The organism is Aquabacterium sp. OR-4 (assembly GCF_025290835.2).
Lineage (GTDB): Bacteria > Pseudomonadota > Gammaproteobacteria > Burkholderiales > Burkholderiaceae_C > Pseudaquabacterium.
In genome coordinates, this window is record NZ_JAOCQD020000004.1 from 277,892 (window position 1) to 508,577 (window position 230,686).

138 protein-coding genes (2 of these 138 cut by a window edge) are annotated in these 230,686 nt (G+C 72.5%); 46 read left to right on the plus strand and 92 right to left on the minus strand.

What is annotated here, in order from left to right:
* The 5 genes from N4G63_RS26805 to N4G63_RS26825 all read left to right on the plus strand — a co-directional run.
* Positions 1-92, plus strand: partial view of a ferredoxin family protein gene (locus N4G63_RS26805; protein WP_314600775.1) — the 3' portion only. It extends 199 nt beyond the left edge of the window; the window shows 92 of its 291 coding nt (coding positions 200-291); its start codon lies off the left edge, out of view; its stop codon occupies positions 90-92.
* Positions 93-99: 7 nt separating this feature from the next.
* Positions 100-555, plus strand: coding sequence for a ferritin-like domain-containing protein (locus N4G63_RS26810; RefSeq protein ID WP_314600776.1), 456 nt, complete (start codon positions 100-102; stop codon positions 553-555).
* A 150-nt stretch (positions 556-705) separates the two neighbouring features.
* Positions 706-1,029 carry a (2Fe-2S) ferredoxin domain-containing protein gene (locus tag N4G63_RS26815; protein ID WP_314600777.1) on the plus strand — a complete coding sequence of 108 codons (324 nt, stop codon included), beginning with the start codon at positions 706-708 and terminating at the stop codon, positions 1,027-1,029.
* A 220-nt stretch (positions 1,030-1,249) separates the two neighbouring features.
* Positions 1,250-3,124 (plus strand): nif-specific transcriptional activator NifA, encoded by a 1,875-nt coding sequence (gene nifA / locus N4G63_RS26820; protein WP_314600778.1) that lies wholly within the window; start codon positions 1,250-1,252, stop codon positions 3,122-3,124.
* Positions 3,125-3,243: 119 nt separating this feature from the next.
* A complete protein-coding gene (locus N4G63_RS26825; protein ID WP_314600779.1) occupies positions 3,244-4,440 on the plus strand; it encodes an ATP-binding protein in 1,197 nt (398 codons plus the stop codon).
* A gap of 28 nt (positions 4,441-4,468) precedes the next feature.
* Here N4G63_RS26825 and N4G63_RS26830 read toward each other — a convergent pair whose 3' ends face one another.
* The 7 genes from N4G63_RS26830 to N4G63_RS26860 all read right to left on the minus strand — a co-directional run bounded on the left by N4G63_RS26830 (position 4,469) and on the right by N4G63_RS26860 (position 54,213).
* On the minus strand, positions 4,469-5,371 hold the full coding sequence (locus N4G63_RS26830) for an efflux RND transporter periplasmic adaptor subunit (protein WP_314600780.1): 903 nt from the start codon (positions 5,369-5,371) through the stop codon (positions 4,469-4,471).
* Entirely contained in the window at positions 5,368-7,353 is a 1,986-nt protein-coding gene (locus tag N4G63_RS26835; RefSeq protein ID WP_314600781.1) for a preprotein translocase subunit SecA, read from the minus strand. The genes N4G63_RS26830 and N4G63_RS26835 overlap by 4 nt, the downstream gene beginning before the upstream one ends.
* Before the next feature lie 25 nt (positions 7,354-7,378).
* Positions 7,379-9,550 (minus strand): HlyD family efflux transporter periplasmic adaptor subunit, encoded by a 2,172-nt coding sequence (locus tag N4G63_RS26840; protein ID WP_314600782.1) that lies wholly within the window; start codon positions 9,548-9,550, stop codon positions 7,379-7,381.
* Positions 9,551-9,689: 139 nt separating this feature from the next.
* Positions 9,690-11,537 carry a GAF domain-containing protein gene (locus N4G63_RS26845; protein WP_314600783.1) on the minus strand — a complete coding sequence of 616 codons (1,848 nt, stop codon included), beginning with the start codon at positions 11,535-11,537 and terminating at the stop codon, positions 9,690-9,692.
* A complete protein-coding gene (locus tag N4G63_RS26850; RefSeq protein WP_314600784.1) occupies positions 11,534-11,812 on the minus strand; it encodes a DUF3467 domain-containing protein in 279 nt (92 codons plus the stop codon). Before N4G63_RS26850 ends, N4G63_RS26845 begins: the two co-directional genes overlap by 4 nt.
* 133 nt (positions 11,813-11,945) lie before the next feature.
* Entirely contained in the window at positions 11,946-52,937 is a 40,992-nt protein-coding gene (locus tag N4G63_RS26855) for a DUF4347 domain-containing protein (protein ID WP_314600785.1), read from the minus strand.
* Positions 52,921-54,213, minus strand: coding sequence for a TolC family outer membrane protein (locus N4G63_RS26860; RefSeq protein WP_314600786.1), 1,293 nt, complete (start codon positions 54,211-54,213; stop codon positions 52,921-52,923). Before N4G63_RS26860 ends, N4G63_RS26855 begins: the two co-directional genes overlap by 17 nt.
* Positions 54,214-54,753: 540 nt before the next feature.
* Here N4G63_RS26860 and N4G63_RS26865 point away from each other — a divergent pair.
* From N4G63_RS26865 to N4G63_RS26890, 6 genes are all read left to right on the plus strand, one after another.
* Positions 54,754-55,740: a ThuA domain-containing protein gene (locus tag N4G63_RS26865; RefSeq protein ID WP_314600408.1), complete on the plus strand. Its 987-nt coding sequence runs from the start codon at positions 54,754-54,756 to the stop codon at positions 55,738-55,740.
* A gap of 20 nt (positions 55,741-55,760) precedes the next feature.
* The gene (locus N4G63_RS26870; RefSeq protein WP_314600409.1) at positions 55,761-56,327 is read left to right on the plus strand and encodes a PEP-CTERM sorting domain-containing protein; all 567 of its coding nucleotides are present in this window, start codon (positions 55,761-55,763) and stop codon (positions 56,325-56,327) included.
* A gap of 171 nt (positions 56,328-56,498) precedes the next feature.
* Complete coding sequence (locus tag N4G63_RS26875; RefSeq protein ID WP_314600410.1) at positions 56,499-58,580, plus strand: outer membrane protein assembly factor BamB family protein; 2,082 nt, start codon at positions 56,499-56,501, stop codon at positions 58,578-58,580.
* A 41-nt stretch (positions 58,581-58,621) separates the two neighbouring features.
* Positions 58,622-59,470, plus strand: coding sequence for a PEP-CTERM sorting domain-containing protein (locus N4G63_RS26880; RefSeq protein WP_260790855.1), 849 nt, complete (start codon positions 58,622-58,624; stop codon positions 59,468-59,470).
* Between the two features lie 63 nt (positions 59,471-59,533).
* Positions 59,534-60,196, plus strand: a complete 663-nt coding sequence (locus N4G63_RS26885; protein ID WP_260790864.1) for a PEP-CTERM sorting domain-containing protein — start codon at positions 59,534-59,536, stop codon at positions 60,194-60,196.
* Positions 60,193-61,713 carry an ELWxxDGT repeat protein gene (locus tag N4G63_RS26890; RefSeq protein WP_314600411.1) on the plus strand — a complete coding sequence of 507 codons (1,521 nt, stop codon included), beginning with the start codon at positions 60,193-60,195 and terminating at the stop codon, positions 61,711-61,713. Before N4G63_RS26885 ends, N4G63_RS26890 begins: the two co-directional genes overlap by 4 nt.
* 29 nt (positions 61,714-61,742) lie before the next feature.
* Here the strand turns inward: N4G63_RS26890 and N4G63_RS26895 are convergent, their stop codons facing one another.
* On the minus strand, positions 61,743-62,525 hold the full coding sequence (locus N4G63_RS26895) for an IclR family transcriptional regulator (protein WP_260790869.1): 783 nt from the start codon (positions 62,523-62,525) through the stop codon (positions 61,743-61,745).
* A 206-nt stretch (positions 62,526-62,731) separates the two neighbouring features.
* Between N4G63_RS26895 and N4G63_RS26900 the strand changes: the two genes are divergently transcribed.
* The 6 genes from N4G63_RS26900 (at position 62,732) to N4G63_RS26925 (ending at position 69,670) form a co-directional block, all read left to right on the plus strand.
* Positions 62,732-63,769, plus strand: coding sequence for a TRAP transporter substrate-binding protein (locus tag N4G63_RS26900; protein WP_260790871.1), 1,038 nt, complete (start codon positions 62,732-62,734; stop codon positions 63,767-63,769).
* An 11-nt stretch (positions 63,770-63,780) separates the two neighbouring features.
* A complete protein-coding gene (locus N4G63_RS26905) occupies positions 63,781-64,224 on the plus strand; it encodes a type II 3-dehydroquinate dehydratase (RefSeq protein ID WP_260790914.1) in 444 nt (147 codons plus the stop codon).
* Positions 64,221-64,715, plus strand: coding sequence for a TRAP transporter small permease (locus N4G63_RS26910; RefSeq protein ID WP_260790872.1), 495 nt, complete (start codon positions 64,221-64,223; stop codon positions 64,713-64,715). The genes N4G63_RS26905 and N4G63_RS26910 overlap by 4 nt, the downstream gene beginning before the upstream one ends.
* Before the next feature lies 1 nt (position 64,716).
* Positions 64,717-65,997, plus strand: a complete 1,281-nt coding sequence (locus tag N4G63_RS26915) for a TRAP transporter large permease subunit (protein WP_260790875.1) — start codon at positions 64,717-64,719, stop codon at positions 65,995-65,997.
* A 670-nt stretch (positions 65,998-66,667) separates the two neighbouring features.
* Complete coding sequence (locus N4G63_RS26920; RefSeq protein ID WP_314600412.1) at positions 66,668-68,326, plus strand: long-chain fatty acid--CoA ligase; 1,659 nt, start codon at positions 66,668-66,670, stop codon at positions 68,324-68,326.
* A gap of 78 nt (positions 68,327-68,404) precedes the next feature.
* Positions 68,405-69,670 (plus strand): ABC transporter substrate-binding protein, encoded by a 1,266-nt coding sequence (locus tag N4G63_RS26925; protein ID WP_260790879.1) that lies wholly within the window; start codon positions 68,405-68,407, stop codon positions 69,668-69,670.
* 56 nt (positions 69,671-69,726) lie between these two features.
* Here the strand turns inward: N4G63_RS26925 and N4G63_RS26930 are convergent, their stop codons facing one another.
* The 8 genes from N4G63_RS26930 to N4G63_RS26965 all read right to left on the minus strand — a co-directional run bounded on the left by N4G63_RS26930 (position 69,727) and on the right by N4G63_RS26965 (position 79,115).
* Positions 69,727-71,205, minus strand: a complete 1,479-nt coding sequence (locus N4G63_RS26930) for a serine hydrolase (RefSeq protein ID WP_260790881.1) — start codon at positions 71,203-71,205, stop codon at positions 69,727-69,729.
* A 156-nt stretch (positions 71,206-71,361) separates the two neighbouring features.
* Positions 71,362-73,359: a transketolase family protein gene (locus N4G63_RS26935; RefSeq protein WP_314600413.1), complete on the minus strand. Its 1,998-nt coding sequence runs from the start codon at positions 73,357-73,359 to the stop codon at positions 71,362-71,364.
* A gap of 101 nt (positions 73,360-73,460) precedes the next feature.
* Positions 73,461-74,495, minus strand: a complete 1,035-nt coding sequence (locus N4G63_RS26940; RefSeq protein WP_260790885.1) for a transketolase family protein — start codon at positions 74,493-74,495, stop codon at positions 73,461-73,463.
* Entirely contained in the window at positions 74,492-75,364 is an 873-nt protein-coding gene (locus N4G63_RS26945; protein ID WP_260790887.1) for a transketolase, read from the minus strand. Before N4G63_RS26945 ends, N4G63_RS26940 begins: the two co-directional genes overlap by 4 nt.
* 32 nt (positions 75,365-75,396) lie before the next feature.
* The gene (locus N4G63_RS26950; RefSeq protein ID WP_260790889.1) at positions 75,397-76,656 is read right to left on the minus strand and encodes a TRAP transporter large permease; all 1,260 of its coding nucleotides are present in this window, start codon (positions 76,654-76,656) and stop codon (positions 75,397-75,399) included.
* A 40-nt stretch (positions 76,657-76,696) separates the two neighbouring features.
* The gene (locus N4G63_RS26955; RefSeq protein ID WP_314600414.1) at positions 76,697-77,239 is read right to left on the minus strand and encodes a TRAP transporter small permease; all 543 of its coding nucleotides are present in this window, start codon (positions 77,237-77,239) and stop codon (positions 76,697-76,699) included.
* Between the two features lie 96 nt (positions 77,240-77,335).
* Complete coding sequence (locus N4G63_RS26960) at positions 77,336-78,325, minus strand: TRAP transporter substrate-binding protein (protein WP_443112105.1); 990 nt, start codon at positions 78,323-78,325, stop codon at positions 77,336-77,338.
* Positions 78,326-78,365: 40 nt separating this feature from the next.
* The gene (locus N4G63_RS26965; RefSeq protein ID WP_260790893.1) at positions 78,366-79,115 is read right to left on the minus strand and encodes an SDR family NAD(P)-dependent oxidoreductase; all 750 of its coding nucleotides are present in this window, start codon (positions 79,113-79,115) and stop codon (positions 78,366-78,368) included.
* A gap of 124 nt (positions 79,116-79,239) precedes the next feature.
* Here N4G63_RS26965 and N4G63_RS26970 point away from each other — a divergent pair, with 124 nt between their 5' ends.
* On the plus strand, positions 79,240-80,139 hold the full coding sequence (locus N4G63_RS26970) for a LysR substrate-binding domain-containing protein (protein ID WP_314600415.1): 900 nt from the start codon (positions 79,240-79,242) through the stop codon (positions 80,137-80,139).
* A 6-nt stretch (positions 80,140-80,145) separates the two neighbouring features.
* On the opposite strand, the gene panC is transcribed toward N4G63_RS26970, so the two are convergent.
* The 3 genes from panC to N4G63_RS26985 form a co-directional block, all read right to left on the minus strand.
* Positions 80,146-80,985 (minus strand): pantoate--beta-alanine ligase, encoded by an 840-nt coding sequence (panC, locus tag N4G63_RS26975; RefSeq protein ID WP_260790905.1) that lies wholly within the window; start codon positions 80,983-80,985, stop codon positions 80,146-80,148.
* 34 nt (positions 80,986-81,019) lie between these two features.
* Positions 81,020-81,913 (minus strand): 3-methyl-2-oxobutanoate hydroxymethyltransferase, encoded by an 894-nt coding sequence (gene panB / locus N4G63_RS26980; RefSeq protein WP_260790907.1) that lies wholly within the window; start codon positions 81,911-81,913, stop codon positions 81,020-81,022.
* 121 nt (positions 81,914-82,034) lie between these two features.
* Positions 82,035-82,961 (minus strand): LysR family transcriptional regulator, encoded by a 927-nt coding sequence (locus N4G63_RS26985; RefSeq protein ID WP_260790909.1) that lies wholly within the window; start codon positions 82,959-82,961, stop codon positions 82,035-82,037.
* A gap of 130 nt (positions 82,962-83,091) precedes the next feature.
* Here N4G63_RS26985 and ttdA point away from each other — a divergent pair, with 130 nt between their 5' ends.
* Both ttdA and ttdB read left to right on the plus strand, forming a co-directional pair.
* Positions 83,092-83,991: a L(+)-tartrate dehydratase subunit alpha gene (ttdA, locus tag N4G63_RS26990; RefSeq protein WP_314600416.1), complete on the plus strand. Its 900-nt coding sequence runs from the start codon at positions 83,092-83,094 to the stop codon at positions 83,989-83,991.
* Positions 83,988-84,614 carry a L(+)-tartrate dehydratase subunit beta gene (ttdB, locus tag N4G63_RS26995; protein ID WP_443112106.1) on the plus strand — a complete coding sequence of 209 codons (627 nt, stop codon included), beginning with the start codon at positions 83,988-83,990 and terminating at the stop codon, positions 84,612-84,614. Before ttdA ends, ttdB begins: the two co-directional genes overlap by 4 nt.
* On the opposite strand, the gene N4G63_RS27000 is transcribed toward ttdB, so the two are convergent.
* On the minus strand, positions 84,604-84,807 hold the full coding sequence (locus tag N4G63_RS27000) for a hypothetical protein (protein WP_314600417.1): 204 nt from the start codon (positions 84,805-84,807) through the stop codon (positions 84,604-84,606). The genes ttdB and N4G63_RS27000 overlap by 11 nt on opposite strands.
* On the opposite strand from N4G63_RS27000, the gene N4G63_RS27005 reads away from it, so the two are divergent.
* Positions 84,806-85,831, plus strand: a complete 1,026-nt coding sequence (locus tag N4G63_RS27005) for a tripartite tricarboxylate transporter substrate binding protein (protein WP_443112107.1) — start codon at positions 84,806-84,808, stop codon at positions 85,829-85,831. The two genes, N4G63_RS27000 and N4G63_RS27005, sit on opposite strands and share 2 nt — an antisense overlap.
* On the opposite strand, the gene N4G63_RS27010 is transcribed toward N4G63_RS27005, so the two are convergent.
* The 3 genes from N4G63_RS27010 to N4G63_RS27020 form a co-directional block, all read right to left on the minus strand.
* Positions 85,818-86,465, minus strand: a complete 648-nt coding sequence (locus tag N4G63_RS27010) for a PEP-CTERM sorting domain-containing protein (RefSeq protein WP_314600418.1) — start codon at positions 86,463-86,465, stop codon at positions 85,818-85,820. The two genes, N4G63_RS27005 and N4G63_RS27010, sit on opposite strands and share 14 nt — an antisense overlap.
* Before the next feature lie 12 nt (positions 86,466-86,477).
* Entirely contained in the window at positions 86,478-87,539 is a 1,062-nt protein-coding gene (locus tag N4G63_RS27015; protein WP_314600419.1) for an amidohydrolase family protein, read from the minus strand.
* 127 nt (positions 87,540-87,666) lie between these two features.
* Positions 87,667-88,095: an acyl-CoA thioesterase gene (locus N4G63_RS27020; RefSeq protein ID WP_314600420.1), complete on the minus strand. Its 429-nt coding sequence runs from the start codon at positions 88,093-88,095 to the stop codon at positions 87,667-87,669.
* A gap of 129 nt (positions 88,096-88,224) precedes the next feature.
* Here N4G63_RS27020 and N4G63_RS27025 point away from each other — a divergent pair, with 129 nt between their 5' ends.
* From N4G63_RS27025 to N4G63_RS27035, 3 genes are read left to right on the plus strand one after another with little or no spacing between them, the layout of a single operon-like run.
* Positions 88,225-89,196 carry an NAD(P)H-dependent flavin oxidoreductase gene (locus N4G63_RS27025; RefSeq protein ID WP_314600803.1) on the plus strand — a complete coding sequence of 324 codons (972 nt, stop codon included), beginning with the start codon at positions 88,225-88,227 and terminating at the stop codon, positions 89,194-89,196.
* A gap of 44 nt (positions 89,197-89,240) precedes the next feature.
* Positions 89,241-90,263: an MBL fold metallo-hydrolase gene (locus N4G63_RS27030; protein ID WP_314600421.1), complete on the plus strand. Its 1,023-nt coding sequence runs from the start codon at positions 89,241-89,243 to the stop codon at positions 90,261-90,263.
* A gap of 31 nt (positions 90,264-90,294) precedes the next feature.
* Positions 90,295-90,561 carry a DUF3297 family protein gene (locus N4G63_RS27035; RefSeq protein ID WP_314600422.1) on the plus strand — a complete coding sequence of 89 codons (267 nt, stop codon included), beginning with the start codon at positions 90,295-90,297 and terminating at the stop codon, positions 90,559-90,561.
* A gap of 51 nt (positions 90,562-90,612) precedes the next feature.
* Here the strand turns inward: N4G63_RS27035 and N4G63_RS27040 are convergent, their stop codons facing one another.
* The 6 genes from N4G63_RS27040 to N4G63_RS27065 all read right to left on the minus strand — a co-directional run bounded on the left by N4G63_RS27040 (position 90,613) and on the right by N4G63_RS27065 (position 100,470).
* Complete coding sequence (locus N4G63_RS27040) at positions 90,613-93,216, minus strand: alpha/beta hydrolase fold domain-containing protein (RefSeq protein WP_314600423.1); 2,604 nt, start codon at positions 93,214-93,216, stop codon at positions 90,613-90,615.
* Positions 93,217-93,465: 249 nt separating this feature from the next.
* On the minus strand, positions 93,466-95,982 hold the full coding sequence (locus tag N4G63_RS27045) for a response regulator (RefSeq protein WP_314600424.1): 2,517 nt from the start codon (positions 95,980-95,982) through the stop codon (positions 93,466-93,468).
* Position 95,983: 1 nt separating this feature from the next.
* Positions 95,984-96,424, minus strand: a complete 441-nt coding sequence (locus N4G63_RS27050) for a response regulator (RefSeq protein WP_260791440.1) — start codon at positions 96,422-96,424, stop codon at positions 95,984-95,986.
* A 3-nt stretch (positions 96,425-96,427) separates the two neighbouring features.
* Entirely contained in the window at positions 96,428-98,323 is a 1,896-nt protein-coding gene (locus N4G63_RS27055; RefSeq protein WP_260791441.1) for a sensor histidine kinase, read from the minus strand.
* A gap of 17 nt (positions 98,324-98,340) precedes the next feature.
* The gene (locus tag N4G63_RS27060) at positions 98,341-99,720 is read right to left on the minus strand and encodes an ABC transporter substrate-binding protein (RefSeq protein WP_314600425.1); all 1,380 of its coding nucleotides are present in this window, start codon (positions 99,718-99,720) and stop codon (positions 98,341-98,343) included.
* Positions 99,721-99,960: 240 nt separating this feature from the next.
* Positions 99,961-100,470: a DUF2889 domain-containing protein gene (locus tag N4G63_RS27065; RefSeq protein WP_314600426.1), complete on the minus strand. Its 510-nt coding sequence runs from the start codon at positions 100,468-100,470 to the stop codon at positions 99,961-99,963.
* Positions 100,471-100,901: 431 nt separating this feature from the next.
* Here N4G63_RS27065 and N4G63_RS27070 point away from each other — a divergent pair, with 431 nt between their 5' ends.
* Both N4G63_RS27070 and N4G63_RS27075 read left to right on the plus strand, forming a co-directional pair.
* A complete protein-coding gene (locus N4G63_RS27070; protein WP_314600427.1) occupies positions 100,902-102,824 on the plus strand; it encodes a phage integrase family protein in 1,923 nt (640 codons plus the stop codon).
* Positions 102,825-102,900: 76 nt separating this feature from the next.
* On the plus strand, positions 102,901-103,140 hold the full coding sequence (locus N4G63_RS27075; protein WP_314600428.1) for a hypothetical protein: 240 nt from the start codon (positions 102,901-102,903) through the stop codon (positions 103,138-103,140).
* Positions 103,141-103,723: 583 nt separating this feature from the next.
* On the opposite strand, the gene N4G63_RS27080 is transcribed toward N4G63_RS27075, so the two are convergent.
* Both N4G63_RS27080 and N4G63_RS27085 read right to left on the minus strand, forming a co-directional pair.
* Complete coding sequence (locus N4G63_RS27080) at positions 103,724-105,064, minus strand: ParB/RepB/Spo0J family partition protein (protein ID WP_314600429.1); 1,341 nt, start codon at positions 105,062-105,064, stop codon at positions 103,724-103,726.
* A gap of 1 nt (position 105,065) precedes the next feature.
* On the minus strand, positions 105,066-106,277 hold the full coding sequence (locus N4G63_RS27085) for an AAA family ATPase (protein WP_314600430.1): 1,212 nt from the start codon (positions 106,275-106,277) through the stop codon (positions 105,066-105,068).
* Between the two features lie 1,060 nt (positions 106,278-107,337).
* Here N4G63_RS27085 and N4G63_RS27090 point away from each other — a divergent pair.
* Positions 107,338-108,840, plus strand: coding sequence for a replication initiation protein (locus N4G63_RS27090; RefSeq protein WP_314600431.1), 1,503 nt, complete (start codon positions 107,338-107,340; stop codon positions 108,838-108,840).
* A 528-nt stretch (positions 108,841-109,368) separates the two neighbouring features.
* On the opposite strand, the gene N4G63_RS27095 is transcribed toward N4G63_RS27090, so the two are convergent.
* From N4G63_RS27095 to N4G63_RS27105, 3 genes are all read right to left on the minus strand, one after another.
* The gene (locus tag N4G63_RS27095; protein ID WP_314600432.1) at positions 109,369-109,986 is read right to left on the minus strand and encodes a helix-turn-helix transcriptional regulator; all 618 of its coding nucleotides are present in this window, start codon (positions 109,984-109,986) and stop codon (positions 109,369-109,371) included.
* 288 nt (positions 109,987-110,274) lie between these two features.
* Entirely contained in the window at positions 110,275-111,339 is a 1,065-nt protein-coding gene (locus tag N4G63_RS27100; protein ID WP_314600433.1) for a helix-turn-helix transcriptional regulator, read from the minus strand.
* A 110-nt stretch (positions 111,340-111,449) separates the two neighbouring features.
* Positions 111,450-113,522, minus strand: a complete 2,073-nt coding sequence (locus tag N4G63_RS27105; protein WP_314600434.1) for a rhamnogalacturonan acetylesterase — start codon at positions 113,520-113,522, stop codon at positions 111,450-111,452.
* A gap of 827 nt (positions 113,523-114,349) precedes the next feature.
* Here N4G63_RS27105 and N4G63_RS27110 point away from each other — a divergent pair.
* Genes N4G63_RS27110 through N4G63_RS27120 form a run of 3 tightly spaced genes read left to right on the plus strand, consistent with a single transcriptional unit; the run spans position 114,350 to position 119,321 of the window.
* Positions 114,350-115,396, plus strand: a complete 1,047-nt coding sequence (locus N4G63_RS27110) for a TolB-like translocation protein (RefSeq protein WP_314600435.1) — start codon at positions 114,350-114,352, stop codon at positions 115,394-115,396.
* The gene (locus tag N4G63_RS27115; RefSeq protein ID WP_314600436.1) at positions 115,393-116,610 is read left to right on the plus strand and encodes a family 43 glycosylhydrolase; all 1,218 of its coding nucleotides are present in this window, start codon (positions 115,393-115,395) and stop codon (positions 116,608-116,610) included. The genes N4G63_RS27110 and N4G63_RS27115 overlap by 4 nt, the downstream gene beginning before the upstream one ends.
* Positions 116,610-119,321, plus strand: a complete 2,712-nt coding sequence (locus N4G63_RS27120; protein ID WP_314600437.1) for a glycosyl hydrolase 115 family protein — start codon at positions 116,610-116,612, stop codon at positions 119,319-119,321. The genes N4G63_RS27115 and N4G63_RS27120 overlap by 1 nt, the downstream gene beginning before the upstream one ends.
* Positions 119,322-119,349: 28 nt before the next feature.
* Here the strand turns inward: N4G63_RS27120 and N4G63_RS27125 are convergent, their stop codons facing one another.
* From N4G63_RS27125 to N4G63_RS27195, 15 genes are all read right to left on the minus strand, one after another.
* Entirely contained in the window at positions 119,350-121,410 is a 2,061-nt protein-coding gene (locus N4G63_RS27125; protein ID WP_314600438.1) for an alpha/beta hydrolase family protein, read from the minus strand.
* Positions 121,411-121,640: 230 nt separating this feature from the next.
* Positions 121,641-122,492 carry a carbohydrate ABC transporter permease gene (locus N4G63_RS27130; protein ID WP_314600439.1) on the minus strand — a complete coding sequence of 284 codons (852 nt, stop codon included), beginning with the start codon at positions 122,490-122,492 and terminating at the stop codon, positions 121,641-121,643.
* Complete coding sequence (locus N4G63_RS27135; RefSeq protein WP_314600440.1) at positions 122,492-123,406, minus strand: carbohydrate ABC transporter permease; 915 nt, start codon at positions 123,404-123,406, stop codon at positions 122,492-122,494. The genes N4G63_RS27130 and N4G63_RS27135 overlap by 1 nt, the downstream gene beginning before the upstream one ends.
* Positions 123,406-124,650: an ABC transporter substrate-binding protein gene (locus N4G63_RS27140; protein WP_314600441.1), complete on the minus strand. Its 1,245-nt coding sequence runs from the start codon at positions 124,648-124,650 to the stop codon at positions 123,406-123,408. Before N4G63_RS27140 ends, N4G63_RS27135 begins: the two co-directional genes overlap by 1 nt.
* A gap of 40 nt (positions 124,651-124,690) precedes the next feature.
* Complete coding sequence (locus N4G63_RS27145) at positions 124,691-125,848, minus strand: ABC transporter ATP-binding protein (protein WP_314600442.1); 1,158 nt, start codon at positions 125,846-125,848, stop codon at positions 124,691-124,693.
* A gap of 403 nt (positions 125,849-126,251) precedes the next feature.
* Positions 126,252-127,121, minus strand: coding sequence for an alpha/beta hydrolase (locus N4G63_RS27150; protein WP_314600443.1), 870 nt, complete (start codon positions 127,119-127,121; stop codon positions 126,252-126,254).
* A 52-nt stretch (positions 127,122-127,173) separates the two neighbouring features.
* The gene (locus tag N4G63_RS27155) at positions 127,174-128,634 is read right to left on the minus strand and encodes a S41 family peptidase (RefSeq protein WP_314600804.1); all 1,461 of its coding nucleotides are present in this window, start codon (positions 128,632-128,634) and stop codon (positions 127,174-127,176) included.
* Between the two features lie 2 nt (positions 128,635-128,636).
* Positions 128,637-131,477 (minus strand): beta-galactosidase, encoded by a 2,841-nt coding sequence (locus N4G63_RS27160; RefSeq protein ID WP_314600444.1) that lies wholly within the window; start codon positions 131,475-131,477, stop codon positions 128,637-128,639.
* Positions 131,474-134,362: a glycoside hydrolase family 2 TIM barrel-domain containing protein gene (locus N4G63_RS27165; RefSeq protein ID WP_314600445.1), complete on the minus strand. Its 2,889-nt coding sequence runs from the start codon at positions 134,360-134,362 to the stop codon at positions 131,474-131,476. The genes N4G63_RS27160 and N4G63_RS27165 overlap by 4 nt, the downstream gene beginning before the upstream one ends.
* Position 134,363: 1 nt before the next feature.
* Positions 134,364-134,927 carry a family 43 glycosylhydrolase gene (locus N4G63_RS27170; protein WP_314600446.1) on the minus strand — a complete coding sequence of 188 codons (564 nt, stop codon included), beginning with the start codon at positions 134,925-134,927 and terminating at the stop codon, positions 134,364-134,366.
* Between the two features lie 265 nt (positions 134,928-135,192).
* Positions 135,193-136,386 carry a serine hydrolase domain-containing protein gene (locus N4G63_RS27175; protein WP_314600447.1) on the minus strand — a complete coding sequence of 398 codons (1,194 nt, stop codon included), beginning with the start codon at positions 136,384-136,386 and terminating at the stop codon, positions 135,193-135,195.
* Positions 136,383-137,936, minus strand: coding sequence for an alpha-N-arabinofuranosidase (locus tag N4G63_RS27180; protein ID WP_314600448.1), 1,554 nt, complete (start codon positions 137,934-137,936; stop codon positions 136,383-136,385). The genes N4G63_RS27175 and N4G63_RS27180 overlap by 4 nt, the downstream gene beginning before the upstream one ends.
* The gene (locus tag N4G63_RS27185; RefSeq protein WP_314600449.1) at positions 137,933-138,892 is read right to left on the minus strand and encodes a DUF6250 domain-containing protein; all 960 of its coding nucleotides are present in this window, start codon (positions 138,890-138,892) and stop codon (positions 137,933-137,935) included. The genes N4G63_RS27180 and N4G63_RS27185 overlap by 4 nt, the downstream gene beginning before the upstream one ends.
* Positions 138,859-139,224 carry an L-rhamnose mutarotase gene (locus tag N4G63_RS27190; RefSeq protein ID WP_314600450.1) on the minus strand — a complete coding sequence of 122 codons (366 nt, stop codon included), beginning with the start codon at positions 139,222-139,224 and terminating at the stop codon, positions 138,859-138,861. Before N4G63_RS27190 ends, N4G63_RS27185 begins: the two co-directional genes overlap by 34 nt.
* Before the next feature lie 25 nt (positions 139,225-139,249).
* On the minus strand, positions 139,250-140,623 hold the full coding sequence (locus N4G63_RS27195) for a glycoside hydrolase family 28 protein (RefSeq protein ID WP_260791453.1): 1,374 nt from the start codon (positions 140,621-140,623) through the stop codon (positions 139,250-139,252).
* Positions 140,624-140,775: 152 nt separating this feature from the next.
* Between N4G63_RS27195 and N4G63_RS27200 the strand changes: the two genes are divergently transcribed.
* A complete protein-coding gene (locus N4G63_RS27200) occupies positions 140,776-141,753 on the plus strand; it encodes a DeoR/GlpR family DNA-binding transcription regulator (protein WP_260791451.1) in 978 nt (325 codons plus the stop codon).
* A gap of 607 nt (positions 141,754-142,360) precedes the next feature.
* On the opposite strand, the gene N4G63_RS27205 is transcribed toward N4G63_RS27200, so the two are convergent.
* From N4G63_RS27205 to N4G63_RS27245, 9 genes are all read right to left on the minus strand, one after another.
* Positions 142,361-144,187: a rhamnogalacturonan lyase B N-terminal domain-containing protein gene (locus N4G63_RS27205; RefSeq protein WP_260791449.1), complete on the minus strand. Its 1,827-nt coding sequence runs from the start codon at positions 144,185-144,187 to the stop codon at positions 142,361-142,363.
* 186 nt (positions 144,188-144,373) lie between these two features.
* The gene (locus N4G63_RS27210; RefSeq protein WP_314600451.1) at positions 144,374-147,037 is read right to left on the minus strand and encodes a serine hydrolase; all 2,664 of its coding nucleotides are present in this window, start codon (positions 147,035-147,037) and stop codon (positions 144,374-144,376) included.
* Positions 147,038-147,755: 718 nt separating this feature from the next.
* A complete protein-coding gene (locus tag N4G63_RS27215) occupies positions 147,756-150,698 on the minus strand; it encodes an exo-rhamnogalacturonan lyase family protein (RefSeq protein ID WP_314600452.1) in 2,943 nt (980 codons plus the stop codon).
* 59 nt (positions 150,699-150,757) lie between these two features.
* Positions 150,758-152,341 carry an MFS transporter gene (locus N4G63_RS27220; protein WP_314600453.1) on the minus strand — a complete coding sequence of 528 codons (1,584 nt, stop codon included), beginning with the start codon at positions 152,339-152,341 and terminating at the stop codon, positions 150,758-150,760.
* 8 nt (positions 152,342-152,349) lie between these two features.
* Positions 152,350-153,516 (minus strand): beta-galactosidase BglB, encoded by a 1,167-nt coding sequence (bglB, locus tag N4G63_RS27225; protein WP_314600454.1) that lies wholly within the window; start codon positions 153,514-153,516, stop codon positions 152,350-152,352.
* Positions 153,517-153,619: 103 nt separating this feature from the next.
* Positions 153,620-156,283 carry a glycoside hydrolase family 2 TIM barrel-domain containing protein gene (locus N4G63_RS27230; RefSeq protein WP_314600455.1) on the minus strand — a complete coding sequence of 888 codons (2,664 nt, stop codon included), beginning with the start codon at positions 156,281-156,283 and terminating at the stop codon, positions 153,620-153,622.
* An 18-nt stretch (positions 156,284-156,301) separates the two neighbouring features.
* Complete coding sequence (locus N4G63_RS27235) at positions 156,302-160,336, minus strand: beta-galactosidase (RefSeq protein WP_314600456.1); 4,035 nt, start codon at positions 160,334-160,336, stop codon at positions 156,302-156,304.
* Complete coding sequence (locus N4G63_RS27240) at positions 160,336-162,255, minus strand: rhamnogalacturonan lyase (protein ID WP_260791433.1); 1,920 nt, start codon at positions 162,253-162,255, stop codon at positions 160,336-160,338. The genes N4G63_RS27235 and N4G63_RS27240 overlap by 1 nt, the downstream gene beginning before the upstream one ends.
* A gap of 8 nt (positions 162,256-162,263) precedes the next feature.
* Positions 162,264-165,449: a TonB-dependent receptor gene (locus N4G63_RS27245; protein ID WP_314600457.1), complete on the minus strand. Its 3,186-nt coding sequence runs from the start codon at positions 165,447-165,449 to the stop codon at positions 162,264-162,266.
* Positions 165,450-165,979: 530 nt separating this feature from the next.
* On the opposite strand from N4G63_RS27245, the gene N4G63_RS27250 reads away from it, so the two are divergent.
* From N4G63_RS27250 to N4G63_RS27285, 8 genes are all read left to right on the plus strand, one after another.
* Positions 165,980-168,079 carry a bifunctional rhamnulose-1-phosphate aldolase/short-chain dehydrogenase gene (locus N4G63_RS27250; RefSeq protein ID WP_314600458.1) on the plus strand — a complete coding sequence of 700 codons (2,100 nt, stop codon included), beginning with the start codon at positions 165,980-165,982 and terminating at the stop codon, positions 168,077-168,079.
* A gap of 25 nt (positions 168,080-168,104) precedes the next feature.
* Positions 168,105-169,391, plus strand: a complete 1,287-nt coding sequence (gene rhaI, locus N4G63_RS27255) for an L-rhamnose catabolism isomerase (RefSeq protein WP_260791421.1) — start codon at positions 168,105-168,107, stop codon at positions 169,389-169,391.
* Positions 169,384-170,838 (plus strand): FGGY-family carbohydrate kinase, encoded by a 1,455-nt coding sequence (locus tag N4G63_RS27260; protein ID WP_314600459.1) that lies wholly within the window; start codon positions 169,384-169,386, stop codon positions 170,836-170,838. The genes rhaI and N4G63_RS27260 overlap by 8 nt, the downstream gene beginning before the upstream one ends.
* Before the next feature lie 273 nt (positions 170,839-171,111).
* The gene (locus tag N4G63_RS27265; RefSeq protein ID WP_314600460.1) at positions 171,112-171,609 is read left to right on the plus strand and encodes a hypothetical protein; all 498 of its coding nucleotides are present in this window, start codon (positions 171,112-171,114) and stop codon (positions 171,607-171,609) included.
* Entirely contained in the window at positions 171,610-172,347 is a 738-nt protein-coding gene (locus N4G63_RS27270) for a hypothetical protein (protein WP_314600461.1), read from the plus strand. It abuts the gene before it with no gap.
* A gap of 43 nt (positions 172,348-172,390) precedes the next feature.
* Positions 172,391-173,470: a phospholipase A2 family protein gene (locus N4G63_RS27275; protein WP_314600462.1), complete on the plus strand. Its 1,080-nt coding sequence runs from the start codon at positions 172,391-172,393 to the stop codon at positions 173,468-173,470.
* 51 nt (positions 173,471-173,521) lie between these two features.
* Positions 173,522-174,583 (plus strand): TlpA family protein disulfide reductase, encoded by a 1,062-nt coding sequence (locus N4G63_RS27280; RefSeq protein WP_260791331.1) that lies wholly within the window; start codon positions 173,522-173,524, stop codon positions 174,581-174,583.
* Between the two features lie 6 nt (positions 174,584-174,589).
* Positions 174,590-175,027, plus strand: a complete 438-nt coding sequence (locus tag N4G63_RS27285; RefSeq protein WP_260791322.1) for a ubiquitin family protein — start codon at positions 174,590-174,592, stop codon at positions 175,025-175,027.
* A 60-nt stretch (positions 175,028-175,087) separates the two neighbouring features.
* Here N4G63_RS27285 and N4G63_RS27290 read toward each other — a convergent pair whose 3' ends face one another.
* From N4G63_RS27290 to N4G63_RS27300, 3 genes are all read right to left on the minus strand, one after another.
* Entirely contained in the window at positions 175,088-175,999 is a 912-nt protein-coding gene (locus N4G63_RS27290; protein ID WP_314600463.1) for a LysR family transcriptional regulator, read from the minus strand.
* A gap of 201 nt (positions 176,000-176,200) precedes the next feature.
* On the minus strand, positions 176,201-176,458 hold the full coding sequence (locus N4G63_RS27295) for a hypothetical protein (RefSeq protein ID WP_260791317.1): 258 nt from the start codon (positions 176,456-176,458) through the stop codon (positions 176,201-176,203).
* A 240-nt stretch (positions 176,459-176,698) separates the two neighbouring features.
* Positions 176,699-177,334 carry an NAD(P)H-dependent oxidoreductase gene (locus N4G63_RS27300; RefSeq protein ID WP_314600464.1) on the minus strand — a complete coding sequence of 212 codons (636 nt, stop codon included), beginning with the start codon at positions 177,332-177,334 and terminating at the stop codon, positions 176,699-176,701.
* 214 nt (positions 177,335-177,548) lie between these two features.
* Between N4G63_RS27300 and N4G63_RS27305 the strand changes: the two genes are divergently transcribed.
* On the plus strand, positions 177,549-178,256 hold the full coding sequence (locus N4G63_RS27305) for an HAD-IA family hydrolase (RefSeq protein ID WP_314600465.1): 708 nt from the start codon (positions 177,549-177,551) through the stop codon (positions 178,254-178,256).
* 62 nt (positions 178,257-178,318) lie between these two features.
* Here the strand turns inward: N4G63_RS27305 and N4G63_RS27310 are convergent, their stop codons facing one another.
* On the minus strand, positions 178,319-178,945 hold the full coding sequence (locus N4G63_RS27310) for a PEP-CTERM sorting domain-containing protein (RefSeq protein WP_260791313.1): 627 nt from the start codon (positions 178,943-178,945) through the stop codon (positions 178,319-178,321).
* Between the two features lie 261 nt (positions 178,946-179,206).
* Between N4G63_RS27310 and N4G63_RS27315 the strand changes: the two genes are divergently transcribed.
* From N4G63_RS27315 to N4G63_RS27340, 6 genes are all read left to right on the plus strand, one after another.
* Positions 179,207-179,656 (plus strand): copper chaperone PCu(A)C, encoded by a 450-nt coding sequence (locus N4G63_RS27315; protein ID WP_260791311.1) that lies wholly within the window; start codon positions 179,207-179,209, stop codon positions 179,654-179,656.
* A 205-nt stretch (positions 179,657-179,861) separates the two neighbouring features.
* Complete coding sequence (locus N4G63_RS27320) at positions 179,862-182,141, plus strand: hypothetical protein (RefSeq protein WP_314600466.1); 2,280 nt, start codon at positions 179,862-179,864, stop codon at positions 182,139-182,141.
* Positions 182,142-182,285: 144 nt separating this feature from the next.
* On the plus strand, positions 182,286-183,218 hold the full coding sequence (locus N4G63_RS27325) for a peptidylprolyl isomerase (RefSeq protein ID WP_314600467.1): 933 nt from the start codon (positions 182,286-182,288) through the stop codon (positions 183,216-183,218).
* A complete protein-coding gene (locus N4G63_RS27330) occupies positions 183,215-184,279 on the plus strand; it encodes a HupE/UreJ family protein (protein WP_314600468.1) in 1,065 nt (354 codons plus the stop codon). The genes N4G63_RS27325 and N4G63_RS27330 overlap by 4 nt, the downstream gene beginning before the upstream one ends.
* A gap of 59 nt (positions 184,280-184,338) precedes the next feature.
* On the plus strand, positions 184,339-184,968 hold the full coding sequence (locus N4G63_RS27335) for a putative 2OG-Fe(II) oxygenase (RefSeq protein ID WP_260790977.1): 630 nt from the start codon (positions 184,339-184,341) through the stop codon (positions 184,966-184,968).
* Positions 184,968-187,685 carry a fused MFS/spermidine synthase gene (locus N4G63_RS27340; RefSeq protein WP_314600469.1) on the plus strand — a complete coding sequence of 906 codons (2,718 nt, stop codon included), beginning with the start codon at positions 184,968-184,970 and terminating at the stop codon, positions 187,683-187,685. Before N4G63_RS27335 ends, N4G63_RS27340 begins: the two co-directional genes overlap by 1 nt.
* Positions 187,686-187,715: 30 nt before the next feature.
* Here N4G63_RS27340 and N4G63_RS27345 read toward each other — a convergent pair whose 3' ends face one another.
* From N4G63_RS27345 to N4G63_RS27490, 30 genes are all read right to left on the minus strand, one after another.
* The gene (locus N4G63_RS27345; RefSeq protein ID WP_260790983.1) at positions 187,716-188,462 is read right to left on the minus strand and encodes a hypothetical protein; all 747 of its coding nucleotides are present in this window, start codon (positions 188,460-188,462) and stop codon (positions 187,716-187,718) included.
* 112 nt (positions 188,463-188,574) lie between these two features.
* A complete protein-coding gene (locus tag N4G63_RS27350; RefSeq protein WP_314600470.1) occupies positions 188,575-189,660 on the minus strand; it encodes a glycosyltransferase in 1,086 nt (361 codons plus the stop codon).
* A 54-nt stretch (positions 189,661-189,714) separates the two neighbouring features.
* Entirely contained in the window at positions 189,715-191,115 is a 1,401-nt protein-coding gene (locus N4G63_RS27355) for a glycosyltransferase (protein WP_260790987.1), read from the minus strand.
* Positions 191,112-192,422, minus strand: a complete 1,311-nt coding sequence (locus tag N4G63_RS27360; RefSeq protein WP_314600471.1) for a hypothetical protein — start codon at positions 192,420-192,422, stop codon at positions 191,112-191,114. Before N4G63_RS27360 ends, N4G63_RS27355 begins: the two co-directional genes overlap by 4 nt.
* 13 nt (positions 192,423-192,435) lie before the next feature.
* Entirely contained in the window at positions 192,436-193,281 is an 846-nt protein-coding gene (locus N4G63_RS27365) for a hypothetical protein (protein WP_314600472.1), read from the minus strand.
* The gene (locus tag N4G63_RS27370) at positions 193,268-194,149 is read right to left on the minus strand and encodes a hypothetical protein (RefSeq protein ID WP_314600473.1); all 882 of its coding nucleotides are present in this window, start codon (positions 194,147-194,149) and stop codon (positions 193,268-193,270) included. The genes N4G63_RS27365 and N4G63_RS27370 overlap by 14 nt, the downstream gene beginning before the upstream one ends.
* A complete protein-coding gene (locus N4G63_RS27375) occupies positions 194,146-195,657 on the minus strand; it encodes a hypothetical protein (RefSeq protein ID WP_314600474.1) in 1,512 nt (503 codons plus the stop codon). Before N4G63_RS27375 ends, N4G63_RS27370 begins: the two co-directional genes overlap by 4 nt.
* Positions 195,658-195,742: 85 nt before the next feature.
* Positions 195,743-196,924, minus strand: coding sequence for a GumC domain-containing protein (locus N4G63_RS27380; protein ID WP_260790995.1), 1,182 nt, complete (start codon positions 196,922-196,924; stop codon positions 195,743-195,745).
* Positions 196,921-198,777 (minus strand): SLBB domain-containing protein, encoded by a 1,857-nt coding sequence (locus N4G63_RS27385; RefSeq protein WP_260790997.1) that lies wholly within the window; start codon positions 198,775-198,777, stop codon positions 196,921-196,923. Before N4G63_RS27385 ends, N4G63_RS27380 begins: the two co-directional genes overlap by 4 nt.
* A 220-nt stretch (positions 198,778-198,997) precedes the next feature.
* A complete protein-coding gene (locus tag N4G63_RS27390) occupies positions 198,998-210,295 on the minus strand; it encodes a two-partner secretion domain-containing protein (RefSeq protein ID WP_314600475.1) in 11,298 nt (3,765 codons plus the stop codon).
* Positions 210,296-210,390: 95 nt separating this feature from the next.
* Complete coding sequence (locus tag N4G63_RS27395; protein ID WP_314600805.1) at positions 210,391-212,100, minus strand: ShlB/FhaC/HecB family hemolysin secretion/activation protein; 1,710 nt, start codon at positions 212,098-212,100, stop codon at positions 210,391-210,393.
* 194 nt (positions 212,101-212,294) lie between these two features.
* Positions 212,295-213,587, minus strand: coding sequence for a hypothetical protein (locus tag N4G63_RS27400; RefSeq protein WP_314600476.1), 1,293 nt, complete (start codon positions 213,585-213,587; stop codon positions 212,295-212,297).
* Between the two features lie 130 nt (positions 213,588-213,717).
* The gene (locus N4G63_RS27405) at positions 213,718-214,641 is read right to left on the minus strand and encodes a PEP-CTERM sorting domain-containing protein (RefSeq protein ID WP_314600477.1); all 924 of its coding nucleotides are present in this window, start codon (positions 214,639-214,641) and stop codon (positions 213,718-213,720) included.
* Positions 214,642-214,907: 266 nt separating this feature from the next.
* On the minus strand, positions 214,908-215,684 hold the full coding sequence (locus N4G63_RS27410) for an ankyrin repeat domain-containing protein (protein WP_260791356.1): 777 nt from the start codon (positions 215,682-215,684) through the stop codon (positions 214,908-214,910).
* Positions 215,674-216,438: a hypothetical protein gene (locus N4G63_RS27415; protein ID WP_260791358.1), complete on the minus strand. Its 765-nt coding sequence runs from the start codon at positions 216,436-216,438 to the stop codon at positions 215,674-215,676. The genes N4G63_RS27410 and N4G63_RS27415 overlap by 11 nt, the downstream gene beginning before the upstream one ends.
* A complete protein-coding gene (locus tag N4G63_RS27420) occupies positions 216,425-218,164 on the minus strand; it encodes a putative porin (protein WP_260791360.1) in 1,740 nt (579 codons plus the stop codon). Before N4G63_RS27420 ends, N4G63_RS27415 begins: the two co-directional genes overlap by 14 nt.
* A gap of 4 nt (positions 218,165-218,168) precedes the next feature.
* The gene (locus N4G63_RS27425; protein WP_260791362.1) at positions 218,169-218,858 is read right to left on the minus strand and encodes a TonB C-terminal domain-containing protein; all 690 of its coding nucleotides are present in this window, start codon (positions 218,856-218,858) and stop codon (positions 218,169-218,171) included.
* 25 nt (positions 218,859-218,883) lie between these two features.
* Entirely contained in the window at positions 218,884-219,285 is a 402-nt protein-coding gene (locus N4G63_RS27430; RefSeq protein ID WP_314600478.1) for an ExbD/TolR family protein, read from the minus strand.
* Between the two features lie 55 nt (positions 219,286-219,340).
* Positions 219,341-219,748 (minus strand): ExbD/TolR family protein, encoded by a 408-nt coding sequence (locus tag N4G63_RS27435; protein WP_314600479.1) that lies wholly within the window; start codon positions 219,746-219,748, stop codon positions 219,341-219,343.
* A gap of 9 nt (positions 219,749-219,757) precedes the next feature.
* Complete coding sequence (locus tag N4G63_RS27440) at positions 219,758-221,497, minus strand: DUF2341 domain-containing protein (RefSeq protein ID WP_314600480.1); 1,740 nt, start codon at positions 221,495-221,497, stop codon at positions 219,758-219,760.
* 197 nt (positions 221,498-221,694) lie between these two features.
* Positions 221,695-222,636 carry a LuxR C-terminal-related transcriptional regulator gene (locus N4G63_RS27445; protein WP_314600481.1) on the minus strand — a complete coding sequence of 314 codons (942 nt, stop codon included), beginning with the start codon at positions 222,634-222,636 and terminating at the stop codon, positions 221,695-221,697.
* Positions 222,633-223,229 carry a type II secretion system protein gene (locus tag N4G63_RS27450; protein WP_314600482.1) on the minus strand — a complete coding sequence of 199 codons (597 nt, stop codon included), beginning with the start codon at positions 223,227-223,229 and terminating at the stop codon, positions 222,633-222,635. Before N4G63_RS27450 ends, N4G63_RS27445 begins: the two co-directional genes overlap by 4 nt.
* Positions 223,216-223,704, minus strand: a complete 489-nt coding sequence (locus tag N4G63_RS27455) for a type II secretion system protein (RefSeq protein WP_314600806.1) — start codon at positions 223,702-223,704, stop codon at positions 223,216-223,218. The genes N4G63_RS27450 and N4G63_RS27455 overlap by 14 nt, the downstream gene beginning before the upstream one ends.
* A gap of 26 nt (positions 223,705-223,730) precedes the next feature.
* Positions 223,731-224,252, minus strand: a complete 522-nt coding sequence (locus N4G63_RS27460) for a prepilin-type N-terminal cleavage/methylation domain-containing protein (protein ID WP_314600483.1) — start codon at positions 224,250-224,252, stop codon at positions 223,731-223,733.
* Entirely contained in the window at positions 224,249-226,447 is a 2,199-nt protein-coding gene (locus tag N4G63_RS27465; RefSeq protein WP_314600484.1) for a secretin GspD/PilQ domain-containing protein, read from the minus strand. Before N4G63_RS27465 ends, N4G63_RS27460 begins: the two co-directional genes overlap by 4 nt.
* A complete protein-coding gene (locus N4G63_RS27470) occupies positions 226,444-227,100 on the minus strand; it encodes a hypothetical protein (protein ID WP_314600485.1) in 657 nt (218 codons plus the stop codon). Before N4G63_RS27470 ends, N4G63_RS27465 begins: the two co-directional genes overlap by 4 nt.
* Positions 227,097-227,723 carry a hypothetical protein gene (locus N4G63_RS27475; RefSeq protein WP_314600486.1) on the minus strand — a complete coding sequence of 209 codons (627 nt, stop codon included), beginning with the start codon at positions 227,721-227,723 and terminating at the stop codon, positions 227,097-227,099. Before N4G63_RS27475 ends, N4G63_RS27470 begins: the two co-directional genes overlap by 4 nt.
* Positions 227,720-228,187: a hypothetical protein gene (locus tag N4G63_RS27480; protein ID WP_314600487.1), complete on the minus strand. Its 468-nt coding sequence runs from the start codon at positions 228,185-228,187 to the stop codon at positions 227,720-227,722. Before N4G63_RS27480 ends, N4G63_RS27475 begins: the two co-directional genes overlap by 4 nt.
* A 164-nt stretch (positions 228,188-228,351) precedes the next feature.
* Positions 228,352-229,161 carry a hypothetical protein gene (locus tag N4G63_RS27485; protein WP_314600488.1) on the minus strand — a complete coding sequence of 270 codons (810 nt, stop codon included), beginning with the start codon at positions 229,159-229,161 and terminating at the stop codon, positions 228,352-228,354.
* Positions 229,142-230,686, minus strand: the 3' portion of a protein-coding gene (locus N4G63_RS27490; protein ID WP_314600489.1) for a GspE/PulE family protein. It continues 57 nt past the right edge of the window; 1,545 of the gene's 1,602 nt are visible here — the last part of the coding sequence; the start codon falls outside the window, past its right edge; its stop codon occupies positions 229,142-229,144. The genes N4G63_RS27485 and N4G63_RS27490 overlap by 20 nt, the downstream gene beginning before the upstream one ends.

Here is a 230,686-nt window from a genome sequence, read left to right on the forward strand (position 1 = left end):
GCGGCAGCTGCCGCGTGATCTGCACCGAGCACGCCAACGTGGCCTGGGAGTACCCGCGCGGCGGCTACGGCATCCTCTTCAAGTTCGGCTGAGGCGGCCGTGGAAGTTGAAGCCTTTCTGGCCCATGCCATCGCGCTGGAGCGCGAGGCTGCCCGGCGCTATGAAGAACTCTCGGCGGCCATGCACACCGAGGGCAACCGCGAGCTGAAGGCCTTCTTCGCGCGCATGGCGCACTTCTCTCGCCTGCACCTGGCCGAGGCCCAGGCGCGCGGCGGTTTTCGCGAGCTGCCGGTGATGCGCGACGACGAGTACCAGTGGCCCGAAGGCATCGGCCCCGAGACAGCCGCCTGGGCCGGCGTGGATGCGCTGCTCGACGGCGCCGAGGCCCTGCGCCTGGCGCTCGACAGCGAGCAGCGCGGCCATGCCTATTACGCCGCGGTGGCGGCCACCACGCGCGACCCCGAGACCCGCCGCCTGGCCGCCGAATTTGCCGCCGAGGAGTCGCAGCATGTGGCCGAGCTGCGCCGCCTGATCGCCGCGCGCAGCCCGGCCTGAGGCCGCAGGCGGCTGCCGCGTGGCAGCCCACGCTCCGGCGGGCCGGCGGCCCGCACGGCCCGCCCGCGCACGGCCGCTGAGCGCGCCCGTTCAAGGGCCGCGCGCGCCGCGCAAGCACATCCTGTTCACCATCCCCTCCAGAGGTTTCCGATGCCACGCCCTGCCCGCCATGTCTTCGTCTGCAGCCAGCAGCGCCCGCCCGGCCATCCGCGCGGCTCGTGTGCCGCCAAGGGCGCCTCGCCGCTGCTGCAGGCCTTCTGGGCCGAGCTGCAAAAGCGCAATGCCTACGACCAGGTGGCCATCACCTACTCGGGCTGCCTGGGCCCCTGCGATGGCGGCGCCAATGTGCTGGTCTATCCCGACGGCGTGCTCTACCAGCGCGTGAGCGCCGAGGACGTGGTCGAGGTCTTCGAGAAGCACCTGATCGGCGGCGTGCCGGTGGCGCGCCTGCAGGCCACCCAGGCCGACTGGTGAGCGGCTTTTTTGTGCCACCGCGGCTGCGGCTTGATCTGCATCAAGATGGACACGGCCTTGCACCGGGCCTGAGCATGCGGGTTCTCCCTGGGCTCACTTCTTGCACTTTGACGCCTGCCAGGCACCGTGAGGCGGGCAGATCGCCCGACAACGATGCATGGCGGACACACAGGCGCAGCCTGATGCACCGGCATCGGGTGCTGCCCGCAGGAGGTGCACGATGCTTGCTCGCGGTCCGATGAACGAACGCTCGCATGTCGAGCTGATCACGGTCTACGAAATCTGCCGCATCCTCGGCGCGTCGCTGGACATCACGCGAACCTTTCGCTCGGCGCTGAACGTGCTGACCGCGCACCTCGAGCTGCCGCGCGCGATGATCGTGATGCCGGCCGACGACGGCGAGGCCCAGCTGCGGGTGCACAGCGCCGTGGGCCTGAACCACGAGCAGGCCGAGCGCGGCCAGTGGCATTACGGCGAGGGCGTGATCGGCCGCGTGTATGCCAACGGCATGCCGGTGACGGTGCCCGACGTGGCGCAGGCGCCCGAGTTTCTCGACCGCACCGGCGCCTTTGGCGCCACCGATGCCGAGCACATGATGGCCTTCATCGTGGTGCCGCTGAAGACCGACCGCGCCGTGGTGGGCGTGCTGGCCGCGCAGCGCGAGGTGAGCGGCGGCGCGCGCCTGTCGGACGACCAGCGCATCCTGACCATGGCCGCCTCGCTGCTGGCCCAGGCCGTGGCCCTGCACGGCGCCGTGCGCGACGAGCACCAGCGCCTGCAGCAGGAGGCCACGCGCCTGCAGAAGGCGCTGGCGCGCGAGCCGCGCGGCCGCTACTCGCTGGACAACGTGATCGGCGAGAGCAAGCCGATGCAGCAGGTGTTTGTGGAAGTGCACCAGGCCGCGCCCAGTCGCGCCACCGTGCTGCTGCGCGGCGAAAGCGGCACCGGCAAGGAGGCCGTGGCGCGCGCCATCCACTTCCAGAGCCCGCGCAAGGACGCGCCCTTCATCAAGGTGAACTGCGCCGCACTCACCGAGAGCCTGCTCGAAAGCGAGCTGTTCGGCCACGAGAAGGGCGCCTTCACCGGCGCCGCCGGCGAGCGCAAGGGCCGCTTCGAGCTGGCCCATGGCGGCACGCTGTTCCTCGACGAGATCGGCGACATCTCGCCGGCCTTCCAGGCCAAGCTGCTGCGCGTGCTGCAGGAGCGCGAGTTCGAGCGCGTGGGCGGCAACCGCGCGGTGAAGGTGGATGTGCGCCTGGTGTGCGCCACCAACCGCGACCTCGAGCGCATGGTCAAGCGCGGCGAATACCGCGCCGACCTGTACTACCGCATCAACGTGGTCAGCATCTTCCTGCCGCCGCTGCGCGAGCGGCGCGCCGACATTCCGCCGCTGGTGGCGCATTTTCTCGACCGCTTCAACAAGGAGAACCGGCGCCACCTGAAGATCACGCCCGAGGGCATGAAGGTGCTCACCAGCTGCTACTGGCCGGGCAATGTGCGCGAGCTCGAGAACTGCGTGGAGCGCACCGCCACCATGGTGCAGGGCGACCTGATCCGCGACTTCGCCTTTCCCTGCCGGCAAAACCGCTGCCTCACGCAGACCCTGCACTTCGTCGACAAGGCCGACGCCGTGTCGGCGGTGGAGCCGCCCGGGCACGGCGCGGGCCATGGCAGCCACGGTGGCCACGGTGGCCACGGCGGTGGGCACGACCACCACGACACCCATGAGCCTGGCCACGGCAGCCACCCGGGCCATGGCGGCCACGGCAACAGCCACGGCAACAGCCACGGCAGCAGCCATGGCGGCCACGGCGCGGCCTCCTCGGGCTTTGGCGACTTCGATGGCGACGACAGCCTGGCCGACCCCGACGAGCACGACACCGTCACCCGCATCGGCCCCACCCAGCGCCTGCCGGCCGCGCCCGGCGCCCGCCCGGCCGCCACCGAGCCACCCGAAGGCGAGCGCGAGCGCCTGATCTGGGCCATGGAGCAATGCGGCTGGGTGCAGGCCAAGGCCGCACGCCTGCTGCGCGTCACGCCACGCCAGCTGGGCTACGCGCTGCAGAAATACCGCATCGAGGTGCGCAAGTTCTGACCGCGCCCCGGCCCGACGCCGCCGCCGGGGCGGCCACGGCCTGAGCGGCTGCCCGGCTGCACTATTGACTTTTATCCCGTCTTCGATAAATTATCGCGTCTCCAATACTTGGAGATAAAGTGATCCACTTTCCCCGTGAGGCCCTGGCCCGGGAGCTGGTGGCGGCGTTGCGCGGCCAGGCGGTGTTCGGCGACGCGCACAACGGCCTGTTTCTGGCTGCGCCACGCCGCACGGGCAAGTCCACCTTCCTGCAGGCTGACCTGCAGCCGGCGCTGGAAGCGGCCGGCGCCGTGGTGGCCTATGTGGACTTGTGGGCCGACCCGCGGCGCGATCCCGGCGCACTGGTTGCCGATGCCATTGCCCGCGCCCTGGCGCCGCGCCTGGGCGTGGTGGCCCGCAGCGCCAAGGCGGCCGGGCTGGACAGCGTGACCATTGCCGGCGCGCTGAAGATCGATGTCAGCAAGATCGGCAGGATCGACGGCGTGACGCTGCCCGACGCCCTGCGCGCGCTGCACGAGGCCGCCAAGGCACCGGTGGCCCTGATCGTCGACGAGGCCCAGCATGCGCTGACCAGCGAGGCCGGTGAAGCCACGATGTCGGCGCTGAAGTCAGCCCGCGACCAGCTCAACCGCCCGGGCACGGTGAACCTGATGCTGGTGATGTCGGGCTCCGACCGGGACAAGCTGCTGCGCCTGGTCAACACCAACGGCGCCCCGTTCTATGGCTCGCAGATCTCGCGCATGCCAGCGCTGGGGCAGGATTTCATCGACCATGTGTCGCGCCTGATCACGGCGCAGCGGCCCGCGCTGGCGCCGGTGCAGGGCGCCACGCTGCTGCAGGCCTTCGAGCGCTTCGGCCACCGGCCGCAGTTCTTCATGGAGGCGCTGGGGCAGGCGCTGAGCCCGCTGTCGGGTCTGCAGGGCCTGCGCTTCGAGCAGGCGGTGCTGCAGGCCGCGCAGGCGCGCCAGCGCGACGACGAGGCGCAGATGGCATCGGAATTTCTGGCGCTCAAGCCCCTGGAGCAGGCCGTGTTGTGGCGTCTGCTGGAGATGGGCCAGCGCTTCAGGCCCTACGACGCCGAGGCGCTGCGCTTTTACCGGGACACGGCGCAGGCCAAGGTGACGGTGCAGCAGGTGCAGAACGCGCTGGAGTCACTGCGCAACCGCCACCCGGCGCTGGTCTGGAAGTCGGCCCGCGGCGAGTACGCCGTGCATGACGCGGCCATGCACCGCTGGTTCGAGCACTGCACGGCCGATGGCCACTGGCCGCCGCCAGAGCCGCCAGGCCGGCTGACCACGGGCGAAGACGGAATCTGAGCCGCCCCCCTTTCGGGCGCGCGGGCGCTCAGCCGCCGAACCGCACGCTGCAGCGGATGCCCGCCGGGATCTTGTAGCCCGGGTTGTCGAGTTGCAGGCGCACGCCGAAGGTGCCGCTGGCGGCATCGATCACGCGGTCGACCACGGTCACGCGGGCGCTGTGGCTGCCGCTCACCAGCGGTGACAGGTTGACGCGGCCGTTCATGCCCACGCGCACCGCACCGTACTGCTCGGACGGCAGCACCACCTCCACATGCAGCGGGTCGAGCTGGGCCAGCTTCATCACGATGGACTTGTCGGCGCGCACCAGGTCGCCGCCGCCCAGCTTGCGCTCGACCACCACGCCGTCCAGCGGGCTGACGATGCTGCGCAGCTTGAGGTTCTCGCGGTCGCGCTTGAGCTCTTCTTCGTGCACGCGGGCCTCGGTCTCCATCTCGTCCTTGTCCTGCGCCGAGATCAGCTGCTTCTGGTAGAGGCCTTCGTTGCGCGCCACCTTGCGCCGGCCGTACTGCACGCGGGCCTCGGCCAGATCCACCGCCGCGGCCTCCACGCCGGCCTGCAGCTGGGCCAGGCGCTGGCCCTTGCGCACCGTGTCGCCGCGGTCGGCCAGCACCTCGTTCAGCACGCCATCCACCGGGCTGCCCACGCTGACCAGCAGCGAGGGTTCGACCAGGCAGTCGTGACCACCACCACCGCCACCACCACCACCGCCACGCGGGCGCGGCGCCGGGGCCGGCGCAGTGCCCGGCAGCGGCGCCAGGCCCGGCACCGGCGCGGGCTGGCCCTCGGCGTTGAGCGGTGGCGGCGCCGGCGGCAGCGGCTGCAAGGCCGGCCGGCTCTGGGCCCAGGCCGGGGCCGGGGCCACGCTGGCGGCCAGGGCCAGCAGCAGCGACAGCGATAGCGAAAGGGGGTTGGCGTTCACAGCGCTCATTCGGGTCGTCCTGAAAAGGCCAGCAGCCGGCTGACCTGGCGGTCGGATTTGAGCAGGGCCTGGCGCACCCGCGAATGCGCCCGCTCGACCCGGCGCTGGGCCAGGCGCACCAGCCACACGGCCAGCGCGCCGGCATCGCTGCCGGCGCCGCGGCGCAGCTGCGCCACCAGGCGGCCCAGCGGCGTGCGCTGTCCCAGCTGGTGCAGCAGCTCGTCGTCGAGCGACAGCAGGGCCTCGAACACGCCGGGGTCGCCCTGGCGCGCGCAGCGGCCGGCCAGCTGGCGGTCGATGCGGCCGGAATCATGCCGCTCCGACAGGATGACGTGCAGGCCGCCCAGCGCCAGCGCCTCGGGCGCCAGCGCGATGTCGGTGCCGCGGCCGGCCATGTTGGTGGCGATGGTGATGCGCCCGGGCTGGCCGGCGGCGGCCACCACGGCGGCCTCGTCGGCGTCCTGCTTGGCGCTGAGCATCTGGTGCGGCAGGCCGCGCGCGGCCAGCGCGGCGCTGGCCCGCTCGGACGCCGCCACCGAGGGCGTGCCCAGCAGCACCGGCGCGCCCCGCGCATGCAGCTCGGCCACGCGCTGGGCAATGGCCTGCCACTTGGCCTCGGCGCTGCGCAGCACGCGCTCGGGCCGCTGCTCGCGGCGCGGCGGGCGGTGGGTGGGGATGCGCACCACCGGCAGGCCGTAGACGCGGCCCAGCTCGCCGCGCACCTCCTGCGCGGTGCCGGTCATGCCACCCAGGCGCAGGTAGCGGCGAAAAAAGCGCTGGTAGCTGATGCGTGCCAGCGGCGCCTTGGGCGCGGTGACGGTGCAGCCCTCCTTGGCCTCGATCATCTGGTGCAGGCCGCGCTCCCAGCTGCGGTCGGCCATCACGCGGCCGGTGTACTCGTCGACGATCTGCACCTGGTCGTCGCGCACCAGGTAGTGCTGGTCGCGGTGAAACAGGTGCAGCGCGCTGAGCGCCTGCACCGCCAGCTCGTCGCGGCGCAGCTTGCCGGCCCACGGCCCGCCCCAGGCCTGGCTGATGCGCGCCACGCTGCGCCGGCCGGCCTCGGTCAGGCTGACCTGGCGTGTGTCGAGCGCCAGGCGGTAATCCTCGCGCTCGGCCAGCTGGCGTGCCAGCTGCATGCCCTGCTGGGCCAGCACGGCCTCGCCACCATCGCCGGCCGGGGCCGAGATGATCAGCGGCGTGCGCGCCTCGTCCACCAGCACGCTGTCGGCCTCGTCGACGATGGCATAGCTCAGGCCGCGCAGCAGCAGGCGCCGGGTGCGCGCGCCCGCGCCGGCCAGCTGGTCAACGCGCAGGCGCAGCGCATCGGTCTGGCCGGCCAGCACCAGGCGGTCGCGCAGGTAGTCGAAGACCACGGTCTTGTTGCTGGCGTACACCACCTGGCAGGCATAGGCGGCCTGGCGCTCGGGCGGCTGCAGGTCTTCGGTGACCACGCCCACGCTCAGGCCCAGGGCCTCGTAGACCGGGCGCATCAGCACGGCGTCGCGCGTCACCAGATAGTCGTTCACCGTGATCACGTGCACCGGCACGCCGGCCAGGGCCATGGCGCAGGCCGGCAACGTGGCGGTGAGGGTCTTGCCCTCGCCGGTGTTCATCTCGGCCACCATGCCCTGCAGCATCACCCAGCCGCCCAGCAGCTGCACGTCATAGGGCCGCTTGCCCAGGCGCCGGTGCGCGGCGACGCCGGCCAGCGCAAAGGCGCGCGCACACAGCGCGGGCTGCAGGCCGTCGCGGCGCAGCGCGCGGCCCAGCTCGCGTGCGGCCTCGGCCAGGCCGGCATCGCTCAGCGCATCCAGTGCCGGCTCATGCTGGCGGATGCGCGCCACCACCGTGCCGCGGCGCACGCCCCAGGCGCGCCAGCGCCGCTGCACGGCGCCGGCCAGCGCATCGGCGCGGGCCTGCAGCCAGCCGGCATCGGGCGCCTCGGCCTGCTCGGGGTAGGGCGGCGCATCCAGCTGCAGCAGGTTCACGCGCTGGCCCTCCGCACGCCCGGCCTCAGACGCTGAAGCGGTTGAGCAGCAGGCCGCGCAGCGCGCGCCAGCCCTGCACCGCCAGCGTCTCGGGCGCGCGCTCGAACTTGGCATACAGCCGACCGCCGATGGCCAGCGGCGGCGCGTCGGCGCCCAGGCTCAGCTCGAACACGAACAGCGAGCTGGCGGCCTTGACCTCGGCCTTGCCCTCACCTGCCCCCGCCCCCGCGCCGGCCTGCGGATCCAGGCTCAGCTCGCCGCCGCCCTGGGCGCTGAGCGCCAGGCTGGGCAGCGCGCTGGTGGCCGCCGGCACCACGCGGCGCACCTCGGCCGGCAGCACCCGGGCCACCTGCTCGGGGCGGCGCAGCTCGACGCGGCGGGTCATCTGGCGCACCAGGTCCACATCGGCCTGCGGCACCACCACCTGCACCGCTAGGCGCGTGGGCTCCACGGCATAGGCCAGCAGGTCGCCGCGGCGCACGTACTTGCCTGGCGCATCGGCCACGTCGTCCATCACGAAGCGGCCATCGGCCGGGCTGCGCACCACCAGCTCGGCCAGGCGCGCGGCGGCATGCGCGCGGCGCGCGGTGATGTGCGCCAGGTCGTCGCGGATCATCGCCAGCTGCACGCGGTCGCCAAGGGCCGCGGCGTAGCGCGCCTGCTGCTCGCGCAGCTGCGCGTCCAGCACGCGCAGGCGGGCGGCCAGCTCGGGGTCGTCCAGCAGCAGCAGCGCCTGGCCGCGGCGCACCGGCTGGCCGCTGGCCACCAGCACCTGCTTGACGAAGCCGTCGGTGGCGGCGCGCACGTGGCCCTGCTCGGGCACCATGGCCACGCCCTCGGTGCGGGTCCATGAGGGCAGCGGCAGGCCGGCCACCAGCGCGGTGAGCAGCACCACCAGGCCGCCGCTGACCGCCAGCGCGCGGCCGCGCCGGCCATCCAGCTCGGGGCCGCTGGCCAGGTAGGCGATGCGCTTGCCCAGCGGCTGCACAAAGGCGTTGAACAGCGACCACAGGCCCAGCACCACGCCGATGAAGAAGTACTGCTGCGCCACCAGCAGCGCGATGCCCACCGACACCATCACCCGGTAGGCGAAGGAGGCGATGGCGTAGAACACGAACCAGGGCCGCTCGCCCGCTGCGGTGTCGGGCGGCGCCAGCCGGCGCAGGCCCAGCAGGTGGCGCTTGACCAGAAAGCCCAGCCAGGTGTTGGCGCGCTGGCCCAGGTTGGGGATCTCGATCGCGTCCGACAGGATGTAGTAGCCGTCAAAGCGCAGCAGCGGGTTGGCGTTGAACAGCACGGTGGTGATGCCGGCGATCATCACCAGGTTGTAGGCAAAGGCGCGCAGCGGGCCGGGCTCGAGGTTCACCCAGGCCAGCAGGGCCACGGCGGCCAGCGCCAGCTCGGCCAGCATGCCGGCCGCGCCCACCAGCATGCGATCGCGCTTGCTGTGCAGGGCCAGCGAGGCCGAGGCATCGACATAGGGCACCGGCATCAGCACCAGCAGCATCACGCCCATCTCGTGCACCTCGCCGCCGCGCGCCTTGACGGCCACGCCGTGGCCGAACTCGTGCACCGCCTTGGCCAGCGTGAAGGCCAGGCCCACCAGCAGCAGCTTGTCGGCCGAGAGCAGCTGGTCGCTCACATTGCGGGTCAGCTCGCCCCAGTGGCTGGCGCCCACCGCCAGCGCGCTGCCCACCAGGGCCAGCCAGACCAGCGCGCCGCCCCAGCCCAGCAGCGGGCGCAGCAGCGGCAGCAGGCGGGTGAGCAGGGCATCGGGATCGAGCAGGGGCACGCGCACGGCCAGCGGGTTGCCCAGGGTCTGGCGGCGCTTGGCCGCGCGCTGGGTCAGGCGGCGCTCGTGCAGTTCATCGAGATCGGGCGGGGCATCGGTGAGCAGCACGTCGGCGCGGTGCAGCGTGGCCAGCAGCTGGATCACCTCGTCCTGCGTGGGCGCATCGTCGCCCAGGCGCTCGCAGGCCACGCGCCAGATCTCGTCGAGCGTGCGCTGGCCGTCCATCAGGCCCACCACCGCATAGGCCTCGGGCGAGAAGCGGTGGAAGCGCCCGCTGGCGCGGTTGTGCAGCACATACCAGAGCCGGCCGCGGTAGCTGTGGCGGTGCAGCTGGGCATGGCTGCGCAGCCGCGCCTTGAGCGGCGCCACGCGGTACCAGGCCGGGCTGAACAGCGATTCGCTCATGCAGATTGCTCCGCCGCGATCCGCGCGACCAACGACGCATGTATTCGACCCAACCCAGCGGCAGCCGCGGAACCGGCTCGGCCGGGCCGCTGGCTGCGCCCCCCCGGGGGGGAGGCGCCGAAGGCGCTTCGGGGGGGGGTCACGGCAACCAGGTCCAGGCAAACAGGCGCAGCCAGTCGACCAGGCGGTGCGTCCACACCCAGATCAGGCGGCGCTCGCCGACCTCGACCTTGCCCACGCCTTCCATGCCGGGGCGCAGGCGCTCGCCCGGCGCGGCCAGCAGGCCCTCGATGCGGAAGAAGTTGCGGCCGTCGCGCGCGGTGGTCACGCTGGTCAGCCGGGTGATGGTGAAGGACAGCGGCTGGTCGGCAATGGCGGCCAGCAGCAGCTGGCCCTTCTGGCCCACCGCGATCTCCTGGATGTCGCGCTCGTCGACCTCGACCACCACGCGGTAGCCGGCCAGCGGCGTCAGCTCGAACAGCACATCGCCGCGGCGCACCGCGCTGCCCAGGGTCTGCGACAGGTCGCCCTTGACCACCACGCCGGCAAAGGGTGCGCGCACCACGGCGCGGCCCAGCTGCTCGTCGATCAGGTTGACCTGGGCCAGCGCCTGCTCGAACTGCGCCTGGCTGATCTGCGCGCGGGCCCGGTCGCGGCCGGCCACGGCCTCTTGCTGCTGCTTCTGGTACTGGGCGTACTGGGCGGCCCATTTCAGGCGCTCGAGGCGCAGGTCGCGGTCGTCCAGCACGGCCAGCACGGCGCCGGCCTTGACCACATCGCCGGCGCGCACGCCGGCCTGGGTGACAAAGCCGTCGAAGGGCGCGGCCACGGTGCGCCGCACCTCGCCCTGCAGCGTGGCCGGCGCGCCCACGCGGTAGGGCACGGTGGCCACGCTGAAGAAGGCCAGCGCCGCCAGCAGGCCCAGCGCCAGCAGCTTGCGCGTGATGTGGCGCGGGCCGAACAGGCGCTGCAGCTGGCGCCGGCCGGCCAGCAGCACCTGCACGGGCAGCGGCTGCTCGCTGCGGTGTTTGAGCGCCAGCACGCGGCCGGCCATGGCCGCCAGCGACTGGCCCAGCGCCAGCTCCACCGCGCCAAAGGGCTGGCTGGCGCTGCGCTCGAAGCACAGCACGCCGGCAAAGCCGTCGGCGCCCTGGAAGGGGATGCTCAGCACGCAGCCGCCGTCGGCCAGCAGCGCATGGGCGCGGGTGACCAGCACCTCGTCGCCCGGCTGGGCCGGCAGGCGGATCACGGCCTTTTGGTCGAAGGCCTCGTCCATGGCCTCGCCCAGGGCCTGCACCAGGCTGGTCCGGCGCACCAGCTCGGCGCTGTGCGACAGCGCCAGCGGCCGCACCCGCGTGCCGCGGCGCTGTCCCAGGCTGACCCGGTCGCAGCCCAGCTGGGTGGCCAGCTCGGTGACGAAGCCGCGCGCCGCCTCGTCAAAGGGCTGGTCCTGCAGAAGCGCCGCCACCTGGTCCAGCGCCAGCATCAGGCGCTGGGCATGGCCGCTGCCTTCGTGCTCGACGGCCTGGCGCAGGTGCAGGGTGATCCACGCGGCGTCCCAGCGCAGGCGCTCGAGCAGCTCGGCCGCGGGCCGCGCCAGCGGCCGCGCCAGCGCCACGGCCACCACGCCATGCAGCTGGTGATCGACCAGCAGCGGCAGCGCCAGGCCCACGGCGCCGGCCGCCAGCTCGGCCGCCAGTGGCGCGCGACTGACCAGGGCCTGCTCGGCCACATCGGCCAGCTGCGGCGCGCCACCCTCGGCCTGCGGCCAGAAGGCCTGCGGCACAAACGGCCCCAGCTCGGGCGGCCCCACCACCACCACAGCGGCCTGGGCGCCGGGCAGCGCGGCGCACACCTGTGCCAGCCAGGCGGCATAGAAGGTGGCGTCGGGCTGCTGCTCGATGCCGGGCGGCCAGGCGGTGCGGGCGGAATCGGCGGCGGCGGCGGCCGCCGCCACGGCGGCCTGAACCTGGGCCTGCAGGCTCACACCTTGAGCTCGCCGAAGCGGGCTTCGTATTCCTTCAGGCCCTGGCCCAGCAGCTGCCACAGGCGCTTGGCGGCATAGGGATTGAGGATGATGCGCTCGGACAGCTGCACCGTCACCGTCGGGCTGCCGGGCTGCCAGGCGCGGTTGGTGCCGAACAGCAGCGTGATCTCCTCGCGCGTGCCCATCACGTTGCACACATTGGCATGCGAGCTGCGCATGGCGCTGTCGTCCCAGGTGACCTGCGGTGCGCCCTCGCCGCTGAGCGGACGGGCCACGGGGGCGATCGGGTCGGGCGGGGGGTCTTGTCGTCCATCGTGGCGGGCTTCGGGTCAGGGGGATGCGGGGGGCGGTGCGGGCCGGTGCGCCGGCCCGCCGGGGCCGCCAGGCCCGGTGAAACACGCCGGGCCGTCAGGGGCGCGACCGCCAGTCTATGTGCAGGCGGCGCGGCTGGGCGGGGGTGCCCGGGGTGCCCGCCCCGCCTGGGGCGCCAGCGCTGCCCGGCTGGGCCGGGCCTGCGGCGGCCGCGGCACGGCCCTGCATGGCCTGGCGGTCGAGCAGACCGCGACGCGGCAGGGCGGCCAGCGCCGCGGCGGCCAGCACCGTGCCCGGGCGGTCGGCGGCTTCGGCGGCGGCGGCAGCCACGCCGGGCGTGGCAGCGGCGGACTGCGCCAGGGCCGCCGCGGTGCCACCCTGGCTGGCGCCAGGGCTGGCGGCAGGGCTGTCGGCGGGGCTGGCGGCTGGCATGGCGCCCGGCGTGGCGTCTGGCGCGGTGACGGGCGCACGGCCCGGCTGCGCCGTGTCGGCCACCGCGTTGCCACGGCCGCGTGCCGGCAGCGGTGCCACAGCCGCGGCGGGCGGTGCGGCGGCGGCATCGCTGGCGGCCGTGTCGCCGCCCTCGGCGTGGCTGCCGGGCTGGTGCAGCGCCGACTGGAACAGCCGGCGGAAGGCCGCCACATCGAGCAGGCGCGCCGCGCTGGTGGCCAGTGTGGCCAGTGTGGGCGGCAGGGCCTCGGCCGGGTCGGTGGCACCGTGGGCACCGGCGGCCTGCGCCTCGGCCTGGCGCGCGGCAAAGGCGCCGAACAGGGTTTCGGTGGCCAGGTCGTGGGTGTCGGCCTGCACCTGCTCGGCCAGGCCGTCGCGCAGCATCACCGCGGCATTGCCGCCCAGCAGCACATCCTCGGACAGGCTGCCGACCATCAGGTCGCGGCCCTGGCCGCCCACCACGATGTCGTTGCCGGCGCCGCCGTCGAGCTGGTCGTTGCCGCCTTCGGTGACATCGATCGACAACACGCGCAGGCGGCCCTCGGCCGGGTTCAGCGTGATCACCGCGCCATCGCCCACCAGCGCGTCCTGGCCGGCGCCGCCATCGATGCGGTCGTCGCCGGCGCCGGCGATGGCCAGGTCGTCATGGGCGCCGAGCTGCAGATCGTCGTTGCCACCCAGCCGCGGGTCGCCGCTGCGCAGCGTCAGCACTGCGCCACTGACGGCGTCGAAGACCACGCTGCCGCCGTCGCCCAGCACCGCGTCGCGGCCGCTGCCGGTCTGCACCCGGTCGCTGCCCACGCCGGCCAGCACGGTGTTGTCGCCGTCGCCCAGGGCGATCTGATCGTCGCCGCCGCTGCCGGCCTGGCTGTCGGTGGTCTGCGCCAGCACGGCGCGGCCGTTGATGTAATCGACCTGCCCGTTGTCGCCCAGCACCAGGCTGCCACCGTGGCCGGTGGCCACGCGGTCATGGCCCAGGCCGGCCAGCACGATCTGGCGGCCGTGGCCGGCCTGCAGCTGGTCATCACCGCCGGCCTCGGCCAGGGCGGCGGCGTCCAGGCCCCCGGGCAGGCTGCTGCGCAGCTGCACCCAGGCCTGGCCTGCGGCGTCGCGCTGCAGCACGCCGCCATCGCCCAGCAGCACGTTGTCGCCATTGCCGGCGCGCACCGTGTCGCCACCGGCGCCGCCCAGCACGATGTTGTCGCCATCGCCCAGCGCGATGCGGTCGGCGGCGGCCTGGCTCAGCGCCGGCGCGTGCGAGGTGTAGCGCGTGGCGCGGCCCTCGGCATTGAACTGGATCTCGCCGGCATCGCCGAACACCACGCGCGTGGCCGCGGCACTGTTGGCCTGGCCACTGCCGGCATCGACACCGGCCGACACCGCGTCCGAGCCCGCGCCGCCCAGCACCCACTTGGCACCGGCGCCGGCCACGATCAGGTCGTCGCCGCCCAGCGCGTCGTCCAGGCTGGCCAGCTGCTGCAGCTGCTGGCCGGCGGCGTCCATCAGCAGCTGGCCGTTGTCGCCCAGCAGCACATCGCTGCCCTGGGCGGTGACGATGCGGTCGGCCCCCAGGCCACCGATCACCAGGTTGTCGCCGTTGCCCAGCGCGATGTCGTCGCCATCGTCGGCCAGCGGGTCACCGCTGCCCGGCAGGCTGCGCGCCTGCACCAGCAGGCCGTCGGCGTTGTATTGCAGCTCGCCGCCATCGCCCAGCACCACGTGGCGGCCGGCCCCGGCGCGCAGGGCGTCGCGGCCACCACCGGCCAGCACGGTCTTGGCGCCGTGGCCCAGCGTGAGCGTGTCGTTGCCCTCGCGGGCAAGGGGCAGCGCGGCGGCGGCCTGCGGCGGCAGCGGGTTCAAGGCCTGGGCCTGGGCCTGGGCCTGGGCTTGGGCATCGGCGGCCTCGGTGCTCACCCGCTCCAGCGCCAGGCCATCGGCGCGAAGCTGCACCTGGCCGGCATCGCCCAGCACCAGGTCGTCGCCGTCGCCGGTGGCGATGCGGTCGTCGCCCTGCCCGCCCAGCACGGTGTGGCGGCCATCGCCGAGACCGATGTCGTCGTTGCCGCCGGGCAGCGCAGCGCTGTCGCGGGTGTCGGCACGCACCAGCCGGCCGGCATCGTTGAACTGCAGGCGGGCATGGTCACCGGCCACCTGCTGGTCGCCGTGGCCGGCACGGATGCGGTCGTCGCCGGTGCCGCCCAGCAGCACCGCGGCGCCGTCGCCCACGGCCAGACTGTCGTTGCCGCCGGTGACCGGGCTGAGGTCGATGGTAATGGCGATCACCAGCACACCGGCGCCGTTGAAGCTGAACGTGGCGTGGTCGCCGGCCGCCAGGTGCGTGCCCGCGCCGGCCAGCAGCGTGTCGGCACCCAAACCACCGATGACGAGGTTGCTGCCGTTGCCCAGCGTGATGCGGTCGTCGCCACCGGCATCGAGCGCCGTGCTGGTCACGCTGGCCAGCACACCCGGCACCGACCAGTCGACCTGGCCGTTGTCGCCCAGCACCACGGTGACAGCGCTGCTGCCGGCGCTGGCATCGGCGCCGCTGATCTGGTCGGCACCCATGCCGCCGATCACCACGGCATCGCCCGCGCCGGTGTCGATGTGGTCGTCGCCGCCCGTGGCGGTGGCCGTGCTGCGCACCTGGCTCAGCGCGGTGTCATTGGCAAACACCCGCACCTGGCCGTTGTCGCCCAGCACGGTGTCGCGGCCGCTGCCGGTGCTGAGGCTGTCGCTGCCGGCACCGCCGATGATCAGCTTGTCACCGTGGGCGGTGGTGATCTGGTCGTTACCGCCCAGCTCGGGCTCGGTGCTGGTGGCCGTGGTCAGGCGCCCCTGGTCGTCGAACAGCAGTTCGCCGTTGTCGCCCAGCAGCTGGCCCTGGCCGCTGCCGGTGCTCACGGCATCGGCGCCCACGCCGGCCAGCACGCTGCTGTGGCCGTCGCCCAGCGCCAGCGTGTCGTCGCCGCCGGTGGCGGCGGTGGTGTCCAGCGTGGCGGCGCGCACCAGCACGCCGGCACCGTTGAACGTGAAGCTGGCGTTGTCGCCCGCCACCTGGTGCGTGCCCGCGCCGGCCAGCAGCGTGTCGGCACCGAAGCCGCCGATGACCAGCTTGTGGCCGTGGGCGGTGGTGATCTGGTCGTCGCCGCCCAGCTCGGGCTCGGCGCTGGTGGCCGTGGTCAGGCGCCCCTGGTCGTCGAACAGCAGTTCGCCGTTGTCGCCCAGCACGGTGTCTTGGCCAGTGGCGGTGGCCACCACATCGGCGGCCACGCCGGCCAGCACGTTGTTGCGGCCGTCGCCCAGCGTGATCGTGTCATTGCCGCCGGTGGCGGCTGTCGTGTCCAGCGTCGCGGCGCGGGTCAGCACACCCGCCGTGTTGAAGGTGAACGTGGCGTTGTCGCCCGCCGCCTGGTGTGTGCCGGCACCAGCTGCGATCGTGTCGGCACCGAAGCCACCGACCACGAGCTTGTCGCCGGCACCCAGCGTGATGCGGTCATCACCACCAGCATCCAGCGCGCTGCTGGCGACGCTGGACAACACACCAGACGCCGACCAGTCGACTTGCCCGTTGTCGCCCAGCACCACGGTGACGGCACTGCTGCTGTTGTCGCCGCCAGTGATCCGGTCGGCGCCTGCGCCACCGATCACCACCGCATCACCCGCGCCGGTGTCGATCTGGTCGTCGCCGCCCGTGGCGGTGGCCGTGCTGCGCACCTGGCTCAGCGCGGTGTCATTGGCAAACACCCGCACCTGGCCGTTGTCGCCCAGCACGGTGTCGCGGCCGCTGCCGGTGCTGAGGCTGTCGCTGCCGGCACCGCCGATGATCAGCTTGTCACCGTGGGCGGTGGTGATCTGGTCGTTACCGCCCAGCTCGGGCTCGGTGCTGGTGGCCGTGGTCAGGCGCCCCTGGTCGTCGAACAGCAGTTCGCCGTTGTCGCCCAGCAGCTGGCCCTGGCCGCTGCCGGTGCTCACGGCATCGGCGCCCACGCCGGCCAGCACGCTGCTGTGGCCGTCGCCCAGCGCCAGCGTGTCGTCGCCGCCGGTGGCGGCGGTGGTGTCCAGCGTGGCGGCGCGCACCAGCACGCCGGCACCGTTGAACGTGAAGCTGGCGTTGTCGCCCGCCACCTGGTGCGTGCCCGCGCCGGCCAGCAGCGTGTCGGCACCGAAGCCGCCGATGACCAGCTTGTGGCCGTGGGCGGTGGTGATCTGGTCGTCGCCGCCCAGCTCGGGCTCGGCGCTGGTGGCCGTGGTCAGGCGCCCCTGGTCGTCGAACAGCAGTTCGCCGTTGTCGCCCAGCACGGTGTCTTGGCCAGTGGCGGTGGCCACCACATCGGCGGCCACGCCGGCCAGCACGTTGTTGCGGCCGTCGCCCAGCGTGATCGTGTCATTGCCGCCGGTGGCGGCTGTCGTGTCCAGCGTCGCGGCGCGGGTCAGCACACCCGCCGTGTTGAAGGTGAACGTGGCGTTGTCGCCCGCCGCCTGGTGTGTGCCGGCACCAGCTGCGATCGTGTCGGCACCGAAGCCACCGACCACGAGCTTGTCGCCGGCACCCAGCGTGATGCGGTCATCACCACCAGCATCCAGCGCGCTGCTGGCGACGCTGGACAACACACCAGACGCCGACCAGTCGACTTGCCCGTTGTCGCCCAGCACCACGGTGACGGCACTGCTGCTGTTGTCGCCGCCAGTGATCCGGTCGGCGCCTGCGCCACCGATCACCACCGCATCACCCGCGCCGGTGTCGATCTGGTCGTCGCCGCCCGTGGCGGTGGCCGTGCTGCGCACCTGGCTCAGCGCGGTGTCATTGGCAAACACCCGCACCTGGCCGTTGTCGCCCAGCACGGTGTCGCGGCCGCTGCCGGTGCTGAGGCTGTCGCTGCCGGCACCGCCGATGATCAGCTTGTCACCGTGGGCGGTGGTGATCTGGTCGTTACCGCCCAGCTCGGGCTCGGTGCTGGTGGCCGTGGTCAGGCGCCCCTGGTCGTCGAACAGCAGTTCGCCGTTGTCGCCCAGCAGTTGGCCCTGGCCGGTGCCGGTGCTCACGGCATCGGCGCCCACGCCGGCCAGCACGCTGCTGTGGCCGTCGCCCAGGGTCAGGGTGTCGTCGCCGCCGGTGGTGGCGGTGGTGTCCAGCGTGGCGGCGCGCACCAGCACGCCGGCACTGTTGAACGTGAAGCTGGCGTTGTCGCCCGCCACCTGGTGCGTGCCGGCGCCGGCCAGCAGCGTGTCGGCACCGAAGCCGCCGATGACCAGCTTGTGGCCGTTGCCCAGCGTGATGCGGTCGTCGCCGCCAGCATCGGGCGCGCTGCTGCGCACGCTGATCCACCGACCGGTGGACGTGCGCTCCACGTCGGCGCTGTCGCCCAGCAGCACATCGTGGCCGTCGCCGGCGACCAGGCCGTCGCCACCGGCGCCGCCAATCAGCAGGTTGTCGCCCTGGCCGGCGGTGATCTGGTCGGCGCCACCATCGGCGGCATCGGTGCTGCGCACGGTGACCCAGCGGCCGCTGGCGTCATGGTCGATCGAACCCTGGTCGCCCAGCAGCAGGTCGTTGCCGCTGCCGGCGCTCAGGCGGTCGGCGCCACGGCCGCCCAGCAGCAGGTTGTGGCCCTGGCCAGCGTCGAGCACGTCGTCGGCGCGGTTCACGCTGGAGGCCAGCGTGGCCACCTGGCTGAGCACGCCGGCCGACTGGCTGACGGCCAGCAGCAAGACGCCGTCGGTGACCGGGGTGAGCAGCTGCCAGCCGTCGGCGGCCTGGCCGCTGGCCGTGGGTGCGCCGGCCAGGCCCGGCAGCCCGGCCAGGGCCTGGGCCAGTGCGGCGGCGTCGGCCGCCAGGTTCAGGGCCACGCTCTGGCCGCCATCGCCCAGGTGGTAGCTGCCGGCCACCGCGGCCACCTGCAGCGTGGCGGCCTGGGCCAGCAGCGTGGCCCGGCCGAGGGGCAACAGCGACAGCCGCTCGGCACCGGCGCCCTGCAACAGCCAGGTGCCGCCGAAATCGGCGCCGCTGTGCACGCTCAGGCCCGCGGCCTGGGCCAGCGGCAGGCGCTGCAGGGCCTGGGCCAGCTCGGTGGCGGTGAGGCCGGCGCGCAGCAGCACGCTGGCCTGGCCATCGCTCAGCGCGAACAGGCCGCTGCCTTGCAGGCTGAGCAGGCCGGCCGAATAGTCGGCGGCCGCGGCCGCCTCGGCGCGCAGCACGCCGGCCACGGTGGCCTGGGCCACGCTGACCTGGAACTGGCCCGCCTCGCCGCTGACCGCCAGGCGCGCGCCGGCCAGGCCGTCCAGCGACTGCAGCGCGGCCAGCACCGCCGCCGCATCGGCCTGCGCGGCCACCAGCACCTGCTGGCCGGCATAACTGAGCGTGAACGCGGCGCCATCGGCGACCCGGATCTCGAAGCGGCTGCTGAGCTGCGCGCTGGCGCGCCAATCCAGCTGGCCGGCATCGCCGATCAGCACATCGTCGGCCGCGCCGCCCACCAGGCGGTCCTGGCCGGCGCCGCCGATCAGCACATTGGCGCCGGCGCCGCCGATCAGCGTGTCGTCGCCGCCCTGATCGACCTGCGTGCTGGCCACGCGGCGCAGCGCGGCCATGCCGGGCAGGGCGCCGTCCATCGCCAGCTCGCCCTGGTCGCCCAGCAGCACCAGGTTCACCTGGGCGTCGGAGATGGCCGAGGCGTCGATGCGGTCGTTGCCCAGGCCGCCCTGCACCACCAGCAGCTGCGCGCCGGCACCGCCCAGCACATCGCCCACGGTGACCGTGTCGTCGCCGTGATTGGCATGCAGCGTGGTGACATCGCCGTGGCGCAGGCTGTCGATGCGGATGACATCGTTGCCGCGGCCGGCCCACAGCGTGATGCCGCGCTGGTAGTCGCCACCGGTGGCGCTGTAGTGCAGCACCGCCGGCGCCAGGCCGCTGATGCGCGAGGCGGTGACGGTGACCGTGCTGTCGGCCGCGGTGCTGGCGCGGTCGTTCACCACCAGGCGGTTGTGGCCGCTGCCGGCGTCCAGCGTCAGCGTGCCGGTCAGGGCGTCCAGCGTGGCGTTGGCCGGCTCGCCTGCGGCCGGCTGCAGCACCGAGCCCAGCACATCGCCGATGCGGCCGGTCAGGCGCGTGGCGTCGTGGCCCAGGCTGATCAGGTCGTCGCCCGCACCGGTGTCGATGCGCGTGCTGGCCCGCGTGCCCAGCACGTCCACGGTGTCGGCGCCGCTGCCCAGCGTGATGGCCAGCTGGGCGATGTCGCGGTAGTCGATGCCGGCCTGGTGCGTGGACAGGCCCAGCGTGCCGGCAAGCGCCGTGGCGTCGATGGCCTGGATGCCGGCACTGGCCTGCGCGCCCTGGAAGGTGACGATGATCTGATCGCCCAGGCGCAGCACCGCCACGTTGCGGGTGTGCGGCAGGTCGGGGTTGCCGTTGGCCGGGTCGAGCAGGGGCTGCAGGCGCGCCAGGATGGTCTCGGCGCTGGCATCGGCGGCGATGGCATCGGTCCAGCGGCCCAGCAGCTTCAAGCGGAAGCTGCCGCTGGCGCCGGCCGAGAGCTGCAGCGTCTGCAGCGTGTTGGGATGGCTGGCCACGGCCGCGCCGCTGCGCAGCGCGTCGACCCGCACGCCGGCGCTGGCGCTTGAATCGAGGGCCGGCGCCAGGGTGTTGGTGTCGCCGGCGGCCTGGGCCCAGCTGAGCGTGGGGCCGGCCTGGCCGGTCAGCGCGCCGGCCAGGTCGACCACAAAGCTGCCGGCGCCGCCGCTCACGCGCACCGCGCCGTCCAGGCCCAGCGCCAGGTTCAGCGCGCGTGCCAGCGCCGCGGCGTCGATGTCATGGGCCAGCGCGCCGGTGGTGGCATCGACATGCCGGCCCTGGCCATCGACCACGATGTCGCCCTGCAGGCGCAGCTGGAACTGGCCGCTGGCCGCGCGCACCTGCAGCTGCCATTGCGCGGTGGCCGCGCCCATGGCCAGGCCGCTGATCGAATCGGGCGCCAGCACCAGGGCCGCGCCCTCGCTGCGCGCGCTGTCGTCGAGCGACAGGCTGTTGCTGCCGGCCCCGCCGGCCACGCTGAGCAGGCCGCCCAGCGCGTCGGCCCGGCCCTGGGCGCTGGTGACGCTGACCGTGTCGTCGCCGTCGGCCAGGTCGAGCACGGTGTGGCCGCCCACGGTGCTGACGGTGATCTGGTCATGGCCGGCGCCGGCGCGGATCACCGTGCTGCCGGCATGGGTGGACTGCACCTCGAGCCGATCACTGCCCTGGCCCAGCTTGATCTGCAGCGACTCGAGGTTGCGGTAGCCGATGCCACCGGCCACCACGCGACCGGCGATCACCGTGTCGGGGCCCATGCCCAGGCCGCTGAGGCGGTCGGCAGTGAGCACGCCCACATCGTCGACCGGGCTCAGTTCGTTGTGCACCGTCAGCGTATCAACCTGCTCGGCCTCGCGCACGCCCAGGTTGGGGTTCACGGCCTGGAAGAAGTAGTCGCTGCCGGCGGCCGGCGCGCTGCCGGCCCAGGCCTGGTTGAAGACCACGGTGTCATACACCACCGCGGCATGCACGCCGGCCGCGGCCTCCACCCGGCTGGCCAGCGCGCGCAGCATGTCCATGGCCGAGAAGCCGGCCACGGCGGCCTCGGTGTAGGTGCTGGCGCCCAGGCTCAGCTGGTAGGCGCCGTCGGCCAGCACGGTCACGGCCAGGATGCTGGCCACCGCGCCGTCGCTGCGCGCCTTCACCGCGATGCGACTGCCCAGCAGTGCGGTGGCGTCCAGCAGCGTGCCGGCCTGGCGCGTGAGCGGGTCCACCACGCCGAAGCGGTAGCCGCCGGTGTCGATGCGCGGATCGAAGCCCGGCATCTCGCCGCGCAGCGCATCGGTGTAGCTGGCCGCCAGATCGGTCAGCGTGGCCTGGCCGGCCAGGCTGGCGGCGCTGGTGAGCCGGCCGTCGCGCTGCGGGTTGTTGTTCTCGCCGGGCAGCATCAACGGATCGCGCAGGTAGCGGTCGATGCTCAGGCGCACGCCGCCGTCGATGAGGATCGGCCCGCGCAGCGCGTTCACGCGCTGCTGGTCCAGCGTGGCGATCAGCTTCAGGTCGCTGCCGTCGCGCACCGCGTCGTCGATGCCGAACACATCCACCTGCTGCGCCTGCTGCCAGTTGCTGGCGGCAAAGCGCAGCTGCGCGGTGACGGTGGCACCGCCCTGGCTGATGGCCTGGCCCGGCGCGCCGGCCCCGTGCAGCGCCAGCGTGGCCGCCACCGCGTGGCCATCGGCCCGGGTGATGCTGAGCACCCGGCCCACCACGCTGACCGCATAGGCCTGGCCGCTGGCGCTGCTGCTGGCCTGCAGCGCGCTGGCCAGGGCCTGGGCGATGGCGGCCAGGTCGTCGCCATAACGCACGGTGTGGCTCAGGCTCAGGGCCGCGCCGGCCTGGCCCGGCGCATCGAGCGCCAGCACCCAGCGCTCGCCCACCGCCGGCTGGCCGCCCAGCTCGATGGCGGTGACGGCATCCACCCGCGCCAGGCCACTGGCGCCGGCCGTGGCCGACAGGCTGAACACCTGGCCATCGGCGCGCGTGATGCTGAGCTCGCGGTTGCGGCTGCTGGCCGTGAAACCGGCCTGCGCGATCTGCGCCTGCAGCGCCGCGCTCACGCTGGCCAGGGTGTCGCCGGCCAGCACCGTGTACTGCACCAGCCGGCCGGCCAGCGTGAGGGCCCAGACCTCGCCCGCCACCGCGCTGCCGCTGAGCGTGACGCTGCGCGTGGTGCTCAGCGCCGCGCTGCCGGCGCTGTGCGGCGCCACCTGCAGCGTGGCCACGAAGCGCTGCGGCGCATCGGCGCCGGCGCGGGCATAGGTGTCGATCGTGATCGCCGTGCCATCCAGGCCGGCGCTGAAGTGGCGGTAGCCGCTGTTCTGCGCAAACAGGCTCTGCAGCTGGCCGTTCAGGCGGCTGGCGATGCTGGCCAGCGTGTCGCCGCTGGCGGTGGTGACGCGCGCCACCTCGGCGCCATCGAGGCGCAGCACCCAGTCCTCGCTGGCGGCCACGGTGCCGCCCAGCTGCACCCGCGCCTGCTGCGTGCCCACCTGCACCTGCACGCCGCTGGCCACGCCGTGGTTGGCCGCGGCATCGAAGGCCAGCGCGGCGTTGTAGGTGGGCGTGAGCTGCGGCGCGACATTGACCACCAGGCCGTCGCTGCCGGGGTGGCGGCTCAGGCCCACGGTGTAGAAGTCGTTGACCGGCAGGTAGCTGCCAAAACGCTCGGCCATGCGGTAGCTGAACTGCAGGCTGCTGCCGGCCGCCGGCAGCTGGCCGAGCAGGCGGTCGAGGGTGTAGGTGTTGCTGGCCGCGTCGTAGGCCATCACCTGGCCGCCCTGGCCGGCGGCGCTGCCATCGGCCACGGTGAGGTCCATGCCCACCAGATTGACCGCGTCGCGGTTCACGCCGTGGCGCTGCATCGACACGTTCAGCTGGTAGTTGGTGCCGGCCTGCACGCCCTGCAGGCGGTCGCTGAACACGCTGTTGTCGGCATAGTCGACCAGCGATCCGACCACGATGGTGTAGGTGCCGGCCCGCGTGAAGTCAAGCTGCAGCAGCGGGTCGGCGCTGGACTGGCTGCCGGCATCGGGCAGGCCGTTGACCAGCACCGTGTTGCGCTTGTCGGCCGTGTACAGCGTGGTGCCCGCGCTGGCAAAGGCCGGGTTCGACGACAGCACCGCAAAGCCCTGCGTGCCGCTGATCTGCAGCGTGGGGCTGACCGTGTAGGCAAAGGGCTGCAACCGGGTCACGCCCGGCTGGCCCGGCACCTCGACATAGGCGCTGCTGATGCCATGCACCAGGTCGGCATGGTCGATGTCGAGCACCACGTAGACATGGCCGCCGCCCACGCTGAGCACGGGCTCCTTCAGGCCGGTGAACCACAGCCCGCTGGCCGCGGGGTTGATGCGGATGTCGATGCGCGCGGTGTTGCCGCTGTTGCGGCTGGCCAGCAGCAGGCCGCCGCTGTCGGCCTGGATGCGCTGGGCCAGGGCCTGGGCGATGGCGGCCACGCTCTGGCCCTCGGCCGCCTCGACCGCGTAGCTGCGACCGTGGATCTCGACCGCCCAGCGCTCGCCCAGCGTGGGCGCCTGGCTGGTGTCGAGCAGCAGGCCGATGGCGGTGTAGCGCGCGGCCGTATCGGTGGCCGCCTGGCTGAGGCTGGCGCTGCGCTGCTGCGTGGCGGGCGCCACCGCCAGCTCGGCGCCGTCGGCCAGGGCCAGGCGCAGCTGCGCCGCCTGGCCGGCCACCGCGCCGGCCTGGCCGGGGAAGGCCAGCACCAGGGCGTCGCGCACGGCCTGCGCCGTGGCCTGGCCGCTCACGGTGCGGGTTTGGCCATCCACCTGCAGTGACCACAGGTCGCTGCTGCCGTAGCCGTTGCTGCCGGCGTCCAGCGTCACGGTCTGGGCCCAGTCGATGCGCGCGGTGGCGCTGGTGGCGGCGGCCGTGCCATCGCGGGTGGGCGGGGTGTAGCTGCCGCCCAGGCTGGGCGCGCTGGCCGTGCCCAGCTGCACATCGATCACCCGGGCACCCAGCGCCAGCACCGCGTGGCCGCTGCCGAGCTGCGCATCCAGCGCCGCGGCCAGCGTGCCGGCCAGGCTGCCCAGGGCCAGGCCGCTGCTGCCGGCGCCGCTGACCGTGTGCACGACCGACGGCCCGCCGCTCAGGCCGAGCTGCCACTGCTCGCCGTCCAGGGCCAGCGCGTCGCCGGCGCTCAGCGTGACGGCGGCGGTGGCCAGCGCGCCGGCATGGGCCAGCTGCAGCTGCAGCTCGGCGCCATCGGCCCGCGTGACCAGCAGCGCGTCGCCCTGCAGGCTGGCCTGGGCGCCGCTGCCGTTCAAGGCCAGGTTCAGCGCGGCCAGCAGGCTGGCCAGCGACTGGCCCGCAGCATGGCTCACCTGGGCCTGCGTGCCGCCGGCGCCCGACACGCGCACCTGCCAGGTCTGCGACAGGTCGCTGGGCAGGCTCAGCCAGCGGGCGCTGCCGGCATGGCCGCCAGCGCTCAGCGCGGTGGCCTGCAACTGGTAGCTGGCGGCGGCGCCGTGCACGAACACCGCCTCGCCCACCGCCGTGGCCTGGTAGCCGGTGAGCGTGGCCAGGCGGCCGGCCAGGCTGCTGGCGATGCTGGCCAGCGTGTCGGCCGCGCTGGCGGCATGGCTCACGGTGTGCAGCGTGCCGCCCACGTCCAGCGTGAGCTGCCAGCGCTTGCCCTCGGCCAGGCTGCCGGCCAGCACCAGGCCATGGCCGACCGGGTTGCTGACGGCCTGGTTGAGCGACACCCCGGCCTGGGTCTGGCTGAGCGTGGCGCTGAAGGCGCCGGCCGGCGCGCCGGCGCTGCCATCGGTGGTGTCGATGCTGAGCTGCGCGCCGCTGACGCTGATCTGGTGATCGGGCAGCAGGTCGGTGCCGGCCGGCGTGCCGTCACCGGCGGCGTTGCGCAGCTGCGCGGCCACATAGGCGGCGGCGCTGCCACCGCCCAGGTTCTCGGTGCCCAGCCAGTCGTAGCTGAGGCTCACGCCGCCAACCACCAGGCTCCAGCGGCTGCCCACGCTGGGCGCGCTGGCGGCCTCGACCGTCAGGCTGGCGCGCTGCTGGTCGGCCGCCCCCGCGCTGCTGGCGGCGCTGCGCACCAGCGCCACCTGGGCGCTGAAGGCGCTGGCGCCCGACAGGCGCAGCGCACCATCGCCGGTGGCGGCCGTGACCGTGACGCCGGCCGTGGCCCAGGCCGCGGCCAGGCCCCGGGCCACCTCGTCCAGGCTCTGGCCGCCGGTCACGGTGTGCTCGGCATGGCCCAGCTGGCTGCCGCCCTGGCTCACCGTGAGGCGCCAGACCTGCTGGTCCACCGGCGTGCCGGCCAGCACCACGCGTTGCAGCGCCGGGGCGCCCACGCCGCTGTCGTCCAGCAGCTGGAAGCCGGTGGCGGCCTGCAGCACCAGGGCATCACCGGCCACGCCCACGCTGTAGCCGGCGCCCAGGCTGGCGGCCAGCTGGCCGCGCAACTGGCCGGCGATGAAGTTCTGCGCGCTCTGGCCGCCGGCCAGGCTCTCGCTGCCCAGCCAGGTGTAGCTGGCCTGCACGGTGCTGCCGCTGGCCGGCACCACGCGCACGGCCGTCACGCTGCCGGCCAGCGGCGTGCCGGCGGCCAGCAGCAGATCGTGCTGCACCGGCTGGCTGCCGCTGCCCGCGGCCGGCACCTGCAGCGCGAAGTGCCCGTGCGCAGCATGCCGCACCACCACGCTGCCATCGACCGCCAGCACGGTGTAGCCGCTCACGCCCGCCAGCTGGGTGGCCAGGGCGCTGGCAATGTCGGCCAGGGTCTCGCTGCCGCTGCCCACCACGTGCACGGCCTGGCGCAGCAGGATGCCGCTGCCGCTGGTGTCGACCAGGTCCAGCGCCCAGGCCTGGCCGGCCGCCACCGTGCCGCTGAGCGCGCGCACGGCCGTGCCGGCCGGCTCGCTCAGCGCCAGCAGCAGGCTGCTTGCACTGCCCACGGCCACCACCTGTGCGCCTTCGGCCGCGGCCACCGCGCCGGCGCTGGCAAAGCCGGTGGCCAGGTTCAGCTGCGATGCCAGGCCACGGGCCACATCGGCCAGGCTGGCATCGCCGGCGGCCACGGTGTAGCTGGCGTCGCGCCAGGTGCCGTCCAGCTGCGCGCTGATGCGCCACACGTCGCCGGCCAGCACACGCCCCTGCAGCGTGGCGGCGCTGCTCACCAGGCCCGTGCTGCCGGCCGTGACGCTGCCGGCCGTGGCCGCCGCCCCCGCCGCCACCGTGCTGGCCAGCGTGAAGGCCTGTGCGCGCTGGTCGGCCGCGCTGCTGCCCAGCACGCGCAGGCGCAGGGCCAGCGGCTGGCCGGCATCCACCTCGGCCACCACCAGGCGGCTGGCGCTTTGCGCATTGACCAGGCTGGCCAGCGCCGACACCACATCGGCCAGGCTGTCGGTGCGCAGCGCGCGGTGGGTGTAGGCCTGGCCGTTGACCGTGACCGTGAAGTCTTCGCCGCGGTGCGGTGTGCCACCGAACTGCAGCGTGGCCGCGCTCCAGCGTGCCAGGCTGCCGGCGGCGGCCGGCACGCCGCTGAGGGCCAGGCTGCCGTCGCGGTTGCTGCCGCTGCGCTCGAAGCCGACGCTGAAGGCCGTGGCATGGCTCACGGCGATGCTGCTGCCGGTGGCCGTGGCCACATAACCCGCGCCCAGCTCGCCGATGCGCGTCGCCAGCGCGCTGGCGATGTCGGCCAGGCTCTCGCCGCCGTGGGTGGTGATGCGGGCCACCTGCGCACCCAGGTTCAGCGCCCAGACCTCGCCGGCCTGCACCGCCTGGCTGCGCGACAGGCCCAGCGTGACCTGCTGGAAGCTCACCGTGCCGCTGGCGGCCGAGACCACGCCCGACTTGAGCACCGTGGACGCCACCACCACCGGCTGCTGCAGGCTGAACCAGAAGCCGTTGGCGTCTTCGATCAGCAGCTCGCCGGCGGCCAGCGTGCTGCCGGCCAGGGCATTGGCGGCCACGCGGTAGCTGAAGGCCAGGCCGGGCTGCGCCGCATCCACCGCGGCCTTCAGCCCGGCGGCCACGTCGGCCAGGGCGCTGTCGCCGGCCTGCACGGTGTAGCGGTACTCGCGGCCGCCGATGGTCAGCAGCCACAGGTCGCCGGCGGCGACGCGGCCGCTCAGCGCCAGACGGGCGCTGGTGTAGTAGTCGCGCGGGGTTTCGGCGGTGGTGGCGGTGGTGCCGCTCAGGCCCGGGCGGTTGAGCATGCCGGGCGCAACGGTGATGGTGTAGGTGTCGTGCCGGCCGTCGCCGGTGCCCTTGACCAGGGTGTAGGGCGTGCGCGCATCGAGCGTGGGCATGGCGCCGGTCTCGGCCCCCGCATTGCCGACCTCGGGGTTGTCGAAGGTGAACCACTGCGCCGCGTTGTCCAGGCTCTGGCCGGCACCAGCCGGCACGCTGACGGGCGCGGTATCAACCCACGACTGCGCGTTTTCGGGCGTGGCCGAGGCGGCAAACAGGAAGCGGCTGGCCTCGCGCTGCTGCAGCGAGACCTGCAGCGTGTAGTCGGCGCCCTGCGGCACGCCGTAGGAGCCGCGGTTCAGCCAGGGCAGCATGTTGCGCACGGCCACCGTGTAGGTGCCGGCGCTGGTGATGCCGTACTGCAGGTAGTCGTCGTACCAGGTGCTGCTGCCGCTGCCGCCCTGCGCCGGGCTGGCGCGGCCCTGGCCGGTGGCCAGCGCCACGCCCTGGTCGTCGAGCAGCAGCAGCTGCGAGCGCCACAGCACGCTGTCGCCGCGCGCATAGCCGTGGTCGATGTCGAAGGTGGCGGTGACGCGGCCGCCGCCGGCGCTGAGCATGGCGGCGGTGACGGTGAAGCGGTAGTAGTCGATCTCGTCGCTGCCGCTGCCACGCACGCTCAGGTGCGGCGTGACATTGGGGTGGGCCACGGCATCGGCGTCGAAGAAGGCCGGGTCGTGGGCCACCGACCACTGCGCGAAGTCGAGCGTCTGCGCATCGAGGCGGCTGTGGTTGCTGCCATTGGCCACCAGCACCGGCGCGCCGAACTGGCCGCTGAGCTGGGTCACGGCGCCCGCCGTGGCCGCACTGCCGCCCAGCGCGCTGCCCAGCTGGGCGGCCAGGTCGCTGGCCAGGCTCAGCAGGCTGGCGCCGGCCGTGGTGCTGACGCTGCGCGTGAGCGTGCCGGCGCTGGTGGTGACCGTGATCGTCCAGGTCTCGCCGGCCGCCACGCTGCCGCTGAAGGCCACCGCCACCGCGCGTGTGTTCAGGCCGGTGACCGTGGTGCGGCCACGCGGCAGGGTGTCGGCATCGCTGCTGGCGCGCAGCGTGACGCTGCTGATGTCGGCCGCGGCAAACAGGCGCAGCAGCGCGCCGTCGGCGGCCTGGCCCAGCACGCTGCCATGGCCCAGCACCGCGCCATCGGTGGGCTCGATCACGTCGGTCGAGCCGCCGGGCTGGGTGATGATGACCTGCTGCACATCGTTGTCGTACAGCGTGGCGTCGAGCGCGGCCACCTGCAGGCCGGCGGCCAGGCGGTCGTTGGTGGCGCCCAGGGTCAGGCCATGGGTCTGGCCGTCGAGGGTCAGCGCAAAGCGCTGGCCAGCGGCCAGTGCGGCGCCCAGACGCAGCACCAGCGGGGCCTGGGCGCTGGCGCGGCTGTCGAGCGTGATGCCGTCCAGCGCCAGGGCGCCAAAGCCGCGGCTGTCGCCGGCCTGGCGCGCGATGCTCAGCTGGCCCGGCGTGCTGTCGTCGACCGTGAAGTTGCCGGCCAGGTCGGCCAGGATCTGGGCCCGCAGGTTGGCCAGCACATCGGCCGCGCTGGTGGCCATGAAGGCGGCCTGCGTGGCCGCGCTCACTGCATGGGTGATGCGGGCGTAGTGCTGGCCTTCGATCAGGCTGTCGTCCAGCGCCATCAGGCTCACCGCCTGCGGCACGAACCAGTTGCCGGCATCGAACTGCAGCGGCGCGCCGCTGATCGCCAGCTGCTGCTCGCCCAGCTGCAGCGCGCTCACCTGCACCGGGCCGCTGGGCGCGCGGGTGAGCACCACGCTGTAGCCGGCGGCCGCGCCGCCTTCCACCGCCACCAGGCCGTCGGCCGGGCCGGCCACCAGCACCGCCGGCGCGTCGTCGTCCACCAGCTGCACGGCCACGCCGGTGACGGTGACGCCGTCGTAGGCGCCGCCATCGTCGGCCGCCGCACCCTGGCGCACCTGGTGCTGGATGGTCAGCGTGCGCAGGCCCTCGGCCAGCGTGTCCTGCGGCGCGCTGACGCTCACGCGCTGCGGCGTGAACCAGTTGCTGCGGTCGAACACCAGGGTCACGCCCTGGAGGTTGGGCGCGCTCAGGCGGGGCGGGATGCCGGTGTCGGGGATGTCGGTGCTGAGCGCCAGGCCCTGGCCGCCGGCACGGCGCTCGGCCTCGCGCACGGTGGGCGGCACGGCGGTGACGTAGACCGTGTCTTCCGGCGGGCGGGTCAGCACCACGGTGTAGCTGGCCAGCACCAGGCCGGTGTAGGCGTGGCTGCTGTCCTCGAACACCCGCAGCAGCTGCGCCACCGGGCTGATCATCACGCCGGCGGTGTCGCCGTCGTGCACGTTCACCGAGACATCGGGCACGGCCAGGTTCGGCGCGGTCATCTCCACCAGGCCGCTCTGGCCGCGGCCGTCGTTGGCCACCACGGCCACGTTGGCGCCATCGGCGCTGCCGCCCACATCGAAGCTGTCGCTGCCCAGGCCGCCCAGCAGCGTGAGCTGCACGTCGGCGCTGGTGCTGCCGATGGTGAAGCGGTCGTTGCCCTCGAGCGCGTCGACCACCACCTTCTCCACCCCGGCGTAGCTGGCAAACACGCCGGCGCCGTAGACACCGCGGTGGGTGACCACGAAGTCGTCGCCGAACTCGGTGCCCAGCACGGTGATCTGGTCGAAGCCGTCGCCGCCTTCCACGGTGACCGGGGCGTTCACCGTGTAGCGCACGGTGTCGGCGCCCAGGCCGCCGTTGATGTGGGTGAACTTGGCGTTGGGGTCGTTGGGGTCCACGCGCACGAAGGCGCGCACCAGGAAGGTGTCGTCGTCCTCGTCGCCGCTCAGGTTGAGCGTGTTGCGGCTGTGATAGACGACGAAGCTGTCGTCGCCGGTGCCGCCGCGCAGCGTGCTGGCCACGCTGATGCCGTTGCTGAGGTAGCCCTGGGTGGTGAGCTCGGTCTCGATGCGGTCGGCCGGCGCCAGGCCGGCGTCGGCATCGCGGGCCGACTGGAACAGCTGGCCGACCTGGAAGCTGTCGTTGCCGGCGCCGCCGTCGATGGTGGTGACCAGGCTGTTGTCGTCGAGCACGAAGCTGTCGTCGCCATCGCGGCCGAACAGGCTGAGGCCGCCGCGCAGGCTGGCCGCGTAGTTCAGGCGCTCGGTCACGCTGCGGCCATCGGCGCCCACCGCCATCACCGCGGTCTTGCGCAGGAACAGCGTGTCGGCGCGGTCGGTGCCGTAGACCTTGAGCGCATCAACGCCGGGGTCGCTGGGGTCGGCGGCATCGTTGACATCGATCACCGAGCTGCCGCTGCCGGCCAGGGCCACGCGGTACTCGTCGCTGCCGGCCTGGCCCTGCAGCGTGAGCAGCGCGCCGATGCCGTTGCGGTGGGTCTGGCTGAGGCCGTCGGCCTTGAAGCCGATGTTGAACTGGTCGTTGCCGGCGCCGCCCCGCAGCGTGGTGAGGCCGGCCAGCGTGTCGACGCTGATCATGTCGTCGCCAGCGCCGGCGTCGACCACGGTGACGCCGGCATGCGTGCTGGCGATGAACAGCGCATCGGGCCGGCCGGCGTTGTCGCCCAGCAGCAGGTGCAGGGTTTCGAACTGGCCGTAGGCGATGCCGCCGCCCGGCGCCATGCCCAGGCCGCTGACCAGCGTGGCCGCCAGTGCGCTGGTGCGCCCGGCCGCCAGCGCGCTGGCGTTGGCGCGGTCGTCCAGCGTGAGGCTGTCCTGGCCGCTGCCGCCGCTCAGCGTGACGCGGCTGCGCACCTCGGCCAGCTGGCTGGCCTGGCCGACGCTGAAGCTGTCGTCGCCCTGGCGGCTGCTGATGTGCACCGGCGTGCCGGCCGCGGTGGAGGCCACCTGCACCGTGTTGCTGCCCTGGCCCAGGCCGATGTTCAGCTGCTCGAGGCCGGCGTACTCGATGGCCAGCGCGCTGAGCCCGGCCACCGTGCGGTCGGTGACGGTGACGCGCTGGGCCACGCGGTCGCCGGCGGCATCCAGGCTCAGGCTGTCGCCGCTGCCGCTGCCGCCGTCCACCTGCAGCAGCGCGGTGATGCCGCTCACCGTGCCCTGGTCGTCGGTGAAGGGCAGGCTGGCCGTGCCCACGTGCACCGTGTCGCTGCCGTCGCCGGTGTCCACGCGGGTGCGGCTGGCGATGGTTTCCACCGTCACCGTGTCGCTGCCGCCGCCGCTGAACAGATCGACGGCGGTGGCCGCCAGCGTGCTGCGCACCGTCAGCACATCGGCCTGCTCGCCGGTGCGCACGGTCAGCTGCTCGAGCCCGGCGTAGGCGATGCGGCCCTGGGCCAGGCCGTCCAGCGCGGTGGCGCTGAGGCTCAGCGTGGCGGCGCCGTTGAGGGTGTTGACCACCAGCGTGTCGGTGCCACCATCGGCCACCGTGCGCTGCAGCTGGAAGGGCCGCGTGCCCACGGCCAGCTGCTGGCGGTAGACGCTCAGCGTGGCCGGCGTGTTGCTGCTGGTGACATAGCCGGCCGTGCCCGGCGCGGCCGCCTGGTTGACCACGCGCGCCACCGGCGTGGCATGGCGCGCCAGCACCTCGAGGCCGTTGCTGTCGTAGTAGACCAGTGGCGCAGCGTTGCTGCTGGTGGCCGCATACAGGCGGTTGGCGCCGGGCGTGGTGCTGGCCTGGCCCAGCTCGTTGAGGTAGATCGGCAGCAGCGCGGTACCGCTGGGCGCCACGCGCGTGACCACCACCGAGGCATTGGCCAGGTTGGTGGTCTCGAAGCCGTTGGCATCGCGGTACAGCGTGCCGCTGCCGGCCGCGATGGCCTCGCGGTGGCCGCTGGCCACCAGCGTGCGCACGCCCTCGTCGTCGAGGTACACCGGCTCGTCGGCATGGACGATGGCCTGGCGCAGGCCGCTGCCGGTTTGCGCCACGCCGCTGGCGGTGATGAACAGCGGGTTGCCCGCGCCATCGGTGCGCTGGAAGCCCAGGCGGCCGGTCTGGCGCAGCGGATCGGCCGAGGCCACGGTGCTCGGGTTGCCGTTGGCATCGAGGTACAGGCTCACCAGCGTGGGCCGCTGCAGGCTGGCCAGCTGGCGCGCACCGGCCGTGGCCGTGGTGCGCAGCGCGCCCGTGGTATCGACAAACAGGCCGGTGCTGCGCGGCAGGCCGGTGCCGCGCAGATCGGCCAGGCTCAGCACCGCCGGGCGCAGGCCGGCAAAGGCGTCGTCGCTGACCACCCACTCACCGGCCAGGTTGCGGTGCTTGTACAGCGGCGTGCCGGCGCGGTAGCCCTTGTGCGTGTCGAGAAAGCTCTGGTAGGCCACCGCCGTGCCGGCATCGCCCACGCGGAACACCTCGCCGGTGATGCGCTCGGTGTTCAGCTCGAGCTGGCCCACACTGTTGACGCGCAGGTACAGCGGCACGGCCTGCGGGTGGTTGAAATCGACCACCACGGTGTAGTTGAGGCCGATGGCCGTGCTGCTGATCACGTTGCCGGGGTAGCGGTAGTAGCCCCACAGCTGCACGCCGCTGAGCTGCACGCCGGTGGCGGCCAGCGGCTGGGCCACGGCGCGGTTGCCGTTGCCGTCGATGTAGAGCGCCTGGGTCTGGCCGGCCACCGGTGCCAGCGCGGCCACCTGGGTGAGCAGCGCGCCTTCGGCCCAGTTGCTGAGCTCGCCGCTGCTGTTGCGGTACAGCGGCATCGGCAGGGCCTGGCCCTGCACCACGGCCACCGCCTGCTGGCCGGTGTCGCGGGTGGTGAAGCGGCCCTGGCTGTCCAGGAACAGCGGCGTGCCGCCGGCCTGGTCGATCACATACAGCGGCTTGCCGGTGTTGCTGGTGACGCGCTGGCCCAGCGCGTCTTCGTACAGCGCGCGGCCGGCGGCGTCGGTCATGGCGCGGCCGCGCAGCTGGAAGCCGGTTTCCTGGTAGCCGGTGGCCGGCTCGCCGCGGCGCTGGATCACGTCTTCGGCGGGCAGGCCGCTGACCGGATCGAGCGCCACGCTGTAGACATCGAGGTAGCGGTTGACGCGGGCGCTGTCGCCGATCTGCTCGCGCAGCGCGGCGGCAATGCTCTGCAGCGTGTCGCTGGCCGTGGCGGTGCGGCTGTAGACCGCGCCGTTGAAGGCGATGCGCCACACCGCGCCGGCCTGCACCGTGCCGCTGAGCTGGAACTGGCGGAAATCCATCATCGGATCGCCGCTGACCGTGGCCGCGCTGTCGTAGCCGCGCAGCACCGAGGCAGTGAAGGCCCGGCCGTCGCGCCGCGTGATGCTGATGCGCCCGCCGCTGGCCGCGCTGACGGCGTACACCGTGGCATCGGCACGCGCGGCCAGCTGCGCGGCCACGCTGTCGAGCGTGTCGGCCTGGCCGGCGCTGTAGCCGATGTCCTGGCCATCGAGCAGCAGCGCCCAGCGCTCGCCCTGCGCCGTGCCGCCCAGCGTGACCAGGGCCTGCTGCCAGTACACCTCGACCGGCGTGGCCAGCGCCAGGATGTTGGCGCTGGTGCTGACCTGGGCCACCGGCCCCAGCACCGTGACGAAGGCCGTGCGGCTGGCCGACAGGATGGGCGCGTTGCTCTGCGGCGCCGGGCTGGCCTGGGTGCCGCCGTTGCTGTGGATCACCACGCTGGGCGCGGCGGCGATGAGGGGGTCGTGGAAGGCCGCGTTGTAGGTGATGGCCTGCGACTGCTCGAACAGCTCGTCGTTGCCCAGCACCGTGAGCTGGCTGGCGATCAGCGCCGCCGCGCCCTGCTCGGCGTGGACGGTGACGGTGTCGGAGCCCGCGCCGCCCATCAGCGTGGTCAGGCCGGGCAGCGCGCTGATCGTGACCCGGTCGTCACCCGCGCCCAGCGACACCCGCGTGCTCACAGCCTTGCCGGCGACCGGGCCGGCGCTGAGCGTGAGCTGGTCGTTGCCGGCACCCAGCAGCAGGTCGAAGGCCTCGATGTTCTGGAACAGCACGCCGTCGTAGGCCGTGCCATTGACCGTGCCGCGGCCCAGGCCCAGGCCGGTGAGGTTGAGGTAGGTGGTGACGGCCACGCTGCCCGACGCATCGGTCTTGCTCTCGTCCACGGTGCGCAGCGCGCCGATCAGGTCGGCACCGGCGCCCTGGTCGTGCACCACCACGCGGTCGAGGTTGGCCTGGGTGTCTTCGCCGCCGTCGATGATCAGGCGGCCGCGCACGCCCTTCAGGTCGTTCACCGCCGGCAGCTTGAGCGCGAAGGCGGCCGGGTCCACCGTGACCTTGGGCGGGGTCACCAGGCGCGGCTCGGGCCAGACCTCGGTGCCCACCTCGATGGACATCGTGGGCATGTCGAAGGAGTAGCCCACCCACGGGTCCCAGCGCCACCAGTGGCCCCAGCCGAAGTGCCAGCGCGTGCTGGCGGTGGCGTAGTTCAGGATGCCGGCCAGGCCGCTGCCGTAGTTGGCGTCGCTGTACTTGATGTCGACATAGCGGTAGGTCTGCTTGAGCGCGCGGAACCAGCTGTTGACCTCCAGCGTGACCAGGGCGCGCACATAGCTGTCGACCACGCCGCGGTTGCCCAACAGCTGCACGAAGTTCCACAGCGTGCGGTCGCCCCACCAGCCGATGTTGAAGTACTGGCGCCAGGGGTCGAAGCTGACGCTGCTGTAGACGATGGACGGCGCGTCCTGCACGCGGATGGCCGGCGGCTGGTAGCTGAAGGCCGGCGGGTCGTTGAACAGCACCGGGTGGTCGCCGGCCAGGTGCAGGGTGTCGTTGCCGGTGCCGCCGCGGATGGTGACCGTGAGCGACGCGGGTGAGGACAGCACGTAGATGCTGTCCTCGCCCGCGGCGCCGTTGACCTCGAGCTTCTCGATGCCGGTGAAGGCCACGATGCGGCCGGCGCCGGCCACGAAGCGGTCGGTGACGATGAAGCTGTCGCCCACCGCGGTGCCGTTGACCACCAGGGTGTCGATGCCGGTGCCGCCATGGATCTGCACCGGCGCGTTCTGCAGGTACTGGTAGCGGTTGCTGCCGCCGCCGCCGAACAGGCGCGCCAGGTTGGTGATCGAGCCGGGGTCGTCGGGGTTCTGGTTCAGCACCAGGAAGGTGTTGACGACGAAGGTGTCGTCATCGGCCTCGCCAAACAGCGACAGCGCGGCGGCGTTGTGGTCGACCTGGAAGTAGTCGTCGCCGGCACCGCCGTAGAACCAGGCCGCGGCCGAGACGCCGTTGCTGAGGTGGTTGAGGTCGACCACCGGCACGCCGGCCGGGTTGTCGATGGTGCCGTTGCCGCGGTCGGGCACCTGCTCGACCATGCCGATGGTGATGTTGTCGTTGCCCGCGCCGGTCTCGACGATGGTCTGCACCGCGGTGTCGCGCGAGGTCACGGTGTCGTCGCCGGCGCCGGTGCGCACGGTCAGGCGCTCGGCGTTCTGGAAGCTCAGCGCCTCGCCGGCGCTGCCGGGGCCGCGCACCAGGGCCACCAGCTGCGCGGCCACCACCGCATCGGTGTCGCCGGCCACGGCGGTGTAGGCATAGGTGATGCCGCCCAGCACCACGGCGTAGCTGCGGCCGGCGGTGACGCGGCCGGTGGCGGCATCGTCGGCCGTGATGCGGAAGCTGGCGCTGCTGCCGGCCAGGCTCAGGCGGCTGCCGGTCACGTCGACCCGGTCGATCACCAGGCGCGCATCGCCGGCCAGCGCGCCGGGGCCGGTGATGGTGACCGTGGTGTAGATCTCGGCCGCCTGGCTGGGCCGCGGCAGGATGGCCGAGGCGCTGGCGGCAAGCCGGTACGGGAACGCGGGATCGAGCAGGCTGCCCGAGAACACCTGGCCCACGCTGGCGTTGGCATCCAGCGTGAACAGGTCGCGCCCGGCCGTGCCCAGCACCACCACATCGTCCCAGCCGGCGGTGCCGCCGCTGTCGGCCAGGGTGTAGCGCGCCTGCGTGCCCTTCAGCGCCACCAGGTACAGCTCGGTGCCGGTGCCGCTGCCGTTGTCCAGCGTGACGGCGCCCTGCCAGTCGCTCACCGCGCGCTGGCCGCCGGCCACGGTGATCAGGCCGTCGGTGTCGTTGACGGCCAGGATGTTGTCGCTGTCGCCACCCAGCAGCACGGCCAGCTCGAAGATCTCCTGCACGGTGCGCGCATCGACCAGGCTCTCGACCTCGGCACCGGCGGCATAGCGGTCGCCCTGGTCGATGATGCCGTGCACGATGGGCTCGGGGCCGGCGTCCTCGGCGGTGAGCTCGCTGCGGCTGTCGGCATTGGCCAGCTCGGCCAGGGCCAGCAGCACCTGGGCCATGCTCAGCACATCGCCGTTGCTGCCGGCGGTGTAGCTGTAGGTGGCGGCAAAGCGCTGGCCCGCGCCATCCAGGCTGGAGACGGTGACCGCCCACACCTGGCCGGCCACCACGCTGGCGCCGCTGAAGGCCAGCCCCAGCTGCTGGAACTGGCCGTCGCTGCCGTAGACCGGCTGCTGCACCACCACCACGCCGGCACCGGCCGGCGCCGCCACGCTGACCACCGGCGCCAGCGCGTTCAAGCGGCCGTCGCGCAGGGTCAGCGAGCCGTCCCGGGCCTGGGCCAGCGCGTTGGCGGCCTGCTCGGCGACATGGTCAGGCCGGTAGAAGCTGCCGCCGCTGTTGCCGGTGATGGTGCCGTTGACGTACAGGTTGCCGAACAGCGACTGGTCGCGGTCGAAGCTCTCGCGCAGCGTGTCGGTGCCGCCAGCGTCGAAGAACAGGTCAACGCCCGCGCCACCGGTGAGCGTGTCGTTGCCCTGGCCGCCGTCGATCACGTCGGCGTAGTCCGAGCCGGTGATCGTGTCGGCGCCGGCCTCGCCCAGCAGCTGCACGGCCAGCAGGTCTTCGCGCAGGCCGCTGGCATTGAGCGTGTCGTCGCCGGCGCCGGCCTGGATGACCAGCCGGTCGGCGCTGCCGAACTCGGGCTCGCTGCCCTGCAGCGCCAGGCCGCGGCTGCTGCGCGTGGTGTTGAGCAGCGTGAACTGCGGGCCGCCGGCCTGCTGCACCGTGACATCGCCGTTGCTGCTGGCCAGCGTGAAGGCGTCGCCATCGGCCGCGTGGTTGGCCACCGCGGTGGCCTGGCCGCCGTGCAGGGTGATGCGGTCGTCGGCGCCGTCGCTGCCCACGTTGGGCACCTCCACCGTGGTGGTGGACGGCACCTCGTAGCTCTTGTTCAGCTCCAGCGCAAAGGGGCCGGCGGCCGCATCCAGCACCTGCACCGCGACGTCCGCGCCGCTGCCGCCGGCCTGGTAGCGGGCATCGGCATTGATGCGCTGGCGCAGCGCGCTGGCGATGCTGTCGAGGCTGGCGCCGGCCACGGCCTGCACCTCGAAATCGGTGTCGCCGATGCTGATGCGCCAGGTGGAGGGCACCTCGGCCGGCGCCGCGCCGGTGAGCGTGGCGGTGGCCGTGCCCTGCCAGAACTGCTGGAACACCTCGAGCGGGCTGCGCTGGATGGCCGACTTGCCCGATTCGTCGCTGTCGGCGGCGGCGCTGGCGTAGACCGTGGTGTCGGTGACGAAGAAGCTGCGGCCGCCGCCCGCGGCGGACACGGTGAGGCTGGCGCCATCGGCCTCGGCATGGAAGCGTGCATCCAGGTTGATGCGCGCGGCCAGCGCCGCGGCCAGGGCCTCGAGCGTGTCGTTGCTGCGCGTGCCGGCATCCACCGCGAACACCGTGCCGTCCAGCGCCACCTGCCAGCGGTTGCCGGCCACCACCTCGCCGCCCAGCGTGAGCTGGGTGGCCTGCTCGGTGCGGGCACTGCGATCCTCGTTGCCGGCGATGCGGCCGGCGGCGATGCGCACATTGCCATTGGCATCGGTGGCGGCCTGCATCACCGGCACCTGGCTCACCACGCCGGCGGCGTCGGTGACGTCCTGCATCACCACCTGCTCGACGAAGCTGCTGCCGCTGGCCACGCCGGCATCGATGGCCACGCTGGCCACCAGCGTGCCCTTGAGGTCGTTGATGGTCACCACATCGGCACCGGCGCCGGCATTGAGCTCGAGGCGCTCGATGCCGGTGGCCAGCAGCGACAGGCCGTTGATCAGCACCTGCACGCCCAGGTCGGCGCGGCTCAGGCGCTCGCCGCTGGCCGCATCGGTGACGCTGGTGCCGGCTGCCGCGGCCGACACGGTGAAGGCATCGGCGCTGCCGCCGGCGGTGACGGCCAGCGTGTCGACACCGCCGCTGCCATCGGCATCGCCCTCGATGAAGCCGTCGGCGCCCTCGCCCAGCGCCCAGACGATGCGGTCGGAGCCGCTGCCGCCGCCCACCAGGTCGAGCCCGGCGCCACCGGTGAGCACGTCGTCGCCGGCGCCGCCGATCAGGCGGTCGTCGCCGGCCTCGCCGTACAGGCGGTCAAGGCCGTCGCCGCCATCGAGCCGGTCGGCACCGATGCCGCCATAGGCCAGGTCGTCGCCGGCCTCGCCGGCCACGTCGTCGTTGCCGTCGCTGCCGTACAGGCGGTCGTCACCGGCGCTGCCGCGCAGCGTGTCGTTGCCCAGGCCGCCGTCCAGCGTGTCGTTGCCGGTGCCGCCCACCAGGCGGTCGTCGCCCTTCAGGCCCATCAGCGTGTCATTGCCCTCGCCGCCGTCGAGCAGGTCGGCCAGGTCGCTGCCCACCAGGCTGTCGTTGCCGGCGTCGCCATACAGCTCGCGCACGCGGCCACCGGCGTCGGCGCTGACCAGCAGGCGGTCGTTGCCGGCGCCGCCATGCAGCACCACGTCCACCGCCGAGCCGATGCTGCCGTCGACGATGATCTCGTCGTCGTAGGCCGTGCCGTCAGAGACCACGCGGCCCACATCCGACAGGCGGAAGTAGTTTTTCGCGCCGCGCGCACCCACCTGGATGTAGCGCTCGTTGGCGCCGCCGGCGCCGGTGGGCAGCAGCACCTCGGTGATCAGGAAGCGCTCACCGACGATCTGGTCGCCCTTGGTCTGCGCCGCCATGTCGAGGTGCAGCACGCCGTTGTTGAGCGTGGCCAGCACCGGCACATCGTCGGGGCAGCTGAAGCTGAAGTCGTACAGCACCGCGGTGAAGAAGGTCTTGCGCGCGCTGAAGATCGTGATCTTGCCGAAGAATCCCAGATCGACGCCGACCCAGAAATACGCATCCAGGCCCACCGAGATGTCGCCGTAGATGTTGAACAGGCACTCGGGGTCGTCGAGCAGCTCGTCGAGGTAGATCTTGCCGTCGTACACCGGCGCGATCGCGTAGCCCTTCTTGGGGTCGTTGTTGATGTAGATGCCGGTGCCGTCGTTCGGGTCGTCGGCGAGGTCGAAGTTGACCTGGGCCTTGATGTAGCCCTCCACGCCCACCTCGATCAGGCCGCCGATGCCCACGCTGGCGCCGGCGGTGATCTTGGCCACCAGCGTGGCCTCGGGCGCGTCGCGGCCCGAGCCCTCGATGCCATGGTCGTCCAGGAAGAAGCCGTGCGTGAAGATCAGCGGGATGTCGGCCGGCTTGTAGCCGCTGGCCTGGAACTCGATGAAGCCGCGCGTGCTCAGCCCCAGCGTGATGTGCGTGGTGGCGCGGATCTCGCCGCCCAGCTTGGCGTTGAGGCCCGGGAAGATCGGGAACACCTGCTGGTAGATGAACTGCAGGTCGAGCGAGGGCAGGTCGTACTTGAAGAGCGTGACCTCCTTGCCCATCAGCAGGCCGAACAGCTCCTTGGGACTGGTGAGCAGCGGAAACTGCCACGAGCCCGGCGTGGTGCCGATCTTGCCCACCACGTTGCGCGCCGCGCCCTGGTTGACCTGGCCGCTCACGTTCAGCGTATCGGGCGTGCTGCTGGGCACGGCCTCGGGGTTGTTCTTGTTGCGCGCGTCGCCGCCCACCACGAAGCTGCCAAATCGGATCAGCAGCGGCTCGCCGGGGTTCTCGGAGATGAAGGCATCCACCGCCTTCACCATGTTGATCACCTCGACGATGGCCCGCACCGCCTTCACCGCCGAGGCGTACTTGGTCTGGCCCAGGATGGTGCCGCCGATGTCGAGCAGGGTGGTCTGCTTGGCGCCCATCTGCTTGAGCAGCGGGATCTCGGCGGTGAGGATGGCGGCCAGCGGCTCGAGCGGGCCGGTGATGTTGTGCACCTGCTCGATGATCGGCGCCATGAAGCCGGTGATGAACTCGCCCAGGTTGAGCGTGACATCCTCGAACACGATCTGCGGCGTGCCGCCAAACGCGAACGAGCTGCCGCTGGTGCCCAGCGTGGCGCGCACGAAGCTCTGGTCGTAGCGCAGCGTGGTGGTGATGCTGGGAAAGTCGAAGGTGTGGCCGCCGCCCACGTCGATCGACTGCACGCTCAGCTTGGCGGCCAGGTCGACATCGGCCACCGCGGTGAGCTCGGCCGTGATGCCCAGCGTCTCGCTCACCGGGTTGCCCAGGAAGGCCGGCTTGAACACCGTGTAGCGGCCGTTGCCGCCGCTGTCGGTCAGGTCGACCGTGAACTGGCCGTACAGGCCGCTGGGCCGACCGTCGTCCACGTCCTCCAGCCGGCCATCGAGGAAGATCACATGCGCGTTCAGCGAGGCGCCGGCCGACACGGTGGCCGACAGGTCGAGCTGCAGCTCCTGCCCGCCGGCGGTGACGCCGGCGGTGTCGAGGAAGAAGCCATCGGCCTTGGAGACACCGAAGCCCAGGCCCATCACATAGTTGAAGCGCAGGTCGATGGTGTCGTTGGGCCCGGTGCTCAGCGCAAAGCCCGGTATGGCGGCGGCAAAGTCGATCGGGATCGACACCGCGTCCTTCAGCGGGTTGTATTCCAGCGTCTCGACCGTGCCGTCCTGGTCGTCGGGGAAGATGTACTTCAGCAGGCTGTCGCCGAGGGTGACGTTGAAGCGCAGGCCGTCGCCGTCGAGCACCAGCTGCACATCGTCGGCCGAGCTCACCGAGCGCAGCCTGGGCGCCCCGGTGGCGCTGTCGTAGACCGGCTCGCCCTCGGCGTCGAGCAGGGGCACGCGCAGCACGTCCAGGCCCGCGGCGCCGAGGGTCTGGTACAGCTCGTCGCGGATCTGGTCGAGCACCAGCTCGGCCACGGTGATGTCGTTGTCGGGGTCGGCATCGGCGTTCAGCGCCGCGGCGTCGGCCAAAAACGCGCCCAGGCTGCCGCTGCTGTAGCGCGCGCTCGACAGCACATCGGTGCCGCCCTGGCCGCTGGCCACGCCCAGCAGGCTGTTGCGCAGGCTGTCGACGAAGTTGGCGCTGTCCTTCAGCTTGTCGCCGATCAGCGGCAGGGCCAGCGCGGCAAAGCGGCTTTGCAGGCCGGCCTTGACGCCGCTGAACATGCCGTCCAGGCCCTGCAGCAGCGTGGCCGGGTCGTTGAGCAGCGCGAACACGTCGATGGCCGGCAGCAGCGAAGGCACCACATGGCTCAGCCGGGTGCTGATGCCGCTGCCCAGCGTGGCATCGATCTGGCCGGCCAGGTGCAGCACGTTGTCGGCCAGGCCATCGTGGTTGAGGTCGCGCGTGCTGCCACCCACCGGCAGCGCGCTGGACGGGAAGTACAGCGGCAAGTCGGCCTGCGCCTCGCCGCGGAAATACACATCCACCGCGCTGGCGCCCAGATCGGTGATCGCGTAGCGGCCATCGCCACCGGCGGCCTTGAGCGTGGCGCCGGCGGCCAGCGTGAGGCTGGCGCTGCCGTCGCGCACGAACAGGCCCACCTCGCCGATCACCGGCACGTCGATCGCGGCCTTGAAGTCCAGCGGCGTGGTGTTGCGCAGGTCGAGGTTCAGGCGCAGGCCCGAATCGTCGGTGACGAAGGCCAGCGGCTGGGTCACGTCGCGCAGGTCGAAGCCGGCGCCAAAGACCAGCGAGGCGCTGGCGTCCAGCGTCAGCGTGCCGCCGCTCTGCACGCGCAGGCCCAGCGTGTCGGACACCGCGGCCAGCGTCGGGTCGAGTTCGGCCAGGTTCAGGTCGATGGGCAGCTGGGCGCTGTAGTCGAGGCCCAGGTTCAGGCCCAGCGAGAAGGTCGAGTCGGCATAGCGCAGCGTGAAGGGCTGGCTGCCGGCCAGGCCCAGCGGCGCAAACAGCGCCACCAGCTCGGCATTGACCCGGGCTTCCAGCTCGGTGAGGTCGCGCGCGGCGGCCGCGGCCTGGCGGAACACCTGGTGCAGCTGGGTGACGAAGTCGACCCCGCCCTGGCCGAACAACTCGGCCGCGCTCTTGCCGATGAAGGGCAGCTTGGCATAAAGCTGGCCATCGGCGTCCTGGCCGGCGCGCTGCAGCTGGAAGGCGACGCCGGCCGTGGTGCTGGCCAGCATCCTGGCGTCGTGGCTGTTGCCGGCCAGCTGCAGGAACTGGATGTCCCAGCCGCTGCTGTCGCCGCTGAGGGCCGGATCGGCCTCGTGCCAGGCCACCGCCACCGTGCGCAGCGGGGCCAGCGCCATCAGCGCCTGGGCAATGCGCGCGGCGGTGGCGGCGGTGTCGGCGCCCTGCTCGATGGTGGCGGTTTCCAGACCGTCGTACAGCAGTGTGAAGCTGCCCTGGCCCTGGAACACCAGGCGTTGCACCTCGGTCTGCGGCGCGTGGCCCACCAGGCTGTCCAGGCCCTGCTCGATGGCCTGCAGGATGGCGTCCAGCGACAGGCCCTTGAACGTGAACATCTCGCCCAGGTCGCCGCTGATCTTCAGGCCGCTGCCGATGCGCGCGAAGAACTGCGCAATGCTGGTGGGCGCCGGCTGGTTGGCGCTGATGGCCGACAGCACCACCGGCTGCGCGTCGGCACCCAGCAGCGCGCCGGTGGGCTGCAGCGGCAGGATCACGTCGAAGCTGCTGCTGGCCAGCAGCTGCGGCAGGCCGGGCGCCAGGTCGGCCACGGTCTTGTCGCGGGCCTCGGCGTCGAGCAGGTCGGCCGTGCCCAGACGGCCGCCGGCCACCAGCTGGATGCCCAGGTTGGCGCCCAGCACCGCATCGTTGACGCCCAGGCCCACCGGGCCCAGCGCCACGCCCAGGTCGAAGGTGGGGCGCAGGCGGCCGCCGGCCAGGCTGCTGGCAATGTCTTCGGCCACGGTCAGCGTGGTCAGGCCGGTCAGCGCGTCGTAGCGGGCCGACTGCACGGTGTAGTACGCGTCGTTGCCGTTCGAGCCCGAGACATACACCTTCTGCCCCGCCGCCAGCGCCACCGACCACTTGGCGGGGTCGGCCGCGTTCACCGTGGTCAGGTCGCCCTGCACCGTGAACTGGTCGCCGCGCGCCTGCAGGCCGCCGATGGCATAGGCGCTGTCGGCCGCGCCGCCGCTGCCGCGCAGCAGCACCTGGCCGGCGGCCGCCGGCGTGGTGCTGGCCAGCGCCTCGGCCAGCACCAGGCGCGTCTGCCCGTCGGCGAAGGACGCGCTGATGACGGTATAGGTGGCGTCGTTGACCGCGCCGGTGGAGCCGCTGATGTCCAGCGTCTGGCCGGCGGTGAAATCGGCGCTGCGGTCACCCAGCGCCGCGGCCAGCAGCACGCTGTGGCCGCCCTGGCTGACGGCCACCACCGTGGCCGGCTTGTCGCCCACGTCGACACTGGCCGACAGCGTGGGGTCGGTGACATAGAAGGCGCCGGTGGCCGCGTCGAGCCCGAACGTGAACAGCAGCTCGATGTTGCCCGCCACCTTGAGCTGCGAGGCGTCGCCGGTGAGCCGCAGGCCCAGCGTGCTGGCCACCGACGAGGCGATGTCGCCCAGCGTGCCGCCGGGGATCTCGAGCGTGGACAGGTCCAGCGCATTGAGCGAGAAGCCGGGAATCTGGATGCGGCCGACAAACTCGCGCGGGTTGCTCGACGGCGACGCGAACACATGCACGCCGTCCACCAGATCGGCGGTGCTGACCTGGGCGCGGTTGGCGAACACGCGGCCGATCTGGGCCTCGATCTGCGTGGCCACCTGCTGCGCGATGTCCTGCCCGATGCTGGGGGTGTAGCCCAGCAGCTCGCCCACGGTCTTGCCGATGAAGGGCACCTCGGGGCTCAGCAGGCTGTCGATCTTGTCGCCGAAGCCGCTCACCCAGCCGGCCAGGGCGGTGAGGCCCTCGCTCAGCGCGGTCTGGTCGGAACTGGCGCCGGCCAGCAACGCGCCCTCGCTGTCGCCGCTGAGCGCCACCGCCTCGCGCAGCAGCTCGGGCGGGAAGCCCGAGCGCACGCCCGGCGCCAGCGCGGCATCGGTGACGCCGTGGCGCAGCGTGGCGCTGGTGCTGTGCGCCACGCCCAGCACATGGCCGATCTCGTGCATCACCACGCTGAGCAGATCCACCCGGCCGGCGGCGGGGCTGCCGGCGGTGGCGACACGGCCCAGGCCCTGGGCCAGCGTGAACGCGGCCTCGCTGGCCGGGCTGGCGTCGGCATGCCAGCCGCGGCCGGCAGCGTCGCGGTCGAGCGTGATCACGCCGGCGCCGGTGTAGCCCAGCATCGCGCCGTCGAGATCGCCGATGTTGAAACGCAGCGTGGCCAGGTCGATGCCGGCCGCCGCGGGCACGCCGGTGAGCGACCAGCGGCGCACGGCCTCAACCGCCGCGGCATCGAGCTCGGCCTGGCTGAGCGGCGCGGCCGCGGCAGCGCCGGCCGCGGTGCCGCCGTCATCGGCCAGCAGGGTCACCTTGGACAGGTTCACCGGCAGGCCCACGCCGGCGCCCAGCCAGGCGCCCAGCTTGGCCATGCGCTTTTGCAGCGCGCTGATCGAATCCATCACGTCGAACTCGCCGAAGGCGATCACGCGGTGCAGCTGGCCCTTGGCGTCGGTGGTCTCGAACACCGTGCGGTCGGCCAGCTGATGGGTGGTGATGGCGGTGGTGACCTCGGAGAAGTCGATCACGTCGCGCTGGCCGGCCGGCGCGCCACCGCCCACCACCACGTCGCTGCCCCAGCCGTCGGTGAAGCGGAAGAAGTTGCGCCCGGCGCTGCCCAGCAGCACATCGTTGCCGGCGCCGCCGGTGGCACCTTCGATGTTGCGCAGCACCGTGGTGGCCGCGGCATCGGCCACGGCGGCGGCGCCTGCGGCGGCAAAGCGCACATCGGCCAGCTGCTGCACCTGCACGCCGGCGCTGGTGCTGGTCAGGCGCTGCGCGGTGGACCCGGCATGCCAGCTCAGCAGCCAGGGGTTGGTGGCCGTGCCCGCGCCGGTGACCTTGAGCAGCGCGCCATCGCTGGGGGCCAGGGCGGCGGCGATGTCGTCGGCCGTGGCCGTGGCGCCAAAGCTGGCGCGTGCGCCCAGCGCCAGCGTGAAGCTGCTGCCGGCAGCGGCCGTGAGCCGGTGCGCACCCTGCACCGACACCGCCGCGTGGCTGGCCCCGAGCAGGCCCACCGCACTGCTGGCGCCGTCGAAGCTCACGCGCCAGGGCTCGGCGCTGGTGCCGGAACCGCTCACCGTCACCGCGGCCAGGCGCTCGCGCGTGGCGGCATCGGCGCTGCCCGCGCCGGCACTGCGCAGCGCGGCCTGCACCTCGGCGGCGCTGCTGCCGGCGCGCAGCTCGGTGGTGGTGGCGCCGCCCAGGCTCAGCGTGAAGCCCGCGCCGCCGGCGCCGGCCTGCACCCATTGCACCGCGTTGAGCACCACGCTGGCGCTGCCGGTGCTGGCGGTGGCGCTCAAGGGCATGGCCGGGCCGCTGCCAAAGCCGATCAGCCACGGCGCAGCCGCGGTGCCCGCGCCGTCCACCGTGGCCGCGGGGTGCAGCGCGCGCAGCGCCGTCTGCAGCGCCGCGGCGCTGGCGCCGGCTTCCAGTGCGCCGGTGCTGCCCAGCGACCAGGCCAGCTCGAAGCCGCTGCCGGCCGCGGCCGTGACCGCCTGGCTCAGCGTGGCAAAACCGGCCGGCAGGCGGCTGGTGTCCAGCGCCGAGCCCAGGGCCTGCACCTGCACCGCCGGATCGCCTGACTGCAGCAGCGGCACGCCCACGCCATCCACCGTCACCACCCAGGGATCGGCACTGCTGCCCTGGCCGCTGACCGTGGCGCTGCCGCCAAAACCGCTGGCGCTGACCAGCTGCTGGATCGCCGCCTGCAGCTCGGCCGCCGTGCTGCTGCGGCTGAGCGTGGCCGGCGTGCTCACCAGCACCGGCCTGGCCAGCGTGCCGGCGCCGTCGGGCGACTTCTCGACGCCCAGGTGCAGCGCCACCGCATGCGCGGGCAGCACCAGGCGCTGCACCGGGTTGCCCATCCAGGCCCGGCCTTCGCTGCCGGCGTCGCCCAGCTGCATCAGCACCGCGCCGGCCGATTTTTCGTAGCTGGCGATGTCGCCCTGGCGCACCGGCTGCGCGCTGCCGCCGTAGGACACCGGCGTGATCGGCGTCTCGCCACGGGTGATGGCGTCGGAGCCGCCATCGAGCACATCGGCGCCGCCGCTCGAGACCAGGATGTTGTTGCCCGAGTTGCCGCTGAGCGTGTCGTTGCGCGGGGTGCCGGTGACGTTCTGGCCGCCGGCCACCGCCACCAGGCGGGTGAGCAGCAGCTTGGGATCGACGCCCAGCGACTGCGCGATGGCCTCGCCGCCGAACAGGCGCGAGCCCTGCACCGCGTCGGCGCTGCCGTAGGTGATGGCCACGGTGGGAATGCTCACCAGGCCGGGCACCAGCACATCGCCCGAGTGCGGCATGGTCCAGTCGGGGCCGGCGCCCAGGTCCACCGTGACGCCTTTGCTGCCGCTGTTGCCGGGGTCGTAGAGGCTGTAGTCGAGCACCACGCTACCGCCGCTGCCGGTGCTGATGCTGCCCAGCAGCGACGGGCGCTTGCCGCTGCTGGTGCTGACGAAGCGGAAGGTGTTGACGCCCTGGCCACCGACGATGTTCTCGATGTCGTTGGCCAGCACCATGTTCAGGCCGTACTCGTAGCTGACGCCGCCGATGGTCAGCGTCTTGCCCTGGGCCACGGTCTTGTCCTCGGCGCCGGCCACCGAGTTGACGAAAACATCGTTGACCAGCACCAGGTTCGTGCCCACCGTGAAGTGCGCGCCGCTGCCATCGCTGTTGGCGCCCAGCAGGCTGTTGAGGCCGGCGATGTTGTCGGTGGTGACCTCGACGATGGTGAAGTTGAGATCGCTGGAGACGGCCGAGAAATCCAGCGTGTCGAAGGCCTCCGGCAGCGGCACGCCGGCCACCTTGACATCGGGGTACTCGGCCACCGCGGCCCAGCCCCAGATGCCCTTGAACTTGTAGGTGTCGGCGCCCGACTTGCCGGCCAGCAGGTGGAAGCCGGGCGCAAAGGTGCCGGGCTGCAGCAGCTTGGCGATCAGGCCGGCGGCCTTGCTGCCGGTGTCGAGCGCCAGGCCGGCCAGCTCGGTGAGCAGGTTGCCGCCCACGGTGAAGGTGTTGCTGCTGCCAAAGAAGCTGCGCATCAGCGCGGCCTTGGTGCCGGCCGTGACCTGGCCGCCGGTGAGCAGCTTCTTCAGCTCGGCGGCATCGTTGATCAGGTTCAGGTTGCCGACCATGCCGGTGCCGACATAGACATTGGCGCCCGGGCCGAACACGATGTGGTTGATGCCGCTGATGCCGCCCGAGAAGCGCGGCTGCGCCGTGGCCGCCTGCGCGGCAAAGGTATTGCCCAGGTTGGCGGCGTTGAACAGGCTCTTCAGCCCGGCCTTCAAGCCCTGGCCGCTGACCAGCACCGCCGAGTAGTCGAGCGTGTTCTGCACCGTCACCGGGGGCAGCGTGGGCGACTCGAAGCTGAGCAGGTTGCCCATCAGCAGGTCGTAGGCCACGCCGGTGCCGGCGCGGAAGCCCTCGCCGGCCACCACGCGGCCCTTGAAGTCGGTGCCCGGCGCGGCGCTGAAGGTGTTGGCCTCGCGGCCGCCGTAGACCACCGTGTTGGCGCCCACGTCGGTGAAGGTGATGGTGTTGTAGTCGCTGTCGTTGAACAGGCCCGCCACCCAGCCCGGCGCCGAGCCGAAGCGGCCCAGCAGCGCCGCCAGATCGGCCTTGGCCACCAGGCTCACCTTGAGCGAGGTGCGGCCGCTGTCCTTGTCGGTGCTGAACTCGAACTTCAGCGGCTTGGTGACGGCGCGGAAATCCAGCGTCAGCGTGGCCGCCGCGTGGTAGCTGGGCGCCTGCCCGGCCGCCTGCGCGACCTGCAGCTGCAGCGTGCTGGCCGCGCCGCCGGCCAGCGGCGTGGCACTGAGGCTGAAGCGGGTGCTGCCCAGGGCGGCGAAGTAGGCCGACCAGTCGCCGCGCAGCTTGAGCTGCCGGCCATCGGCCGCGACGATGGCGCCGGTGAAGTCGCGCGACAGCGTGCCGGCCTGGGCGGCATCGAAATCCTGCGCAATGGCCTGGGCCACGGTGATGCGGGTGTTGCCGCCCGCCAGCGCCGCGGCCTGCACGGCGTAGCCCCCGGCGCTGCTGGAGTTGTTGGCCGCCGCCGCGTCGCGCAGCTGCAGCTCGGCCCCGGCGCTGAACAGCGCTCGCTGGTCGCCGGCCACGATGAACACGTCGCCGCCGCGGTCGATGCCGGCCACATCGCCCAGCAGGCGGTGGGCGCTGGTGGCGGCCGCCAGCGTGGCGCGCTGGGCGTCGTCCAGCGTCTCGGCCACGCTGAAGCGCGTGCCCTGGGCGTCGTGGCTGGCCGCGCCGGCCACGGTCAGGCGCAGGCCGCCGATGCTGAGCTCGCGCTGGTCGGTCAGCAGCGCGCTCAGGTCGCCGCCGCCGGCCAGCGTGATCTGCTGGCCGCTCACCGTGATCTGCAGGCCGCTGAGCTGGCGGTCGGCCAGCAGGCCGTCGCCGCCGGGCTGGGTGTCGATGGCCAGGGCCTCGCGCACCGTCACGCGGGTCATGGCCGGGGTGCTGCCGCTGGCGGCCACGCGCTCGACCGACTCGACCGTGTAGCTGGCCAGGCCGGCGCCGGTGTTGTTGCTCTGGCCGGCCACCGTGGCGCCCTGCAGCAGGTACAGCGCCTGGCCGACCTGCACCGCCACGGTGTCGCCGGCCAGCACCAGCACGTCGTGGCCGCGGTCGATGCCGATGACGGCCACCGCCGCGGCCGCGCCGCTGTAGCTGTGGGTGGCCAGCGCGGGCAGGTCCTGGTCGACGTTGACCCAGGTCACGTCGTTGGTCGTGGGATCGACCACGCGCTGGGTGTCGATGCTCAGCGTGTGGTTGGTCTTGTTGGCGGTGATGTAGTCGGTAAGGCCTTCGCTCAGGCCCCAGTCGTTGCCGAAGATGAACTCGTTGCTGCCGGCGCTGGCCACGATCTTGTCGATGTGCTTGAGCTGCCCGGCGGCCACGGTCACCAGATCGGCCGTGCCGCTGCCCAGGCCGGCCGCGCCCACCTGGCCGTTGGAGGCGCCGAACTCGCCGTCGTGTACGTACTTCTGCGTGTCGTCCACCGGCGCGGCCACACCGCTTTGCAATGCGCCGCCACTGAGCACATGGGTGAACTGCTGGCCGGCGCCCAGCACCACGGCCGAGAAGTCGAGCGTGTCGGTGCCCGAATCGGCGGCCTTGGCATCGGCCGGGATGTCTTGCACCGTGTCGCGGCCGAAGCCGGTGTCGAACACATAGCGGTCGTCGCCGGCCCCGCCTTGCAGCGTGTCGTTGCCGGCGCCGCCGGTGAGGGTGTCGTTGCCGGTGCCGCCGCCCAGCGTGTCGGCCAGGGCGCTGCCCAGCAGGGTGTCGTTGCCGGCGCCGCCGTCCAGCGTGTCGCCCGCGGTGGCGGCGTCGTTGCCGGCATGGCCGGTGAGGGTGTCGTTGCCGGCGCCGCCACTCAGGGCATCGGCGCCGGCCTGGCCGAGCAGCTGGTCGTTGCCGGCGCCGCCTTCCAGCGTGTGCGCGCCGGCGTCCTGGGCATTGATCTGGTCCTGGCCGTCCGCGCCGTCGATCTGCAGGCTGTCGAACACGGTGAAGGTGTCGGCGCCGCCGCTGCCCACCAGGCGGCCGATGCCGGCAAAACCGTCGCGCTGGCCGCCGTTCAGGGCGCTGAGCGTGTAGCCGCGTGTGGCCGGCGCGCCGCTGCCCACCACGCCCAGCACGATGGCGCTGCTGCTGTCGGAAAAATCGAGCACGTTGCGCTCGAGCGGCGCATTGGCCGGGTTGTCGATGCGGCCCTTCAGCCCGGCGCCCTGGCCGAAGCGGTAGGTGGTGCCGCCCTGGCTGCCGGTGATGGCGGTGACGCCATGGGCCGTGAGCAGGGCCGCGCCGGTGCGTGCGCCATCGGCATCGGCGGCGTAGGCGGTGACGGTGGCATCGTCGGCACTGCCGGTGATCGACAGGTACAGCCGCGCCGTCATCGCGCTGAAGTCGAGCGTGACGGTGGCCGTGCGGTCGGCCGCGGCCACGCCGGCGGCGTAGCTGTGCGCGATCTCCACGCCGGTGCCGGCGGCGCCGCTGTCGAGCCCGCGGCTGAAGTGGTCGGCCAGCCGGTACAGGTAGGCCAGGCCGGGGCGGCTTTGCACCTCGATGCGCTCGATGCGCTGCACGCCGCTGAGCGCGGCCGTGGCCTCGCCGTCGCGCTGCACGCTGAGGCCGGCGCCATCGAGCGGGCCTATGTCCACCGTGAGGCCCTGCGCCACGCCGGCAAAGGCCAGCGTGTCCACGCCCTGGCCGGCGGCCTCGGTCAGCGTGTCGCGGCCCCAGGCCTCGTTGCCGAACAGGTAGCGGTCGTTGCCGGCGCCGCCGCCGAGCTGGTCGTCGCCGGCCGCGCCGTTGAGCGTATCGGCGCCGTCGCCGCCCTGCAGCACGTTGGCGGCCGAGCCGCCGGTCAGCGTGTCGACGCCGCCGCCGCCCTGCATGGCCGTGGTGGCATTGCCGCCCAGCGTGTCGTTGCCGGCGCTGCCGACGACGAACTGGATGTTCCTGAACCCGCCGGCCAGGCCGCCGTTGAGGTTGGCGCCCTTGTTGGTGCTGGCGCTGGCGCCGTTGAAGATCAGGCCGGCATTGCCGGCATAGGCCTTGCCGCCGGCCACGTAGCTGACGCCGTCGACCGTGAAGCGCGTGCTGTAGCTGAGGATGCCGCGGCCGCTGGCGCCGCCATCCAGCGTGCCGGCCAGCTTGGCGCCGGCGGCCATCACGAACACCGTGCGGCCGCTGCCACCCACGATGCTGTGCACCCGGTCGGCACTGAGAAACACCGTGGGCGTGCCGTTGCCCAGCGTGGCCACCTCCACCGTGCCATCGCCGGTGATGCGCACCATCAGGTCGGCCGCCAGCGCCGACAGGTTCAGCGTGTTGCTGCCCTGGCCGCCGTTGATGACCTCGATGCCGGAGAAGTCGAGCCGCTTGCCATCGGCCGTGAGGCTGCCGTCGCCGTTGACGCTGGTGATGGCCAGCGTGGCCGGGCCGGCCAGCGTGCCGGCGTTGAGCGTGTCGCGGCCGTCGCCGCCGATCACGTTCATGCGGCCGGTGTGGGTGAAGCGCGCGGCGGTGAGCGTGAAGACGTCGGCGCCGGCCTTGCCGTCGAGCGTGACGTTGTCGGCCAGGCTGTAGGGCGTGGTGGTGGTGCCCAGCAGCAGCGTGGAGCGGGTGGCCGCGCTGGAGGATTCGGTGATGCTGAAGCTGTTGGCCAGGGTGTTGCCGTCCAGCCGCACCTCGGCCAGCAGGCCGGCAAAACCGGGGGCGGCCAGCACCGCGGCATCGATGCTGCCCAGCCGCGCCTCGAGCACCCAGTCACCGCCCAGCAGCGTGCTGCCGGTGGCATTGGTGGAGGCGGCCACATCGGCGCCCACCAGCTCGCCCAGGCGCTGCACAAAGGCCAGGCCGGTGCTGCCCGCGCCGCCGTCGCCGGCCTCGGCCACGTTGCAGCCGTAGAGCAGCAGGTCGGCGCCCGGCGCCAGCGCGCGGCGCCAGGCGCGCAACTCGGCGGCGGTGGTGCTGTGGTCGTCCAGGTCGTCCAGGCTCAGCGTGCGGTTGCCCAGGCGCAGGCTGCCGCGCCCGCCGTGGCTGAGCACCTGCACCGCGGCCACGCCCTGAAAGGCCTGCAGCAGCTGGCCGATCTGCGCCACGCCGTCCCAGCCAGCGTCGAGCACCACCACCAGCGCGTTGTCGAGCGCGGCGCCGGCGGCCGCTGGCGCGCCGGCCGCGTTCGCGGCAGCGTCCAGCGCCAGGCCGGGCAGCGGCGGGCGCAGGGCGGATGCATCGGCCGGCTCGGCGCTGCGGGTGCCAAACAGCGCCGCCAGCAGGGCCGGCACATCGCCCAGCGCGGGGTCGATGACGATGATTTGCGTGGGCGGCGCCTGCGTGGCGCCGAGCGCCGCCAGCGCAGCCAGCGAGAGCTGCGCCCCCTGGCTGCTGAACACGCCCTGCAGCACGCGGCCGGCCACCACCGGCGCATGCTCTTCGACCAGGCGCACGCCGGCGCTGCCGCTCTGCAGGGCCATGGCCGCGTCCAGCCGCACCTGGCCGTGGCCGTCGTCGAGCGTCACGCGGCCATCGGCATGGGTGGTGCAGACCAGCTCGCCGGCCAGCGCCGAGGTGTCCACCGTGTCGTGCCCGCCGCCGCCCTGCAGCAGCAGGCCGGCCGTGGGCAGGGCCGTGCCGGTGAAGGTGAAGCGGTCGTCGCCGCTGCCGCCCAGCAGCTGCAGCACGCCGCGCGCCTGCAGCCGGTTGCCGGCGCCATCGCGCACCTGCACCAGGCCGTCGCCGGCGATCTGCACCTGCAGGCCGGCCGTCACCGCGCCAAAGTCGAGCACCAGGCCGGCCGCCGGTGGCGCCAGCAGGTCCAGCGTGCCCCAGCCATCGGCCAGGGCCAGGCGCTGCGGCAATGCGGCACCGGGCGGCGCGCTGGCGGGCTGGAAGGCCTGCGCAAAATCGGTGGCCATCTGCAGCGCACCGTGGCTGCGGCCGGCATCCAGCGGCGCCACCAGGGCGGCGCGGTCCGGATCGGGCGGCAGCACCGGCAGCTCGGCCGACAGCAGCACCCGCGGCTCGAGCGGCTCGGCCACCGGCTTGCGCCGAAGCAGCGGCGCCGCGGGCCCGGGGGCGCCGCGGAGGGCATCGGCCAGGCGGCCGATGAGGGTGCGCTTACTGAAGGGCGGCACCCACTTCTGCCAGATGGGTTTCAGACAGGCTGCCCGCCGCCTGCGCCAGCCTCAGCCGGTTGACCAGGTAGTCGTAGCGCGCCTGGGCATGGTCGCGGCGCGCGGCAAACAGGTCGCGCTGCGCATCCAGCACCGGCAGCAGGGTGTTGATGCCGGCGGCATAACCCTGCTCGCGCGCGGCCACGGCCGACTGCTGCGCCAGCACCGACTGCGCCAGCGCCTGCACCAGGCCGACACCGCTGACCAGGCCCTCGTAGGCGGCGCGGGTCTGGCGCTCGAGGGCGCGGCGCTCCTGCTCGTGCTCCTCGCGCGCCTTCAGGTGCTTGAAGCCGGCCTCCTTGGTGACGGCCAGCACCGCACCGCCCTCGAACAGCGGCACGCTCAGGCGCAGCGACAGCTCGCGGGTGTCGACATTGCTGCCGCCGCCAAACAGGGTGCTGCCCGAATCCTTGCGGTTCTGGGTGTAGACCATGTTCACGCTCGGATAGTGCGCGGCCTTCTGGCGCTCGATCTCGATGCCCGCCACCTCCACCGCGGCGGCGCGCGCGCGCAGCGACAGATTGCCCTCGCGCGCGGCGCCGATCCAGGCGCCCAGCTCGGCCGGCTCGGGCACGGCCAGCGGCAGCTCGCTGCGCAGGCTTTGCAGGGTGCCGGGCTCGCGGCCGGTGATCTCTTGCAGGCCCTGGCGCGCATCGGCCAGCTTGTTGCGCGATTCGATCTCGCGCGCCTGCGCCAGCGCATGGCGGGCGGTGGCGTCGTGCAGCACGGTGATGGTGCCCAGGCCGCTCTTGAGCTTCTCGCGCGCCAGCTCCAGTGCGCGGCCCAGCGCCTCGCGCTCGGCGGTGGCAAAGGCCAGCGCGTCCTGCGCGGCCAGCACCTGCAGGTAGGCGCTGGCGGTGCGCAGCATCAGGTCCTGCTCGGCCGCCAGCAGCGTGTAGCTGGCCTGCTGCACGCTGGCCTTGGCCTGCTCGAAGCGCTCGATCACGTCTTTGCGGAACAAGGGCTGCACCAGCGACAGCGTGCGGCTGCGGGTGGGAAAGTCGGTGGTGCCGGGGCCGAAGATCGGGTTCTCGCTGCTGATGATGCGCTGGCGCGTCTCGACGCTTTCGGCCTCGAAGCGCAGCGTGGGCAGAAAGCCGGCAAAGGCCTGGTCGTGCAGGGTCTCGGTGGCCCGCGCGGTGTAGAGCACGGCGCGGTATTTGGGGTCGGCCGCCAGGGCCTGGCGGTAGGTGTCGGTGAGGTTCTGGGTCTGGGTCTGGGTTTGGGTCTGGGCCATGGCCGGCACCGCAGCCCACAGGCCGGCCAGCAAACACGCACCCCAGCGCGGCATCCACCGCGAACTGCTTGAACCGGACACCACTGCTCCCCGCAGATCCTGCGCAGCGGCCCCATCTCGGCACCACGCAAAACGGTCGTCAACGCGTGGCCGGTGATGAACTTCACCGCCCAGCAATTGAACTGAGACATTTTTAACACGTTGTAGCAGGTCGGCCGAACCCCACGCGTTGATCTGGCGAAAGCCGCACCCCCCTGCTGTGAGGGGGTAGGCGCTGAAACCCGGCCTGGCCCGGCGCGGTGCACCTGCGGCCTGACCGCACGAGGCAGCGGCGGGCCGAATACCCGCGGCGCGCGGCACCGGGCCGCGGCGTCCATGCGGGAAAACCAGAATCAATTTGCTAATTGGAAATGTTTTCCGATCGGAATAGGATTCCATCAGGTTTCGCGGCAGCCCCTGCCCTGGCCTGGACCGCGCCCCGTCGCCGGCATGTCGCCGGCCCCAGTGGCGGGGCCCGCACCAACACCGGAGAAGCATTCCATGACCTCGACCCTTGCCCACCGCGGCCTGCGGGCACTGGCCCGCAGCGGCCCCCTGGCCAGCACCGCCCTCGCACTGTTGACCGCCCTGTCAGGCGCCAGCGCCCAGGCCCAGACCGGCGCGGTGAAGAAGATCAACCCGAAGAACATCGACGCCTACTACAACGTCTGCCGCGGCCTCAGCACCGAGTGCTTCAACGACTGGCATGCCTTCGACGCGCTGCCCAACAAGGTGCTGATCTACTCGCGCACCGCGGGCCCGCGCCACGCCAACCTGGGCACGGTCATGGCCGCCGGCCTGAACCCGACCATGGCCGACAACAACGTCATGCAGGCCGGCCTGGTGCGCATGCTGGCCGCCGCCGGCATTGCCGCCGACTGGACCGAGGACGTCACCGTGCTGGCCGGGCGCATCAACAACTACAAGGCGGTGATCTTCGCCAGCAGCAACCGCGACACCCTGTTCAACGCCACCGCCGCCAACAGCAACGACGCGGCGCGCACCGCGCTGCGCAACTACATGCGCCGGGGTGGCGGCTTCGTGGGCCTGCACAACGCCTTCGGGGCCGAATACAACTGGCCCTACTACGAGGGCCTGCTGGGCAACGCCAACTTCTACAACCACGCGCCCAACCGCAACGGCAATGTCGTGATCACCGCGGCCGACCCCTCCACCGCCGGCGTGCCCGGCACCTTCGCGTTCCAGGACGAGTGGTACAACCTCGCGCCCTTCCCCAGCAACGTGAAGTTCCTGGCCAAGGTGGACACCGCCTCGCTGAGCCCGGCCAACGCCGCGCCGCACCCCGGCCACCCCGACTTCCACCCGGTGGCCTGGTGCCAGTACTACGACGGCGGCAAGAGCTGGGTCACCACGCTGGGCCACAACGCGCACTCGTTCAACGGCAGCGGCGTGGGCGCCCAGGCCTTCGAGAAGCTGGTCACGCAGGGCGTGATGTCGGTGATGGGCCTCACGCCCTTCTGCAACTGATGCGCGCCGGAGAGCCGACCATGCGCACACCTCCCCTGCTCGCCAGCCTGCTGCTGGCCGGCGCGGCCCTGGCCGGCCAGGCCCAGGCCGCCGACACCCGTGCGGGCACGCTGGACATCGCCTTCACCAACCTGCCCAGCACCGGCCTGCAGGGCGATGCCGACAACAGCACGCTGACCTACCGCCTGCCGGCGCAGGCCTTCATCACCGGCCTGCGCTGGACGGTGGACGTGCAGGCCTTCGACCCCAGCTGGCTGCAGGAGCTGAGCCTGGCGCTCACCGCCAGCAACGGCGAAGGCGTGCAGTTCAGCCCCGCGCCCGACCAGGCCAGCGCCGGCAGCTGGCAGGGCCAGGGCAGCGTCGACCTGCTCAACAGCGGCCTGGCCTTCCGCCTGGGCGGCGACGGCCGCCTGCAGCTCGAGCTGTACGACGCCGTGGACGACCTGGCCGGCCTGGCCGATGGCCGCTGGCGCAGCGCCACGCTGCAGGTGGCCTACACCGCGGCGGTGCCCGAGCCGACCAGCGCCGCGCTGCTGCTGGCCGGCCTGCTGGGCGTGGCCTCGCTGGGCGCCCGGCGCCGGCGCTGAGCCCACACCGGCGCCGCGCTTTTGCCGGCGCTTTTGCCGGCGCCTTTGCCGGTGCCAGTGCCGGGCCATCGCCGGCCTTCCGCTTCGATCCGAACCCGACTGTCGGGCACGCCCCCGGGCGTGCCCACGGTTCATGCCTGGGCGCCATGCCGCCCACAGGAGTTTTTGACCATGCCATTCACCACGCCGCGGCTGCTGGCCGCCCCCATGCTGGCCGCCCCCTTGCTGGCCGCCCCCTTGCTGGCCCTGGCGCCGCTGGGCCTGCCGCTCAGCGCCACGGCCGCCTCGGCCGACAGCTGCTGCCTGGCCGCCACCACCGACTTTCCCAAGGTCGGCGGCAACCTGGGCAACCAGAACTACAGCGCACTGGCCAAGATCCACAAGGGCAACATCGGCCAGCTCGGCGCGGCCTGGCTCACCAGCCTGGAAGGCGGCGCCAAGTCGGGCAACAACCAGAGCACCGCGGTGGCGGTGAACGGCGTGCTGTTCATCGAGACCGCGCAGGGCCGCGTGCACGCGGTGGACGGCAAGACCGGCGCGGTGAAGTGGAGCTACAACCCCGGCCGCGGCGGCCAGACGCGGCGCGGCGTGGCCGTGGGTGATGGCAAGGTCTACACGCTGACCACCGGCAACTGGGTGATCGCGCTCGACCAGGCCACCGGCCAGGTGGTGTGGGAGCGCCAGCACAACGGCTACGGCAACATCGCCAAGGTGGCCGTGGTCTACCACGACGGCCTGGTGCATGTGGGCACCAATGACGGCAACCGCGGCGCGGCGCTGGCCTTCAACGCCAGCAACGGCGATCTGGTGTGGCACTTCTTCGGCAGCGCCGCGCCGGGCACCATCGGCGGCGACACCTGGGAGGGCGACACCTACCTCACCGGCGGCGCGACACCGTGGATCCATCCGGCCATCGACCCGCAGCTCAACACCGTGTACTGGACCTTCGGCAATGTGCGCGCGGGCTCGTCGCAGAACGGCTCGAGCCGCGGCGGCCAGAACCTGTTCGGCAACTCGCTGGTGGCCATGGACGTGCGCACCGGCACCTACAAGTGGCACTTCCAGTCGGTGCACCACGACATCTGGGACATGGACAACGTGATGGCCCCGGTGCTGGCCGACATCACGGTGCAGGGCCAGGCGCGCAAGGCCGTGGTCTACGGCAGCAAGACCGGCATGCACTACGTGCTCGACCGCGCCACCGGCGTGCCCATCAACCCGGTGGACGAACGCCCGGTACCGCAGGACGCACGCCAGAAGACCTGGCCCACCCAGCCCTATCCGCGCGGCGGCTCCTTCGTGCCCACCTGCCCCACCAGCGACGGCCCCGCCCGCGCGGTGCCCAACTTCAAGCAGGGCTGCCTGTTCACGCCGCACTGGGACGAGCCCATCCTCACCTTCCCCGGCCAGGGCGGCGGCGCCGACTGGAACCACCAGTCGTTCAGCCACACCACCAAGCTGATCTACACCGGCGTGGGCTATGTGGCCGTGGCCCACTCGCTGACCGAGGCCAGCAACGGCCTGCGCCCGCTGGGCACGCCCATGTCGGGCGGCGTGGTGGCCGTCAACCCGGCCACCAACACCGTGGCCTGGCGCAAGGCGCTGCCCTGGTCGGTGGCGCATGGCAACGGCATCCTCAGCACGGCCAGCAACCTGCTGTTCATGGGCCAGCCCGACGGCACCCTGCTGGCGATGGACGCGCTCAACGGCCGCGACCTGTGGAAGTTCCAGACCGGCGCGGCCATCAACGCCAGCCCGATCAGCTACCAGATCGACGGCGAGCAGTACGTCGCGGTGTTTGCCGGCGGCTCGGGCCTGCCCTTTGCCGATGCCCCGCGCGGTGACTACCTGTGGGCCTTCAAGCTGGGCGGCACGGTGGCGGCGCTGCCGGCGCCCAAGCCGCCCGCGCTGCGCCGCGACATCACCGCCGCCGCGGTGGAAGGCAGCGTGGTCAACAACCTCATCACGCTCAACCGCAGCTACAGCAACGGCGTGGTGGGGGCGGTGGAGCTCGACACCACCAATGCCATGGCGCCGCAGCACCTGCGCGTGCCGCTGGGCACCACGGTGACCTTCAGCAACCCGGCCACCAACACCAAGCCGCACTGCGCCACGCAGTTCTTCGAGGGCCTGTTCAACATCGGCCCGCTGGCCCCGGGCCAGGTGCAGGCCTACACCTTCAACCAGCGCGGCGAGTTTTTCTACAACGACTGCACCAGCCCGCGCGCCACCGGCAAGGTGGTCGTGTACTGACGCGGCGCGCGCCGCATCCACCGCACACCCGGAGTTCATCCATGCAAACACGCACCAGCACCACCACCACCGCCGCCTCCATCACCGCCACCACCACGGCGCTTGCCGCGTCCGCCACCGGCCGGCTGGCGGCCGGCCTGGCCACGCTGCTGATCGCCACCACCGCCCCGGCCCTGGCGGCCGACAGCACGGCCAGCCTGCAGGTCACGCAGCTGCAGTTCAGCACCACGCCGGGCCTCACGCTCAGCTGGCTGGACAGCCTGGCGTTCCAGTCGGCCTTTGCCGAATCGCGCGAGGCCGGCGGCCTGGGCGGCAACAGCCTGCAGGAGCCGGCAGCGCTGGCCGCCTGGGCCGACCAGGCGCTCCACACCAGCACCCCGCACGCCGCGGCCAGCGCCGGCCTCACGGCAGCCGGCAGCACCAGCCTGGCAGCCAGCGCCACACGCTTCACCGTGCAGCCGCTGCTCTCGCAGCCGCACACCGGCCAGGCCTGGGCGCAGCAGGCGGCGGGTTTCACGCTGTCGGGCGCCGGCCAGGTGACGATCACGGTCGACTACAGCCTCAGCGTGGCCGCGCCGCTGGCCGACGACGGCCACACCTGGGCCCTGGCGGCCTTGACGCTGAACGCCGGCAACCTGGACACCGGCCTGACCCTGACCGAGGAGCGCAGCCTCGGCTCGGCCACGCTGCCGGGCGGCAGCGGGCAGAGCAGCGGCCGCATCAGCTTCGTCATCGACCTCGAGAACCCGCAGCAGGCCGGCTGGTTTGACCTGCGCGGCAATGTCGATGTGTCGGCCGCCGCGGCCGTGCCCGAGCCGCAGACCTGGGCGCTGTTTGCGCTGGGCCTGGGCACGCTGCTGCTGGCCGCGCGCCGCCGCCAGCGCGGCTGATCCCGCGCCCCGCCCTTTCTCTATCCCTCTCTCTCCGCACCGCCCAAGCAACCTGCCCCTGCCATGAAATCCTTGTTCAAACCCCTGCTTGCCGCCACGGTGGCCCTGTGCACGCTGGCGGCCGTGCCGGCCCACGCCCAAACCCTGGAGGTGGGCGGCCTCAGCCTCGAAGCACGCGGCTTTGCCGATGCCCTGATCTCCAGCCAGGGCGTGTTCGAGACCAATGCCGGCTCGGCCGCCCAGGCCCTCACCGATGCCAGCCTGGCCACCTGGGTGCGCAGCAGCACACCCGGCGCCAGCATCGTGCTGGCCTTCACCGACAACCGCGTGCTCAACGGCAGCGGCGACGACATCGCGCTGTTCGAGGTGGGCCACGAGGCCTACGAATACTCGCAGGAGGGTTTCGACAGCCTGTGGGTCACGATCAACGGCCAGCGCCGGCTGTACTTCACCACCGAGACCACCACCATCGTCGACGACCACAACGTCAACATGACGCGGCTCGACCTCAGCCACTTCGGCGTGGCCGCCGGCGCCACGATCAGCCAGCTGGAGATCGGGCTCGACTACAACACCCGCGACTCGCTGCCGCAGCTGCAGCTGGTGGCCGCCATCCACAGCGTGGCCGCGCCGGTGCCCGAGCCCGGCGCGCTGGCGCTGATGCTGGGCGGGCTGGCCGGCCTGCTGGGCCTGCGCGGCGCGGCGCGGCGCCGGGGCGCACTGTGAGCCTGCACCGGGGCAGCGGGCGGCAGCCGCGGTCGCAGCGCCAGGGCCTGGCCTGGCTGCTGGGTGCGCTGGCCCTGGCCAGCCTGGCCGCCGGCTGGGCGCCCGAGGCCGGCGCGCAGTGGCGCCCGCCGCGGGCGCGGCCGGTGTCGGTGCCGGTCAATCTGCTGGCCCTGGACGAGCAGCTGCTGCTGGCCATGGACGACGGCCCGCACGGCCAGGAGCTGTGGACGCTGGACCCCGCCGACCTGCAGCCGCGGCTGCTGGCCGACATCCGCCCCGGCGAGCTGGGCAGCCACCCGTCGCAACCGGTGCGCTTTGGCCGCCAGGCCTGCTTTGCCGCCAACGACGGCCGCAGCGGCTTCGAGCTGTGGTGCAGCGACGGCAGCACCGCCGGCACCCGCCGCGTGGCCGACATCCGCCCCGGGCCCGACGACAGCGTGCCCAGCGCACTCACCCCGCTGGGCGAGCAGCTGCTGCTGGTGGCCGACGATGGCCGCCACGGCTTCGAGCTGTGGATCAGCAATGGCCGCGACGCCGCCGGCACCCGGCTGCTGCGCGACCTGAACCCCGGCGCCGGCGGCAGCAACCCGCGCGAGCTGCTGCGCCTGGGCGACCGCGTGTTCTTCGTGGCCGACGATGGCCGCCATGGCGCCGAACTGTGGGTCAGCGACGGCACGCCCGCCGGCACCCGGCTGGTGAAGGACCTGCGCCCCGGCCCCGGCGGCGCCATGCCGGCCCGCCTGACCGCCGTGGGCGAGCGCCTGTTTTTCGTGGCCGACGACGGCCGCCATGGCCCCGAGCTGTGGACCAGCGACGGCAGCGCCCGCGGCACGCGCCTGGTGCGCGACATCCAGCCCGGTGCAGCCGGGGCCCGGCCGGCCGCACTGGCCGCCTGGAACGGCCGCCTGTTTTTTGCCGCCGACGATGGCCGCCACGGCATCGAGTTATGGGCCAGCGATGGCACGGCCGCCGGCACCCGCCTGCTGCGCGACCTGAACCCCGGCCCGGGCCACGGCCTGCCGGCGCACCTGACCGCCACCCCCGGCGCGCTGTTTTTTGCCGCCAGCGATGGCGCCGGCCCGGTGCAGCTGTGGCGCAGCGATGGCAGCGCCGCCGGCACCCGCCCCGCCCCGCAGGCCATGGCGCCCGAGCTGGCGCGCGCCGCCCGCGCCGCGCGCCAGGTGCCGGGCGAAGAAGCCCCGCGCCAGGCCGTGCCCGGCGGCGAGGTGCCCAACCGCCTGGCCGCCGATGGCCCGCGCCTGCTGTATGCCGCCCTCGACGCCGAGCACGGCTACGAGCTGTGGACCTCGGACGGCAGCGCCGCCGGCACGCGCCTGCTGGCCGATCTGGCGCCCGGCCCGGCCGACAGCTACCCGCACCAGTTCACCCGGCTGGGCCTACGGCTGTTTTTTGCGGCTGACGATGCCCAGGGCATCACCTCGCTGTGGTGCGAGCAGGCCGATGGCCGCATCCAGCCGGTGCCGCTGCCCAGGCCGCTGGCCGGCAAGGCCCCCTGAGCCCCGGGCAAGGGCCCGGGCGGGCCGGCTCAGGCAGCGCGCTTGAACAGCGCCGAGGCGCTGCTGGCCTGGCCCACCTGCGCGGCGGTGTCCACCAGCGTGGGGCCCAGCGCCAGCATGCGTTCTTCGGTCAGGCGGATCAGCGGCCCGGCGATGGTGACCACGCCGATGACCTGGCCGCGCGGATCGCGCACCGTGGCGGCCATGGCCGTCATGGCCGGCGCAAACACCTCGCTGATCACCGAGAAGCCGCGCACGCGTGCCAGCTTCAGGTGCGTGAGCAGGGCCTTCACCGTGGTGGGCGCCTTGGGGCCGAACTGCTCGGGCTGGCCGAAGCCCTGGCGCGCCACGCGCTGCAGCGCGTCTTCGTCGCTCATCGTGGCCAGCCAGGCATGACCGGCGGCACTGCACGAGAGCTGCACCGACAGCCCCATGTCGGGGTCGTAGCGCAGGCCGCTGCGCGCGCCCTGGGCCTTGGCCACGAAGGTCAGCGCATCGCCGTCCACCACCGCCAGGCGCACCAGCTCGCCGGCCTGCACGGCCAGCTGGTCGAGCAGCGGCTGGGCAATGTCGGTGATGCCGGTTCTGCTGAGAAAGCTCAACCCCATGGCCACCAGCTTGATGGTGAGCACGTAGTCGCCATGGCTCTGGTCCTGGCGCACATAGCCCAGGCGGATCAGCTCGGCCAGCAGCCGGTGGGTGGCGCTGAGCGGCAGGCCCAGGCCGGTGGCGATGGACGACAGCGAGCAGCCGCCGGGGTGGGCCGCCAGGTGTTCCAGCACATTGAAGCTGCGTTCGGTTTGTCCGCTCATCGCTGCGTCTCCTTGCCCGCCATCGGGCCATCGGCGAATGCCGGCCAGTGTACCGAATCGGAAGAAAGAAATTACCGATTGGAAAACATTTCCAGTTCGGCTAGAGTGCTTCACCACAGCGCAGAACGCAGCGGCCAGGGCCCGCAACCCAGCAGCCAGGTGACGCGTGCTGCGCACACCCCCAACCCTTCGTCAGGAGACATGCCATGAACCGATCGATCCTGCGCCGCACGGCGCTGCGCCTGGCCACGCTGGCCACCCTTGGCGCGGGCCTGGCGCTGGCCGCCAGCCTGCCCGCCCGGGCCCAGGCCACACCCGAGCGCACCATCCGCTTCGGCCACCTGAACAACGCCGACCACCCGGTGAGCTTTGGCGTCAAGCGCTTTGCCGAGCTGCTGGCCAGCAAGAGCGGCGGCCGCATGAAGGTGCAGGAGTTCCCGTCCTCGCAGCTGGGCAACGAGATGCAGCAGCAGTCGGCGCTGCAGGGCGGCGTGCAGCAGATGTCGGCACCGGCCACCACCTCGCTGGCCGGCATCGTCAAGGAGTTCGGGCTGATCGACTTTCCGTTCTCGGTGGCCAGCTTCGCGCAGGCCGACGCGCTGCTCGACGGCCCCTTCGGCCAGGCCCTGCTGGCCCGCCTGCCCGAGAAGGGCCTGGTGGCGCTGGGCTACTGGGACCTGGGCTTTCGCAATGTCACCAACAGCCGCCGCGCGATCACCCGGCCCGAGGATCTGGAGGGCCTGAAGCTGCGCGTGATCCCCAACCCGGTGTTCATCGAGACCTTCAAGGCCTTCAAGGCCAACCCGGTGCCGATGCCCTTTGCCGAGCTGTATGGCGCGCTCGAGAGCAAGGCCGTGGATGGCCAGGAGAACCCGTTTGCGGTGATCGCCTCGAACAAGTTCTTCGAGGTGCAAAAGCATGTCAGCGCCACCAACCACGTGTATGCCGCCAACATCGTGCTGGTGAGCAAGAAGTTCTGGGACCAGCTCACGCCGGCCGAGCAGAAGTGGATGCACGAGGCCGCTGACGAGACCCGCGCCTACCAGCGCCAGGTGAGCCGCGCCGCCGCGCAGAAGGCAGTGGGCGAGCTGCAGGCCAAGGGCATGCAGTACAACGAGCTGAGCCCGGCCGAGCAGGCACGCATGCGCGCCATCGCCAAGCCGGTGACCGAGAAGTTCGCCGCCAGCTACGACCCGGTGCTGGTCAAGCTCTACAACGACGAACTGGCCAAGGTGCAGAAGTGAGCACCGCACGCCTGAACATCCTGGTGCTGCACGGCCCCAACCTCAACCTGTTTGGCCGCCGCGAGCCGCACATCTACGGCCACACCACGCTGGCCCAGATCAACGAGCGCCTGGGCGCCCTGGCCGAGACGCTGGGCGTGCAGCTCACCACGCTGCAGAGCAACCACGAGGGTGCGCTGATCGACTGCCTGCACCAGCACATCGACAGCGCCCACGGCGCGCTGATCAACCCGGCCGGCCTCACCCAGCACGGCGTGCCGCTGCACGATGCGATCAAGGCCATGCCCTTTCCGTGCCTGGAGGTGCACATGAGCAACATCGCCGCGCGCGAGGCCTGGCGCGCCCATTCCATCATCTCGCCGGCGGTGCGCGCCACCGTGCAGGGCCTGGGCGTGCACAGCTACCTGGCGGCGCTGGTGGGCCTGACGGGGCTGCTGCGCGAGACCCCGGCATGAACCGGGCAGTGCGTGCGCTCGACCTGCTGGGCGCCGCCTGCCTGGCCGTGATGGTGTTGCTGGTGGCCGGCAACGTGCTGCTGCGCTATGTGTTCAACAGCGGCATCACGGTCAGCGAGGAGCTGGCGCGCTGGCTGTTCGTGTGGCTGACCTTTCTGGGCGCCATTGCGGCGCTGGCCCAGGACGCGCACATGGGCAGCGACATGCTGCTCGACCGCCTGGGCCCGCGCGGCCGGCGCGCACTGCAGCTGGCCGCCACGCTGCTGATGCTGGGCACCAGCGTGCTGCTGCTGCAGGGCGCCTGGCAGCAAACCCGCATCAACTGGGACGTGCAGGCCCCGGTGAGCGGTGCCTCTGTCGGCTGGTTCTATGCCAGCGGCGTGGTGTTCGGCGTGGGTGCCATCGCCTGCCTGCTGCGCCGGCTGTGGCGCCTGTTGCGCGATCAGCCCGTGGGTCTGCCGCCCGGCGCGGCGATGCTCAAGGACGTGTGAGATGACTGTGTTGGTGTTTTTGGCGTCGCTGCTGGGCGCCATGGCGCTGGGCATGCCCATTGCCTTTGCGCTGCTGGTGTCGGGTGTGGCGCTGATGTGGCACCTCGACCTGTTCGAGGCGCAGATCCTGGCCCAGAACGTGATCAATGGCGCCGACAGCTTTCCGCTGCTGGCCGTGCCGTTTTTCATGCTGGCCGGCGAGATCATGAACGTGGGGGGCCTCAGCCGCCGCATCGTGGCGCTGGCGCTCACGCTGGTGGGCCACAAGCGCGGCGGCCTGGGCTTTGTGACCATCGTCGCGGCCTGCCTGATGGCCGCGCTGTCGGGCTCGGCCGTGGCCGACACCGCCGCACTGGCCGCCCTGCTGCTGCCGATGATGGTGGCCGCCGGGCACGACCGCGCGCGCTCGGGCGGGCTCATCGCCTCGGCCGGCATCATTGCGCCGATCATTCCGCCGTCGATCGGCTTCGTGATCTTCGGCGTGACCGCCAATGTCTCGATCAGCAAGCTGTTCATGGCCGGCATCGTGCCGGGGCTGCTGATGGGCGTGGCCATCGCCATCGCCTGGTGGTGGGTGGCCCGCGGCGAGGCCGTGACGCCGCCGCCCCGCGCCGACGCCGCCGCGCGCTGGCTGGCCCTGCGTGAATCGGCCTGGGCGCTGTTCTTGCCGGTGATCGTGCTGGTGGGGCTGAAGATGGGCGTATTCACGCCCACCGAGGCCGCCGTGGTGGCCGCGGTGTACGCGCTGTTCGTGGCCGTGTTCGTCTACCGCGAGCTCAAGCCCGCGCAGCTGATCGAGGTGTTCGTGGCCTCGGCGCGCACCACGGCGGTGATCATGTTCCTGGTGGCCGCGGCCATGGTCAGCGCCTGGCTGATCACCGTGGCGCAGATCCCGGCGCAGATGATCGAGCTGCTGCAGCCCTTCATGGGCCACCCCACGCTGCTGCTGCTGGCCATCATGCTGCTGGTGATTGCCGTGGGCACGGCGATGGACATGACGCCCACCATCCTGATCATGACCCCGGTGCTGATGCCGGTGGTCAAGGCCGCCGGCATCGACCCGGTGTACTTCGGCGTGCTGTTCATGATCAACAACGCCATCGGCCTGATCACCCCGCCAGTGGGCACCGTGCTCAACGTGGTGGCCGGCGTGGGCCGCATGAAGATGGACGAGGTGACCCGCGGCGTGCTGCCCTTCATGACCGCGCAGTTCGTGGTGCTGTTTCTGCTGGTGCTGTTTCCGGCGCTGGTGATGGTGCCGGCGAGGTGGCTGGCGCAGTGAACGCCCGGGCGTCAGAGGCCGCGGCGTGAAGCTGCGCCACTTGGCATGTGGTGATGCGCATGACCTGGATCGCCTCGCTCCAGACCCTGGCCGAGCCCTCGTCGCCACTGAGGTAGCGGGTACTTCGCCACTCGCCAGGCCCGAAGCCCCGGAACGCCGCGCAGCTTGGCTAGTCCAGTGAAACGGAGAAATCGGATGTGCGCAGGGGTTTGGCAGGGCAGGCGACAAGGCGCGGCCCGCAGCCCAGGCTGAACGCCTGGGCAAGGGTTGCAACACCGGCGCATGCCCTGCCAGACCCCTGCCCGCAGGGTGGGCACCTGTCAGGGGCGCCCTCGTCGTTGCCGGTGCTCGCCGGGTGACCAACCCGGCTGCGCCCGGCGCCTAGATGGCGCCCCTGACAGGTACCCACGCACATCCGATTTCTCCGTTTCACTGGACTAGTGTCGGTGAGCCGACGCCAGGTTCGCGTTCGATCTGGTCAGGCGCGGCGTTGCAGGCGTTGGTGGCGTTGGTGGCGTTGGTGGCGTTGGCCAGCTTCACCGCCCCGCGGGTGCCAGCCTCTTGGCGGTGATACCTGACACCAAGGCGACACGCCGCCCCAGGGCAAGCCCGGTGGCCGCTGCGGCGGGGCGGCCGCAAGATGCGGCGGTCGCGCTTTGGAGCTCTTGCCATGCCCCCGCCCGTGCTGCCCGGCCTGATCATGGACAAGCCGCTGATGATCTCGTCGATCATCGAGCACGCGGCGCGGTACCACACCCACACCGAGATCGTGGCGCGCACCATCGGCGGCGGGCTGCACCGCTACACCTATGGCCAGGCGCACGCGCGCATGCGCCAGCTGGCGAACGCCATCACCCGCCTGGGCATGCGCATGGGCGACCGCGTGGGCGCACTGGCCTGGAACACGCACCAGCAGTTCGAGATGTTCTACGGCGTGTCGGGCACCGGCGCGGTGCTGCACACGGTGAACCCGCGCCTGCACCTCGAGCAGATCGTCTACATCATCAACCACGCCGAAGACCGCCTGCTGTTCGTGGATGCGGTCACCCTGCCCATCCTCGAGAAGATCGCACCGCAGCTCGGCACGGTGGAAGCCTTCGTGTTGATGGACCACCGCGCCGCCATGCCGGCCAGCCACACCCTGCCCAGGCCCTTGCTGTGCTACGAAGACCTGCTGGCCGCTGAACCTGACGATTACGTGTGGCCCGAGTTCGACGAGCGCAGCGCCTCCACGCTGTGCTACACCTCGGGCACCACGGGCAACCCCAAGGGCGTGCTGTATTCGCACCGCTCGGCCCTGCTGGTGGCCATGATGTTCGGCCCGCTGGTGGGCCTGCGCAGCCAGAACGGCGAGCTGCCGGTGCTGATGCCGATGGCGCCGATGTTCCACGGCAATGCCTGGCAGTTTCCGTATCTGGCGCCGATGCATGGCGCCAAGCTGGTGCTGCCCGGTCGCAACTACGAGCCCGACAAGCTTTACGAGCTGCTCGAAGGCGAGCGCGTCACGCTCACCTGCGGCGTGCCCACCTTCTGGCTCATCTTGCTGGATTGGCTGCAGCGCAGCGGCAAGCGCTTTTCCACGCTGCGCTACACGCTGTCCAGCGGCTCGGCCGTGCCGCGCTCGCTGATGGAGGCGCTGGAGCGCGACTACGGCGTCGAGATCCTGCAGGCCTGGGGCATGACCGAGGCGCTGGGCGGCAGCTCGGTGCTGATGGCGCCCAGCGCCGAGCCGCGCAGCTTTGACGAACGCGTGGACGCGCGCATGAGCTCGGGCCGCGCCGCCTGCGGCGTGCGCTACCGCCTGGTGGACGACGACGGCCACGAGCTGCCGCAGGACGGCCACACCGTGGGCCACTTCCGGGTGCAGGCGCCGTGGGTCAGCTCGGCCTACTTCAAGAACGAGGGCGGCAGCGCGCTGGACGAAGACGGCTGGCTCAAGACCGGTGATCTGGCCAGCATCGCGCCCGATGGCCGAATCCAGCTGACCGACCGCTCGAAGGACGTGATCAAGAGCGGTGGCGAGTGGATCAGCTCGATCGCGCTCGAGAACGTGGCCGTGGGCCACCCCGAGGTTCTGCAGGCCGCGGTGATTGCCGTGGCCCACCCCAAATGGCAGGAGCGCCCGCTGCTGGTGGCCGTACGCAAGCCCGGCAGCACGCTGCAGGGTGGCGCACTGATCGACTACATGCGCGGCCAGGTGGCCGACTGGTGGCTGCCCGACGACGTGGCCTTCGTCGACGCCATGCCCATGACCGGCACGGGCAAGGTGCACAAGCTCACGCTGCGCCAGCAGTTCGCCAAGCATGTCTTGCCGGGCCTGGCCGGCTGATCCGCGACCAGCAGACCAGCGCACAACCAGACGACCCGACAACCAGACAAGCCGACACCCAAACAACAGGAGACCCGCATGCCCGACCTTGACGCCCACGACGCGATCCCGTCCACCCTGCAGCGCCGCCACCTGCTCGGCGCCGCGGCCGCGCAGCTGCTGGCCGGCTCGGCCGGCGGCCTGCTGCTGCCCGGCAGTGCCCACGCCCAGGCCCACCCCGGCGTCACGGCCAGCGAGATCCGCATCGGCAACACCACCTCCCTCTCCGGCCCAGTGTCGGCGCTGGGCACCATCGCCCGCGCGCAGGCGGCCTACTTCAAGATGGTGAATGACCAGGGTGGCGTGGCCGGCCGCAAGATCAGCTTCATCTTCTACGACGACGGCTTCAACCCGGCCAAGACCGCCGAGATGGCGCGCAAGCTGATCGAGCAGGACGAGGTGGCCCTGCTGTTCGGCAACCTGGGCACCGGGCCCAACTCGGCCATCGTGCGCTATGTCAACCAGCTGGGCGTGCCGCACCTGTTCTTGTCGGTCAACGGCGACAAGTGGACGGACTACAAGTCCAACCCCTGGTCGATGCCCTTCGCGCCCAGCGGCCGGGTGGAATGCCAGGTGGCCATCAAACACACGCTGCAGGGCAAGCCCGATGCGAAGTTCGCCATCGTCTACCAGAACGACGACTTCGGCCGCGACTACATCGCCGGTGCCAAGGACGTGCTGGGTGCGCGTTATGACGCCCAGGTCAAGGCCCTGAGCTACGAGGTGACCGACCCCACGCTCGACTCGGTGCTGGTGCAGTTGCTCAGCAGCCCGGTGGATGCGCTGATCTCGGGCGTGACGGGCAAGTTCGGCGCCATTTCCATCCGCAAGGCCAGCGACATGGGCTTCAAGGGCGCGCACTACATCGCCACAGGTGTGTCGTCGATCCAGGGCGTCTTGATTCCGGCCGGCGCCGAGCGCGCCACCGGCGTGCTGAGCACCGTGTACGCCAAGGACCCCAGCGACCCCGGCATGGCCGACGACCCCGGCATCAAGGCCTACCGCGCCTTCATGGCGCGCTGGTACCCCGAGGGCAACCCCGATGAATCGTTCAACAGCTACGGCTACATGACCGCGATGGTGATGACCCGCGTGCTGCAGCAGTGCAACGGCGACTTCAGCCGCCGCAACATCATGGCCCAGGCCAACAACCTGAAGGACCTGGAGAACCCCATCCTGCTGCCCGGCATCAAGATCAACACCAGCCCCAGCGACCACCGGCCGCTGGAGCAGATGCAGCTGCAGCGCTTCGACGGCAAGCGCTGGGTGCGCTTCGGGCCGGTGTTCGAGGGCTCGGCGGTGTAGTGGCCGGCGGCGCCAAGGCGCGCATCCAGGCGCGAAACCGTGCGCTCAGCAGGCGCTTACAGGTCGCCGATGGCCGCCACCAGGCGCTTCCACAGCTCATCGCCCTGGGCACCGTTGGTGAGGATGACCAGGCCGCTGCCGCGGCTGGGCGAAAACTGCGAGAAGCTGCGAAAGCCGGTGCTGTTGGCACCGCTGTGGTGGGCGATGTCGCCCTGCGCCGTGCGGTTGAGGGCCCAGCCCAGGCCCCAGTACACCGCCTGGCCCTGGGCGGCGCCGGGGCGCTCGATCGGCTCGCGGGCCTCCACCACCACCTGGGGCCGCAGCATCTCCTGCGCCGCCGCCTGTGACAGCAGGGCCGGTTCACCCTGCGCGGCCTTCATCACCTCCACCAGCAGGCGGGCGTAGTCGTCCACCGTGGTGTACAGGGTGTAGGCGGCGTTGGGGTGCAGGTAGCGCGATGGCGGCCGCGGCCTGCCGTCGTCACCATGCCCGGTGGCCTGCCGGGCACCGATCTGCGGTGTCCAGCCAAAGTCGCTGTGCTGCAGGCCCAGCGGCCCGAACAAACGCTGGTGCGCCAGGCGCTCGAGCGGCAAGCCGCTGATCCACTCGATGCGCCGCTGCAGGTAGAAGCTGCCCTCGCCCGAATAGCCAAACTTCGCGCCGGGCTGAAACAGCAGCGGCAGCGGGCCTTCGATCTCTTCGCCGCCCGAGCGCCAGTTGGGGTAGCCCGAGGTGTGCGCCAGCAGCATGCGCGCCGTCACCCGCTGCTTCTCGGGCTGATCGGGCACCAGCAGCTCGGGGCCATAGGCCACCACCGGCCGGTCGAGATCCAGCTGCCCGCGGTCGACCAGCTGCATGGCCAGCATGGCCATGACGGGCTTGCTCATCGACGCGGCCTCGAACACGGTGTCGGGCGTCACCGCCTCGCCCGCAGCCGCGCTGCGCCGGCCATAGCCGCCAGACCAGACCAGCCGCCGATCGCGGATCAGCGCCACGGCCGCCCCGGGCACCTGGTGCTGCACCAGCAGTGCCGGCAGCAGCGCATCGAGCGTGGCCACCAGCCTGTGATGCTGCAGCTGCTGGGCGCGCTGCCCGGGTGCCAGCCGCTCCAGGGCCCAGGTGGCGCTGCGGCGCACGGCCTCGTCGTGGTCGCTCAGGCAGCGGGTCAGGGGCTGAAGGGCGGCCTGGGCCACGCCGTCCAGGCCGGCCAGGCCACCCAGCGTGCGGGCCGCCACCTGGCGCACCAAGGCACTGCTGTCTGACAACAGGCCCACCAGCTCGGGCAAGGCCGCCTGCGCCGGCGCGCCCATGCGGCCCAGCGCGATGGCGGCCGCGCCGCGCCGCTCGGCCTGGTCGCTGCCCAGGCTGCGGGTCAGGGCCGGCACGGCCGCGGCACCGATGCGGCCCAGGGCCACGGCCGCCGCGCCGCGCCGGTAGGGATCGGCATCGCCCAGGGCCTGCGCCAGATCGGCCAGCTCATCGGCTGGCGCCGCGTGCAGCGCCGGCCCGCCGGCCGTGAGCAGAAGAACGGCCAACAGGCATCGAAGAAGAGTCATGGATCACCGCCTGCGCCCAGTTTAGGCGGCGGCAGGCCGGCCGCTGCGGGTGCAGCGCCCGGGGTGCGGGGTGCGGGGTGCGGGGTGCGGGGTGCGGGGTGCAGGAGTGCCGCGGTGCAGGGGCCGGTGGGTGGCTCAGGCCGGGCCGGCCTGCAGCAGGCGCAGGGCCTGGGCCTCGATCGCCTCGGCCGTGATGCCGAAGTGCCGGTACAGCACATCGGCCGGGCCTGAGGCGCCGAAGCCGCGCATGCCCACGAAGGCGCCGCGCTCGCCCAGCCAGCGGTCCCAGCCCATGCGCACCGCGGCCTCGCAGCCCACGCGCACGCCGCCGGCCGGGCCCAGCACGCTGGCGCGGTAGTGGGCGTCCTGGGCCTCGAACAGCTCCCAGCTGGGCATCGACACCACCGCCGTGGCCACGCCGCGGGCCTGCAGGCGTTCACGCGCCTGCAGCGCCAGCAGCACTTCGCTGCCGGTGGCCAGCAGCGTGACCTGGCGCTCGCCGCCATCGGCCAGGGGATCGGCCTCGCGCAGCACATAGGCGCCGCGGGCGCTGAGGTTGGCCTCGGCAGGCCCGCGCAGCGGGGCCCGCACATGGGGCAGGGCCTGGCGCGCAAACACCAGCGTGGCCGGCGTGGCGGTCTGGTCCAGCGCGATCTCCCAGCACTCGGCGGCCTCCACCGCGTCGGCCGGCCGCAGCACCAGCATGTTGGGCATGGCGCGCAGCGAGGCCAGGATCTCCACCGGCTGGTGCGTGGGGCCGTTCTTGCCGATGCCGATGGAGTCGTGGCTGAACACGAACTTGACCGGCAGGCCCATCAGCGCGGCCATGCGCATGGCCGGGCGCTCGTAGTCGCTGAAGGCCAGGTAGGTCACCGCCAGCGGCAGCACACCGCCATGCGCCGCCAGGCCGTTGGCCATGGCGCCCATCAGGTGCTCGCGCACGCCGCAGTGGATGTAGGCGCCGCGCCGGTCGTCGGGCGTGAAGGCGGCCAGGCGGCGCTTGTGGTTGGTGGGTGCCTCCAGGTCGGCGCAGGCCACCAGGCGCTCGGGCATCAGGTCGGACAGCGCATCGCCGATCTCGCCCGAGATGAAGATGCCGCTGGCCAGCGGCTCGCGCGCCGGCGCCTCGCGCTTGTAGCGCAGCAGGGCCTCGCGCCAGCCCTCGGGCAAGGCCCCGGCGAGCAGGCGCTCGAACTCGTGGCGCTGCGGGGCCGGCAGCGCCGCCACGCGCTGCTGCCAGGCTGCGCGTTCGCCCGCGTGGCGGGCCCCGGCCTCGCGCCAGGGCATCAGCACCTCGGGCGGGATGTGGAAGGCCGGGTACGGCCAGCCCAGCAGCTCGCGCGCGGCCTGGGCGTCTTCGGGGAACAGCCTGGCACTGTGGCCGCCGCGCTGGCCCTGCAGCCGCGCGATGCCCTTGGCGATGGTGGTGCGGCAGGCCAGCAGCGAGGGGCGCGCATCGGCCTTGGCCTCGGCGATGGCCGCAGACACGGCCTCCAGGTCATGCCCGTCCACCTCCAGCACATGCCAGCCGGCCACGCGGCAGCGCGCGGCCACGTCCTCGCTGATCGACAGCGTGGTGCTGCCGTCGTCGGTGATCTGGTTGTCGTCCCACAGCAGGATCAGGCGACTCAGGCGCAGGTGGCCGGCCAGCGAGATCATCTCCTGGCCGATGCCCTCCTGCAGGCAGCCGTCGCCCACGAAGGCATAGGTGTGGTGGTGGCAGATGGCGTCGCCATAACGCGCATTCAGCCAGGCCTCGGCCACGGCCATGCCCATGGCATTGGCAATGCCCTGGCCCAGCGGGCCGGTGGTGACCTCGATGCCCGAGGCGATGTCGCGCTCGGGGTGGCCCTCGCAGCGCGAGCCGAAGTCGCGGAAGGTCTGCACCTGGTCGAGGCCCATGCGCGCCACGCCCATCAGGTGCAGCAGCGCATACAGCAGCATCGAGCCATGGCCGTTGGACAGCACCACGCGGTCGCGGTCGGGCCAGGTGGGGTCGGCCGCGTCGTACCTCAGATGCCGGGTGTACAGCGCGGTGGCGATCTCGGCCATGCCCAGCGGCACGCCTTGGTGGCCCTCACCGGCGCGCACGATGGCATCGATGGCCAGAAAGCGAATCGCGTTTGCGAGCATGTCTGCCCCTCGTCCGATGGGTACATCGGCCGATCCCCCGAGGGGATGCGGGCCGGCTTGGGAGCGGCCCGGCGCTCGGCCCGCTTGGACTTGCGTAGCCATCAGCCCAGCCATCCCTTGATGCGCTGGCCCAGCACCTCGCGGCTGATGCCGTAGCGATCATGCAACGTGGGCAAGGCGCCGGCGTCCAGAAAGGCGTCGGGCAGGCCGGCCAGCTGAAAGCCCGCCGGCTGCACGCGGTGGCGCAGCAGCGCGCTGGCCACGGCCTCGCCCAGGCCGCCCACCACCGAGTGGTTCTCGGCCACCACCACCAGGCGGTGCTTGTAGCGCACGGCCTCGCAGATGGCGGCCTCGTCCAGCGGCTTGATCGTGGGGCAGTGCAGCACGGCCACGCCGATGTGGTCTTTCGCCAGATCCTGCGCCACCTCCAGCGCGCGCATGGTCAGGATGCCGCTGCTGATCACCAGCACCTCGTTGCCCTCGCGCAGCAGCTTGGCCTTGCCCAGCTCGAAGCTGTAGTTGTCGATGCCACCCTCGATCTCGTCAAGCACCAGCGGCACCTGGCCGCGCAGCAGGCGCATGTACACCGGGCCCTTGTGCGCGGCGATCTGCGGCACGGCCTGGGCGATGTCCAGCGCATCACACGGGTCGACGATGGTCAGGCCGGGGATGCCGCGCATCATCGCCAGGTCTTCGGTGGCCTGGTGGCTGGGGCCGTAGCCGGTGGTCAGGCCCGGCAATGCGCAGCAGATCTTGACGTTGAGGTTCTCCTCGGCGATCACCTGGTGGATGAAGTCGTAGGCGCGCCGGGTTCCAAACACCGCGTAGGTGGTGGCAAAGGGTGTGAGCCCTTCCTTGGCCATGCCGCCGGCCGCGCCCATCAGCAGCTGCTCGGCCATGCCCATCTGGTGAAAGCGCTCGGGGTAGGCCTGGGCAAACAGGTGCAGGTCGGTGTACTTGGCCAGGTCGGCACTCAGACCCACCACCTCGGGCCGGTCGGCGGCGTACGCGACCAGGGCCTTGCCGAAGGGCGCGGCCACGGTGCGCTGGCCTTCGCTGGCGATGCTGGCGATCATGGCCGAGGTGGTGAGCTTCTTCTTGGGCGCGGTGTTCGCGTTGACGGCGGGCGCGTTCATGCGGCGGCTCCTTGCGGTCGAGCGGTTGTCGCGGCGCCTGACGGCGCCGTGGCGTCCAGGTGTTCGAGGGCCTGCTGCCACTCGGGCGGATCAACGCGGATGAAGTGGTTCTTCTCGCGCTGCTCGAGAAAGGGCACGCCCTTGCCCATCAGCGTGTCGAACAGGATCACCCGCGGCTTGGCCTCGGCCAGCGTGCGGGCGGTGTCGAAGGCCTGCAGCACCGCGGCCAGGTTGTTGCCGTCCACGCGCTGCACATGCCAGCCGAAGGCCTGCCACTTGTCGGCCAGCGGCTCGAAGCCCAGCACCTGGCTGCTGGGGCCGTCGGCCTGCTGGTTGTTGATGTCGATCAGGCAGATCAGGTTGCCCAGCCGGTGGTGGGCGGCGGCCATCGCGGCCTCCCAGGTCGAGCCCTCGTCCAGCTCGCCGTCGCTCATGCTGTTGTAGACGAAGGCCGGGTTGCCCTTGTGCCGCAGGCCCAGCGCCATGCCCACGCCAATCACCAGGCCCTGGCCCAGCGAGCCGCCCGAGATCTCCATGCCCGGCGTGTAGCTGGCCATGCCGCTCATCGGCAGGCGGCTGTCGTCGCTGCCGTAGGTCTCGAGTTCGCTGTGCGGGATCACGCCGGCCTCGATCAGCGCCGCGTAGTGGGCAATGGCGTAGTGGCCGTGCGAGAGCAGAAAGCGGTCGCGGCCCTCCCACTGCGGGTTGTCGGGCTTCAGCGCCAGGGCATGGCCGTAGGCCACGGCCAGCACGTCGGCCCAGCCCAGCGCCTGGCCCACGTAGCCCTGGCCCTGCACCTCGCCCATGCGCACGGCATAACGCCGGATGCGGTGGGCCACCTGGGCCAGGCCCTGCAATGTCGAACTCATGGCGTTCAGTTCCGGAAGTTGGAGGGAAAGCGTCAGCGCAGGATGCTGGCCGGCACGTAGGACACCAGCAGCAGCACGCCAAAGGCCACCAGGTAGAAGGGGCCCAGCTCGCGTACCGTCTGGCCCACCTTGACGCGGGCCAGGGCGCTGGTGATGAACAGCGTGGTGCCCACCGGCGGCGTGTACAGGCCGATGGCCAGGTTGACGACCATCATGATGCCCAGCTGGGTCATGTCCATGCCGATGGCATTGGCCAGCGGCACGAACACCGGCGTGAGCAGCAGCACGGCCGCCGGCAGGTCGATGAACATGCCCAGAAACAGCATCAGCAGGTTCATCAGCAGGATCACCAGCCACTTGGCCTGCACGTTGTTCTGCACCCACTGGGCCACGCCCTGGGGCATCTGGTCGAAGGTGAGCAGCCAGCCGATGGCCGCCGAGGCCATGATCACCAGCAGCACCACGCCGGTGGCCAGGCCGGCCTGCACGATGGCGGCGTTCAGGCGCTGCCAGCCCAGGTCGCGGTAGATCAGCGCGCTCACCAGGCCGGCATACAGCGTGGACAGCACGGCCACCTCGGTGGGCGTGGCAATGCCGAAGCGCAGGAAGATGATGATCAGCACCGGCAGCACCACCGCCGGCGAGGCATAGGCCAGGTGGCGGCGAAAGGCCGCGCCGTCAAAGGGCGTGGTCACGCGCGGAAAGTTGCGCCGCCGCCCCACCCACCAGCAGGCGGCCATGAATCCGCCGCACATCAGCAGGCCCGGCAGCACGCCGGCCACGAACAGCGAGGCGATCGAGGCGTTGGAGCTCAGCGCAAACAGGATCATCGGGATCGACGGCGGGATCAGGATGTCGATGGTGGCCGCCGCGGCCAGCGTGGCCGCCGAGAACGCCGGCGGATAGCCCAGGCGCTTGTGCCAGGGGATCAGCAGCGAGCCGATGGCCGAGGCATCGGCCACCGCCGAGCCCGACACGCCGCCGAACAGCGTGGACGACAGCACGCCCACCTGCGCCGGCCCGCCATGAAAGCGGCCCAGCAGCGTGGACAGCACGCCCACCAGCGCCTCGCCCAGGCGGCCGCCCATCATCAGCGTGCCGGTGAGCATGAAAAACGGGATGGCGATCAGCGGAAAGCTCTGCACCTGGGCCACCATCTGCTGCACCAGCAGATCGAGCGGCACCTTGTCGGAGCTGGCCGCGGCGGCCATGGCGGCCACCAGCAGCGCGTGGGCGATGGGCATGGCCACCACGGCCGCACCCATGAAGACGAACAGGATCAGCGCACTCATGCGGGGTACTCCGGGCGATGGCTCGGCAAGGGGGCCGGTGTCACCAATGGGCGGTGGGCACCGGTGCCGGCACCCCGGCACCGGATTCGGCAGCGGCGGGCTGCGGCGCGGGGCGCCACACACGCCAGGCCGACTGCAGCGCCAGCAGGGCCAGCAGGGCCATGCCGGTCATCACGCAGGCATAGGTCACCGAGCCGGGCACCTGCAGGATCGGGCTCTTCTCGTCGTGCACGATGGCCAGCATGCGCCAGGTGGCGGCCACCAGGGTGCCGTACAGCAGCGCCACCACGCACCAGGCCACGGTGGACACGCCGCGCACCAGGCCGGCCGGCAGCGCCTCCATCAGAAAGGTGGTGGCGATGTGCGCGCCCTGCTGCGCGGCGATCACCACGCCGGCCATCACCAGCCACGGGAACAGCAGCTCGGGCACCTCGTTGGCCCATTGCAGGCTGCTGCCGGTGATGTAGCGCAGCGCGGTGTTGGCCACCAGGATGAGGAAGATCACCGTGGTGGCCAGCCACAGCACCGCGCGGCACGTGGCGTTGATGGCGCGGTCCAGCGGCCCGGGGTTGGGGGTGTGCATGCGCGGCTCCTGGCAACAGCGTGGCGGTGGGGCAAACGTGAGGGCGTGACGAACAGGCGCTCGGGGCGAACCTGACTAACGCCGTGATTCCGCGGCTCAGCGGCCGCGGGCACCGGCGATGACCTTCTTCACGTATGGGCCGATCGGGCTGGCCATCCACTTGTCGTCCACCGCCGCGGTGGCCTTCTCGAAGGCCGCCTTGTCGGCGATGTCCACACGCACGCCCTTGGCCTTGAGGTCGGCCACCAGCCGGTCGTCGGCCTCCTGCGAGAGCTTGCGCTGCAGCGCGGTGGCCTCGGTGGCGGCTTCCTGCAGGGCCTTGCGGTCGGCCTCGGGCAGCTTGTCCCAGCTGCGCTTGCTCATCAGCAAGGGCGTCATCTCGTACTTGTGGCCGGTCAGCGAGATGAACTTGTTGACCTCGTAGAGCTTGCTGGCGTGGATGTTCATCAGCGGGTTCTCCTGCCCGTCCACCACGCCCTGCTGCAGCGCCACGTACAGCTCGGCAAACTTGATCTGCTGCGCATCGGCGCCCAGGCTCTGCATGATGTCCACGGTCACCGCGTCGGGCGGGGTGCGCATCTTCAGGCCCTTCATGTCCTCGGGCTTGAGGATGGGCTTCTTGCTGTTGGACATGTGGCGGATGCCGTTGTCCCAGTAGCCCAGCACCACCAGGCCCTTGTCGGCGCTCTTGGCGGCCAGCTCCTGGCCCAGCGCGCCGTCCAGCAGCTTCCAGGCCTGCGGCAGGTTGGCAAACAGGAAGGGCATGCCGAAGGCCGCGTACTCGGGCACCACGGTGGACACCGCGCCCTGCGAGTTGGCCGACAGGTCGATCGCACCGGTGCGCAGCGCGGTGACCATGGCCGCGTCGTCGCCAAGCTGGGCCGATGGCGCCACGGTGACCTCGATGCGCCCGGCGGTCTTGGCCTTCACCAGCTCGGCCAGCTTCAGCGAGGCCTCGTGGCGCGGGTTGCCCGGCGCGGCGCCGTGGCCCAGGGTCAGCTTCACGGCCTGGGCCTGGGCGGCCAGCGGCAGGGCGGCGGTGGCCGCCAGCGCCATCAGCGTGGCGGCAAAGGTCTTGCGTTGCATGGTCTTGTCTCCTTCTTGTGATGGGGGCTGGGCCGCGGCCTCAGTGGATCAACATGCCGCCGTTGACGTCGAGCGTCACGCCGGTGAGGTACTTGGCCAGGTCGCTGGCCAGAAACACCACGCAGCCGGCCACGTCGTCGGGCACGCCGATGCGGTTCAGCGGGATCTGCTCCAGGATGCCCTTCATGCGGTCATCGGGGATCAGGCCCTTGTTGATGTCGGTGGCGATCAGGCCCGGCGTGACCGCGTTGACGCGGATGCCGTCGATGCCGAACTCGCGCGCCATCGCCCGGCCCAGGCCCAGCATGCCGGCCTTGGCCGCCGAGTAGTGCGGCCCGCCCAGGATGCCGCCACCGCGCTGCGCCGACACCGACGAGGTGTTGACGATCGCGCCCGACTTCTGCGCGCGCATGGCCGGGATCACCGCCTGCGACATGTACAGCATGCCGCGCAGGCTGACGTCCATCACCGCCTCGTAGTCGGCCGGCGTGATGTCCAGCGTCTTGCGCGGCTGGGTGATGCCGGCGTTGTTGAACAGGATGTCGATGCGGCCCAGCGCCTGCAGCACCGCGGCGGCGGCGGCCTCGCAGGCGGCCTTGTCGGTGACATCGGCCACCACCCCCAGGTGGCCGGCGCCCAGCTCGGCCGCGGCGGCCGCGGGCCCGGCCTGCGCCAGATCGACGATGGCCACGCGCGCGCCCTGCGCCGCCATCATCCTGGCGGTGGCAAAACCCAGGCCGTTGCGGCCGGCACCGCCGGTGATCACGGCAACCTTGTCATTGAGCAGCATCTGCAATGTCTCCATCCGGTGGATCAGTGATGGGACGCGATGGTGGCCAGCGGCTTGGTTGACGGCAAGCGAAGTTTCTTCAGACTAAGATGACGGATCGTCATCTGACTGCCGGGTTGGCCCCATGTCGCACCTGCCCCCGATGGTGAATCTGCAGGCCTTCGAGGCCGTGGCGCGCCGGCGCAGCTTTGCGCTGGCCGCGGCCGAACTGCATGTCACGGCCTCGGCCATCAGCCACCAGGTGGCGCGGCTCGAGTCGCAGCTGGGTGTGCGCCTGCTCGAGCGCAGCGCGCATGGCGTGCGCCTGACCGCTGCGGGCGAGCAGTACCTGGCGCGCATTGCCGGCGCGCTGCAGGCCATTGCCAGCGCCAGCGACGACCTGCGCCAGGGCGTGGCCAACAGCCTGTACGTGCACTGCTCGCCCAGCATTGCCACGCTGTGGCTGATGCCGCGCCTGGCCGCCTTTGCCCAGGCCAATCCGGGCATTGCGCTGAACCTCTCAGCGGCCCACGTGCACAGCGACTTCACCCAGGGCACGGTGGACCTGGACATCCGCTACGGCGTGCCCAACTGGCCCGACCTGGTGGTGGAGCCGCTGTTCGAGGAACGCATCGTGCCGCTGGCCAGCCCGGCCTTCCTGCGCACGCACCGGCTGCGCCGCATCGACCAGCTGCTGGACGTGCCGCTGATCCAGAGCAACGTCAACGTGGTGCAGTGGAGCGACTGGTTCCAGGCCTACAGCGACAAGCGCCCGCCCGAGCGCCTGTCGCTGCGCTTTGACCGCGCGCAGATGGCCATGGAGGCCGCCATCCAGGGCCTGGGCGTGGCGCTGGAAAGCGCGATGCTGGCCGCCGGCCACATCCGCGAGGGCAAGCTCAGGCCGGTGTTCGGCCTGGACAAGAGCCTGGGCGTGAAGGCGCACTTCGCCGTCTACCCGGCGCGCCACGGCAAGCGGCCGGCGGTGGAGGCCTTTCTGGCCTGGGTGCACGCCGAGGCCGCCCGGGCGCAGCTGGCGTTCGGCTAGGGCCGCTCAGAACTCGAGGTTGTCGATCAGGCGCGTGGCGCCCAGCCGTGCCGCGGCCAGGGCCACCAGCGGGGCGCCGGCGCGGCGCTCATCGTCGCCGGGGGGCAGCAGGTCGCTGCGGCGGCGCACGCTCAGGTAGTCGGGCGCCCAGCCGCGCGCGCGCAGTGCCGCGCAGGCCTCGGCTTCCAGCGCGGGCAGTGGCTGGCTGCCATCGCGCGCGGCGGCGGCCAGCGTGGCCAGTGCGTGGGCCAGCGCCGGGGCCTCGGCACGCTCGGCCTCGCCCAGGTAGCCATTGCGCGAGCTTAGCGCCAGGCCGTCGGCGGCGCGCACGGTGTCGCCGGCCACCACCCGCGTGGGCAGGGCCAGCTGCCGCGCCATGCCCTCCAGCACCTTGAGCTGCTGGTAATCCTTGCGGCCGAACACCGCCTGCGCCGGCTGCACGATCTGCAGCAGCTTGAGCACCACCGTGCACACGCCGGTGAAGAAGCCGGGGCGGAACTCGCCTTCCAGGATGTCGGCCAGCGCCGCCGGCGGTGCCACCTTGTAGGCCTGCGGCTCGGGGTAGAGCTCGGCCTCGTCGGGCGCGAACACGATGTCACAGCCGGCGCCACGCAGCAGTTCGGCGTCGCGGGCCAGCGTGCGCGGGTAGCGGTCGAAATCCTCGTGCGGCAGGAACTGCAGGCGGTTGACGAAGATGGTGGCCACCACCGGCCCGCCCAGCGCGGCGGCCTGGCGCACCAGGGCCAGATGGCCCTCGTGCAGGTTGCCCATGGTGGGCACGCAGGTGGTGCCATGCTGGCCGGCCAGCGCGGCGCGCAGCTCGGCAATGGTGTGGATGATCTGCATCGGGTTCAACGCCGTGTTGCGGGGATGGGGAGGGTCAGAAGCCGTGGCGCTGCGCGTCGGGGAAGCGCCGCGCGCGCACATCGGCCACATAGGCGGCCACGGCCTGGCCGGGGCTCAGCGTGGCGCAGGCGCTGCCATCGGCCGCCTCGCGGCTGAAGTCGCGCACGAAGCGCGGGCGCCGCGCGCCGGCGCCGCTCACATCGGACGTCAGGCCCAGCAGGTCGTGCAGCACCAGCACCTGGCCGGCCGTGTGCGGGCCGGCGCCGATGCCGATGGTGGCCATGGCCGGGTGGGCCTGCGTGATCGCGGTGGCCAGCGCGGTGGGCACCAGCTCCAGCACCAGCATCGCGGCGCCGGCTTCGGCCATGGCCGCGGCATCGGCGCGCAGCGCGGCGGCCGCCGCATCGTCACGCCCCTGCACGCGAAAGCCGCCCAGCGCGTGCACGCGCTGCGGCGTGAGCCCCAGGTGCGCGCACACCGGAATGCCGCGCTCGACCAGAAAGCGCACCGTGGCCGCCATCTCGCCGCCACCTTCGAGCTTGACCATCTGCGCGCCGGCGCGCATCAGCACCGCGGCCGACTCGAAGGCCTGCTGTGGCGAGGCCTCGTAGCAGCCAAAGGGCAGATCGGCCAGCACGAAGGCGCTGCGCCGGCCGCGCGCCACGCAGGCCGTGTGGTACGCCATCTGCTCCAGCGTGACCGACTGCGTGCCGCTCTGGCCCTGGATCACGTTGCCCAGCGAATCGCCCACCAGCAGCAGGTCGACGCCCACAGCGTCCAGCAGCGCGGCATAGGTCGCGTCGTAGCAGGTCAGCATGGCCAGCGGCTCGCCGCGCGCCACCTGCTCGCGCAGCCGGTGCAGCGTGACGGCCGGGCGCTGCGCTGCGGCCTCGGTGGTGCGAAGGGATGAGGACGGATGAACACTCATGGGTTGGCCAGGTGGGTCGAATGCGGGCGCGATTGTGCGGTCTGCCGCCGCCGCCCGCTGCCTGCCGGGTAGACAGCCCGCTCCAGGCCCGGCACGCGGTGGCCGGCCGGCCGGCGCGGGCTCACCAGTTCGACAGCAGGCCTGGCCGCGGGCCGTCGGCGTGCTGGCCCAGGTAGCTGCGCAGGTGGTCGACGAAGCAGCTCACCTTGGCCGAGAGGTTCAGGCGCTCGCTGAACACCGCGTGGATGTCGGCCGGGGGGGTCTCGTAGTCGGCCAGCACCTGGCGCAGGCGGCCGCTGCGCAGGTACTTGGCCACATCCCATTCGGCACGCATCAGGATGCCGTGGCCTTCAAGGGCCCAGTGCAGGCCCACCTCGCCGTCGTTGGTGCTCAGCCGACCATGCACCTTGATGGTCTCGGCGCGCTCGCCGCGGCTCAGGCGCCAGTGGCCGTAGGCGCCGCTGTTCTGGCGCAGCACGATGCACTGGTGCTGGCCAAGGTCGTGCGGGTGCCCGGGCTCGCCGGCCTGGCGCAGATAGGCCGGCGAGGCCACCAGCAGGCGCCGGTTGACCGCGATGCGGCGCGCGATCAGGCGCGAGTCGGGCACCTCGCCGAAGTGGATCGCGACATCGATGGCCTCGTCGGGCAGGGCCACCGGCCGGTCGGTGAGGTGCAGCTGCACATCCACATCGGGAAAGGCCTTGCCGAAGGCCGCGATGGCCGGCCCGATGTACGAGCGGCCAAAGCCCAGCGGCGCGTTCACCCGCAGCAGGCCGCGCGGCGCGGCGCGGCTGCTCGACACCAGGCGCTCCATCTCGGCGATGTCGCCCAGGATGCGCTGCGCATGGTTGAAGTACACCTCGCCCTCGCCCGTGAGGCTGATGCGCCGCGTGGTGCGGTTGAGCAGGCGCACGCCCAGGCGCTCTTCCAGCAGCGCCAGGCGGCGCGAGACGGCGGGCGGCGTGAGGTTCAGCTCGCGCGCGGTGGCGGCCAGGCTGCCCTGCTTGACCAGCAGACAGAAAAAGGCCAGGGCATGGTCGGCACTCATCGGTCACTCCGGCATTCGTAAATTGGGCGCAACTATGAATTAAAAAAACGTCGATTCATCAACGTATGTTACTTGCCTAAGCTGCGTCTCGCGCCCAGCCAATCCCCGCACAGGGCGCCAGGAGACCCTCATGGACAAGCAAGCCGCCGTCGAGTCGCTGACCGACACGATGGCCAAGTTCACCGCCTACATCGGCAAGCGCCTGCCGCGCGATGTGACGGCCAAGCTGGCCGAACTGCGCACACTCGAGACCAATCCGCTGGCCCGCTCGGTCTACGACTCGATGCACGGCAACCAGGAGGCCGCCGATCGGCTCGACCGCCCGAGCTGCCAGGACACCGGCGTGATCCAGTACTTCATCGAGGCCGGCGCCGGCTTTGCGCTGCTGGGCGAGCTGGAGCAGATCCTCCGCGATGCGCTCCAAGGTGCCACCCACCTGGGCCCCTTGCGCCACAACGCGGTGGAGACCTTCGACGAAAAGAACACCGGCACCAACACCGGCACGCAGATCCCCTGGCTGGACTGGCGCATCGTGCCCGACAGCAGCAGCTGCACCATCGATGTCTACATGGCCGGCGGCGGCTGCACCCTGCCCGGCGCGGCCAAGGTGCTGATGCCCGGCCAGGGCTACGAGGGCGTGGCCGAGTTCGTGATGGACGTGATCACCGAACGCGGGGTCAATGCCTGCCCACCGCTGCTGGTGGGCGTGGGCGTCTCGACCTCGGTGGAGACGGCGGCACGCCTGTCCAAGCTGGCCATCCTGCGGCCGGTGGATTCGAAGAGCGGCAACCCGCGCGCCGCACTGATGGAGCAGCTGCTGGAGCAGGGCCTCAACGAGGTCGGCATCGGCCCGCAGGGCCTGACCGGCAACGCCAGCGTGATGGGCGTGAACATCGAGTCATCGGCGCGCCACCCGTCGACCATCGGCGTGGCCGTCAACACCGGCTGCTGGGCCCACCGGCGCGGCAAGATCCGCATCAACGCCGACCTGTCGTTTGACGTGCTCTCGCACGAAGGTGTGGTGCTGTGAACGCCCCCGCCCCGAAGAAAATCGTCCTGCAGACCCCGATCCGCGACGAGGACCTGGCCGGCCTGAAGGTGGGCGACGTGGTGTGGCTCACCGGCCGCCTGGTCACCTGCCGCGACGTGGCCCACCGCCGGCTGATCGAGCAAGGCCGCGCGCTGCCGGTCGACCTGGACGGCGGCGCGATCTTTCATGCCGGGCCGATCGTGCGGCAAAAGGACGATGGCCGCTTCGAGATGGTGTCGATCGGCCCGACCACCAGCATGCGCATGGAGAAGTTCGAGCGCGAGTTCATCCGCCAGACCGGCGTGAAGCTGATCGTCGGCAAGGGCGGCATGGGCGCCGAGACCGCGGCCGCCTGCCAGGCGCACAAGGCCGTGCACGCCATCTTTCCTGGCGGCTGCGCGGTGCTGGCCGCCACCCAGGTGGAAGAGATCGAGGGCGCCGAGTGGCAGGACCTGGGCATGCCCGAGACGCTGTGGATCAACCGCGTGCGCGAGTTCGGGCCGCTGATCATCAGCATCGACACCCACGGCAACAACCTGATCCAGCAGAACAAGGACCGCTTCAACGAGAAGAAGCGGCCGATCCTGGCGCGCATCAGCGAGCAGCTGAGCTTCATCCGCTGAGGCAGCCGCCCGCCAGGCCGCGCGGCCACGGCCCCCGCCCCGGGCCGGCCGCGCCAACCCCGCACAACACGACGGAGACAACGATGCACACCCCCCTGCCCTTGCGCAGCCCCTTGCTCTTGCGCAGCCCCTTGCTCTTGCGCAGCCCCTTGCTCTTGCGCAGCCCCTTGCTCTTGCGCAGCCCCTTGCCCATGCGCAGCCCCCTCGGCTTCTGCAGCCGCCCCAGCCCCCTTGCCCGCCGCCGCCATGCCATGGCCCTGGGCGCCGCCCTGGCGGCTGGCCTGGCCGCAGCCGCCTGGCCCGGCCTGGCCGGCGCCCAGGCCTGGCCCGCCAAGCCGATCACGCTGGTGGTGCCCTTTCCGGCCGGCGGCACCACCGATGTGCTGGCCCGCGCGCTGGCCGAGAAGTTGACGCCCGCGCTGGGCCAGACGGTGATCGTGGAGAGCAAGCCCGGCGCCGGCGCCACGCTGGGTGCCGACCATGTGGCCAAGGCCCGGCCCGATGGCTACACGCTGCTGGTGGGCGCGGTGCATCACACCATCGCCTCGAGCGTGTACAAGAAACTGCCCTACGACTTTCAGAAGGACCTGGCGCCGATCACCACCATCGCCCTGGTGCCCAATGTGCTGGTGGTCAACGCGGCCACGCCGGCCCGCAGCGTGGCCGAGCTGGTGGCGCTGCTCAAGGCCAGGCCCGGGGCTCACACCTACGGCAGCAACGGCAACGGCACGGCCCAGCACCTGATCGGCACGCAGTTCGAGAACCTCACCGGCACCGATCTGGTCCACATCCCCTACAAGGGCAGCGGCCCGCTGGCCACCGACCTGCTGGGCGGCCAGGTGACCCTGTCCTTCGACACCGTGACCCCGGTGCTGCAGCACATCCGCGCCGGCAAGCTGCGCGCGCTGGCCGTCACCACCGCCCGGCGTGCCGCGGTGCTGCCCGAGGTGCCCACGCTGGACGAGGCCGGGCTCAAGGGCTTTGACATCGGCACCTGGTTCGGTGTGCTGGCGCCGGCGGCCACCCCGAAGGAGGTGCTGGCCCGGCTGAACACCGAGATGGTGAAGGTGATCCAGTCAGCCGAGTTCCGCAAGCGCATGGACGAGATCGGCGCAGAACCCATCGGTCACAGCGCCGAGCAGATGGCCCAGCAGCTGAGGGCCGAGACCGAGAAGTTCGCCCGCCTGGTGAAGGCCGCCAAGGTCACGATCGAGTGATGCGCCGCCGCCGGCGCCGCAGCGCGCCCAGCAGGCCCAGGCCGGCCAGCCACAGGGCGGCGGCCTGCGGCTCGGGCACCGCGGTGACCGACACGTTGTCGAGCAGGCCACCGGCCATGTCGGACTGGCCCTGGGCCGCAAAGCGCAGCACCGCGCTGCCGCTGCTGCCCAGATCGGCCAGGCCGACATAGTGCTGCCATTGCACGCTGGTGCCGCCGGCCACGCCCTGCAGCACGCTGCCCGACAGCGTGCCGAGGCCAAAGCCCAGGTCTTGCGTGCCCGCCCCCCAGCCGGCCCGCGCCGCGTACCAGAAGCTCAGCCTCACCCAGCCGGTGGCCTGGATGGTCTGGGTCATCCAGCTGTTGCGGTAGGTGTCCAGCTCGACCAGGTTGACGCCGTCTTGCGCGCGGATGTTCTCGAAGCCCTGGTTCTGGATCTCGATGCCGCCGGCCAGACCGCCCACCACCTCAGGATCACCCTGCCAGCCGGGGATGGCCTCGACGATGACCCAGTGCCCGGGGCTCGCCGGCGCATCCTCGAAGCTGCCGTTGCTGACCAGGTTGGCCGGCCCCGCGGCCCCGGCCTGGGCGCAAGACAGCAGCGCCAGCACGGCGGCGAACAGGGCGGATTTCATGGCACGGGCACCTCAGGCGGATGGCAGGTCGAGACGGTACACCCGTGCCGCCGTGCCGGCCAGCAGCGCGTACTTCTCGTCACACGAAGCGCCGGCCACCAGGCGCTTGAAGGCATTCCACAGCACCGCGTAGCCGGTGCTCACCTGGTCGACCGGAAAGTTGCTCTCGAACATGCAGCGCCGGGCACCGAAGGCTTCGATGCAGGTCTCGACCCAGGGCTTCCAGGCCTCGGCCAGTTCCTGCGAGCTGGGCGGCGCGGGCCGGCGGTCAAAGCCGAAGGGCGTGATGCGCATGCCCAGCCCGCCCAGCTTGACCACCACGTTGGGGCAGGCGGCCAGCGCCAGCAGATCACGCCGCCATTGGGCGTACACCGCATCGGCCTGGCCGGCATAGGGCCCCACGCCCAGCGGGCCGCCGCAGTGGTTGAGCACGATGGGGGTCTGCGGAAAGGCGCGCGCCAGCGCCAGCACATCGGGCAGCTGCGGGTGGTATTGCCAGGCCTCGAAGCTCAGGCCCAGCGGCGCCAGCTGCGCGAAGCCCTCGCGAAAGCGCGCCTCGCCGTACAGGCCCGGTGGCGGCCTGGTGTGGCTGTCCAGGATCTGCGGGCTGGCGTCCCAGCCACCGGCATGGCGGATGCCGCGAAAGCGCCCGTTGCCGGCGCGCAGATGCGCCTCGAGCACCGGCCGCACCGCGGCGCCCAGTGTCAGGTTGGCATGGCCCACGATGCCGGCGCACACCCGCGTGTCGCCGTACAGGCCGCTGGCCGCCATGGCCGCCACGCCGTTGGCAAACTCGGTCTCGCCCACCGGCCGCAGCTCGGCCGGGCCCTCGGCGCGGTAGAAGGCCACGCAGTCGACAAACACCGTGGCCAGCACGCGGTGGCCGCTGCCGGTGTCTTGCAGCAGCTCGTCAAGCAGGTAGCGGTGGCCGCGCCGCTGCCACAGGTGGTGGTGCGGGTCGACGATGGCCAGCGCCGGCTCGAGGATGGGCTCGGCCGGCTGGCGCGCCAGCCAGGCGGCATCGGGCGCCACCACGGTGGCCACCGCGTCGGCGGCCTTGGCAGGGGGGGTCATGCGCGCGTCTCCGGTGGCCTGGGCAGGCGACCGATTCTGCGCAGCGCCCGCCGGCGCGCGCTTCGCTCAGGCGACAGCGGCGCTGCGGGTCAACCCGCGGGCCGCGGCGGATGCCGCGGGCTGCCGCTCAGCCCGGGGGCAGCCGGGCCAGAAAGGCCGCTGGCACCGGCGTGGGCCGGTGCGTGTCGGGGTCGATGAACACCACGCCGATCTTGCCGCGCGCCACCGGCCGGCCGGTGGCGTCGTCGTCCATGCGGAACTGCAGGTCGAGGCCGTACTTGTTGACATCGGCCGGCGTGATGCCCACGCGCATCACCTCGCCATGAAAGCCCTCGCTCATGTACTGCGCACCGATGTCGGCCACCACGATGCTGCAGCCCTCCACCGTGCGCTCGCGGTAGCCCAGGTGCTGGAAGAAGCGCACCCGTGCCTCGCTCACCAGGGTCATCAGCTGGGCATGGTCGAGGTGGCCGCCCTGGTTGACATGGCTGACATAGATCTGGATGCCGGTGCTGAAGGCCGGCGGCTCGGTGAACGCGAATTGAAGGCGGGGCATGGCGCGATTGTCGCCGCCGGCATGCGCTGCCCTGCCCCGCGTGTGACATCGCCGGCCGGGGCCGCTGGCCAGAATGGCCCGCCAGCCGCCCCCCATCCCCACCAGGACCCACACCGCATGAACCGCCCGATGAAAAACCGCGTCACCGATCTGTTGGGTATCCGCTACCCCATCGTGCAAGGCGGCATGCAGTGGGTGGGCCGCGCCGAACTGGCGGCCGCGGTGTCCAACGCCGGCGGGCTGGGCATCGTCACCGCGCTGACGCAGCCCACGCCCGAGGCCCTGGGCGACGAGATCGCGCGCACGCGGCGCCTGACCGACCAGCCCTTCGGCGTCAACCTCACCATCCTGCCCACGGCCAGCCCGCCGCCCTATGCCGAGTACCTGGATGTCACGATCAAGAGCGGCGTGAAGATCCTCGAGACCGCCGGCCGCAGCCCCAAGGATTTCATCGCCCGGGCCAAGGCCGCCGGCGTGCGCATCGTGCACAAGTGCACCTCGGTGCGCCACGCGCTGTCGGCCGAGCGCGATGGCGTCGACGCGATCTCGATCGACGGCTTCGAATGCGCCGGCCACCCGGGCGAAGACGATGTGGGCGGCCTGGTGCTGATCCCGGCCGCGGCGCGCGTGGTGAAGATCCCGCTGATCGCCTCGGGCGGCATTGCCGACGGCCGCGGCATGGCCGCCGCGCTGGTGCTGGGTGCCGAGGGCGTGAACATGGGCACGCGCTTTTGCGCCACGGTGGAGGCGCCGATCCACGACAGCATCAAGCAGGCCCTGGCCGGCGCCAGCGAGCGCCAGACCCAGCTGATCCTGCGCACGCTGCGCAACACCGGCCGGGTGCTCAAGAACGCCGTCTCCGACGAGGTGGTGGCCATCGAGCAGCGCCCTGGCGGCGCGCAGTACGAGGACCTGCGCCACCTGGTGGCCGGCGCGCGCGGCCGTGGCGCACTCGAGAGCGGCGCGCTCGATGCCGGCCTGGTGTGGGCCGGCCAGGTGGTGGGCCTGATCGACGACGTGCCCACCTGCCAGGCGCTGATCGAGCGCATGGTGGCCGAGTGCCAGGAGCGCCTGGCCTTCGGCGCGCGCTGTTTCGGCTGAACGCCGGCTGGCCCCACCCGCCCAAGACACCTCAGGAGACCCGCATGCCCATCCCCAACCACCTGGCCCTGGGCCTGGCGGCGCTGTGCGCCACGCTGGCCGGCTGCAGCACCCCGCCGGCGGCACCGCCGGCCAGCGAGGCCACGGTGATGGCCCACCTGGCCGCGGCACAGCAGGCGGCCGGCACCGAGTACCCCGAGTACCTGAACCTGTGCAAGCCGGCGCCGCTGAAGCGCCCCGACGCCGGCAGCGTCGACCTGGCCGGCCTGATCGCCCGCCCGGCGCCGCCACCCGGGGCCGCCTTTGACAACCTGATCTATGTGGGCAGCGCCTGGGTCAGTGCCTGGGCGCTGAAAACCAGCGATGGCCTGGTGCTGATCGATGCGCTGAACACGGTGGACGAGGTCGAGCGCCTGATCGTGCCCGGCCTGGCCAGCCAGGGCCTGGCGCCGGCCGACATCCGCACGGTGCTGGTCACCCACGGCCATGGCGACCACTACGGCGGTGCCGAGCGCCTGCGCGCGCTGGCCGGCGCCACGCCGCCGCGGCTGGTGATGAGTGCACTCGACTGGACCATGACCGAGACCCAGCTGGAGTTCGCCAGCCCGATCTGGCCGGCCCCGCCGCGGCGCAACCCGGCGCGCGACCTGGCGGCCCGCGACGGCGACCTGCTGCGCCAGGGCGACACCACGGTGCAGCTGCATGTCACGCCGGGCCACACGCTGGGCACGATCTCGCCGGTGTTCGAGGTGCGCGCCGGCGGGCGCACGCACAAGGCCCTGGTGTGGGGCGGCACCAGCTTCAACTTCGGCCGCGACCTGTCGCGCCTGGACGCCTACATCGCCGCTGCCGACCGCATGCGCGAGATCGCGCGCCGCGAGCAGATCGACGTGCTGCTGTCCAACCATCCGGCCAACGACCTGACGGTGAAACGCCTGGCCGCGCTGCGTGCCAATCCGGCCATGGCCAACCCCTTCGTGATCGGCAACGCGGGGGTGCTGCGCACGCTGACCGTGATCAGCGAATGCGCCAAGGCCAACCGCGACCGGTTTGCGCTGATGCCCTGAGCCGCTTGCGCCGCTAAACTCGCGCCCCACCATGAGCGATACCCCCAGCACCCCCGGCGCCGCAGAGCGCCCCGCCCTGCCCGATCACCTGTCCGGCGATCCGCGCAGCCCGCACTTTGTGCGCGAGGTGTTCGAGCACGATGTCGGCATCCGCTTCAACGGCCTGGAGCGCGGCGACGTGGAGGAGTACTGCATCAGCGAAGGCTGGATCAAGGTGCCCTCGGGCAAGACGCTGGACCGCAAGGGCCGGCCGCTGCTGATCAAGCTCAAGGGCTCGGTCGAGGCCTTCTACCGCTGACCCGGCCGCGGTGCGGCCGCCCGGGGCGGCGGCAGCACCGCGGCCGCACGCTCAGGCCCAGAAGCCGCGCAGCGCGGCCGCCATCTCGGCGCGCACCGGCTCGCCCGACACCACCACATCCACCATGCCCAGCGAGGTGTGGGTGTGGCCGCGCGCGCTGAGGCTGCGCACCGGCACGCCGGCCGCGGCCAGCGCCTGGGCATAGGCCAGGCCCTCGTCGCGCAGCGGGTCGAACTGGGCGGTGACGATCATCGCCGGCGGCAGCCCGGCCAGGCTGCGTGCGCGCAGCGGCGCCACACGCGCATCGGCGCGGTCGGCGGCGTCGACATAGTGGTCGAAGAACCAGTGCATCAGCGTGCGGGTGAGCACATAGCCTTCGGCGTTGTCTTGGTACGACGGGCGCGTGAGGTCGGTGTCGGTCACCGGGGTCAGCAGCAGCTGGCCGGCGATGGCCGGGCCGCCCTCGTCGCGCACGCGCTGGCAGGTGACGGCGGCGAGGTTGCCACCGGCGCTCCAGCCGGCCACGGCCAGCGGACCGGGGCGGCCGCCCAGCGCCGCGGCATGCTCGCCCAGCCAGCGCACGGCGGCCAGTGCGTCGTCGGCCGCGGCCGGAAAGCGCGCCTCGGGCGCATGCCGGTAGTTCACCGAGACCAGCATCGCGCCCGAGCGGCGGCACAGGTCGCGGCACAGCGGATCGTCCGAGGCCTGGTCGCCCAGCACCCAGCCACCGCCGTGGAAGTACACCACCACCGGGTGCGGCCCGGGCGTGGCCGGGCGGTACAGGCGGTAAGCCAGCGGGCCGGCCGCGCCGGGCAGCGTGCCGTCCACCTCCTCGGCCACCGCCGGGCCGGGTGGCGAGGCCGCCGACAGCTGCGCCAGCATGCCGCGCGCGGCCTCGACCGGCAGCGAATCGAAGGTCGGCAGCTGCATCGCCGCCATCATCTCGAGCACCATCTGCACATCGGGTTGCAGGCGGCGCACCAGGCCATCGGCACACAGCTCTCCGGCCGGGCCACTGCGGCGCAGGCCCAGGTAGTTGCGCGCCACCACCTCGTCGCAGGCGCGGCGGTAGGTGTCGACACCGCCCACATAGGGCAGAAAGACGCGCGGCTTGCCCGGCACGTTGGCGCCCATGTACCAGCTGTTGGCGCTGGGGTAGAGGGTGATGCCGGCGCAGTCGTTGACATGCTGCACCCAGCCGGCCTCGGCCGCCTCGGTGGGCTCGATGCGGGTGTGGCCCTGGGCGCGCAGCGCGGCCAGGCAGTCGCTCACCCATTCGACGTGCTGCTCGATCGAGACCATCATGTTCGACAGCACCGACGGGCTGCCCGGCCCGGTGATGGTGAAGAAGTTGGGAAAGCCGGTGGTCATCAGGCCCAGGTAGGTGCTGGGGCCATGCGCCCACTTGTCCTTCAGCGTGAGGCCGTTGCGACCGGTGATGTCCACCGCCACCAGGGCGCCGGTCATGGCGTCGAAGCCGGTGGCGTAGACGATGGCATCGAAGGCCAGCGCCTCGCCGCTGCGCAGCGCGATGCCGGTTTCGGTGATGCGCTCGATGGGTGTCTGGCGCAGATCCACCAGGCGCACATGCGGCTGGTTGAAGGTGGCGTAGTAGCCGGTGTCCAGGCAGGGCCGCTTGGTGCCGAAGGCATGGTCGCGCGGGCTCAGGCGCTCGGCGGTCTCGGGGTTGGTGACCACCGCGCGGATCTTCTCGCGCACCTTCTCGCAGACCACCTCGTTGGCATCGGGAAACAGGATCTGGTCGGCAAACACGCTCAGGATCGGGATCAGCTCGCCGGTGTTCCAGGCCGCTTCGAAGCGCTGGCTGCGCAGCTCGGGCGGGCTGTAGCGGCCATAGACCTGCGGCGGCTCCAGCGGCACGCCGGCACGCGACCATCGGGCCGCCTGGCGGTAGGCGGCGCGGTCGGCACGCAGCGGCGCCAGACGCTCCTCGCGCACCGGCCCGTTGCCGGCCGGGATCGAGAAGTTGGGCGTGCGCTGGAACACCGTGAGCTGGCTGGCCTGCTGCGCGATCAGCGGGATCGACTGGATGCCCGACGAGCCGGTGCCGATGACGGCCACACGCTGGCCGGTGAAGTCGACACCGCCATGCGGCCAGCGGCTGGTGCTGTGGCTGGCGCCCTGAAAGCGCTCGGCGCCGGCGATCTCGGGCGCCTTGGGCTGCGACAGGCAGCCGGTGGCCATGATGTAGAAGCGGCAGCGCACCGGCTCGTCGCGGCTGGTGCGCAGGTGCCAGCGGCCGTCGGCCGGGCCGGCGCCTTCGTCCCACAGGGCGGCCTCGACGCGGGTGTCGAAATCGATGTCGCGGCGCAGGTCGTAGAAGTTGGCCACGAACTGCGCATAGCGCAGGATCTCGGGCTGCGTGGCGTACTTTTCTGACCAGGTCCAGGCCTGCTCCAGCGCGGGGTCGAAGCCGAAGCTGTAGTCGGTGGTGGGGATGTCGCAGCGCGCGCCGGGGTAGCGGTTCCAGTACCAGGTGCCGCCCACGTCGCTGGCGGCCTCGAACACGCGGGTCGAGAAACCCAGGCCGCGCAGTTTGTGCAGCAGGTACAGGCCGGCAAAGCCGGCGCCGACCACCACCACATCGACCTCGGCGGGCCGCGCCGACGCGCCCTGGCTGTTGCGTTGCACCATGGTTCCTCCGGAGATGACTGCGGGATGGGCCGCAGATATTGCACCCGCCATCCGGGCCGCGCGCCGCTGTTTACCCGCAGTGCGGCGCGCGCTGTCGCAAGCCGGCACAGCGGGCGGACAGGCGTGGCCGGGCGCGGCCGCTGCCTTTCAACAGCCTTTCAACAGCCGTTCAACGGCCGTTCATCGGCAGGGTTAGCCGTCGCTGCCGGCGGTGGCCCGGGCGGCTCGGTCGGCAGCTCGGTCGGCGGCTCATGGCATGGTGCCGGGCCAGCGGTCCAGGCACTCGGCCAGGGCCTGGGTCAGCTGGCGCAGATCGGCCTGCAGCGTGGCCACGCGCAGCGCGAGCTGGCGCTCCTCGTCGGCATCGACGCCCAGCGCACTCTGCAGGCGCGACTCCAGCGACAGCGCCTGCGCCGCCAGCGCATTGGCGCCCAGCGTGGCGGCCGCGGCCTGCAGCGCGCGCAGCCGGGCGCACAGCACCGGCCGCGGTCCGGGCGGCCGCTCGGGCGAGGCCTGGCCCAGCCCGGACAGGCCGGCACCGTACTGCTCGACAAACTGCTGCAGCCCGCGCCGGTAGAACGAGGCGCTGTGGCCAAACTGCGCCAGCCCGGCATCGGCCTGCAGCCCGGCCACATGGGCCAGGCCCACCGGCAGCCCGGCCGGCGCCACGCCGGCGCTGCGCCCGCTCGGCACGGCCTCGGCCGGCGCCGCGGCGGGCCGTGGCAGGGCGGCACGCGCGGCGTCGGGCAGCCAGCGCAGCAGCAGCGCATACAGCCGGTCCACCGCCACCGGCTTGGCCAGGTGGTCGTCCATGCCGGCGGCCAGGCAGGCCGCACGGTCTTCGCCAAAGGCGTTGGCGGTCATCGCGATCACCGGCACGCCGGCGGTGGCCGGCAGGCGGCGCAGCATGCGCGTGGCCTGCAGGCCATCCAGCACCGGCATCTGCACGTCCATCAGAATGGCCGCGTAGCTCTCGCGCTGGGCCAGCTCGACCGCCTGCTGGCCGTTGTCGGCCACGTCCACCAGCAGGCCGGCGGCCAGCAGCACCTCGCGCGCCACGAGCTGGTTGACCTCGTTATCCTCGGCCACCAGCACCCGGGTGCCGCCATGGCGGCTGCGCAGCGCCTGCTCCAGCGCGGCCATGTCGGGCGCCAGCGCCGTGCTGCCGGGCGTGAGCGGCAGCGCCGCGCCGGCGGCGTGCAGGCGCAGCTGCGCCACGAAGCGGCTGCCCTGCCCGCTCTGGCTGTGCACGCTGATCGTGCCGTCCATCAGCTCGGCCAGGTGGCGGCAGATGGCCAGGCCCAGGCCGGTGCCGCCATAGCGCCGGGTGGTGGAGCTGTCGGCCTGCTCGAAGGGGCTGAACAGCTGGGCCAGCCGGTCGGCACCGATGCCGATGCCGGTGTCGCTCACTTCCAGCGTGAGGATGGGCCGGTCGGGCTCGGCCAGGTCGATGCCGCAGCGCAGGCGCACCTCGCCCGAGTCGGTGAACTTGACCGCATTGCCCAGCAGGTTGAGCAGCAGCTGGGTCAGGCGCGTGGGGTCGCCGCGCAGGTGCTGGCCGGCGGCCTGGTTGTCGAGCGCCAGGCACAGGCCTTTTTCGCGGGCACGTTCGGCCACCAGGCCCAGCGCATGCTCGAGCAGCGCGTCGAGGTCGAAGTCGATGGCCTCCAGCGTGAGCTTGCCCGACTCGACCTTGGACAGGTCGAGCACATCGTTGACCAGGCTCAGCAGGTGCTGGGCCGCGCGGTCGATGATCAGCAGGTTGTTGCGCTGGCCGTCGTCGAGCGCGCCGCGCTGCAGGATGTGCACCATGCCGCTGATGGCATTGAGCGGCGTGCGGATCTCGTGGCTCATGTTGGCCAGGAACGCGCTCTTGGCCCGGTAGGCCGACTCGGCCTTGTGCGTGCGCTCTTCCACCAGCGCCTCGAGGTGGTGGCGGTGCTGCTCGAGCTCGGCCACGATGCGGCGGCGCTCGGTGGTGTCGCGCAGCAGGCCCAGCACGGCCGGCCGGCCGTGGTAATCAAAGCGCGTGGCGCGCAGCTCGAGCCACAGGTAGTGGCCGTCGCGGTGCATGAAGGCCACGTCGTACTGGCGCTCGGGCTCGGGCGCCTCGGGCCGCACACGCTGGGCAAAACGCTCGTCCCACAGCGCCAGCGATTCGGGCGCCACCACGTCCTCGAAGCGGCTGCCGGCAAAGTTGGCCACGCTGTGGCCCAGCATGGCCGGCAGCGCCGGGTTGGCAAAGACGAAGCGGCGGTCCTGGGCCACGAACAGGCCATCGACCAGCGATCCGAGCATGGTGCGGCTGAAGGCCTCGCTGTCGGCCAGCGCCCGGGCGGCCAGCACCGCCTCGCGGCGGCGGCGCACATCGTCCAGGCAGCGCTCGATGGCCGGCACCAGGCGCGCCAGCCGGTCCTTGAAGACGAAGTCCGACACGCCCTGGTGCAGCAGGTCGACCGCCAGCTCCTCGCCGATGGTGCCCGAGACCAGGATCACCGGCACCTCGGGCAGTTCGCGGCGCAGGCGCAGCAGCAGGGCATCGAAGGTGACGCCGGGCACCTGGTGATCGACCAGCACCACCTGCCAGCCGCCGTCGCGCAGGGCCTGCTCGATCTCGGCCAGGCTGCACACCTGGCGGCAGCCGCCCCCCAGGCCCTGGCGCTGCAGATGGCGCTGCAGCAGGCGGAAGTCGGCCTCGACGTCCTCGACGATCAGGATGCGCTCGGCCTCGCCCTGCGGGCGGCCGTCGGCGGGCGGCGGCGACATGTCAGTCACGCATCAGCGGCTCGTTGGTGGCCAGCCAGTAGACACCCAGGCGGGCCACGGTTTCGGCAAAGTCGCCAAAGGCCAGCGGCTTGCGCACGAAGCTGTTGGCCCCGCCCTGGTAGCTGGCCATGCGGTCGCTGTCTTCGTCGGACGAGGTCAGGATCACCACCGGCAGCAGCCGGGTGCGTTCGTCGGCGCGCAGCCGGGCCAGCACCTCCAGGCCGGTGAGCCGCGGCAGGCCGATGTCGAGCAGCACCACGGTGGGCCGGTCGGGGCCCGGACGCTCGAGGTACTCGCCTTCACGGAACAGGTAGTCGAGCGCCTGCTGGCCGTCGCGCACCACGTCGATGCGGTTGGCCACGCGGGCGCGGGTGAGCGCGCGCAGGGTCAGCATCTCGTCCTGCGGGTTGTCCTCGACCAGAAGAATGACGCGTTCGCTCATGGCTCAGGCACTTTCAGTGGGCAGCGGCGGTGGCCGCTCGGGCAGCGTGAAGCGGAAGGTGGCGCCGGCGCCGAGGGCCGACTCTGCCATGACGCGGCCGCCATGGCGGTGGATGATGCGCTGCACCGTGGCCAGGCCGATGCCCAGGCCGGGAAACTCGTCTTGCCGGTGCAGCCGGGCAAACACCTTGAACAGGCGGCCACCGTGGGCCATGTCGAAGCCCACGCCGTTGTCGCGCACGAAGAACCAGCGCTCGCCGTCGATCTGGCGCATGCCGACCTCGATCTGCGCGTCGGCACGCCCGGCGGTGTACTTCCAGGCATTGCCCAGCAGGTTGGCCATCACCGCGCCCAGCATGCGCCGGTCGCCCTGCGCGCGCAGCCCGGGCGCCAGGCTGACCTGCACCACGCGCTGCGGCTCGGCGCGGCGCAGGTCGGCCAGGGCCTGCTCGGCCAGCACGCCGAGATCGACCTCGCCGCTGCCCAGCACGCCGCGCACGCTGCGCGACAGGGTGAGCAGGCCCTCGATCAGCTCGCCCATGCGGGCGCTGGCCTGGATGATCTGGCCCAGGTAGGCCTGCGCCTGGGCGTCGAGTGCCGGGCCGTGGTCTTCGAGCAGGGCCTGCGAGAAGCCGCTCATGGCGCGCAGCGGCGCGCGCAGATCGTGCGAGACGGCGTAGGCAAAGGCGTCGAGCTCGGCATTGGCGGCACTGAGCTCGGCGGTGCGCGTCAGCACCCGCTGCTCGAGCCCGGCATTGAGCTCGCGCAGCTGGGCCTGGGCGCGCTGCTGCTCGGCCAGCCGGCGCATCAGCTCGGCATGCAGGGTCTGCAGCGCGCGGGCCACTTCGGCCACCTCGTCGGCGCGCTGCGGCGCAATGGTCTCGAACTGCGGCGGCTCGTCGTGCACCACGCGCAGCGCGGCGGCCGACAGCTCCTGGATCGGCCGCGCCACGCGGCCGGCCAGCCAGATGCTCAGGCCGATGAAGCCGAGCGTGCCCAGCACGCCCAGCAGCAGCAGGCGCTGGCTCAGCTGCTCGGCCGCCCGGAAGGCCAGCGCCGTGGGTTGCCGCACCAGCACGGTGAGGCCCACCGCGCCGGGCTCGCGCGCCCAGGCGCTGAGGTAGGGGCCCTCGCCCGGCCAGTCCAGCACCGCCCGCACCGCCTGGGCGTTCAGCGTGACGGCCAGCGTGCTGTCCAGGCGCTCGGGCGGGCCCAGCAGCACCTTGTCGTCGCGGCCCAGCACCAGGCTCTGGCTGCCCTGGGCGCGCTCGTCATCGGCCTGCAGCGACTGGAACAGCGTGTCCAGCCACTCCCAGCGCAGGCGCGCGGCGAGCACGCCCAGCGGCCGGCCCTGCATGTCGACCAGGGGCACGCCCAGGTCGATCAGCGACGGCTGCTCGCCGTTGACCAGGCCCAGGCTGGCCGTCAGCGGGCCGGCCCGCCGCCGGGTGCCCACATAAGGCGCCTGGCGTGCGGGCGCAAACCAGGGCTCGTCCGCCAGATCGGCGCCCTCGAGCAGCGCATTGGTGGCCACCTGCACGCGGCCCTGCGGATCGACGATGGCCAGCCAGGCCAGCGCCGGCTGCTGGGCGCGCAGGTTCTCCAGCAGCAGGCGGGCATCGCCGGGCTCGACCAGGCCGCTGGCCAGCAGCGGATGGGTGGCGGTGTCGCGCAGCTGCTGCAGCTGCAGGCGCAGCGCGCTGTCGAGCGTGCGGCCCAGCAGCACGGCCTCGCGGTGCATGGCCAGGCCGCGCAGCTCGGTGAGCTGGGCGCGCTGGGTGCGCTCGAGCACCAGCGCCGACAGCAGCGCCAGCGCCAGGCCGCTCGCGCCGATCAGCAGCGCAAACCGCGCGCGCAGGCTGCGGCGCGGGCTCAGCGCATCGGGCAGGCGGGCCAGCATGCTGCGGTGGCGGCGCTTCAGCGCGAGGCGGCTGCGGCGCCGCCGTAGTAGCCGGCCGCACGCATCTCGCGCTCGGCGGCCTGCTGGGCGGCACGCAGGGCCTGCTCGAGCCCCACGCGGCCGGCCAGCGCGGCGCTGATCTGCTGGCCCACCGCAATGCCGATGGTCTGGAACTCGGGGATCGCCGCGTACTGCACGCCCTGGTAGGGGCTGCGCGGCAGGGTGCTGTCGGCCGGGTTGACGCTGTCGATGGCCTTCTTCTCGGCCGACGCAAAGCCGGCCACACGCCGGAACTCGGGATGGGCGTAGGTGGACTGGCGCGTGCCGGTGGGCACCGCGGCCCAGCCGCTTTCACGCGCCACCAACGCGATGTAGGCCTTGGAGGTGGCCCAGGCGATGAAGCGCTGCGCCTGCGGCCCGCGCTGGCTGGCCGTGGGCACGGCCAGCGACCAGGCCCACAGCCAGTTGGCGCCCTTGGCCGTGACCGCGTAGGGCGCCTGGGTGAACGCGACATCGCGCGCCACCTTGCTGCTGCGCGGGTCGGTCAGGAACGAGGCGGCGATGGTGGCGTCCACCCACAGGCCGCAGCGCCCCTGGCGAAACAGCGTGAGGATCTCGTTGTAGCTGTTGGCCGCCGAGCCGGGCGGGCCGAAGCGGGTGAGCAGCTCGAGGTACAGCGCCACCGCCTCGCGCCAGGGACGGCTCTCAATCTGCGGCTGCCAGGCCATGTCGAACCACTGGCCGCCAAAGCTGTTGACCATGGTCAGCAGCAGGGCCATGTTGTCGCCCCAGCCCGGCTTGCCGCGCAGGCAGATGCCGTAGACGCCGTTCTTGGGATCGTGGATGCGCTCGGCCGCCTCGCGCACCTGGCGCCAGGTGGGGCGCTCGCCGAACTGGATGCCGGCCTTGTCGGTGAGGTCCTTGCGGTACATCAGCATGCTGCTTTCGCCGTAGAACGGCGCGGCCTGCAGGCGGCCGTCGATCGACAGGCCGGCGCGGATGGCAGGCAGCAGGTCGTCCAGGTCGTAGGTGGGCGGCGGCGTGATCGGCTGCAGCCAGCCCTTGCGGCCCCACACCTGGGCCTCGTACATGCCGATGGTCATGACATCGAACTCGCCCTGGCCGCGGGCCACGTCGGTGGCCACGCGCTGGCGCAGCATGCCTTCTTCGAGCGTGACCCACTTGACCCGGATGTCGGGGTTGGCGCGCTCGAAGAACGGCGTCAGCCGCTGCATCTCGATCATGTGCGCGTTGTTGACCGTGGCCACGACGATCTGCGTGACGGCGGTGGCCGCCGGCTGCGCCAGCGCCACGGGCGCCAGGGCCAGCCATGCCACGCCCAGCCATGCCCGCGCCGCCGGCCGGCGGGCGCCCCACTTCGCAAGGATCGACGCCATGGCGATGCTCCCGGTTCGTGCCCGTGCGCGGCCAACGCTGTCAGCCCTCCCCCGCACGGCGCATGCCAACGATAACCCGCCGCAGTGTCGCTGCTGATCCGGGCCAGGGCGGCATGGACAAACCCTGGCGTGCGCCACCTGCCGGCGGGCAGGCCGGGCGGTTGAGTCGAGCGGTTGAGTCGAGCGGTTGAGTCGGGCGGTTGAGCCGGGTGGCCGGTTGGCAGCCGGCCAGTCTGCGGCTCAGGCGGCCGGGCTGGCGCCCGGCGCGTCGGGCTCGGGCCGGTGCCAGCGCGGGAAAAAGCGCGCCACCTGTGCGCCCGACGCCGCCAGCGCGTGGCAGCCGTCGATGCTGAACGGCTTCTCGTCGGGCGCCTGCGCCAGCTCGTGCCACAGGGCCTGCAGGATCGCGCTGCCCATCGCGCCGGCCAGCTCGTTGACATGGGTGCAGCCCGCCGTGCGGCCGAACAGGCGGCGGATGGCGTCCTTGTAGCCGCGCGCCACACGCACGCCCACCAGCTGCCCGTAGTCGGGCGCGATGGCGCTGCAGGCGGCGTCATAGGGGCCGGCGTCCATCGCCGCCTCGGCCGCCACGATGGTGGCCGTGCGGTCGACCGTCAGCCGCAGGTGCATGGCGTGCATCGGCTGGCCGCCGGCCAGCACGCCATCGGCCTTGTGCACCGGCTCAGGCCACACATCGGTGAGCAGGCCTTCGATGTCCCACAGCCCGTCGGCGCGGGCAAACGAGCGCACGGTGATGCTGCGCTGATGGGAGGCTTGGCGTGCACAGGCGGGCGGCGGCAAGGGCATGGACGGTACAGCGGACGGCGCAGGGCCGCCTTGGCAGGGGTGATGGAGCGGCGAGGCTACACCGGCGCAATGCGCCGTGGTGTCGCCGGGGTGCAGCGGCCCTGCCCCTGCCCCTGCCCTGCCCTGCCCTGCCCTGCCCTGCCCTGCCCTGCACCGCACCGCACCGCACCGCACCGCACCGCACCAATTGAATGACATGATTATTTTTTTATCATGCCAATGATTTGTCTACGACAATCTCGCCAGCCCTGACCGGGGCTGGAAAAAACAGCAAGGCCCACAAGCACTTGCCTGCCCTGCCACCCGATCGCCGTCGCGCTGCGGCCGCGCTCGGCCGGCCCCGGCACATCGCCCCAGTCCGCCCTCCTTCTGCCTTGCCCCAGCCCTCGCCCTCTCTCTCGATGAAGCCGGCCACCGTCACGCCCAGGGCCCCGGACCGCCCGCCGGGTTGGGCGGCTGCGCGCATCGGCCCGCGCGAGCTGGCCTTTGTGCGCGCCTGGGCCGAGGGCATCGCCCCCGCCGCGGCCTGGCAACGTTTTCTGGCCCCGGGCCCGGGCGCCGATGTGCGCCCTGCCCGCCCCGAGCTGCGGCGCCTGCGCGAGCAGCTGGGCATGCTGGCGCGATCGCACGGCCGGCCCGACATCGCGGCGCTGCTGCGGCGCGATCCCGAGGCCATGGCCGAGCCGCGCCAGGCGGCGCCCACGCTGGAGCAGTTTCGCGCGCAGCACCCGCCCGACTTCTACAGCGAGACCGAGCTGGTGGCGCTGTACCAGGCCGAGCACGGCGCGGTGGACGCGCGCAGCGCAGCGCGCCGCCGCCAGCGCCTGCGTGAACGCCTGCTGCTGGCCCTGCAGTGGCTGGGCCAGCAGGTGCTGCGCGCGCCCCAGCCCACCGACCCCGTGGCCGGCTGGCTGGACGAGCGTGTGGCCGCGCGCCTGGCCACCTGCGGCATCGCACGGCTGCAGGATCTGCAGCGCTGGATCGGCGCGCATGGCGAGGCCTGGCACCGGCCGGTGCCGCGCCTGGGCGCCGTGGGCGCGCAGCGCATCCTGCACTGGCTGGCGCTGCACGCCGACACCCTGGGGCCGCTGCCGGTCTCGACCGCCTGGCCACGCCATGCGCTGGCGCGGCCCGCCGCGGCGCAGCGCCCGGCGGCCCGGCCGGCACCGGGCCCAGCAGCTGCACCACCTGCTGCACCACCTGCTGCACCACCTGCTGCACCTCACGCTGCACCACCTGCTGCAGCGCCGCGCCTCCGCCACGGCAGCCCATTGGGCGCGACCCTGCCGATGGCGCCGCCGCCGGCCCTGGGCCTGTTGCAGCCGCTGGCCCATGGCGGGCTGCCGGCCGGGCTCGACGGCGCGCATGGCAGCCAGCGCGCACCGCTGGCGCGCTGCCGCATTGCCGCGCGCAACGACTGCGAGGCCGTGCTGGCCTGGCTGGCATTGCGCCCGGCCGGCAGCCACAGCTGGCGCGCCTACCGCAAGGAGGCCGAGCGCCTGCTGGTCTGGGCCACGCAGTGCCGCGGCAAGCCGCTGTCGTCGCTGGACGAGGCCGATCTGCACGCCTATCGGGCCTTTGTGCGCCAGCCCGACCCCGCCTGGCTGGCGCCACGCAGCACGCCGCGCTGGAGCCCGGCCTGGCGCCCGTTTGAAGGGCCCCTGTCGGCTCGCTCGGCCAGCACGGCGATGGCGGTGCTGCACAGCCTGTTCGCCTGGCTCACGCGGCAGCACTATCTGGAGGACAACCCCCTGGAAGCGCTGCGCGAGAACGTGCCTGAGGCCGACCCACCGGGGGCCGACATGTTCGAGTTGCACCGGCCCGAGCCCCGCAGGCCTGAGTCGCACACGCCTGACTCGCACACGCCAGTGGCCGGCACGCCTGTGGCCAAGCTGCCGGCCGCGCTGCAAGCGCCGCACGAGGCGGCCGACCGGGACGGGCCACAGCCGCCCTCGCCCTCGCCCACCCCACCCCACTCTGGCTCTGGCTCTGGCTCTGGCTCTGGCTCTGGCTCTGGCTCTGGCTCTGGCTCTGCTCGCTGTGCTCGCGCACATCAGCGACGCACGGCGCACGGCGCACAGCGCACAGCGCCGGCCCGCCTCGAAGTGGCCGCTAAACCACAGCAGCAAACCCCTCGGCTGGCCGGCGCCGCAGCGCCACCAGGCCCGGGCTGCGCAAGGCTGCGGCGGTCTGGGCGTCGTGCGTGGCCACCGCCACCGCACAGTCGGCCAGCGCCCGCACCAGCAGCGCCCGCAGCCGCGCGGCACTCAGCGGTGCATCGGTGCCCAGGCAGGTGATCAGCGGCCTGGCCGCCGGCCCTGGCGCAGGCGCAGGCGCCACACGCCCTGCCCCCGCTGACGGCTGATCGCCCGCATGCTCGGCCTGACCCACGGCCTGAATCCCAGCCTGCGCCGTCGCCGCAACCGCTTCAGCCCGGGTTTCAAGCCCGCTGCCAGCCGGCACAGCGGCCGGCGCGCCGGGCTGCTCGCGGGCCGCCAGATAGTCGGCCAGGCGGGTGGCCACATCGGCCGGCAGCACCACGGCCCGGGCGCCATGCACACGCCCTGCCGCGCCGGGGCCGTGCACCTGCAGCACGCATGCGGCAACGGGTGAGGCAACGGCGGCGGCAGTGGCTGCGGCGATGGCTGCGGCAATGGGTGTGCCGGCGTCCAGCAGGGGCAGCGTGCTGCCCGGGGCCTGCGCCGGTCGTCGCGGTGCCGGCGTGGCACGCGCGCCAGTCTGCGCTGCCGGCCCGTCCGGCCACACCAGCCAGTCCGCACGCGCGGCGGCCAGTTCGGCCACGCGCAGGCCCTGCCCCAGCAGCAAGGCCGCCACGGCCCGCAGGCGTGCGCCGGCCAATCCCGGCTGCGTCTCGAGCCAATCGAAGAACTGCTGCCGGGCGGGCCCGGGCAGCGCCGGTGGTGCGGCCGTGCGCCGTGCGTCGCTGATGTGCGCGAGCACAGCGAGCAGAGCCAGAGCCAGAGCCAGAGCCAGAGCCAGAGCCAGAGCCAGAGCCAGAGCCAGAGTGGGGTGGGGTGGGGGAGGGCGGGGCGGCCGTTGCGGCGCCGCGCCGACGGCTGGTCGGTGAATCCCCGGTTTGCCGCCCCAGGCGCTGCCCCGGTTGTTTCCCAGGTTGTTTCCCTGGTTATGGCCCCGGTTGTGGCCCCGGTTGTTGCCCGGGGGGCGACTCAGCCTCTCAGGACAGCAGGTTGTCCAGCAGCTTGAGCAGCTTGCGGCGACGGGCGTCGTCCAGCGGCACCTCGATGCGCAGATGCGTGCGCTGCCGCGCGTCGGTGCTCAGCACGGCCAGCGTGCGCCCATCGCGCTCGAGCACGGTGGCAGCCAGGGGGTTGGACTGTCCAACCCCCTTGGTCGCCGCCTGGCCGACCGCACTGCCACCGGCGGCCAGCAGCGCCTCGAACACCTGGCGCGCGGCCAGCGGCTGGCGCTCGAGGCGCAGTGCGGCGGCCCGGGCCACCAGGCCTTCAGGGTCGGCCTGCTGGGCATCGCTCAACGGCTTGGCCCAGCGAAACTGCAGATCCAGCGGCGACGCAAAGGCCTCCACCACCACCTGGGGCAGGCGGGCCAGCGACAGCGCCTTGCCCACGTCGCCCAGGTCGCGGCCGATGGCCAGCGCCAGCTGACGGTTCGACGGATACAGGCCCTGATCCAGAGCGCGGGCGTACATCACGCCCTGCTCCCAGGCCGACAAATCCTTGCGGGCGCGGTTCTCGCGCTCCATCTGTATGAACAGATCCTGCTCGGACAAGGTCTCCACCACCGCCAGCACGGGCAACCCCAGCTCGAGGCAGGCGCGGTGGCGCCGATGGCCAAAAACGATCTCGTAGGCCGCGCCCGGCGGGCGGGGCAGGGCAGGGGGGTTGGACAGTCCAACCCCCTGGCCAGGCACCACCGCGCCACTCCGAGCCAGGGCCTGCGCCGCCTCGGACTGCAGCGGCCGCACCTTGATGGCCTGCACGTTGCCGCCCGCCGCCGCGATGTCGGCCTTGAGCTCGGCAAAGGCTTCATCGCCAAACGAGCGCTCGTGCCGGTTGGCCCAGCGCGAGGGCACCACGCAGGCCGGATCGAGCCGGCGCGCGGGCGCGGCGCCGTCAAACTCGGCCAGGCGGGCGCGCAGTTGCTCGGCCTCTTGCACCGCCGCCGACTGCGCGGTCATGAACCCGAGCATGGTGCCCGGCGCGGTCTTGGCGCGACCCGGGTCGGCCAGGCGGACGCCGGCGCCCACCCTGCTGCCCAGCCCGCCCATGCCTGCCGCGCCACCCGCAACACCGACACCCCCCACGCCACCCGCGCCGCCGGTGGCACCAGCGGCACCCGCGTTGTGCGCACCTGACGCGTCGGGCCCGGCACCGGCCGCAATGCCGCCGCCCGCGCGGTCGAAATCCGCACCGGCCACCCCGTCCACCACGCCCCCGGGTGCCGCGGTGCCATCGCCCGCCACGCCCGTGCGAGCCCGCACCGGCAGGGCCGGCGGCAGCCCGATCGATCCCGCCTTTTGCAGCAGCTTCTTGCCCATCTCAGCGCCCCGCCTTCCGGTTCATGGTGCTGGCCTGCACCTGCTTGCGCCAGACGGCCTGGATCGATGTCTCGATGTGGCTGACGAACTGGTCGTAGGCATCGCGTGCCCGCTTGAAGGTCTTGGCACTGCCGTCGTACTTGCTGACGTCGTAGACCGTGCCGAACTCGGCGCTGGTGGTGGCCGTGACCGCGGTCTTGGGAATCTCCACCGGCAGCACCTTGTCGGTGTAGGTCGACTGGATCCATTGCCGCACGATGGCGCCGGTGGCGTCGGAGCTGTCCACGCGCGACAGCAGGATGCTGATGAAATCGAAGTCCTTGTCCAGACCGCGGCGGCTGAGCAGCTCGGTGGTCAGGTCGGAAAACAGCGACCAGAACTGCGAGGCCGAGGCGAAATCCAGCGCATTGGGCGGCAGCGGCATCACGATGCCGTTGCTGGCCATGAAGGCGTTGATGGTGGTGTACGACAGCGCCGGCGGCGTGTCGATGACGATCGCGTCGTACTCCGCGCGCACATCGTCCACCCCGTAGTGCAGCACGTTCCAGAACTCGAAGCCCGGCTCCTGGGTCTGCCGCGCCGGCAGCGCGAACTCGGCGCCAAACAGCACCGGCGCGGCCGCGACCAGGTCGATGCCGTCCCAGTAGGTGGGCTGGATGGCGTAGCGGATCGAGGTTTCCGAACCCATGGCCAGCGGCAGGATGGTTTGCCGCTCGTCGACCTCGGTGTCGGGCAGGATGCCGAACAGCGTGGTCAGCGAGCCCTGCGGGTCGGTGTCGATCACCAGCACCCGGTGCCCCAGCAGCGACAGTCCCTGCGCCAGCGTCATCGCAGTGGTGGTCTTGCCGACACCGCCCTTGAAGTTGCCCACGCTCACCGTCACCGCCTCGGCGCCGGCGGGGCGCAGGCGGTCCTTGCGATACTCGCGCACCCAGGCGCGCACCTCGGCCAGCGTGAACTCGCGCCGGCTGCCGGCCTCGTTGAGCCGGCCGGTGGGCAGGTCACCGCGCCCCATGCGGTGCGAGACCGAGCCTTTCTCGGCCCCCAGCAGCGCGGCCAGCTGGCTCAGGTTGAAGATCGGCGCCGCCTTGCGCGCCGTGGGTGCCAGCATCGCGGCACGGATCTGGCCCATCATGGCCTCGGCGCGTTCAGCCTGCTCGGCGATCTGCGTCAGACTGATGGCTTGCGGCGGCTTCAACGTGGGTGAGGTCATGGATCGCAATTCTCCTGCCTGTGCAGTCTACCGCCCGCTTGACGTTATATCGGCATTTGACGCAGTTTCGTCAAAGCGATGCCAGGGCCATCACAGCCCCATCTCCACACGCGAAGTCACGCCGTTTTCGAGCGGCGCAGGCCCGTATTGGCCTTGAAACCAACCCCGGCAAGGCCTCCCGGGGGTTTTTAAGCATTCAATACCTTCAAATCCTTTAATACCTTTAGCTCAGAAAACTCGTTGTAAAACAAAGACTTGTGTCAATCCACGTGAGGGGATACGGGAGCCCGCGGAGAGTTGTCGGGAGCCTGCGTGCCGGGCTACGGGAACTTGCGTGCGGCGCAACGGGACATTGCGTGAGTGGACACGGGGCCCGCTGTGCCGGCCGCCGCACCACCATGCCGGCAGCGCTGACGTGATGGTTTGCGGGGGCCTCTGACGGCACGGCCGCCCGATCCAGGGCCCTGATCACCCAGGGCGCGCCAGGCAAGCGCTCACACACTGCCTGGCCACGGTGCAAAGGCACCCACAGGGCAGGGCGCCTCTGCGCAGGAGGCCCGGAACGGGCGGGAGGGGCGGAATGTGGGCCGAGAGGTGGGCTGGTCTGCGTCGATATGTGCCGGGATATGCCGGGATATGCCGGGATGCGCGGCATTCGGGCCGGTTCCAGCCGCCGCGCCGCACCGCGGCGATCTGGCCACCCTGGGTGGCGCCCGCCAGGCGCTGCCATGGCGTCGCTGCGACGCAGGCGTTTTGGCGCGGTGGCGGTGGCGGTGGCGGCGGCGGCGGGCCCGGCCCCAGGGGTCACAGCGCGCGCGGCTGTTCAGGTGCGTGTTTTCGGGAGCGCAAGACGCCCGGATGAGCGCGCGCCACGCCACCTGCGGCCCGGCTTGAGGTGAAGGTTGACGGGGGCGTGTCCGAGCAGGCCGGCGCCGACAGCGCTGACTCGCGGTCGCCGCCGGCGGATCGTGCATCACGTCTTGCACGTGATGAAGGCGAGTTCGCCACCTCACGTGTCGGATACCATCTCCGCATGAACGTGCCAGATGAGGCCCCGCCCGTGTCACTCCTGCCTGCCGGCGCCCAGACGCCGGCCGAGGCGGAGGCGCCATCAGCGCTGCTTGCGCCGGCCATGCCGGGCGGCACGCGCAGGGCACCGGCGCGACGCAGCGCGGCTGCCGGCTTGCCGGCACGCGCCGACGCGGGCCAGGAGCTGCTGCGCAAACCGGTCAATGCGCTGGCCATCGTGCCGCAGTCCAAGAAGATCACGCCGCTGTTTCGCAAGAGCTACAACGTGATGCTGCACCTGGCGCAGGAGCAGGGCATGGAGCGCGACATCTTTCGCGCACCGATCTCGGCCGTGCTGGCCGGGCTGGATTTCGATTCCAACGACACCGGCCTGGTCAAGCGCCACCTGCGCGCCATGGCCACCACAGCGGTGGAGTGGCAGTCGCCCACCACCGGCGAAGGCGCCAGCTGGGCCATCAGCGGCCTGATCGGCCATGCCGAGATCAAGCGCGAGGGCGGGCAGAACTGGCTTGAATGGTCGTACTCGGTGCGGCTGAAGCAGGAACTGCTTGAGCCCAGCGTGTTTGCGCGTCTGTCGCTCGAGATGATCGCGCAGCTGCGCTCGCACGGCGCCATCGCGCTGTACGAGATCTGCAGCCGCTACCGCGACGTGGGCCGCACCTCGCGCCAGGCCTGGTCGTGGTGGCGGCCGGTGTTGTCGGGCAAGCCCGAGACCGACAAGCAAAAGCAGCTCGAGTACCGCTTCTTCAAGCGTGACGTGATCAAGCGGGCGATCGACGAGGTCAACGCCATCACCGACATCGAGGTGGAACTGCTGGAGTACAAGGCCGGCCGCTTCATTGCCGATCTGCAGTTCAGCGTGCGGCGCAAGCAGCAGGTGCCCTTGCCACTGGTGCCGCCGGGCAGCGCGCCGCAGCCGCTCGACCTGACCCAGGTGGTGCGCGCCACGGCGCTGGGCGTGGACGAGGAGCGCGCCGAGCAATGCCTGCACGAGTTTGGCGAGGCGCCGCTGAAGGCCGCGCTCGATGTGCTGGAGCGGCGCGTGGCCAGCGCCTTTCCGCAACCGCTGCGCGACCCGCAGCGTTACCTGCGCGCCGTGCTCGAGGGCGCCCGCGGCGGGCCAGACGAGACGCCGGCCGCGCACGGCCCCGGCCATGACGCCGACGCGGCGGGCCGTGCCGATCTGGCCCTGCGCGAGGTGGAGGCCAAGCGCCGCGTGAAGTGGACCGAAGAGTGGCTGCGCCGCCGCCGCGACGGCCTGGCCGACGAGATTGCCGCGATGGGCGAGGAGGCGCAGCAAGCGCTGTGCGACAGCCTGCTGGCTGACATGGCGGCGCGCAATGTCCACCCGTCGATCCGCAAGCGGCTGCAGACCAGCGGCTGGCAGCACGCCATGGTGCTGCACGAGATGCTGCGCTTTTATGCCAACGCCAGCATCGGCGAGCAGTGGGACCAGCCCAGCGCCCAGCAGCTGCTGGATGTGGCGGCGCAACTGGGTGATACCGCAGAGTCTGCCGGCTTGTCGGCGGGCTGACCTGGCGGGGCCGCTGGGGCGGGTGCAGCCGGGCGGGCGGATCCACTCCCTCAACAAACGAACTAACGGCTTTGTGTGGTCTTTGCTGATGGTGCGCGGTAGCGGTGTTGGGCGCAGTCGAAAACACAGACTGCCGTTAGTTCATTTAATGCGCGGACGACGCCCGTTTGCACTAACCAACCCGCCGCCTCCACAACCCTTTCCGGCACACCTCTTAGAACTACCCGCGCCACAACACACCACACCGATGCGCAACACCGAGGCAAGTCACACAAGCTGGATACCTGACAACCGCCGATATCCCCACCCGCAGTGGACAAGCCTGTGGAAAAGCCGGCACACCCCCGCTGGAAGCCGCGCCAGCACTCGCTGTCAAGGACTTTGCCTCATTGCAAGGCAGTCCGAAGAAGATTCCTCTGAGCGCTCGTCAACCCCTTGAGCGCGGCAGTCCGAACGGACTACATCTGCGGCCGAGTCACCCCGCCGCCGCACCCCTTCATGGGCCTTCAAGCGCCCTTCAACCGCCCTTCAACCGGCCAGCCTGCGGCCCAGGCCCGCCATCGGCGGCAGCGACGCCACCCGGTGGATCAGCCGCCGGATGCTGTCCACCCCGACCTTTTCGCGCACGGCAGCAATCTGTGTGCGCACCGTCGAGATCTTGACCCTGTGTTCGCCGGCAATCTGCTGCGGTGTCAGGCCGTCGCACAGCGCGTCCAGTACCTTGCCTTCATGGTGGGTCAGATGGTGTTCGGTGTCGAAAAACTGGCGCGCCAGGCACCGGTCGTGCACCTCGGCGCCCAGCATCAGCAAGGCCACCGGTGGTGGCGCCGCGCTGTCGCCGGCGTCGACCTGGATCGGCGCCACGCCCACCGCCAGCACGGCCTCGCCACCACGGTTCAGCGCCACCATGGCCCACAGGCCGCGCATGGCCGAGCGGATCGCGGCATGCAGCCGCGCTGCGTCCTCGGCCGGCAGTGCGGCGGCCACGCTGTCGCGCGGCTGGCCGCTGGCCGGCAAGACCAGCGGCGCACCGTGCCGGCACTGCTGCACAGCCGTGGCGTTGGCATGCAGCACATGACCTTGCGCGTCCACCAGCACCAGGCCGAAACCCACGGCGTCCAGCACCTGCCGCAGCAGCGGTGTCACGCCCTCAGCGCCACGCGGCAGCGCCACCGGGCGCAGCGGCGCGCACAGCGCCGGCTCCAAAACCAGGGCCGGGGCCGGGGCCGGGGCCGGGGCCGGCGCGACCCGGCAGGGCGCTTCCAAGATGTCCGCATGATTGAACAAGCTGCTCTCCCCAAGGGCTGATCGGCGGCCGGAAGGGGCCGCCACACGATCACCCGGTGCAGGATCTTGTGCGCTCAGGCCCCTGCGCCGGCCTACCTGACAAAGTGGGGTCGTACGCCGCCGAGCACGCCGTTCTAGGGGGCACGCTCACGCATCGCTGCGCCCACCGCTGGCCTCGCCCAGCACGCGCGCGATGGCGCTGCGCTCGTGCACGCCCAGGCGGGCGAACACCTGCTTCACGTGGTAGGCCGCCGTGTTGGTGCTCACCGCCAGCTGCGACGCGATCTCGGCATTGCTGTGGCCACGGGCGATCAGCACCGCCACCTCGCGCTGTTGCGGCGACAAGCCCAGCGCCGCCGCACCCTGCGCCAGGCGCAACGGCTCGGCGGCCAGGCGCGACAGCAGCAGCGCCGTGGCCTGGTCACCGCTGGCACTGCGCATGGCATGGCGCCGAAACTCGAAGCGGCCCCAGCTGGTGACCACCTGGTGCACCGCCTGCGGTGCGCTCAGCACGGTGTGCATCACGGCGGCCACAAAACCCGGCAGGGTCTCGCGCTCGGCCAGTGCCGAGGCCGGCGCAATCGCGTTGCCATGCGCCAGGCGGATCAGCCGCGACCAGTTCTCGTCGGCCCACAGCTCGCCACCCTGCGCATCCAGCAGCGCCAGCGCCTGCTCGATGGCCTGGTCCTGCGGGTCGCGTGGCAGGGCCGGCGACGGCACCGCCAGGCCCTGACCCAGGTAGTGCAGCACGCTGGCCAGCGCCTGCTCGTCGTCGGCCGAAAACGCCGGCGACTGCGGCCCGCGGTACAGACTGAGCTGGCCCAGCACCTGCCCCTGGTGGCGCACGATGGCGTACAGCAGGTGCGCGATGCCCAGCGGGCCGAGCACCTCGCGGCCATAGGTTCCGCTGAGTTCGGCCTCGCTGACCGAGCGCCGGCTGGTGGGCTGCCTGGCCGCCACGCGTTCGAGGTACTGCTGGCGAAACTGCTGGTTGGTGTGCCGGTCATGAAAACCGGCCATTGCATTGGGCCCCAGCATGCGCTCGGCATAGAGGTTGGTGATGCCGCCGCGCTCGTCGCAGAAAAAGAAACCGGCATGGCTGGCCGGCACCAGCTCGCGCAGCACCGGCAGCAGCGAGGGCAGCAGCACCGGCGCCGGCAGGCCCAGGTGGCACAGCTGGCGCAGGGTCACGCGGGCAGGGTGAAGGCTCATCGGCGCAGCTTGGACAACAGGGCCCGCGCAGCATAGCCCGCCACCTGGCGCCATGACCTACCCGGCCGGGTAGGTCGACAGGCTCAGCCTCTCATGTCGGCAACACCCGCTCAGCCACCGGCCTCGGGCAGGGGCTCGTTGCGCAGCATCGGCAGCAGCAGCGCCTGCGGCAGCTGGCGCAGGCCGCGCGCCACGCAGGCCGCGTTCAGGCGCGCGCCGGCGTCGTTGGTGTGGGTGCGGGCATCGGCAAACAGGGTCGCCACGCCGGCTTCGCCCAGGCCACGGTAGGCCTCGGTGACGATCATCGTCAGGTCGATGAACAGCGCGCCCTCGCGCATGGCCACGCTGCGGCCCCAGTCGGCAAACTGCTCAAAGTCGCGCCCCTGCAGCCAGCGGTCCTTGTGCGGCACCGGCGACAGCAGCACCGGCACGGCACCGGCGTCGAGGGCCTCGCGCACATAACGCGTCAGGTAGGCGCCGAAGCTGCGCACCGTCTCGCGGCTGCCGTCGGGCAGGGTCTCCTCGGTGGTCTCGGGGCCGGTGCCGGGCAGCACCCCGCGCTGCTTGGCCGCGGCATCGCCCACGCGGCCACCATCGTTGTGGCCAAACTGGATCAGCACCACATCACCGGGCTGGCACTGCGCACGCACCGCCTGCCAGCGCCCTTCGCGCAAAAAGGTGCGCGTGCTGCGCCCGCCCATCGCGTGATTGGCCAGTTGCAGGCGCTGGCCGTCCAGCCACGGCGCCAGGCGTTCGCCCCAGCCCCACTGGCCGTTCTGCCCGGCGCTGCGCACGGTCGAATCGCCCACCAGAAACAGCGTGGGCAGACGGGCCTCCAGCACCGGCGGCCGTGCCGGGCTGGCAGCGCCGGCCACGGCCGGCAGCGCGCCCGCCACCGGTGCCGACGCTGCCCCGGTGGCCCCGGCGCCCAACACGGCCAACGCGGCCACCGGCGGTGCCAGCAGCGCCTCGGCCGGCAGCAGGCCCTGCGCGCGCAGCGCCGCGTGCACCACCTGGGCGTTCAAGGCCGCACCGGCCCAGTTGGTGTGCACGCGTTCTTCGGGCGTGCTGCGCGGAAACAGCTGCGCCACCACCGCCGGGCCCAGCGCGTCGTAACGCGCTGCCACCTCGGCATCCAGATCGATCAGCGCCACACGCTGCTCGCGTGCCACCTCGGCCGCCCAGCTGGCGTAACTGCCGATGCCCCGCAGCGTGCGGCCCTGCTCATCGCGGCGCTGGCGCGGCACCGGCGTGCACAGCACCGGTGTGGCGCCCAGTGCGCGAATCTCGGCAAGGTAGGCCCGCAGGTAGGCGCCGTAGGTCAACACCGTCTCGGGCTGGCCGGTCAGGCGGTTGGTGATGGCCTGCTGTTCGTCGCCGGTGCCGCGCAGCGTGCCGCGCGCACGCTGGTCGTCGTTGACCGGGCTGCTGTCGTTGTGGCCGAACTGGATCAGCACCAGATCGCCGCGCTTGACGAACGCCTGCGTGCGCGCCCAGTGCCCGCCACTGCGGTAGGTGCGGCTGCTCAGGCCGCCGATGGCGCGGTTGACCAGGTTCACGCGCGCCGGGTCGAGGTAGCGGGCCAGCACATGGCCCCAGCCCCACTGGCCGGCCGGGCCCAGGCCCTGGCCGTCGTCGCGGCCGTTGCGCACCGTGCTGTCGCCGATCAACAGCACCGAGGGCAGGCGGGCATCGGCCGGCTCGGGCAGTTGCAGCGGCGGCGTGCGCGGATCGGTGTTGACCGCCACCGGCGGCACCGCCGCAGCGACCGGCACCGCCGGCGCAGCGGGCGCACCGGCCACGGTGGGGGCACTGCTGCAGGCGGTCAGCCAGGGCCCCAGCAGGCCGGCGCCGCCCATGCCGGCCAGTGCGCCCACCCAGCGCCGCCGCGCCGGCGAGGCCGCGGCGCCGGGCTGGCTGCCGCTGGCCGGCGAGTCCGCCCCCGGCCCGAACCCCGGCCCGGCCGGCGGGCCGCAACGGTGGTCGGAAGCAGCGCCAGATCCATCGCCCGAAGCCTGGCCTAGACCTTTGCCGAAGCCTTCGCCAGAACGGCCGCTGGAGTGGTCGCTGGAGTGACCGCCCGAGCTGCCGACAGCGGGCAGGGCAGGGTGCAGATCCAGGCGCATCGGCAACTGCAGACGCAGACGCAGGGGCAGGGGCAGGGGCAGACGCGATCGGGTCATCGTGGGCTCGCGCCGCACGGCGCAGTCAGCAGGGCTGGGCCGCAAGGCTAAGGCCTGTGGACAGCGCCACCCGGTGGCGGGCGCCAATCGATCAAGTTCATGAGCGATGCGGGCGTCTTCGGGCGACACCCTGTTCACGCGCCGACAGGCCGTGGCTAGAGTCGCGCCGCTTTCTCCTGGCCGGCCTTGCAGCCGCCTTGAATCCCCTGTGACGCCCCACACCCACAACGAGCCCGCCTTGCCCAGCCGCCACGCCCCGACTGCCTGCCCCTTCTTGCGCAGCCCGCGCGCCTGGCTGCGGCCCGCCGGGCTGGCCGCCCTGCTCGGCACCACGCTGATCGCCGGCCCCGCCGCGGCGCAGATCGGCCAGCGCTTTGCCTCCGAGCGCCGCGTCGTGCCCGACCCGGTCACCGGCGTGCCGCTGGTGTTTCTGACCACCGCAGCGCGCGGCGACAGCAAGATCTACCAGACCCACCCGCAATGGACGGCCGATGGCCAGTGGCTGGTGTTCCGCAGCGACCGCGGCGCCGTGCCCGGCGTCACCGAGGCGGTGGCCGTGCACGAGGCCAGCGGCGAGATGGTGCAGGTCACCGAGGGCGGCTTTGCCGGCATGCTCAACCTCGACACCCGCGCCAACCGCCTGGTGTTTCTGCGCGAGGTGCCGGCCAGCCCCCCAGCCGCCGCCACCGCAACCGCCGCCACCGCAACCGCCACAACCGCCACAACCGCCACCACAACCGCCACCACAACCGCCATCACCACACCCACCGGCACCCCGCCCCCCGCCCGCCCGCCGACGCGCCGCGCGCCAGCTGCAGGCCGTGGAGGTGGATCTCGACCGCCTGCTGGCCGACAGCCGCGCCGGCCGCCTGCAGGCCCATGCCAAGAGCGCCTACCAGCGCGTGCTGGCCACCATCCCGGCCGACTGGGCGCCGGTGGGCGACAACGCGCTCGATGCCGACGGCCAGTGGTTCTACTTTCGCGTCGGCCCGGCGGGTGCGGCGCGCCGCATGCCTGCGGGCCTGAAGGTGGAGCCGCACTTCGGCCCGCGCCACATGGGCGCCGGGCCCACCGGCATTGCCCGCGTGAACCGCCACACCGGCGAGATCCAGCCGGTGGTCACGGTGGGCTTCCAGATCGGCCACATCCAGGCCAACCCCTGGGTGGCGGGCGAGCTGGTGTTCAGCTGGGAGACCGGCGGCAAGAGCCCGCAGCGCACCTGGACCGTGCGCGGCGACGGCAGCGGCCTGCGCCCGCTGTACCCCGAGTCGGCGCACGAATGGGCCACGCACGAGGCCATCATCGGCCGCGACGAGGTGGCGCTGGCGCTGATGGGCCACCGCCCGGTGCCCGGCAGCGGCGCCAGCGGGCCCACCGGCTCGTACTTTGAAGGCGCCGCCACCAGCGGTGTGGCGCCGGGGCAGGAGGCCTCGTGGGGCCCCAGCGGCACACGCGAGAAGCCCACCGGACTGGCCATCGTGAACCTGCGCACCCGCGAGATGCGCATCGAGGCGCAAACACCCGTCGGCAGCGGCCTGTGGCATGTGCACGGCTCGGCCGATGGCCGCTGGGCCGTGGGCGACGACTTTGCGCGCAACCTCTACCTGATCGACCGCCGCAGCGGCCGCATGCGCCTGCTGTCGGCCGGCCACAAGGACACCGCGCGCGACCATCCCCATCCCAGCTTCAGCGCCGACGGCCGGCGCATCCAGATCCAGAGCGCCATGCTGTCGGAAAACGGCCGCGCGATGAACATCGTGGTGATCCAGGTGCCCGAGGCCTGGCAGGCCGCCGCCGATCCGTCGGCCGCGCTCGACGCCGCGGCCCGTGTGCCCACCGCGGCCCCGGCGGCACCCACCCCAGCCTCCCGGTGAGCCACCGCCCGCACGCCGCCCAAGGCCACGCCTTGTGGCTCGACGGCCTGCTGGCCGTGCTGGCCGTGGGCCTGCTCGGCATGGCAGTGTTCGGCCTGGGCGGCTGCAGCAGCCTGGCCCAGCCGCCGGCGGCGCAACGCGCTGCGCCTGCGGCCGCCCACGCAAACGCTCACCCAAACGCCCACCCAACCGCTCACCCTGAGGCCATTCCCGGCGGGCCTCAGGCCATCGTCCACCCGCGGCACCCGTCCAAGGTCGAGCCGGCGCCCCGCCCGCTGTTCCGCGACCCGGTGTGGGACGGCGCGGCCGACGCCGCGCTGGTGTTCAACGCCGGCCGCGGCCGCTGGGAGATGTTCTACACCGCACGCCGCGCCACGCTGCGGCTCGACGACCCCAAGGACGTGCGCTGGGTGCACGGCACGCGCATCGGCATCGCCAGCAGCGACGACGGCAACCACTGGCAGCCGCTGGGCGAGGCCCGCTTCCCGCCCGAGTGCACCGGCGGCGCCCCCGAGGCCAGCACCCACTGGGCGCCCGAACTGCTGGTGCACGAGGGCACCTACCACCTGTGGCTCACCGTGGTGCCGGGCATCCATGCGCGCTGGACCGGCGAGCGCCACATCCAGCACCTCACCAGCACCGACCTGCGCCGCTGGCACTGCGCCGACCGGCTCGATCTGGGCTCGAGCCGGGTGATCGACGCTGCCGTGGTGCGCCTGGACGACGGCCGCTTTCGCCTGTGGTTCAAGGACGAGGCCCAGGGCAGCCGCCTGTTCGCCGCCGACAGCGCCAACCTGCGGCACTGGACGCTGCGCGGCCCGGTCACCACGGTGGCCAGCGAAGGGCCCAAGGTGTTCCGCTTCCAGGGCCGCTGGTGGCTGGTGGCCGACCTGTGGCGCGGCCTGATGGTGCTGCGCTCGGACGATGCCGCCCACTGGCAGGAGCAGCCCACCCGCCTGCTGGCCGAACCCGGCCGCCACGCCAGCGACCGCGCCAAGGGCCAGCACCCCGATGTGCAGGTGGTCGATGGCCGCGCCTATCTGGTGTATTTCGTGCACCAGGGCGGCGAGCCCGAGGCCGCGTCCGACGACCGTTACCACCAGCGCAGCGTGCTGCAGGTGGCCGAGCTGAGCCTGGGCGCCGACGGCTGGCTGCAGGTCAACCGCGACGCCCCGCCGCCCGATCTGCGCGCGGCCTTCGGCGCGCGGCGCTGATGCGGCGCCCGGCCCGCCGCCTGGCCAGGGCCTGGGGGCACGCCCTGGCCGGCCTGGGCGTTGCGTGGTGCACGGGGCTGGGGGCCACCACCGCTTCCATCAGCCTGCCCGCCACCGCGGCAGACACACCGGCGACGGCCGGTCTGCCCGCCGGGCTGTGGATCGGCCACCGCCCGCAGCCCGGCAGCGTGGCGCTGCAGGGCGCCAGCGTGCGCCGCGACGACCGCGCCGATGCGCTCGAAACCCTGGCCGCCGACGATCTGGCCGCTGACCTGCGGCGCCTGGGCCAGCGCGCCAGCAGCCGGCGCTGGACAGCGCCAGGCCGCGGCGGCGGCGGGCTGCAGATCTGGCTGGGCACGCTGGGCCGCCATGCCGGCATCGACGCCCTGGTCGCCGCCGGCCGGCTCGATGCCGCAGCGCTGCGCGACTGCTGGGAGTGTTTCACGCTGGCTCTGGTGCGCACGCCGGCGCCGGGCGTACCGGCCGCGCTGGTGATCGTCGGGGCCGACCGCCGCGGCACTGCCTATGGCGCCTACACCCTGAGCCGCGCGCTCGGCATCTCGCCCTGGCACTGGTGGGCCGACGTGGCGCCCTGGCGGCACGGCCCGCTGCACCTGGCCCTGGCGGCGGCACACACCGAAGGGCCGGCCGTTCGCTGGCGCGGCCTGTTCATCAATGACGAGGACTGGGGCCTGCAGCCCTGGTCGGCGCACCACTTCGAGCCCGAGGCGCCGGGCGGCCGCGGCATGGGCCCGCGCACCTACCAGCAGGTGTTCCGCCTGATGCTGCGGCTGCGCGCCAACACGCTGTGGCCGGCCATGCATGCGGTCTCGGGCGCGTTCTTCGCGCAAGCCGGCAATGCCGAGATGGCGCGCCGCCACGGCATCGTGATCGGCAGCTCGCATGCCGAGCCGCTGCTGCGCAACAACGTCAGCGAGTGGCAGGCCCCCGCCGAGCAGTACAACCACGCCAGCCACGGCGCCCAGGTGCGCGCCTACTGGGCCGAGCGGCTGCGCCAGGTGCAGGCCCTGGCGCAGCCGGGTGACGGCACGCCGCCGCTCGAGACCCTGCTGACCCTGGGCATGCGCGGCATCCACGATTCGGCCCTGCAGGGGGCCAGCGGCCTGGCCGCCCAGCAGGCGCTGCTGCGCGAGGTGATCGCCGGACAGCGCGCGCTGATTGCCGGGCACCTGGGCGCGGGCCCGGCGCCGCAGGTCTTCGTGCCCTACAAGGAGGTGCTGCCGCTCTATGACACGCCGCCCGGCCTGGCCCTGCCCGACGACGTGACCCTGGTCTGGCCCGACGACAACTTCGGCTACCTGCGCCGCCTGCCGCAGGCGGCCGAGGCCGCGCGGCCCGGCGGCGCCGGCATCTACTACCACCTGTCCTACCTGGGCGCGCCGCTGTCCTACCTGTGGCTGTCGACCACGCCGCCGGCCCTGGTCAACCACGAGATGGGGCGGGCCTTTGCGGCCGGCGCGCAGCGCCTGTGGATGGTGAACGCCGGCGACATCAAGCCCGCCGAGACCTCGCTGAGCCACTGGTTCGACCTGGCCTGGAACCCGCACGCGGTGCAGGCCCTGGGCCAGGCCGGCTGGCTGCAGCAGTTTGCCGGCCAGAGCTTCGGCCCGGCCATCGCGCCAACACTGGCCGCGCTGTGGGACGGTTATTTCCGCCTGAACTTCGAGCGCCGACCCGAACATCTGCAGGCCCATCTGCCGGGCGAGCGGCCGCGCCGCCTGGCCTGGCCGGCCGGACGCGTGGCCCGGCACCTGGGCGAATGGCGCACGCTGCTGCAGGGCCTGGACGCGGTGGCCGCGCAGCTGACGGCGGCGCAGCAGCCAGGCTTCTTCCAGCTGGTGGCCTACCCCCTGCGCGCCGCGGCCCTGGCCAACGAGCGCGCCTGGGCGCTCGAAGCCCATGCCGCCACGCGCGAGCGCACGCCCGCCGCCGCCACCCGGGCGGCCTGGCGCGCGCACCGCGCCGACGCCCGCCTGAAGGCCCTGACCGCCCGCTACAACCGCGGCCGCTGGGCCGGCATGCTGGCCGAGGAGCCGGCCGACAACCTGTGGCCCGGCTACCGGCTGCAGCCCCCGTCGCTGCCGGCCTTGCAGCTGATGGGCGCGGCCGCCGCCGGCTGGCGCAGCCAGGCCCTGCAGCGCATGGACCGGGCGCAGGATGACCTGCCGGCCGAAGCCGCCGCACCGCCCATGCCCGACGCCGCCGCACCGGCGCGGGCCGATGCGGCCGATGCGGCCGCCGCCGTGGCGCTGCAGGCGCAGCCGGCCAGCGGCCCATGGCAGGCCCTGCAAGGCCTGCAGAGCAGCGGGCCGGCCTGGCGCGCCCTGCAGGCCGGCGCGCAGCTGCGCCTGCAGCGGCCACCGCAGCCCCCGGGTGGCACGGCGCCCGGCGAGGCCGGCCCGGCCTGCCTGCAGCTGCGCATCCTGCCCAGCTATCCGGCCCTGGCCGCACCCCAGCGGCCCGCGGCCGCCGAGGGCTGGCACGCCGATCTGCTGGGGCCTGACGGCCAGCGCCAGCCGCTGCACTGGCCACGCGGCGCACAGGATGCCGCCTGGGCCCAGGGCGTCTTGGCCAACCGCCTGAGCGCCCGCATCACCGTGGCCGACGCCGCCGCGCCGCTGCGGATCGAGGCCTTGCAGGCCGACTGGGTGCTGATGGACGCCCAGCTCACGCCGCAGGCCTGCCGCTGAGGCGGTGTGCTGCGGTGTGCTGCCGCCTTCAGCGCGGGGCCGGGGCCGAAGCCGAAGCCGAAGCCGAAGCCGAAGCCGAAGCCGAAGCCGAAGCCGAAGCCGAAGCCGAAGCCGCGGCCGGCGGAGCGGCCGGGGCCGCAGTCGCGGTCACGCCACCCAGGTGCCGCGCCAGAAAGGCCGCCATGCGCTCGGCCAGGTCCACGCGGTTGTCGGGTGCGGCCAGGCCATGGCCTTCGTGCGGGTAGCGCAGCCACTCGGGCGTGCGGCCGCCGGCGCTGAGCGCATCGACCATGCGTTCAAGGTGGGCGCGGGGCACGCGCACATCGGCCTCGCCCGAATACAGCAGCACCGGCACATCGATGCGCGCTGCCTGGTGCACCGGCGACTGATCGCGCAGCATGGCCGCATCGCGCACCGGGTCGCCAATGCGCTGGGGCAGCAGGCGTTCGCGGATGCCCTCGGAGGTGTCGTCGGTGACCAGCCAATGGCCTTCGATCAGCAGCGCCAGATCGGTCAGTGCGTGGCCGGCCACCACGCAGCGAAACAGGCCCGGGTGGCGCACCGGCCCCATCAGCGCGGCGTAACCGCCATAACTCGCGCCCACGATGCAGGCCCGCTCGTCGGCCAGGCCGCGCTGGCGCGCCCACAGCAGCGCATCGGCCAGGTCGTCCTGCATGGCCTGGCCCCACTGTTTCAAGCCGGCCGTGAAGTGCGCCCGCCCATAGCCCTGGCTGCCGCGAAAGTCGGGCGCGATCACCAGATAACCGCGCGAGGCCAGAAACTGCGCCTGGGCGTCCCAGCGCATCCAGCCGCCCCGCACCCAGGGCCCGCCATGCACCAGCACCACGGCCGGTGCCGGCTGCCCCTGCTCCACCGCGGCGGGCAGGGTGAGCCACACCGGCAGCGGCCGGCCATCGCGGGCGCGCAGCCATTCAAAGGCCTGCGGCGCCATGCGCGCGGCCTCGATCTGCGGCAGGCGGCGTGCCACCAGGCGCCACCCGCCACCGGCAGCCCGGCGCACCCACAGCTCGCCGGGCTCGGTGTCGGCGCGTGAATCCACCAGCCACACGGCCTGCGGCGTGCCGCAGCGGGCGCACTGCACGGCATTGAAGCGCCCGGGCAGCTGGCGGTCGGCCGCCGCCTGCGCGGCGGCATGCTGGCTGTCGAGCCAGTGCTGCACCGGCAGTTCGGCCTCGGCACGCAGGCCCACCAGCGCGCCGCTGGCGCCGTCGTGAACCATCCCCACCACCGGCTCGAAGCCCGGCAGTGTGAGCAGGGCCGGCTGCTCCAGCCGGTCTGTCGCCGGGTTCAGCCAGGCCACCCGGCCCTGGCCCAGGTCGGCCCCGGAAGGCGCCCCCGTCAGCGCCGGCTTCGCGTCGGGCTCCACAAAGCTGGCCGCCAGCACGCGACCCTGGGCGTCCACAGCCAGCGCGCGCCAGGGCAGCGGCTCGCCGGCGCGAAAGCTGTCGCGGCCATCGCCCAGCGTCAGGCGCTGCCACGTGGTGCCCGGCGGGCGCAGCACGAACAGGCGGCGCAGGCCCTCGTCGTCTTCGGTCATCGCCAGGCGCGGCTGGCCATGCGGGTCGAACAGCCAGTGCACCACCTGATCGGGGGCGCCTGGCAAGGCCATCGGGCGGGCCAGGCGCGAATCGAGATCCAGCCAGTGCGGGCGCAGGTAGGGCAGGCGCAGCCAGCCGCGCTGGCTGCGCCGCTGCACATCGGCCACGATCACCCGCCGGTCGGCCGGCGCGGCCTCCACCTGCGGCACGACAAACAGCAGCGGCATCGGCGCGTCCATCAGGCGCCGCGGCCGGCCGCCCTGCAGGCCCACGGTGAAAGCGCCGCCGCTCAACATCCGCTGGTTGACCGGCGTCTCGAGATCGTCCACCGAGAACAACAGCTGGTCGGCGCCCAGCCAGTGCACGCGCACCACGTCACCCTCGCTGGCGCGGGTTTGCCGCGCCACCGGTTGCGGCGCCTCCAGATCGATCACGAACAGCGACTGGCGCTCGCCGCCCCGCCCGCCGGTCAGCGCCAGGTGCCGACCATCGGGCGACAGGCTGGCGCTGGTGTAGCGCGGTGTGTCCATGAAGGCCCGCGCCGGGATGGCCGCGGCAGGAGCCAGCCCTCGCCCCCCGGCCTGCGCTTCAGCCGGTGCCTCGGCCCTAATCTCGGTCCGCCCGTCGGTCCGCCCGTCGGCCCGCCCCTCGGCCGCCAGCACGGCGCCCGGTGGCCACAGCCCCGCGCCGCCCAGCACCAGCAGCAGCAGCGGCAGAACGTGGCCCCAGCCACGGGAAACGCGTGTGGCACAGCGCATGCTCAGCCCTTGGTGGCGCCCATCGTCAGACCGGCGATGAACTGCTTTTGCAGAATGAAGAAGATGGCCACCGGCGGCAGCGCGGCCACGATGGCGCCGGCCGACACCAGGTGCCACTGCGCCACCCACTGGCCATTGAGCGACTTGAGCCCGCCGGTCACCGGCATCGCATGGTCGCCCTGGATCAGCACCGTGGCCCAGAAGTAGTCGTTCCAGATGAAGGTGAACACCAGCACCGACAAGGCCGCCAGCGCCGGCCGCACCAGCGGCAGCACCACGCGGTGGAACACCTGCCACTCGCTGGCGCCCTCGATGCGCGCGGCCTCCACCAGCTCCATCGGCAGCTCGCGGATGAAGTTGCGCATAAAGAAGGTGCAAAACCCGCTCTGGAACGCGATGTGGAACAGGATCAGCCCGCTCAGGCTGTCGTACAGGCCCAGCGCCAGGCTCAGGTCGCGCACCGGCACCATCAGGATCTGGAAGGGCACGAAGTTGCCGCCCACGAACACGAAAAACACCAGCAGGTTGGCCTTGAAGCGGTAGACCCCCAGCGCAAAGCCGGCCAGGCAGGCCAGCGCCACCGCCCCCAGCACCGTGGGCAGCGTGACCAGAAAGCTGTTGCCGATGTAGCGCAGGATGGGCGTGCTGCTGAACACCGCCGCGTAGTTGTCCCAGGCCTGCCACTGCGTGGGCCAGCCCCAGTAGTTGCCGGCGGCGATGTCGGCCTGGCCGCGCACCGAGGTCAGGGCCACGGCGATCAAGGGCAGCAGCCACAGCAGCAGGGCCAGTGGCAGCGCAGCGCGGTAGAGCCAGCGCGTGGGCGCCGAGGCGCGTTCAATCGGGGTTGGGAACATCAGCCCAGCTCACGTTCCTGGCGGTAGATGCGCCACAGCACGAACAGGATGTAGACCAGCATGATGGCAAACAGCACCGTGGCGATGGCCGTGCCGTAGCCCATGCGGTAGCCGTACTCCGACAGCGCCTTCTCGTACATGTAGTACGCCAGCACGCGCGACGAGCCATAGGGCCCGCCGGCGGTCATCACCGCCACCATGTCGAAGCTGCGCAGCGAGCCCACCACCGTGACCACCACCGCAATGAAGCTGGCCGGCCGCAGCTGCGGCAGCACCACATGCCACAGCATCTGCCAGCCCTTGGCGCCTTCCAGCCGCGCGGCCTCGATCAGGTCGGGGCGGATGCTGTTGAGGCCGGTGAGGTACAGGATCATGCAGTAGGCGATCTGCGGGTACAGGCCGGCGGCCACGATGGCGTAGGTGACCAGGTCTTCATCGGCCAGCACCGCCAGGTCGGCCTGGCCGAACAGGCCGAACAGCTTGTCCACCAGGCCCAGCGCCGGGTTGTAGAACCAGGTGAACACCAGGCCGATGACCACCTGCGAGATCACGAACGGAAAGAAGAACAGCGACTTGATCGCGCGGATGCCGAACACCGTCTGGTTCAGCAGCAGGGCCAGGCCCAGGCCCATCGGCACCGCCAGCAAAAAGCCCAGCAGCCAGATCAGGCTGTTCTTCAGTGCCACATGAAAGTCGGGGTCGCTGGCCAGCTCCACATAGTTGGCCAGGCCCACCCACACCGGCGTGCCCAGGCCGTCCCAGTCGTAAAGGCTCAGCCGCATCGACTGGCCGATGGGCAGCACCACGTACAGCAGGAACATCGCCGCCGCCGGGGCCAGAAACAGCCAGGGCGCCAGCGCGCGCTGGTGGCGCTGCCACCAGCCGTCGTGGCCCTGCGCGCCGGTCGCCGGCATCACTTGTAGACGCGCTTGCGCACGCTCTCCAGGCGCTCGAGCACTTCCTTGCGGCTGTCGGGCTTGACCATGTAGCGCTGGAAGCCCTCCATGCCGGCCTTGGCCATCTCGGCCGGCGCGTCGCGGTCATAGAACTGGCCCAGGCCCTGGGCGTTGGACAGCAGCGTGAAGCCTTCCTTCAGGTAGGTGTCGGCCGGGCGCGCGGCCTCGCGGTTGACCGGCAGCTGGCCCAGGATCTCGTTCATCCGGGCCTGCACCTCGGCACGCGCCATCCAGGCCAGAAAGCGTCGCGCATCGGCCTTGTTGCGCGACTTGCTCGGGATGTGGGCGGTGTCGGTGGGCGCGTCCTCGGCCTGCGGCAGATCGGCGATCTTGGGGAAGGGCATGAAGCCCAGCTGGGCCTCGCTGAGCCCGCCCTTCTTCATCAGGTCGACCGCGAAGTTGCCCATCAGGTACATCGCCGCCTCGCCCTTGACGAAGGCCGGGATCGCGTCCTGCCAGTCGATGGCCGCATGGTTGGCCAGAAAGTAGCCCGGGCGCACCAGCTCGTCCCAGCGGTCGAACACGGCCACCACGCGCGCATCGGTGTAGGGCACCTGGCCGCTGGTGAGCGCCATGTGGAAGGCATGGCCGTTGACCCGCATGTTCAGGTAATCAAACCAGCCGCCGCTGGGCCACAGCGCCTTGGTGCCGATGGCAAACGGCGTGATGCCGGCGGCCTTGAGCTTGACGCTGACGGCCAGCAGCTCCTTCCAGGTCTTGGGCATGGCCAGGCCGTGCTTGGCGAACAGGTCCTTGCGGTAGTAGATGCCCCAGGGGTAGTAGGTGTAGGGCACACCCCACTGCTTGCCGTTGAGCGTCATCGACGGCGCGGCCGACTTCAGCTTGTCGTGCAGGCCGTCGCGCGTCCACAGGTCCGACACGTCCTCGAACAGGCCGGCCTGCACGAAGGGCGCCATGCGGTTGCCGGCATACCAGCTCACCACGTCGGGCGCCTCGGCGGTGAGGAAGTTGCGCAGCGAGGTCTTGAAGCCTTCATGGTCGAAGGTGTTGATCTTCACGGTCACATCCGGATGGGCCGCCATGAAGCTCTTGGCCAGGTACTCCCAGGCGGCCTTGGGCGCGGGGTCGGACGCATCGGTGTTGATCACCAGCGTGCCGGCCTGGACGGTGGCGCCCAGGGCACCGCACAGCGCCAGGCCGAGCGCCAGGGCGCTGCGGCGCAGCAGGGGGGTGGGGTTCATGGCGGTCTCCAGTCGGGTGTCTTCTCGTGGGGGGGCGGGGTCAGACGGCCGGCACCTCGGGCACCGGCAGCTCGGCCAGCGCCACGCAGCGCGGCAGGGCGCGGCCATCGGGGCCGAACAGGTGCAGCGCCGCCGGCGGCAGCGCCAGCGCCACGCGCTGGCCGGCGCGGGCATGGGCCTGGCCGGGGGCCTTGGCCACCAGCGGGCTGTCGGCCTGGCCGCTGTCCAGGTACAGGTAGGTGGCCTCGCCCAGGCGCTCTTGCCACTGCACGCTGCGCACGATGTGCTGGCCGGCGCTGCCCAGCTCGGCATGCTCGGGCCGCAGGCCCACGCTCACCGGTGCGCCGGCGGGCAGCGCGCGCGCATCCACCTGCACCCGCACGCGCTCGCCCTGGCGCAGCTGCACCCAGGCGCCATCGGCCTCGGCCTGCTGCAGCGTGGCGGGCAGGAAGTTCATGCGCGGCGAGCCGATGAAGCCGGCCACGAACAGGTTGCAGGGCTGGTGGTACAGCGCCAGCGGCGTGCCGCACTGAGCCACGCTGCCCTCGCGCGCCACGGCCTCGCCGGCGTTGAGCAGCAGGATGCGGTCGGCCAGGGTCATGGCCTCGACCTGGTCGTGCGTGACATACACCGTGCTGGCGCGGCCGAACTCGCGGTGGATGCGCGCGATCTCGAAGCGCGTCTGCACGCGCAGCGCGGCGTCGAGGTTGGACAGCGGCTCGTCGAACAGGAACACCCCCGGCTCGCGCACGATGGCCCGGCCGATGGCCACGCGCTGGCGCTGGCCGCCCGACAAGGCCTTGGGCAGGCGATCCAGCAGGTGCTCGAGCTGCAGCTTGCGCGCGGCCTCGGTGACGGTGCGGCGGATCTGCGCCTCGGGCACGCGCGCCAGCTGCAGGCCGAAGGCCATGTTCTGGTACACGCTCATGTGCGGAAACAGCGCATAACTCTGAAACACCATGGCCACGCCACGGCGCGCCGAGGGCACCTCGTTCATGCGCACGCCGCCAATGCGCAGCTCGCCGGCGCTGATCTCCTCCAGCCCCGCAATCATGCGCAGCAGCGTGCTCTTGCCGCAGCCCGAGGGGCCGACGAAGACGCAGAACTCGCCCGGCGCGATGCTCAGGTCGACCGTGCGGATCACCTCCACCTGCGCGCCGTAGCGCTTGCTCACCGCGTGTAGCTCGATGCCGGACATGGGCTGTCGCCCGGACGGTGGGCGCTTCTCTGCTGCTGGGAAGCGGCAGATTTTCCAAGCCGGCCCGGTGCGGGCTGCCGGTCGGTTTCCCTGCTGGCGGGCGCTGCGGCCGGGCCTGGACGGGCGGGTGGGCACGGCGTGCCGGCTGGGGTTAACCCGCTGCCGCACCGGGCCCCGGCCGCAGCGGCAGCGCTTGCGGCCGCGCATTCGGCCGGCAAAGCAGGGGTTTGCACCGGTTTGCGTGCCATGCCTGGGCGCAGCCAAGGCGCACCACGCCATCGCTGCATCGGCGCATTAGCAAATCCGATAGTGCCGGCGCCGGGCGGGCCGGTGCGGCAGCAGCGCGGTGGGCACCACCGGCCCTGCGCCGGTGAGCCGGTGTGCCGGTGTGCCGGTGCGCCGCTCAGGCGCCCTGCAGCTGCCAGGCCATCCAGCGCGCCGCCAACGCCGGCCATTGGTCGTGCGTGCCGGCCGTGTGGCGCAGCGCAAAGCCATGGGGCGCCTGGGCGAAGACATGGGCATCCACCGCGCCGCCGCCGGCCCGCAGGGCCTGGATCAGGTTCAGCGCATGGTCCAGCGGCACCACGGCATCGTGCAGCGCATAGGCCAGAAACACCGGGCAGGGCGGCAGGCCCTGCGGCTCGGCCCGGATGCCGATGGGCCAGGCGTCGTAGAAGGCCTGCTTCTCGGGCGGCGGGTAGTCGGGCTTGCCGGCCGGGGCCTTGTAGGCGCGGTGGTTGGCATTGATCGGCGCATAGGCGATCACCGCGCCCGCCAGGCGCAGCGGCGCCGGGTGCGGCTGGCAGGCCAGCACGCCGGCCAGGTGGCCGCCGCTGCTCAGGCCCAGGTGCAGCAGCGGCAGCCCGGGCGACACGCGGGCCAGGTGCTGCAGCGCGGCCAGCCCGTCGCGCAGCGCGATGTCGAAGGGCCAGACCTCGCCCGGCCCATTCTCGCCACTTGGGCTATCTGGGCCCGGGCCCACTGCCTGGCCGGGCAGGCGGTGCACCAGCACATGGGCGTCGAGCCCCAGGCCGTTGAGCCAGTGGGCGATCTCCAGGCCTTCCTTGTCGATCACCAGCTGCAGGTAGCCGCCGCCGGCCATCACCAGCACCTGGCCGCGCGCCGGCCCGGGGCAGCGAAAGCTCAGCAGCTCGGGCCGCCGGACCTGCGCGATGCTGCGATCGGGCCAGTGGCCCTGCCAGAGGTTGTCCGCGCCCTCGGCCAGCGGCTGGACCGTGTGCGGCAGGGGTGGCGAGCTCGGGGTCGGGTGCATGGGTCGGGCCGGGGCCAAGGCAAGGTCAAGGGGCGAGATCAAAGGGCGCGGATCAGGGCGGGGCGGGGGCCGGCAGCACCGTGGCGCGGCCGGCCGGCTGGGTGGCCAGCCAGGCCCGGGCGGCCGCCAGCGCGGGGTCGTGGCCGTTGCGCTGGGCGGCCGGGTCGGGCCACACGGTCTGGTCGGGCACCACGCCCACGGCCTCGACCCGGCGCTGGCCGCCGATCAGCATGTCGACCTCGCTGAGCACCAGCTGGCCGCCACCGGGCAGGGCCTGGCCCTGGCGCACGCCCAGCAGGCAGCCGCAGCTGGTGCTGCCAAACACGCGGGCGCGGCCGCGCTGCTGCAGCACCGCGGCCATCAGCTCGGCGCCGCTGGCGCTGGCCTCGTCCACCAGCACCGCCAGCGGCTGCGCCAGGCGCTGCGGCTGCGGCGGGATGTCGAGGTCGGGCGTCACGTCCATCAGGCCGGCCATCGCGGTGATGCGCTGGTTGTCGCGGGTGACGATGCGCCCGGCGCTGCCCGGCGGCAGATACCAGCCCAGCAGCGCGTTGGCCAGCTTGAGGGCGCCGCCCGGGTTGCCGCGCAGGTCGAGCACCAGGCGTTCGCTGGGCGCCAGACGCAGCTGGGCCAGCTGCAGCTCGGTGGCCAGCGCCGGCGCAAAGTTGACGAAGCGCAGGTAGCCCGTGCCATCGGCCAGGCGGTGGGCGCGCACGCCCGGGTGCTGCAGGGCGTCCTGCTGCAGCGTCAGCTGGAAGGGCCGGCCATCGGCATGGCGGCCGTCGAGCACCCGCCGGCTGCCCACCTCGCCGGCATTGAGCGCCTGGTTGATCAGGCCGCGCTGCGAGCGCTCGGTGGAGCTGCCGCGCACCGCCTGCGCCTGGCGGGCCCACCAGGCGGCCACCGGCTCGCCGTCCACCGCGGTGACCTCGTCACCCGGGCGCAGGCCCAGCAAGGCCGCCTGGCTGTTGCCGGCCACCGCCATCAGCAGCCAGCGGCCTTCGTGCGGCTGCAGGCGCAGGTCGTGGCTGCCGCGCTGCTCGCGCGTGGCGCGCAGCGCCATCGGCGAGACCACGCGCGAATGGGCATCGCGCAGCTCGCCGACCATGCGGTCGAGCTCGTGCCAGAACTGCTCGTCGCTGGCCGCACCGAGCACACGCTCGCGCCAGCGCGGGGTCAGGCCGGCCCAGTCCACGCCGTTGAACTGCGGGTCGACATACTGGCGCGACACCTGGCGGGCCACGTCGTCAAAGGCCAGGCGGCGCGTCTCGGCCGTGAGCGCCGCCGGCACAAAGGGCGCGGGCGGCGTGGCGGGCCGGGTGGCGCAGCCGCTCAGCAGGGCCGTCAGGCCAACGGCCAGCAGCAGGCTGACGGGGCGGGTGAGCGGCCGGGGCAGAGGCCGGTTCAGTGAGCGGATCAGTGGCCGGGTCAGTGGCCGTGTCAGTGGCCGTGTCAGTGGCCGGATCAGCAGCGGGGTGGGCCGCAGGGCCGCAGGCGGGCAGGGGCTGGGCATCGTCACGGGGTGTTCGGGTTGAAGTGCAGACGGTACACCGGCCGCAGGCGCAGGCCGTTCAAGCGCGCCAGCTGGCCGGCCTCGAACGTGGGGCGCACGCGCGGGTCGAAGACGATGCCGCTGTCGTCGCGCAGCGGCATCACGGCCAGGGTGAGCGGCAGCGTCGCGTGGGGCGGGTGGCTGGCGGCCGCGGTGGCGCCCGAGCCGGCATCGCAGGCCGGGCCGCCGGTGGCGCTGGTGCTGGCGGTGGCGCTGGCCGCATCCAGCCAGCGGCGCACGCCCAGGCGCCAGGGCCGGCCGATCCAGTAGCTGTCGTCCAGCAGCGCCAGGCCGTGGTACAGGCGCAGCACGTCGCCCTGGGCATCGAGCTCGAGCTGCCAGTCGGCCAGGCCGGGATGCTCGCTCAGCGCGGCCAGCGCCGCCGGCGGCAGGCTGAACTGCCAGGCCGCGCTGGCCTCGAAGGCCTCGGGCACCGGCTCGGCCGGTGTCTGGCGCGGGCCGATGCGCCGCGGCGCCGGGGCGCGGCCGGCCGCACGCAGCGGCGTGGCCTCGAGCGCCAGCTCGGCCAGCGGCCGCGTCTGCAGCCGGTAGGGCGTGAACAGGGCCGGCACGCCGATCGGCCCGGGTGCGGTGGGCCCGGGTGCGGCCGTCGCCGGGCCGGCCGGCGGTGCGGCGGCCACGCCGCTGCTGGCGGCCAGCGGTGGCCACAGGCCCAGCATGGCCGTGGCCGCGCTGCTGCGCAGCCACAGGCCGCCCGCGCCGTCGCCATACACCGCCGCCTCGCTCCACACCAGGCGCTGGCGGCCCTGCAGCCAATGCAGACTCAGGCCCTGGGCCCGATCGACCGGCAGCCACACCAGGCGCGCGCGGCGGCCATCGGGCCCGGTCAGCACCACGGTCTGGCCGGCCGGCGGGCGCAGCACCAGGTCGCCAGCGCCGTCCACCGCCAGCGCCGCGCCGGCTGCGCCAACTGCGCCAACTGCACCAACTGCACCAACTGCGCCGGCGGCACCCGCAGCACCTGGCAAGCCACCCACGCCACCCACGCCACCCACGCCGCTCAGCGGGCCGGCCGGCGCTGGCGCGGCCACCGGCTGCCCGTCCACCGCGACCACGCTGCCGGGCCGGAAGCGAAAGCCCGGCGCCATGCCGCCGGTGGCCATGAACACGTTGAGATCGCCGTCGGGCTCGCCCGGCGCCGCGGCCAGGCGTGTGAGCGGCTGCGCGCTGGCCCAGTGCAGGCGCAGGCCGCCCAGATCGAGGTTCACCGGCCACAGCAGGTGATCGCCCGGCGCCAGCTGCAGGCCGGGCTCGCCGGGCGGAGGCAGGGTCAGGGTTTCGTCGCGCAGCTGCACGGCCAGGCGCGTGTCGGCATGGTGGGGCGTGGCGTGCTGGCGCACATGGTTGTTGATGAACACGAAGCCGCTGCGGCCGTCGCCGCGCCAGGCCCAGCGCAGCGTGGCCAGATCGGTCGCGCCGCCGCCGCGCTGCGCCGGCGCCGCCACCGCCATGGGCGCCAGGCGCTCGCCAAAGGCCGCCAGAAACAGGTGCAGCGGCCGCAGCGCACGCAGCACCGCGCGCTCGTCGCCATCGGCCGACAGCGGCGCCTGGAAGTCGTAGTCGACGCGCGGCACGTCGTTGTAGCCGCCACTGGCCAGCTGCTCGGCATGGGTCACCGGCGCCACCGGGTTGCGCCCGCCGTGAAACATGTACCAGCCCAACAGGTTGACGCCCGAGCCGATCTTGGTGAGCGCCATGGCGCTCACATCGGCGGGCTCGATCAGCGGCCGGCGGCGGTACATCTGCGGCACGCCGGCACCGTATTCGGCGCCGAGAAAGGGCGTGATGTCGTTGTCGCGCTCGCCATCGCCGCGCAACGCGGTGGCGCCCTGCGCACCCAGGCCCTGCTCGTTGCGCAGGCCGAACTGGAACAGGTAGCTGGTCTTGGGCGGCAGCAGGCCGGCGGCGGCCGACCAGGGCTCGTCGACATAGGAGCCGAACACCGGCAGCACCTCGCCGCGCGGAAACAGCGCATGGTCCCAGCCGGTCACGGTGTAGAGCGGCACATCCAGGCCATGGCGCAGCGCCAGGCGCTTGAGCGTGGCGATGTGCTGCGCGCCCTGGCCGGGGCCGGCGCGGTTGTACTCGTTCTCGATCTGCAGCCCGACCACCGGGCCGCCGTCCTTCCACAGCAGGCCCTGCAGCTGCTGCGCGATGGCGCCGAACCAGCGGTCGACCTCGCGCAGGTAGTCGGCGTCGTCGCGGCGCGTGGGCAGCGCATCCACCAGCCAGTCGGGCAGGCCGCCGTAGCGCAGCTCGGCATGCACCCAGGGCCCCGGCCGGATGAACACCATCAGGCCCACGCGCTGCGCCAGCTGCACGAAGCGCCGCAGGTCATTGGCCTGCTGCCAGTCGAGCGCCTGCGGCGTGGCGGCGTGCAGGCGCCAGACGATGTAGCTGGCCACCACGGTGACGCCGGCCGCCTTCATCTGCTGCAGTGCCTGCTCCCACTGCGCCGGGGGCAGGCGGCTGAAGTGCAGCTCGCCCATCACCGGCAGCAGCGGCCGGCCATCCAGCGTCAGCGACTGGCTGTTGACCGCCAGCACGCGGCCCGCCGGGTTGCGGCCGGTGCCCATCTGCAGCGCGCCGGCCAGCACGGCCGGCGGTGCGGCGCGCGCATCCAGCGCATGGGTCTGGGCTGCGGCGCACGGCAGCGGCGCCAGCAGGCCCGCCAACACAGCCACCCGCAGCGCAGCCACCCGCAGTGCAGCCGCCCGCAGTGCGGCCGGCAGGGCCGGGCCGGCCTGGGCGCGGGGCCGCCGCAGCGCGGGGCGGGCCGTCATCGGCACAGCTGGTTGAAGGCCAGCGGCGCCGGCTCGCGCTGGCCGGGCGGGGGCAGGGCCAGGCCGCGCGCACCGGCCATGCGCGGCAGCAGGCTGCCGCCGCCGGCGTCGGCATAGGCGGGGTCGGCCTGGGCCTGGGCCAGCGGCACGAAACGCGCCCCGGCGGCGCGCAGCCGGGCCAGCAGCTCGGGCAGGGTGGCGGCGCTGAAGGCGCCCAGGTGGGTGACCAGCACCTGCGGGATCACGCGGCCGAACACCGCCAGCGAGTCGGCGCGCAGGCGGGCGATGCCGGCATCGACCACCGCCAGGTAATGCGCACGCAGCGCGGCCTGGCCGGCGGCATCGCCCCGGGCCACGCAGCGCGCCCAGGGGTCGGTGTAGGCCCAGTCGCTGAAGCTCAGGCTGACATCGGCCACGCGGTAGCCGCGCTCGTGCAGCCAGCGCAGTCCGGCCTCGCGCCGGCCTTCGTCGCCCACCGCCAGGTTGGCATAACGAAACCACTGCCAGTGCGCGCTGCCCATGGCCTGGGCAATCGCCGGCTCGCCCTCGGCCACGTCGCGCTGCCAGACCTCGAGCGAGGGCGCGCGGCCCAGGCTCATGTGGCTGTGGCTGTGGTTGCCCAGCGGATGGCCGGCCTGGCGCCAGGCATCCAGCACGGCCTGGCTGCCCGGCTCCTGCTGCAGGCCCCCGGCGTTGACGAAGCCCCAGGCCTCGGCCACGCCGGCCTCGCGCAGCGCCGCCAGATGGGCCTGGGTGAGGGCCAGGCGGGTGACGCCCGGCGGCAGCAGGCCGTGCAGCGGCAGGTCGTCGATGGTGAAGGCGAGGTCGAAGCCGGGCTCGGCCGCCTCGCGCTCACGGGCCTGTGCATCCGCACCCGCCAGGCGGTCACGGTAGTGCGCGGCCAGCACCTCGAAGGCCTGCTTGCGCTGGCCGGTCTCGCTGATCAGGCCCTTGCGGTTCCAGCCGTTCTGCCACACCGGGTGCTCGCGCCGCGGCGATCGAAAATCCTTCAACACCCAGGGCGACAGGCCGCGCAGGTTGGGCACGGCCGACAGCATGGCCAGCGTGGCGCGGTAGTAGTCGGCCTGGAAGGCCTCGCTGAACTTGCGCCGGCGCTCGGCGTCCACATGGCCGGCCAGCGCGTCGGCACCGAACTCGCTGAACACCAGCGGCCGGTTGGTGGGCAGGGCCCAGCGCAGGCGGGGCAGATCGGCCAGCGTGTCGCTGCCGTACCAGCCGGCGTAGCTGTTGACGGCCAGGATGTCCAGCCGCTCGGCCAGCGGATCGGCCAGCGTGAGGGTGGGCACGCCGTCCACCTCGCGCCGCTCGAGCAGCAGCGCGGCGGCCAGCAGGCGGCCGGGGTCGAGCGCGCGCACCGTGTCGGCCAGCGCCGCATGGAAGCGGGTGCGCTCGGGCGACACCGGGGTTTCGTTGCCCACGCTCCAGATCGCCAGCGCGGCGCGGTTGCGGTCGCGGTACAGGGTCTCGGCCTGCTGACGGCGCGCCTTGTCCAGCACCGCCGGGTTGGCCCAGTCGACGCTCCAGTACACCGGGATCTCGCTCCACACCAGCAGGCCCAGCTCGTCGGCCAGGCGCAGCATGGTCTCGCTGTGCGGGTAGTGCGACAGGCGCACATAGTTGCCGGCCAGGCCCTGCTTGACCTCCAGCAGCAGGCGGCGGGCGGCGGCCTCGTCGATGCGGCGCGCCGGGTTGGCGCCGATCTCCTCCTCGTGCAGCGACACACCGCGCAGGAACACCGGCGCGCCGTTGAGCAGGATCTCGCTGCCGCGCACGGCCAGGGTGCGAAAGCCGATGCGCTCGGTCAGCGCATCGCCCTCGGTGGCAAAGCGCACCGCATACAGCTGCGGGCTGTCGGGCGACCAGCGCCGCAGGCCCGGCGGGGCCGGCAGATCAAACCGCGCGCGGCCCGCCGCATCGCTGCGCGCCTGCACCTGCAGGCCCAGCGCGGCAATCGCCAGGCTCACCGGGCGCTGCGCGGCCTGCGGGCCGTTGAGCTGCAGCTCGCCGCGCAGGCGCGGGCCGGCGGCGGTGTCCACCAGGGCCAGCGTGGCATCGTCGATGAAGGTGCCGGGCGTGATCACCAGGCGCACCGGGCGGGTGATGCCGCCGTAGTTGTCCCAGTCGGTGGTCTCGGCCGGAATGGTCTGCGCGTCGTGGCGCGAATCGGCACCCACCACCAGGCGGTTGTCGCCGCTGCGCAGCGCCTGCGTGACCTCGAACACGAAGGGCGTGAAGCCGCCCTCGTGGCGGCCCAGTGCCTGGCCGTTGAGCCACACATGGGCACGGTGGTTCACCGCCTCGAAGCGCACAAAGGCCCGCGCCCCCGGCGGCAGGGCGGGCGGCGTGAAGCGGCGCTGGAACCAGATCAGCCCGTCGTAGTAGCGCAGCTCGGGCACGGCGGCGTTCCAGGCGCCGGGGATCTGCATCACCGGGCCGCGGTCCATGTCGAACTCGTGGAAGCCGGTGCCGCCGCGCGCCTCCTCGGCGGCCACGTCGACATCGCGGTGGCGCTGCATGCGCGACTTGGCCACCCAGCCGTTGATGTCGGCCAGGCCGCTGCGGTAGAGGTCTTTCGAGTAGGACCAGGGGCCCGACAGATCGAGGCCCGTGCGGCCGTGCGCGGCGCTGAGCAGCAGCGGCGGGCGCAGGTCGGCCTCGCGCAGCGGCGCGGCGGTCAGGGCCGGGGCCGCCGCGGGCGGCGCGGGCGGCGCGGTGGGCGCGGCCGCTGCGGCCAGCACAAGCAGCAGCGCCAGGGCCGCGGCCCCACGCCGCGGCCCCGGGCGGCCCGCCAGCCAGCGCCACAGCGCGCGGGCGGGCCCCCGGCACGACCAGGGGCACAACAAGGGGGCAGGCGGGCAGTGCATGTCAGGTGGCCTTGGCGCGGGGCGTGTGTGGCAGGCTGAAGTCGGGCAGCCCGTCGGGGTGGAAGCGCAGGGCCTGCAGGTAGCTGGCACGGCCTCGATCCTTCAGCGGATCGCCGGCGATGTCGCGGTAGCCGCGGGCGTGGAAGGCATGCCACACCGTGCCGTCGGGCAGGGTGACGAAGCTGTTGTGACCGGGGCCCCACAGGCCGCGTTCGGCGTCGCTGCGCAGCACCGGCTGCGGCAGCTTGGTCCAGGCACGCGCATCCATCAGGTCGGCACCGGCATCGGCCCACAGCAGGCCCAGGCAGTACTCGGGGCCGGTGCCGGCCGCCGAATAGGCCACGCACACCCGACCGCCGTGCACCAGCACGGCCGGCGCCTCGTTGACGGCGTGGCGCACGCGCTCCCAGTCGTGCTCGGGGCGGCTCAGGCGCAGCGGCTGGCCGCTGATGGCCAGCGGGCCGGCCATCGGTGCCAGGTACAGGTCGGTGCTCTGCGGCACGGCGGGGTCGTGCAGCAGCTGCGGATCGGCGCGCTCGCGCGCCAGCAGCAGCGGGCCGGGCATGGCCGACGCCGCGGGTGCCGGCGCGGGCGGGAGCTGACCGGCACGGGCGGTCGGCAGCGCCGTGGCCAGGCCAGCCAGGGCCACCTGGTGCAAAACCCCACGGCGGCTGCACAAGGCGGCCGCGCGGTCCGCGGCGGCGTCGCGGGGGTGGTGCACGGCGGGGTGGGCGGCGGGGTGCGCATCGGCCGGGGACGCGGTCCGGTTGATGGTCGGCCTCATGGCCCGGGCGGCAGCGCCGGCTCCAGCACATGCAGGGCCAGCGGCATCACCGGCGCGGCGCCGCTGGCCAGCACCAGCGCGGCGCGCGGCGCCCCGGGCTCCAGCACCAGGGCCGCGGCATGGCCGGCGGTGCCGCCATCGTGCAGGCGCAGCTCGCGCGCGTGCCCAGGCGGGCGCCCACCCAGCCCAGGCCCATGCGGTTGACCGGCTGCGGCCCGTCGGCATGCAGCCGCAGCGCCAGCGCGAAGGCCGCGCCCAGTGGGTGCGGCACCAGGCCCAGCGCGGCCTGGGCATAACGCGCCAGGGCCCGCGCGCTGCCCACCAGGCCGCCGGCCGGGGCCAGCACGCCGAAGGTCCACGACGGCACGACACGGCCCTGGGCGTCGTGGCCGGGCAGCAGGCCCGGCACCGGGGCGCTGGCCAGCTGCACATCGTCCAGGCCCAGCGGCTGCAGCACGCGCTGGCGCAGCAAGGCGGCGTAGGTGTGGCCGCTGCGCCAGGCCAGGGCCTGGCCCAGCAGGCCGGCGCCCAGGTTGCTGTAGGCCCAGGCCTGGTCACGCGCCAGCGTGGGCTGCCAGTCACGCAGCGCGGCCTTCAGCGCCGCCTCGTCATAGGCGGCGTAGGGATCGGCGGCCTGCGCGTCGAGGTTGGCAGGCAGGCGCGGCAGGCCGCTGCGGTGCGTGGCCAGGTCGATCCAGCGGATCGGCGCGCCGTCGCGGTCGCGCAGGCGCAGGCCGTCGGGCAGGGCGGCCTCCACTGGGGCGTCCAGCGCCAGCGCGCCGCTCACCACGGCATCGGCCAGCAGCAGCGCGGTGAAGGTCTTGGTGATCGAGCCATAGGCCAGCAGGCTGTCGGGGCCGATGGCCTGGCCGGGCCCGCTGCGCGCCACCGCGGGCAGGAAGCGCACGCCCGTGGCATCGATGCGCGCAGCGATCAACGCCACGCCCTCGGGCCGCGCGCGCTGCGCCACGGTGAGGGCCAGGCGCTCGTCGGTCGACAGGCTGGCGGTGACCGGCACGGTGGCCGATGCCGCGGCCGATGCGGCCCCCGGGGTCGTGGCCTGGGCCTGCACGCCCGCAGGACGCAGCCCGGCGCCAGCCAGGCCGGCGGCCACACCCACGGCCAGGCCGCGGCGGCGCGCAAGGCTGGCCGGCCCGGTGTGAGGGCAGGCGGCATCAGCCGGGGTCGCTTCAGGCGGCGACTTGTGGCTGCCGCCTGCGGGGCTACCCGGCGAGCTCATGGCAGCACCTCCAGCACCAGCACCGACTTGGCCGGCAGCTCGAGCGGCAGGCGGCCGTTGCGCGCGCGGGCCTCGAAGGCCTGCGGGCGCAGGCGCTCGGGGGCATCGAGGGTGTTTTCGGCGTCCATCGCGGCAGCGGTGAGCAGCTGGCCGCGCACCGCCGTGGGCACCACGCCGCCCAGGCTGAGCGCCAGCGCCAGCGGCTCGCGCGGGTGCACGTTGACCAGGCTCAGGTAGAGCTTGCCGTCGGCGCCGCGCGCGGCGCTGGCGCTGAGCTGCGGCATGGCCAGATCACCCAGCGCATAGCGCGGCACGGCCTGCAGCTGCAGCGTCAGCGCCGTGGCATCTTGAAAGGGCAGGTGCATGCGAAAGGCGTGGTACGTGGGCGTGAGCACCATGCGCGGCCCGCTGGTGATGACCATGGCCTGCAGCACGTTCACCATCTGCGCCACATTGGCCATCTTCACCCGCTCGGCATGGGCGTGAAAGACATGGAAGTGCAGCGCCGCCAGCACCGCATCGCGCAGGGTGTTGCGCTGCACCAGAAAGCCGGGGTCGGTGCCGGGCTCGGGGTCGTACCAGCTGCCCCATTCGTCGAAGTACAGCGCAATCTTGCGCGCCGGATCATGGCGGTCGAGCAGGGCGCGCTGCTGCGCCAGGTTGGCATCGATCCTGGGCACCACGGCCAGGGTGCTGAGCCATTCGCGTTCGGCAAAGCCGATGGCGCTGCCCTTGATCTTCCAGTCGCCGGTGGGCAGGCTGTAGCGGTGATGGCTGATGGCGTCGATGCGCTGCTTGACATCGCGGCTGAGCACCTCGGTCCAGTTCAGCTCGTCGTTCTGGCCGCCGCTGGCCACCAGCTTTGGCCGGTTGCCGCGCGGTGCCTTGGCAAAAGTGCTCCAGTGGCGGTAGAGATCGGCGTAGTACTCGGGCCGCATGTGGCCGCCGCAGCCCCAGGCCTCGTTGCCAATGCCCCAGTGGTGCACGCGCCAGGGCTTGTCGCGGCCATTGGCGCGGCGCGCCTGGGCCAGGCTGCCCGGGCCGTCGCTGGTGAGGTACTCCAGCCACTCGGCCATCTCCTGCGGCGTGCCGGTGCCCAGGTTGGCATTGACATAGGTCTCGGCGCCCAGCATCTCGGCCAGGTCAAAAAACTCGTGCGTGCCCACCGCATTGGGCTCGGGCACGCCGCCCCAGCTGGTGTTGATGCGCACCGGGCGCTTGTCGCGCGGGCCGATGCCGTCACGCCAGTGGTACTCGTCGGCAAAGCAGCCGCCGGGCCAGCGCAGCACCGGCACCTTCAGGTCCTTCAATGCGGCCAGCACGTCGTTGCGCCAGCCGCGGGTGTTGGCAATGGGGCTGTCGGGCCCCACCCACAGGCCACCATAGACGCCGCTGCCCAGGTGCTCGGCAAACTGGCCGTAGATCTGGCGCGCGATGGTGGGGCCGGGCGGGTCGGGCTGGATGTTCAGCTGCACCGGCGGCGTGGCGGCCAGCAGCGGCCCGCTGAACACCAGAAAGGCAAGCACAAGAGGCAGGCGCAGAAGGCTCATGGCAGGGTGCAGTGAAAGATGCGAAAGCCGCGCAGCTGCAGCCGGCTGGCCGTGGTGCGCAGTGCGAACCAGCCGCGCAGCAGGGGCTGCGGCTGGGCCAGGGTGAACAGGCGCCGGTCGTCGACCCGCAGCTGACCATGCTCGGCCGATCCGGCCCGCGGCGCATGCGAGATCACCCGCAGGCCCAGCCAGCGCCCGGCCTGCAGGCGCGTGGCGGCGCTCATGGCGCCGCGGCGGTCGTCGGGGCCGGCCTCGGGCGCGTCGGCCCAGCCATCGAGCACCTGGCGCTGGCCCTGGCCGCCATAGGCGCGCAGCCGCGTCGTGCGGTTGCCGTTGGCGCCATAACCCACGTAGTAAGCGCGCAGGCCGTGGTAGCTGGCAAAGGCGCCGTCGCGCGGCTGCGGCTGGCGGCCATCGGCCTCGGTGGCGTTCCAGAACAGGTTCAGGTCGGACACCCGCCCGGCCAGTGCGCCGGCGTTGTCGGGCGCCGGCAGCGCGCGGGCCTCGAAGCGCAGTTCGTAGTCGCCCTGCAGCTCGGCGTGCCACCACAGGCTCAGCCCGGCGGGGGTGCGGATGTCGAGCCCGCCGGCCTCGCCCGGCAGCACCTGGGTGCCGGCCTGCTCGGCCTCCAGGCGCCAGCGCCGGCCGTTGTGCGCAGCGCCCGGCTCGCCGCCTGGTGTGCGGTGTTGCGCGCTGTCGTGCACGAAGCCGGGCCCGAAGTCGTCGCGCGCGGTTTCGCGCAGCACGCGCGGCGCGCTGCACCAGTCGCTGCCCTCGGCCGCCGGGTCGGCCGCGGCATGGCCAGCCGAATCCGCTGCGGCTGCGGTGGCTGCTGTGGCCGCGGGCGCCGCAGTGGCCCCCAGCGCCACCAACGCCACCAGCGCCGCCAGCAGCACGGCCAGGCCCTCGGGCCGGCGTGCGATCACGGCAGGTGAAACAGCGGCGGCAGCGGCCATTGCAGCGGCTTGTTGCCGGGCTCCACGGCCATCAGCGGGGCCATGTGATCCCACCATCGGCGCATCACCGGCAGCGTGTCCAGCGCGGCAAAGGCCTGGGCCTGGGCCGCGCCCGGCTGGCGCTTGAGCACCGCAAACAGCGACAGCGTGGCTTCGTCCAGAAAGATCCAGTAGTCGGCAATGCCGGCCTCCTTCAAGGCCGTGGACAGCTCGGGCCAGATCTCGTCGTGGCGCTGCTTGTATTCGGCCACCACGCCGGGCTTCAACTGCATCTTGAAGGCCAGGGTCTGCACGCCCTGGGCGTTGGTGTCGGGGATGCTGGGGGTGCTCATCGGGGCTTTCTTGTGGTCATGGGGTTCAGCTCACATCCTGCACATGCATGCCGAGCGTGGACACATCGCGCCGCGGATGCTGCGCATCGACGCGCCAGGCCGCGGGTGGCAGGCCCTGCACGGCCAGGGCATCGTGCAGCACCAGCGGCACGGCCCACGCCAGGCGGCAGCGCTCGAAGCGCCAGCCCTGGGCGTCAAGCACATGGCCACCGGCCGCGGCCTCGATGTCGCAGGCCGCAAAGTGCACATCGCACAGCGGTGATTGCGCATCGGCGTCCACCTCGAAGGCGGTGCTGGCGCCACGGGCCACCAGGCCGTGCACCTGCACGCCCTGCACCTGCATCAGGCCCTGCCGGGCCGGCACCGGCGCGGCCAGCGTGAGCCAGTGCGCCGGCGCCTGCGCGCGCTCGGCCTCGGGCAACACGGCGCGGCTGTAGGCCGGGTTCCAGTCGAGCGTGATGCGCAAGGGCACGGCCACGCCCTCGCAGTGGATGTCGGCAAGCCGCAGCCCGCGCGCCCAGCCGCCGCGCGTGCGCGCCGACTTGATCAGCACGCCCACCGGCACCGGCGCGTGCACGCGCAGGCGGCGCACGCGCACGCGCTCGAAGCCGCCTGAGGTCTCGCTGCCAAAGGCGATGCCGGTGGCGCCATCGTGCACGGTGCAGGCGGCCACCAGCACATCGCGCACTGGCCGGGCCACGCGCAGGCCGTCGGCATCGCGCCCGGCCTTGAAGGCGATGGCGTCGTCGTTGACGGCGATGTCGGCGCGGCGCACCAGCACGCGCTCGCTCGAGTCGATGTCGATGCCGTCGGTGCTGGGGCCGCGGCCGTCGTCGTTGTTGCGGATGGTGACGCGGTCGATGCGCACCTCGCGGCTGTAGCAGACCTGCAGCGTCCAGAAGCCCGAGCGCCGCAGCGTGAGCCCGCCGCCGACGAACACATTGCGCGCGCGCTGCAGCAGCAGCAGGCGCGGGCGCTGGGCGTCGTAGTCGGACGCCCAGCGCAGGCCGCGTGGCGTGTAGGCCTCGCGCAGCGCCCAGTAGCCGGCCCAGAAGCCGGCACCGTCGCCATCGATCGTGCCCTCACCGCAGATCACCACCCGCTCGGCATCGATCACGTTGAGCAGCGCGGCGGGCCAGCGCATCTCGATGCCGGCCACGCGGGTGTCGATCAGCGGGTAGTCGGCCAGCGCGGTGCTGCCGCGCAGCGTGGCGCCGGCCGGCACCTGCAGCCCCACGCCGCCGGGCACGAACAGCGCCCCGCTGCGGCACACGCCGGGTGGCAGGCGCACGGTGGCGCCGCCCGGCACGCGGGCCGCGGCGTCGAGCGCGGTCTGCAGCGCGGCGGTGTCCAGCGTGTGGCCGTCGGCGCGGGCGCCGTGCTCACGCGGGTCGATCACGGCGGGCCCGAGCCGGGGTGGCGCAAAGGGTGAGCACGCCAGCGTCATGCCCTTGGCCCCGCACACCGTGCGCGATGTGCGCGTGTTTCCTGATTGCTCATGCGTGTTGATGGCCGTAACCTGATTGCTTCGATCTGCACTGCGCCACCGTCATGACCAACCACCGCCGCCACAAGCGCCTGCTCAAGCTGCTCGACGAGCACGGCCAGGCCAGCACCGAGGAGCTGATGGCCTGGCTGAGCGCCTCGGCGGCCACGGTGCGGCGCGACCTGGCCTGGCTGGCCGCGCGCCAGCAGCTCACGCGCACCCGCGGCGGCGCGCAGCGCCTGCAGCGCAGCAGCGGCGGCCTGCTGCGCAGCCAGACCTTCCGGCTCGACATCTGCCAGCGCTCGGCACACAAGCGCGCCATCGCCCGCCATGCCGCCGAGCTGTGCACCCGCGGCGAAACCGTGATCATCAATGGCGGCACCACCACCTTCATGATGGCCGAGTTTCTGGTCGAGCAGCAGCTGCGCATCCTGACCAACTCGTTCCTGCTGGCCGAGCGCCTGCTCAACACCAGCAACAACGAGATCATCCTGCCCGGCGGCCGCGTGTACCGCGAGCAGAACGTGATCCTGAGCCCGTTCGAGAACGACATCGCCCAGCACCACTACGCGGCCAAAATGTTCATGGGCGTGCACGGCCTGTCGGCGCTGGGCCTGATGGAGGCCGATCCGCTGCTGGTGCAGGCCGAACGCCGCTTGATCGGCCAGGCCGAGCAGCTGGTGGTGCTGGCCGACAGCAGCAAGTTTGCGCGGCGCACGGGCCTGGTGCTGTGCGGCCTGGACCGCGTGAGCTGCGTGATCACCGACACCGAGGCCCCCGACGCCGTGGTGCAGTGGCTCGAGCAGCAAGGCGTGCGCGTGGTGGCCGTGGCCCCCGAGCCGCTGCCCGAGGCCCTGGCGTGCGAGCTGCAGCAGGGCGCCGCCGAGCTGGCCGACCATGAGCGCGCCGTTCAGGGCCTGGCCCGCGCGCCGCGCGGCGCGGCCACGCCGGCCAGGGCGGCCAGCGCCGCCAGCACCAGCGGCAGCGAGCCCGGCAGCGGAATGGCCGAGGCCACCACGCTGTCGATCGCCGGTGCGCTGTAGCCGCTGAGGTCGCTGGCGCTGTCAAAGGCGTAGAGGCGCACCTCGTCAAAGCCGGTCAGATCGCGCAGGCCCAGCACGCCGCCCACCCCGGCGGCGCCCATGCTGACCCGGCCGCTGCCGGTGAGTGCGCCGTCCAGCCAGGTCTGCCACAGCAGGTGGATGCTGGCGTAGCCCGAATCGACCGCGAAGCGGATGCCGTTCATGTCCACCGTGGCGCCACTGCTGATCGACAGGTAGGCGTTGAGGCCGGCCGTGGCCAGGTGGTTGCCCGAGAAGGCCTGGCTGTAGCGCTCGCCGGCCGCCAGGTCGACGCACCACTCGCCGGCATAGCCGCAGCCGCCGTTGTCATCGCCCAGCCCGGTGTGGCTGAAGTGCAGGCCACCTTCGGCCCAGGGGCTGGCCAGCGTGGTGTTGGCCTCGAAGCCGGCGCCCAGCACCGGCACCCCCACCACGCCGCCGCCGCCCACGGTCTGCAGCACAGCCGCCCGGGCCGGCGCGGCCGGCAGCAGCAGCAAGGCGGCGGTGGCCGCGAGCGAGGCAGCGCCCCCGAGACAAAAGCGCAAGACCATGGCGGGCTCCGGCAAGGCGTGGGTCAGCAAAAGGCGGCTCATGGCACGGCCACCAGGTCGATGGCGTCGAAGGACAGGCCGGGGCTCAGAAAGCGCGCGCCGGCGGTGCCGCTGGCGGTGTGGATGGTGAGCACATTGGTGCCCACCACCAGCTGGCTGGCCGGGATGTCGAAGTGGTACAGGCGGTTGATGCCGCGGTAGGTGCCCACCGTGAGGTTGCGGCTGACCTTGGGCGGCGCCGCCGGCACGCCCGAGCTCCAGCTGTTGACCGTGACCTGCGGCCTCGCGCTGTTGAAATCGGCCGTGGTGCCGATGCGCAGGCGCAGCGGGGCGCTGTTCTGGCCGCGGCGCAGCGTGAAGCGCACCTGCAGGCCGTTGTTCACGTCCTTCCACTGATAGGCCGGCCAGGCGGTGGCCGGGTTCGACTGGCCCACCACGAAGGGCGGCACCGTCCACGCGGCCATGCGCACATCGGTGGGGTGCATGATGGTCAGCTTGTCGCCGTTGATGAACTCCCGCGGCGTGCCGTCCCACTGGCCGATGCGCCACAGCGCCGGCGTGGTGGCCGGATCGGCACCGATCAGCACCGGGTTGAGCGCGTACGTGGCGTTGGCCGTCACCGTGACCGGCACGGTCTGCACGCCCAGTTCGCCCTTGTAGACGGTCATCGTGTACTGGCCCGGCAGCATGCCGGTGGCATGGAAGTGGCCATCCACCGGATCGGCGTCCACCCAGTACTGGGCCTGGGCATTGGCAAAGCCGGCGGTGTAGGCCAGCCCCGGCACGCGGCCCACCAGGCCGGCCACCGAGACGCCGCCGCGCCCCAGCGGGCCCACGTGGCCCACCAGGCCCAGCTGGCCGTACCAGCTGGTGTCGGGCCGGGCCGTGGGCGGCGCGCCGTCGGTGAACATCATCGTGTAGGTGTTCAGGATGCCGGGGCGGAAGGGCTCGGTCTGCGCCTCGCCGTAGTTCACCATGTAGGTGATCTCGTTGTGCGTGCCGGTGATCTGCTGCAGCAGGCTGCGGTAGAACGGGCCGCCGGAATCGCCCTCGTGGCTGTCACGCCAGAACCACAGGCCCACGCCGGGCCCGCTGCCGCCGAGAAACTGCCAGTCCTTCAGGCGCATGTTCGAGTAGTGCTTGGAGCGGGTGTGGCCGGCCAGCGCGCTGCCGGCGGCAAAGCCGAACACGTCGCTGGCCTCGATGGCACCGCTGCTGCCGCGGATGTCTTCGGGCCACCAGCTCTGGCCGCCGTAGCTCACCAGGCCACCGGCGGCGCCGGCCGGCCCGCCGTTGGGCAGCTTCTCCACCGGCACACGGGCGATGAAGCGCACCAGGCCATGCACATCGGGCTGCTCGGTGAAGTGCGTGCCCATGTGCACATGCGGCTGGCCACGCTTGACCAGGTAGTAGTGCGTCAATACGCCGCCCTTCAGGCTGGTGCTGGTGAGCGTGACGCGCACGAAGTCTTGGCCGCTGACCACACCGCCGTTCAGCGTGGAGGCCGGCGTGGCCTGGCCGGCGGCATCCACCAGCTCGACCTTCAGGCCCACCGCCGAGACGCCGGTGTACAGCCAGTCGGCACCCGAGTTGAGCTGCGTGCCACGCGCCGGATCGGCGTACTCCACGCCCTTGTAGACCATGCTCGAGATGTCGCCGATGGCGGTGGTGCTCGAGCTTTCGTAGCCGCGCACCTTGAACACCAGGCCGCCATCGGTGTCGATGATGTACTGCGGCCGCGCCGGGTTGCCGCTGTCGTGCACGGTGGTGATGCTCAGGGCGGCCAGCGCCGCGGGCGCCAGGCCGGCCAGGGTGCAGGCCAGGGCCAGCCGCACCCGCAGCCGCGTGAACGGTTGCATGGACATGTTTGTCTCCGATCGTGGTGGGGGGAGACCGCGCGTGTGGCGGAACATGCAGCCGTCAGGGCTGGGGGGCGGCGCGGGCTGCAACAGGCAGCGCGCGTGGGGCGGTCGAGCGGCAGTCTAGGCGGCCGCCCCGGCAAGCTGTGATCAAGTGCATGAGCGAATGGGGCAGGTGAATCCCTGGGCCGCTCACTCCATCAGCGCCTGGCGCACCAGCACCTTGATGCGCTGGTTGAGCGTGCTGTCGCCGGCCGGTCGCAGCTGGGTCATGAACACCACCAGCAGGCGCTGCTGCGGGTCCACCAGGTACTGCGGCGCATAGGCGCTGCCCCAGCCATAGGCGCCGGGGCTGCCCAGCTCGCTGCGCGAGCCCGGGCTGGCCTGCACCCAGAAGCCGAAGCCGGCGCCCTCGCCGTCGCCGCCATAGCCGCTGTAGCGGCCGCTGACATGGTCGCGGCTCATCATCGCCACGCTGGCCGGGCTGAGCAGGCGCACGCCGTCGAGCTGGCCGCCGCTCAGCAGCATCTGCAGAAAGCGCGCGTAGTCGCCGGCGGTCGAGACCAGGCCCGCGCCGCCCGACGGCAGCTTGCGCGGGCCGTCGATGAAGTCGCTGCGCGCGGCGTTTTCTTCCAGCGTGAGCTGCCCGCCCTTCAGGCCATACACATGGGCCAGGCGCGCGGCCTTGTGCCTGGGCACCCAGAAGTGGGTGTCGGCCATCTTCAGCGGCCCGGTGATGCGCTCGGCCACAAAGCGGTCGAAGGGCATGCCCGACCACAGCTCCACCAGCCGGCCCAGCACATCGGTGCTGTAGCCGTACTGCCAGACCTCGCCCGGGTGGGCCTGCAGCGGCAGCCGGGCCAGGCGGTCGGTCCATTGCGCCAGCGTCTCGTCGCGGCCCAGGATGTACCAGTCGGAGAAGCCGGCGGCCTTCCACTGCGCCTCGGCCGGGCCAGCGCCATAGCTCAGGCCGGCGGTGTGCAGCAGCAGGTCACGCACGGTGATCGGCCGGCGCGCCTTCTCCAGCCGCGGCGGCTGGCCCTCGGCGCCGGCCACGGCCACCTGCGGCTCGGCAAAGGCCGGCAGCCACTTGGCGATCGGGTCGCGCAGCAGGAAGCGGCCTTCCTCGTACAGCATCATCGCCGCCACGGTGGTCACGGCCTTGCTCATCGAGGCGATGCGAAACAGCGTGTCGGCCTGCATCGGGCGCTGCTGCTCGCGGTCAGCCAGGCCCCGCACGGTCTGGTGTACCAGACGGCCGTCGCGGTGGATCTGCACCACCGCGCCGGCCAGGCGGCCGCGGTCGATCTCGTCCTGCACCGCGGCGTCCACCCGCGCCAGGCGTTCGGCCGACCAGGCCGCGGCCCCGCCGCTGCTGGCGGCCGCAGCCGGTGCCCGGGCGCTGTCGGTGTCGCCCGCAGGCCGCTCCTGCGTTCGGCTGGGGCTGGGCACGATGGCCAGCGTGGCCAGGGCCGGCGGCGCCTCGGCGCGCAGCGCTGGCGCATCGGCGCGCAGCTGCGCGGCCAGCGGCAGCTTCAACTCGCGCAGGCCCTGAGCCACCAGGCCGGCCAGCAGCCAGGCGCCTTCGTTGGCATGGTGGGTGGGGTCGATGCGGCCATCGGCGCCATGGGCAAACAGGCGCGGCGCCTGCTGCGGGCCATAGGCCAGGTACAGCGTGCGGCTGCTGGCGTTGAGGTCGATCAGCGGCACCTGCAGCTCGGCGGCCACCGCGCGTGCGGCATCGGCGTGCTCGGTGAGCGTGCGGCGCAGCGAGCCATCGGGCTCGAAGAAGCGGCGCTCGACCGGCGTCACGATCACCGGCACGGCACGCACCGCGCGCAGCCGGCGCACATGCTGGCGCATCTCATCTTGGTAACTGGCCACGCTGCCCGAGCCGTCGCGCAGCTGCTTCTGATCGTTGTGGCCGTACTGCATCAGCACCACATCACCGGGCCGCGCCAGGCTGACGATCTTGTCGAGCCGGCGGCGCGCCAGCGCGTCGCGGTAGGTCTCGCCGCTTTGCGCCAGGCTCACCACCGCGGCGCCCGGGCCCAGCCAGCGCGGCAGCATCTGGCCCCAGCTGGCATAGGGCTCCTGCGCCTGGTCGGCCACGGTGGAGTCGCCCAGCACGAACAGCAGCGGCACCTGCACCGGTGCCACCGTGATGGCCTGCACCACCGGCTTCGCGCCATTGATCTCGAGCGTCAGCTTGCCGTCCCAGTTCCAGACCTCGCCCACCGCTTCACGCGGCTCGCGCAGCGCCACCCGGCCACCGTCGCCGGCCATGCCGGCGGGTATCTCGGGGCGGCGCACATGCACCGTGAACTGGGCGGTGGCGGTCTGACCTGGCGCACTGCGCTGGTTTTGCAGCACCAGGCGGCGCAGCTCGGCACGCACCGTGGTGTCGCTGGCTTCGGCCGTGCCCCCCAGCGTGAGCGTGACGCGCCAGCTGCCCTCGGGCAGGTCGAGCGAGAAGAACACCGGCGCGGCAGGGCTGAGCACCGGCTGGCCCTGGCGCGGGCCCGACACCGCGACGGTGGTGGCCACCGGCAGCGCGGGCGCGGTGCCGGCCGGGGCGTCAAAGCCGTGGCCGCGGCTGGCGTCATAGCGCGCATCGGGCGCGACCAGGGTGGTGCCCGGCATGGCCGGTGCGGTGCTGCCGGCCGGGCCGAAGACGAAGCGCTGCACGCCGGGCTGGGGCGTGGCCTGGTTGGCTGCTGCGGCCTGGGTGGCGGGCGTTGAGAGTGTCTGGGCGTGGGTGAGGGCCAGGGCCAGGGTGCTCAGGCATGCAGCGATGACCAGGCGGGCGTTGCGGTGCAGGCTTGGCCTTGGGCTTTGTCTTGGGCTTGTGGTCATGTCTCTTGTCCGTTCACTCGTTCGGCCGCAATGGCGGGGTTGGGTGATGGCGCTTTGCAGCGCGCCGGGTGTTCGCCCCGGCGGGCGACCTACTTTCTCTTTCAGGCGAAAGAGAAAGTAGCAAAGAGAAGCGCCTTCCAAACTTTCCGACACCACTGAGCATTTTGTTTGGTGCATCGAGGCGGGCGCCTCGCCCGCCCCGCGGGCTCGAACATAGCCAGCCGGAAAGGCATGTAGCCGATTCACGCGCGCGGGCCCCCCGGTCAAGACTTGCGGGCGCAGTGTGGGGTGGGCAGGTCTTGGTCTTGGTCTTGGTCTTGGTCTTGGTCTGGGTCTGGGTCTGGGTCTGGGTCTGGGTCTGGGTCTGGGTCTGGGTCTGGGTCTGGGTCTGGGTCTGGATCTGTGTTCCTGGCCCAGACGTGCTGGCAATGGCACGGCACGCGGGTTGCCAGAGCCTTCACAGATGAGCGGCCATGCCATCGGCGGCAATGCTTCCCTTGCCAAGCCCTGAGTCGGCAGCCTGTTCGAGCCCGCCGGGCGGGCGAGGCGCCCGCCCCGATGCTGGAGAAGCAGCAGTGCGGTGTCGGAAAGTTCAATGCGCTTTCTTTGCCTACTTTCTTTTCGCAAAAGAAAGTAGGTCGCCCGCCGGGGCGAACACCCGGCGCGGTGAAACGCGACGCGGGGCTTCTCGAAGAAGGGATCGGGACCGAACCACCGCTCAGGACTCCGGCAAATGCTCCGCAATCAGCGCCAGGTTCTGCATCGCCGCCAGGCTCCATTGCGCCGCATCGTTGGTGCTGATCCACGCCGCCTCGTCCACCGGCCGCAACACCGCCGGCCCGGCCACGCGCTGCACGCCCAGTGGCTTCTGGCCAAAGCGCCGGTCGTCCAGAAACTCGCGCCACGCGCGCCGCGCAAGTGCCGCGTCGCCCAGCTTCCAGGCCGCATAGGCCGACAGGCGCGAGTGGCCCACGGTGAGCGCATTGCCGCCGCCATGCGGCATGCCCAGCTCGCGCCGCTGCTCGTCGGCCGGCGCGTTGTACAGCCGGCAATACTGCAGCCAGGCGCGCTCGAAGCCGGGCACCTCGATCAGGCTGCTCACGTCGGCCACCATCTCCACCAGGCCGAACACCGCGCTCAGGTGGCTGGCGCCCACTCGGGGCGCGATCACGCTGCGCAGCGCGCCGGTGTCGGGGTCGTAGGCCGAACCGCTGGCACTGAAGAAGCCGTGCGGCATGGCCGCCACGCTGCGCATGCCGTTGGCGATCTTGTCGCGCCAGCGGGCATCGCCGGTGCGCTCCCACTCAGTCAGCCAGTTGGCCAGCATCGAGCCCCAGTCGGTGCCCACGCCCATCAGCGCCTGGCCCGGCGGCAGCTTGGGCGCGTCCTTGATCTTGCGTGTGGGGTTCAGCGCGATCAGCTGGCGGTCGGCGTCGCGCAGGCTGTGCAGCACATCGCCCACGCGCTCGTCGGCGGTGAGGTAGTGGTAGTGGCGGCGGTAGGCCGCGGTGCTGATGCGCAGCTGCTTGGCGCTGTCGCTCCAGTGCTGCACGCCATGGCGCGTGCCCAGGCCCTTGAAGCGACCCAGGTGGTAGGTGTCGACCTCGGTGGTGTGGCGCACCATGGCTTCGGCAAAGCGGAAGATGTCGGCCCGGCCGCTGCGCAGAAAGGCATACCAGAGCCACAGGTCGGGCGACAGCTCGCTGTTGTCCCAGGCATAACCGCCCACGTCGTAGCGCCACTCGTGGCGGTCGGCGTCGTAGGTGTGGCGCACGTCGCCATGGTCCCAGAAGCCGGTCCAGCGGCGCTGCTCGGCTTCCTTCTTGTAGAAGTCGAACAGGAAGTCAAGCCGGTCTTCGATGGCCGCGCGCGCCGGCGTGCTGCGGTCGGGCAGGCTCCACAGCCGACCGAACACGCCGGTGACCAGATAACGCTGCGGCGACGCGACCAGCTGCGGCGGCTGCTGCACGCCGCGCGCCAGTTGCACCAGGCGCTCGCGGCTGGGCGTGGCGGCCAGCGCAAACAAGGTGATCTCGTTGCTGCGGCCCACGCCCACGGCGCTGTCGAAGCCGGGCTCCCAGTCCTCGTAGGTGACTTCCAGGCCGTGCAGCTGCTTCTCGAACGTGTCCTGCCCCAGGCCGTCGTGGTAGGGCCGCAGGTCCATGGCCGGCGCCTCGGGGCTGTGCAGCCACACGGTGACCTGGCCCTGCCCGGTGTGGGCGTTGCGGATGTCGAGCTGGGTGGGGTGGCGCTGCCAGAAGTCGCGCAGGCCGAAGGCGATGCCGCCCGAGGGCCCGCCCAGCCAGCCCAGGCCGGCCGCGCGCCGGCCCCAGGCCGCATGCACCCAGGCCTGGCCGGCCTGCGTGCGCTTGCGGATCTGGAAGGCATCGGGGCCCAGCTGGGCCAGCGTCACATCGCCCCAGGCGGGGATGTGTTCCAGGTAGTTGCGCACCGAGGGGTGCCAGCCGTCCTGGGGCGGCGTGGCCTGGCCGGCCAGCTGCGCGGCACGCACCGCAGCGCCGGGGTCGCGGCGCAGGCCGGTGAGGCCGCGCACGGCCTCGGCCCACAGGCCCTGCTCGGCGCTGTCGCCGGCCAGGCGCACATGGCGGTCGTGCGGCGCGTCGCGCAGCGGCACGTCGAAGCGCAGGCCCAGGCCGCGGATGAAGTCGCGCGCCGGATCGCCGTCGAACACGAAGCTGTGCACGATGCGCAGCGCATCGCTGCCGGCATGCAGGTACAGGCGCAGGTCAAAGGGCAGCCAGGCGCGGTCGCTGGCCGTGGTGGCCGTGCCGGCAGGGCCGCTGCCGCCGGCCACGGCCACGCTGTCGCGGTGGCGGCCGCGCAGGCGCAGCACGGCGCGCAACGGGCCGCGCTGCTCGACATCGAGCTGCTCGACCACGCCCTCGCAGGCGCGGGTGCGGGTGGCGCCCTGCTCATGGCCGCCCGGCTGGTCGTCGCTGCTCAGCACCAGGCGGGCATCGCGCAGCAGCGGCACGCCAGCGCGCGTGATCTGCTCGATCAGCACCGCGCCGCGGCGTGGCACGCGGCAGCGCAGCACGCCGGTGTCGATCTCCACCGCGTCGGCGTGTTCGTCCACCCGCAAGGCCGCGCCGGGCAGGGCCGCGGCAGCCTCGCCGGGCGCGGCGGGCTGCAGGGTCCAGCCGGCCTCGGGCCGCACGGCCGGGGGCAGGGCATGGCCGCTCCACTTGACCGAGCCATCGGGCCAGGTGGCCAGCACCCAGCTCTGCAGCGGCCGGGCGCGGCCTTGCGCGTCGCGCAGGGTCAGGGCCAGGGCCTGGGCCGGGGTGTTGGCCCCGGCTCCGACCCCGGCCTTGCCGCGCGGCAGCTGGCCCTGCGGCCAGGGCCAGCCAAAGGCCAGGCCGGCATGCTCGGGCGGCGCGCTGCCGTCCAGCCAGCGCAGGGCCTGGGCCTGGGCCTGGGCCTGGGCCTGGGCATCGGCACCAGCACCAGCACCAGCACCAGCACCAGCACCAGCACCAGCACCAGCACCAGCACCGGCCGGTGGGGCAGGGGCCACGCCGGCGGCGGCCGGCGCGGCCGCCTGGGCGGTGGGCGCCGCCGCCAGGCCGGCGGCCAGGCCTGCGGCACCGCCGGCAAAAAAGCCGCGGCGGGTGAGTTCGAACGAAGGGGTGTCGGACATGCGCAGTGGTGGGCGGGCGGGCGTGGATCGGGGATGGCTCAGCGCGGATCAGGTGCCGGTCAGGTGGTACGCGGGCGCTCGGCACCCGCCTGGGCATCCGGCCCGCCGCGGCCCCACAGCTGCTCGTAGCGCCAGCCGGTGAGTTCTTCCACCACGCGGCCGCTGGCCGGCGAATCGGGCTGGGTGGCGCCGGCGCGCAGGCGCTCCACCTCCTGCATCAGCACCCAGTGCGAGGCGGCGTTCAGGCGGAAGCGCCAGGCCAGCAGCAGGCCGGCCAGCATCACCACGATGGGGCCGATGACCAGCACCGCGGTGACGGTGGCAATGGCCTCGGGCGTCTGGGTCAGCGCGGCACCGGGCGGGCGCATCTTGGGCGAGACATAGCCACCCAGGTCGATCAGCCAGCCGGTGGCCACGATGGCCAGGCTTTGCGCCAGCTTGCGCACCAGGGTCATCACGCCGGCAAAGATGCCTTCGCGGCGCTGGCCGGTGACGGCCTCGTCCACATCGGGCAGGTAGTTGTAGACCGACCAGGGCACGAAGTTCAGCGTGCCGCGGCCCAGGCCGGCCAGCACGATGGGCCCGAACAGCCAAACCCCCGACAGCGGCGCGTCGCCCGGCGCGCTGGCCAGGTACAGGCCGCCATACACCAGCAGCGCGGCGATGAACAGCGAGATCGCCACGCGGTACGCATGCAGCGGGCCGACCTGGATGACGATGCGGATGGCCACCATCACCGACACCAGCTGCGCCAGGTACATGGCCGTCATCAGCTGCGAGATGGCCAGCGTGGCGCCCATCAGCACCGTGGCCACGAAGATCGGGAAGGCGGTGTTGAAGATGTCCTGCGACAGGTAGCCGCCCAGGTACAGCGACAGGTGCTGGCGGAACGCGCGGATGCGCAGCGTGCTGGCCAGATCGCGGAACATGCGCCCGGGGATCTGCGCGGCCTCGGCCCAGTCGAGCCGCGCCACCGGCTGGGCCAGCTCGTCGGCGGTGTAGGGCCGCTCCCAGCTGGTGAGCAGCACGATCAGCACCACCAGCGAGAACAGGCCGCCGAAGATGGCCGCCATCCAGAAGAAGGGCTCGGTCGAATCCTTGCCGCCGAACTGGTTGATCAGCAGCGTGGGCAGGTAGCTGGCCAGCACCGCCGAGCCCTGGGCCACCAGCATGCGCGCGCCGGCAAAACGGGCCTTCTCCGCGTAGTCGGTGCTCATCTCGGCGGCCAGGGTTTCCCACGGAATGAGAAACATCGTGTACAGCAGCTCGAAGAAGATGAACACCGCCAGGTAGTACCAGAAGCCGTGGCCGGTGACGAACAGCAGCGCAAAGCTGGGCAGCAGCGGCAGCACCAGCAGCAGGAAGATGCGCCGCCGCCCGATGCGCCGGCCGATGGCGCTGTGGCGCAGGTTGTCGGACACATAGCCGATCAACGGGCAGCTGATCGCCTCGAGCAGGCGCGGCAGGCCCAGGATCAGGCCGGCCTCCACCGCCGTGAGGCTGCAGAAGCTGGTGAAGAAGTAGAACAGCCAGCCGGTGATCACCGCCTGGGCGCCGGCGCCGAGCATGTCGCCCGCGCCCCAGCCCCAGTAGTTCAGCCGCGTGGGCCGGCGCATGGGCACGGCGGAAGGTGCTGCAGCCATGGCCGTGCTCAGATGAAGCGGTGGTTGAACTCGACCAGGGCCAGCAGGGCCATGGCCTGGCCGAAGGGCATGCTGGTGAGCGGGATGTCCTTGTACTCCTGCAGGGTGTTGAACACCGGCGTGCCGAAGGACACCTGGGTCAGCTCGCCCGCGGCATTGATGTGGCGGCGCACCGCCAGCGCGGCACGGCGGCCCACGGCCTCGTACTCGGCCGGCAGCAGGCCCAGGCGCACACCCTTGAGGATGCCGTAGGCAAAGCCGGCGGTGGCCGCGGCCTCCTCGTACGAATCGGCGTCGTCGAGCAGGGTGCGCCACAGGCCGCCCTCGGTCTGCAGCGCGGCCAGCGCGCGCACCTGGGTGTGCAGCGTGTCGGCCAGGTGGCTGCGCAGCGCATCGCCCTCGGGCAGGTTCAGCATCTCGATGAACTCGGGGATCACGATCGTCACCCACGAGTTGCCGCGCGCCCAGCGCGCGCGGGCAAAGTGGTGGCGGCCGTCAAAGGTCCAGCCGTGAAACCACAGGCCGGTGGCCGGATCGCTGAGGTACTTGGTGTGCAGCAGGAACTGGCGCTTGGCCTCCTCGATGTAATGCGGCCGGCCCAGCACCTGGCCGATGCGCGCCAGCGGCAGCACGGTCATCATCAGCGTGTCGTCCCACAGCTGCTGGTGGTTGACGCTGTTGTAGACGATGTGCTGGAAGCCGCCTTCCTCGGTGCGCGGCAGGCCCTTCATCACCCACTCGGCCCACACCTCCAGGTAGGGCCGGTACGAGGGCTCGCCGCTGCGCTCGAACAGATTGGCCAGCGTGAGAAAGGGCGCCACGGTGTTGATGTTGCGCGAGGGCGAGCCCTCGGCAAAACGCGCGCGGAACCAGTCGGTCATCTGCTGCCAGGTGGCCGCGTCGCCGCTCATCTGCCACACCTTCCACAGGCCGTACAGGCCCACGCCCTGGGTCCACTCGAAGCCGTACCAGCTCTTGGTGTCGATGACGCGGCCGTCGTCGAGCTTCAGCAGAAAGCTGCCGTCCACGTCGCGGATGTTGACCAGGTTGTCGATGACGCGGCGGATGGTGTCCTGCCAGTCGGCACGCTCGGCGCCCAGGCCGGCCACGTGGTGGCCCAGCAGCGGGTGGATGCGCTCGGGGTGGGTGGGAACGAGAACTTGGTTGTGGCTCATGGTGATCGGTGCGGCAGCGGTGGCCGCCAAGGAAAATCGGGGCGTCGAAGATCGGGGGGGCGTCAGGACTCGGGGCGGCGAACAGGGCGCTGGGGCAAGGCTTTCAAAAACTCAGGTGGGCCGGCTGCAGCCCGGGTGCGCTGACCCGCAGACCCGGCGCGCTGGCCGGCACGGCCGCTGCGCCGGCCGGCGCCACGACACGCCGCAGCACCGCCAGCGCACGGCCCTCGTGCACCGCGTGCCGCTCATCGCGCGGGGGCTCAGTGTCGGCGAGCTGGCCGTTGCCGATGCCCAGGATTTCCACGCTGCCCTCCAGGCTGAACTGCAGGGTGTGCGTGGCGTCGGGCACGCGCTCGCCGGCGGCGTCCACCACCTCGGCCACCACCTGCAGCACGCCGTCGCCACCGGCATGGGCCAGCTGCAGGCGCACGGCCGTGGCCGAGCCGGCGCTGCGCAGGCGCTGGCGCGCCATCTCGCGGCCCTGCGCCAGGCCGATGGCCAGCAGCTCGCCGGGCTCGTGCGGCAGGCGCCAGCTGAGCACGCCGTCGACCGCCTGCGCGGCCTGCTGGCTGCCCAGCAGGCGGCCGTTGAGCCACAGCTGCACCTCGGGCGTGTTGGCGTAGGCGTGCACGATCATCGGCGTGCCGGCGGGCCAGCTCCAGTGCTGGGCCATCGGGCCGCGGCGCTGCGCGTCGAGCAGCGGCTGGCCCTGGCCCTGGCCGGCCGTGGCGGCCGTGGCGGCGGCCGGCAGGGCGGCCACCGGCGCCACCGCCAGGTGAACCACCGGCTGCGCGCTCCACAAGGCCTCGCGGAAGGCGCCGCGCGGCTTCAGGAACCCGGCCAGATCGAACAGGCCGAAATCGGCGCCGCGCTGCGGCCAGGCCTTGGCCTCGCCCAGGTAGTCGAAACCCGTCCACAGAAACTGCGCGCTGATGTAGGGCAGGTCGCGCACCGCCGCCCAGGCGCGGTAGTCGTGGCTGTTCTCGCTGCCGTAGATCACGCGCCGCGGGTGGCGCGCATGGTCTTCGGCATAACGGGCCTCCTGGTAGTTGTAGCCCACCACGTCCAGCAGCGCGGGCAGGCCCACCGCGTCGGACATCGGCAGCGAGGCCAGCGCGGCCGTGACCGGGCGGCTGGGATCGAGCGCGCGCACCGCGGCCACCAGCGGCCGCGCCAGGCGCACCAGATCGGCCGCCGGCGGGTGGTGCGGCCGGTAGCGCGGGCCCAGCACCGGGTGGCTGAACGGATCGTTCGGGTAGTCGACTTCGTTGCCGATGCTCCACATCACCACGCTGGGGTGGTGGCGGTCGCGGCGCACCATGTCCTGCACGTCGCGCAGGGCCCAGTCGTCGAAGTGTTCGGCCGCACCGTGGCGGCTGGGCAGACCGACGTTCCAGCCCTCCACCCACTTGTTCTTGGCCGGTGTGAACTCGTCCAGCGCCTCCACCTGCACCAGCAGGCCCAGCCGGTCGGTCAGGTCGAGCAGCTCGGGCGCCGGCGGGTTGTGGCTGGTGCGGATGGCGTTGACGCCCAGCGCCTTGAGCTGCAGCAGGCGCCGCTCGAGCACCGAGCGCGGCACCGCTGCGCCCAGGCTGCCGGCGTCGTGGTGCAGGGCCACGCCCTTGAGCTTGAGGGCCTGGCCATTGAGCTCGAAGCCGCGGTCGGGCGTGAAGCGGATGCTGCGGATGCCGAAGGGCGTCTCGGTCTGGTCGATCACGCCGCCATCGGCGGCCAGCAGCGCGCTGCGCAGGCGGTGCAGCTGCGGCGTGGCCGGCGACCAGCGCGCCGGCAGCGCCAGCGTGAAGCGCTGGCCCCGCACGGCCTGCGCGCCGGCGGCCAGGCGCAGCGGCTGGCGCTGCTGGGCCAGCAGGCGGCCGTCGGGCGCCAGCAGCTGGGTGTGCAGTACCGCGGCGCGCGGCGCGGCGTCGGTGTTCAACACGGTGGTCTGCACCTGCACTGTGGCCCGCGCCGCGCCGGCCTCGGGCGTGAGCACCACCACGCCCTGCGGCGCCAGCTGCAGTGCATCGCTGCCCACCAGGCGCACGTTGCGGTAGATGCCCGAGCCGGTGAACCAGCGCGAGTCGGTCTGGCGCGAGCGGTCGACCCGCAGCGCCAGCACATTGGGCGCATCGGCACGCAGGTGGCGGCTGAGCTCGAAGCGCATCGGCAGGTAGCCGTTGGGGCGCCCGCCCAGGCGATGGCCGTTGAGCCAGACCTCGGCATGGTCCATCACGCCGTCGAACTCGATGGCCCAGCGGCGCGGGCCGGTGGCCGGGGCACGGGCGGAGTTGGCGCGGTTGGCGGGGCCGGCCGGGCTGGTGGCGCTGGAGGCACGGCCGGGGCTGGCGGCGGCGCCGTGCGCCAGCGCGTCGGGCAGGCGCAGGCGGTACCAGCCCACGCCGCCGGCGGCATGGCCGTTGCCGCTGCCGTGGCCGGGCGCGAAGGGCTCGTCCATGCTCCAGTCGTGCGGCACGCGCACGCTGCGCCAGCGGCTCTCGTCGTGGCCGGCCTGCATGGCGCTGGGCGCGTCGCCGCGGCTGAAGCGCCAGCCTTCTTCCAGCGGCAGCACCACGCGGCCCGGCAGCGCTGCCCCGGGCGCCGGGCCGCCCGCCGTGGCCGCTGCGGCGGGCGCCGGCGCTGCGGCCCGGGCCGGCATGGCGGCCATCAGCAGCCACAGCAGTGCGGCGGTGCCGCACCTGGCGACCGAGGCAACCGTGGCAGCCACGGCCGATGGTCCGGTGGCCAGCGCGAGCAGGGCAGACAGCATGGCATGGCCCCTTGCGGCTCAGCGCTGCAGCTGGCGCGGCTGCGGCACCGGCTCGGCGGCCACGCCGCCGCGGCTGTGCTGCAGCGTCACCAGCTTCAGCGGCTCGAGCCGGTTGCCCGGCTGGCCATCGGTGGTGACGGCCAGCGCCAGCGTGTTGTCGCCACGCGGGTTCAGGATGCCCGGCGGCAGCACGAACACGCGCTGCGGGCCGATGTGGGCGATGAACTGGCCGAGGTTCCATCCGTTCACGAAGATCAGCGCGCGGTACTCGGCATCGGGCGAGCGCGGCAGCGTGGTGTCGCCGAAGGCCAGGCCCAGCTGGGTGTCGTGGCCCTCGGGCAGATCGAGCGTGAAGCGGGTGCGCAGCCAGTGCGTGCCGGCGCCGGGCAGGGCGGCGCCCGGTGCCGCGGCCTGCCAGCCGGCGGCGGCCGCGGCCGCGGCGGGTTCAGGCACGGGCTCGGCCATCGGCAAATGCCAGCCCTGGCGCTCGCCGCCCAGGCCACCGTTGTTGTAGGGGCCGCGCACCAGGTCGGCGATCAGCTCGGGCGCGCCCTGCAGCCGCCAGGCGACGGGCACGGCAAAACGCTGGCCGGCCCGCGGCGCCAGCGACACGCTGATCAGGCCGCGCGCCTCCTTGTGCGCGTCGTCGGCAAACAGGTCCCAGTTGTGGCCCATGTTGCGCACCATCACCGCGATCACATGCTCGCCGGGCGACAGATCCTTCAGCGTGACGCGCCAGGTATCGGTGGTTTCAGGAAAGGCGCGGCCGGTGTCCAGCTCGTGCTGGCCGATGAAGCGGCCGTCCACCCACACCTGCACCAGGCCGGCCCCCCCGGCGCCATAGAACAGCTGCAGGTCCAGCGGCGCGCTGCCGGCCGGCGTGCCGGCGCCGGTGGTGAAACGGCCGCGGTACCAGATGTCGCCACGGTGAAAGCCGTAGTCGCTCATCGCCAGCACCGGCTGGCCTTTTTCGGACGCGGTGTACACCTGGGCGGCCGAGCCCGGTGCATCGGCCGCGCGCCAGCGGCTGTCGTCGAAGTCGGGCCGGGTCTCGGCCTGGTCGCTGCGCTGCTGCCAGGGCTGGCGCATCAGATCAGGCAGGCGCAGCGCCGCCGGCCCGGGCAGCGCCTGGCGCGTGACCAGGCTGGCGCCGCCGTCGCCGGCATGCGGCATCAGCGCCAGCTCGGCACCGTTCCACTGCAGGCGCCTGGCGCCGGCGGCGGCCCACAGGCGCAGCGGGCTGGCGGCCTGGGTGTCGCCGCTCAGCTGCAGCAGCTCGCCATGCAGCGCGGCGCGGCGCGGCAGGGCCGGGCTGTGCAGCAGCAGCGGCGGCGTGCCGGCCGCGGCGCCGGCCAGATCGAGCAGCCAGAACTGCGCGATGGTGGCCTCGTCGGCGATCAGCAGGCGCAGCGGCGGGCGGCCGCCGCCGCGGACTTCGAGCTCCACCAGGCCCTGGTGGCGCAGGTTCAGGCGCAGGTCGCCGCGCGCGGCATCCCAGTGGCTCTGCACCTCGCCGGCCAGCACCCGCAGCTGCGGCTGGCTGGCGTAGCGCAGCACGGTCTCGCTGTGCTGGCCGCTGCGGCCATGCAGCACCAGCAGATCGTGCTCGCCCAGGCGCTGCTGGGCCCACAGCTCGGCGCTGGTGTAGACCAGGCGCTGGCGCTGCAGGTCGGCCGCGGCCAGCATGAACTTGCCGTCCTGCCCCACCAGCTGCAGGCGGCCCGACTGCGGAATGCGGTAACGCCCATCCACCGTGTCCAGCGTGAACGAGAAGCTCTGCTCGCCGGTGGCCGACGAGGGCTGCTGCACCGCGAACAGCACATGGCTGTTCAGCGCCCGGTTGACGTTGTGGTACAGCCGCACGGCGGGGTTGTCGACGCTGAGCGCCGGGCCGATGTCCATCTGCGCCAGGTGCGCGTTGGCTGCGGCGACGAAGCGGCCAATGGCCTTCAGGCCCAGCGCCTTGTCGCGCAGGCCGCGGGCCTCGTCGATGGGCGCGCCGTAGTCGTAGCTGCTGAACACCACCGGCGCGGCCTGCCAGCCCCAGCTGGTGCCGCCAAAGCCCATGTAGATGCTGTGGATGACGATGCGGTTGATCAGGTTGCTGCCGTAGAACAGCCGCTGGTAGCCCACGCCCTGGCGCTGTGCCGTGCAGCCGTAGGTGCCGTTGCTGCCCCAGTAGTCAAACCAGCCGGCACCGATCTCGGCACCGAAGCCCGGCGTGTGCGGCGAGGCCAGGGCACCCACCCTGGGCAGGTTCTTGCCGTACAGGCCCCAGTCGGGCGCGGCGGCCGGCGTGCCGGGGCGGCCCTGCACATCGCACACACCGCCGGGGTAGCCGTCAAAGGCATACAGGTCGGTGGGGCCGGGGTTGGCAAAGGGCGCACTGCTGTTGCGCGGCGTCCAGTCGGGCAGGCGCGAGGCGGCGTTGTGGAACAGCGGCACGCTGATGCCGTCGGCACGCGCCTTGTCGGCCAGAAACTGCATGTGCCGGGCGTTCTTGGGCTGCACCGAGAACTGCTCGTTCTCGAGCTGGTACGCGATCACCGTGCCGCCGCCGGTGCTGAGCTGGTGGCGCGCGATGATGGCGTTGACCTGGGTCAGCCACTCGCCGGCCGCGGCCTGGTACTCGGGTGCGTCGGTGCGGGCCTCGGCCTTCTGCCGCGTCACCCAGCCCGGAAAGCCGCCCATGCTCAGCTCGGCGTTCACATAGGGCCCTGGCCGCACGATGACGTACAGGCCTTCTTCTGCGGCCATGCGCAGCAGGCGCTCGAGATCGCGCACGCCGCTGAAGTCGTAGTGCCCCGGTGCGGGCGAGTGGTAGCCCCAGGCAAAGTACAGCGCCACCGCGTTCAGGCCCATGGCCTTGTACTTCTGCAGCACATCGCGCCACAGGCCGGGGCTGGGCAGGCGGAAGGGGTGGAACTCGGCCGCCCAGATCAGCTGGCGCTCGCCGTCGATCATCAGGCTGTGGGCGTCCCAGCTGATCTTGCGCGGTCGGCCCTGCGCTGCGGTGGCGCGCTCGAGCACGGCCGCATCCTCGGCCAGCACGGTGAAGTGGCGCGCGCTGCCGCTCAGGCCCACCACCTCGCGGCGCGGGCTCCAGCTGGCCAGGCCGTCAAAGCTGTCGCTGGCGTAGATGCGCTTGTCGCGGTAGCTGTCGAGAAAGATGCGCCAGCCGCGCCGCCCCTGCGCATCGACGATGGGCACCAGTGCCTGGCCTTCCAGCCAGGTGGCCTGCTCGCCGCTGCCGCCGGCCCAGCCGGCCCAGTCGCCGGTGCGGTCGTAGACCCAGGGGCCGTCCAGGCGCTCGGCCACGGCGCGCTCGATCAGCTTGCTGCTCTCGTTCTTGGTGAAGGCCACATAGCGCCCGCCCTCGCGCACCACGAAGGTATCGATCGGGTTGCGCTCCAGGCCCTGCAGGCGCACCGGGGCGCCAAAGCGGCCGGCCTCGGGCTGCAGTGCCGGCAGGCGCCAGGCGGCAAAGCTGCCGGCCGGCTGGCCTTGTGCGTTGACGCCACCGGTCGACACCGAGACCACCAACGACAGCGCGCCGTCGGCATCGCGAAACCACTCGGGCCCCCACACCTGGGTGGCCACGGCGCTGCTGCCGGGCAGGGCCACCGGCACATCGGCCACATGCTGCCACTGGCGCAGGTTGCACGAGCGCGCCAGGCCGAAGTGGCTGCCCTGCCAGCCGGTGGTGTAGGCCACGGCCCAGCAGCCATCGGCCAGGCGGGTGATCGACGGATCGCGCAGCAGGCCCTTGGGCGGCTGCCAGGCCTCGCTGGCCAGCACCGTGAAGCTCTGGCCATCGGCGGCCGAGGTGAACAGGCCCAGCCGGTTTTGCGAAGTGGCGTGAAAGGCCGACACCAGAAAGCGCTGGCCAGCCGCCGGGCCCGGGCCGCGCGCAGCACCTGCCGCCGCGGCCGGCGTGGGCGCCGGCGCCGTGGCGGCGGCCCCCTGCACCACCTGGCCGGGCAGGTCTTGTGCGCGTGTGGCGGGGCAGGCCAGCAGGCCGGCGGCCAGCGAGAGCAGGGCGATGGGGCGCATCAGGGCAGTCGGGCGGGATTCACGCTGACGGCAGCGGGATCGAAGGAGGGATGGGGTGGCTGGTTGTAGCCGGCGTTCTGTGCCGCCACCTGGGCGCGGTACTGGCGGTCGCTCATCAGCCAGGGCAGGCGGTGGGCACTGGGGTGCGGCGTGCTGGCGATCAGCAGCGCCTGGTTGTCGGCGCTGCGCCAGACCACCTCCTCGCGCCAGTCACCCAGGATGTCGGCGCTGAACACCGGCGTGGCCTTGGTGCCGTTGTTCGAGGCCGCACCCAGCGGGCCGGCCTCGAGCAGCGGCAGCAGGCGCGCCTCGGCCGGCTGCCACTTGGCGATGGTGGTCTTGTCGAGCGGCTCGCGCAGCAGGTCGCCGTCCCACCAGACGCCAAAGTTCACCATGCGCGGGCGCTGCTCGCCGATCACCTGGCCGCGGGCATTGAACAGCGGGCCCACCGAGGCCCAGCACTCGACACCGGCATGCGCGGGGTCGATGTCGAGGCACAGGCCGCGGCCGATGTCCTTGCGGTCGCCCGGGTGGCTCCACAGCAGCGCGCCGCTGGCCGCGTCGTGCATCTCGATGGCGTGTTCGCCATACACGCGCGGGCTCTCGTGCACCATGAACACCTGCAGCCCCGGCCGGGTGGGGTCGAGCCGCCCGACATGCAGTGCGTCGCCATGGCCCAGTCCGGTGCTGTATTTCAGGCGGCCGTCGTGGCCGATGGTGGCCGCGCCGTAGACGATGTCGTCATGGCCGTCGGCATCGACATCGGCCACCGAGAACCAGTGCGCGCCCTGGCCCGCCGCGGGCGCACTGGCGGCATCGGCGGCGCTGTCGAACAGCCAGCGCTGGCGCAAGGCACCGTCGCGCCAATCCCAGGCGGCCAGCACGGCGCGGGTGTAGTAGCCGCGCGAGAACACCGCGCTGGGCCGCTGGCCGTCCAGCCAGGCCAGCCCGGCCAGAAAACGGTCGGCGCGGTTGCCGTAGTCGTCGCCCCAGTCGGCCACGCGGCCGCGCGCCGGCAGGTAGGGCGCGCTGGCCAGCACCGCCCCCGACAGGCCGTCAAACACGGTCATGAACTCGGGCCCGTCCAGCACCAGGCCGCGCGCGTTGGCATGGCGCGCGGCGGCATCGCCCAGCACGCGGCCGCGGCCGTCCACCGTGGCGTCGGCGGTGCGCAGCATCAGCTCGGCGCGGCCGTCACCATCGAGATCGGCGGCGACAAAGGGTGTGTAGTGCGCCCCCGAGCGGATGTTGGGGCCCAGATCGATGCGCCACAGCCGCGTGCCGTCCAGCCGGTAGGCATCCACCAGCGTGGGCGCGGTGTGGCCGGCCTGCGAGTTGTCCTTGGCATTGGCCGGCTGCCACTTCAGCACGATCTCGAACTGGCCGTCGCCGTCCAGATCGGCCGGCGCGCCGTCGTTGGCCTCGTAGGGCACGGGCGTGCCGTCGGCGGCCATCCAGTCGGCCGGGCGCTGCAGCGGCACGCGCAGCAGCGGGCCGTTGAGAGCCAGCACGGTGGCATCGGGCACCGTTGCCGCGGCTGGCGCCGCGGCCCCTGCGCCACCCAGCACACGCAGGCTGTAGCGTGCGCCCGGCAGCGGCTGCGCATCGAGCCACTGGCTGGCAGCGGTGGGCTCGCGGTGCAAGGGCTGGCCGTTGCGCAGCAGCACGAAGCGCGTGCCGCGCTCGGCATCGCCGGGCAGCCAGCGCCAGCTGATCAGCTGCCCGCCCTCGGCCGTGGGCACGGCCACCGCCGCACGCGCCGCAGCCAAGGGCCCGGCCGCCGCCACCGAGGGCTGCGCCGGGCCCGGCAGCGCGCACGCCGCCAGCCCCTGAAAGACCGCCACCGCGGCCAGCATGGCCAGCGCCGAAGCGGGCGCCGGAAGCCGCAGGCAGCGCGTGAGGCGGGGGCGTGCGCGCATGCCCGGGCTCAGAGCTTGAAGCCCACGCTCAGGTAGTAGCGGCGGCCCGACCAGGCCAGCTCGTTGGGCCGGCTGAGATCGCCCGAGTAGCTGAGCTCGGCCTGGTCAAGCAGGTTCTTGGCCTCGAAGGACACGGTGATCTGCTTGTTCAGGCGCAGCTGCAGCTTGGCGTCCAGGTAGCCCGAGCCGTCGCGGAAGTTCGGATTGCCCGACACATCCAGGCCCCCGCTGAAGTACTTGTTGCGGTGGTGGTAGGCCAGCCGGGCGTTGACCAGGCCCTGGTCGTACCACAGGCCCAGGTTGTAGGCGTTTCTCGACAGGCCCGGGTAGGGCAGCACGCTGCCGTCCAGCGGGTTGATCAGCTCGTTGCCGGCCGAGTACTTGAAGTTCATCAGCGTGTAGTTGGCGTCCACGCCAAAGCCGCTCAACCAGCCCGGCAGGAAGGTCAGCGCGGTGCGGCCGGCCAGCTCCAGACCGAAGGTCTGGGCGCCCTGGCCGTTGACCGCCTGGGTCACGTCGAAGAGCCGGCCATCACCGAAGAAGTCGACCCCGGCGCGGTAGACGCCGGTGCGCACATAGGTGTCGATGTCGGTCTTGAACACCGCGGCGCTGACCTGCGAGTCGCGGCTCGGGTAGTACTCCAGGCTCAGGTCGTACTTGGTGGCGCGGTAGGGCTTCAGGTCGGGGTTGCCAGCCGTGCAGTCGTCGGTGCCGTCGCCACCAAACTGCGAATTGCCGCTGTTCTCGGTGCAGGTGACGTTGGGCGCCAGCAGGTTCAGCGCCGGGCGCGCCATCACCTTGGCCCAGCCGCCGCGCAGGAACAGGCGGCCCTTCATCAGCTGCAGCGTGGCGTTCAGGCTGGGCAGCACGTCGTTGTAGGTGTTGTCGATCGACACGATGGTGTTGCGCACCACGCGGTCATTGAAGGTGGTGCTGCCCACCGCGGTCTCGACGCGCAGGCGCTCGCTGAACAGGCCGGTCGACTGCACATTGGTGCGGGTGAAGCGCAGGCCCAGGTTGCCATCGAGCGCCAGCCCGGCCACGTCGGTGCCCCAGTCCAGGCGCGCATAGCCGGCCTGGATGCGCTCGCGGATGTCGAAGGCCGGGATCTGCGGAAAGACCTTGCCGTCACTGCCGATCGTGCTGTAGAGGTTGGCCTGGTTGAACGCGCTGGTGTCGAAGCTGCCCGAGCCTGCGGCGGCGGCGTAGCTGGGCGCGGTCCAGGAGCTGGGTGCGCCCGCCAGGCCGTAGCCGCCGAAGAAGGTGCCGGGCGAGCGCGACTTCACCGCATTGACCAGCTGCTGCATCGTGGCGGCATTGACGTACGAGGTGCGGTACGCGCCGTTGATGAAGCTCTGGCTGTCGTTGGGACGCTGCGCGGTGCCGGTGTAGAGCGGATCGAAGACGATGGTCTGGTTGACGTTGGCGCCGCGGGCGTTGATGTCCACCGCCTCTTCGCTGTTGGACAGGCTGCCGTTGTTCTGCACCAGGTAGCCACCGCCGTTGTACTGCCTCGAGCTCGACTCGCGCGCCTGGCCGCCGAACCAGATGCGGCTGAGCACGTTGTGGTCGAGCGCGTACTGGAAGTCGAGCTTGGCCTGGCGCTCGGTGTTGGCCGTGGCCGAAGGCCGGTACTGCAGCTGCGCCTGCACGTACGAGCTGGCGTCGTCGGGGCTGTAGCCGCTGGGAAACACGAACTGCGGCAGGCGGTTGGCATCGAGCTTGACCACCAGTCCCGGCGCGTTCTGCGTCAGCACGATGTTGTTGCTCTCGCTCTTGTAGTCGGAGCTCGAGTCGACCAGCAGGCCTTCGATCTTCCAGCGGTCGTTCTTGTAGTTGAAGCCGCCGGTGGTGTACTTGCTCTGGATGTCGAGCGCGAAGTCGCGCGCCGCGGTGCTGAAGGCACCCTGGCCGCCCTGGCCGCCCACCGACAGGCAGTTGCCCACCGTGTACTGGGTGACGTGGTGGTTCTCGACCACCATGCCCGCCGGCAGCACGGCCGCGCTGCCGTTGATGGCCGTGCAGGCGCCGGCCGTGGCCACCGTGCCATTGGCCGCATACACCGGCAAGCGGCCGGCCGACGACAGGCGCGTGGTGGCCGTGAGGTCGGTGCCGAAGTTCATGTCGTTGAGCCGCTGCGCCTGGGTGTTGACCTGGTGGCTCAGGTACACGTCGAGTTCGGGGCTCACCTGGTACTGCGCGGTCAGCTCGGCCGAGCTGCGCTTGTGATCACGCTCCCAGATGCCATAGCGCGAGATGCGCGGCGAGTAGTCGAACCACTGGCGCTGGCAGTTGGTGCGGTCGGTGGTGTTGCTGAACGCGCTGGTGCAGTCGGCATAGTTCTGCACCGCGGCCATGGCCGAGTTGGTGCTGACCACGGTCTTCTCGGCCGAGTTGTCCCAGTCGCGCAGAAACGCCCACGAGGTGTTGCGGGCGAAGTCGCCGCGGGTGTGCACCTGGTCGTACACCAGGTTGGCCATCACGCCCAGCTTGCCATCGAGAAACTTGTCGGCCAGCAGCAGGCTGCCGCGCGGCTGCACGCCACCGCGCAGGCTGGCGCTTTCAGCCGACAGCGTGCCGGCGATGGTGCGCTCCTTGAACTGCAGCGGCTTGCGCGTGGTGATGCGCACCGTGCCGCCCACGCCGCCTTCGGTCATGTCGGCGGTGCTGCCCTTGATCACGTCGATCGACTGGATCAGCTCCGACGCCAGCTCGCGCAGCTCGGCACCGCGGCCCGCGCCGCCATTGGTGCCCAGCACCGAGGCGCCATTGATCTCCACGCGGTTCAGGTCGGGCTCGACGCCGCGGATCGACACCTGCGAGCCCTCGCCGAATTCGCGCGAGAGCTGAACACCGGTCACGCGCGACAAGGCCTCGCCGACGTTCTTGTCGGGAAACTGGTCGATGTCTTCGGCCACGATGCTGTCCTGCACCGTCGAGGCATTGCGCTTGCGCGCGATCGCGCCCTGGATGGATGCGCGAGTGCCCTGGATCTCGATCACCGTGGGCTGCGCCGCATCCGGCTTGCGCGCCGCGGCCGCCGCACGCGGCGCCGAGGCTGCCGAGGCAGGGGCGGCTGCGGCCGCCGGGGCCGCGGTTTGTGCCAGCACCGGCAACGAGGACACCAGCGCGGCAGCCGCCAGCGCAATGCCGCGCGGCCGCAGGGCCAGCGCGGCAGAACAATTCTTCTTCATGGTCGAAGTCTCCGTTGCGCCGCCCGCTTCCTGGGGTCGGCTGTTGATGTCCTCGGCCAGCGCTTGCGCGGCTGGCCCGACCTCCGCAGCAGGCGGTGTCGGAAGCACCCGCCGGGGCGGGTGGGGGTCGTCGGCCGGCGCGTCAGACGCTGGCCGTGTGGCGCGCTGCGGGGCATCGGCGCCACGGCATGTTCGGTGATCGGGGCCGGCGGCACGCAGCGGACATGCCCGCAATCCCGAGCGCCGTGCAGGGCGGGTGGGCCGGGCCTTCGGGGCCGGCCGGGCTCGGGTTTTCCAGTGCGCCAGCGGCCCGGCGGGCCTTGGCGCACCGCCAGCCGGGCCCGCGCCCGGGGCCCGGGGCGGCTGCGGCGGCACCGCATAAGTTCTCCTTATCCGGCGCAACAGCATCGGGCGATTGTGGTGAAGCGGTGCCCTGCCTACAGTCCGCGGGCTTCCCGGCACCGGGTGGCCTGCGGGCCATGGCGCCGGACCCTTCTTCTCCCAGCCTGCGGCACCGGCCGCACCCCGACATGAGCGAGACCCGCCCCTTTCCCCGCTGGAATGCCGAACACGCCGCCTCGCTGGACGAACCCGGCCTGCTGCTCTACCGCAGCAACCTGCTCGGCTCCGACCTGCGCATCACCAACTACGGCGGCGGCAACACCTCGGCCAAGATCCGGCAGACCGACATGCTCAGCGGCCAGCCGGTGGATGTGCTGTGGGTCAAGGGCTCGGGCGGCGACATCGGCTCGATGAAGCGCGACGGCTTCTCCACCCTCTACATGGACAAGCTGGATGCGCTGCAGGGCCTGTACCGCGGCCTGGCGCATGAAGACGAGATGGTGGGCTACCTGCCGCACTGCACCTTCAACCTCAACCCGCGCGCCGCCTCCATCGACACGCCGCTGCACTCGCAGCTGCCCTATGCGCATGTGGACCACATGCACCCCGATGCGGTGATCGCCATCGCGGCCATGGCCAACTCGCAGGAGATCACCCAGAAGGTCTTCGAAGGCACGGTCGGCTGGATGCCCTGGATGCGCCCGGGCTACGAGCTGGGCTGCCGGCTCAAGGCCTACAACGCCGCCCACCCCGGCCTGCGCGGCATCGTGCTGGGCGGCCATGGCCTGTTCAGCTGGGGCGAGACCTCGCAGGCCTGCTACGAGAACACGGTCGACCTGATCGAGCGCGCCCAGGCCTGGCTGGCCAGCGAGCGCGTGGCGCGAAAGGCGGTGGTGTTTGGTGGCGCGCAGTTCAGCACGCTGGCCAGCGAAGAGCGCGACGCGGTGCTGGCGCGCCTGCTGCCCGTGGTGCGCGGCGTGGCCGGTGCCGGCAAGCCCAAGCTGCTGCACGTGAACACCTCGCCCGAGGTGCTGGAGTTCGTCAACTCGCAAGACCTGACGCCGCTGGCCGCGCTGGGCACCAGCTGCCCCGATCACTTTCTGCGCACCAAGATCCGACCGCTGGTGATCGACGAAGCGGTGTGGCGCCTGGACGGCGCGGCGCTGAAGGACAGGCTCAACGCCCTGATCGACGCCTACCGCGCCGATTACGCGGCTTACTATGATCGCTGCAAGCGCCCCAGCAGCCCGCCGCTGCGCGACCCCAACCCGGTGGTGCTGCTGCTGCCGCGCATCGGCATGGTGACGCTGGCCGGCGACAAGGCTACCGCGCGCATCGCCGGCGAGTTCTATGTCAACGCCATCAACGTGATGCGCGAGGCCAATGCGGTGGACCGGTACGTGGGCCTGCCCGAGCAGGAGGCCTTCGACATCGAATACTGGCTGCTGGAAGAAGCCAAGCTGCAGCGCATGCCCAAGCCCAAACCCCTGGTGGGCAAGGTGGCGCTGGTCACCGGCGGTGCCGGCGGCATCGGCCAGGCCATCGTGCGCCGCTACCTGGCCGAGGGCGCCTGCGTGGTGCTGGCCGACATCGACCAGGAGGCGCTCGACGCCAGCACCGCCGAGCTGGCCAAGGCCTTCGGCAAGGACGTGGTGCGCGGCGTGCGTTGCGACGTCACCGACGAGGCCAGCGTGATCGCCGCCTTCGGCCACGCGGCGCTTGAGTTTGGCGGCGTCGACATCCTGGTCAGCAATGCCGGCATCGCCAGCGCCGCGCCGCTGGAAGACACCAGCCTGGCGCTGTGGAACAAGAACCAGAGCATCCTGGCCACCGGCTACTTCCTGGTGGGCCGCGAGGCCTTCCGCCAGATGAAGGCGCAGGGCACCGGCGGCAGCATCGTGGTCATCGCCAGCAAGAACGGCATGGTGGCCAGCAACCAGGCCACGGCCTACTGCGCGGCCAAGGCCGCCGAGATCCAGCTCAGCCGCAGCTTCGCGCTCGAAGGCGCACCGCTGGGCATCCGCAGCAACGTGGTCAACCCCGACGCGGTGATCCGCGGCAGCAAGATCTGGACGGGCCAGTGGAGCTCGGAACGCGCCGCCGCCAACAAGATCGACGAGGGCGACCTGGAGAAGTTCTACCGCGACCGCAGCATGCTCAAGCGCAGCGTGCTGCCCGAAGACATCGCCGAAGGCGCCTACTTCTTTGCCGCCGAGCACCTGAGCGGCAAGAGCACGGGCAACATCCTGAACGTCGACGCCGGCAACCTTGCCGCGTTCACACGCTGACCCCGGCGCACGCGGAGAATTCACCATGGCCATTCTTGATTCCGGCGTCATCGCCGCCCACAACGAGCCCCTGCTGCGCCATGTGCGCAACGACTACGAGCACCTGGGCGAGCAGCTGGCCCGCCGCCACATCGACATCGAGACCGTGCGCGCGCAGGTGGCGGCCTTCGGCGTGGCCATCCCCAGCTGGGGCGTGGGCACCGGCGGCACGCGCTTTGCGCGCTTTCCGGGCCGCGGCGAGCCGCGCCATGTGTTCGACAAGCTGCAGGATTGCGCCGTGATCCAGCAGCTGGCGCGCGCCACGCCCACGGTCAGCCTGCACATCCCGTGGGACAAGTGCACCGACTGGAGCGAGCTGCGCCAGACCGCGCAAGGCCATGGCCTGGCCTTTGACGCGATGAACTCCAACACCTTCTCCGACCAGCCCGGCCAGGCCCACAGCTACAAGTACGGCAGCCTGAGCCACAGCGATGCCGCCACGCGCGCGCAGGCGGTGGCGCACAACCTCGAGTGCATCGCCATCGGCCAGCAGCTGGGCAGCACCGCGCTCACCGTGTGGGTGGGTGACGGCAGCAACTTCCCGGGCCAGCAGCACTTTCGCCGCGCCTTCGACCGCTACCTCGAGAGTGCCCACCAGATCTACGCCGCCCTGCCGGTCGACTGGCGCATGATGCTCGAGCACAAGATCTGCGAGCCGGCCTTCTACGCCACCGTGATCCAGGACTGGGGCTCCAGCCTGCTGGCCGCGCAGACGCTCGGCCCCAAGGCGCAGTGCCTGGTGGATCTGGGCCACCACGCGCCCAACGTCAACATCGAGCTGATCGTGGCGCGCCTGATCGCCGCGGGCAAGCTGGCGGGCTTTCACTTCAACGACAGCAAGTACGGCGACGACGACCTCGATGCCGGCAGCGTGAGCCCGTACCGCCTGTTCCTGGTGTTCAACGAGCTGGTGGCCGCGGCGCACGAGGGCGTGGCCTTCGATCCGGCCTACATGCTCGACCAGAGCCACAACGTCACCGACCCGATCGAGAGCCTGATGACCAGCGCCGTGCAGGTGCAGCGCAGCTACGCCCAGGCCCTGCTGGTGGACCGCGCCGCACTCGATGCCGCGCAGCAGGCCAACGATGCGATGACCGCCACCCACCTGCTGAAGGCCGCCTTCCAGACCGACGTGACGCCGCTGCTGCAGCGCGTGCGCGCCGATGCCGGTGGCGCCATCGACCCGGTGGCCGCCTACCGCGCCAGCGGCTACCGCGCCCGCGTGGCGGCCGAGCGCCCGGCGGCGCAGGGCGGCGGAGGTGGCATTGTCTGAAGGCCAGCAAGGGCCCGGCGCCGCGCTGGACCTGGTGCTCGACATTGGCAAGACGCGCAGCAAGCTGCTGGTCATCGACCGTGCCGGCGCGGTGCTGGCGCAGTCCGACCATGCCTCGGGCACACAGCGCAGCGGCCCCTGGGCCGCGCTCGACACCGCCGGCATCGAGGCCTGGCTGTGCGAGGCGCTGGCCGGCCTGGGCGCACGGCGCAGCCAGCTGGCGCGGGCGGTGGTCAGCGCCCACGGCGCGGCCTTTGCCGCGGTGCAGGGCGAGCAGCTGTGCTGGCCGGTGCCCGACTACGAGTTCGAGGGCTTTGACGAGCGCCCGGCCGACTGGGCCGCGCAGATCGGCCCCTTCGAGCAGACCCACAGCCCCGACCTGCCACGCGGCCTGAACGCCGCCACGCAGTTCGACTGGCTCGAACGCCATGCCCCGGCGCAGTTTGCCCAAGGCCAGCTGCTGCCCTATGCCCAGTACTGGGCCTGGTGGCTCAGCGGCGTGGCGGCCAGCGAGGTCAGCTCACTCGGCTGCCACACCCACCTGTGGGACCCCCTGCGTGCCGCGCCCTCGGCACTGGCCCAGCGCCGCGGCTGGGCGGCGCGCCTGGCGCCGATGCGCCGGGCCTGGGAGGTGCTGGGCCTGGTGCGCCCGGCGCTGGCCCAGCGCCTGGGCCTGCCGCGCGGCCTGCGCGTGCATGCCGGCGTGCACGACAGCAATGCCTGCCTCACCCGCTACCTGCGCAGCCATCCGCGCATGACGCTGGTGACCACCGGCACCTGGGTGGTGGTGATGGCGCCCGGCGCCACGCAACGTGCGCTGCAGGCCGAGCTGGATCTGCTGAGCAATGTGTCGGTGCGCAACGAGCCGGTGCCCACCGGCCGCTTCATGGGCGGCCGCGAGCTGCAGCAGCTGTGCGCCGGCGCCGACCCCGCGCTGGCCACGCTGGGCACGCTGCAGCAGCTGCTGCAGCGCGGCGTGATGGCGCTGCCCGGCTTCGAGACCCAGGGCGGCCCGTTTCGCCGCAGCGCGGGCAGCGTGTGCGATGCCCAGGGCCCGCTGGCGCTCGACAGCCTGAGCCCGGCCGAGCGCGCCACGCTGGCCGGCCTGTACACCGCGCAAGTCACGGCCTGGATCATCGGCCGCCTGGGCGGCGTGGGCCCCACCGTGGTGGAAGGCCCGTTCTCGCGCAACCCGGTGTTCACCGCCGTGCTGGCCAGCCTGCTGGGCGGCGACGGCCTGAGCGTCAGCGTCGATCCGCTGGAAGGCACGGCCCGCGGCGCCTGGATGCTGGCCCACTGGACCGAACCGGCCATCGCCAGCCCCGCCGTGCTGCCCGCCGACCCGCTGCCGGCGGCGGCGCAGGCACAGCTGCTGGCGCTGCATGGTCGCTGGTGCGAGCGGGCCACGCACGCCGCCAGCCTGGCGCAGGAAGCGCCCGCCACGTAGGTTAGCCGTTACGCCCTTGGCTCGCGCCGCGGGCGGATGCTGCGGTGCAGCAGATCACACAGCCGGCCACGCCGACTCCCCCCTAAGTTCGAACGCAGCCGCGGGGTGCCGCGACATGCCGCATCTGCGTAGCATCGTTGCACGCGCACTTCGTCGGTTACTCGCGCCTTGAGCAGGGGGAGCTACGTGACAGCAGCCGTTCGGATTCATCCATGGGGTCGGGGTGCCAACATCCTGCGGGCCGCTTGTCGGCGCTGGCTGGTGAGGGCGGCCTTGCTGGCAGGCGCTGTGCTGCTGGGGGCCGGCGTGCCGGCACAGGCCGCTCTGCTGGTGACGCCCACCGGCACCAGCATCGAGCTGGCTCCCGGCGCGCTGAGCGTGGTGCGCGGCGACATCACCAACACCACCGGCTTCGACCTCGGCAGCGGCGATCTTTTCGGCAGTTTCAGCGGCTACCCCAGCAACGCCCTGATCATCGAGCAGCTGCTTGGCCTGGTGCCGCTGAGCATCGACGACCGAGCCATCACCCGCGATCTCGAACTCTTCTCGGTGCAACTCGGTTCCGGCGCCTTGCCCGGGCAGACCTACACCATCGAGTTCTTCTTCGGCGATGTGAACGGCAGCTTCAGCGAGGTGGCCACCTACTCGGTCACCGTGGCCCAGGGCCATTCCATCCCCGAGCCCGGCATGGCCTGGCTGGCGGGCATCAGTCTGCTGGGGCTTGCCGCTGGCCGCCGGCGTGGCAGCTTGCGCGGCGCACAGGAGATCTGAATGGCCACTTCTGCCACCTCGGTGCGGGTTGTTCTCGGAACGCCTGCACTGCAGCTGTCCGGCGGTCTGCTGACGCTGCGCATCCCGGTGCTCAACGCCGGCGATGTGGCCCTCGGCACCTTCGCCTGCACCGACATCCGGCTTGGCGCGGCCGTGCGCACCAGTCCGCCGGCCGTACCGCTGCCGCTGGGCACCGTCGGCCCGCGCAACAACGTCACCGTGCTCGCCAAGTTCACGGGTGCCACAACAGGTTCGCGGCTGCTGCTCACGCTGCGCGGCAGCTACCTGGTGAATGGTGTCAGCTACGGCCTGACCCTCAACCGCTACGTCACCGTGCCCGCCGAATCGGTGCCCACGCTGCCCACGCTTCGTGCACGGCTGCAGGCCACCACCGGCAATGCACAGTGGAACTACACCGTCATCAACGAAGAGGCGGCCACCAGCAGCCAGCGCGTGGCCAGTGTCTCGCTGCAGGTGGCGGCGCCCGTCACGGTCACCGGCACGCCGCCGGGCTGGCGTGCCGAGACCGACAACGCCACCTACGTGCTCTGGGTGTCCGACGACTTCGCGCCGCCCTATCCCACCCATGTGGCCCCGGGTCAGTCGCTGTCGGGTTTCCAGATCACCTGCCCGCGCCCGGCATCCGAAGCCGGCCCGTACAGCCTGGTGGCCTGGAACCACGCAGCCGACGATGCCGGCCTGGTGGTGGCCGAGTACACGCTCACGCCGCATCGCTGAGTCCGGCCCGCGCCGGCATCACACCGCAACCTGGGGAAGACCCATGCTGAACATGACACGACGCTTGCTGCCCGCGTGGTGGCCGAAGTGGGCCGGCGGTGGCACAGCGGCCACAGCGGCCACAGCGGCCACAGCGGCCACAGCGGCTGCCGTGCCCGCCAGTGCGGCGCCCGGAGCCGACGAGCGTTTCGACAATTTCATGCGCTCGATCGCCAGCCAGGCCACCCGGCGCGATGCGCTGCGCGTGACGGCCAATGGCGCGTTCCTGTCGTTCATGGCCACGCTGGGCCTGCGGCCGGCGCATGCCGCAGCCGATTGCCTGTGCGGTCGGCAACTCTACGATCCTGCGCTGCAGTGCTGCACACCCACCGGCGTGCAGACCAAGAGCCCGATCGCCGATCTGGCGCGCTGCCCGGATCGCGTGGCCTCTCCCAGGTACACCTGCGTGCCCAATGGTTGCGGGGCCGAGGGCGGGCAATCGTTTCCCGGCGGCTACGGGGCGGCCAGTTTCATCGGCTGCTGCAGCGCACACGACTGCTGCTATGGCACCTGCCGCTCGGCCCAGGCCAGTTGCGACGGCGCTTTCGGCAACTGCATGCGCGCATCCTGCGATGCCGCCTATCCGCCCAGCCTGGTGACGCTGCCGGGCGGCATCACGATCGACCGCAACCGCGTCAACCGAAGCCTTTGCCGTGGCCAGGCCAACGCCTACGAGTCGGCCGTTGCCAACTTTGGCGGCGATGCCCACACGGCCGCGCAGCAAAACGCCTGCGATTGTTGCGGCACGCAGAATTGCCCCACCTGCCCTGGCGGCACCTGCTCCAGCCTGCCGTCATGCCAAGACCCGGGTTGCGTGTGCTTCCAAACGGTGGAAGGGCGCGGCTTCTGCCACTTGCCGCAGTCCTGCGCCGGCTTGGCAAGCTGCACATCGAGCAGCAGTTGTCCATCGGGCTGGGCCTGCGTCTCGGTGACCTGCTGCTCCGGCGCTGGCGCCATCTGCATTCGACCCTGCTTCACCCTGGCGGGCGGCGCCGCAGCGCAACGCATCGCGCCAGCCGTGGCCGAATCCACCGGGCCCATGACCGCTCCAGTTTCAACGGCAGGCGCCAAGAGTCTGCGCTGAAGCAGCCTGTTGGCGGCCCGGCCTGCAACCCAAGAGCCCGAAGGATCGAAGATGGACATGATGTTGTCGCTGGCGTCGGCCGCGGTGTGGGGGGTGTTTCTGGTCGCGGGCGTGCGCAAGCTGCGCGACACATCCGCCACCGCGTCCGCGATGCGGGGCTTTGGTGTGCCGGCGGGGTTGGCCCAGCGGTTGGCGCCGGTGCTCCCGTGGGCCGAACTGGGCGTGGTGGTCTTGCTGTTGCTGCCAGGCCTGGCGCTTGCCGGGGCCGCCCTGGCGGTCGCGATGCTGGCAGCGTTCACACTGGCCATCACCGCAGCCCTGTTGCGCGGCGTGCGACCCGCGTGCAACTGCTTCGGACAGTCAGCCGGCAAGCCGATCAACTGGCTCACGGCGGCGCGCAATGCAGCGCTGCTCGGCTGCGCCGCGCTCATGCTGGTGCAGCCGGCCGCGCTCAGCTCGGGCCTGATCGATGTGTGGGCGGGCAGCTTGCGCGGGCTCGATCTTGCGACCGTGGTGGCGCTGGTGCTGGCATCGCTGGTGGCCGTGCAAGCGCTGGTGATGTCCAAGCTGTTCAGCCAGCAAGGGCGCATGCTGTTGCGCATCGACAACCTCGAGCACGAGTTGGCCCAGCGCACCTCGGCCACCGTGAGCCACTCGCTGCCGCCCTCCGGCCTGACCCTCGGCGCCTTGGCGCCCGATTTCGACTGGATGCCTCTGGCCGGCGGAGCCGTTCAATCGATGGCACGCCGCTGGCCCGAACGGCGCGAATGGGTGCTCGTGTTTGTCAGCGCCGAATGTGCGCCTTGCCACGAGCTGCTCGAATGGCTGGCCGCGTTGCCCGAGCGCAGCATGGCCCTGGTGATCACCAATGGTTCACCCGAACACAACCGTTCGCTGCGCAAGCTGGCCAAGCGCCTGGAGGTCGTCACGCAGTCGGGGCAACAGGCCCAGGACGCCTACGGTGTGATCGGCACGCCCAGTGCCGTGCGCATTGCCGACGGGCGCATCGCCTCCGGCATGGCGATCGGCATGGCGCCGATCCAGTCGCTGTTTGCGCAGCCGGTGCCGGCTGCGGCAGCGGTGGGTCTTCTTCAAGAGCCAGGCCTGGCCTGAGCGGGCTTGCCCTCACGCCGGCGCCTGCTGCTGGCCACGCTGCTTGGCGCGGCGCTGGTCGTGGCACTGGGCCTGGTGTTCAGGTGGTGGGCAAGCGGCCTGGCCGGCGCGGGCGCGCTGCATCAGTACGCGCCAGGTTCTGTTCAGGCCGGTGCGGCCTTTGAGATCCGCGTGCTGGCTGGTGCCTGGGGCGATGGCGCGCAGGTCGGCGGGCGATACCGCGACTGGTCGCTGCAGTTGATGCAGCAGGGTGTTGCGCTGGGTTCACCAGTCGCACCGGCAGGTACAAGCCGCGAGGGCGATCGCCTGGCGCTGCACTTCCAACTGCGCGCCCCCAGCCAGGGGCCTGGCCCGCAGGCACCACTGACCTGGCGCCTGGGTGTGGTGTTTGACGGTCAGCCGATGCAGCTGCCCGGCACCCACGCGATCGAGGTCACCCACTGACCGATGTGGGGTGGGGTGGGGCGGGGCGGCACAGCGCGCCTGGCGCACGCGGGGCCTGGTTCACAGCGTGCAGGCCGCCGCCCCGGCGCCATGCGCCAGCACATGCTCGCGCAGCAGGTTCTGCGTGGCCGTCAGGGGCGTGTCGCGGCGGGTGAGCACGCACCAGTCCAGCTGCTTGGGCATGCCCTGCACGTCCAGCACCACCAGCCGGCTGGCGGCCAGTTCGCTCTGGAAGGTGTGGGCCGAGGCAAAGCTGATGCCCATGCCGGCCATCACCGCGGCCTTGATCGCCTCGGGGCCCTGCAGCTCGATGTCGGCCCGCACCTGCAGGCGCTGCATCTGCAGCAGGTGCTCCAGAAAGGCCCGCGTGGCCGAGCCGGCCTCGCGCATGATGAAGGTGTCGCCGGCCAGCAGCGGCCAGGGGATGTCGCGCTGCCGGGCCAGATGGTGGTCGGGCGCGGCGATGATGGCGTGCGGGTTGCGAGCAAACACGTCGGCCTGCACCTCGGCCTCGGCCGGCGGGTAGCCGCCCACCAGCAGGTCGACCTGGCGCTCGGCCAGCAGGGCCAGCAGCTGGTCACGCCGGCCCTGGCTGAGCTTGATGCGCAGGTCGGGGTGCAGGCGCCGGAAGTCGGCCAGCAAGCGCGGCATGAAGTACTGCGCCGGCGACACCACGCCCACATGCACCTGGCCGCGGTGCTGGCCATGCACGGTCGACAGCGCGTCCTCGGCCACGCTGAACTGCGCCAGGATCACCCGCGTGTGGCGCAGCAGCTCGGCGCCGGTGTCGGTCAGGCGGATCGGTCGCGCCTGGGTGTCGAACAGGCGGCTGCCGATCTCGTCCTCGAGCTGGCGGATGTTCTGCGACACCGCGCTCTGGGTGATGTTCATCAGCTCGGCCGCCTTCAGGAAGCTGCCGGTGGTGGTGGCCGCCTCGAAGATGCGAAGGCCGCGCAGGGTGACGTTGCGCATGGGGGGGGTGAAGGGCGGGCGGTGGTCAGGGCGCGGCAGGCCGCGGGGGCGCCAGCATAGCGTGGGCTTCACGCCACGCCACGCCGGGCCCCGCCATGCGTCAAGCAGGTCAGGTAGACAAGCCGGCAAGCCGCCGGACGTGGCGGCCCGCGCCACCGCACCACCGCGTGCCGCGTGACCGCGTGGCCGCGCCGTCGGCGCTCAGCGTGCAGCGGCCGGGGCGGCCACCGCGCGCAGCAGCGCGCGTTCCAATGCGCGCTGGCGATTGCACCAGCTGGCGCTGCCCAGCACCGCGCCGATGTGACGCACGGTGCGCTCCACGCCTTCGCGGCGCAGCTGCTCGAGCGAGTGGATGCCGGCCGATTCAAGCCGCTGCACCACCAGCTGGCCGATGCCGCGCTCGCTCAGCAGCAGGTGACGCTCGTGTTGGGCAAACTGGGGCGGGGTGTGGGTGGTCATGGCGGCAAGGCGGGGGCGCGACGGTGCGTCGCTGGCCCGGTCATCTTGGCTGCACACCCGGCCGACCGCGAGCGGACATGCCCCAGCCGCTGCGGTGCCGCGCCCACCCGCTGCGTGGCACCCGATGGCCGCCAAAACCTGGTGCTAACCCTGATAAATCAGCGACCCACCAGGCCATTGGCCCGGGCGGGCCGGGCCCGTTGCCCGGGCGGAGGGGCCAGCCTCAGTCTGGCTTATGGGTCACTTCACTTCCGACACGAACTGCTCAAGCGGGCGCCGCACCTTGGGCAGATTGACCAGCCAGTCGCCTTCTTCCTGGCGATAGCCCAGCGGCAGCACCGTGACGCTGCGCAGACCGCGCGCGCGCAGGCCCAGGATCTCGTCGAGCTTGGCCGGGTCGAAGCCTTCCATCGGCGTGCTGTCCACCCCCTGCTCGGCCGCCGCCAGCATGGCCACGCCCAGGGCGATGTAGGTCTGGCGCGCAGCGTGCTGGAAGTTGACCTCGGCACCCCGCGGCGGGTAGTTCTTCAGCAGCATCTGGCGGTAGTTCTCCCAGCCCTCGTTGCGAAAGCCACGCACCTCGTTGGTGTAGTCGAACATGTGGTTGATGCGCTCGGTGGTGTAGTCGTCCCAGGCCGCAAACACCAGCAGGTGCGAGCCCTCGGTCACCTGCGCCTGGTTCCAGGCGATCTCGCGGATGCGGGCACGGACCTCGGGGCTGGTGACCACGATCACCTCGAAGGGCTGCAGCCCGCTCGAGGTGGGCGCCAGGCGCGCCGCCTCGACGATGGCATCCACCTGCGCCTGCGGCACGGCGCGGCTGGGGTCCATCTTCTTGGTGGCGTAGCGCCAGTTCAGGGTGTCGAGCAGTTTCATGAGCAAGGGGCCTGGTGCGGGCGTCAGACATCGATGGCACCGATTGTGCGCAGCCCGGTCATGGCCTCGCCCGGTGCAGGCCGATACAGGCTGTGGTATCGCGCGCGGCGCGGCGCGGCGCGAGCCCAGCCACAGCCACAGCCACAGCCGCAGCCACGCCGACAATGCGCGCCTGATCGACCCAGCCCGCCCACCCCGCCCATCCCGCCACGCCATGACCGACGCCGCGCTCCCGGCCCCGCACACCCTGCCCATCACCGCCGTCATCTTCGACATGGACGGCCTGCTGCTCGACACCGAGGGCCTCTACACCCGCAGCACCCAGGCGATTGCCGAGCGCTTTGGCAAGACCTTTGATTGGCAGCTCAAGCAGCACTCGCTGGGCCTGGGTGCACTGCCGTTTGCGCAGCTGATCGTCGAGCGGCTGGCGCTGCCGATCACGCCGCAGCAGTTTCTGGACGAGCGCGAGCCGATGCTGCAGCGGCTGTTCGCGCAGGTGCAGCCGATGCCCGGCGCGGCCGAGCTGGTGCGGCACCTGTCGGCGCAGGGTGTGCCGATCGCCGTGGCCACCAGCTCGCGCCAGCACTATGTGGATTTGAAGTCGCGCCCGCACGCCGACTGGTTTGCGCTGTTCGATGCCATCGTCACGCCCGACGATCCCGAGGTGCATGCGGCCAAGCCGGCACCCGACCTGTTTGCCGTGGCGGCGCAACGCATCGGCGCCGTGCCGGCGCGCACGCTGGCCTTCGAGGATTCACCCAATGGCGTGCTCTCGGCAGTGGCCGCGGGGCTGCGCGCCATCGCCGTGCCCGATGCGGCCATGGACCGCGGCCTGTACCCGCAGGCCACCGCCATCCTGGGCAGCCTGCGCGAGTTTCAGCCGCAGCAGTGGGGCCTGCCGCCCATGCCAACGGCCGCCTGACAAGGCGGCCGTTCGGTCAACACCCCGGCGCGCCTGGGCCGGCGCGGCCAGGGGGCGCAGTCTCAGGCGCGGCGGCGGCTGGCCAGGAAGCCCACGCCCACCAGACCGGCCAGCATCAGGGCATAGCTTTCGGGCTCGGGCACGCTGCTGACGGTGATGTTGTCGAATGCCACGGCGCCGGCGCCGCCGTTGAACACGATGCTCTGGGCCTGGCCGGTGAAGCTGATGGTCACCTTGTTCCAGGCGCAGGCGGCGCTGTCGCTGCAGCCCGCGTCGATGACGTTGGCCACCGCGCCCACGCCGGCCAGGCGCTGACCGCTGCTGCTGAACACGCTGACCGCGGGCATCAGATCCACGGTGGACGAATACCAGAACGAGACCTGCTCGACGAAGGCGCGGCCGCTGGTGGCGCTGAGGGTGGTCGAGGCTTCGGAGAAGGTGTCGACCACCATCACGCCGGCCATGCTGGGCGCGTTGGTGTAGTAGGTGCCGGCGGCGTCGTTGGAGATCACCAGGGCCGAGTCGGAGAACAGCACGCCCTCGGCTTCGTAGGCATGGCCCACGGCCACGCCGTAGCCCTGCAGCGCGGGCTCATCGAAGCTCAGCGTGGTGGTCACCGATTGAACGGCGAAGGCAGGCGCGGCGGCAGCCAGCGCGGCGGCGGCAATCAGCGAACGGGCAAAGGCCATGGGGTACTCCGGGGTGCGGGTGGGCGCCTTGCACGCAGCGGTGCGGGCGCAAACAGGGGTTGAGCCGCAGTCTAGGCAGCCGCCCGCCACCGCTCTATCTCCGTTCCGTGACAGTTCGGCACCCTTTGCGCTGCCGAGCCCCCGCACTTGCGTGGGCCGTGTTTCATCGTTCTGTCACGCAGCCGCCCGGGCCGCGATGGGTCAGGCGCCTGCGGCGGCGCGATTCATCGTTCTGCCATGTCGGGCCGGCAGCATGTGTGCATGTTGATCCGCCGCCGCATGCTCTTGCAGCGCAGCGCGCTGGGCCTGGGGGCCGCGCTGCTGCCGCCCTTGGCACGCGCCTGCGAGTTCCAGGCCGAGACGCTGCGCGTGACGCACCCGTACTGCCACGCCACCGAGCCCGGCAGCACCGAGGCCGTGGTGTGCATGAAGTTCGACGAGGTGATCCGCAGCGACCGCCTGGTGGGCGCGAGCACGCCGGTGGCCCGCGGTGCCGATGTGGCCGGCGCGCTGGCACGGCCGACCGTTGACTTCGAGATCCCCGAGGGCCAGGAGACCTGGCTGCACGAGCGCGGCACCTGGCTGCGCCTGACCGGCCTGCGCGGCCCGCTGGGAGTGGGCCGCACCTATCCGCTGACGCTCGAGTTCGAGCATGGCGGCACCCTGCTCGCGCAGCTCACGGTGGATTTTCCGGTGCTGCGGTTTCGCTGAGCCGCCGCCCCAACCACCGCCCCAACCGCCACGCCACGCCACGCCACGCCAGACAGCAACGCTGTGTCGAATCGTCACGACACGGACACCACCGCTTTCTAGCATCGCCTCGATTCTTCACGGCCAGCCGGGCCCAGCCGTCGGCGGCGCCGTCTCGCCGGCCACATCGGCCGCCGCCGACCCGCATTCACCAGGAGCAGTTTCGATGACCTTCCAGTTCCACAAGCGCCACATCGCCATCGCGGCGATCGCGGCCATGGGCAGCACCGTGATCGGTGTGGCGCACTCGCAGTCGGGCAGCACGCCCAAGGTGGCGGGCAAGTACCTGGCCGGCGACTTCCACAACCACAGCACCTGCTCTGACGGCGCCGTGTCGATGCAGAAGATGGTGAAGAAGTCGATGGACCGCACGGCCGACACGCCCTGGGGCCTGGACTGGTTCGTGCAGGCCGGCCACGGCGGCACCGGCAACCGCAACTGCACCCTGCCCGAGGACGCCTCGCTGGCCACGCCGGCCTATCCGTTCACCGGCCAGGGCCCGCAGACCACCTGGGAGAGCACCAGCCCGGCCATCAGCCCCAAGGGCCTGGCCTCGGGCAGCAGCCCCAACAAGCAGATGTGGCGCTGGCAGGCCATCCAGGAGTATCAGTACCCGCTGCTCGAGTACCTGGCGGTGCAGCGCAATCAGCCGATCTTTGCCGGTGTCGAATCGGTGGTGACCGGCCACGAGCACACCTCGATGTCGGTGCTGACCGGCCAGCTGCCGGCCGCGGCCTTCACCAAGCCCCTGCCCACCACGCCCGGCTACACCGCCAGCGGCAATGCCAACGCCCTGGCCATGTGGCAGTACTGCTTTGACCGCGGCAACAGCGACACCAGCCGCGGCAACACCACCACCACCAGCGGTGTGGGCAACAACTGGGACTGCACCGTGCCCGGCGGCCTGAACAGCAGCGTGAGCTACTGGAACGACAGCGCGCGCAAGCTGGTGCCCGCCGGCAGCACCCAGGGCGAGCAGGGCCACCTGAAGACGGTGGACGGCGTCAAGTGGATGGCCGCCCACCACGGCGAGACCAGCTACTACGTGCCGGCCCACCTGGAGCGTGCGGGCCCGTTCAACCCCGCGGGCAACAACGGCTTCAACGTCGAGCACCTGCGCAACTTCAACAACGCCGGCCCGCGCGTGGCCTTCGGCTTCGAGAGCCAGCCCGGCCACGGCGCCAGCGACCGCCGCGGCGAGTACAACCTGCGCCGCAACGCCATCGGCAATGTGCGCTTCGACTCGGTGGGCGGCACCACCTTTGGCGGCACCGGCGTGTATGCCGCGCAGGTGGGCGGCGTGTGGGACGCCCTGCTGGGCGAAGGCCGCAACTGGTGGTTCTTTGCCAGCAGCGACTGGCACAGCCGCGGCGCCTTCAGCGTGGACGACCGCCGCTCCGACAACGACTTCTGGCCCGGCGAGTACCAGCGCAACTACACCCTGGTGCGCAACGGCGGCAGCGCCCGCGTGGCGCCGCAGATGGTGGTGGACGGCCTGCGCAGCGGCAACAACTGGGTCGACAGCGGCCAGCTGATCGACCGCCTGGCCTTTGTGGCCTGCGCCTCGTACAGCGGTGTCGCCAAGCGCAGCAACGCGCAGGTGGAGGCCCTGGCCGTGAACGCCGCGGTGAACAACACCGACCTCGACGTGAGCGGCTGCGCCACCATGGGCGAGAAGCTGAAGCTGCGCGCCGGTGGCGAGGTGGTGGTGTCGATCGTGGTGCGTGACCCGGCCGGCAAGAGCCACAGCCCGTACAGCTTCCCCAACCCCTCGCTGCTGCAGGTCGGCATCAACCAGCCGCTGGACAAGCCCGAGCTGCACCATGTGGACGTGATCCGCGGCCTGGTCACCGGCTACAAGAGCCCGACCGCCAGCGACTACGCCGGCGCCTGGCCCGACGACTGGGTGGACCGCGCCAACCCGCAGCAGCTGCGCTCGCTGGCCACCGTGCCGGCGGCGGCCAAGAACACCTCGGCCGCGGTGATCCAGAGCTTCAGCAAGGCCAACTGGGTGGCGGTGGCCGGCAAGCCGGAGTTCAAGGCCATGACCTTCCGCCTGAGCGCGGTGCAGGCCTCGCAGTACCTGCGCCTGCGCGGCACCAACCTGCCGCCGGCCGTGCCCTACGAGACCGACGCCGCGGGCAACCCGCTGTCGGACCTGTGGACCAACACCGGTTCCATCCAGTTCAAGAACAGCAGCGCGATCGAGTTTGCCGAGAACGCCATGCTGCGCATCCCCTGCACCACCACCGGCGGCAGCAATGTGCCGGACAACGGCGCGCTGTTCTCGGGCTCGGGCATCGACGCCTGCCCCAACCACCTGCCGGTGGTCAACGGCCAGCGCATGGTGGGCTTTGACGTGGCGGCCTGGTCGGACCTGTGGTTCTACAGCAACCCGATCTTCGTCGAGGTGACCGGCGCCACCCTGGTGGCCGGCGTGCGCTGATCCAGCGCGCAGCGCCGCCGCACGCGGCGCCACGGCCCCTTGCTGGGGCGGTGGCGCCGCCAGCCACACCGCCGGGCAGCTGCCCGGCTTTGTCGTTCTGTCTTCTTTCCTGATGCGCCGGCCCGCACCGGCGCACCTGCCCCGATGTCTTCGACCCGCACCGTTGCCAAGCCCACCAGCCCGGCGTCCACGAACACGAACACGAACACGACTGCGCCGTCGCGCCGCGGCAGCGCCTGGCTGCGCGAGCCGCTGCTGCACTTCCTGCTGATCGGCGCCCTGGTGTTTGCGCTCGACGCCTGGGTCAACCGCGACCGCCTCGATCCGCGCGTGATCACCTTCGACGCCGTGGTGGATGACGAGGCCCGGCGCGTGTTTCGCGACGCACGCGGCCGCGAACCCAATGCCGACGAGCTGTATGCGCTGCGCCGCGTGTGGCTGGACAACGAGGTGCTCTACCGCGAAGGCATGGCCATGCAGATGGACCAGGGCGACCAGGCCATCCGCGACCGCGTGATCTTCAAGGCCCTGTCGTCGATCAACGCCGGCCTGAAGGCGCCGCCGCTCAGCGATGAGGTGCTGCGCGCCTGGTTCGAGAAAAACCGCGTCAAGTACGACGAACCGGCGCGCTTCGACTTCAGCGAAGCGGTGCTGCCCGAGGCCCAGCCCACCGAGGCCCAGGCACGCGCGCTGGCCAGCCAGCTCGGCAGCCAGGGTGGCGGCGAGGTGCAGGCCGGCCTGCGCGTGTTCAAGGGCCGGCCGCAGGCCAACCTGCTGCAGAGTTATGGCGAGGCCTTCACCACCGCTCTGACCGCCCAGCCGCCGGGCGAGTGGCGCGCCGTGCGCCATGGCGAGCTGTGGCGCGTGATGCGGCTGGAAGGCAGCAGCCCGGCCCGCAAGGCCGAGTTCGAGCCGCTGCGCGAGACCGTGGTGCAGGACTGGACCGATGCGGTGATGGCCGAGCAGCGCGCCGCCGCCGTCAAGGCCATGGCCATGAAGTACAGCGTGCGCCACCGCGAGGTGGCGCCAGCCGCCGCCCAGGCCGCATCCGGCACCCGCGCGGAGCCGACCCAGTGAGCGCGCTGCCGATGCACGCGCGCGCATTGCGCTGGCTGCTGCCGGCGCTGGCCCTGCTGCTGGCCCTGCTGGGCAGCCCGCCGCTGCAGGCCCACGAGATGAGCATGGCCGAGCTGCATGTGCAGGAGGTGGCGCCGGGCCGCTTCGTCTGGCAATGGACGGCCGGCATGCGCAGCGGCAACGACGAGCTGCAGCTGCAATGGCCCGAGGGCTGCACCGCCGGCCCCGGCCAGCTCGACTGCCCCGGCGGGCGCATGCGCGGCCGCCTGGGCATCGGCGGCGTGGGCGAGGGCTACTCGGCGGTGCTGGTCAAGCTGCACTGGCTGGACGGCGGCCTGCGCGTGTACACGCTCACCAAGGCCCAGCGCTCGGTGCAGCTGTTCGGCTCGGCCAACGACCCGCGCGGCCTGGCCGAGATCGCCCACGCCTACACCATGCTGGGCATCGAGCACATCCTGTCGGGCGTGGACCACCTGCTGTTCGTGGTCACGCTGCTGCTGCTGGTGGGCTTCGAGCGCCGGCTGGTGTGGACCATCACCGCCTTCACCGCCGCCCACAGCCTCACGCTGGCCAGCAGCGCGCTGGGTTGGCTGACCCTGCGCCCGCCGCCGGTGGAGGCCACCATCGCGCTGTCCATCGTGCTGGTGGCGGCTGAAGCATGCCCCCGTGTCGCTTCGCGCCTGCCCCCCGGGGGGGCGCTCAGTTCCTTGGGGCGGCCCGGCGGAACTGAGGCGCTGCACCACCGCGACACGCTCACCCGGCGCTGGCCGGCGCTGGTGGCCTTCATCTTCGGCCTGGTGCACGGCCTGGGCTTTGCCGGCGCGCTGAAGGAGATCGGCCTGCCCGAGCAGCACCTGCCGGCAGCGCTGCTGAGCTTCAACGTGGGCGTCGAGATCGGCCAGCTGATCACCGTGGCGCTGGCCTATGCCGTCTCGCGCCTGCTGCCGCACCTGGCCGCACTGTGGCCGCGCGCGGCCCGGGCGCGCGGCGTGCTGCTGTATGCCATCGGCAGCCTGGCCGCCTACTGGTCGTGGTCGCGCGTGGCCGCGATCCTGGCCTGAGCCCGCACCCGCACCCGCACCCGCCCAGAATCCGGCCGCAGAACCAGGAGCAGCGCACCATGCCCAGCAGCGAGGTCTTCGACCTCTTCCCCACGCCCGTGCTGCGCGCGCGCGGCGCCCTGCCGCTCGATCTGGTGGCCGGCCTGATCGCCCATTTCAGCCAGGAGGCGGTCAACCACAACAGCAGCTCCGGCCAGCTCTCGCACACCCGCCTGCTCAAGCCCAGCGAGAGCCCGCTGCTGGTCGACACCGCGGCGCTGATCAAGCCCCGGCTGGTGGAGTTTGGCGAGCTGATGTTCGGCGAGCGCCTGGGCTGGGCGCTCAAGGAGATGTGGGTCAACGTGCTCGACGCCGGCGGCCGCCAGGCCATGCACAACCATGCCAACAGCTTCATCTCGGGCGTGGTGTACCTGACGCCCACGCACCCCGACTCGCAGACGGTGTTCATGAAGTCGCCCGGCGGGCACGACTTCGCGTTCAAGAACGACCATGCCGGCGTTCGCATGGGCCCCTACAACGCCGACAAGTGGGTCAGCCCGGCCCCCGCGCCGGGCGACCTGATCCTGTTTCCCAGCTACCTGATGCATGCCGTGCCGCCCAACCAGGGCGAGCGCCGGCTCACGCTGGCGATGAACGCCATCCCCACCCGGCTGGACTCCTGGGGCTACACGGTCGGGTTCTCGGGCTGATGGGCCTGCCACAGGCCGGCGCACCCGGCCCGGCGCTGCGCCCTCGGCGCCATGGCCTGGGCGCCACGGCGCTGATGGCCGCCTCGGGCTTTGCCGGCCTGGGCTGGCAGCTGCTGTGGACCCAGCAGAGCGCGCCCTGGCTGGGCCATGAATCGGCCGCCGTGCTGGCCGTGCTGGCGGCCTTCTTCGGCGGCCTGGCGCTGGGCGCCGGCGCGCTGGGCGCGCGCATCGCCCGCAGCGCCCGGCCGGCACGCTGGTATGCCGCCTGCGAGGCCCTGATCGCCGCCTGGGGCCTGCTGCTGCTGGCGCTGATGCCGCTGTGGGGCGCCACCGCGCTGGCCCTCACCGGCGTGCAGCCGGCGCCGGCCTGGCACTGGGCGGTGGCCTTCGGCGGCAGCTTCGTGCTGTTGCTGCCGGCCACCGCGGCCATGGGCGCCACGCTGCCGGCGATGGCGCGCGTGACGGCGCAGCTGGGTGCTGCGGCAGACGGCCCGTCGATCGCCGCGCTGTACGCCGCCAACACCGCCGGGGCGGTGCTGGGCGTGCTGGCCTGCGCCTTCTGGCTGCTGCCCGAGCTGGGCCTGGCCACCACCACCGGGGTGTGCGCCGCGCTCAATGCCGCCTGCGCAGGCGCTGCCTGGCTGGGCTGGCGGCAGGCGGGCAGTGTGGGTAGTGCCGGCAGTGCGGGCAGTCCGAGCAGCGCGGGCGACGCCTCGCCCCACCCGGCCAGCCCTGCCGGCACCGGCATGCCGCCGGCCGCCGTGTCCGCCCGGCCCACCCAGCCCGCCACGCGCCGCCGCCTGCTGGGCCTGCTGGCCGCCACCGGCCTGCTGGGCATCGGCCTCGAGGTGGCGGTGGTGCGCGTGCTCAGCCAGGTGGCCGAAAACACCGTCTACACCTTTGCGCTGCTGCTGGCCGTCTACCTGGTGGGCAGCGCGCTGGGCGCGGCCGCCTGGGCGCGCTGGGGCGCGCCGCGGCCCGACGCCCATGCGCTGGGCAACCGCCTGCTGCTGGCGCTGGCGGCGGCCTGCCTGCTGGGCGGCGGCAGCCTGTGGGCCGCCGAGCCTTGGCAGGCCGCCGCGCTGGCGGCGCTGAACGCCGCCCTTGGCCCCGGCCTGCTGCCGGCCCTGGCCACCGAGGCCTGGCTGGCACTGGCCGCCTTTGGCCCGCCCACGCTGGTGATGGGGGCCCTGTTCAGCCAGCTGGCGGCGCGGGCCCAGGCCAGCGGCCTGGGCCTGGGCCAGGCACTGGCGGCCAATACGCTGGGCGCGGCACTGGCGCCGGCCGTGGTGGGCGTGCTGCTGCTGCCGGCCGTGGGCGCCAAGGCCACGCTGCTGCTGCTGGCCGCCGGCTACCTGCTGCTGGCCTCGCCCCAGGCCTGGCTGCGCCCCGGCCCCTGGCTGGTGGCCACCCCGGCGGCACTGCTGGCGCTGGCCGCGCCGCCGCTGGTGTTTGTCGACCGCCCCGCGGGCAGCCAGCTGCTGGACTACCGCGAAGGCGTGCTGGCCGCCGTGAGCGTGGTGCAGGACGCGCAGGGCGTGGCCCGGCTGCGCATCAACAACCGCCAGCAAGAGGGCAGCAGCAGCTCGCTGCAAGTGGATGGCCGCCAGGCCCTGCTGCCGCTGCTGCTGCACCCGGCGCCGCGCCAGGTGCTGATGCTGGGCCTGGGCACCGGCCTCACCGCCTCGGCCGCGCTGCAGGACCCGGCGCTGCAGGTGGAGGTGGTGGAACTGCTGCCCGAGGTGATTGCCGCGGCGCGGCACTTCCACCCGGCCTGGGCCGACCCCCGCACCGCCGGGCGCCTGCAGCCGCTGGCCGCCGACGCGCGGCGCCATGTGCTGGCCACGCCCCGGCGCCATGACGTGATCGTGGCCGACAACTACCACCCGGCGCGCAGCGGCTCGGCGGCGCTGTACACGGTGGAGCACTTTCGCGCCGTGCGCGCGCGCCTGGCCGCGGGCGGCCTGTTCTGCCAGTGGCTGCCGCTGCACCAGATGGACCACGAGACGCTGCGCAGCATCGTGGCCGCGTTCCGTGCGGTGTATCCCGGCGGCAGCGCCCTGCTGGCCAGCCTGAGCCTGCGCACGCCGGTGCTGGGCCTGGTGGGCCATGCCGACGATGCCGCGCGGCTGGATGTGGCCCGGCTGCGCGCCCGCCTGCAGGGCGCCGCCGGCCTGCCGCGGCCTCCGGCGGCCTTTGGCCTGCACGATGAGTGGGCGCTGCTGGGCAGCTTTGTGGCCGGCCCGCAGGCCCTGGCCCGGCTGGCCGGTGACGCCGTTCCGAACACCGACGACCGCCCGGTGGTGGCCTGGCGCGCACCGCGCATCACCTATGCGCCCGTGTCCACGCCCGAGGCCCGCCTGCTGGCCCTGCTGCCGCAGCTGGGCCTGGCCGCCAGCGAGCTGCTGACCCCGGCCGACGCCAGCGCGCTGGGCCCGCGCCTGGCCGCCTACCAGGCCGCCCGCAACCGCTATGTGGCCGCCGGCCAGGCCGTGCAGCCCAGCGCCGATGTGCGCCTGATGCTGGCCCAGGTGCAGGCGCCGCTGCTCGACGCCCTGCGCCTGAGCCCCGACTTCCGCCCCGCCTACGAACCGCTGCTGGGCATGGCCCAGGCCCTGGCCCGGCACGACCCCGAGGCCGCACGCCGGCTGCTGACCGAGCTGGCGCGGCTGCAGCCGGCACGGGTGGAGGCGGGCTTGGCCCTGCGGGCCTTGTAGCGCTGGCGTGCGGCTGGGCCGGCTGCTGGCTCAGCCGGCCTTGCGCGGACGCCCGGTCTTCAGCGTGGGCAGCTGCCCGAGCAGCGCGCGCAGGGCGTCGTCACCCAGCGACGACAGCGCGTGCAGACCGGCGCGCAGCAGTTCGCTCTTCTTGGCCGGGCGCTGGAAGGCCAGCGCGCGGTCCTTGAGCTGGCCGATCAGCGCAAAGTCGGCGTGCGGCATCGTGAAGCTGTCGCGCACCAGCTTTTCCTTCGGGGCCTCCTTGGCGCGCAGCGGCTTGCCGGCAGCGGCCTTGTCGGCCACCAGCGGGGCAGCGGCGGCCACCGGCGCGGCCCCGGCCGCAGGCTTCTTGGCGGCACGCACCGCCGGCTGGGTGGCCTTGGGTGGCTTGGGGACCTTCACAGGCTTCGCTGCCTTGGTTGTCACCTGGGCTGCCCCCTTGGCGGCGGATTTGGCGGCGGATTTGGCGGCCGGCTTGGCGGCGGACTTGGCCGCCGCTTGGGTGCCCGGCTTCGGCGCGGCCACGGCCACGTCGGCCGACGGCTTTGCCGCGGCCTTCACCGCCTTGGCAGCAGGGGTCGGCGCCGGCTTGGCGGGCTTCAGCGCCTTCACGGGCTTCACGGGCTTCACGGGCTTCACCGGCTTGACGGCCTTGGCAGCCTTGGCGGCCTTGGCCGCTTTCTCGGCCTTCACAGGCGCGGCAGCCGTGTCTGCCCGGGTCTGCGGCGCAGCGCCGGTCGCATCGGCAGAAACAACAAGGGTGTCGGTGGCGGTCATGGCAGGTCTCCAGCAAACTGCGCCGGCACTCACCACCAAAACCGAGATCACGGCCGGCGGGTGCCGAAAAACCATTTATACCGTATAAACGGTTACCACCTGCCGCAACGCATCACGGCCGCCGGGCTGGATGCACAGGCGCTGCGCGCAGATCGGCATCGGCCCAGCGCGGTCGGCCCGCCGCTTCGCGCGCGCGGGCCGGCTCGGCGCGGCGCTCGCGCGGCGCGGCGCATTCGGCCTGGGCGCCTGCACCAACGCAGTCCACCATGCGCCAGCGTGCCGCTTCCTCGATCACGCTGTCGCTCACGGCCGGCCCGTCCACCGCGATGCCGATGCCGATGCGGTTGACCAGATCGCCCAGCTCGCACTGGTGGTTGTCGACATGCTCCCGGCGCTCGGCACGGCGCACCGCCTGCACCGGGTACACGCCCATGTTCAGCAGCTCCACCAGGGTGCCCACGCCGGCATGCGAGATCACCACGTCGGCCCCGCGCACGGCCTCGCAGAAGCGGTCGGGCGTCAGGATGTCGTGCACCCGGCCGGGCAGGCGGTCGCGCCGCTGGGTGTGGCCCAGTTGCCAGACCGTGCGCTCATTGACGTAGCGCGATTTCAGCAGCGCATCCACCACCGAATCGAAGCGGTAGCCCTGCATCGTGCCCAGCGTGACGAACACCCGCTCGATGGGCCTGGCCTGCGGCGCGTCCACCCGCCGAAAGCCGGCGAGGATGCTGTCGCAGGCACGCCAGTGCCCGCGCGCCCAGTCGGCATGCTGGGTGAGCAGGGCCACGCCCGGCACCCTGGCCAGCAGCCGGCCGGTGAGCGACGGGCCGAGCACGCGGCCGAAGCTCTCCACATAGCTGGCCGGCAGGCCATGGGCGGCTGCCACCGACAAGCCGGCCACCGCCACGGCGGCACCGGTGCTCAGCGCGCCGTCGAAACGCTCGCGCTTGAGGATGTGGTGGAAGGCCCGCGCCGAGGCGATGGTGCCGCGCAGGTCACGCGGCCCGATGTACGGAATGAACTGCACGCGCCGGCCGGCCAGCAGGTGGCGGCTTTGCGGCGTGTCGAAGGTCACCCACAGGCTGTCGGCATGGCGGCCGACGTGGCCTTCCAGGCGCAGCAGCTCGGCCAGATGCCCCCCGGTCGAGCAGGTGAGCAGCAGCTTGCCACCGGCGCCCTCAATGCGCTTGAACAGCATGCGCAGCCCCGGATGGCGGGATGATCGGCAAACGGCAGGCCGGGCGAGCGGAGATCACGAGACAACCTCGATGTGATGCGGATGAAGGTTCATGCCCGGCGCGCGCAGCGCCAGGCCCAGGCAGCGCTGCAGCACCTGCTGATAGGCCCGCTGGCGTGCAGCGGCCCAGGCCCGGGCAGCGGCCCGATCGCGCGCCGCGACCGGCGCCGCGCAGGCCAGGGCGAAATCGGTGGCGGTGTCGGCGAGCTGCACCTGCGGTGGCAGGCCGCCCAGCGGCCCCTGCGCCGACAGATCGGCCACCGGCATGCAATGCGGCAGCTCAGCCAGCAGGCCGCGCAGGCCGTGGCGGCTGGCCACCACCGGCACGCCCTGCCCGATGGCTTCGATGGCCTTCTCGTGCACGCCCGAGCCACGCACCGACGCAATGGCCACCAGATCCACCGCCTCGTAGAAGCTGGCCACCTCGGCAATGCGGCCCAGCACCGTGGTGCGCGGCCGCGCCGGCAGCCGCTCAAGGCCGCTGCCGGCCAGGATCAGCTGGCAATGCGGCGGCAGCAGCGGCAGCACCTCGTCGAGCAGCCATTGCAGGCCGGCCATGTTGGGCTCCCAGGTCCAGGTGCCCAGCACGCCGATGCGCCGCGTGCCTGCGGGCAGGGCCTGCAGGCACTCACGCAGCGCGGGGGCCGACAGCTCCTGCGGCGCGGCGCCTGCGGCGCTGGCGCGGCTGGCGGCATCTGCCGTCGTGGCGCCGCAGTCGGGCGCTGCCGCCGCCGGGCCGCCGGCCTGCGGCAGCGGGTAGCCCGGCAGTTCGGCCACGGCCACCGCCCGCGGCTGCTGCGCGGCCCAGGCCTGCAGCTGCCGGGCATCGGCAGCGCTGAGGCAGCCGATCACGCTGGCGTGCTGCAGTGCCAGGTCTTCCAGCCGCTGCAGCAGCCGCGCCTCGCGCGCCAGCAGCCAGCGGCTGGCACGCGCGCGCAGCCCCGCTCCGGCCAGGCACCGGGCCCGCTCGCGAAAGCCCTCGGCCTCGAGGTTGTGCATCACCACCATCGGCGCCGGCAGCCGGTGCAGCAGCGGCTGGGCCCAGGCCAGCGCCTGCAGGTGGTTCACCACCAGGCCATCCATGTGCGGCAGCGCGTCCAGCAGCAGGCGCTGCACCTGGCGAGCGCTGTCCACACCCAGCAGGCGCTGCAAGGTCACCGGCCGCCCCGCGGCCCAGGCGCGCAGCGGCAGGGCCAGGCGCTGGGCCGGCGGCAGGTCGGCAAAGGCCGGAGTCCACGGGCCGACCGAGCAGTAGCGCGTGCGGCTGCCGGGTGGCGGCACCGGTGCCGGGCCCAGGCCGATCACGGTGAGCGTGTGGCCGGCCTGCTCCAGGCCGCGCAGCAGACGCGCGGTGCACAGCTCGCCACCGTTGCGCGGCTGGTCGAACAGCTTGAGCGTCAGCACCACCAGGTTCATGGGCGCTCTGCGCTGGCCGCCGGATGCAGGTACAGCGCCAGCGCCAGAAAGCCCAGCGCATTGCCGCCCACGCCCTGGCTGGAGGCCGAGAACACATAGCTGGCCGTCCAGAACAGCGCCCACGAGGCCAGCCACGGGCCGCCCGCGTCGCCGCTGCGCCGGGCCTGATCCAGGGTCTGCCGCGCCAGCGCGTGCAGCCACAACAGCGGCAGGAAGGCCACCACGCCGATCTGTGCAATGGCATTGCCCAGGCCGCTTTCGGCCCCCACCTCTTCGGTGTTGTTGGCGTAGTTGCCGACCTCGCCCACGCCTTCGCCCAGCCAGTGGCCATCGGCCAGGTGCGCCAGTGCCGTGGCCACGCCGCCCAGGTGCGAAAACGCGCCTTCGCTGAGCCCGCGCGCCACCACCGCCAGCGCCACCAGCACCGCCCCCAGGCTCAGCTGCAGCACATGCTGCGGCGCCGGCACGCCCAGCACGCGCCAGGCCAGCAGCAGCAGCAGGTACAGCACAAAGCCCTTCGACACGGTGAGCAGGCCGCAGGCCAGCACCAGGGCCAGCGCCCAGGGCTGGCGGTGGCCGCGCGCCTGGCGTGCCAGCAGCAAGGCCAGCGCAGCGGCCATGCCGGCGGCCAGCGTGGTGGGCTCGAGGTAGCTCGACAGGGCCCGGCGCACCGGCCCGCCGAGCACGGGCTCCAGATCCCAGCTGTGGTATCGGCCGTTCTGGTCGAACGGGATCTTGCCGTAGCGGTCGAGCCCGTTGGCTGCGGTAAAGGCTTCGATGCGCAGCCACTCGGTCCACAGGCCGTCGCCGCCCAGGCGGTCCACCAGGCCCAGCAGGGCCACCAACACGCTGCTGGCCACCAGCAGGGCCATCAGCTGCGCCAGTTGCTGGCGCGACCAGGGCAGCAGGCTGACGGCCAGGAACAGCAGCGGCACCAGGGCCAGGCGGCGCAGGTTCAGCGCCAGCGTGAACAGCCCCGAATCCGAGCTCAGCGAGGCCAGGCCCACGCCCACCACCAGCAGCGCCGCCCAGCGCAGACTGGCCGGCCACCGCCGGTGCACCGGTGCACTGCACAGCGCGTGCAAGGCCAGCAGCACCAGCGCGGCCACCAGCACATCGCGCAGCACGGCGCTCAGCGGCCACAGCGGGTTCTCGCTCAGACGGTAGCCCACCAGACCGATCAGGGGCCCGAACTGCAGCAGCACGATCAATGCCATGGCCAGCCACAGCACGCCGGCATGGCAGTGGCGGGCCGCCGCGGCGCCGGGGTGGCCATCGGCCGGCATGGCGCACACGAAACCGGGCATGGTGCGCGCCCTCTCAGACCGGCAGCGGATGGCCGTGGCGGGCCAGCGCCTCGCACACCGCCTGGCTGCTGTGCCGATCGGCGTAACGGCCGCGCAGCGAGCGTTTGATGAACGGCATGCCCTGGGCCAGCAGCTCGAAGGGCGCATCCAGCGTGGGGTCGCCCTGCGGATCGGCCAGAAACCAGCGGCTGCCCACGCTCAGCTGCTGGGCCAGCCGGCGCGACCAGCGCGTCTCCTGCCCCAGGATGACCTCGATGCGCGAACGCATGCAGCGCCCGGCCGGAAACAGCCCGTCCAGCGCCTGCATCACCTCGCCGCCCAGCGCACGAAAGCTCAGGCAATAGCTCTGCAGATGGTTCTCCACCCGCGCGCTGGCGGTCAGGCCGGTCACGTCCCAGGGCTGGTCGCGCAGCAGCGCCGCCAGATCGCCGAACGGCCCCCACACCGAATCGTTGAGCAGCAGCACCGGTGAGTCGGGACTGTGGCGGTGCAGTTCGCCCAGCAGCAGCCGGTAGGCCGAGAAGTCGTAACCCGGCAGGGCCTTCCAGTACAGCGCATCCACTTGCATGCCCAGCGCCGGGTCGAGCACGGTGGGCGAGGGCGCCGACGCCATGGCGCAGATCGGCCGGTTCAGGGCGCGCAGGCGCTGCAGCGTGAAATGGTGCGCCGGCTGCAGCCGGCCATCGGGCAGGTACAGCACATAGGCGATCCAGCCGTGCGCCGAGCGCCAGGCCGGTGCCAGCGCGGCGTGGCGCGGCATGCGGCGGCTGTCGAGCAGCCAGCCGGCGGCCACGCGCAAACGCCGCCGTGCGGCGGGCGGCGAGGGCACGAAGGCCCAGTCGCGCTCAAGCCGCGCCATGGCGGGCCTCCGGAGCCGGCATCTCGCGGCGGGGCAGCCGGCCGCTGAGCCGTTGCCCATGCCAGTGCAGCCATTCGGCGCGCCGCAGCCAGCGGCTGCCTGGTCGGTCCAGCACGTCGACGATGTGCCCACCCGCGTGGACGGCGCGCACCGCCAGGCTTTTTTCCAGCAGGATCGAGCCCGCCTTGGCACGCCATTGCGCCGGCGTCAGCGCCGCACCGCGCGGCCGGCCCGGCCAGCGCTGGCGGCCGCTGCCGTCCAGCCATTGGCCGATGTGCGCGGCCAGCTCGGCGCCCACCAGCGGCGTCAGGCCGGGCAGGCCCTGCGGCGTGGCCGCTGCCGCAAGGTAGCGTTGCGGCACGCCCTGCGGGCACAGGCTGCCCAGCCGCTGCAGCAGCGCCGTGCCCATGCCGAACAGGTGGGTCGACACCCAGCGCTCGGCCGTCAGGCCGTCCAGGCGGAAGGGCCGGCCCAGGCCGTAGGCCTCGCCGATCAGCGCGTCGGTGTCCTGCCGCGCCAGGGCCTCACGCAGACCGCGCTCGAAGGCGCTGGCCGTGAACCCGCCAAAGCGGTTGTGCACGCAGAAGCTGTCGTTGGCAAACAGCACCAGCGAGCGGCCGTCCAGCAGGCCGTGCTGGCGCGCATGGTCGAGACCGCGCTGCCAGCCCGAGAACTCGCGCAGGCGGTTGTCGCCCGGCAGCAGGGTCATCGGCAGATCGTGTTCGGCGCGCCAGTGCGGGTTGTTGCTCACCACCAGCCAGGGCGCCTGCGGTGCCACGGCCTGCACCAGCCGCTGCAGGCGCAGCAGCGCCGTGCGGCTGTAGGCCGGGTGATAGACCAGCAGGATGACCAGCAGCTGTGCGCTCATCGGGCGCTCCGGTGCGCGCCTTGCCCGGGCAGCGTGGCCGCAAGGGGCGGCCCGGCGCGGCCTGCCACAAGGCGCAGTGCCAGGCGGCGCAGGGCCTGGCGCACGCGCGCCTCCGCCAACCAGGCCAGCAGCGGCAACAGTGGCAGCCACGGCCAGGGCTGCGGCCAGCGCTGCAGCAGCCACAGGCCTGCGCCGGCCACCAGCAGCGACGGCCGGCCCAGCGCGCAGGCCGCGGCCTCGCGCAGCAGGCCCAGGCGCTGGCCGGGTGCGGCCAGCACGCCGCAAAAATCCCAGGCCGCGAACCAGACGCTGACGGCCGAGGCCATGGCCAGGCCGGGCGGGCCGCCCAGCGCCAGGCCGGCCAGTGCACCGACGATCTCCACCAGCGTCCAGCGTGCATGGGCCCGGGTGGCGGCCCACGGCGCCGCCTGCACGCACAGCCAGGTGCCCAGCACGGTGGCCACCACGCCGCCCACCAGGCGCAGCCCCAGCCAGGGCAGCAGCGCGCGGGCGTCGGCCCACTTGCCGGCCCCCAGCCAGGCGTCGGCACTGGCCAGGGCCAACGGCAGCAGCAGCATCGGTGGCAGGCTGGCCATGCACAGCCCGCTGATCTGCTGCATCACGCGCTGGCGGCGCTGCGCCGGCGCCAGTGTGCGCAGCTCGGGCAGCAGCATGCGCGTGGCACCCAGCACCAGCGGCTGGCACACCAGCGCGCTGGCCGAATGGGCCAACGCATACTGGCCCACCCAGGCCTTGCCGAACCAGGGCCCCAGCAGCCAGACATGGGTCAGGTCGCGCAGCATGGCCAGCGCAAACACGGCCTGCTGCGCCAGGCCTGCGCGCAGCAGGCGCCGGGCCTCGCCGGCAGACGGCACGGCCACGGGTGCCTGCGCCTGCGCCTGCGCCTGCGCCGGCAGCGGCCCGATCGCCCGCTCGACGGCACGGGTCTGCCAGGTACGCCAGCTGCGCGCCAGCACGGCGGCCACGCAGAAGCTCAGCCACCAGGCCAGGCCGCAGGCCATCAGCAACGCCGGCAGCACCAGTTCCACCAGCGCGGTGATGCCCTCCACGCGGCCCAGCGCGCCGAAGCGGCCACTGCGCTCCAGCCGCGCCAGCGCCGGCAGCAGGGCCGGATAGCTGAGCAGGTAGGCGGCCGGATAGATCACCAGCAGCGCCGCCGCCGTGGTGGCAATCACGCCCGCTGCGGCCAGGCCCGCCAGGGCCGCGGCCAGCACCACCGTGAGGCCCAGCGCGGCCGCGGCGCAGCCGCGCTCCAGCGTGCGCCAGGTCTGCGTGTCGGGGTCCTGCGGCTGGCGCACCAGCACCGTCTTCAGGCCGCCATCGAGCAGCAGCAAAGCGCAACGGCCGGCCGCCAGCGCCATGGCCCAATGGGCAAACGACGCAGGCTCCAGCCAGCGGGCATAGGCCAGCGAAGCGCCTGCGCCGGCCATCAGGGCCACGGCATTGGCGGCCACCAGGCCGATGCCGTCACGGCTCAGCGCCGGCATGGGCGCACCTGCCGCACCTGCCGCATCAGCCGCATCAGCCGCATCAGCCGCAGCCGCAGCCGCAGCGAACCTTTCAAGCGCCGGCTCATCCCAGCACGGCGCGAATCTGCGCCAGCCGCTGCTGGTAGGCCGGGTCGTTGCGGCGCAGCGCACGCCGGTACCTCAGCAACACCCAGGCCGCCTGGCTGCCCAGGCCGGCCAGCGCGCCGGCCATCAGCCAGCGCAGCACGCGCGGGCTGCTCGGCAGCTCGGGCGTGGTCGCGGCATCCAGCACCTGCAGCGGCAGGGGTTCGGACGCCTCGTCAACACGCGCCGCCTCGGCCTGGCGGGCCAGGTTCTCGGCCAGCGCCTCGGCGTAGCGGTACTCGCGCACGCGGCTCACATACTCGCCGCGTCCGTCGTCGCGCGGCAGCTCCAGGGCGCCCAGTTGCGACTTCAGCGCGGCCAGCTCGGTGATCAGCTGCTGCACCTCGGCACTGCCCTCGGTGCGCACGCGCCGCATCGCGGTCAGGCGCAGCTCGGCTGCGCTGACCTCGGCCTGCAGCCGGCCATAGCTCTCGGCCGCGGCACGCGGTTCGCTGCGCAGCGCCGCGCGGTCGAAGCCGCCCGCCTGCAGGCGCTTTTGCGCCCCATCCAGGGCCTGCCGTGCGGCCTGCAACTGGGCGTCGAAGAACTGGCGGCGCTGGCGCGCCTCGTCCTGTGCAAAGCGGCGCAGGGTCTGGCGCAGCTCGTTGACATACTCGTTGGCCATGGCCGCCGCGCGGTTGGCCTGTTCGTCCTGCACCTGCACCTGCACCACGCCCTCGCGCCGGCCGATGCTGAAGACCACACGCTGCGCGAGGCGCTGGCGGATCTCGATGCGCGTGGCACGGCCCCAGATGCGCTGCAGGTCAAAGCGGTCGATGATGCGGTCGTTCAGCGCCTGGCTGCGCAGGATGGCCACATGCAGGTCGGCCTGGCCGCCGCCGCCGCCGGCCCCCACCAGGCCAGCCAGCGCGGGCAGCGCACCGGCCACCGCCTGGCCGCCCGGCCGCAGCGCGGGCTGCACCACGAAGCTGGCCTGGCCCGTGAACCGCACCATCATGTTCGCGGCCAGGCCGAAGCCGATGGCGCCCCCCAGCACGGTGGCGATCAGCAAGCGCCAGCGGCGATGCCACAGCGGCAGCGCCAGCTCCAGCCAGCCCAGGTGCGGCAGCTCGCCGCTGGCGGACGGCACGGCCGCCTCGGCGCCCGTGGCTGGGCGCAGCGCTGGCAGATCGGCGCTCATCGGATGGTGCCCAAAGCGGCCAGGCCCACGCCCAGCTGGTAGAGGATCTGCGTCCAGTCCTTGGCGCTTTGCACCCAGCTGCCGCGGAACAGGTCTTCGGGCACGAACACCGTGTCGCCCGGCAGCGCCGGCTGGGCCTCGAAGGCGCTGCCGCGTGACCACCACGCACCACCCTGGGCGGCACTCTGCACACTGCCATTGGCCCGCACCACGAAGGTGGCACGGTGGTCGGCGCCGGTGGTGGCACCGCCGGCACGCTCGAGGTAGTGGCCCAGGGTTCGCCCGCCTGCATGCTGAAAGCTGCCACTGCTGTAGACACTGCCGAACACGCCCACGCTCTGGTTGGCCGCCGGCAGGCTGATCTGGTCGCCGTCTTCCAGCGCGATGTCGGGCAGGCTGCGCGACTCGGGGCGGGTGTCGAGCAGCACGCGGCCCTCGGGCCGCAGCAGACGCAGACGCGCCAGCGTCTGGCGCACCGAGGCGTCGGGATCGGCCGCCTTGTCTTCACCCACCCGGCCACTGGCATGGCGGGCCAGGCCCAGCTCGAGCTCGCGCAGCGCCCGCTCGTAGTTCTGGGCCTGCAGCGCGCGCACGCTTTCACGCCGCAGGCTGGTGCCGAACACGAAGGCGATGGGCGTGGCGCCGCCGGCCGCCTGCACGGCATCGGCCAATGTGGCACCGGGCGGCAGCAGATACTCGCCCGGCGACAGCACCTCGCCCTCGACCAGCACGCGCTTGTTGCGCAGCTGGCTGGGCACGCCGGCGGACACGCGCGAGCGGGCACGCAGCACATCGCCGTCCTCCAGGCGCGTGGCGGCCTCGGCCGGCAGGCTCAAGGCCAGCGCACCCTGCTGGCTGCGGCGCGACAAACGCTCGATCAGCAGCGTGTCGCGATCGGCCACCGACGAAAATCCGCCGGCCAGCGCCAGCGCATCGGCCACCGTCTCACCGGGCTTGAACTCGAACACCGCCGCGCGCTGCACGCTGCCCAGCACCGCCATCTGCGGCCCGGCGGCCTGCACATGGATCACATCGCCCGGCTGCAGCAGCACATCGTGCCGGCGACTGCCGTCACGCAGCAGATCGTAGAGATCGAAGTCCCTGGCCGGCTGGCCCTCGCGCAGCAGCTGGATGCGGCGGTAGCTGCCGCCGGGCGCCGGCCCGCGCGCCAGCGCCAGGGCCGCTGACAGCGTGCTGAGCCCGGGCACCACCAGATCGCCCGGCCGCTGCACAAAGCCGCTGAGGTGCACCCGCACCGGCGACACCTGGGTCACCGCGGCCGACAGCTCGAAGGCCTTGAACACCTGGCCCAGGCGCTTGCGCAGCAAGGGCTCGAGCTCGCTGGCCGGCGCACCAGCCACCGCCACCGGCCCCACGCGCGGCAGCGTGACGCGGCCGGCGCGGTCGATGCGCAGCAGCCATTGCGCATCCACACTGCCCCACAGCGCGATCGACAGCTCGTCGCCCACCTGCATCACATAGTGCGGCGGCACACGGGCCGGGGTTTCAAGATGGCCCAGCTCGGGCGTGCCGCGCTGCAGGTGCGCGCCCAGGCGCGGCACCTCGCGCCCCGCGTTGGCCTCGCGCACATGGCGCTCGAACTCGCTGGGCTCGGGCAGCGGCTCGGCAGCCCGCCGCAGTGCATCGGGCACGGCGGCCGCACCGGGCCGCGGCCCATCGGCAACGGGCTGCGGCGGCAGGGCCAAAGGGCCCGCTGCGGCGTTGCCGGGCACCGCCGGCGGGTGGGCCGGGGGCACTGCTGCGGTCGCGGCCACCGGCAGCTCGGCCTGCGGCACGCGGGTGACCGCCGGCGCGCCTTGCGCCAGGGCGGCGCTGCAGGCGGCCAGCAGCATGGCGCCAAGGGCCAGACGCTGCCCGATGGCCGCCAGGACAAGGCCCGAGCGGCGCGCCGGCCGCCGTGAGACGGAACTGTGAAAACGCATCACGGCAATCTATTGCCGCAATGTTTCAAGGCGATGCCAATGACGCTGCGGCTTCGTGACAGTGCGGCGACGGCCGGCCCTGGTCCGAGTGGGCCGGGCCAGGGCCGTCATCGTCGGGTCATCGTGCGGACTACTTGCAGCGGCCTGCGGCCTGGTCAGCCGGCGCGCAGCCTGCTGCTGCCGCAGGCACGCGCGCCCCGGCCGGTGTGGGCGCAGTGACGGCTGGCACCGGCGCGCCCCCCGGCGCCCCAACCGGCGCAGCACCCGGGGCCGGGCAGCGCCCGGCGCGGCGCTGCTCATCGCTACAGGGCTCGGCGTCGGCCGGCCCCATGCCCATCAGGTCGACGGTGAGCAATGCATTGCGCTGGCGGGCATCGGCACCGCCCGGGCCGTTGGCAGCCTCGGGCTGGCGCTGTTCGTTGGCCGTGCTGGCCGGCGCCGCAAGGCTGAGCGCGGGCGCACTGACGGCCGCCACGGCGCCACCCACCGACGCCGCCTGCAGGTTGTCTGCGCCCTGGATGCTGGAGCCCAGCACCACCGACGGCGCGCGGATGAAGGCATCCAGCGCCAGGATCTCGCCGAAGGCCGGGTACAGGCCGATGGTGCCGGCGCGCCGGCCCGTGGCGTCTTCCAGGATGCCCAGGCCGCTGCCGGTGGTGGTGGCCTGCACCTCGAACACCACGCCGTCGACCGAGCGGCGCGCGCTCAGCGGCGGTGCCGCCACCGCGGTGTTGGCGCCACGGCCCGAGTCGATGTCGCCGGTGGACGACCAGATGGCCATGTCGCCCTGGCCGACGATGAACACGCGCTGGGTGTTGACCTGGAAGTCGTCGCGCGCCAGACCGAAGACCTTGCCGCCGCCGAGTGCGATCACGCCCTTGGGCGAGGCACTGTCGGCACTGGTGTCCTTCAGCCCCACGGTGATGGCCCCCCCGGCGTTGACCAGCCGGATGTCGCCGCCGCGCTGCGTGATCACCGAGCTCTGGGTCATGTCCAGCGCGCCGCTGTAGCGCAGCAGCGATGCCGGCGAGACCCATGCCGGCTGATGGATGGAACTGCCGACGCCCGCCAGCTCACTGGCCAGAAAGCCCTGCTCGAACAGGGCCATGCGCATCGGCAGGCTCTTCTTGCCAAACAGCGCCGCGGCACTGCCCGCGCTGGCCAGTTCGCTGGCCAGCGCCTGATCGCGGAACTGCGCAAAACGGGTGCTGCCGGTGTCGGCCAGTGCCGCCTGCCAGGCCACCGCCTGGGCACTGGCGGGCTGGCGGGCGGCCAGTTCATCGAGCACCTGGGCCGTGCTGCCCAGATCGCTGGCCACGCGGTCGCGCCAGGCCTGGCGAACCTCGGTCAGTGCCTTGACGCGGGCGGCGACCGTGCTGTCCAGATCCAGGCTGGCAAAGGCCAGCGTGCGGATGTCGCTCAGGTACGCGGCCAGGTCGGCGCCCGCCAGCGTCTCCCGTCCTGGCAGTACCAGGCTGGTGCCCGCGGCCAGTGCCGCATCACCAGCGGCCAGCAGCATCGCCTTGTCGCGCTCGAAGGCCAGCCGCAGGCGCTCGGTCATGCTGGCCAAGGTCGGTGTGGCGGCCGTCAGGTAGACGGCGCTGAACTCGGTGGCCAGCACCTGGCGCCCGAAGTCGGCCTGGGCCCTGGCCGGGAAGGTCTGAAACAGCACCCAGGCCTCGTCGTAGCCCAGACCGGGCTGCTTGAGCTGTTGGCGCACAAAGTCGCGCAGCGCCAGCCGATAGGTCGCCGCACGCTCGCTGCCCCCGGTCGCGGCATCGCTCAGGTAGCTGGCCTGCAACGTGGCCAGGCTCAGGCTGCCGGCCGTGGCCGCTGTCAGGCTCACCGAGGCGCCGCTGGCGGGCAGCGCGGCATTGTTCAGATTGCCGGTGGTGCTCACGCCGCCCGAGGCGCCGAGATCCAGATTGGCCCCGGCGCTGATCTCCAGACGACCGGGCCCGGCCAATGCAATGCTGCCGAAGTTCAGGGCTTGAAGGTTGCGGCCAGCGCCCACGGTGCTGGTGTCCTCGGCGCTCAGGTTCTGCGCCCGCAGGCTCAGTTCAACGATGTCGGTGCCGGCACTGATCTGCACGGCCTTGGGCACCTGCAGCGTGGCCTGGGTTGCCGATGCGCCGCGTATTTCAACGGCCAGGTCGGCGTGCAGCTGGGCCGGCGTGCGGTCGTCGGCATGCAGGCTGGTCTGGGCCAGGCTGCCGCTCAGTGTGGCGGGGATCAGCGACAGCACCAGCGCACCGTCATCGGCGCGCAGCGGGGTGGCAAAGCCCGGAAAGGTGTCGACGCGGCTGCCCGCCATGGCCAGCTGGCTGCTGCCCGAGGTGCCAAGCAGCAGATTGCCACCCGACCACAGGTTGAGCTGGCCGGTGGCCGACGGGAACAGCACCGCGTCGACCTGGCTGTCGCCACTGAGCAGGCTGAGGTCTCCGCCCGCCGCCAGCAGGCGCAGGCTGGGCACCGTGACCTTGAAGCTCAGGTCCGCGCTGTTGTTCAGATCCAGGCCCAGATCCTGGGCCTGGCCCTCGGACGGCCCGCCCTGCAGCGTGACGGCGCCGGCGTTGGACACCGCCGTCAAGCCGGATTGGCTGCCCCAGGTGTAGAAGTAGCCCGACACGCTGCCCCGGTTGTCGCTGCCCAGCAGGGCCGGTGTGGCCGTGGGCGCGAAGGGCGAGTCCACCGTGATGCCGCTGCGGCCGCTGAGCCGCCACTGGCCATCGGTCAGCGCCAGCACCGGCGCGGCCAGCCGGGTGTTGTCGGTGGCTGCGGCAATGCGGCCGCCGGCCGACAGGCGCCCCGTGCCGCCACCGATCAGGAACTGCCCGCCCAGCACATCGCGCCCGGCGCTCACCGTCAGCTCGCCACCGCCCAGCCGACGCAGCGCGGCCGCGGTGCTGTCGCGGCTGTCGGCCCAGCCCACGTCTGGCGCCATGGCCTGCACATTGAGCACGTCGCGCCCGGCCAGCACCTGCAGGTTGCCGCCACCAAAGGCGCCGAGGGTCTGCTCAAAGCGGTTCAGCTGCACCCACCAGGCCAGCTGGCTGCTGCTGCTGTACTGGCCATCGCTGCCCGGCAGGCCGCCACGCCAGTACCAGTTGTTGACCAGCTGGGTGGCCTCGGTGGCCTGCACGTCGCGCTGGGCCTGAAGCTCCAGGCGCCCGCCCCCGGTGGTGAACAGCGGCTTGACCGCCATGCCGGCAAACAGGCTGGCCTCGGGCGCCTCGGCCGCGCCCAGTCGGCGGCCCGCCACGTACACCTGTGCCGCCACGCTCTCGCCATCGCCCAGCAGCTGGATGTCGCGCCCGGCCGCCAGTTCCAGGCTGCCGGCACCGGTGCGCACCACCGTGCCGGCGGCCAGGGCCAGCGTGCCGGTGTCATCGTCGGCCGCGGTGTGCGGCTGCACGGCGGTGGGCAGCGCAGCAGCCAGGTCGGCGCCGGCCACCAGGCGCATCGACCATGAGCGCCCCTGCGCATTGAGGGCCGCGGCACGGCCGGTGCCCGAAAAGCCGTCGCTCAGGCTGCTGTTGATGAACAGGTTTCCCGCGGCGCGGATGCTCAGGAAACCCGCCTCGCCGCCGGCCCGGTCGCGGCTGAGGTCCCAGGCGCCGTCGATGGACAGGTCGCCCTCGCTGCGCAGCTCCACGCCGGCGCGCAGCTGCACGCGACCGGCGTCGGCTGCGGTCAGGCCCAGGGCCTGACCGATGGCGGCAGCCTGGGACATGAAGCTGGCGTTGTCATTGCGGATGCGGGTCTGGCCCAGGATCTCGCCCGTGTCGGTGCCACTGATGACGGCCGTGACGCCGTCGTAGACGCGCACCGCCTCCACCGCCACCTCGGCCGCACGCAGCCGGGCGGTGTTCAGCGTGTCGATGGCGACACTGGCGTCGTCGTCACCGCGCCGCGCGCGCAGCACGATGCGCCCGCCCTGGCCCTGCGCGTCGCTGGCGTCGATCAGGGTGGCCTCGCCCAGTGTGATCCGGCCCAGATCGGTGCTCAGCAGCACATCACCGCCACTCAGGCCGCTGCGCGTGGCACCGGCCTGGATGTTCACCCCATCGCCCAGCAGCAGATGACCGCCGGCGGCCAGCTGCACCACGCCACCGCCCGGCGCGCCGGCCTGCAGCGCCACGCTGCCGCCCTGGCCACCCACACTGAGCTGGCCCGCGTCGGCCGCCAGCGTGATGCGTTGCGCCGTCAGGCCGGTGTCCAGGCTCACGTCTCCCTCGCGCACGCGCAGCGACAAGGCACCGCTCAGCCCGCCCAGCGTGGCCGCCGTGGCCAGGGCATCGGCACTGGGCATCTGGCGCACATCCACCCGCAACTGCCCGCCCAGATCGGCGCTGGCGCTGCCGGCGCGGCCCAGCAGCTGGCCGGCGGCCGCGCTGCCATCGCCACGCGGGGCGCTCAACACCAGCTGGCCACCGTCGCCCACCGCCTGCAGGCTGATCTGGCCGGCATCGCCTTCACCCCGGCTGCCGTCGCTGCGCAGCGCGGCGCTCACGTCCAGCGTGCCCAGCAGCTCCAGGCGGCCAAGCTGCGTGCTGGCCGTGATGCGGCCCGCCGTGCCGTCGCTGCGCTGGCCATTGCCGGCGTCCAGCGTGTAGCCGGCCACCGAGGTGCGCGAGTCGGCGCCAAAGCGCAGCGTGGCCGCATCGGCGCTGCCGCCGCTGGCCAGCAGGTCCAGCTGCCCGCCCGGCAGATCGATGACCCCGTCCTGGGCCAGCGTGGCGCCACTCAGCACCACGCTGGCGCCCTGGCCCACGCGCTCGCCCAGGCTGCGGCTGCCGGATTCGCTGGCCACCTGCAGCAACCGGCTGGCACTCAGGCGCTGATCGGCCCCGGTGGCCGCCGTCAGCCGCGCGGCGCTGAGCAGCAGATCGCCCTGGGCCGCCACGTCTGCGCTGCCCTGCAGCACGATGTCGCCGGTGCTGCGCAGGCTGGCCTGGTCGAAGCCCAGCGTCTGTGCGCCGGGGCCGATGGTCAGGCCACCCGTCTGGCCATAACGCAGCGGCGGTGCGGCCTGCAGCAACAGGCTGCCACTGCCCGGCAGCGTGGCCGCATCGGCGCTCAGGCCGGTGGTGTTGCGCAGCACCAGGTCACGGGCCGCCAGGTCCACCTGCGCCTGCACCGGCGCCTCGGCCGTGCCGCCGGCCACGCCGCGCAGCATCGGCGTGTCCAGCACCAGCCGTTGCTTGAGCTGGGTGGCCACGCCATCGCTGCCGCGACCGGCCCAGTGGTGCACGCCAACGAAGTCGATGCCGGCATAGCCCTGCAGCGACAGGTCGGCGGTGTTCTTCAAGGCGCCCAGCAAGGCGCCGTCCAGGTTCAGGGCAGGGTCGGCGGCCGCTTCGGCAGCCTGCTGCTCGGCCGTCGCCTGTGGATCTGACGCAGCGGCCGCAGGCGTGCCCAGCACCAGCTTTTGCGCTGCCACGCTCAGTGCACCGGCCTGCAGCTGGGTGTCATCGGCCACGCGGCTGCGGCCGGTGGCGTCCAGGCTCACGCTGGCGCCGCTGAGGCGGCTGCCCGCGGCCACGCTGAGATGGCCCGTGCCCAGCACGGCGTCTTTGCGCGCCAACGTCAGCGCATTGGCGCTCACGGCCAGCAGGGCGCCGCCGCCCTGGCTGACCAGCGTGTGCGCGCCCAGCGTGCCGCTGGCCTTGGCGCCGAGCGTCGTGCCCGAAGCCAGGCTCAGATCGTTGCGGGCAGCCAGCACCAACTCCTCCAGCACCAGGGCCTGGCTGCCCAGATCCACCGTGGTGCTCAGGGCACGGGTGTCCAGGCACACCGGCGCGCAGGCCGTGTCGGCCTCGGTGGGCGTGCCGCCGATGGCGGTGATGGCCTTGACGGCCGCGGCAATGTCGCGGCGGGTGCCGCCCAACAGCACCGAGCCGGCGCCGCTGTCGGCCAGCGTGGTGGCACTGACCGTCAATGCGCCGGCCGGGGCCTTGGCCAGATCATCGACCAGGGCCACGGTGGCGGCAGACATGTCGAGCTGGCCCGCGCGGCCGCCCGAGGCGCGCAAGTCCAGCGTGGCCTGCCACACCGAACCCTGGCCGACATCGGTGGCCACCACGCTCAGCTGCCCGGCATCGCGCGGCAGGGCCGGCACGGCCGTGCCGCCGGCCTGGGCATTGGCCTTCAGCAGGCTGCTCACGTCGGTCAGGCGCACATCGCTCTTGGCCAGGTAGGTGCTTGCGGCCTCGACCACAAACCGCTGGCCGGGCGCGCCCACGCTGATCGAGCCGCTGCGGCTCAGGTAAGCCGTGACCACCGTGCTGCCATCGTCCTGGCGGTAGGGTGCGGTCAGCACCGACTTGCCCTGGTCGCTGGCCAGGCTGACGAGGTAGGCGCCACCGGGCAGCGATGCGCCCAGCAGGGCGTAGTGCGCCGGCAGCAGCGTGTAGCGCCCTGCCGCCAGGCCCGATCCGGTTTGCGTGATGACGATCTGCTGCCCGTACAGGGCGCTGTCGCCAAAGCCGCCGTCCAGTGCCAGCGTCTGCGTGCCGGCATGGTCGGGCAGCACGGCATACAGGCCGCTGGTGGCGTAGTAGTCCTTGCTGCCGCCGACCCCGGCAAAAAACTCGCGCGCCAGCAAGCTGCCACCACCGGCCGCACTGACCACCGCGCTGGCGGCGGTGTCCAGATGCGCCGCCTGCAGGCTCAGCGCCTTGCTGTCGGCCAGGTAGAAGAAGGCATCGCCGGCGGTCGACAACTGCCAGCTGGACAGGTTGAGCGTCTGGCCGTACAGCACCGTGGCGGCATCGCCCGACACCGAGGTCAGGCTGTTCTCGCCCAGGCGCAGGCTGTTGCCGGCGTTCAGCGTGATGCGACCGAAAGGCTGGCGCAGCACGCCGCCCTGGTCAATGTCGGTGGCGTTGACCGTGATCGAACCAAAGGCCGACAAGGGCGCCACCGGCCGGCTGCTGCCGTCCGGCTGCCGCACCACCAGGCGGCTGCCCTGCAGCCCCTGCAAGGTGTACTGGGTGGCGCTGGTGGCATACACCTGCCGGGCAGTCAGGCTGAGCGTGCCGGCAAAGCCGAGCTGGCGCTGCAGCGTGTTCAGCACGCCGAAGTTGGGCGTGGCGGCCGACAGCCGAATCTCCTGCTCGGCGCTCAGGGCCACGCTCGAAAAGCCCTGCAGGCCCAGCGTGCCGTAGACATCGATGGTGGGCGCGCTCAGGCTCAGGCTGGTGCTGCCATCGGCCGAGCTGTCGGCCAGAGCCGCGGTGCTGGCGGCAGCGGCCAGACGGGACAGGCTGGCGTCGCCCAGGCGCACCGAGCCGCCGCTCAGCGCCACCTGCACGCCGGGCGCGGCGGCAATGGCCGGCGCATCCAGCTGCACACCCAGCGGCAGGTTCATGGCCAGCGCGCTGTCAAAGCGCAGCTGGTCAGCAGCGGCCAGGCTCAGGCCCGACCATCCGGCACTGCGCAGCAGCGCGCTGCGCACCCGGCCCACGCCGGCGCCCAGGGCCGCCGCCAGATCGCTGCCCGGCGTGGCGCCGCTGAGCGCCAGCGCATCGTCGTGCTCGCCCACGCTCAGCACGCGCGCTTCGGCGGGGTAGGGTGTTCGGGTATCCGCCTGGGCGGCCAGCACACCGCCTCGGCCCAGCGCCACGCTGAGCTTGCCGCCATCGGCCAGCGCCTGGCCCTGGGCATTGCGTGGCGCCTGGGCCGACACCTGGGCATCCAGCACGATGCCCTCGGGGCTGCTCACACTCAGGCTGCCGGCGGCCTTGGCCACCTGCACGGCGCTGAGCAGGCCGCTGTAGTTGACCTGCGCCACCGCGCCGTCCAGCGACAGCCGGGCGCCGGCCTGCGCCACCACATGGCCGCGCGCCGCGTTCAGCTGGATGCTGCCGCCGGCCAGCACCGTGCCCACCTGGCGCTCGTCGGCGGGTGTGGCCCGGCTGGCATCGGCCAAAAACTGCACCTGGGCCGTGCTGCTGCCAGTGTCTCGGCGCAGCTGGGCCACACCGTCCACCACCAGGCGTGCGCCATCGCCCAGCCACAGTGCCTGGTCGGCCAGGTAGCCCACCGGATCGTCGTCGCCACCGCGGTTGCCGGTGATGGCCAGGGTGATGCTGCCGCCCAGGGTTTGCAGCAGGCTGGTCTGCCCGCTGCTGCCGCCGCCGGCCCCCACGCTCAGATTGCGCGTGGCGCTCAGCGCCAGCGTGGCGCCAGGCTCGAGCACGATGCCGGCCCCGCGCTCCACCACCAGCGAGCCGCCGCCGTTGAGCAGCGGCGCGTTGGCCGTGAGGCTCAGGTTGACCGGGGCGCGCGTGGTCAGCGCGGTGTCCAGCAGCACCGGCGCGGCGGCCGTGGCCATGGCGCCACTGGCGGTGCTGCGGTAGTCGGCATCGAGCTGCCAGTTCAGCAGGCGCGGCGCCAGCGTGGTGCCGCTGGCCACCACCACATCGCCCAGCGCCGTGATGCCGATGTGGCTGAAGCCGCCACTGCTCAGCAAGTCAGGGGCCAGGCTCAGGCCGCTGCCGCTGCCACCGGCGCCGTCAAAGCGCAGGCCTGGTGTGCCCAGCGTGAGGCTGCCGCCGGTGGCAAAGCCGTGGGCACGCAGGGCCACTCCGTCGATCCGGAAGCCGGCGTTCTGGTCTGGATTGGTGCCGCTGGACAGCGCAATGCTGCCGGCCGCGCCCTGGGTGAGCGTGCCGCTGCCCGACAGGCGCGCGCCGGCCGAGGCGTCCAGCACGGCCCCCGCGCCGATGCTCAGCGTATGCGCCGACCGGACGCTGATCGAACCGCCCTTGACCTGGATGTCGTCGGCACTGGCGGTGTCGGTGGTGGCCCCCGCGGTGTCGTTGGTCCAGCGCCCGGCCACGTCCAGCATGCTGCGGCCCGACAGGGTGATGTCGCCGCTGCCGCTGGTGTCGGCATCGCTGCTGGCGAAGGGGGTCAGCACCGAGATCGTGCCGCCCGGCGCCCAGATCCTGCCGTCCAGCTGCACCGTGCCGGCCACGATGGACAGGGCGCCACCGGTGCCCAGCAGCAGCTGGCCGAAGTCGGGCTGGCTCACCTGCGCGGCGCGCAGGTTGAGCTGGCCAAAACCGGTGGCGGCAAAGTCGTCCAGCGCGAACTGCAGGCCGGCGTCCAGCCCGTCCAGCGGCGCTTGCAAGGGTGCGCTGAGCAGCGCCGCAGGCACTGTCTGCGCCTGGCCGCTGCGCAGCGCCAGCTGATCCAGGTAGTAGCTGTTGCCGCTGGTGTCGCGCAGGCCCAGGGTCAGCGCGGCGCGCGCGGGCGCCGCGCTGCGGCCGTCGCGCTGGCGTTCACCCAGCGTGGTTTCGCCACGCAGGCTGCCGGCGGCCAGCAGCATGCGGCGCGCGCTCAAGCTCAGGCTGCCGCCGCTGGCGCCCTCGGTGTAGGCCGGGCTGGTGACGGTCAGCGGCGTGTCGCTGATGGCGTCCACCTGGCTGCCGGCCACGGCCTGGCGAAAGCTCACCTGGCGGCCGTCCTGCGACAGCACGGTGTTGCGGATCACCGCCGCGCTGTAGTTCACCGAGCCGCCGGACACATCCAGCCTGGCGCCATCGGCCACCACCAGGGCACCATCGCTGAGCAGCGCGATGCTGCCGCCCGCGGTGGACTTCTCGCTGGCCGTGCGCGCCACCGCGGCGGCGGCACCCGCCACGTTGGCCACCGTCACCTTGCTGGCATCGCGCAGGTCAAAGTACACCTGGCTGCGGTACAGCGCACTGCTGCGTTGCAGCGCGGCGTCGGCCAACTCGATGCGGAACAGGCGCTGCGCGCCCTGGTTGCGGGCGCCGTCCACCACCACGCCCTGCAGACCGGCCGCCGAGATTTCGGCGCCCTGCGCCACGACGATGCGGCTGCTGTCGGCCTGGCCAACGCCACCCGTGCCGGTGTTGAACAGCGGGTTGTTGTTGTCGCCGTCACCGGCCGAGGTGCTGGCCAGCATCTCGATGCGGCCTGACGGCGCCAGCACCTTGGCGCCGGCACCCACGCTGATGGCCGCCGCCTCCACCCGGATGCGTGACGGGTTGAACACCTCGGCGTCGAGCTGGGTGGCCGCGCTGGTGCTGGGCGTGACGGCCGTGACACTGCCTGCGCCGATCTCGACACTGCCCAGCCTATCGGCCACGCGCACCAGCGATCCGCTTTCAGCCTTCAGGCCCCGGGCCACCGCGCCGTTGGCATTGTTGGGGTTGCCGTCCAGCGCCACCGTGGACGCCATGCCCTGCAGGTAGATGGCCCCGTTGGCCCCCTTCACCGCCGTGGTGGCATTGATGTGGCCCTGCTGCCTGACCGTCAGGCCCACCAGGTTCACCGTGCCGCTCTCGGCACGCATCTCGTTGATCCTGCTGATCAGCGCACCGGTGCTGTCAGCGCTGCTGAATCGGCTGCCGTCGGCGGCGTTCTCCACCGTGCCCAGCGTCGGGTCCAGGCGGCCATCGGCCGCCAGCACCGGGTCGACCGCCACGATCAGCCCGCGCTGGGCCGAATCCGACGAGCTCATCAGGTACACCTTGTCGCCCGCGGCCAGCACGGCCTGGCCCTGCGGTGTCTCGATGCGCCCCTGGTTGAGCACGCGCGGTGCGATCAGCAGCACGTCGCCCCCGGCCGCACTGCGGATCTCGGCGCCGGCCTCCACGCTGATGGCGGCATCGAGGTTCGTGGCCTGGTAGTCGGCACCGGTGGTGCTGAACACCGCCGAGCCATCGGTGATGTTGCGCAGGCCTTTCTCGAACACGCTGTCGGCGATCGTGTTGGCCGTGGCCACGAACTTGCCCGTGTCCACCACCGCGCCGCGGCCGAAGTACACGCCGTTGGCATTGAGCAGGATGACTTCGCGGTTGGCCGTCAGCGAGCCCAGGATCAGCGAGGGGTCGGCGCTCCAGATGCGGTTGAGGGCCGAAACGTATCTGGCCGGGTCCTTGTCCTGCAGGAACTGCACCTTGTAGCCGGCACCAATGTCAAAACTGTCCCAGTTGATGACCACGCGCTGCTGGCTGCCCTGGTCGAAGGTGGCCGTCTTGCCGTCGACGCTCCACTTCACCGCGCCGGTGGCGGCCAGGTCGGCCGACGCACTGCCCTTGGCCGGGTCGTAGACAAAGGCGCGCGGCGTGGCGTTCAGCACCTGGCCATCGCTGCCCACCGTCTTGCCATAGGCCACCGGCAGGTTGTTGCGGGGCGCTGCCAGCTTGCTGGCAAACACCACAGGTGGGCGGGCGGTGCTGGTTTGCGCCCGGGCCGGTGGCGCCAGCGTGGCCGCGGCGGCTGCCGCCACGGCGGCCAGCACCAGGCCCTGCACCCCCACTGCCGTGCCCGCGCAGCGGCGACGCGCCGTGCGGCCGGCCGCCTTGCCCTGGGCATTGGCGGTTTCGGCAACGGCGACCAGCATGCCGAGGCGGCGGCTGAAGACCAGACGGTGGCAGAGCTGGTTCATGGCAGGTCAAGGCTCGCAGGAAATCGGATCAACAACGCGCAACGACCATGTGGATCGAACGCGCGGGTTCAGGACGGTGGCAACAGGCCGCCGGGTCAGAAGCTTTGCCGCACGCTGAGGTCCCAGCGCTGGCCACGGCCGGTGGCAGCACCGGTGAGGGTCTCGGGCACGCCCTTGCTGTCCAGGCGCTGGCTGCTGCGCAGCACGCGGGCCCAGCTCAGCGAGGCCTGCAGGCCGAAGGCGGTCTGCACACGCAGGCCCAGGCCCGCGCTGGCCAGGCTGGCCCCACCCAGTTCACCGGCCAGGGCGTCGATCTTCAGCAGCCGTGCGCCTTCCACAAAGCCCAGCGGCCGCAGCTGCCATGGCGCCAGCACCTGCCAGGCCGGGGCGCTGAGCTCGCCGCGCAGAGCCAGGCCCATGTCGCCGGCCTGCTCGCCCTCGTAGTAGCCGCGCACCGAGTCCAGCCCGCCATACACCACCTGCTCGGCGGGCACCAGGGGCGCATCGGCCAGCTGGCCTTGCAGGCGCACCAGCAGCTGCCAGCGGCCCAGCGGCTCGGTGTGGCTGAGCTGCAGGCCCAGCGTCTGGAATCCCGGGCTGGCGCCGCTGCGCTTGCACGCAAACTGGTCGGTCTGGGTGCCGCCGCAATCCACCTGCCGGCGGTTCAACGCGGCCAGGCCCAGGCTGAGGTCCAGTTGCGCCCGTGTGCTGCGTCCGGCCAGGCCACCCAGCACCGCCGCGCCCAGGTCCAGCTCGTAGGCCAGGCTCAGCGTGCTGTAGTTCAGTGCCGGTGATGCGGTGGTGAAGCCGGCCACGTCCTGGTTGGCGTCGCGCAGGCGGCGCAGCGTCAGGCCCCAGGTCAGCGCATGCGAGATGCCCTCGCCGCCGCCGCCCAGCTCGTCGCGCCAGCGCAGCCGCGTGGTGCTGCCGCGTGACACCGTGCCGCCGCCCAGTGCGGTCGGCGTGTTGCTGTTCGAGTGCAGCCAGGCCAGCGTCAGCGTATCGCCCGGGCCACCCAGTCCGGCCAGGCCGGCCAGTGGCACCTGGTAGGTGAGCGACGGGATGTTGGCCTGCTGCGGCCGCGTCGGCGAGACCAGCCAGTTCAGGCCCAGCGAGTGGCCGCGCTGGAACAGGTTGTCGTAGCGCACATCGGCTTCGAGGCGGCCAGCGCTGGTGTTCTGTGATTGTTTGCTGTTGAGCTCGATGCCGGCATGCAGCGGCAGGCTCTCCTGCACTTTGAGCTCCACGTTCATGGTGCCGGGCTGGGTGCCGGCACTGATCAGGGGCGTGATGTCGCGGTCGGCGCTGGTGCGCGCGTACTGCGCCAGCTGCTGCTGCATCAGATTGAAATCCGGTACCTCGCCACGCGCCAGCGCGGGCAGGGCCTCGCGCATCTTGCTGGGCAGGGTGTACTGGGCGCCGGTCACGCGCAGCTGATCCACCACCGCCTGCAGCACCTGCAGGCGCAGTTCGCCGCCCGCCTGGTCCACACGCTGAGGCGGCAGCAGCACGTTCACGCTCAGGTAGCCGGCGTCCTGATAGGCCTTCTCCAGCGCCCTGCGCGCGCCCTCGGCGTCGGCCACGGTCTTGTCGGGGCCCAGATAGGGGTACACCGCGCGTTCAATGGCGGCGGCACCCAGCACGCTGTCACCTTGCACCACATAGGCCAGGATGTCGAAGCGGGCCGGCTCAGCGGTGGCGGTGGCTCTGACAGCCGGGGCCGTGGCGTTGGCATCCGGTGTCTGCGGCTGCGCATGGGCGCCGTTGAACGACAGGCCAGCCAGGGCCAGGCACAGGCTGGGCATCAGCAAAGCGGGGCAAAGGGTGCGCTGAGGCAGGAACACGGTGGGCGGCAGCGCTGGCGGGCGCTGTTGGCAGCGGTGGCGCCGACCCGGCCGGGCGCCCTCCGCAGAAACGGGCACCGCCCGCGGTGGCGCGGGCGGTGTAGACAACAGGCGGCCACCGCACGGGCGGCCGCTGCAACAACCAGGCGCCTGGATTACTGGGCGACCGGGGTGCAGTTCGAGCTGGTGCCCTTGCTGAACTTGGTCTCGCTCACGGCGAACAGGCCCTTGGTGTTGCCGGTGGCGATGCTCGTGTTGAGCGCCGTGCGCACGCGGGTCCAGAACGTGGCGGGGTTGCCGCTGGCGGCCGGCTGGGCAATGCGGCTCACGAACCACATGTCGTAGGTGCCGTCCTTGGCGGTGGCGGTGTTGGTGAAGCTCACACCGGCTTCGGCCGGCTGGGCGCTGTCGGCCATGGCCATGCCGCCCACGCGCACCCAGCGCCAGGCTTCGCTCTGGTTGTTCTCACCCGACATCACGCCAACCACATAGCCCGTGCCACGCAGCAGGGCGCGCACGTCGCCGGTGCCGGCCAGTGCGGTGACGGTGATGGCACCAGCCGAGCCGCCTTCCGGCACCACACCAACAGCAGCGCCGTTGCACACGTTGCCCAGGAAGTACTGCTGGGCCACAGCCTGCGTGCCCGAGGTGTCGACACGGCGGGCATAGGTCAGCGCAGTGCCCGAAGCCAGGATCGACGGGGCCAGCAGGTTGGCACCACGGGTGTAGGCGTCGCTGCCCGTGTTGCCGCTCATGATGGCGGCCATCTGGGCCTTGCCGATCACCGGCACGCACTCGGCCTTCTTGGTGTCGGTCACCAGGCAGCCGGCGGCGACCTTGCCGGTGCTCAGCTGGTCGTCGAACATGGCCTGGTACAGCTCGGGGCTCACCGCCACGCCAAAGGTCTGGGCAAAGCCGGCGCTGACATTCGAGGCCGGGTTGGCCACGCCATTGCGCACCGTGCCCAGGAAGCCGTTCGGCTCCACGTCCATCAGGCCACCCACCACCACCGACCCGGCGGGGCGGAGCACGTTGGTGCCGGTGGCGGGGTCGCGGTAGGTGTCTTCGGCCGGGCAAGCCGTGCCGGCGGGCCAGCCGGCCAGCAGGCAGGCAGCGGTGAACGAACCACCGGCCACGTTCAGGCGCAGCTCGGAGTACTGCGTGCCGGTGAACTTGACGGCGGTGGCGGCGGTGTACTCGGCGGCCGTGGGCGCGCTGGTGCTGGCAAAGCTGCCGGCGGCACCGCAGAAGTAGGTGGAGATGTTGCTGCTGCCGACAAACTCGACAAACTGCGCCGGGGCCGGGCACAGCGAGGCCAGCGCCACCTTCAGGTTGCCCTTGGAGGCCGAAGCACCCGAGGCAATGCCGATCTGGGCCACCGGCGAGGCGGCGAAGGCCGAGCCAGCGGCCATCAGGGCCACGGCGGAAACGATCTTGGTGAACGTCATGATGAAAAATCTCCAGGCAGGGTGAGGCAGCGCCACCCGTTGGGTGGACGTGCAACTGAAATTCAGGCTTTGGAAAAGGGGGCGGCAGCCAGCCACCGGCCCGGCCGGTGGCTGGCGCACCCGGCGCGGCTTAGGCGGCGCGGCGGCGGCGGGCCAGGAAGCCCACGGCGCCCAGGCCGGCCAGCAGCATGGCGTAGGTGCTGACTTCCGGCACGGCGCTCACGCTGTAGGTCAGCGTGGAGGTGGCTTCGTCGAACGTGAAGGTCACGGCCTGGGCCACGTCGAGCGCGCTGCCCGCGCTGTCGGCAATGCCACCGAGTTGACCGACCGTCGGCAGACCACCACCGACCAGGCTCAGCTGGGCAACCATCACGTAGGCGGTGTCGGTCAGACCCACCAGGAAGTTGTTGGTGCCGATCTGCTGGCCGAAGGTGCCCAGGCCGTCCACGGCCACCGAGGTGCCCAGGAAGGCGGTGCCGGCAGTGGCAACGCTGGAGCCGAACTTGCCCGCGGTGTGCTTGCTGCCGGCCACGGTGTTGTTGGCGGCGTACAGGTTGCTCACATTGGTCTGACCGTTGGAGACGGCGGCGTTGGTGACGCCCGACTCTTCGGAGTTGTCAAAGTCCAGAGCGGTGGACGTGAACAGGATGTTCTGGCCAGTCATGCGGTTCGAGGCCGAAGCCGCACCACCAACGCCGTCACCGGCGATCACGCCCCAGGTGAACGCACCGGTGTTGCTCGAGATGAAGCTGGCAGCGTTCGAGTAGTCGTAGGTACCGGCCTGCACCACGCCGTTGACGGTGTAGACACCGGTCGACAGGTTCCAGCTGGCGGTGTTGGCCGCACCCTGGCGCAGCGCGCCGCCGGCCACCACATCGGCAAACTGGGCTGCCAGGTCCACCACCAGCGAGGACTGAAGGTCAGCCGACATGGCCACGAAGGACAGCGAGCTGTTGCCCTGGGTGGTGGCGTTGCCGAACTTCAGCGTGGCATTGGCGGAACCGACGGCGGCCAGGGCCAGGGCGGCCACGAGGGCCTTGGTCTTGAAGGACATGCTTGAAACTCCTGAGGAATTGGAAGATTGAGTCAGTCGAACGGCCGCGGAGTGCCGTTGAACGCACTGTAGAAAGTGCCTGTGTCATGCCGTTGCGAACTTCGGGTTGCGGCCTAGTCCGTTCGGGCCCCTTTTGAGCCGCTTCAGACGGCTCTTACACAAACCCTTTCAGATTGCCTGCTGGATGTGACGGGCGTGACGCGGCCTGCGGCATCGCATGAGCCGAACGGTCTGCCCCGTTCGGCTCATGCCCCGTGCAAGCCAGGTCAACGCGCCCCGGCCTTGTGCGTGTCTGCACCGGCTTCGAGCAAGCGGCCCATGGCGTCCACCTGATTGGCGGCACTGGCCACGTCCAGCGCGGTCTCGCGCTGGCGGTTCAACAGATCCACCGGCACACCGGCACGCAGCAGGTCGTCAATCACCTCCAGGCGGCCCGCCACGCTGGCCAGGTGCAGGGCAGTCTGGCCACCACTGCTCCAGCGCGCGACATCGGCACCGGCGCGCAGCAGCAGGCGCACGGTGCTGCGCTGCCCGGCCAGCGCGGCGGCTGCCAGCGCGGGCAGCCCGTCACTGCCGTGGCGGTCGATCTCGGCGCCCTGGCGCAGCAGGCTGCGCACCAGCTCATCCTGTCCGGCACGGGCGGCCAGCGGCAGGGCATGGCTGCCGGTCTCGTCGCGGGCCGTGGCGCTGGCGCGGCCGGCCGGCTCGCTCTTGCTGCCGTTGATCAGGGCCTGGCATTCGGCCCAACGGCCCGCCTGAGCGGCCGCCAGCAGGGCGCGATCGGCCGCACTCAGCGGCACGGGGCCCAGTGTGGAGGGCGTGGCCAGGCGTTGCGCCCACTCCAGCGCCGGCACCGGTACGCCGCGCGGTGCGCTGGCCCGCGCGCGCGCGAAGCCGGCCAGGGCCGGATCGGCATCCTGGGCGCGGGCGGCGCCCGGCAGGTTCAGCCCGCACAGCGCCGCCAGCAGGCAGGCAGACGCCCGCGCAAGCGCGAGCCGGCGGTGTGCATGCAGCCGCGAGGTGCAGGCCCGATCACGGCGCACGGGGCGCCTCCACGGCCGCAGCACCCGCCATGGCCTTGAGCGTCTGGCGGTCGAGCTTGTCTTCATAGCCCTGCACCAGGTTCTCCAGCGCCACGCGGCGGGTCTGGATGAAGATCTCGTCCTGCGCCGCCACCTCGGCATGACCCTTCGCGATGTAGCGCTGCAGCAGCTCGTCGCCCAGCTGGCGCAGGGCCTGGTTGCTGGCCATGCACATCTGCAGGCCCTGGGCCTGGCGCTGATGGCGGGCCAGCAGCTCGGCGGCGGCGCCGCGCTCCTGCGTCTGCTGGCGCTGCAGCTCGCCGATCTGCCCGCGCTGCTGCTGGCCGCTCTGCGTGGCCTGCGCCAGCTCGGCCAGGGCGCTGTCGAGCCTGGCCTGCAGCGCCGCCTGCGCCTGGCGCAAGGCCTCCTGTGCCTGCTGCGCCTGGGCCAGCGCACGCGTGTGGCCGCCGACCTGGCCGCGCAGGCGCTTCAGCTCGGCCTGGGCGCCGTCGAGCTGGCTCTTGGCCGCCCCGGCCTCGGCGCCGGCCTTGCGTGCGTTTTCCTGCTCGGTGCCCTGCTGCTGCTGCAGTTGCTGCACCTGCTGGCGCAAGCGCCGCAACTGCTCTTGCTCGCGGCTGGTGGACTGCGCCTGGGCGGTGCCGGCCGCCAGCAGGCACAGCAGCGCGATGGCGGCCAGGCGGCCAGCGCGAGGGCCGGCGCCGAAACGTGGGCCGGCGCCGCAACCCGGGCCCGGGCGATGCTCAGAAGCGCACATTCAGATCCACCTGCAGGATGCTGAGTCCGTACTTGTCGGTGCTGCCGTACACCACGGTGGGCGACGAGAGGGTGCGGGCCGACAGCCAGCGCACACCCAGGCCGGTGTCGCGCGCCAGGCCGTACTGCAGGCCCAGGCTGTAGCCCTGGATGTTGGTGCCGCCACCGCCCAGATCGCTGTCGACGAAGGCATCGGGCACGGCGTCGCTGCCCAGCCAGCGGTAGCCCACGCTCACCTGCCAATCGCCGGTGTTGCGCACGCTTTGCGCACCCACCGTGGCACGCAGACCGGCGCCGACCCGCCGTGCGTCGTTGAACCACACGCCGCTGCGTGAATAGGCTTCGTAGAGATTGAAGGCGCGGTTCACCACCACTTCGCCCGACAAGCCCACCACCGTGGGCGCAAAGTGCGAGAACTCGGCCGCGGCGGTGAACACCAGCGGCCGGAAGTTCATCCCCAGGCCCCACCGGGCCTTGTCGGGCGTGAGCCCGGCGGCCAGCTCGTAGGCGTTGTTGGTCAGGAACAGGCTGTTGCCGCGCTGGCGCAGCCCGGCCTCGTACTCGTACTGGCCATAGCTGCGGCCGGCGCCGCTGACAATGTCGTAGTCGGGATCGACCCGACCACTGAAACCCGAGTAGAGGTATTGCGCAGCGCCCAGCTTCAGGCGCGTGCGCGCACTCGCCTCCCATTGCACACCCACCTGAACGCCCGAGATGCTGCGGCCACGCTTGGGCGGAGCCGACTCGCGCACGGGAAAGTAGCCCAGCGTTGCAAAAGGCTGCCAGTCTGCATTGGCCGCCACCGGCCATTTGAAACTCCCGGCCACGCCCTCGAAATTGAGGTTCTCGCTCCACACCAGATCGGTGGCGAACCAGGGATTCGCGATCCGGCCGGCACTCAGGCTCGCCCATTCGGCCGCGTCGAACTTGATGAAGGCGCGGTCCAGCAAGAAGGCGTAGCGGTTGAAGTTCTGACCCAGGGTCTGGTGGGTGGAGACACGGTCGGCCGCACTGCCGGTGGCCAGGCGCAGCCCTGCGGTCACGTTGTCGGCCACCTTGGCGTTCACGGCCAGGCGGGCGCGCAGGCGCAGGCGGTCGCGGTCTTCCAGCGTGTTGGCGGTGGCCAGTCCCACCGAGTTGCCTGCTGCCAGGTCGGGCGCGCGGGTCGTGCCGCTGAGCGAGCGGCTCAAAAATACCTCGGGCGTGGTGTTGCCGGCGTCCTGCCGGTCGCCCTGGCCACGCACCCGAAGGTCGCCCTCGATGGCGATGCGATCCGTCCATTCCGCCGTGGCGTTGGGCACGCCCCAGCGCTCCATGCGCGCGCGGGCCACGATCTCTTCGCGCAGCTCGTTGCGGATCTGGTCGCGCACCAGCTGCGGCACATAGGGCACACGCACCACCGGGGCCACATCGGCGGCCGCGGCGGCCGCGGCGGCGCGTGGCGCATCGCCCCAGGCGGGCGCGGCGGTGCCGGCCGGCACCGCCTGGGCGCGGCGGCGCGCATCGGCCAGCAGGGCATCGGCCTTGTCGCGGCTGAGCGTGCCGCTCTGCACCAGGGCGTCGATCAGCGCCAGCGTGGTCTGGCGCAAGGCTTCGAGCGATTCACGCTCGGCACTTGCGCCTGCGCCTGCGGGGGACGGGGCGGTTTGCGCCTGGGCGGTCAGGGGCAGCAACACCACGGCGGCGGCCAGAGACAGCGCGGCGCGCGTCGGGGGTCGTCGGAACATCAGCTCATCCCATCATTCGGTTGGAGACGCGCAGGCGCAGCGGTTGCGGCAGCCGCGGCGGCGGTGGTGTGTTGGCGCTGCCCGGAAAGCGGGCCAGCGCGGCCCGCAGGGCCTCGTCGGTGTCGGCATCACCGCTGCTGTCGGTCAGCTCCACGCGCTGCAGGCCGCCGCTGGCGCTCAGCCACAAGGCCACGTGCACCTGATAGTCGCGCTGCTTGACGGCCTTGTCGCGCGCCAGGAACTCGTTGAGGGCCTTGGTGGTGGCGTTGGCATAGGCGGTGTAGGCCAGGCGGTTGACACTGCTGTCGCCGCCGCCGTTGCCTCCCACCGTGGCCGCGGCGCCGATCTTCTCGCCGGCGTAGTCCTGCGTCACGGCACCGGCGGTTAGGCCGTTGCCCGGGCCGTTGCCGGCCACCTCGTCGCTCTTCAGTGCCGCGGCCTGCGGCGGCGCCTCGGCCGGCTTGGGCACATCGGCCGGCGTCGGCTTGGCATCGGGCTTGGGCGGCGGGCGGTCTTCGACCTTGGGTGGCGGCGGTGGCGGTGGCGGTGTGTCGGGCAGCAGCTTGACCTGGGCGGTCTTGCGCGCCTTCTCGGGCGCCTGATCGCAGCCGGCCAGCAGCAGCACAGCGCTGGCCAGCAGCAGGGTGGCGGCGCGCGCGGCCGGGCCACGGGCGGGGCTTGGATGTCGGTTCATGGGGGAGGGCGGCGCGTGCTTGTTGCTAGAAGCCGATGCGCGCGGTGGCCAGACTCATCGACACCTCGGCCTCGCCGCACAGGTCGATCATGGCCACCACGCGGTGGAAGCGCGCCCGGTCGTCGCCCTGCACCACGATGGTCGACTTGGCGTCGCGCGCGCGGATGGATGTCAGCTCGGTGAGCAGCTGCGCGTCGCTGCGCGGCGTGCCGTCGAGCAGGGCACTGCCATCGGCGGCGATGCGCAGCACATGCACCGGATGGCGCTCGGTGCTGGGCGTGGCCGACGGCTTGGGCAGGCTGATCGGCAGGCCCTGCACCGAGGCGGTGGTCATCAGGATGAACACCACCAGCAGCACGTAGGCCAGATCGAGCATCGGCGTGACGTTGATGGTGTCGTATGGTTGGGCGTCTTGCTGGACATGCATGGCGGCACCGGCGTGGGTTCAGGTAGGACGGCTGACTGTGGCGGCGCCGAGTCGCTCAGCCGGCGCGCTTGGTGACAATGCCGACTTCACCGATGTCCAGCTTCTTCAGCGTGGCCAGCACCTCGCGCACCTTCTCGAAGGGCGCCGCGGCATCGCCCTTCACCACCACCGGCAGGTTGGGGTTGGCGGCCTTGTACTGGCCCAGCAACGACACCAGCTGCTCGGGCGTGACCGGAAAGGCATCGAGAAACACCGAGCCGTCGGCGGTGACGGTGATCGCGCGGGTCTGCGGCTTGGCCAGGTTGCTGGTGGCGCGGGTCTCAGGCGACTGCACGCGCACGCCCTGCACCGAGGCGGTGGTCAGGATGATGAAGGTGACCAGCAGCACATACGCCAGGTCGAGCATCGGCGTGATGTTGATGTCGTCATAGGGCTGGTTGTCGCCCTTGATGTCGGCCGACACGGCGGGGCCTCAGCGGCGCGGGGCGCTGTCGCCGAACTGTTCGGCCACGCGGGTGGAGAACTCGTCGACGAAGATCTGCATGTCGGCCGAGATGTTCTTGATGCGCGCCGACAGGTAGTTGTAGCCAAACAGCGCCGGGATGGCCACGCCCAGGCCGGCCACGGTGGCCATCAGCGCCGCTGCGATGCCGGGAGCGATGGCGTTGACGTTGACGTCGCCCGCCGCGGCAATGGCCGCAAAGGTGATCATCACGCCCACCACCGTGCCCAGCAGGCCCAGGAAGGGGCCGCCCGAGATGGCGATGGTGAGCCACACCATGGCCGAATTGAGGCGCTGGTTCTCGCGCACCAGATCGGCATGCACCGCGGCGCTCACCGCATTGAGCATGGCCCCGCTGACCGCCGAGCCGCCGGGCTCGCCGATCTGGCGCTTCTTGAGCTGCTGCACGCCCACGTCGTACAGGCGCGCCAGCGACGAGCCGGGGTGCGCCTGCGCACCGCCCACGGCCAGCACCTCGCGCCCGGCGCGAAAGGCGGCGAGAAAGGCGTTGTTGCCGCGGTCCTGGGTGTGCACCAGGCGCAGCTTGCTGACCATCACGATCACGGCCACCACGAACAGCAGCGCACACAGCCAGATCACCACCAGCGCGTCGATGGTGAGGTTCTTCCACAGCACGCCGAAGTAGCCGCCATGGCCTGCGCCCTCGGCACTGTCTTCGCCCTCTTGCTGCAGCTGCGTGGCCACCAGCTTGGCGTCGGCGCCCTGGGCCGCGCGGCTGAACTTGATCCAGTCGGCACTGCGCGCGGCCGTGGCCAGCTGCAGCTCGTCGATCAGGCCGTTGTAGCCCTGGCCGATGCGCACCGGGCCCTCGATGGTGGGCGCCGGCGCCGGCAGCGGCGCCTGGGCGGCCTGCTGGCCGTTGACATACAGCGTCAGCTTGCCGCCAGCCTGCACCACGGCGATCTGGGCCCAGGCCGAGGGCGGCAAATCACCCCCCGACAGGCTCAGCGGGCCGAGCTGCAGCCTGGCCTTGCCCGCGTCGAGCGACAGGCTCAGCGGCCCTTGCGAGAACAGCGTGCCGGTCGCGGCCTGGGGCTTGATCCATAGGCTCAGCGCATAGGGCGCGCCCGGGCCGGCGGTCAGGCGGTCGGCGGCCGGCAGTTCCACCATCTGCGTGCCGTCGAAGCGGCCGCTGGCACCGATCAGGCCGTTGACCTCGCTGGCCAGCGGGCCGCTGGCGGTGAGCGAGGCGCCGCCAGCGTCGCGCAGCGAGCCGTCGCTCTGCTCGAAATGCAGCGTGAGCTGCGCACCGCTGTCGGCCACCGCGGCGGCGGGCTCGGCCGCGGCCTTGGCGTTGCCGGCGTAGACGAAGAGCTGGTTCTTGTCGGAGCCCGGCGCCACGGTGGGCAACTGCACCCAGACCACGGCCATCTCGCCGGTGCTGTCCCAGCGCTCGATGGCGAACTTCAGCGGGGTCTTGTCGTCGCCGGCCAGCACACGCACATCGCTGCCGTCGGGCTTGGCGCCGACGAAGTCGAAGTTGCCCGAGTGCAGGCGCACCGGCACGGCCACGCCGCTCAGCGCCTCGGTGGTGGTGATGCCGGCGGCGCCGGTGTTCAGCGTCACGGTGGTGCGCTGCTTGAAATCGGCGTTCCACCAGGCATGCGCTGCCAGCGGGCAGGCGGTGACAAGCAGGGCTGCCAGTGCGCGCGAGACGGCGCGGGCGGCACGGGAACGGACGCGAATCATGCAGACGACTCCGGAACAACTCGGGACAAGAAACCGCCACCCACGGGCCAGGGCTGCGGCGAGCCCGCCAATGTAGGCAGCGAGGGTGACGACAGCAGGGGCCGTACATGAGCCGATCGGCTCATGCCCAGCCTGGCGCAAGGCCTGCAGCGGCCGCGGCAAGGGGGCGCCCAACGGGTGGATCGCCAGCACGGCGCTCAGCCCTCGTCGGCCTCGTGGCGGCGTTCGGGCGGTGGCAGGGCGCCCAGCGCCATGGCCCGCGACACCGCCTGCGCCCGGTTGCTGGCGCCCAGCTTGCGCAGGATCTTCTGCACATGGTTCTTCACGGTGAGCGGGCTGATGCCCAGCACGGTGGCGATCTGGTGGTTGCTCTTGCCTTCCTGCACCCAGCTCAGGATCTGCCGCTCACGTTCGGTGACACTGCCGCGCGGTGCACTGGCCGCGGCCGTGCGCGCCTTGTCCGGCGCGGCCGGCGATCCCGGGCCACCGGGCCGCTGCAGATCCAGCTCGGTGGCCGTCACGCGCAGCCAGGTGCTGTGCAGAAAGGGCAGCACCACATCCAGCCAGCCACAGCGCTGCGCCAGCGTGAGCCCCGGCGCACCCAGCCCGCCCAGGCCGCCGATGACGAACAGGCTCTCGATCTCGGTCGGCCGCTGCGGCCGCGCCACGCCGTGCACCAGCAGGTGGCTGTCGCCCAGCACGGCCTGCAGCGGCTCGGCGGCCAGGCGCGCACTGCCGCTGAGCTGGCTCAGCGGCAGCGCCCGCGCGCGGCCGCGGCCCTCGACCCAATGCGCGGCCAGCGCGGCCACCAACGGGCCGTTGGCATCGGTCAGGTGCTCGATGGCCGGCGCCGGCAGCACCACGCTGTGGAAGGCATCCAGGACCACCGCACGGCGCTGGCGCTGCCAGGCGCCGCACACCAGCAGCTGGTGCGGCACCAGCGGCTGCATCTGGCTTTGCGTCCAGACAAAGAACTGGTGGCGGCGCTGCACGCTGGGCGCGCCTTCCAGCAGCCGCATCAGACCCAGCGCCTGCTCGCCGTCCAGCGATTGCAGGTCGAGCAGCGGCTGCGATGGCGGAGCGCCAGGGTGCCCCGCCGGCAACCAGGGCGACGGCGTGGTGGATGGGTTCGGGGTCAAGGTGTCCTCCTCGGGTTCTGATCGTTGCCGGCCTCGGCCTCGGCCGCGGCTTCGGCCTCGCCCGGCCGCCCCGAAGGATCGGGTGCGCCCTCGGTGGGCGGCGGCGCCGCGGTCTGGGGGCTGTGGTCGGTCAAGAAGTGCCAGTCGCCCACGCTGGCCGGCTGGCGGCCCGGCATGGCCACCGGCAGCGCGTGGCGACGCCAGGCGCGCTGCGTGGCGCGGCTGTGCAGGCCCACGATGCCGCCCTGGGCGTCGCGCAGCAGCACCCAATCGGCGTGGCCGCTGAAGGGGTCGGCATACAGGCGTCGCAGGTGCTGCTGCGGCGGGGTGCTGCGCCGGTCGTCCAGCAGCTCGTCCAGGCCCTGCGGCGCGCGCGGCTGCCCGGCCGGCGTGGCGGCGGCATAGCGGCCCAGGGCCTGGGCGATCTGGCTGCCGCGAAACAGCAGCTCGGCCTCGCGCTCGCGCTGGCCGGCAGCCTGCCACTGCGTGGCCAGGCCGCCCAGGCCGGCCGCGCCCAGGGCCAGCACAAACAGCAGCACCAGGTAGGTGAAGCCGCGCCGCGGCGGTGCCACTGGCCGCTCACCAGTCGGCATAGAGCTCTCCGCTGCGGGCCCGGCCGGCGGCGCCCGAGCGCACATCCCACACGCCGGCGGCCGCCGTGTCGGCCTGGCCACTGGCCGCACCGGCCACACCGGGCGGCGCGGCGGTGCTGCCGAACGAGGCGCCCAGCACATCGTCGGGCGGCGGCGCCAGGCTCACCCAGCTGTCGCGCCGGCCGGTCAGCGGGTCTTCGGGCAGCTGGCGCAGGTAGCGCTGGCCCACCAGCTCCTGCAGGCTGACCGGATAGCGCCCCCGGTCGGCGGCAAACTGGTCGATGGCCTGGCGCATCACGGCCAGCGAGCTGCGCAGGCTGTTCTCGCGTGCCTGGTCGACGCTGCGCAGGTAGCGCGGCGCGGCAATGCTGGCCAGCAGGGCCACGATGGCCATCACCACGATCAGCTCGATCAGCGTGAAGCCGCCGCGGCATGGCCGGGGCCGGGGCCGGCGCCGGCCTGGCAGGTGGGCCATGGGCTGGGCGGGCATGGGCAGTGGCCTCACCAATCCTGGTAGCGGCTGCCGTCGAGCGCACGGCCGGCGCTGCGTGGCGCCACGTCGAACACATCGGCGCCACCACCGTACTGGCCGGGCGCCTGGGTGCTGGCGCGCACCGCCCAGGTGGCGGCGGCCGGCAGCGCCGCGTCGGCAAAGGGGTCGCGCGGCAGGCGGCGCAGCAGGTACAGGCGGGCGCCTTCGCGCGGCCGGCCTTCTTCGTCGAGCAGGGGCACGCCGCGCTCCAGCACATCCAGCGTGGCCGGCCAGGGCGTGCCATCGCGCCCGGCGGCAATGCGCCGGGCCGCCACCGCGGCGCGGTGCGCATCGAGCGCGGTGCGAATGCTGCGCAGCCCTTCGCGCAGCTGCGCCTCGCGGGTGCGGCGGGCCACCAGTTCGTGCAGCGGCAGCGCGGCGCCGGCCAGCACGCCGACGATGACCAGCACCACCAGCATCTCGATCAGCGTGAAGCCGCGACCGCCGCTCCGTGCGCCGCCTGCAGCGCGCGCCTGCGCACGGGCGGTCATGGCGCGCGCTGGCCCGGGCCGGCGCCAGGCGGCGGTGGCGCCTGGGCCGCATCGCCGACCTCGATCTCGGTCTGGCCGTCGACCGCCACCTCGGCGCCGCCGCTGGCCGCCAGGCCCGCAAGCTGCAGGCCGAGCGTCTGCCCGGCTGCCGCGGGCAGCACCCGCAGCACGAGCACGGTCTCGCCGCCCGGGGCCAGCGTGAAGGCCATGCGGCCGGCACCCGCGCCACTGGCGGCCGAGGCCAGCTGCAGGGTGTCGGCATCGAACTGCAGCTCGCCGCTCAGCTCGCTGGTGCTGCGGTTGGCCAGGGTCACCGACACCGTGTCGCCCACGCGCGCCTGGCGCGTGGCGCGGATCTGCAGCAGGGCCGCAGCCGGGGACGACAGCGCGGCTGCGGGCCCGGCGTCGGCGGCCGGTGGCGCTGCCGCGGCCGGCGCGCCACGGCGATCGGCCACGCTGACCCGGGCCGTGCTGGCCAGGCGCAGGCTCTGGGCACCGGGCTGGCTGTCGGTGCCCGACACCAGCGTGGCCGCCGCCACCGATGGCGTCTCGAGCCGGCGCACGATGCGCGGGGTGATCAGCATCACCACCTCGTTCTTGTTGCGCGTGTCGCCATGCACGCCGAACAGCCGGCCCAGCACCGGCATCTGCGTGAGCCCGGGCAGGCCGGTGGCGGTGCGGCGGTCTTCGTCGCTGATCAGGCCGGCCAGCACCTGGGTCTCGCCGTCCTTCAGGCGCAGCGTGGTGGTGGTCAATCGCTGGCCCACCTGGTAGGCGGTGGCGCCGCTGGGGCCGGTGACCTCGCGCACGAGGTTGGTGACATCCAGCGCCACCTTGATCGTGACCTCGTTGTCGAGCTGGATGGTGGGCTCGACATCGAGCTTCAGGCCCACGTCGACATAGGTCACGGCCACCGAGGTGCTGACGCTGCCGTTGACCACCTGGGTGGTGCTGAACACCGGCAGCTTGTCGCCGATCTGCACCTTGGCCTTCTCGCGGTTGCGCGCGCGGATGGTGGGATTGGCCAGCAGGTTGGTGTTGCCGTACTCGCCCCTCAGCGTGGCCAGCAGCGCCGGGTTGGCCACGGTGCCGCGAAAGCTGGCGTGCTCGCCCAGCGCCACCTGGCCGCTGACGCCCGGCAGGCCGTACTGCACCGAGGTGGGCCAGCTCAGGCCCAGGCTGGCGAGCTGGTTGCTGGCCACCTCCATCACCTCCACCGCCAGCAGCACCTCGGGTTCGGGCAGATCGAGCGTGGCAATCAGCTGCTCGGCCTGGCGCACCACCTCGGGCGTGTCGCGCAGCACCAGGGCGTTCAGGCGCTCGTCGGCATGCAGGTCGCGGGTCTTGGTCATGGTGCGCACCAGGGCCAGCACTTGCCGGGCATCGGCATTGCGCAGGTACAGGCTGCGCGTCACCAGCTCCTGGTGCTCGCGCTGCTTGGCGACGGTGTTGGGGTAGATCAGCACCGTGCTGTCGTTGAGCAGCTTGCGGTCGAGCGCCTGGGTGGCCAGCACCACGCGCATGGCCTCGTCGAGCGACACGTTGCGCAGAAACACCGTGACCTTGGCATCGCCACGCACGTCCTTGTCGAACACGAAGTTCACGCCGCTGGCGCGTGCCAGGGTCTCGAACACCTGGCGCAGCGGCGCCTCGCGAAACTCCAGCGCCACCGGCTTCTGGTAGGCCGCGGCCAGTGCCGCCGGCAGCGGCGGCGGCGCGGGTGGCGCCAGGCTGGCGCGGCGTGCGGCGTCGGCCGCGGCCAGGGCGGCCTCGCTCTGGCGCTGCTGCTCGCGCCGCGCCTGCACCAGTTGCAGCTGCAAAGCCGGCAGGCGCGGCTGCTGGGCGTCGAGGGTACTTGCACGCGCCACCAGGCGCTCGGCTTCGTCCACCCGGCCGGCAGCCAGGGCCAGCTCGCACTGCGCCAGCAGCAGCACCACCACGCGGTCGCGCTGGCGGGCGTGGGCGGTGCGCAGCGCGCCGTCGTCGGGGCGCGCGCGCAGCGCCTGGTCGAGCTGGAGGTAGGCGTCTTCGTAGCGGCCGGCGCGGGCCAGGCGGTCGGCCTCGTCGATGGCCGGCGTGGCGCAGCCGGCCAGCCAGACGGCACAGGCCAGGCTGGCCAGGGCGGCCGCGGCAAGACGCGGCTGCGGCTGCGGCTGCGGCTGCAGCGGTGGTCGCCTGGAAGGATCACGGCTCATGAGTCGGGCCCGGGGTTGTCGTCGTGGTGGTCGGAAGGGTTGGCGCCGCGGCGGGCCGTGGACTCGGCGCGCACGCTGACCCCCTGGTTGCCGGGCAGCCAGGTGAGGTCGAGCCGGCCATGGCGCACGGCGTCGATGCGCCATTGCCCATCCAGCACCTGGCCAGGACGCACGGCCGCGCTGCGCAGCGGCCCGCCCAGCAGCACCTGCTGGCCGCGCTCGTCGTCGAGCGTGCCGATCCACTGGTACGCAAACGCCGGCGCGCGCAGCGGCGCGGGGCTGTCGCCGGCGCTGCGCCGTGCCGCCGCCACGGCGGCGGGCGAGGGCGAGGGCGAGGGCGCTGGCGCAGGCGCCGCACCCCAGGCCTGCAAGGCGCTGGGCTCGGGCGCCGGCCAGTCGGCAGCGCGCGCAGGCAAGCCGGCGGCGACCGGCGCAGCACCGCCCACCGGCGCCGCGTTGGCGCCGGCGCCCGAGGCCGGCCCCGCCCCCAACCGCCGCGGCGCCAGAGGCAGCACGGCGGCCCCTTGCGCGGCCCCTTGCGCAGCCTCGTCGGCCTCGGTGGCCTGGTCGGCGGCGTCGGCTTCAGGCTGACTGGCCAGCCAGGCGGTGGCAGCCACGCTGGCGGCCAGCGCCAGCCACAGCACGGGCCTCATGGCGCCACCCCGGTGCCGGCCACACCATCGGGCGCCATGGCCGCGCGCTGCAGCATCTGCCAATGCAGATCGACTTCCAGCATCGCCGCGGCCGGCCCGGCGCGGCCCAGGCGCATCTGCTCGAGCACCAGGGCCGGATCGGCTTGCAGGGCGGCAGCCACGAAGCCACGCACATCGGCATAGCGGCCCTGGGCGCGCCAGACCATCGGCACGCTGTGCAGGCCATCGCCGCGCAGCAGCGGCGCCTGGTGCACGCTGCCCACGGCCAGGCCATGGCGCTGGGCCAGCGCCAGCAGGCCGGTCAGGCGCTGCGCCGCCAGCGCCGCGGGCGGCAGGGCCTCGTGCAGGCGCTGCGCGGGGCCGGGTGGCGGCGGCACCGTGGCGGCCGGTTGGGCCTGGCGGGCCCGCAGCGTCAACGCCTGGCCGGCCACCGCCGCCTCGGCCCGCCAGCGCGGCGCCAGCAGCAAGGCCAGCCAGGCCGCCACCAGCAGGGCCAGGCAGCCCGCGGCACCGGGCAGCACGCCGGGGCGCCGCCAGTGCAGGTGAATGGGCAGGTGGATGGGCCAGCGCCACCGCAGTGCGCGCTGCAGCAAGCCTGGCAGCGTGGCCACGAAACCGCTCATCGGGCCGGTGCCGGCATGGCCGTGGCCGGTGCCAGCGCCTGCGCCTGCGCCTGCGCCTGCGCCAGGATCTCGAAGCGCTGGCCACCGGGCATGCTGTCCAGACGCGACAGCGTCACGCCCTGCCAGGCACTGGGCGCAGCGTCACCGCTGCTGTTGCTGCGCAGGGCCTGCGCCGCGGCCAGGGCCGCGGCCGGGTCGGCCGCCTGGCCTTCCAGCCGCAGCGGGCCCTGGCCATCGAACACCAGGCCGGTGAAGCTGACGCCCGGCACCGCGGCCGCCTCGGCGGCGCCAAACACCTGCGGCCAGGGCTGGGCCAGGCGCAGCAGCCAGCGGCTGGCCTCGGCTTCGCGCCGGGCGGCGGCCGGATCGGCGGCGCTGGCCGGCCGGGGCGGCGCCGGGGCCGGCCGCTGGCCCGGCCGTGCGCCTTGCCGCATGCGCTGCCAGCGCCAGGCGGTCCAGCGCATCCTGCCGGTGTTGCCAGTCAGCCGCCGCCTCGCGTCCGGCCACGGCCAGCACCAGCATGCCGGTGGCGCACCACAGCCAGGGCAGGCGGCTGGCCGGGCGGACCGGGCGCAGAAAGTCGGGCTGCGGCACGGGCTGGCGCATCGTCATCGTCTTGGCCATGCGCTCAGGCCCGGGGCGGCGGCACGGCGGCGGCCTGGCGCCCGGCCCAGCGCCCAACCCAGTGGGCGCCGCCGCGTGGCGTGTCGGCCCACCAGGCCGGCGGCGGGTGATCGCCGCTCAGCGTGGCCCTGCCCGCCGCCCCACCCAGCAGCGGCAGGGCGGGGTGGCTGGCACCGGCCTGCACATCGAGGCCATAGCCCAGGCAGCGCTGCACGGCCACCGGTTCGTTGGCCAGCCAGGCCTGCAGTGCGCCCGGCGTGGCCTGTGGCAGACGGCGCTGCTGCAGGCCCACCAGGCTGCCGCGGCGCAGATCGAGCCGCGTGACCAGGCGGCCTTCCACCATCACCAGCTGGGCGGCGGGCTCGCGCAGCAGGCTCGGCTCCTGGGCCAGGGCCAGGCGCATGGCCCGGGCCCACCAGGGCTGCACGGCCTGCAGCTGCACGCCATGGCGGGCCGCCGTGGCCTGCAGCTCGGCCAGCGGCTGGCCATGCAGCGCGCTCACGCCACGCGCCGCGCCGGCCTGCCAGGCGGCCAGCGGCCAGGGCGCCGCGGCATCGCCGTGGTAGTGCTGCAGCAAGGGGCGCACATAGGCCAGCACCGCCGCGTCGTCGTGCAAGGGCAGGGCGCCGTCGATCAGCATGTCCAGCACCCACCAGGCCGACAGCCACAGGCGCGCGCGCGCGCCGGGATGCGCAGCGCACCAGGCCTCCAGACCGTCCCAGCGCACGGCCTGGCCCGGTTCGGCGGCCTGCCACACCCCCGAATCACCCCACCACAGCGACAGCGCCGCGCCTTCACGCATCCACGACCACACGGTCCATCTCCTCGAAGGTGGTGAAGCCGGCGCGCACCGCGGCCAGGGCCACCGTGTGCAGCGATTGCATGCCGCGCTCGCGTGCGGCCTGCTTGATGGCCGACAGCGGCGCACGCGCGGCGATCAGGTCGCGCAGGCCGTCGTCCAGGCGCAGCAGTTCGGCCACGGCGCGGCGGCCGCGGTAACCGCTGTGGTGGCAGCTGGGGCAGCCGGCCCCGCGGCGCAGCAGCACCCGGGCATCGGGCGCCTCGCCCAGGCGCAGCAGCTCGTCGGCAGTGGCCGCCACCGGCTCGGCGCAGGCCTTGCAGACCTGGCGCATCAGGCGCTGGCCCAGCACCGCGTTGAGCGCCGCCACCACGTTGTACAGATCGAGCCCCATGTGCATGAAGCGGCCGATCACGTCGAAGGCGTTGTTGGCATGCACCGAGCTGAACACCAGGTGGCCGGTGAGCGCGGCCTGCACCGCGATCTGTGCGGTCTCGGCGTCGCGGATCTCGCCGACCATCACCCGGTCAGGGTCATGACGCAGGATCGAGCGCAGCCCACGCGCAAAGCTCAGGCCCTTTCTCTCGTTGACCGGGATCTGCACCACGCCTTCGAGCTGGTACTCCACCGGGTCTTCGATGGTGATGATCTTTTCGCGCCCGGTATGGATCTCGGCCAGCGCGGCGTACAGCGTGGTGGTCTTGCCGCTGCCGGTGGGGCCGGTGACCAGCAGCATGCCGTGCGGGGCGCGCGCCAGCTGCAGCAGCGTGTCGCGCAGCGCGGCGTCGAAGCCCAGCGCGGTCAGCGTCAGCGTGCTCTGGCCGGCGGGCCCGTTGGCCACGGCGCTGCGGTCGAGCACGCGCACCACGGCATCCTCGCCCCACACGCTGGGCATGATGGACAGGCGGAAGTCGATCTCGCGGCCCTGCGCGCCAGCGCCCACACGGCGCTTGAAGCGGCCGTCCTGCGGCAGGCGGCGCTCGCCGATGTCGAGCTCGGCCAGCACCTTCAGCCGCGACACCAGCTGCTCGGCCAGTGCGGCGCCGTCCACGCGCCGCATCGCCTGCATCACGCCGTCGATGCGCAGGCGCAGCACCGCGCCGCGCGGCTGCATCTCAAGGTGGATGTCGCTGGCGCCATCGGCCAGCGCATCCAGCAGCACGGCGTCGAGCAGGCGCACCGCCGGGCTCGATTCGGCCGTCAGCGCGGCCAGTGTCAGTTCGCCAGCCCCATCACCTGCCCCGTTGGGCCCGGCGTCGTGGGCGGCCAGGCCGTGCACCGCCTCCACGGCATCGAGCGCGCGGCCACCCAGGTCGCCTGCGGCCAGCCAGGCGTCCAGCGCCGCCGCGCTGCAGCGCTGCCAGCGCAGCGCCTCGCCCAGCCGGGCCTCGGCCATCTGCAGCAGCAGCAGATCGGGTGCGCGGTCGGCCAGCAGATGCCAGGCACCGGCCTCGTCCACACCGGCCAGTGCGCGGTGCCGCTGGGCCAGCGGCCGGGGCCAGCGCACCAGGTCGAACTGCAGCCCCTGGCCCGCCGCTTG

Excerpts from the sequence above, each read along its gene's own strand:
- N4G63_RS26815 (WP_314600777.1), top strand. The coding sequence starts at position 706 with ATGCCACGCCCTGCCCGCCATGTCTTCGTCTGCAGCCAGCAGCGCCCG.
- nifA (WP_314600778.1), top strand. The coding sequence starts at position 1,250 with ATGCTTGCTCGCGGTCCGATGAACGAACGCTCGCATGTCGAGCTGATC.
- N4G63_RS26830 (WP_314600780.1), bottom strand. The coding sequence starts at position 5,371 with ATGAGCGCTGTGAACGCCAACCCCCTTTCGCTATCGCTGTCGCTGCTG.
- N4G63_RS26840 (WP_314600782.1), bottom strand. The coding sequence starts at position 9,550 with ATGAGCGAATCGCTGTTCAGCCCGGCCTGGTACCGCGTGGCGCCGCTC.
- N4G63_RS26860 (WP_314600786.1), bottom strand. The coding sequence starts at position 54,213 with ATGGCCCAGACCCAAACCCAGACCCAGACCCAGAACCTCACCGACACC.
- N4G63_RS26865 (WP_314600408.1), top strand. The coding sequence starts at position 54,754 with ATGACCTCGACCCTTGCCCACCGCGGCCTGCGGGCACTGGCCCGCAGC.
- N4G63_RS26870 (WP_314600409.1), top strand. The coding sequence starts at position 55,761 with ATGCGCACACCTCCCCTGCTCGCCAGCCTGCTGCTGGCCGGCGCGGCC.
- N4G63_RS26875 (WP_314600410.1), top strand. The coding sequence starts at position 56,499 with ATGCCATTCACCACGCCGCGGCTGCTGGCCGCCCCCATGCTGGCCGCC.
- N4G63_RS26880 (WP_260790855.1), top strand. The coding sequence starts at position 58,622 with ATGCAAACACGCACCAGCACCACCACCACCGCCGCCTCCATCACCGCC.
- N4G63_RS26885 (WP_260790864.1), top strand. The coding sequence starts at position 59,534 with ATGAAATCCTTGTTCAAACCCCTGCTTGCCGCCACGGTGGCCCTGTGC.
- N4G63_RS26895 (WP_260790869.1), bottom strand. The coding sequence starts at position 62,525 with ATGAGCGGACAAACCGAACGCAGCTTCAATGTGCTGGAACACCTGGCG.
- N4G63_RS26900 (WP_260790871.1), top strand. The coding sequence starts at position 62,732 with ATGAACCGATCGATCCTGCGCCGCACGGCGCTGCGCCTGGCCACGCTG.
- N4G63_RS26910 (WP_260790872.1), top strand. The coding sequence starts at position 64,221 with ATGAACCGGGCAGTGCGTGCGCTCGACCTGCTGGGCGCCGCCTGCCTG.
- N4G63_RS26915 (WP_260790875.1), top strand. The coding sequence starts at position 64,717 with ATGACTGTGTTGGTGTTTTTGGCGTCGCTGCTGGGCGCCATGGCGCTG.
- N4G63_RS26920 (WP_314600412.1), top strand. The coding sequence starts at position 66,668 with ATGCCCCCGCCCGTGCTGCCCGGCCTGATCATGGACAAGCCGCTGATG.
- N4G63_RS26925 (WP_260790879.1), top strand. The coding sequence starts at position 68,405 with ATGCCCGACCTTGACGCCCACGACGCGATCCCGTCCACCCTGCAGCGC.
- N4G63_RS26935 (WP_314600413.1), bottom strand. The coding sequence starts at position 73,359 with ATGCTCGCAAACGCGATTCGCTTTCTGGCCATCGATGCCATCGTGCGC.
- N4G63_RS26940 (WP_260790885.1), bottom strand. The coding sequence starts at position 74,495 with ATGAACGCGCCCGCCGTCAACGCGAACACCGCGCCCAAGAAGAAGCTC.
- N4G63_RS26945 (WP_260790887.1), bottom strand. The coding sequence starts at position 75,364 with ATGAGTTCGACATTGCAGGGCCTGGCCCAGGTGGCCCACCGCATCCGG.
- N4G63_RS26950 (WP_260790889.1), bottom strand. The coding sequence starts at position 76,656 with ATGAGTGCGCTGATCCTGTTCGTCTTCATGGGTGCGGCCGTGGTGGCC.
- N4G63_RS26955 (WP_314600414.1), bottom strand. The coding sequence starts at position 77,239 with ATGCACACCCCCAACCCCGGGCCGCTGGACCGCGCCATCAACGCCACG.
- N4G63_RS26960 (WP_443112105.1), bottom strand. The coding sequence starts at position 78,325 with ATGCAACGCAAGACCTTTGCCGCCACGCTGATGGCGCTGGCGGCCACC.
- N4G63_RS26965 (WP_260790893.1), bottom strand. The coding sequence starts at position 79,115 with ATGCTGCTCAATGACAAGGTTGCCGTGATCACCGGCGGTGCCGGCCGC.
- N4G63_RS26970 (WP_314600415.1), top strand. The coding sequence starts at position 79,240 with ATGTCGCACCTGCCCCCGATGGTGAATCTGCAGGCCTTCGAGGCCGTG.
- panC (WP_260790905.1), bottom strand. The coding sequence starts at position 80,985 with ATGCAGATCATCCACACCATTGCCGAGCTGCGCGCCGCGCTGGCCGGC.
- panB (WP_260790907.1), bottom strand. The coding sequence starts at position 81,913 with ATGAGTGTTCATCCGTCCTCATCCCTTCGCACCACCGAGGCCGCAGCG.
- N4G63_RS26985 (WP_260790909.1), bottom strand. The coding sequence starts at position 82,961 with ATGAGTGCCGACCATGCCCTGGCCTTTTTCTGTCTGCTGGTCAAGCAG.
- ttdA (WP_314600416.1), top strand. The coding sequence starts at position 83,092 with ATGGACAAGCAAGCCGCCGTCGAGTCGCTGACCGACACGATGGCCAAG.
- N4G63_RS27005 (WP_443112107.1), top strand. The coding sequence starts at position 84,806 with ATGCGCAGCCCCCTCGGCTTCTGCAGCCGCCCCAGCCCCCTTGCCCGC.
- N4G63_RS27000 (WP_314600417.1), bottom strand. The coding sequence starts at position 84,807 with ATGGGCAAGGGGCTGCGCAAGAGCAAGGGGCTGCGCAAGAGCAAGGGG.
- N4G63_RS27010 (WP_314600418.1), bottom strand. The coding sequence starts at position 86,465 with ATGAAATCCGCCCTGTTCGCCGCCGTGCTGGCGCTGCTGTCTTGCGCC.
- N4G63_RS27015 (WP_314600419.1), bottom strand. The coding sequence starts at position 87,539 with ATGACCCCCCCTGCCAAGGCCGCCGACGCGGTGGCCACCGTGGTGGCG.
- N4G63_RS27020 (WP_314600420.1), bottom strand. The coding sequence starts at position 88,095 with ATGCCCCGCCTTCAATTCGCGTTCACCGAGCCGCCGGCCTTCAGCACC.
- N4G63_RS27025 (WP_314600803.1), top strand. The coding sequence starts at position 88,225 with ATGAAAAACCGCGTCACCGATCTGTTGGGTATCCGCTACCCCATCGTG.
- N4G63_RS27030 (WP_314600421.1), top strand. The coding sequence starts at position 89,241 with ATGCCCATCCCCAACCACCTGGCCCTGGGCCTGGCGGCGCTGTGCGCC.
- N4G63_RS27035 (WP_314600422.1), top strand. The coding sequence starts at position 90,295 with ATGAGCGATACCCCCAGCACCCCCGGCGCCGCAGAGCGCCCCGCCCTG.
- N4G63_RS27040 (WP_314600423.1), bottom strand. The coding sequence starts at position 93,216 with ATGGTGCAACGCAACAGCCAGGGCGCGTCGGCGCGGCCCGCCGAGGTC.
- N4G63_RS27045 (WP_314600424.1), bottom strand. The coding sequence starts at position 95,982 with ATGTCGCCGCCGCCCGCCGACGGCCGCCCGCAGGGCGAGGCCGAGCGC.
- N4G63_RS27050 (WP_260791440.1), bottom strand. The coding sequence starts at position 96,424 with ATGAGCGAACGCGTCATTCTTCTGGTCGAGGACAACCCGCAGGACGAG.
- N4G63_RS27055 (WP_260791441.1), bottom strand. The coding sequence starts at position 98,323 with ATGCTGGCCCGCCTGCCCGATGCGCTGAGCCCGCGCCGCAGCCTGCGC.
- N4G63_RS27060 (WP_314600425.1), bottom strand. The coding sequence starts at position 99,720 with ATGGCGTCGATCCTTGCGAAGTGGGGCGCCCGCCGGCCGGCGGCGCGG.
- N4G63_RS27075 (WP_314600428.1), top strand. The coding sequence starts at position 102,901 with ATGCTCGGCCTGACCCACGGCCTGAATCCCAGCCTGCGCCGTCGCCGC.
- N4G63_RS27080 (WP_314600429.1), bottom strand. The coding sequence starts at position 105,064 with ATGGGCAAGAAGCTGCTGCAAAAGGCGGGATCGATCGGGCTGCCGCCG.
- N4G63_RS27085 (WP_314600430.1), bottom strand. The coding sequence starts at position 106,277 with ATGACCTCACCCACGTTGAAGCCGCCGCAAGCCATCAGTCTGACGCAG.
- N4G63_RS27100 (WP_314600433.1), bottom strand. The coding sequence starts at position 111,339 with ATGAGCCTTCACCCTGCCCGCGTGACCCTGCGCCAGCTGTGCCACCTG.
- N4G63_RS27105 (WP_314600434.1), bottom strand. The coding sequence starts at position 113,522 with ATGACCCGATCGCGTCTGCCCCTGCCCCTGCCCCTGCGTCTGCGTCTG.
- N4G63_RS27120 (WP_314600437.1), top strand. The coding sequence starts at position 116,610 with ATGCGGCGCCCGGCCCGCCGCCTGGCCAGGGCCTGGGGGCACGCCCTG.
- N4G63_RS27125 (WP_314600438.1), bottom strand. The coding sequence starts at position 121,410 with ATGGACACACCGCGCTACACCAGCGCCAGCCTGTCGCCCGATGGTCGG.
- N4G63_RS27130 (WP_314600439.1), bottom strand. The coding sequence starts at position 122,492 with ATGTTCCCAACCCCGATTGAACGCGCCTCGGCGCCCACGCGCTGGCTC.
- N4G63_RS27135 (WP_314600440.1), bottom strand. The coding sequence starts at position 123,406 with ATGCCGGCGACCGGCGCGCAGGGCCACGACGGCTGGTGGCAGCGCCAC.
- N4G63_RS27140 (WP_314600441.1), bottom strand. The coding sequence starts at position 124,650 with ATGAACCCCACCCCCCTGCTGCGCCGCAGCGCCCTGGCGCTCGGCCTG.
- N4G63_RS27145 (WP_314600442.1), bottom strand. The coding sequence starts at position 125,848 with ATGTCCGGCATCGAGCTACACGCGGTGAGCAAGCGCTACGGCGCGCAG.
- N4G63_RS27150 (WP_314600443.1), bottom strand. The coding sequence starts at position 127,121 with ATGCACCCGACCCCGAGCTCGCCACCCCTGCCGCACACGGTCCAGCCG.
- N4G63_RS27155 (WP_314600804.1), bottom strand. The coding sequence starts at position 128,634 with ATGCCCAGCCCCTGCCCGCCTGCGGCCCTGCGGCCCACCCCGCTGCTG.
- N4G63_RS27160 (WP_314600444.1), bottom strand. The coding sequence starts at position 131,477 with ATGACGGCCCGCCCCGCGCTGCGGCGGCCCCGCGCCCAGGCCGGCCCG.
- N4G63_RS27165 (WP_314600445.1), bottom strand. The coding sequence starts at position 134,362 with ATGCACTGCCCGCCTGCCCCCTTGTTGTGCCCCTGGTCGTGCCGGGGG.
- N4G63_RS27170 (WP_314600446.1), bottom strand. The coding sequence starts at position 134,927 with ATGCCCGGCCCGCTGCTGCTGGCGCGCGAGCGCGCCGATCCGCAGCTG.
- N4G63_RS27175 (WP_314600447.1), bottom strand. The coding sequence starts at position 136,386 with ATGAGCTCGCCGGGTAGCCCCGCAGGCGGCAGCCACAAGTCGCCGCCT.
- N4G63_RS27180 (WP_314600448.1), bottom strand. The coding sequence starts at position 137,936 with ATGAGCCTTCTGCGCCTGCCTCTTGTGCTTGCCTTTCTGGTGTTCAGC.
- N4G63_RS27185 (WP_314600449.1), bottom strand. The coding sequence starts at position 138,892 with ATGGCCGCTGCCGCCGCTGTTTCACCTGCCGTGATCGCACGCCGGCCC.
- N4G63_RS27190 (WP_314600450.1), bottom strand. The coding sequence starts at position 139,224 with ATGAGCACCCCCAGCATCCCCGACACCAACGCCCAGGGCGTGCAGACC.
- N4G63_RS27200 (WP_260791451.1), top strand. The coding sequence starts at position 140,776 with ATGACCAACCACCGCCGCCACAAGCGCCTGCTCAAGCTGCTCGACGAG.
- N4G63_RS27205 (WP_260791449.1), bottom strand. The coding sequence starts at position 144,187 with ATGTCCATGCAACCGTTCACGCGGCTGCGGGTGCGGCTGGCCCTGGCC.
- N4G63_RS27210 (WP_314600451.1), bottom strand. The coding sequence starts at position 147,037 with ATGACCACAAGCCCAAGACAAAGCCCAAGGCCAAGCCTGCACCGCAAC.
- N4G63_RS27215 (WP_314600452.1), bottom strand. The coding sequence starts at position 150,698 with ATGTCCGACACCCCTTCGTTCGAACTCACCCGCCGCGGCTTTTTTGCC.
- N4G63_RS27220 (WP_314600453.1), bottom strand. The coding sequence starts at position 152,341 with ATGGCTGCAGCACCTTCCGCCGTGCCCATGCGCCGGCCCACGCGGCTG.
- bglB (WP_314600454.1), bottom strand. The coding sequence starts at position 153,516 with ATGAGCCACAACCAAGTTCTCGTTCCCACCCACCCCGAGCGCATCCAC.
- N4G63_RS27230 (WP_314600455.1), bottom strand. The coding sequence starts at position 156,283 with ATGCTGTCTGCCCTGCTCGCGCTGGCCACCGGACCATCGGCCGTGGCT.
- N4G63_RS27235 (WP_314600456.1), bottom strand. The coding sequence starts at position 160,336 with ATGCGCCCCATCGCCCTGCTCTCGCTGGCCGCCGGCCTGCTGGCCTGC.
- N4G63_RS27240 (WP_260791433.1), bottom strand. The coding sequence starts at position 162,255 with ATGCGCGCACGCCCCCGCCTCACGCGCTGCCTGCGGCTTCCGGCGCCC.
- N4G63_RS27245 (WP_314600457.1), bottom strand. The coding sequence starts at position 165,449 with ATGAAGAAGAATTGTTCTGCCGCGCTGGCCCTGCGGCCGCGCGGCATT.
- N4G63_RS27250 (WP_314600458.1), top strand. The coding sequence starts at position 165,980 with ATGAGCGAGACCCGCCCCTTTCCCCGCTGGAATGCCGAACACGCCGCC.
- rhaI (WP_260791421.1), top strand. The coding sequence starts at position 168,105 with ATGGCCATTCTTGATTCCGGCGTCATCGCCGCCCACAACGAGCCCCTG.
- N4G63_RS27270 (WP_314600461.1), top strand. The coding sequence starts at position 171,610 with ATGGCCACTTCTGCCACCTCGGTGCGGGTTGTTCTCGGAACGCCTGCA.
- N4G63_RS27275 (WP_314600462.1), top strand. The coding sequence starts at position 172,391 with ATGCTGAACATGACACGACGCTTGCTGCCCGCGTGGTGGCCGAAGTGG.
- N4G63_RS27280 (WP_260791331.1), top strand. The coding sequence starts at position 173,522 with ATGGACATGATGTTGTCGCTGGCGTCGGCCGCGGTGTGGGGGGTGTTT.
- N4G63_RS27290 (WP_314600463.1), bottom strand. The coding sequence starts at position 175,999 with ATGCGCAACGTCACCCTGCGCGGCCTTCGCATCTTCGAGGCGGCCACC.
- N4G63_RS27295 (WP_260791317.1), bottom strand. The coding sequence starts at position 176,458 with ATGACCACCCACACCCCGCCCCAGTTTGCCCAACACGAGCGTCACCTG.
- N4G63_RS27300 (WP_314600464.1), bottom strand. The coding sequence starts at position 177,334 with ATGAAACTGCTCGACACCCTGAACTGGCGCTACGCCACCAAGAAGATG.
- N4G63_RS27305 (WP_314600465.1), top strand. The coding sequence starts at position 177,549 with ATGACCGACGCCGCGCTCCCGGCCCCGCACACCCTGCCCATCACCGCC.
- N4G63_RS27310 (WP_260791313.1), bottom strand. The coding sequence starts at position 178,945 with ATGGCCTTTGCCCGTTCGCTGATTGCCGCCGCCGCGCTGGCTGCCGCC.
- N4G63_RS27315 (WP_260791311.1), top strand. The coding sequence starts at position 179,207 with ATGTTGATCCGCCGCCGCATGCTCTTGCAGCGCAGCGCGCTGGGCCTG.
- N4G63_RS27320 (WP_314600466.1), top strand. The coding sequence starts at position 179,862 with ATGACCTTCCAGTTCCACAAGCGCCACATCGCCATCGCGGCGATCGCG.
- N4G63_RS27325 (WP_314600467.1), top strand. The coding sequence starts at position 182,286 with ATGTCTTCGACCCGCACCGTTGCCAAGCCCACCAGCCCGGCGTCCACG.
- N4G63_RS27335 (WP_260790977.1), top strand. The coding sequence starts at position 184,339 with ATGCCCAGCAGCGAGGTCTTCGACCTCTTCCCCACGCCCGTGCTGCGC.
- N4G63_RS27340 (WP_314600469.1), top strand. The coding sequence starts at position 184,968 with ATGGGCCTGCCACAGGCCGGCGCACCCGGCCCGGCGCTGCGCCCTCGG.
- N4G63_RS27345 (WP_260790983.1), bottom strand. The coding sequence starts at position 188,462 with ATGACCGCCACCGACACCCTTGTTGTTTCTGCCGATGCGACCGGCGCT.
- N4G63_RS27350 (WP_314600470.1), bottom strand. The coding sequence starts at position 189,660 with ATGCTGTTCAAGCGCATTGAGGGCGCCGGTGGCAAGCTGCTGCTCACC.
- N4G63_RS27355 (WP_260790987.1), bottom strand. The coding sequence starts at position 191,115 with ATGAACCTGGTGGTGCTGACGCTCAAGCTGTTCGACCAGCCGCGCAAC.
- N4G63_RS27360 (WP_314600471.1), bottom strand. The coding sequence starts at position 192,422 with ATGCCCGGTTTCGTGTGCGCCATGCCGGCCGATGGCCACCCCGGCGCC.
- N4G63_RS27365 (WP_314600472.1), bottom strand. The coding sequence starts at position 193,281 with ATGGCGCGGCTTGAGCGCGACTGGGCCTTCGTGCCCTCGCCGCCCGCC.
- N4G63_RS27370 (WP_314600473.1), bottom strand. The coding sequence starts at position 194,149 with ATGAGCGCACAGCTGCTGGTCATCCTGCTGGTCTATCACCCGGCCTAC.
- N4G63_RS27375 (WP_314600474.1), bottom strand. The coding sequence starts at position 195,657 with ATGCCGGCGCTGAGCCGTGACGGCATCGGCCTGGTGGCCGCCAATGCC.
- N4G63_RS27380 (WP_260790995.1), bottom strand. The coding sequence starts at position 196,924 with ATGAGCGCCGATCTGCCAGCGCTGCGCCCAGCCACGGGCGCCGAGGCG.
- N4G63_RS27385 (WP_260790997.1), bottom strand. The coding sequence starts at position 198,777 with ATGCTGCTGGCCGCCTGCAGCGCCGCCCTGGCGCAAGGCGCGCCGGCG.
- N4G63_RS27390 (WP_314600475.1), bottom strand. The coding sequence starts at position 210,295 with ATGAACCAGCTCTGCCACCGTCTGGTCTTCAGCCGCCGCCTCGGCATG.
- N4G63_RS27395 (WP_314600805.1), bottom strand. The coding sequence starts at position 212,100 with ATGCCCAGCCTGTGCCTGGCCCTGGCTGGCCTGTCGTTCAACGGCGCC.
- N4G63_RS27400 (WP_314600476.1), bottom strand. The coding sequence starts at position 213,587 with ATGACGTTCACCAAGATCGTTTCCGCCGTGGCCCTGATGGCCGCTGGC.
- N4G63_RS27405 (WP_314600477.1), bottom strand. The coding sequence starts at position 214,641 with ATGTCCTTCAAGACCAAGGCCCTCGTGGCCGCCCTGGCCCTGGCCGCC.
- N4G63_RS27415 (WP_260791358.1), bottom strand. The coding sequence starts at position 216,438 with ATGTGCGCTTCTGAGCATCGCCCGGGCCCGGGTTGCGGCGCCGGCCCA.
- N4G63_RS27420 (WP_260791360.1), bottom strand. The coding sequence starts at position 218,164 with ATGTTCCGACGACCCCCGACGCGCGCCGCGCTGTCTCTGGCCGCCGCC.
- N4G63_RS27425 (WP_260791362.1), bottom strand. The coding sequence starts at position 218,858 with ATGAACCGACATCCAAGCCCCGCCCGTGGCCCGGCCGCGCGCGCCGCC.
- N4G63_RS27430 (WP_314600478.1), bottom strand. The coding sequence starts at position 219,285 with ATGCATGTCCAGCAAGACGCCCAACCATACGACACCATCAACGTCACG.
- N4G63_RS27440 (WP_314600480.1), bottom strand. The coding sequence starts at position 221,497 with ATGATTCGCGTCCGTTCCCGTGCCGCCCGCGCCGTCTCGCGCGCACTG.
- N4G63_RS27450 (WP_314600482.1), bottom strand. The coding sequence starts at position 223,229 with ATGCCGACTGGTGAGCGGCCAGTGGCACCGCCGCGGCGCGGCTTCACC.
- N4G63_RS27455 (WP_314600806.1), bottom strand. The coding sequence starts at position 223,704 with ATGGCCCACCTGCCAGGCCGGCGCCGGCCCCGGCCCCGGCCATGCCGC.
- N4G63_RS27460 (WP_314600483.1), bottom strand. The coding sequence starts at position 224,252 with ATGACCGCCCGTGCGCAGGCGCGCGCTGCAGGCGGCGCACGGAGCGGC.
- N4G63_RS27465 (WP_314600484.1), bottom strand. The coding sequence starts at position 226,447 with ATGAGCCGTGATCCTTCCAGGCGACCACCGCTGCAGCCGCAGCCGCAG.
- N4G63_RS27470 (WP_314600485.1), bottom strand. The coding sequence starts at position 227,100 with ATGAGGCCCGTGCTGTGGCTGGCGCTGGCCGCCAGCGTGGCTGCCACC.
- N4G63_RS27475 (WP_314600486.1), bottom strand. The coding sequence starts at position 227,723 with ATGAGCGGTTTCGTGGCCACGCTGCCAGGCTTGCTGCAGCGCGCACTG.
- N4G63_RS27480 (WP_314600487.1), bottom strand. The coding sequence starts at position 228,187 with ATGCGCTGGACCGCCTGGCGCTGGCAGCGCATGCGGCAAGGCGCACGG.